Below are 224,443 nucleotides of genomic sequence, written 5' to 3'. Positions count from 1 at the left end.
TGGATGAAGAACACGGAGCTGCCGCTGTCGATCGCCTTCCTGGCCGATGACGGCACCATCGTGAATATCGAGGACATGCAGCCGCATAGCGAGAACAACCACTGCCCCAAGGCGGCGGTGCGCTACGCGCTGGAGATGAACAAGGGTTGGTTCGCCCAGAAGGGCATCAAGGCGGGGGCGAAGATCGGGGGGCTGCCCCAGCCGCGCTGATCGGGTTGGGGTGCCCCCGCGGACCGCTGCCGCATTCGCGCGGCAGCGTGTAGCAAGGACCGATAGAGGGAATCAGTCGCGGAAGTTGTTGAAGTCCAGCGGCGCCTCGGGCACGTCCTTGCGCAGCATGGCGATCACGGTTTGCAGATCGTCGCGCTTGGTGCCCGACACGCGCACCGCATCGCCCTGGATGCTGCCCTGGACCTTGATCTTGCTGTCCTTGATCATCTTGACGATCTTCTTGGCCAGATCGCCGGTGACGCCCTTCTTGATGGTGATGACCTGCTTGACCTTGTCGCCGCTGATCTTCTCGGTCTTGCCGTAGTCGAGGAACCGCACGTCGACATTGCGCTTGGCCATCTTGCTGATCAGCACGTCCTTGACCTGTCCCAGCTTGAAGTCATCGTCCGCGAAGGCGGTCAGCTCGTTCTCCTTGTGCTCGACCCGTGCGTCGGAGCCCTTGAAATCGAAGCGGGTCGAGATTTCCTTGTTGGCCTGTTCGACGGCGTTCTTCACCTCGACCATATTCGCTTCGCATACCACGTCAAACGTCGGCATCGCATTCTCCTTGTATCCGCTTACCTGTTCGCCATTGCCGGACCGCGCGGCGGCGCGCCGCCGCGGTTCCGTATAATCCAGCCACCCTTGCAGTCCAGGCCACCGCCGCGTCGGCCGCATCACCCTTCTCTTGCATGGCAGATTTCCACGAATTTTATCCCCTGCAACGCCACAACACATTCGGATTCGATGTCCGGGCGCGCCTGGCCGTCCATATCCGCAGCGAAAACGACCTCGGCGCGGCGCTGCGCGATCCCCGGCTCGAGGGTTTGCCGGTGGTCGTGCTGGGCGGTGGCAGCAACGTGGTGCTGACCGGCGACCTGGACGCGGCGGTGCTGCTGATGCAGATACCCGGCTATTCGGTGCAGGCTGCCGATGACGCATGGCTGGTCACCGCAGGGGCGGGCGAGAACTGGCACGAACTGGTCTGCCGCACCATCGACGATGGCATGCCCGGCCTGGAAAACCTCGCGCTGATCCCCGGCACCGCGGGCGCCGCTCCGATCCAGAATATCGGCGCCTACGGGGTCGAACTGCGCGAGCGCTTCCACAGCCTGCGCGCATGGGACCGGCAGACGCGGGCGTTCGTCAGCCTCTCGCTGGCGCAATGCGACTTCGCCTACCGTGACAGCCTTTTCAAACGCGAAGGCCGGGACCGCTACATCATCACCGCGGTCACGCTGCGACTGCCGCGCCCCTGGCAGCCGGTGCTGGGCTATGCCGAACTGGCGCGCGAGGTAGCGGGACAGGATATGGCGGGACGCGAGCCCGATGCCGCCACCATCCGCGATGCGGTCATCGCCGTGCGCACGCGCAAGCTGCCCGATCCCCGGGAGATCGGCAATGCGGGCAGCTTCTTCAAGAATCCCGTGGTCAGCGCGGCCCAACGCGACGCGCTGCTGGCGCGTCATCCCGATCTCGTCAGCCACGCCCAGCCGGACGGCAGCTTCAAGCTGGCCGCCGGCTGGCTGATCGACCGCTGCGGGTTCAAGGGCGTGACCGATGGCCCGGTCGGCGTGTACGGCAAACAGGCGCTTGTGCTGGTCCACCACGGCGGCGGCACGGGCAGCGATCTGCTGGCATTGGCCACGCGCATCGCCGACACGGTCCAACAGCGCTTCGGCGTACGCATCGAGCCGGAGCCGGTCGTGCTCTGAGCGCGTTCGTTCAGAAGGGCTGATCGCGCAGGAATTCGCGGCGGATATCCACCGTGCCGCGATGGCCCACGGCGCCGTAGTGCTCGGCCAGCCAGGCCTGGGCCGCGGTCCTGCCCCGGTCCCGTAGCATCGTCAGGAAATTCCAGTCGGTGACCAGCTTGGTCGATGACGACAGGTCCCCCAGCGCATGATCGGCGCGGATGGAATGCAATAGGATGTATTTCAGCCGGTCGCGATATTCCGGCTTCAGCCACTCCTCGTCGAGCAGCTTGTGCACGAAGGCGATGGCGCGCATCTCGCGCAGCAGCGACGCATTGAAGGTGATTTCGTTGAGCCGCTCCATCACCTCCTGCGGCTGGCTGGGGACTTCGTCGCGCTCGATCGGGTTGATATGCACGATCAGGATGTCGCGCGTGGCGGTCTCGTAGAAGAAGGGAAAGAGGACGGGATTGCCCATATAGCCGCCGTCCCAGAAATGCCTGCCGCCGATGTCGATCGCCGGATAAAGATAGGGCAGGCACGCGGAGGCCAGCACGGCATCGACCGTGATCTCCCTGGTGGTAAACACGCGCACATTGCCGCTATTGACGTCCGTCGCGGCGACAAACAGCTTCGAGTCGGGACAGGCGCGCACGCGCTCGAAATCGACCTGCGCCTCCAGCAGGCCACGCAGCGGATTGAAGCCGACGCCCTGGGCCGAGGCGGCCCACCAGCCGGTCCACATGCGGGTCCAGTCCTGCAGGGGCCAGCTGCTGCCGTAGTTGCCATGCATCCAGTCGACCGCCTGCTGCCCCAGCGTGGAAAACGGCGACGCGGCGCGTGAGACGCCGAACCAGAAATCGTGCAGCTTCTCGCGGGCGCGGTCCGGCCCGCCTTGGACCAGTCCGTCGATCATCACCACCGCGTTCATCGATCCGGCACTGGTGCCGCTGATGCCGTCGAAGGCGAGGCGCCCGTCCTCCAGCAGCGCGTCGAGCACGCCCCAGCCGAAGGCGCCATGCGCGCCGCCGCCCTGCAGGGCGAGATTGATGGTCTTGTGGTGATGCGGCATGCGGTATCTCCGGTGGCCGGGCGCGGCCCTGGCTGGCGATCACTGCAGGGCGGACGTTGCGTCCGCCATCGCGGGCCGCGCCGGCACCGTGCAGTGCCGACGCGGCCGGGGCGGTCAGGCCGTCAGGCGAAGTGGCAGACGTAGTCCAGCGTTTCCTCGACTTCGATGTCGAAGCTGCTGTTGCCCGGCACGCTGAACTGCTGGCCCGCGCCGTAGACGTTCCACGCTTCCGAGCCCGCGAGGCGCACGCGGCAGACGCCGCCATTGATTTCCATGATCTCCGGCGCGCCGGTATTGAAGGTCAGCGTCGCGGGAAAGATCACGCCCAGCGTCTTGCGGCTGCCATCGGCGAACAGCACGGTATGGCTGACGCATTTGCCGTCGAAATACAGGTTGGCTTTCTTGACGACGGATACGTTGTCGAACTGGCTCACTTCCATTCTCCAATCATTGGCAAACAGGGAAAACGACAGGGAAACGATACAGGCAAAAAAGCGGCGCAAACAAAAAGGGGCCGTCGGCCCCTCTTCGTTTTTCCTGCCGTAGCGCTTACTCGCCGCGCTGGCGGCGCGCGTTCTCGGCGATGCGCATGCGCAGCGCGTTCAGCTTGATGAAGCCGCCGGCGTCCGCCTGGTTATAGGCGCCGCCATCGTCGTCGAACGTGGCAATGGTCTTGTCGAACAGCGTGTCCTTGGAATCGCGGCCGACCACGATCACGTTGCCCTTGTACAGCTTCACGCGGACCCAGCCGTTGACCCGGGCCTGGGTATGGTCGATCAGGACCTGCAGCGCCTTGCGCTCCGGGCTCCACCAGTAGCCGTTGTAGATCAGGCTGGCGTAGCGCGGCATCAGGTCGTCCTTCAGGTGCGCCACTTCGCGATCGAGCGTGATCGACTCGATGGCGCGGTGGGCCTTCAGGATGATCGTGCCGCCGGGGGTTTCATAGCAGCCGCGGCTCTTCATGCCGACGTAGCGGTTTTCCACCAGGTCCAGCCGGCCGATGCCGTGCTTGCCGCCGAGGCGGTTCAGCTCGGTCAGCACTTCGGCCGGCGACATGCGCTTGCCGTTCAGGCCCACGATATCGCCCTGCTCGAATTCGATGTCCAGGTACTCGGCCGCGTCCGGCGCCTTTTCCGGGGACACGGTCCAGCGCCACATGTCTTCCTCGGCCTCGGCCTTGGGGTCCTCGAGGTGGCGGCCCTCGAAGGAGATGTGCAGCAGGTTGGCGTCCATCGAATACGGCGCGCCGCCCTTCTTGTGCTTCATGTCGATCTCGATGCCGGCCTTCTCGGCATACGCCAGCAGCTTCTCGCGCGACAGCAGGTCCCATTCGCGCCACGGGGCGATGACCTTCACGCCCGGCTCCAGGCCGTAATAGCCCAGCTCGAAGCGGACCTGGTCGTTGCCCTTGCCCGTCGCGCCGTGCGACACCGCATCGGCGCCGGTGCTGCGAAGGATCTCGATCTGGCGCTTGGCGATCAGCGGACGCGCGATCGAAGTGCCCAGCAGGTATTCGCCTTCATAAACCGCGTTGGCGCGGAACATCGGGAAGACGAAATCGCGCACGAACTCTTCGCGCAGGTCGTCGATGAAGATGTTCTCGGGCTTGATGCCGAACTTGAGCGCCTTCTGGCGGGCGGGTTCCAGTTCCTCGCCCTGGCCGATGTCGGCGGTAAAGGTGACAACCTCGCAGTTGTAGGTGTCTTGCAGCCACTTCAGGATCACCGAAGTGTCCAGCCCGCCGGAGTAGGCAAGCACGACTTTATTGATATCGCTCATGTTCGACTCGATGCGAAAAGATAAACGGGCCAACGGATGGCAGTGGCCGCGCGGAAAGGGAATACGGAAATACGGAAAGGCGCTATTTTGACACGTCCGCCCGCGCTTGGGCGCCACATGCCGGGGCGGCCGCCGCCGGCCCGCCCCCGTCCCGGCTCAGTACCGGCCGCAGAGCAGGTATTCCATCAGGGCCTTCTGCACGTGCAGGCGGTTCTCGGCCTCGTCCCACACGACGCTCTTGGGACCGTCGATGACCGCCGCCTCGACCTCTTCGCCGCGATGGGCGGGCAGGCAGTGCATGAAGACAGCGTCGTCGTTCGCGCGGTCCATCATCGCGGTGGTCACCATCCAGTCCTGGAAGGCGCGCTTGCGCACGTCGTTCTCGGCCTCGAAACCCATGCTGGTCCAGACGTCCGTCGTCACCAGATCGGCGCCCTGGCAGGCGGCGAGCGGGTCGTCGAACACCGTCACCAGGCTGGCGGCGCTCGCCGGCACCATGGCGGGATCGAGCTGGTAGCCCGGAGGCGCCGAGAAATGGAAGCGAAAGCCCAGGCGCTCCGCGGCCTGGATCCAGGTGTACGCCATGTTGTTGGCATCGCCGATCCACGCCACCGTCTTGCCGCGGATGCTGCCGCGCTGCTCGATGAACGTGAAGATGTCGGCCAGCACCTGGCACGGGTGGTATTCGTTGGTCAGCCCGTTGATCACGGGCACGCGGGAGTGGGCGGCGAAGCGATCGATGATGTCCTGCCCGAAGGTCCGGATCATGATGATGTCGACCATGCGCGAGATCACCTGCGCCGCATCCTCGATGGGCTCGCCGCGGCCAAGCTGCGAGTCGCGGGTGTTCAGGAAGACGGCGTGGCCGCCGAGCTGGTGGATGCCGGCCTCGAAGGACAGGCGCGTGCGGGTCGAATTCTTCTCGAAGATCATGGCCAGCGTGCGGTCGTGCAGCGGGTGCCAGGTCTCGTAGTTCTTGAACTTGGTCTTCAGGATCCGGGCGCGGTCCAGCAGGTACTCGTACTCTTCCGCCGAGAGGTCGCTGAACTGCAGGTAATGCTTGATCGGAGTTGGGCTCATAAAACAAAGAAGGCGGCTCGATAGGGACACGGCCTGATCAACGGTGACCAGACATCGGTGTCGCGGAGCCGCCTTTCGCGTCGCTTGCGCAATGTGATTCGGGCAATCATAAGGGATTCTGCGGCCTTTGGCGAGCGCGGCCCGGGAGCCCCGGGACGCGCTCCGGCATGGTGCGGCGGGCCGCCTGACTGTTGCAGAGCCGCATACGGGCTATGCACGAGTCTTATATAAGATACAATACTCGCTGATTCACGCGGGGCCGGCATACCCTTGCCGCAGTCCGCCGCCGGCATCATAAGTGCCCCCGCCGAGACCAGCGCCCCGCCTTCCGGCCGATTCAAGCGAAACCGCTCGCTGCACGGCCGCGTCAACCGGGCGCCCTCAACGCGGGTTTCCCGTCGAGTCCCCAGCCGCACCGCAGTCCATGAATCCCAACGTTCGCGAGTACTTTATCCAAGGCATCACCAAGGACGGAAAGACGTTCCGTCCCAGCGATTGGGCGGAGCGACTGTGCGGCGTCATGGCGCAGTTTCGCCCCGAGGGCGATACCGGCGATCCCCGGCTGACCTACTCGCCTTATGTGCGGCCGGTGATGGCCGGCAATATCAAATGCGTGGTGGTCGATGCGCGCTTGCGGGAGATCGAGCCAAAGGCGCTGGACTTCGTCCTGAATTTCGCCCGCGACAACAACCTGCAACTGGTAGAGGCCTGCTCCCTGGAATAGCCGGAGCGCCGGCCAAGGCACCATCCGCTGAGCCCCAAAAACAAAAAGCTCGTCCGAAGACGAGCTTTTTTGTTGGCGAACCGCCCGGAGGGCAGCGCGCCGCAGCGCTTTACGCTCAGGCGGCCATCGACTTGATGGCGGCCGACAGGCGCGACTTGTGACGTGCAGCCTTGTTCTTGTGCACGATCTTCTTGTCGGCGATGCTGTCGATGATTGCTTGCGAGTTCTTGAAGATCTCGGCCGCGGCGGCCTTGTCGCCAGCGTCGATCGCCTTGCGGACTGCCTTGACGGCGGTGCGCAGACGCGAACGGAGGCTGGAGTTATGGGCGTTCTGAGCGACGGCCTGGCGTGCGCGCTTGCGAGCCTGTGCGGAATTTGCCATGTCTTAAATTTCCTGAATTCAGATGCGTGCGTGGTGCACTTCAAGCGACCCGGGATGCACTTGCACACGAATCCGGAACGCAACTATGCTTTCGAATCGGCGATTATACACACAAGCCGAAAGCCGGAGCAAGACTCCCGGCACAAGATGCGATGGGGCCGCGGCAACAGAGGGCCGGCGACACCGGTCCGTATAATAAGCGCCACATTCGCCCCCGCCAACGGCCAACGACGGGGCGACGGTGTGGCCGGGTTGCAACTTTCCCTGCCGGCCACCGTCAGACCGCTCGTTCCCCGCGGTGCCGACCGGGCATCCAACTTCACCCGCCCCACATCTTGAATCTGCTCAAAGCGCTCGCGACCATCAGCAGCCTGACGATGCTGTCGCGCATCACCGGCCTGATCCGCGAAGTCCTGATCGCGCGCCTGTTCGGCGCCTCGGAAATGACCGACGCCTTCAACGTCGCGTTCCGCATCCCCAACCTGCTGCGCCGCATCTTCGGCGAAGGCGCCTTCTCGCAGGCCTTCGTGCCCACGTTGAACGAGTACCACGGCAAGCGGGGCGAGGCGCAGACCCGCGCGCTGGTCGACTCGGTTGCCACCGTGATGACCTGGGTGCTGATGGGCGTCTCGCTGCTCGGCGTGATCGGGGCGCCCGTGGTGATGACCGTGGTGGCCACGGGCTTTCGCACGCAGGGCGAGACCTATGACGCCTCGGTGTTCATGACCCGCGTGATGTTCCCCTATATCGGGCTGATCTCGCTGGTGGCGCTGGCCTCGGGCATCCTCAATACATACCGGCGCTTCGCCATTCCGGCCTTCACGCCGGTGCTGCTCAACGTGTCGCTCATCGTTGCCGCGCTGTTCGTCGGCCCGCACATGGAGCAACCGATCTACGCGCAGGCGTGGGGCGTGCTGGCCGGGGGCGTGCTGCAACTGGCCGTGCAGGTGTGGGCATTGCGACGGCTCGGCATCATGCCGCGCGTCCGGTTGAATCTTGGGCAGGCGTGGCGCGACGAGGGTGTGCGGCGCATCCTGAAACAGATGCTTCCCGCCCTGCTAGGCGTGTCCGTGGCGCAGATCAGCCTGATCATCAATACCAATATTGCATCGCGACTTGCCGCCGGCAGCGTCTCCTTCCTGACCTATGCGGACCGGCTGATGGAGTTTCCCACCGCGCTGCTGGGCGTTGCGCTCGGTACCGTGCTGCTGCCCAGCCTCTCCAAGGCCAATGCGCAGGACCAGCGCGCCGAGTATTCGGCGCTCCTGGACTGGGGCCTGCGGCTGACTTTCCTGCTTGCCGTGCCCAGCGCGATCGCGCTGCTGGTGTTCGGCACGCCGCTGACGGCGGTGCTGTTCAACTACGGCAAGTTCGGCGGCCATGAAGTGGAAATGACGCGGCAGGCGCTGGTGGCCTATGGCACGGGCCTGCTGGGCCTGATCCTGATCAAGATCCTCGCCCCCGGGTTCTATGCGCGGCAGGATATGCGCACTCCCGTGAAGATCGCCGTCGTGGTGCTGATCATCACGCAGCTGGCCAATATCGCCTTCGTGCCGATGTTCCAGCATGCGGGCCTGGCGCTGTCCATCAGCCTGGGCTCGACCCTGAACGCGCTGATGCTGTTCTTCGGCCTGCGCCGGCGCGGCCTCTACCGCCCCGCGCCCGGCTGGTGGCTGTTCCTGGCGCAGCTGACGGCGGCGGTGCTGCTGCTCGCGGGCATGCTGCTATGGTTCGCGAGAAGCTTCGACTGGGTCGGCATGGGCGCCACGCCGTGGCTTCGCATCGCGCTGATGGCCTCGTGCCTGGTACTTGCGGCGGTCGTCTACTTCGGTACACTCTGGCTCATGGGGCTGAGATTCTCGGCATTCAAGCGCAGAGCTGGCTAGCGTCGCGGCGGCTGCCGCCGCGTGCGCGCTCATGCCGGCCATCAGGAAATTCGCAATGACATCCACGAAAGTCCTGGACTACTTCGCCAGCCTCGTGGCGGACGAAAGCGGCATCCCGCTCACCGAGACCGCCCTCTCGATTGCCCAGGACGCCTACCCCGATCTGGACCTGCAGGGCGAACTTGCCGCGCTGGACGTCCTGGCGCTGCGCCTCAAGCGCCGTATCGCAGAGGGCACCCCGGCCATCCAGCGCCTGCGCCTGCTGAACCATTTCTTCTATCGCGACCTGGGCTTCGGGCCCAATGCGAACGACTACTACGACCCGGACAATTCCTACCTCAATGTCGTGCTGAAGCAGCGGCGCGGCATCCCGATCACGCTGGCCGTTCTGTATATGGAGCTGGGTCAGCAGATCGGCCTGCCGCTCAAGGGCGTGTCCTTTCCCAACCACTTCCTGCTGCGCATGTCGATTCCGGCGGGCGAGGTGGTACTGGACCCGCTGACCGGCGAGACCCTGTCGAAGGAACAGTTGCAGGAAATGCTGGACCCCTACCTCGAGCGGGAGGGGATCGCGGACCCGAACGAGGTTCCGCTCGGCCTGTTTCTGCAGGCGGCGACGCATCGCGAGATCGTCGCGCGCATCCTGCGCAACCTGAAGGCGATCTATCTGCAGGAGTCGCGTTGGCAGCGGCTGCTGGCGGTGCAAAACCGGCTGGTGATCCTGCTGCCGGATTCGATCGAGGAAGTGCGCGACCGCGGCCTGGCCTATGCGAACCTGGAATGCTTCCGACCGGCCCTGGCAGACCTGGAAGCCTATGTCAGCGCCAGGCCCGATGCCGCCGATTCGACCCAGATCCGCGACCGCATGCCCGCGCTGCGGATGATGAGCCGCAGCCTGAACTGAGCGGGCCCAAAGGGCGCCAGGCGGCGCCCCGCTGCGCTCAGGAAGTGCGCCGGCTCTTGCCGCCCCGCACCAGTTTCCACAGCCCGCCCACGATCAGCGGCACGATTGCCGCGCTGATGCCGACCAGCACGATCACGTTCAGGTACTGCTTGATGAACGGCAGGTTGCCGAAGAAGTAGCCGGCGAACACCAGGCCGACCACCCAGATGACGGCGCCGATCACGTTGAAGAGCTGGAAGCGCGCGAACGTCATCTGCGACACGCCCGCCACGAACGGCGCGAAGGTCCGCACGATGGGGATGAAGCGCGCGATCACCAGCGTCTTGCCGCCGTGGCGCTCGTAGAAGTCGTGCGTGCGGCGCAACGCCTGCTGGTCCAGGAAGCGCCATTGGTGATCGAACACCTTGGGCCCGATCCAGCTGCCGACGAAATAGTTGACGGTATTGCCGCCGATGGCCGCGATCAGCAGCAAGCCGATCAGCACCCACTCGTTCATGGCCCCGGTCGCGCAGAATGCACCCGCGATGAACAGAAGGGAATCGCCGGGAAGGAAGGGCAGGATCACCAGGCCCGTTTCCGCGAACACGATGGCGAACAGCAAGGCGTAGACCCACGCGCCGTATTCCGCGATGACCGTGCCGAGGTATTTGTCGATATGGACCAGCATATCGATGAACTGCAATACGATTTCCAATTCGTTCCCCGTTGTAGGCGTAGCTCGACATCATACAAGAGCCGATGCGCGGATCCGCCGTTCCCGGCCCTGCCTCCGTGAAAACCCGCGCACGTATAATCCGCCCCATGCCTGCCCTGCCTTCCGAAGCCGCCCGCCCCACCGCTCCCACGCGCCCGATCCGCCCGCTGCCCGACCAGCTGATCAGCCAGATCGCCGCGGGCGAGGTGGTGGAACGGCCCGCCTCGGTGGTCAAGGAGCTGCTGGAAAACGCACTGGATGCGGGTGCGCGGCAGATTTCCATCCGCCTCGAAGAGGGCGGCGTGCGCCGCATCGTGATCGCCGACAATGGCTGCGGGATTCCCGCCGATGAACTGCCCGTGGCGCTGCTGCGCCACGCCACCAGCAAGATCGCCTCGCTGGACGAACTCGAATCCGTGCTGACGCTGGGTTTTCGCGGCGAGGCCCTGGCCTCGATCGCCTCGGTCTCCCATATGGTGCTGACGAGCCGCACCGCGGCCGATGCGCACGCGACGCAGGTCAGCGCCGACACCGGCGCCCTGCAGCCGGCCTCCGGCGCGGTCGGCACCACGGTCGACGTCCAGCACCTGTATTTCAACACGCCGGCGCGCCGCAAATTCCTCAAGACCGAGCAGACCGAGCTGGGCCATTGCCTGGAGATGGTCAGGCGCGTGGCGCTGGCCCGGCCGGACGTGACCATCTCCGTCCATCACAACGGCAAGCCGATGGAGCACTGGAACGCCGGCGACGTGGCCACGCGCACGGCGCAGGTGCTCGGGGAAGACTTCGCCCGCGCCCGCCTGCCGCTGGACGAGGAAGCCGGCGACCTGCACCTGTATGGCTTCGCGGGCCTGCCGACCGCGTCGCGCGGCCGGCCGGACCAGCAGTTCTTCTTCGTCAACGGACGCTACGCGCGGGACAAGCTGCTGACCCATGCGGTGCGCAGCGCCTACCAGGACGTGCTGCACGGGGACCGCTTCCCCTCGTATGTGCTCTGCCTGGACCTGCCGCCCGAGCTGGTCGACGTGAACGTGCATCCGTCCAAGATCGAGGTGCGCTTCCGCGAATCGCGCGCCGTTCACCAGTTCGTCTACCACGCCGTGCAGCGGTGCCTGGCCAAGCAGGCGGGCGAACAGGGCGACAGCCTGCACACCGACACGGCCATGCCGGCGCCGGAGGCGGCGCGTCCCGGCGCCCTGCCGGGCTCTCCGCGCCCCTGGGTGGACTACACCGCGGTGGCGCGCCAGAGCGAGCTGGGCATCGCGCAACCCCGCCAGGCCTATCTGGGCATGGTGCGCGACGCCTATGGCCGCGCCGGCGACGAGCCGGGCAGCTCGGCCGGCTATCTGCGCGAAAGCGCGCCCCCGGCATGGCTTGCCGATGCGCAGGCGGCGCGCGAGAACGATCCGCCCTCGCTGCTCGATGCCCTCGAGCGGCGCACGCCGACGGCCGGCACCGGCGACGACGAAGCCGCCGACGATCATCCCCTGGGCTATGCCGTTGCCCAGCTGCACGGCATCTACGTGCTGGCGCAGAACGCGCGCGGGCTGGTGCTGGTGGACATGCACGCCGCCCACGAGCGCATCCTGTACGAGCAGATCAAGGTGGCGCTGCAAACCCGGCAGATGACCGTGCAGCCGCTGCTGATCCCCGTCACGCTGCCCGCCAGCCCGGTCGAAATCGGCGCCGCCGAGGAGCACCAGGAAACGCTGGCGCAACTGGGCTTCGACATCGCGCCCGTCTCGCCGACCACGCTGGCGGTGCGGGCCATTCCGGCGCTGCTCAAGCAGGCCGACGCCGAGGCCCTCGCGCGCGACGTGCTGCGCGACCTGCAGTCCTATGGCGGCTCGCGCGTGCTGGCCGAGCGGCAGAACGAGCTGCTGGCCACCCTGGCCTGCCACAGCGCGGTACGCGCCAACCGCAAGCTGACCACCGAGGAAATGAACGCGCTGCTGCGCCAGATGGAGGCCACCGAGCGCGCCGACCAGTGCAACCATGGCCGGCCGACGTGGGTGCAGCTCACCGTGGCGGAGCTCGACCGGCTGTTCCTGCGCGGCCAGTAACGTCCGCCGTCCCAAGCCGTTACCCGCCTTCCTTCGTCCGATGCCGTCCCCCTCCGCCGCCACCACGCCCGTCGTCTGCCTGCTCGGCCCCACCGCCTCCGGCAAGACCGCGGCGGCGCTCGCGCTGGCCGCGCGCTGGCCGATCGAGATCATCAGCCTGGACTCGGCGCTCGTGTACCGGCAGATGGATATCGGCACCGCCAAACCCAGCGCCGCCGAACTGGCCGCGGTGCCCCATCATCTGATCGACATCATCGATCCGGCCGACAGCTATTCCGCCGCCCAGTTCGTTGCCGATGCCACCCGGCTGATCGCCGAGATCCGCGGGCGCGGCCGGCATCCGCTGATCGTGGGCGGCACCATGCTGTACTACAAGGCGCTGACGCAGGGCCTGAACGACCTGCCGCAGGCCGATGCCGCGCTGCGCGCCGAACTCGACGCGATGGCGGCGCGGCAGGGCTGGCCGGCCCTGCACGCCATGCTGGCCGAGGTCGATCCGGTCACGGCGGCGCGGCTGGCGCCCAACGATGCCCAGCGCATCCAGCGCGCGCTGGAGATCCACCGGCTCACCGGCCAGCCGATGTCCGCGCTGCTGGCGCGGCAGGCCGACGCGCGGGCCTTCGAAGGCGCGGCCGACGCGCGCTTTCGCGTGATCGCGCTAGAACCGTCGGACCGGGCGGTGCTGCACGAGCGCATCGCGCGGCGCTTCGACGCGATGCTGGCGGACGGCCTGATCGAGGAAGTGCAGGCGCTGCGCGCCCGCGGCGACCTGCATCCGGCCATGCCGTCGATCCGCTGCGTGGGGTACCGGCAGGTCTGGGAATACCTGGACGGCGAGGCCGATTTCGACACCATGCGCGAGCGCGGGCTGGCCGCCACGCGCCAGCTCTGCAAGCGCCAGCTGACCTGGTTGCGCAGCACGCCGGAGCGCACCGTGGTGGACTGCCTGGCCGACGACTACGTCGAACAGGTCGCGCGCGCGGCCGGACTCGACGCTGCGGGGGCACGCGCGGCCACATCTTGACGGGCATTGCCGGGCGCCGGCGATAATCGCGTTTTCCGACTCGCCGCCTCCACGCGACCCGCCATGTCCGCCGATGTGTCTTCCCCCGCCTTCACGCTGCGCGCCGCCACCGCCGACGACGACAAGACCCTGTACCGCCTCATCGCCGAGCTGGCGGAGTACGAGCGGCTGAGCCATCTGGTCGAGGCGACGCCGGACAAGATCCGCGCCGCGCTGTTCGGCGCGCGCCCGCATGCCGAGGCGGTGCTGGCCGAGGTACCTACGCCGGAAGGCCCGCGCGCGGTCGGCTTCGCGCTGTTCTTCCATAACTTCTCGACGTTCCTGGCCAAGCCGGGCCTCTATCTGGAAGACCTCTACGTCGAGCCGCCCTGGCGCGGACACGGTATCGGCAAGGCCCTGCTGCGCCATCTCGCGGCGCTCGCGGTGGCGCGCGGATGCGGGCGTTTCGAGTGGTCGGTGCTGGACTGGAATACGCCGTCGATCGACTTCTACCGCGCCATGGGCGCGGACGTGATGCCGGACTGGCGCATCTGCCGCGTCACCGGGCCGGCGCTGACGGCGCTCGGCGCGCCGCCGGACGCCCCGGCGGCATAAAAAAACGGCGGACGCTCGCGCATCCGCCGTTTCATGTCCCGTCTGCGTCCCGGCCGATCGCCGGGACCGCCGGGAGCGCAGGCTCAGACCACCACGGTCTGCGCCTGGCCCTCAGCGCGCTCGCGGATCTCGCCGATCTGGTACACCGCCTCGCCGGCCGCCTGCAGGTGGCGGATGGCGCGTTCCGCGTCTTCCTTGCCCACGATCACGGCCATGCCGATGCCGCAGTTGAAGACGCGGTGCATTTCGTCGTCGGCCACGCGGCCCTGCTCCTGCAGCCACTGGAACAGGGGCGGCAGCGTCCACGCGTCGCGCTGCAGCACGGCGGTGACTTCCTTGGGCAGCACGCGGGGCACGTTCTCGGTCAGGCCGCCCCCGGTGATATGGGCCATGCCCTTGACCGGCAGCGTCTCGATCAGCGACAGCAGCGGCTTCACGTAGATGCGCGTCGGCGCCATGATGGCGTCCTGCAGGCGCTGGCCGTGGAAGTCCGCGTTCAGGTCCGGCCTGGCGACCTCGATGATCTTGCGCACCAGCGAATAGCCGTTGGAATGCGCGCCCGACGAGGCCAGGCCCAGCACCACGTCGCCCGGCACGATGGTGGTGCCGTCGATGATGTTGCTCTTCTCCACCGCGCCGACCGCAAAGCCGGCCAGGTCGTATTCGCCGTCCGGGTACATGCTCGGCATTTCCGCGGTTTCGCCGCCGATCAGCGCGCAGCCGGCCAGTTCGCAGCCATGGGCGATGCCCTGGATCACGCTGGCGGCGGTGTCGACGTCCAGCTTGCCGCAGGCGAAGTAATCCAGGAAGAACAGCGGCTCGGCGCCCTGCACCAGGATGTCGTTGACGCTCATGGCCACCAGATCCTGGCCCACGGTGTCGTGGCGCTTGAGCTGGAAGGCCAGCTTCAGTTTCGTGCCCACGCCGTCGGTGCCCGATACCAGCACCGGCTCCTTGTACTTCTTCGACAGCTCGAACAGCGCGCCGAAGCCACCGATCCCGGCCATCACGCCTTCGCGCATGGTGCGCTTGGCAAATGGCTTGATCCGGTCGACGAGCGCATCGCCCGCATCGATATCAACGCCGGCATCGCGGTAGGAAAGGCCTGCCTGGCCGGAGGTGGGGGCTGCGCTCATGGGAACCTGCTTGTCCTGGAAGGAGTGGTGTGGATACAAGTGTGGAATGCGGCCCTCGGAGCGCCGTTAGGGGTGCCCCGAGTCCAGTAGAATCGCGATTTTAACGGATACGGCGCACCGGCCACCAGTTTTGGCCACCGGTTTCCGCGTGGCGCCGGCCCTGCCTGCTCTGCGCGACTTTCGCCCCTCGCGATTTTCCCCTCCCGCATCTTTTCGGCTTTACCGATGAACGCTCCTGTCTTATCGCAAGAGACCAAGCGCGTCCTGCTATGGATCGCGCTGGCCGCTGCGCTGTTTGGCGCCATCCTGGCGCTGGCCCCGGTGCTCACGCCGTTTCTCTTCGCGTTCATCTTCGCCTACATCCTGAACCCGGGCGTGGACTGGCTCCAGCGCCACAAGGTGCCGCGCTTTATCGGCGTGTCGCTAATGATCCTGCTGCTGATCGTGGTGGCCGTGCTGCTGGTGCTGCTGGTCATCGCGGTGCTGCAGCGCGAGATTCCCCAGTTGCGCGAGCAGCTGCCGACCTTGCTGCAGAAGCTCAATTCCGTGGTGGCGCCCCGGCTGGCCGAGCTTGGCGTGCGGGTGCGCTTCGATTTTCCCGGCCTGCGCCGGATGATGTCCGACCGCTTCGCCGCCAGCCCCGAAGACCTGCTGGCCGTGCTGCTGACCTATGTGCGCGTGTCCGGTTCGGCGCTGATCACGCTGGCCGGCATGGCCTTCATCGTGCCGGTGCTGATGTTCTACCTGCTGATGGACTGGCACCGGCTGATGCGGCGCGTGGAAAACGTCGTGCCGCGGCGCTGGGTGCCCAAGGTGCGCGAGCTGAGCAGCGAGACGGACGCGCTGCTGTCGCAATACCTGCGCGGGCAGATCATCGTGATGCTGATCCTGGCCGTGCTGTACTCGGTCGGCCTGGCCATTGCCGGCTTCGAGATCGCCGTGCCGGTCGGCGTCTTCACCGGGCTGGCCGTGTTCATTCCCTATATCGGCTTCGGCATGGGCCTCGCGCTGGCCATCGTGGCCGCGCTGCTGCAGTTCGGCAGCTGGTACGGGATCGGCGCGGTCGCGGTGGTCTACGGCATCGGCCAGTTCGTCGAGAGCTTCTACCTGACGCCCCGGCTGGTGGGCGAGCGCATCGGCATGCATCCGCTGGCCGTGATCTTCGCCCTGCTGGCGTTCGGCCAGCTGTTCGGCTTCTTCGGCGTCCTGCTGGCCCTGCCGACCTGCGCCATCCTGCTGGTCGGCGCCCGGCAGCTGCGGCGCGTTTATATGGCAAGCGACCTATACCGGAAGTAGAGCCCGACCATGTCTTTGCGTCCCAAGCAGCTTTCCCTCGAACTGGGCCATCCGCCGCCGTCGACATTCGGCAATTTCTTCGGCAGCGCCAACCTGGAGCCGGTGCAGCGCCTGCGCGAGTTGCCGGCGGCCATCGCCCAGGAGCGCGCCACCGACCGGCTGGTCTATCTGTGGGGAGAAACGGGCTCGGGCCGCACCCACCTGCTGCACGCGGTGTGCGAGGCCGGCGCCCACGCGGGCCTGCGCTGCCGCTATCTGAGCCCGCATCACGCCCTGTCCGACTTCATCTTCGATCCCAGCTGCCAGCTCTATACGGTCGACGACGTCGATCTGCTGGACGAGGCGCGGCAGATCGCGGTGTTCTCGCTCTACAACGAGGTGCGGGCCCATGTGCGTACCGCGCTGGTAGTCGCCGGCAGCGTCGCGCCGCTGGCCATGCCCGTGCGCGAGGATCTGCGCACGCGCCTCGGCTGGGGGCTGGTCTACCAGCTCGCCACCCTGTCGGACGAGGACAAGATGGCGGCTCTGGTGCAGGCGGCCCGCGAACGGGGCCTGCAGCTCTCGCCCGAAATCCCGCACTGGCTCGTCACGCGCCACTACCGCGACATGCCGAGCCTGATGGCGCTGCTGGACGCTCTCGACACGTATTCGCTCGAGCGCAAGCGGGCCGTGACCCTGCCGCTGCTGCGCGAGATGTTCGCCGAATTCCGCGAGTAGGCCACGGATGCCCTTCCGGCCCCGAATCTCCGGCGCCGTATCTCCGCCTCCGGCCACCACGGCCCCGCGCCACGGTGCTGGCACGGTACATGCGAGCCCGGGAAACGGGCCGTCACCACGTTAATGTAAAATCGCCGCCCATGAATCTGGCATTGTTCGACCTCGACCACACCCTGATCCCGACCGACAGCGACCACGAATGGGGGCGCTTCCTGGTCCGCCTGGGCGTCGTCGACGAGGAAACCTACCGTCGCAAGAACGACGAGTTCTATGGGCATTACAAGGCGGGCACCCTGGATATCCAGGCGTTCCTGCGCTTTGCGCTCGCCCCGCTGGCCGCCCACCCGCGCGAGCGTCTCGATGACTGGCGCGGCCAGTTCATGCGCGAGGTGATCGACCCGGTCATCACGCCCCAGGCCCGCGCCCTGGTGTACAAGCACCTCGAAGCGGGCGACCTGTGCGCCATCGTCACGGCCACCAACAGCTTCGTGACGGCCCCGATCACCGCGGCGTTCGGCATCAAGCATCTGATCGCCACCGAGCCGGCCACCGTCGACGGCAAGCCGGACAGCGCCTATACCGGCGACGTGGCCGGCATTCCGAGCTTCCGCGAAGGCAAGATCGCCCGGGTGGAAGCCTGGCTCAAGAGCCAGGGCACCCAGTGGGACGCCTTCGAGACGACCACCTTCTACAGCGACTCGGCCAACGACCTGCCGCTGCTCGAGAAGGTGAGCCAACCCGTCGCCACCAACCCCGACGATCGCCTGCGCCACCACGCCGCCGCGGCCGGCTGGCGCATCATGGACCTGTTCTGACGTGATCAAGAAGCTTATCAACCGCCTGCTCGGCAAGCCGGGGCCGAAGCAGCGCCGCCTGGGCCGCGCGCATACCCCCCGCATCGTCGGGCCGGACGAGCACCAGATCGATCCGGGACTGCTGTCGCGCAACGCGGTCAAGGTCACTTCCACGCTGCAGCAGGCCGGCTTCCAGGCCTTCGTCGTCGGCGGCGCCGTGCGCGACCTGCTGCTGGGCATCAAGCCCAAGGACTTCGACGTGGCCACCAACGCCACGCCCGAGCAGGTGCAGGCACTGTTCCGACGCTCGCGCATCATCGGGCGCCGCTTCCAGATCGTGCATGTGACCTTCTATGGCGGCCGCGACCAGGAAATCATCGAGGTGTCGACCTTCCGCGCGCTGGTGGACGCCATCGCCAGCGAGACGCTGCCCGAAGGCCGCCGCATGAAGCGCGCCGAGCTCGATTCCAAGACCCACGCGATCGACGCGTCGGGCCGCGTGCTGCGCGACAACGTATGGGGATCGCAGGCCGAAGACGCCGAACGGCGCGACTTCACCATCAACGCGATGTACTACGACCCTGCCGAGCAGACGGTGCATGACTACCACCACGGCATGGAAGACCTGCGCGCCCGCACGCTGCGCATGATCGGCGACCCGGTCACCCGCTATCGCGAAGACCCGGTGCGCATGCTGCGCGCCGTGCGTTTCGCCGCCAAGACGGGCTTCGCCATCGACGAGGCGAGCCGCCAGCCTATCGCCGCCCTGGCTTCCCTGATCCACAACGTGCCGAGCGCGCGGCTGTTCGACGAGATGCTCAAGCTGCTGATGTCCGGCCACGCCTGGGCCTCGCTGCAGGAGCTGCGCAAGGCCGGCCTGCACAAGGGCCTGCTGCCGCTGCTGGACGTGGCCATCGAGCAGCCGATGGGCCAGCGCTTCGTGCAGCTGGCGCTGGACAATACCGACCGCCGCGTCCAGGTGGGCAAGCCGGTCTCGCCTGGCTTCCTGTTCGCGGCGCTGCTGTGGCACCACGTGCTGCAGCGCTGGACCACCCTGCGCGAGGGCGGCGAGCACGCCATCGCCGCGCTGAACACGGCCATGGACGACGTGCTGGAGCGCCAGACCGGCAAGCTGGCCATCCAGCGCCGCTTCGTCACCGACATGCGCGACATCTGGGGCATGCAACCGCGCTTCGAGAAGCGCGTCGGCCGCATGCCGTTCCGCCTGCTCGAGTCGCCGCGGTTCCGCGCCGGCTTCGATTTCCTGCAGCTGCGCTGTGACGCCGGCGAGCAGCCGGCCGAGCTGGCCACCTGGTGGCAGGACTTCCAGGACGCCGATTCCCAGGGCCGCGAAGCGCTGATCGATGCCGCCCGCAACGAGAGCGCGGGCCCCGGCGGCGAAGGCGCCCCCAAGAAGAAGCGCCGCCGACGCTCACCGCGGAAATCGGATAAAGTTGCCCCCCGGAGCGAGATGGAAGGGTCGCAGCAGCCTGCCGGACAGGACGGCACGCGCGGCCACCCGGAGGAGACAGAATGACTTTGGCCTTCATCGGCATCGGGGCGAACGTGGGCGACGCCAGGCAGTCCGTCAAGGACGCCATCGTGTGCCTCGCGCAGCAGGTCGGCATCACCGTGATCGCACGGTCGTCGCTGTATCGCACGGCGCCGATCGACGCGGGCGGCAATGACTACTACAACGCCGTGGTCAAGGTGGAGACGCCGTTCGCCGCGCCGCAACTGCTGCGCATCTGCCACCATATCGAGGACCAGTTCGGCCGCGAGCGGCCGTTCCGCAACGCGCCCCGCACGCTGGACCTGGACCTGCTGCTGTATGGCGACGAAATCCACAACGACGAGCACCTGACCGTGCCGCATCCCCGCCTGGCCGTGCGCGCCTTCACACTGGTGCCGCTGGTCGAGCTGGACGCCGACATCGTGATCCCGGGCGTTGGCCGCGCGGCCGACCATCTGCCTGCCGTGCGCGACCAGCGCATCGACAAAGTCTCCTTCTGCCAATGTCCGCGACAACCGGAATCTCCCCCTTCCTCCTGACCGCGGGGCTGCTCACGCTGTCGAACGTCTTCATGACGTTCGCCTGGTATGGCCATCTGAAGGACCTCGCGAGCAAGCCCTGGTATATCGCCGCCCTGGTCAGCTGGGGCATCGCGCTGTTCGAATATCTGCTGCAGGTGCCGGCCAACCGCATCGGCTTCCAGAACGGCATCTCGCTGGCCCAGCTCAAGATCCTGCAGGAAGCGATCACGCTCACGGTGTTCGTGCCCTTCTCGCTGCTGTACATGCAGCAGAGCTTCAAATGGGACTACGTGTGGGCCGCGCTGTGCATGGTGGGCGCGGTCTACTTCATCTTCCGCAACTGAGCCGCCGGAGCGCAAGCATGCTCGATCATCTGCGACGCATCGTGGTGGAAGGACCCGTCGGCGCCGGCAAGACCGCGCTGGCGCAGCGGCTGGCGCAGACGCTGCACGCCGGCGAGCTGCTGGACGTGGCGCACGCCAACCCGTTTCTGGAGCGCTTCTACCGCGAGCCCGAGCGCCATGCGCTGACCGTGCAGCTCGCCTTCCTCGAACAGCGCCTGACCCAGCTGCAGACCTGGCAGGACGCGCTGCTCGCCGGGCAACGCGTGGTCGGCGACTACCTGTTCGAGAAGGACCGGCTCTATGCCGAATTGACGCTGCCGGAGGATGAACTCGCGCTCTACCGTGCCCTCGCCGCGCGCATGCCGGCGCCGGCCCAGCGCGTGGACCTCGTCATCGCGCTGCAGGCCACGCCCGCGCTGCTGCGCGAGCGCATCGGCCGGCGCGGCACGCCGGGCGAGGAGCATATCGACGAGTCGTACCTGCAACGGCTGGTCGACGCCTACGGCGAACTGTTCCTGCGCTACGACGAGGCGCCCGTGCTGATCGTCGACACCGCGCATTTCAACCCGGTGGACAACGACGACGATTTCCGTACACTACTGTCGCGCATCGAAGACATGCGCGGCCGCAAGGCCTTCCTGAACCTGGCCGCGTCCTGAGCCGCAACCCGCGGTGCAACGCGGACCCCGGTCCTCCCGACCTGATCCATAACAAGAGCCGCCATCGCGTACGCCTCGCCCAACCGCGCCGCCCATGTGGCGCAGGTCACGCAAGGCAGCCGCGGCACGACCGCACAGACGTGCGGTAGCGGACATACAAGGCACAAGTCATGAGCTACCTCCTGGAACCCTCCCGCAAGACCGTCACCATCCCCGCCCTGCAGGCCATGCGCGCCGCCGGCGAAAAGATCGTGATGCTGACCGCCTACGATTCGAGCTTCGCAGCCCTGCTCGATCACTGCGGCGTCGAGGTGATCCTGGTAGGCGACTCGCTGGGCAACGTGATGCAGGGCCAGAAGACCACGCTGCCGGTCACGCTGGAGCAGATGGCTTACCACACCGAATGCGCGGCGCGCGGCAACCAGACCGCGCTGCTGGTGTCGGACCTGCCGTTCGGCACCTATGGCACGCCCGAGATGGCCTTTGCCAGCGCGGTGGTGCTGATGCGCGCAGGGGCCCAGATGATCAAGCTCGAGGGCGGCGAGTGGCTGGCGCCCACGGTGAAGTTCCTGGTCGAGCGCAGCATTCCCGTGTGCGCCCATATCGGGCTGACGCCGCAGTCCGTGCACGCGCTGGGCGGCTTCAAGGTGCAGGGCAAGACCGACGAAGGCGCCGCGCAGCTGCGGCGCGACGCGGTCGCGCTGCAGGCGGCCGGCGCGCAGCTGATCGTGATGGAGGCCGTGCCCGCTTCGCTGGCCGCCAACGTCACCACCCTGCTGCAGATTCCGACCATCGGCATCGGCGCCGGAGTCGAGTGCTCGGGACAGGTGCTGGTGCTGCAGGACATGCTCAACATCTACCCCGGGCGCAAGGCCAAGTTCGTGCGCAACTTCATGGACGGGCAGCCCTCGATCGAGGCCGCCATCCGCGCCTACGTGGCGGCGGTGAAGGACGGCAGCTTCCCGGCCGCCGAGCACACCTTCGCGGGCTGACCCGCGCATGGAAATTGGCGCGGCAACGGCGGAGGCCTTCCGTCTGCTGGCAAGCGGCGATGCCGGCTTGTGGTTCATCGTCTGGACGTCGCTGATGGTGGCCGGCCTGGGCCTGGCCCTCGCTACCGCGCCGGCCATCGGCGCCGCCTACCTGATCGCCACGCACGACTTTCCCGGCAGACGCGCGCTGGTCGTCGCCGCGCAGGCATTCCTTTCGTTCCCGACCGTACTGGTCGGCCTGATCCTCTACCTGCTGCTGACGCGGCAAGGGCCGCTGGGCAGCCTGTCGCTGCTGTTTACGCCCGCCGGCATGGTGATGGGGCAGGCCGTGATCGGCTTTCCCGTCGTGCTGGCCTTCTCGTTGGCAACCCTGCAATCGGCCGATACGCGCTTGCGCGAAACGGCGCTGGTGCTCGGCGCCGGACGCTGGCGCATTTTCATCACGGTACTGCGGGAGATGCGCTTCGGCCTGATGGCGGCCGTGGTGGCGGGCTTCGGGCGGGTGATCGCCGAAGTGGGATCGGCGCTGATGATCGGCGGCAATATCGAGGGCTCGACCCGCACCATCACCACCGCCATCGCGCTCGAAACCAGCAAGGGCGAGTTCGCGCAGGGCATTGCGCTCGGCATCGTGCTGGTCGCGCTCGCGCTGCTGGTGAACGTGATGCTAGCCTGGCTGCAAGGCGCGGGAGGATTCCGGCGATGAGCGCGGCGCAGGGTTCGATGCCGGGCGCGATACGGGGTGCGATACCGGCGCCGATGCCGCCCTCGCCGCTGCTGGAGGTGCGCGGGCTGCGCCGCCGCATCGGCGAGCGCAGCCTGTTCGATATCGACACGCTCGCCTTTCCCCGGGCCACGGCCGTGGTCCTGACCGGCGTCAACGGCGCGGGCAAGACTACGCTGCTGCGCATGGTGGCGGGCCTGGAGCGCGCGCCCGGCGCCACGGTCCACTGGCGCGGCGAGGATGGCGGCGAGCGCCGCGCACCGCTGGATCCGTTGCCGCCCCAACTGCGCCGGCGCATCGCCTATATGCACCAGCACCCGTATCTGTTCCGCACCTCGGTACGCGAGAACATCGCGTATGGCCTGAAGGGGCGCGGCCTGAGCGGCAGCGACATCGAAAAGCGCATCGACACGGCGCTGGACTGGGCCGGCATCGTCCATGTCCAAGACACCGCGCCGGACCGCCTGTCGGGCGGCGAAATCCAGCGCGTCGCGCTGGCCCGCGCCAAGGTGCTGGAGCCGGACCTGCTGCTGCTGGACGAGCCCACCTCCAGCCTGGACGGCCACGCGCGCGAACAGGTGATCGCGCTGGTCCAGCAACTGGCCGAGGAAGGCCGCACCGTGGTGATGATCTGCCACGACCGGGACCTGATCAACCTGCCCGGCGTGGTGCGCTGGAAACTGTCCGAGGGGCGGCTGGATACGCACCACCGCTAGCCACGGGCGCCGAAGCCGGGGCGTCGAGCCCCGTGCCGTTACGCGCCTGCCTGCACCGCGGCAGGCAGCGCGGCCTGCATCACGCCCCGCAAGCCATTGACGACGGCCACCGCTTCCGCGTTCGCGAGCATCTCGCGTGTCACCACTGCTTCGCCAGCCTCTCCGCCAAGCCAGCGCGCACCGTCCGCCAGGACCGCCCCCCGCATGACGCCGGGCAGGATGTCCATGGTCAGCGGCGGTGTCAGCCAGCGCCCATCGATCCGGACGAACACACTGCTGCGACCGCCCTCCAGCAGTTCCCCACGCGTATTGAAGAACAGGCTGTCGAACGCGCCGGCGCGCTCGGCGGCCTGCCAACCGGCATCGTAGACGCCGCGGGCGCTGGTCTTGTGGCGGCGCAGAGGGTCGGCTACGGGTAGCGGCTCGTGGGCCAGCAGCAAGCGCACGCGCTCGGAAGGCAACGGCGCCAGCGCACCGCTGCCCAATTGGAGCCGACCGCCCTTGTCCAGGGACAGGCGCAGCCGGAACGTGCCCGCTCCCAGCGTTGCGGCATGGGCCAGCGTTGCGCGCCGTGCCGCCACGGGGTCGAACGGAAAGCCCAGGCATGACGCCGAGGCGGCCAGTCGCGCCAGATGGGCATCGAGCCTCGGCACGTCGCCATCCTGCGCGCGCATGGTCTCGAACAGCGAGAAGCCGGGATCGTGCCGCGTCAGGAAGCCCGCCTTCCAGCCGCACTCGGCGTATTCGTCGGCGGCAACGCTGTCATGGACGATACCTGCGCCCACGCCCATCTCGCCGGGGCGCAGGCCATCCGGCCTCTGCGCCCCGAGCACCAGCGTCCGAATGGCCACGGACAACGTGGCGGGCCCGAGCCCTCCGTGCGCGCCGCCGGTTGCCAAAGGCGGCGCGATCCAGCCGATCGACCCGGTGTACAGGCCGCGCGGGGCCCGCTCCAGCTGCGCGATGATCTCCATCGTCCGGCGCTTGGGCGCGCCGGTGATCGATCCGCAAGGAAACAGCGCGCCAAGCAGGCCGGCAGGCGTAACGTCCGGGGTGGCGCGCGCGGTCACGGTGGACGTCATCTGCAGCACCTGCCCGAACGGCTGCACGGTGAAGCGATCCGGCACCGCGACGCTGCCGGGTTCCGCGATGCGCCCGAGATCGTTGCGCAGCAGATCGACGATCATCACGTTTTCCGCGCGATTCTTCGCGTCCGCGGCCAGCGCGGCCGCGGCCCGGGCGTCACGCGCCGCATCGCCGCTGCGCGGCGCCGTGCCTTTCATCGGCCGTGCCAGCAGCTCGCCCTTGCCGTCGTGCCGCACGAACAGCTCGGGCGAAAGCGACAACACCCACTGGTCGCCGGGCAGCCGCGCGAGCGCGCCGTATGGCACAGGCTGTACGGCGCGCAATGCGGCATAGAGCGCAATGGGATCGCCGAAGGTATCGAAGCGCAGGCGCTGTGTGTAGTTGACCTGATACGTGTCGCCGGCTTCGATCCACGCGTGGATGCGCGCGATGGCGGCATGGAACGCGTCTGCCCCGGTGTCGGAGCGGATCTGCATCGTGCCGGCGGGCGACCGGGCGTCCTGCTCGCGCCGCAGCCACGCCGAGACATCGCTCGCGTCCAGCCGGCACAGTCGTTCGAACCAGACAATGCAAAGCGCACCGTCCTGAAACGGCATGCCGCCTGCCTCCCGCGCCGCAGCCAGCGACGGCGCGCGCACCAGCGGCGCGCCGAATTCGTAGGGCACGAGCAGGCCCGCATGCCAGCCCGCCTCCCAGCCGGCCCGCAGGCGATCGTCCACCTCTTCCACGGCGCCAGCGCGGATACGGTCCATGCGCACGTAGCCCGTGTGGAGCCGCGACGAGCGCGCGCCGTCCGGGGCGACGGCGTCGTCCAGCAGCAGGAAGGGTTCGTCCCCGCTCAGGGACGGCAACGCATCGGCGGAAAGTGGGGAAGGGCTCGGCAGGGACATCGCAGGACGGAAATAGGCCGCAACGGCCCGTGGCAGGTGGCCGGCCGCGCGGGCCGATCACAAGGCCGCCATTATCGCCCGGCATCGGCCCGGGACCCAAGCGTCCTTCCCGTACACGGTGCAGCCGCGCGCGAACGCACCAGTGGCATCGCACGGCGCGCCCAAAAAAAACCGCGCCCCTTGGGGGCGCGGCCATCTGCCGGATGCCGCATCGCGCGGACCGGCCGGTACTCAGCTGAAGAAGCTCTTGACCTTGTCCAGCCAGGACTGCTCCTGCGGGCTATGCCGCGAGCCGCCTTCATGCACGGAGCGGTCGAACTGGCGCAGCAACTCCTTCTGCGACTCTGTCAGCTTGACCGGGGTTTCGACTACCACGTGCACATAGAGATCGCCCGGGTAGCCCGAACGCACGCCCTTGATGCCCTTGCCGCGCAGCCGGAAGGTCTTGCCGCTCTGCGTGCCTTCGGGCACGGGGAAGCTGGCCTTGCCACCCAGCGTGGGCACTTCCAGGTCGCCGCCCAGCGCCGCGGTGGCGTAGGAGATCGGCATCTGGCAGTGCAGGTCGTCGCCGTCGCGTTCGAACACGGCATGCGGCTTGATGTGGACTTCCACGTACAGGTCGCCCGGGGGGCCGCCGTTGATGCCGGGCTCGCCGTTGCCGGTCGAGCGGATGCGCATGCCCTCGTCGATGCCGGCGGGGATCTTGACCTCCAGGGTCTTCTGCGTCTTCAGCTTGCCCTGGCCGTGGCACTTCACGCAGGGCTTGGGGATGTGCTTGCCGCTGCCGTGGCACTTCGGGCAGGTCTGCTGCATCGTGAAGAAGCCCTGCGAGACGCGTACCTGGCCCACGCCCTTGCAGGTGGGGCAGGTCTCGACCTGCGAGCCGGGTTCGGCGCCGTTGCCGTGGCACACGTCGCAGTCGTCCCAATGCGGCACGCGGATCTGCGCCTCGTGGCCGTGGGCGGCCTGCTCCAGCGAGATCTCCATGCTGTAGCGCAGATCGGCGCCGCGGTAGACCTGCGGGCCACCGCCGCGCTGGCGGCCACCGGCCTGCTGGCCGAAGATGTCGCCGAAGATATCGCCGAATGCCTCGGCGAAACCGCCATATTGCTGACCGCCCCCGAACCCGCCACCCATGTTGGGGTCCACGCCGGCGTGGCCGTATTGATCGTAGGCCGCCTTCTTCTCGGGGTCGGAAAGCATCTCGTACGCTTCCTTGACCTCCTTGAACTTCTCTTCGGCGTCCTTGCTGTCCGGATTGCGGTCCGGGTGGTACTTCATGGCGAGCTTGCGATACGCCTTCTTGATCTCGTCGTCGCCCGCGTTCTTGCCCACCCCGAGCACTTCGTAATAGTCACGTTTTGCCATGGTGGCTCGTTACCTGATTACCTGATTGGTGGAGGAAAACGCGCCCGGAAGCGGCTCCCCACGAATAGCAAAAAAGCCGAGCGCGGCATCCGACGGCGGTCACCCGCTTGGTCCAATGTCCGTCGCCCGGCGTCGGGACGGGGATGGCGCCGGCGCTTCCACTGCGCCATCGCCGCACCATCGTCCGTACCCTCTTTGCTGACTTACTTCTTGTCGTTGACTTCCTTGAATTCGGCATCCACGACGTTGTCGTCCTGCGGCTGGGCCTGTTGCTGGCCGGCGCCCGCGGCGCCAGCGCCTGCGGCACCCGCCGCGCCCGCGTCGCCCGACTTGGCCTGCATGTCGGCGTAGACCTTCTCGCCGAGCTTCTGGCTGACTTCCGACAGCGCCGCGACCTTGGCGTCGATCTCGGCCTTGTCGCCGCCGCGCACGGCGTCTTCCAGATCCTTGATACCGGCTTCGATCTTTTCCTTCTCGCCGCCTTCGAGCTTGTCGCCGAATTCGGTCAGGGCCTTGCGCGTCGAGTGGATCAGCGCATCGGCCTGGTTGCGGGCGTCAGCCAGCTCGCGGGCCTTGCGGTCTTCCTCGGCGTTCGCTTCGGCGTCCTTCACCATGCGCTGGATCTCGTCTTCCGACAGGCCCGAATTCGCCTTGATGGTGATGCGGTTCTCCTTGCCGGTGGCCTTGTCCTTGGCGCCGACGTGCAGGATGCCGTTGGCGTCGATATCGAACGAGACCTCGATCTGCGGCATGCCGCGCGGCGCCGGAGCGATGCCTTCGAGGTTGAACTCGCCCAGCAGCTTGTTGCCGGACGCCATCTCGCGCTCGCCCTGGAACACCTTGATGGTCACGGCCGGCTGATTGTCGTCGGCCGTCGAGAACACCTGGGCATGCTTGGTCGGGATCGTGGTGTTCTTCGTGATCATCTTGGTCATCACGCCACCAAGCGTCTCGATACCCAGCGACAGCGGCGTGACGTCCAGCAGCAGCACGTCCGTGCGGTCGCCCGAGAGCACGGAGCCCTGGATCGCTGCACCCACGGCGACGGCTTCGTCAGGGTTCACGTCCTTGCGCGCTTCCTTGCCGAAGAACTCGCGGACCTGCTCCTGCACCTTGGGCATGCGGGTCATGCCGCCCACCAGGATCACGTCGTCGATGTCGCTGACCTTGACGCCGGCGTCCTTGATCGCGGTGCGGCACGGCTCGATGGTGCGGGTGATCAGGTCTTCCACCAGCGATTCGAGCTTGGCGCGCGTGATCTTCAGGTTCAAGTGCTTCGGACCCGAGGCATCGGCCGTGATGTACGGCAGGTTGATCTCGGTCTGCTGCGAGCTTGACAGTTCGATCTTGGCCTTCTCGGCCGATTCCTTCAGCCGCTGCAGCGCGAGCACGTCCTTGGACAGGTCGACGCCCTGGTCCTTCTTGAACTCGCCGATGATGTAGTCGATGATGCGCTGGTCGAAGTCCTCGCCGCCGAGGAAGGTGTCGCCGTTGGTCGACAGCACTTCGAACTGCTTCTCGCCGTCCACGTCCGCGATCTCGATGATCGAGATGTCGAAGGTGCCGCCGCCGAGGTCATACACGGCGATCTTGCGATCGCCCTTCTCGTTCTTGTCCAGGCCGAAAGCCAGCGCGGCCGCGGTCGGCTCGTTGATGATGCGCTTGACGTCGAGGCCCGCGATACGGCCCGCGTCCTTGGTGGCCTGGCGCTGCGCGTCGTTGAAGTACGCCGGCACCGTGATGACGGCTTCGGTCACCGTCTCGCCCAGGTAGTCCTCGGCGGTCTTCTTCATCTTGCGCAGCACTTCGGCGGACACCTGCGGCGGCGCGAGCTTCTGGTCGCGCACGCTGACCCATGCGTCGCCGTTGTCGGCCTTGACGATGGCGTAGGGCATCAGGCCGATGTCCTTCTGCACTTCCTTTTCTTCGAACTTGCGGCCGATCAGGCGTTTGACCGCGTACAGGGTGTCGCGGGGATTGGTCACGGCCTGGCGCTTGGCCGGCGCACCGACCAGGATCTCGCCGTCTTCGCGATAGGCGATGACCGACGGGGTGGTGCGGGCGCCTTCGGAGTTCTCGATCACCTTGGGCGTATTGCCTTCCATGATCGCGACGCAGCTATTGGTGGTACCGAGGTCGATACCGATGATCTTTCCCATTATTCTCTCCTCTTGAGCCGCGCTATCCGCGTGGCCTCCAAACTCAACCTGAGGCCGAAATGTGGCCGTCCGCCGCCATTTCAAGGGCGGAACCGGCAATTCCGAGTAAATTTCTCGGCTTTTGGCCTTCCGGGGCCGCCGCGGCCTGCGGCGCCGGGGTGCTGCTCCGCCGCAATCCCGGGCCTGGTCTCAGTCCCGTGCGCGCTGCCACAACACGTCGCTGCCGCCCTGCGCGCGGTTCAACACCCGCGCCAGCACGAAGAGCAGGTCCGACAGGCGGTTCAGGTACTGGCGCGGCGCCTCGTTCAGGGCTTCCTGGCTGCCGACTGCAACCAGGGCGCGTTCCGCCCGCCGGCATACCGTGCGGCACACGTGGGCGAGCGCCGCGGCGCGGCTGCCGCCGGGCAGGATGAACTCCGCCAGGCGGGGCAGCGTGGCGTTGTAGTGAGCCAGCCACTCGTCCAGCTGCAGCACCTGTGCCGGCTTGAGCAGCGTATAGCCGGGGATGGACAGCTCGCCGCCCAGGTCGAACAGGTCGTGCTGGATATGAAGCAAGGCCGCGCGCACATCGTCCGGCAGGGTCTCGGTCAGCAGCACGCCGATCTGCGAATTGAGTTCGTCCACGTCGCCGATGGCGGCGATGCGCGGACTGTCCTTGCCGGTGCGGCTGCCGTCGCCGAGGCCGGTAGTGCCCGCGTCGCCGGTGCGCGTGGCGATCTTGCTCAGTCGATTGCCCATGATTTTCCTTTTGGTAGCGGCCTGTGACGCGGAGCCGGGCGCCGGGCATCGCGAACGGTGGCGGCATGACGCAGTGCGCAACGGCGCCGGCCTCGCGCCCTGCCAGGCCTGCATTATGGCGCGCCGGGCACGCGGCGTAGAATAGCGGGATGCATCGGCACGCCGGCACGGCCGCCCGCCGCCGGCCTGCGATGTTCCGCTTCGCCCGACCCACGATTCACGAATCGACAAAGGGCCGCCCTTCGCGCCATCCTGCGCCCTGCGCCGGGATCGGCCACGCGGCAGGCCCCCGGAGACCCGCATGAACCACCCCGCCGACGTGCCGGCTGCCGCCGCGCAGCCGTCCTCCACCTCGCCGCTCCCGTCCCACGCCACCGCTGCGCTGCCGGCGGAACTGGCGCGCGCGCTGCAGGACAGCTTCGGCGACCGCTTCTCGGTCTCGGCGGGCGTGCGCGAGCACCACGGCCGCGACGAATCGCCGTTTGCCCCGGCGCCGCCCGACGCGGTGGTATTCGCCCACACCACCGAGGAGGTTGCCACCGTCGCCCGGCTGTGCAACCAGTACCGCGTGCCGCTGATCCCCTACGGTGCGGGCTCGTCGCTGGAGGGGCACCTGCTGGCGGTGTCCGGCGGCATCAGCCTGGACCTGTCGCAGATGAACCACGTGGTGGCCGTCAACGCCGAGGATCTGACCGTGACGGTGCAGCCCGGCGTCACGCGCAAGCAGCTGAACCAGGAAATCAAGGATACCGGCCTGTTCTTCCCCATCGATCCGGGCGCCGACGCCTCGCTGGGCGGCATGTGCGCGACCCGCGCCTCCGGCACCAATGCCGTGCGCTACGGCACCATGCGGGAAAACGTGCTGGCGCTGACGGTCGTGACCGCCGATGGCCGCGTGATCCGCACGGGCACCCATGCCCGCAAGTCGTCGGCCGGCTATGACCTGACGCGGCTGTTCATCGGCAGCGAGGGGACGCTGGGCATCATCACCGAGGTGACCGTGCGCCTGTATCCGCAGCCCGAAGCCATTTCCGCGGCGGTCTGCGCGTTCCCGTCGATGGGTAGCGCGGTCAATGCGGTGATCGAGACCATCCAGCTTGGCGTTCCCATCGCGCGCGTCGAGTTCGTCGACGCGCTGGCGATCCGCGCCATCAACCGCCACGACAACCTGTCGCTGCCCGAGACGCCGCACCTGTTCTTCGAATTCCACGGCAGCGAGTCCGGGGTCAGGGAGCAGGCGGAGATCGTGCAGGAGACCGCGGCCGGACATGGCGGCCAGGGCTTCGAATGGGCGACCCGGCCGGAGGACCGCAGCCGGCTGTGGAACGCCCGCCATACCGCCTACTTCGCGATGCTGCAGCTCAAGCCGGGCTGCAAGTCGGTCACCACCGATGTCTGCGTGCCGATCTCGCGCCTGGCCGACTGTGTCACCGAGACGGAGCGCGACCTGATGGCGTCCGCGCTGCCCTGCCCCATCGTCGGCCACGTGGGCGACGGTAATTTCCACGTGGCGATCCTGGTCGACCCGGACAAGCCGGAGGAAATGGCGGAGGCGGAAACCATCAACCGGCGCATCGTCGAACGGGCGCTGTCGATGGGCGGCACCTGCACCGGCGAGCACGGCGTGGGCCTGCACAAGATGGCCTTCCTGATCGACGAGCATGGCGAGGACGCGCTGGACCTGATGCGCGGCATCAAGCGGGCGTTCGATCCGAACAACATCCTCAATCCGGGCAAGATCTTCGCGGCCACGCGGCCCGCGCAGCCGACGTAAGCGCGGCATGGCAGCCCTGTTCAACCGCGTCCCGCCGCTGCATCTGCTGATCGCCTTCGAAGCCGCTGCCCGCCTTGGCAGCTTCGCGCGCGCCGCCGAGGAGCTGTCGGTCACGCCCAGCGCGGTGTCGCATCGCATCAAGAACCTGGAAGAGCTCTGGGGCGAGGATCTGTTCGTGCGCGCCAACGCCGCGCTGCGGCTGACCGCGGCCGGCATGCGCTACCTGCGCAGCGTGCAGGACGCGCTCAAGTCGCTCAACGAGCTGGCCCGGCCCGAGTACAACAAGCTGCGCACGCGCCTGCGCGTGGCGATTCCCCCGACCTTCGGCAGGCAGCACCTGGTGCCGCGCCTGCCCGAGTTCACCGCGCTGTATCCGCATATCGACATCGAGCTGCACCTGGCCATTCCCTTTCTGGACGTGAAGGCCGAGGACACCGACGTGGAAATCCGCTACGGCAGCGGCCGCTACCCGGACCTGAAGACCACCCTGCTGCTGGTCGAGCCGGTCTTTCCGGCCTGCGGGCGGGAATACTACGAGCGCATCGACGGCCGCTCGATCACCCGGCCGGAACATCTTGCCAACCTGGTGCTGCTGCGCAGCCCGCTGGAGCCCTGGAAACCGTGGTTCGAGACCGCCGGGCTGGACTGGCCGGAGCCGCAGACCGGCCCGCAGTTCAACGACATCGGCCTGATGCTGGAGGCGATCGCATCGAACCAGGGCGTGGCGCTGGTGCGCCAGCGCATGGCCCGGCACTGGCTGGCGCTGGGCCAGATGGTGCGGCTGCTCGACATCGAATCGGTCTCGCCGCACGGCTACTACATCGTCGAGCGCGAGCAGGCGCCGCTCAAGCCCGAGGCGCGCTATTTCGTCGACTGGCTGCTCGGGCTGGAGTGGTAGGCAGGGCCGGCCGGCCGGCTGGTACTGGCGCCGGGCATGGTGCTAACCTGAAAGGGCCATCCCGCCGCATGAGCGTTTTTGATCGCCATGCCGCGTCGAATTCACCGCCGGCACCACGTTGGCGCGCAAACCCTGCGCTATAGTCGTCCTCCCCGTGCGCGGCCCGCGGCCCGGCCCGCCAGCCCCGCACGGTGGCCATTACAGGAGTCGCCATGAACGCCCCGCAACAGGTTCCCCTTCTCGCCGACGACGCCCGGGCGGCGTTGGTGGCAGGCTTGGCGCGCATCCTGCCGGACGCGTCCCTGCTGACCAAAACCGAAGACACCGTGCCCTACGAGTGCGACGGGCTGGCCGCCTATCGGCAGGTGCCGATGGCCGTCGTGCTGCCCGATACCGAGGAGCAGGTCTGCGCCATCCTGCGGCTGTGCCACCAGCTCGGCGTGCCTGTGGTCCCGCGTGGCGCCGGCACCAGCCTGTCCGGCGGGGCCATGCCGATCGCCAGCGGGGTCGTGCTGTCGCTGGCCAAGTTCAAGCGCATCCTGTCGGTCGATCCGCTCTCGCGCACGGCCGTGGTCCAGCCGGGCGTGCGCAACCTCGCCATCTCCGAGGCAGCGGCGCCGCACCAGCTGTACTACGCTCCCGATCCGTCGTCGCAGATCGCCTGCACCATCGGGGGCAATGTCAGCGAAAACTCGGGCGGCGTGCATTGCCTGAAGTACGGGCTGACCGTGCACAACGTGCTGCGCGTGCGCGCGGTCACGATGGAGGGCGAGGTGGTGGAGTTCGGCTCCGGCGCGCCCGACGCGCCGGGCCTGGACCTGCTGGCGGTACTGATCGGCTCGGAGGGCATGCTGGCCGTGGTGACGGAAGTCACCGTCAAGCTCATTCCCAAACCCCAGCTGGCCCAGGTCATCATGGCCAGCTTCGACGACGTCGAGCGGGGCGGCAATGCCGTGGCCGACGTGATCGCCGCGGGCATCATTCCGGCCGGGCTGGAGATGATGGACAAACCCGCGACGGCGGCGGTGGAGGAATTCGTGCGCGCCGGCTACGACCTGGACGCGGCGGCCATCCTGCTGTGCGAGTCCGACGGCACGCCGGAGGAAGTGGCCGAGGAGATCGAGCGCATGAGCGCGGTGCTGCGCGCGTCGGGCGCCACGCGCATCACCGTGTCGCAGAGCGAAGCCGAGCGGCTGCGCTTCTGGAGCGGGCGCAAGAACGCGTTTCCGGCCGCCGGCCGCATCTCGCCCGACTACTACTGCATGGACGGCACCATTCCGCGCAAGCACATCGGCACCCTGCTCAAGCGCATCGAACGGATGGAGCAGACCTACGGCCTGCGCTGCATCAACGTCTTTCACGCCGGCGACGGCAACATGCATCCGCTGATCCTGTTCGATGGCGCCGATGTCGACGAATGGCACCGCGCCGAGCTGTTCGGCGCCGACATCCTGGAGGCCTGCGTCGAACTGGGCGGCACGGTCACGGGCGAGCACGGCGTGGGCGTGGAAAAGCTCAATTCGATGTGCGTGCAGTTCTCGCCCACGGAGCGCGACATGTTTTTCGCAGTCAAGGCGGCCTTCGATCCCGCTCGGCTGCTGAACCCGGACAAGGCCATTCCCACGCTGGCGCGCTGCGCCGAGTACGGCAAGATGCATGTCAGCCGCGGCGTGCTGCCGCATCCCGAGCTGCCCCGCTTCTGATGCGCGTCGATACTGCACGCACCGGCGCCCGCGCCGCCGGGCGCCCTCTCACCGGAACCCACACCGCATGGCAGTGAACCGGCCACCAGGCCGGCCCGATGGCGGGCCGGACCTGCGCGACAAAGCCAGCAATGGCGCCCGTCACCGCATGGAGGCGGCGATACGGCAACGCCTGGGCAAGCCGGACACGGGCTGGCGCCAGCGCTGGTACACGATCATCTTCGAGGCCGACACGCGCGAGGGCCAGCTGTTCGACGTGACGCTGCTGATCGCCATCGTCACCAGCGTGATGGTGGTGATCCTGGACAGCATCCCTGGCGTGCACCGGGTGGCCGGCGCCGGCTTCACCGTGCTGGAATGGATGTTCACGCTGATGTTCACCGCGGAATACGCGATGCGCATCCTGGTGGTGCGACGGCCGCTGCGGTACGTGTTCAGCTTCTTCGGCATCATCGATTTCATCTCGATCATTCCGACGTGGCTCGCGATCTTCGTGCCCGAGCTGGCCTTCCTGATCGACGTGCGCCTGCTGCGGCTGCTGCGCGTGTTCCGCATCCTGAAGCTGACCATCTACTTCGAGGAGGCGCAGCTGCTGTACCGGGCGCTCGCCAACAGCCGGCGCAAGATCTTCGTCTTTCTCGGCACGGTATTCATCATCACCGTGATCCTGGGCACGGTGATGTATGTGGTGGAGGGCCCGCGGCACGGCTTCGACAGCATTCCCCTCAGCATGTACTGGGCGGTGGTCACGCTGACCACGACCGGCTATGGCGACATGGTGCCCCGCACGGCGCTGGGGCAGTTCATCACCTCGCTGACCATCCTGCTCGGCTACGGCATCATCGCGTTCCCGACCGGTATCGTGGGCGCCGAACTGGCGGCAAGCCTCATGAAGCGGCCATTGGTGTCGCGCACCTGCGAACGGTGCCTGTCCGAGGGCCACGATCCGGACGCCGACTACTGCAAGCACTGCGGCGCCGAGCTGCCGCCCTACCGGGGCCCGTCCGATATCCCGCGCTGGGCCGAAGGCGCGGAGTCGCCGGCGTCTCCGGCGCAATCGGCATCGGGGCCGCCATCCCCGCCGCCACCCGATCGCTCCTGAGCGCCGCGCCTCTTCACTCCCGAATCGATCTGTCATGCAAGCCACTCTCGACACCTTCCGCGACGCCATCCTGCGGGCCGGCGACAACCGCACGCCGCTGCGCCTGCGTGGCGGCGGCAGCAAGGACTTCTACGGCCAGGCGCTGGACGGCGAGGTGCTGGACACGCGTCCCTACGCCGGCATCGTCGACTACGATCCGGCGGAGCTCGTCATTACCGCGCGCTGCGGCACGCCGCTGGCCGAGATCGAAGCCACGCTGGCCGAGCGGCGCCAGATCCTGGCCTTCGACCCGCCGCACTTCGCGGGCGCCGACGGCGTGAGCCGCGCCACCTTCGGCGGCATGGTGGCCGCGGGGCTGTCCGGCCCGCGGCGGCAGTCGGCCGGCGCGCTGCGCGACTTCGTGCTGGGCGTGCGCGTGATGGATGGCCGCGGCGAGGTCATGAGCTTCGGCGGGCAAGTCATGAAGAACGTGGCCGGCTACGACGTGTCGCGGCTGATGGCAGGGTCGCTGGGCACCCTGGGTCTGATCCTGGAAGCCTCGCTCAAGGTGATGCCCGCGCCGTTCGAAGACGCCACGCTGCGCTTTCACCTGGCGCAGGGGGAGGCCATCCTGCGCATCAACCAATGGGGCGGCCAGCCGCTGCCGATCGCCGCGTCGGTGTGGCACGACGGCGCGCTGCACGTGCGGCTCTCGGGCGCGTCCGCGGCGGTGCGCGCCGCGCGGGAGCGGCTCGGCGGTCAGGCAGTGGACGAGGCCGAGGCGCAGGCGCTGTGGCGCGGATTGCGCGAGCAGTCCCACGTGTTCTTCGCACCGGCGCTGCAAGGGCGCGCGCTATGGCGCATTGCCGTGCCGCCGACCACCGCGCCGCTGGCGCTGCCGCCGGGCGACGAGCTGATCGAATGGGGTGGCGGGCAGCGCTGGTGGATGCCGCATGCCCCCGCCACCCACGGACCCGCGGCCGCGCAGGAGGCAGCCGCCGTGCGCGAGACCGCGCTCGCGGCCGGTGGCCACGCCACGCTGTTCCGCAACGGCGACAAGTCAGCCGGCGTCTTCACGCCGCTGGCCGCGCCGCTGATGGCGATCCACACCCGGCTCAAGGCCGCCTACGACCCGGCGGGCATCTTCAATCCCCGCCGCCTGTATCCCGGCCTGTAGGCGTCCACCGCACCCGAACAACGCATCGCCGCGGCCGGCACCGCGCCTCAGGCGAACCAACCCGTCCCCTATCATGCAAACGACCCTGGCCGATTTTCTGCGCGACACTCCCGATGGCGAGGAGGCCAAGTCCATCGTGGGCAAGTGCGTGCATTGCGGCTTCTGTACCGCGACCTGCCCGACCTACCAGCTGCTCGGCGACGAGCTGGACGGACCGCGCGGGCGCATCTACCTGATGAAGCAGGCCATCGAGGGCAACCCCGTGTCGGACAGCACGCGCCTGCATCTGGATCGTTGCCTGACCTGCCGCAACTGCGAATCGACCTGCCCGTCCGGGGTGCGGTACGGCCGACTGGTGGATATCGGCCGCAAGGTCGTGGACGAGCGGCTCGATGCCGCCGGCATCCGGCGGCCGCTGCGCCAGCGCGCGCTGCGCTGGGCGCTGCGCGAGGGACTGACGCGCCCGCGGTTGTTCGGCGCGGCGATGCGCGTGGGCCAGGCCGTGCGTCCGCTGCTGCCGCCGGTGCTGCGCAACAAGGTGCCGCCGCGGGTGGATGCCGGGCCGTGGCCGCAAGCCGGACAGGCGCGCAAGATGCTGCTGCTCGAAGGCTGCGTCCAGCCCTCGATGTCGCCCAATATCAACAGTGCCACGGCGCGCGTCTTCGGCCGGCTCGGCGTGCAGATGGTGGTGGCCGACGGCGCCGGCTGCTGCGGCGCCATCCGCTATCACAATGGCGACCACGACGGCGGCCTGGACAATATGCGCCGCAACGTCGACGCCTGGTGGCCCCATGTGGAGGCGGGCGCCGAGACCATCGTGATGAACGCGTCGGGCTGTGGCGTGATGGTCAAGGAGTACGGCCACCTGCTGCGCCACGATCCCCGCTACGCCGAACGGGCCGCCCGCATCTCGGCGCTGACGCTGGATGTGTCGGAAATCCTGCCGCAGTTCGCCGACCGGCTCGCGGAGCTCGCCGGCGACAGGCGGGACAGCGCCCAGCGGGTCGCCTACCACCCGCCCTGCACGCTGCAACATGGGCAGCAGATACGCGGCAACGTGGAGGCGCTGCTGACCCGCCTGGGGATCGACGTCAGGCTCTGCGCCGACAGCCATCTGTGCTGCGGGTCGGCCGGAACGTATTCGGTGCTGCAGCCCGAACTGGCCTATCAGCTGCGCGACAACAAGCTCGCCAACCTGGAGGCCACCCAACCCGAGACCATCGTGTCAGCCAATATCGGCTGCATCACGCATCTGCAAAGCGGCACGCCCACGCCCGTGGTGCACTGGGTCGAACTGGTGGACCGGATGACGGCCTAGACGGGGCGCGCCAGCGGGAATCGGTGGGCGGACGCTGCCCCGGCGCGTGGTGATTTGACGCAGCGTGACGCTGGCCTTATTGCGGCTGCGGCAGTATTGTCACGTCTCGCCATCCGTCACACCGTCGCATGCTCCAGACATTTGCCATCCTGCTGGTCTTCCAATCCATCGGCGAGGTGTTCAGCTACGCGCTGCGCCTGCCCGTGCCCGGTCCCGTCATCGGGATGATCCTGCTGTTCTGCTGGCTGGCGATCGACGATCGGCTGCTGCCGGTGATCCAGGGCACCACCTCCGAACTGCTCAAGCACCTGTCGCTGCTGTTCGTGCCGGCCGGCGTCGGCATCATGGTGCACGGCAGCCGCATCGGCGGCGAATGGCTGCCCCTGCTGGTCGCGCTCGTCCTGTCGACCTGGCTCGCCATCGCCACCACGGCGCTGGTGACGCGGGCTCTCATGCGCAAGCCGGAGCCGCCGCCGCGGGAAGGCGCGCCCGGCGCCGGGCACGAGGCGGCAAACGGTAGCGGGGGACAGGCATGATCACGCCCCGCCTCAACGAAATCTGGGTCTATCTGGCCGCCAGCCCGCTGCTGGGGCTGACCGCCACGCTGCTCGCCTACGTCTTCGCCTTCCGCATCTACCAGCGGGCGCGCTTCTCGCCGCTGGCCAATCCGGTGATGATCGCGGTCGCGCTGCTTGTTGCGGTGCTGACGGTGACGGGCACGCCGTACAAGACTTACTTCGACGGCGCGCAGTTCGTGCATTTCCTGCTGGGACCGGCCACCGTGGCGCTGGCGGTGCCGCTCTACCAGCAGCTGCCCAAGCTGCGCGCCAACGTGCTGCCGCTCCTTGGCGGCCTGCTGGCCGGCTCGATCGTCGCGGTGGTGTCCGCGGTGGGCATCGCCTGGCTGCTCGGCGCCTCCCCCGAGGTGGTGCGCTCGCTGGCGCCCAAATCGGTGACCATTCCGATCGCCATGGGCGTGGCCGAGAAGATCGGCGGCCTGCCCTCGCTGACCGCGGTGCTGGTGATGGGCACCGGCATCATCGGCGCGGTCAGCGCCACCAAGATCCTGAACCTGCTCGGCATGCGCGACTACAGCGTGCGCGGGTTCGCCACCGGGGTGGCGGCGCACGGCATCGGCACGGCGCGCGCCTTTCAGGTCAGCGAGGAGGCCGGCGCCTTTGCCGCGCTCGGCATGGGCCTGAATGGCGTGGTCACGGCGGTGCTGGTGCCGGTGCTGGCGGCCTTCATTCCGCACTGAAGTCCGCCTCGCATCATCTGGTCAGACGCTGTCCCGGCGCGGCCACGGCAGGAGGGACCGGCGGCTGCACCGCTTGCGGCGCGCGTGGCAGCACGCGCGGCTCCATCAGATCGACTTCCTGTTCGGCCATCAGGGCGGACCGTTCCGCTTCCAGCCTCGTGCGCAGCATCTGGCAGGCATCCACCGCGGCTTTCAGGCTGCAGGAGTCGGCGGCCTCGAGGGCTGCCTTCCGGTACTCCTGCAGATCGTGGTCCAGCGTGTCGATCTGCTGCGCCAGCGCGTCCAGATGCATGCCCACATGCCGGCGCCGCGCCTCTTCGTCCCAACTGCTCTGCTCCTTGACGCGCCGGCAATGGATGTCGGCGTGGTGCTGCCAGATGGTCGGCAGGTGATGAACCTCGTCCAGCACGGCGAAGGATTTGCCGTCGGTGGAGACCAGCGGATCGCCGCCCGCGCGGAACCGGACGACGGTCAGCACGGCGGGAGGACCGGGGCGCGTGAAAGCCATCGCTTCCCAGTTGTTCTTCACCGCCAGCGCCTTCAGGTCGGCGAGGCTCATGCCGGGCGTCAAGGGAGGATCGGGCTTGATCCACTTGGGCTTGTCGGCGGGAGAAGCGCCGGGATTGTGCATTTCCTTGCGCGCCGTTTCGTACCAGTTGCGCTCGGGATCGCGCGGGAACGCCTGCAACGCGGGACCGGTATCGCCGCCATATCGAGCGGGGGAAATCGGTTGAATGGGTGTGGGCTGGATCGGGGAGATGTCTGGCATGGAGAGTCCTGAAAGAAGGGACCGGACGACGATTGCCGCCAAGTTAGCACCGCCGCCGCGACGCGATGCCGGTGTGCGCGCGCAAAGCAAAAGCTGCCGACGAATTCCGAAACGGTGCTCCGCGTAGCACCGATGCCCCATTCGAACGATGCGGGATATCCCCCACCATGCGACACCGCATCGACGCCTTCATATCGCCGCACTTAACGTTACGGCCGGCCGGGCTTAGAGTGACAGCGCGATCCCCTCGCAATGCCGCCCCCTCCCCCGGGCCAGCGCCCCATGCAGCGCACCACCGGATCGCATCCGCCATCGAAAACCAAAATCACGGAGACAACGATGCATCCACACCTTGGCAAGACCACCGCGTTCGTCCTGCTGGCCGCCGCGCTGCTGCACGGCTGCGGCGGCGACGACGATGACGACGCCACGCCGCCGGTGGTCGAGCAGCCCCCGGTCGTAGAGCCGGAGGAAAAACGGGCGCAGGACGACCGCACGTTCACCGCGGACGCAACCAGGCTGCCGTTTGCCGCGCTCGCCGGCGCGCCGGATGCCGACCGCTGGTGGGGCGTGCTGGATGGCGCCGGCTACCGGATCGAGGTGCCGAAGAACTGGAACGGCAAGCTGGTGATGTACGCCCACGGCTATGCGGGCACGGTGCCCGAACTGAGCGTCTCCATGCCGAGCATCCGCCGGCATCTGCTGAACGCCGGCTATGCGTGGGCCGCGTCCAGCTATTCGAAGAACTACTACGACGTACGCGCCGGGCTGGAGGACACCAATGCGCTGGCGCTGGCCTTCCCGCGCATCGCGCTGGACAACGGCCGCGCGCTCGCGCCCCCCGGCCGCGTCTATATCGTCGGCCATTCCATGGGCGGCCATATTGCCGCCGCGGCGGTGGACGAGGAAAACATCGAGGCGGCCAACCACAAGGTGCGCTACCACGGCGCGGTGCCGATGTGCGGCGTGCTCGGCGACACCGAGCTGTTCAATTATTTCGGCGCCTACCAGACCGCGGCCCAGCAGCTCGCCGGCTTTCCCGCGAGCTCGTGGCCGGTGCCGAACTGGGCGCAGATCGCGCCGGCGGTGCAGGCCGCGCTGTTCGTGAGCTATCCCGGCGCCACCACGCCGCAGGGCGACAAGCTAAAACAGGTGGTGAAGGGATTGACCGGCGGCGAGCGGCCTCTGTTCGATATCAGCTTCGGCGGGCCGGCCGCCAGGCCGCTGCAGGACGCGGTCTGGAGCACCTTCGGCCAGGACGGCTCGGTCAACGGCATCCTGAACAAGAACGTGGTCGATACGCGCGGGATCACCTTCCAGCTCGACAACGATCCCGCGGTGTCGGCCGTCGAGCAGGCGTTCAACGACACGATCTATCGCGTGGTCCCCGCCGACGACGCGAACCGTGCCCGCCGCGACGGCGTGCGCTGGATTCCTAAGACCAATGCCCGCATCGGCGTGCCGGTGGTCACGCTCCATACGCTCGGCGACATGTACGTGCCGTTCAGCATGGAGCAGATCTACAAGCGCCGCGCGGACGCCAACGGCACCGCCAACTGGCTCGTGCAGCGCGCGATCCGCGGCATCAGCCACTGCGACTTCACGGTGGCGGAGCAGCAGACCGCGTTCGACGACATGATCAACTGGGAACAGAACGGCGTGAAGCCGGCCGGCGACGAGGTACTGGACCCGGCGGTGGTGGCCAACCCGGCCTACGGCTGCAAGTTCACCAACAACACGCTCGGTGCGGAGGAATCGCCGACCACGGCGGCGACCCGTCCGGGCGTCGCCACCGCGGCGCCCTGCTCCTGATCCGACGGCGCGCGGCGGCGGGGATCGCAGCGCTGCCGGACCGGCCCGCCGCTCAGGCGGCCGGGCCTGCCAGCAGCGCCTCGATGTCCTTCTCGATCTCCGCCGGCTTGGTCTGCGGCGCGTAGCGCTTGAACACCGTGCCGTCGCGGCGCAGCAGGAACTTGGTGAAATTCCACTTGATGGCGCCGATGCCCAGCAGCCCGGGCGCCTCGGCGGTCAGCCAGCGATACAGCGGATGGGCATTGGCGCCGTTGACGTCGATCTTCGCGAACATCGGGAATCCCACTCCGAAGCGCGTCTCGCAGAACTGGCCGATCTGCTGCGCATCGCCCGGCTCCTGCTTGCCGAACTGGTTGCACGGAAAGCCGAGCACCTCGAAGCCGCGGGCCGCGTATTTGTCGTGAAGCTGCTGCAGGCCGGCGTATTGCGGGGTGAATCCGCATTCGCTGGCGGTGTTGACGATCAGCAGCACCCTGCCTTCGAACTGCGACAGCGGCACCGGCTGCCCGGCGAGCGAACTGGCTTCGAACTGGAAAACATTGGATCTGGCGTTGGGCTTGGCGTCTTGCATGGCGACCTCCTCATCGGAGCGCAAAGCATACCGCGCCGGACGGCCTTATTGCGATGCGAGCGCGCGATCGCGCGGCGTTTTCAGACCACGTTGAGATGGTCGGTACCCGAGCCCGGCTCGGTGTCGGCGGCACGGCTGCCATGCAGCTTGATCATCAGCCGCAGGTCATTGAGCGAGTCGGCGTTGCGCAGCGCGTCCTCGTACTGGATCTTGTCCGCCTCGTACAGCTCGAACAGCGCCTGGTCGAACGAGACCATGCCCTGCTCCCGCGACTTCTTGATGACCTCCTTCAGTTCGTGGATCTCGCCCTTGAAGATCAGGTCGGCCACCAGCGGCGTGCCGATCATGATCTCGACGGCGGGCACGCGTCCCTTGCCGCCCTTGCGCGGCAGCAGGCGCTGCGAAATCATGGCCTTCAGGTTCAGCGACAGGTCGATCAGCAACTGCTGGCGCTTTTCCTCGGGGAAGAAGTTGACGATGCGGTCGATCGCCTGGTTGGCGTTGTTGGCATGCAGCGTGGCCAGGCACAGATGGCCGGTTTCCGCGTACTGCATCGCGTATTCCATAGTCTCGCGATCGCGGATCTCGCCGATCAGGATCACGTCGGGCGCCTGCCGCAGCGTGTTCTTCAGCGCCACGTGCCACGACTCGGTATCGATGCCAACTTCGCGTTGCGTGACGATGCAGTTCTGGTGCGCGTGCACGTACTCGATCGGGTCCTCGATGGTGATGATATGGCCGTAGGAGTTGGCGTTGCGATGGTCGAGCATCGCCGCCAGCGTCGTCGACTTGCCCGAGCCGGTGGCGCCGGTCACGATCACCAGGCCGCGCTTGGCCATCACGATCTCGTGCAGCGTCGGCGGCAGGTCCAGGTCGCCGACGGTCGGGATGCGCGTATTGATCGTGCGCACCACCATGCCGGCCTTGCCTTGCTGGATAAAGGCCGATACGCGGAAGCGCCCGGAAGCCGGCGTGCTGATCGCGAAATTGCATTCGCGGCTGGTCTCGAACTCGGCCATCTGCCGCTCGTTCATGATCGACCGCACCAGACCCTGCGCCTGGACCGGCGTGAGCGGCTGCTGCGAGACCGGCGTGATCTTGCCGTCCACCTTGATGGCGGGCGGAAAATCGGCGGTGATGAACAGGTCGGAGCCCCGGTTGCTCACCATCAGCGCGAGCAGGTCGCTGACGTACTTGTGGGCGGAGTCGCGGTCGAGCATGGGTTACCTCGGTGGCGCCGCGCCAGGCGGCGGATCGGCAAAGGAAGCGGCGAAGCGGCCGGATGGGCGCGGCTCAGGCCGCGATCGCGTCCGGGTTCTTGGCGACGGCGCGCGCGTCGCCGTAGCTGATCAGGCCGCGCTTGATCAGGTCGGACAGGCACTGGTCCAGCGTCTGCATGCCCAGGCCGCTGCTGGTCTGCATCATCGAGTACATCTGCGCGATCTTGTTCTCGCGGATGAGATGGCGAATGGCCGGGGTGGCGATCATGATCTCGTGCGCCGCGGTGCGGCCGTTGCCATCGCGCGTCTTCAGCAGCGTCTGCGAGATCACCGCTTCCAGCGATTCGGACAGCATGGTGCGGACCATGTCCTTTTCCTCCGGCGGGAACACATCGACCACCCGGTCGATGGTCTTGGCCGCCGAGCTGGTATGCAGCGTGCCGAAGACCAGGTGCCCGGTCTCGGCGGCGGTCAGCGCCAGCCGGATCGTCTCCAGGTCGCGCAGTTCGCCCACCAGCACCACGTCGGGATCCTCGCGCAACGCCGAGCGCAGCGCGTTGGCGAAGGAATGGGTGTGCGGGCCGAGCTCGCGCTGGTTGATCAGGCTTTTCTTGGACGTGTGGACGAACTCGATCGGGTCTTCCACCGTCAGGATGTGGCCCATGTCGTGCTCGTTGCGATGGTCCACCATTGCGGCCAGCGTGGTCGACTTGCCGGAGCCGGTCGGCCCCGTGACCAGCACCAGCCCGCGCGGCTTCATGCACAGGTCGGCGAATACCGCCGGCGCGCGCAGCTCTTCGAGCGTCAATACCTTCGAGGGAATGGTGCGGAATACCGCGGCGGCGCCGCGCTGGGTGTTATAGGCGTTGACGCGAAAGCGCGAGAGGCCCGCGATCTCGAACGAGAAATCGATTTCCAGCCGTTCCTCGTAGCCCTTGCGCTGGGTGTCGCTCATGATGTCGTACACCATGGCGTGCACATCCTTGTGCGACATCGCGGCGACGTTGATGCGCCGCATATCGCCGTGGATTCGGACCATCGGCGGCATGTCGGCCGATAGATGGAGATCGGATGCCTTGTTCTTGACGGCGAAAGCCAATAGCTGCGCGATGTCCATCTATAATGACCCCGACTTTTATTATTGATGCTTCTTATATATGTTCGCGGGATTATGTCGGTAATCGTCGCCAACTTGCAAGCCGTCAGGCGGCGTCTCGCGGCGGCGGAACAACAAGCCGGCAGGCCGCCCGGCACGGTCGCGTTGCTGGCGGTATCCAAGACGTTTTCCGCGGCCGACGTGCGCATTGCCCACGAGGCCGGACAACACGCCTTCGGCGAGAACTACGTGCAGGAAGGGGGCGACAAGATCGCGCAGCTGGCCGATCTGCGCGGCGCGTTGCAGTGGCATTTCATCGGCCCCCTGCAGAGCAACAAGACGCGCGCGGTCGCCGAGCAGTTCGACTGGGTGCATTCGGTGGACCGGCTGCGCATCGCCGAGCGGCTCTCGTCGCAGCGGCCCGCGTCGTTGCCGCCATTGCAGGTCTGCATCCAGGTCAATATCAGCGCGGAGGCCAGCAAGGGCGGCGTCGACCCCGCCCAGGTGCTGCCGCTGGCGCGCGAGATCGCGGGACTGAGCGGCGTGCGGCTGCGCGGCCTGATGGCGATTCCGGCGCCGACCGACGATCCGGTCGCGCAGCGCAAGCCCTTCGCGCGGATGCGCGAGCTGATGCGCGAACTGCGGGAGGCCGGCATCGAGGTCGATACGCTGTCGATGGGCATGTCCGACGACATGGAGGCCGCCATCGCGGAAGGGGCGACCATGGTGCGCATCGGCACCGCCATCTTCGGCGCCCGTCCCGCGGCCGCAGCCTGAGCCGTCGTTCATTGCCGCCTTTGTCGTGATGCCAGATGCGAGCGCCGCCCACGGCGCCGGACCTTCTCCTTCGTTTCCAATCCGCTAGCCAGCCAGAGACCCTCATGCTTTCTACCCTTACTTTCGGCTTCGTCGGTGGTGGCAATCTCGCCACCGCCCTGATCGGCGGCCTGATCGCGCGCGGCGTGCCGCCCGGCTCGGTGCGCGTCGCGGATCCTTTCGCGCAGGCGCGCGAGCGCCTGCAGCGCGATCTCGGCGTGCAGGTCTGCGAGGCGGCCGACGCGGCGCTGGCCGAGGCCAAGGTCATCGTGATGGCGGTCAAGCCGCAGCAGTTCCGCGAAGCGGCGGTGCAGCTGCTGCCGCGGATGCAGGCCGCCGGCGGCGACAGCCTGGTGATCAGCGTCGCGGCCGGCATCCGGCTGCAGGACATGCAGCGCTGGCTGGGCGGCCATGCCCGCGTGGTGCGCGCGATGCCCAATACCCCAGCGCTGGCGGGCATGGGCATGACGGGGATGACCGCGCCCGCCGGACTGCCGGAGACCGATCGCGCGGTGGCCACGGCGGTGGCGGAGGCAGTGGGCCAGTGCGTGTGGGTCGAGGGCGATGCGCGCATGGACGCCGTCACGGCGCTGTCGGGCAGCGGCCCGGCCTACGTTTTCTACATGATCGAGGCGATGGAAAAGGCCGGCGCGCAGCTAGGCCTGACCGCCGAACAGGGCCGCCAGCTCGCGGTGCAGACCTTCCGCGGGGCGGCGGCGCTGGCGGCGCAGTCGTCCGAGCCGGTCAGCGTGCTGCGCGAGCGGGTGACGTCCAAGGGCGGCACTACCTACGCGGCGCTGACGGTGCTGGAGCAGCAGGGCGTGGCCGACAGCTTCGTGCAGGCGATGGCCGCGGCCGCGGCGCGCGGCACGGAGATGGGCGAGGAATTCGGCCGCGAGAGCTAACCGGGCGTCAGCGCAGGGCGTACGCCAGCGCGGTGCCGGCGAACACGCAGGCACCCAGCCAGTTGTTGTGGCGGAAGGCGGCGAAGCAGCGCATCCGGTCGCGGTCGCGGATCAGCGTGTAGTGGTACAGCGCGCAGCCAAGCGCCGCGGCCAGTCCCACCCAGTACGGCCAGCCCAGCGCCAGCGCGGCGCCGGCCCAGCCCATCAGCGCCAGGAAGGCGGCGTAGCACAGCATGATCGCCGCCACGTCGAAGCGGCCGAAGGTGATGGCCGAGGTGCGCATGCCGATCAGCAGATCGTCGTCGCGGTCCACCATCGCGTAGGCGGTGTCGTAGGCCACCGCCCAGAACACGTTGGCGATGAGCATGACCCAGGCCACCGCCGGCACCTGGTCCTGCACGGCGGCGAAGGCCATCGGGATGCCGAAGCCGAAGGCGATCCCGAGATAGGCCTGCGGGATGGCGAAGAAGCGCTTGAAGAACGGATAGGTGCCGGCGATGAACACCGCGGCCACCGCCATCCATTTGGTCAGCGCGTTCAGCGGCGTGATCAGCGCGAAGGCCAGCAGCGCCAGCACCGCGGCCACCGCCAGCGCTTCCCACGGGGCGATGCGTCCGGCCGTCAGCGGGCGCTCGGCGGTGCGCTTCACATGGCGGTCGAAATCGCGGTCGGCCCAGTCGTTCATCGCGCAACCGGCCGAGCGCATCAGAAAGGTGCCGGCCACGAAAATCCAGAACACACCGCCGTCCGGTGGCCCGCCCGCGGCCATCCACAATGCCCACAGCGTGGGCCAGAGCAGCAGCAGCGTGCCGATGGGCTTGTCGATGCGCACCAGGCGCGCGTACAGGGCGAGACGTTTAAGCATGGAAGACGGTCGGGGGGCGGAAAGACAAACGCGCCGCAGTCCCGAGGGACGCGGCGCGTCGGATCGGCCGCGCGGGGCGGCCAACTTCGAGCGGGGATCAGGCCAGCAGCGAGCGCAGCATCCAGGCGGTCTTTTCGTGCGTCTGCATGCGTTGCGTCAGCAGGTCGGCGGACGGCTCGTCGCCGGCGGCGTCGATGGCCGGGAACAGCGAACGGGCGGTGCGCACCACGGCTTCCTGCCCTTCCACCAGCTTGCGGATCATCTCGGTCGCCTCGGGCACGCCCTCTTCTTCCTTGATCGACGACAGGCGCGCGTATTCGGCGTAGGTGCCCGGCGCCGGGTAGCCCAGCGCGCGGATGCGTTCGGCGATCGAGTCCACCGCCAGGGCCAGTTCGGTGTACTGCGTCTCGAACATGGTGTGCAGCGTGTTGAACATCGGGCCCGTCACGTTCCAGTGGAAGTTATGGGTCTTGAGATAGAGGGTGTAGGTATCGGCGAGCAGCTTGGACAGGCCCTCCGCGATCTTCTTGCGATCCTTGTCGTTGATGCCGATGTTCACGACCATCTCGTTCTTCTTTGCCATGGTAGATACGCTCCGTTCTGGTGGGGCCAATGCCCGGGTAGAAAGCAAAGCCGCCCCGCTGCGCGCCGGCCGGGCCGGGCGCGGTGCGGCATAGCGCTCACATTATGGCATCACCCCACGAGCCCCGACAAACCGCGCGCCGCGTGCACAAACATGGCGATCGCGCCCAGCGCCACCACCGCGAGACCGACCTCCTTGCGCCACAGCTTGTGCCTCAGGCGCGTGGCCTCGCTGGCGGGACGCTTCTCGCGTGCGTCGCGCCGCAGCTGTTTCCACTCGCTGACAAACAATTGGAGCATGGTCATGATGGTCTCCCGATGACGGTTGCCGCTTGCCGGCCGCCCGACCACCTTGTAGCACGGATGGCCGGCGGCCGGCTGATTACTTCAGTTTAAGCGCTCGCTCAACCCCTTCGCCATAGGCCGGATCCGCCTTGCGGAAGTGCTCGAGTTGCACGCTGACGATCTCCATCGGCACGCCCTGCATCGCCGCGGCGATATTGCCGAACAGACGCTCGCGCTGGCCTTCGTCGAACAGGCGGAACAGCGCGCCGGGCTGGCTGTAGTAGTCCCCGTCCTCGCGATGGTCGAAGCGGTCGGCCTGGTCGCCGACGGCCAGCGGCGGCTCGCTCGCCCGCGCGCTGGCGCCATAGGCGCCCAGCCGGTTGGGCACGTAGTTCAGCTTGCTGCCCTGGTTGCCGTCGACCCGCATCGCGCCGTCGCGGTGGAAACTGTTGTGGAACGGGCACTTGGGCGCGTTGACCGGAATCTGGTGGTGGTTCACCCCCAGCCGGTAGCGCTGCGCGTCGCCGTACGAGAACAGGCGCCCCTGCAGCATCCGGTCCGGCGAGAAGCCGATGCCCGGCACCACGTTGGACGGGTTCAGCGCGGCCTGCTCGACCTCGGCGAAGTAGTTGTCCGGATTGCGGTTCAGCTCCAGCACGCCCACATCGATCAGCGGGTAGTCCTTGTGCGGCCAGACCTTGGTCAGGTCGAACGGGTTGATGCGGTAGGTGGCCGCGTCGGCCTCGGGCATGATCTGCACGCGCAGCTTCCAGCGCGGGAAATTGCCGCGCTCGATGTTCTCGTACAGGTCGCGCTGCGCGCTCTCGCGGTCGCTGGCCACCACCGCGGCCGCTTCCTCGTTGGTCCAGTTGGCGATGCCCTGCATCGACTTGAAGTGGAACTTGACCCAGAAGCGCTCGCCCGCCTCGTTGATGAACGAGTAGGTGTGCGAGCCGAAGCCGTGCATCTGGCGGTAGTTCTGCGGCACGCCCCGGTCGCTCATCAGGATGGTGACCTGGTGCAGCGATTCGGGATGGCGCGACCAGAAGTCCCACACGGCGATGGGGTCGCGCAGGTTGGTGCGCGGGTTGCGCTTCTGGGTGTGGATGAAGTCGGGGAACTTGAGCGGGTCGCGCACGAAGAACACCGGGGTGTTGTTGCCCACCACGTCCCAGTTGCCCTCGTCGGTGTAGAACTTGACCGAGAAGCCGCGCACGTCGCGTTCGGCGTCGGCCGCGCCGCGCTCGCCGGCGACGGTGGAGAAGCGCAGGAACAGCGGGGTCTGCTTGCCGACCTGGGCGAAGATCGAGGCCTTGGTGTAGCGGGTGATGTCGTCGGTCACCGTGAAGGTGCCGAAGGCGCCCGAGCCCTTGGCATGCACGCGCCGCTCGGGGATGACCTCGCGGTCGAAGTGGGCGAGCTTTTCGAGGAACCACACGTCCTGCAGCAGCATGGGTCCGCGCGGGCCGGCGGTCAGCGAATTCTGGTTGTCGGCGACCGGGGCGCCGGCGGCGGTGGTGAGGATGTCCTTGCTGTCGTTGCTGCTCATCGTGACCTCTCTTTTGTGGTTGTCCGGGCGAAGCGGTGCGGTGCGTCAGTGGACGTTGGCGTAGCAGGCGAGGCAGTCGGCCAGATTCCGCCCGAGGTCGCGCAGATGGCTGCTCAGCGAGGGGAGGGAAAGATGGCCGTTCATGCCTGACTCCTTGGGGCGACTGACGCACACCGCGTCGATGTAGGAAGTCTAATTAACGACTATCGATCCGTGAACTTGATTATTTCTAACTATGAAATAGGCCAAAACAATGGCCGGCAATAGCCGGCCACGGTGGGATTGGGCGGACGCCAGCCCGCAGGCCGGATTCAGGCCGCTTCGGCCAGCGCCGAATCGAGCCGCCGCACGCCGGGCAGATCGCACGCCGCGATGGCGCGGCACAGCGCGTCCATGGCCGGCAGGCGCGTAAAGCTCTTGCGCCAGGCCAGTACCACGCGCCGGTCGGGCACCGGCTCGGCGAAGGGCACATAGGCCAGAAGATCGTTCTTCGGATGCATGTCCGGCACCGAGGTGCGGGGCAGCACGGTCACGCCCACGCCGCTGGCGACCATATGGCGGATCGTCTCCAGCGACGAGCCCTCGAACGTCTTCTGGATGCCGTCGGCCGCCTGCGAAAAGCGCGAGAGCTCCGGGCAGACGCCGATCACATGATCGCGGAAGCAGTGGCCGCTGCCGAGCAGCAGCATGGTCTGCAGCTTCAGTTCGTCCGGCGAGACGTTGGCGGCGGCCTCGAGCTGGTGTCCGCGCGGCACCGCGACCACGAACGGTTCGTCGTACAGCGGCCGCACGGTCAGCCCCGAGTCGGGAAACGGCTCGGCCATGATGGCGCAGTCGATCTCGCCCTGCTTGAGCAGCTCGATCAGCTTGGCGGTGTAGTTCTCCTGCAGCATCAGCGGCATCTGCGGGACCGACTGGATCATTTCCTTGACCAGCGACGGCAGCAGATACGGCCCGATGGTGTAAATCACGCCGACGCGCAGCGGGCCCGCGAGCGGATCCTTGCCCTGCTTGGCGATCTCGCGGATCGCCATGGTCTGCTCCAGCACGCGCTGGGCCTGTGCGACGATCTGCTCGCCCACGGCTGTCACCGAGACTTCCGACGTGCCGCGCTCGAAGATCTGCACGTTCAGCTCGTCTTCCAGCTTCTTGATCGCCACCGACAGCGTCGGCTGCGACACGAAGCAGGCTTCGGCGGCACGGCCGAAATGGCGCTCGCGGGCAACGGCGACGATGTACTTGAGTTCGGTGAGCGTCATGAGCAGATGGGGCTTAAGGGTGCGAGGGTACGCGGTGGTCCGGACTTATCGCTTTCGTTCCGGCGATAGATTTTAGCTTCGATTCCGCGATCTGTCCCGGTTCCCGCCAAATGGGTAGTGCGCGGCACTCCGCAGCGGCAGGAAGTGGCGTTCACGCCTTGAGAAAATGCTCGCGTCCGCCAAGCCAGCGCGACAGGTGCGCCTCCACCGCCTCGGGAAACCGCGCCAGCATCAGTTCGGCCGCCTGCTGCGCATGGTCCACCAGCCAGGCGTCGGTCTCCAGATCGGCAAAGCGCAGCATGGCCTCGCCCGACTGGCGTGCGCCCAGGAACTCGCCCGGCCCGCGGATCTGCAGGTCGCGCCGGGCGATCTCGAAGCCGTCGGTCGTCTCTCGCATCGTCGCCAGCCGCTCCTTGGCGGTGGGCGACAGCGGCGCCTGGTACATCAGCAGGCACACCGACTCGGCGCTGCCCCGCCCCACGCGTCCGCGCAACTGGTGCAGTTGCGCCAGGCCGAAGCGCTCGGCGTGCTCGATCACCATCAGCGAGGCGTTGGGCACGTCCACGCCGACCTCGATCACCGTAGTGGCCACCAGCACATGCAGCCGGTTCGCGGTGAAAGCCTCCATCACCGCGGCCTTTTCCGCCGGCGGCAGCCGCCCGTGCACGAGTCCCACACGCAGATCCGGCAGCGCCGCGACCAGCGTCTCGTAGGTCTCCATGGCGGTCTGCAGCTGCAGGGCCTCGCTTTCCTCGATCAGCGGACAAACCCAGTAGACCTGCCGGCCCTGTTCGGCCGCGTGGTGCACGCGCGCGATCACCTCGTCGCGGCGCGCATCGTTGACCAGCCGCGTGACGACGGGGCTGCGGCCCGGCGGCAGTTCGTCGATGACGGACACGTCCAGGTCGGCGTAGTACGTCATCGCCAGCGTGCGCGGGATGGGCGTGGCGGACATCATCAGCTGATGGGGCACCGTGTCGGCACCCGGGGCCGCCGGCTCGCGCCCGGCGCCCTCGCCCGATCCCTCGGCCTTGCCGCGCAGCGCGAGCCGCTGGGCCACGCCGAAGCGGTGCTGCTCGTCCACCACCGACAGGCCGAGCCGGGCGAAGCGCACGGTGTCCTGGATCAGCGCATGGGTGCCGATGGCCAGCTGCGCCTCGCCCGACTCCACCTTGGCCACCGCTTCGCGCTTCTCGCGCGCCTTGAGGCTGCCGGCCAGCCACACCACCGGCACGCCCAGCGGCTCCAGCCATGCCGAGAGCTTGCGGTAGTGCTGCTCGGCGAGGATTTCGGTGGGCGCCATCAGCGCCGCCTGGAAGCCCGCGTCGATGGCCTGGCAGGCCGCCAGCGCCGCGACGATGGTCTTGCCGCTGCCCACGTCGCCCTGCAGCAGGCGATGCATCGGATGCGGCGCGGCCATGTCGGCAGCGATTTCCTCGACCACGCGGCGCTGCGCGCCGGTCAGCGCGAAGGGCAGCGCGGCGCGGAAGCGCTCCAGGAGGCCGCCCGCGCGGCGCGGCATCGGCGGTGCGTTCTTGTCGCGGCGCGCGGCCTGCGCGCGCTTGAGCGACAGCTGCTGTGCCAGCAGTTCGTCGAACTTGACGCGCTGCCAGGCGGGATGCGAACGCTCGGCCAGCGCCGCCTCGTCGATCTGCTGAGGAGGCGTGTGCAACAGCCGCAGGCAATCGCCCAGCGGATGCAGCTTCAACGCCGCGGCCGGGCCTTCGAGCACCGCGCGCGGCAGCGTTTCCGGCAGCGGCGTGCGCGACAGCGCGCCGGCGATGGCCTTGCGCAAATAGGCCTGCGAGATGCCCGCCGTGGCGGGATAGACCGGCGTCAGGCGATCGGGCAGTGGTTCGTCCGGCATCACCGGGCGCACGGTGGGATGGACCATCTCGGCGCCGAAGAAGCCGCCGCGCACCTCGCCGCGCACGCGCAGGCGCACGCCCTCGGCCATCTGCTTGGTCTGGCTGCCGTAGAAGTTCAGGAAGCGCAGCGTCAGTTCCCCCGTGCCGTCGGCAATTCTTACCACCAGCTGGCGGCGCGGGCGGAAGGCCACCTCGTTGGCGATGACCTCGCCCTCGACCTGGGCCGACAGTCCCAAGCCCGCCCGCGAGATGGCCTCGGCGATGGTGAGCAGGCTGGTTTCGTCCTCGTAGCGCAGCGGCAGGTGCAGGACCAGGTCGACATCGCGCCGCAGTCCCATCTTGGCCAGCCGCGCCGCGGCCGTGGTGGCCTTGCCGGCCGGCTTGCCCGCCGCCTTGGCCGTCTTGCCCGCCTTGTCCTTGCCCGCCGCCTTGGCGGACGTGGCGCCCGCGGAGGCGCCGGCCGGTGCGGCCGGTTCGGCGTGGACGAGGGCGGGACTGCTGTCGGAAACGGTTCCTGGCATCGAGGCGGCGATCGGCGCAAGGCTGCGCAAAGAAGATGGCGCGAGGCGGCACGAGAGGCCGCGTACGGGGCGCCATTGTGGGCGAGGCGGCGGTTTGCTGCCAAGCCTTACAATATCGGATTCGCCGATTGTACCCATGTGTCCCGCACGCCAGCCGCCATCCGGTGGGCCCCGAGGGACGCCAGGCACCGGCCCCCGCCTTGCCATCATGCTGACGCTGTCCGATTTCGACTTTCCCCTGCCGCCCGAACTGATCGCCCAGACCGCCCTGCCCGACCGCAGCGCGAGCCGCCTGCTGGTAGTCCAGCGCGATGACAGTGACGGCGCGGCCCGCCTGATCGACCGCGCCTTCACCGATATCGTCGACTATCTGCGCCCCGGCGACCTGCTGGTCTTCAACGACACCCGGGTGATCAAGGCGCGCTTCTTCGGCCACAAGGCGAGCGGCGGCAAGATCGAGGTGCTGGTGGAGCGCGTGCAGGACGAACGCACCGTGCTCGCGCAGGTGCGCGCCTCCAAGACGCCGCCCGAGGGCAGCACGCTGCGGCTGGCCGAAGCCTTCGACGTGGTGGTCGGGCCGCGCGTGGACCAGTTCTTCACGCTGCGCTTTCCCGAACCGGCGCTGGACCTGATCGAGCGGTTCGGCCGCCTGCCGCTGCCGCCCTATATCGAGCACGATCCGGACGCCTACGACGAGTCGCGCTACCAGACCGTCTACGCGCGCAACCCGGGCGCGGTCGCCGCGCCCACCGCGGGCCTGCATTTCGACGACGCGCTGTTCGCGCGCCTGGACGGCATGGGCGTGCGCCGCGCGTTCCTGACGCTGCACGTGGGCGCGGGCACGTTCCAGCCGGTGCGCACGGAAAACGTGGCCGAGCACAAGATGCATTCGGAGTGGTACGCGATCTCCGACGAACTGGCCCAGGCCGTGCGGGAAACGCGCGCCGCCGGGGGACGCGTGATCGCGGTCGGCACGACGTCGCTGCGCGCGCTGGAATCCGCCGCGGCGGCCGACGGCACGCTGGCGGCCGGCAGCGGCGACACCGATATCTTTATCACCCCCGGCTACCGCTTCCGGCTGGTCGACGCGCTGATCACCAACTTCCATCTGCCCAAGTCGACCCTGCTGATGCTGGTGTCGGCGCTGGCCGGCATCGAGCCCATCCGCGCCGCCTACCGGCATGCCGTCGCCCAGCGCTATCGCTTCTTCAGCTATGGCGACGCGATGCTGCTGACCCGCCAGCCGCAGGACTGACGCGCCCCGCTGCCCCGCCGCCTTGCACGCACCGAACCCCGTTACCCCGTTCCCATGCTCAATTTCGAACTGATCACCACCGACGGCAACGCCCGCCGCGGCCGCGTCACCCTGAACCACGGCGTGGTCGAAACGCCGATCTTCATGCCGGTCGGCACCTATGGCTCGGTCAAGGCCATGTCGCCCCTGGAGCTCAACGAGATCGGCTCCCAGATCATCCTCGGCAACACCTTCCATCTGTGGCTGCGGCCGGGGCTCGAAGTGGTGGAGACGCACGGCGGCCTGCACCGCTTCATGGGCTGGGACAAGCCCATCCTGACCGACTCGGGCGGCTTCCAGGTGTTCTCGCTGGGCGACCTGCGCAAGATCACCGAGGACGGCGTGACCTTCGCCTCGCCGGTCAATGGCGACAAGCTGTTCCTGTCGCCGGAGATCTCGATGCAGGTGCAGCGCACGCTGAACTCGGACATCGTGATGCAGTTCGACGAATGCACGCCCTACGAGATCGACGGGCGCCCGGCCACCCATGACGAGGCCGCGAAGTCGATGCGCATGAGCCTGCGCTGGGCCAAGCGCTCGCGCGACGAGTTCGCGCGCCTGGCGAATCCCAACGCGTTGTTCGGCATCGTCCAGGGCGGCATGTTCGAGGACCTGCGCGACGAATCGCTGGCGGGCCTGCTGGAGCAGGACTTCCATGGCCTGGCCATCGGCGGGCTGTCGGTGGGCGAGCCCAAGGAAGACATGATGCGCGTGCTGGAGCACGTGGGTCCGCGGCTGCCCGCCAACAAGCCGCACTACCTGATGGGCGTGGGCACGCCGGAAGACCTGGTGGCCGGTGTCGCCGCCGGGGTGGACATGTTCGACTGCGTGATGCCGACCCGCAACGCCCGCAACGGCTGGCTGTTCACGCGCTTTGGCGACGTCAAGATCAAGAACGCCGCGCACCGCAACGACCCGCGCCCGCTCGACGAAAGCTGCGGCTGCTACACCTGCCGCAACTTCACGCGCGCGTATCTGCACCACCTGCACCGCGTGGGCGAAATCCTCGGCGCGCGGCTCAATACCATCCATAACCTGCACTACTATCTGCAACTGATGCGCGAGGTCCGCGAGGCGATCGAGCAGCACCGCTTCGAGGCATTCCGGCGGCAGTTCGCCGCGGACCGCGCCCGGGGCACGCAGTAGCCGGGGCGCGCCGCGCGGACTGCGTGGCGCGCCCGTCCGCTCGCGATGCCCGCCCCCTTGACAACGCGAGCATTACAAACCCGTAATGCGCCGCAGACACGCAAATCGGGGCCTATGCGGGTGGTAGAATGCCCGATTCCTTGAATACACTTAGTGACGGAGAAGCAACGTGCTGATTTCGAACGCATTCGCCCAGACCGCTGGCGCCACCGGCGGCGCGGCAGGCGGCCTGATGAGTTTCCTGCCCATCATCCTGATGTTCGCGGTGCTGTGGTTCATCATGATCCGCCCGCAGATGAAGCGGCAGAAAGAAGCCAAGGCCATGCTCGAAGCACTGGCCAAGAATGACGAAGTGGTCACCGCCGGCGGCATCCTGGGCCGTGTCACGAAGGTCAACGAGCAATACGTGACCCTCGAGATCGCCGAAGGCACCGAAATCACCGTGCAAAAGAACGCCGTCACCACGGTGCTCCCCAAGGGCTCGCTGAAGTCGCTCTGATCCCGCTCCCGGCGCCCACCCCTTCCCGGCGGGCGCCGGCAAGCCTTTCCGGCACGCCGCTCAAGCGCGTGCCCCAGCAGCCGCCTGATACTGCCCGGCCCGACCGGCAACGTCAGGCGGCTGTTTGCCAACGGGTCGCCTGTGCCGACGCCCGCCGTCCGCCCCGCCGACCGTAGAACGACTGGCCAACGATGAACCGCTATCCGCTTTGGAAATACCTCGTGATTCTGGTGGCTCTTGTCATCGGCGTCCTCTATACCATCCCGAACTTCTTTGGCGAAGCGCCGGCCGTGCAGGTGTCGTCGGGCAAGGCCACCGTCAAGGTGGACCTGGCGATGCAGCAGCAGGTGGAACAGGTGCTGGCGCAGAACAACCTGCAGCCGGACGGCGTGTTCTTCGACCTGTCCGGCGCCTCGGGCTCGGTCAAGGCGCGGTTCCGCACCACCGACGAGCAGCTCAAGGCCAAGGACGCGCTGTCGCGCGCGCTCAACCCCGATCCCAACGATCCGGCCTATGTGGTCGCCCTGAACCTGCTGTCGGGCTCGCCCAAATGGCTCAGCGCCATCCACGCGCTGCCGATGTACCTGGGCCTGGACCTGCGCGGCGGCGTGCACTTCCTGCTGCAGGTCGACATGAAGGGCGCGGTCGACAAGAAGCTGGACAGCCTGGCCGGCGATGCCCGCACCCTGCTGCGTGACAAGAACATCCGCCACGGCGGCATCGACCGCGACGGCAACCGCCTGACGGTGCGCTTCAACAACCCCGACGAGGCCGACAAGGCCCGCGGCCTGCTGGCCGACAATCTGCGCGACCTGGCGTTCAGCGCCGAGGGCAACAACATCGTGGGCGTCTTCACCGAGGCCGCGCGCCGCGCGGTGCAGGACGCGGCGGTCAAGCAGAACATCACCACGCTGCACAACCGCGTAAACGAACTGGGCGTGGCCGAACCGGTGATCCAGCAGCAAGGTGCCGACCGCATCGTGGTGCAACTGCCCGGCGTGCAGGACACCGCCAAGGCCAAGGACATCATCGGCCGTACCGCCACGCTGGAAGCGCGGCTGGCCGACCCGGACGCGCCGCGCAACCCGCGCCAGGGCGATCCGATCCCGTTCGGCAGCGAGCTGTTCCTGCACGGCAACGGCGCCCCGGTGGTGCTGAAGAAGCAGGTGATCTTCACGGGCGACCGTATCGAGAGCGCCTCGGCCGGCTTCGACCAGAACCAGCGCCCATCGGTCAATATCAAGCTCGACGGCCAGGGCGGCCGCGTGCTGCGCGACGTCTCGCGCGAGAACATCGGCAAGCCGATGGGCCTGGTGCTGTTCGAGAAGGGCAAGGGCGAAGTGCTGACCGTGGCGACGATCCAGTCCGAACTCGGCTCGAGCTTCCAGATCACCGGCTCCTATTCCACCGAAGCCGCCAACGACCTGGCGCTGCTGCTGCGCGCCGGCTCGCTGGCCGCGCCGATGGAGATCATCGAGGAACGCACCATCGGTCCGTCGCTCGGTGCCGACAACATCGAGAAGGGCTTCGATTCGGTGGCCTACGGCTTCGCGGCCATCGCCATCTTCATGGTGCTGTACTACATGCTGTTCGGCGTGTTCTCGGTCGTCGCGCTGGGCGTCAACCTGCTGTTGCTGATCGCGGTGCTGTCGATGCTGCAGGCCACGCTGACGCTGCCGGGCATTGCGGCCATCGCGCTGGTGCTGGGCATGGCCATCGACGCCAACGTGCTGATCAACGAGCGTATCCGCGAGGAACTGCGCGCCGGCGCGTCGCCGCAGATGGCGATCGCCGTCGGCTTCGATCGCGCCTGGGCGACCATCCTCGATTCGAACGTCACCACGCTGATCGCCGGCCTGGCCCTGCTCGCCTTCGGTTCGGGCCCGGTGCGCGGCTTCGCGGTCGTGCACTGCCTGGGCATCCTGACCTCGATGTTCTCGGCGGTGTTCTTCAACCGCGGCCTCGTCAACCTCTGGTACGGCCGCAAGAAGAAGCTGCAGAGCGTGGCGATCGGCCAGATCTGGAAGCCGGATACCGACAGCAAGGGCAGCGTGGCCAAGTAAGCGCGCGGCGCGCGGGCGGCATCGGATGTCCCCCGCCGCCCCGGCCACCGTCCACGCAACAGCGACTCAATAGCAGCACAAACAGGATTCACCATGGAATTTTTCCGCATCCGGCGCGACATTCCGTTCATGAAGCACGCGTTGATCTTCAACGTGATCTCCTTCCTGACCTTTGCCGCCGCCGTGTTCTTCCTCTGGCAGAAGGGCCTGCACCTGTCGATCGAATTCACCGGTGGCACGGTGATGGAGGTCAGCTACCAGCAGCCCGCCGACCTGGAAAAGATCCGCGGCCAGGTCGGCAAGCTCGGCTATACCGATGTGCAGGTGCAGAACTTCGGCACCTCGCGCGACGTGATGATCCGCCTGCCGCTGCAGAAAGGCCCGGACGGCAAGACCGTGACCTCGGCCCAGCAAAGCGAGCAGGTGCTGACAGCGCTGCAGGCGGCCACGCCGGACGTCAAGCTGCAACGGGTGGAGTTCGTCGGCCCGCAGGTGGGCAAGGAACTCGCCACGGACGGCCTGCTGGCGTTGCTGTGCGTGATCGTCGGCATCGTGGTCTACCTGTCGTTCCGCTTCGAATGGAAGTTCGCGGTCGCCGGCATCATCGCCAACCTGCACGACATCGTGATCATCCTGGGCTTCTTCGCCTACTTCCAGTGGGAGTTCTCGCTGTCGGTGCTGGCGGCGGTGCTTGCGGTACTGGGCTACTCGGTCAACGAGTCGGTGGTGATCTTCGACCGGATCCGCGAGAACTTCCGCAAGTACCGGAAGATGACGACCCACGAGGTGATCGACAACGCCATCACCAGCACGATCTCGCGGACCATCATCACGCACGGCTCGACCCAGATGATGGTGCTGTCGATGTTCTTCTTCGGCGGCCCCACCCTGCACTACTTCGCGCTGGCGCTGACCGTGGGCATCCTGTTCGGCATCTACTCGTCGGTGTTCGTCGCCGCGGCGCTGGCCATGTGGCTGGGCGTCAAGCGCGAGGACCTGGTCAAGGGCGAGAAGAAGGCGACCGACATCGATCGCGACGACCCCAACTACGGCGCGCAGGCCTGACCGCCTCCCGTCCCCTCGAAAAAGCGCCCGCGGGCGCTTTTTTTTCGCCCGCGCGGTTCAGCCGCGGCCTTCGCCGAACGCCGCGCCGACCCACTGGCGCAGCAGCACGGTGGCCGGCCGCTCCGCGGCCCGGGCGCTGTACACGAGGTCGTAGCGATAGCTGGGCAGCGACAGCGCGAACGGCTGCACCAGCACGCCGGCGGCCAGCTCGTCGGCCACCAGCGTCAGGCTCAGCAAGCCGACGCCCTGCCCCGCCAGCGTCGCCTGCACGGCATGGATCTCGTCGGTGAAGGACAGCCCCGCGTCGGCGTCGACGCCGCCCACGCCAGCCCGGGCAAGCCAGTCGCGCCAGACCGGCGCGCGCTCGTCGCCACGGGCCGCCGGTCCCCAGTCGAAGTGCACCAGCGTGGCGCCGCGCAAATCCGCTTCGTCGCGCAGGCCCAGGCGGGGACTGCAGACGGGGGCGAAGCGATCGACGAACAGCGGCTCCACCAGCAGGCCCGGGTAGTGCCCGTCGCCGTAGCGGACCGCGGCGTCGGCATCGGCGTCCAGATCGACGGGGGCGTTGGTGGCGTCCAGCCGCAGCGTCCAGTCGGGATGCTCGGCACGGAACGAGCCCGCGCGGGGCGCGAGCCGCCGGGCGGTGAAAGCGACGGTGGACGACAACGTCGCGACCTTCGGTGCGCGGGCGCGGCGCACCGTTTCGAGGGCGCGCTCGAACCCGTCCAGCCCGTCCCGCACGGCCGGAAACAGCGCGTGCCCGGCGGCGGTCAGCCGCACCCGCCGGGTCTGGCGTTCGAACAGCCGGGTGTCCAGGTATTCCTCCAGCAGCCGCACCTGGTGGCTGACCGCCGTCGGCGTGACATGCAGTTCCTCCGCGGCCAGCTTGAAGCTCTGGCGCCGTGCGGCCGCCTCGAACACGCGCAGCGCCCCGAGCGCCGGAAGCCGTCTCACGGCCGCCCCCATGGATAAGGTGTACTCATCTGTTCCCTGAAATATCAACGTTTGTCGGGCCAAACAGCGGTGACGATACTTGCCATACCCGCTGCGGCACCGCCCGGTGGGTGATCGTAACTCAACCATCAGCCGGAGCAAGCCATGCCTCTCGAACAAGTCCATACGCAACCCGACCCTTACGCCCCCTACCTGCTGTCCCAAGCTATCCGCGCGGGCGGCTTCATCTTCGTGTCCGGCCAGGCGGGAGTGGGCGATGACGGCACCATCGTCGCGCCCGACGATTTCGACCGCCAGGCCGACCAGGCCTTCCGCAACCTGCGGCGCGCACTGGAAGCGGCCGGCTCGGGGCTGGACCGCATCGCCAAGGTGACCATCTTCCTGACCTCGATGGCGCATTTCCCGAAGATCGTCGCGTTGCGCCGCAAGTGGTTTTCCACGCCGTATCCGGCCGACACCATCGTCGAAGTTTCCGCGCTGTACTCGCCGGAGGCGATGATCGAGATCGAGGCGATCGCGCTGGCCGCGGAGGACCGGACATGACACGGCCCGCACTGCCCGACCTGCCTGGCCTGCTGGCGCCGTTCCGGCTGGGGCCGCTGACGTTGCCCAACCGCCTCGCGGTGGCGCCGATGACCCGCATCAGCGCCACCGACGATGGCGTACCCACCGCCGCCATGGCGCGCTACTACGCGCGCTTTGCACGCGGCGGCTTCGGTCTCGTCATCACCGAGGGCATCTATACCGACTGCGCCTACGCGCAAGGCTATGCGAACCAGCCCGGCCTGACCGACATGGCGCAGGCCCTGGCCTGGCGCGACGTGGTGCGCGCGGTGCACGCAGGCGGCGGACGCATCGTCGCGCAGTTGATGCACGCCGGCGCGCTGTCCCAGGCGAACCGCTTCCGCGGCGACACGGTCGGACCGTCCGCGGTCCGGCCGGTCGGCGAACAGATGCGGGTGTACGCCGGCACAGGCCCCTACCGGATGCCGCGCGCGATGACGGAGGCGGAGATCGGCGATGCCGTCGCCGGATTCGCGCGCGCCGCGACGCTGGCCCGCGAGGTGGCCGGGTTCGACGCGGTGGAGATCCACGGCGCCAACGGCTATCTGCTGGACCAGTTCCTGACCGGGCACACCAATCAACGCACCGATCGCTGGGGCGGCGACATCCAGGACCGCGTCCGCCTCGCCGTCGAGACGGCGCACGCGGTGCGCGCGGCGGTGGGCGCTGGCTTTCCGCTCGGGATACGGATCTCGCAGGGCAAGGTCAACGACTTCCATCACAAGTGGCCGGAAGCCGCGCAAGGCGCAGCGACCGTGTTCGGCGCGCTGGCCGGGGCGGGTGTCGACTACCTGCACGTCACGGAATTCGAGGCGTGGCGCCCGGCCTTTCCGGGCGATCCCTCGAGCCTGGTCGAGCACGCGCGGCGCGCGGCGCCCGGCCTGCCGATCGTGGCCAACGGCGGCCTGCACGATACGGCGCGCGCGCTGGAAGTGCTGCGGCAAGGGGCGGACCTGGTGGCCCTGGGCAGGGGGGCGCTGGCCAATCCCGACTTTCCTGGGCGGCTTGCCGCCGCGCTGCAGCCGCGGCCGTTCGATCCGGCGCTGTTGTCGCCGCTGGGCAATCTCAAGCCAGGCGAAGTGACGGAGGAAGAGCATGCCGGGCGGGTGACGGCCCAGCCCGCCGCGGGCTGAGCGCGGCGTCGGTTCGTTCGGGAACACGGAAGGCGGAGGAAGTGGCGAAATACAGACTTGTAGAGTTGCGCCCGAATTTCGGCACTGACTTAATATTCTTGGCGTAATCCGCGTCACTCATTGTGCTCAGACGCGGCATGCATCGCGTTATTCGCTGCACGGCCGTCCGATCTGCACTCGCTGTCTCCGCGGTCGGTTCCGGTCGTCTTCCCGCATTCCGATGGCGCTCACGAGGCGTCATCCACGCAGTTTCCGATCCAACTGACTACAGGAGTTCGATATGACGGATTTGGCCAGACTCGTCCACGGCAATCCCCTTGCGCGCGCCGAGCGCCATCTCCCCGACTTTGTCACCCGCCGGATGCAGGCCCACTACGTGGACCGCATGCAGAACGTCTGGGGCGGCGACCATCTGCTGCACGGCCTGACGCCGCAGCCCGATGCGCTGCATATGTCCAGCAACGACTATCTGGATCTGCTGTCCGTGCCGGGATTGCGCCGCCGGCAGGCGCAGGCGCTGGACGAAGGCAGCCATGAGCTGCTGATGTCCTCGGTCTTCATGTATGGGGAATCGGCGCAGCAGGCCTTCGAGCGCCGCCTCGCCCATTTCATGTCCGCCGAGGACGGCGTGGTATGCCATTCGGGCTGGGCGGCCAACGTGGGACTGGTGCAGACACTGGCCGGGCCGGATGTGCCCGTCTACCTCGACATGTCGGCCCACGCCTCGTTGTGGGAAGGAGCGCTCGCGGCCGGCGCGCGGGCGATCCCGTTCATCCACAACAACGTGGACCACGCCCAGTCGCAGATCGCCAAGCACGGCCCGGGCGTGATCGTGGTCGATTCGGTCTACAGCACCACGGGCAGCGTCGCGCCGCTGACGGCGCTCACGCGCGTGGCCGAGGAAAGCGGCTCGATCCTGGTCGTCGACGAATCGCACTCGCTCGGCACCCATGGCCCCAACGGCGCCGGCCTGGTGTGCGCGCTGGGTCTGGCCGACCGCGTCCATTTCCGCACCGCGTCGCTGGCCAAGGCCTTCGCCGGCCGGGCGGGCTTCGTGACCTGTTCCAGCGAGTTCAAGGGCTATTTCACCTGCGAGTCGCGCCCGGCGATCTTCAGCTCGGGCCTGCTGTCGCACGAGATCGCCTGGTTCGATGCCGCGCTGACGTTCATTTCGGCGGCCCACGACCGGCGTGCCCGCCTGCACCGGATGGCCGGCACGCTGCGCGAGGGGCTGACCCGGCTCGGCTACAACGTGTCGGACGGCACCGAGCAGATCATCGCGCTGGAAGCGGGCTCGGAACCGCAGACGCTGCGCCTTCGCAACGCTTTGCAGCGACGCGGGGTGTTCGGCGCGGTATTCTGTGCACCTGCCACGGCCAAGAACCGCTCCCTGGTCCGCCTGACGCTCAACGCCGGCCATACCGAGCAGGATCTGGAGCGGCTGCTGCACGTATGCGCGGACATGCGCGACGAGGTCGACCTGGACAACTGGTCGTCGACCCGGCGCGGGCGCCAGCGCCGGCGCAGCGCCCAGGAACTGGCCGGCGCGTAGCCGGGCGCCGGGATGCTGGCGGCGGCAGCACAGGACCGGCACGGCCGGCGCGAGACAGGGCACCGCCGCTTTGGCAGCGGCATCACGCGGCACCAGCGAAAGACCGAACCAATGGATTTGTTGTCCAGGATTGCGACGCATATCAACGAGGCCAGGCCATCGAGTTTCGATGACGAGTCGCTGGCCCGACTGACGAAGCTGCAGTACGTCGGCCTGCTCGGCGTCGTGGGGCATCCGCTGTATTACTTCATCTGGGCGCACGTGTTTCCGCAGCCCTATGAAAGCCTGCCGCTGCGCGCGCTGTGCACCGCCCTGTTCCTGCCGCTGGTATTCAGCATGCGGCTCAAGGGCAAGCCGTGGCTGCTGCCCTATTCGTTCGTGGCCATCACGATCGGGCTGCCGTTCCTGTTCTCGTACATGTACCTGATGAACGGGGCCAATCTGGTGTGGTCGGAATCGCTGCTCGGCTCGGTCATCATCGTCTACCACTTCGGCGTGGTGTTCGCGACCTGCTCGCTGCTGGTGGGCGGCGCGCTGGCGGGGCTGTTCTACAGCATCAGCCATGCCCCGCTCACGCTGGAGGGCCAGACCCATCTGGGCGAGCAGTTGCCGATCCTGGCGTTCTTCGTGATCGTGATCCTGGTCATCAAGCTGGACCGCCGGGTGCTGCTCGAAGCCAAGCAGCGCGGCATGGCGGCCGCGCTGGCATCGGTGGCGCACGAACTGCGCACGCCGCTGGCCAGTATCGAGAGCACCCTGGTGGGCTTCGAGCGCCATCTGCCCGGCCTGCTGGAATCGCCGGACACCGCGGCGGCGCGGGCAGAACGGCTCTACGAGGCCTTGCGCCGCATGCGCATCGAGGTGCGCAACGTGCACGGCAGCATCGACCTGCTGCTGGCCAATTCGCGCGACCAGGTATCGATCCCGCGCAGCAACTTCGATCTCGCGGAGGCCGTGCGGCGCGCCGTCAACGACTATCCGTTCTATCACGAGGACGAGCGCGAGCAGATCCGTCTGTCGCTGGCGCCCGGGGTGATCGTCAACGGCAACGAGCAGATGTTCCGGATGGTGCTGAACAATCTGCTCAAGAACGCGCTGCGCGCGATCGCGCGGGCCGGCCGCGGCGTGATCACCATCGCGGTGGCGCCGGGCGAGCGCGGACGCGGCACGCTGGAGTTCACCGATACCGCGGAGGGCATCCAGCGCGAGGTGCTGGACCGCATCTTCGACCGCTTCTACACCTACCCGCCGGGCTCGGGCAACGGCATCGGCCTGTCCTTCTGCCGCAGCGTGCTGGCCCAATGGGGCGCGACCATATCCTGCCGCTCGGAATTCGGCAGCTATACGTGCTTCGCGATCGATTTTCCGCCGCCGCGCCGCTTCGCGCAGCCAACGGCGGCGGACCAATGAACGAGCAGGAGTCCCAACGCATGATTGCCATCGTCTCCCCGTCCGTGTCGTTCCTGGACAGCCTGGAGTTTCTGCTCGCCGATCGCTATCCCAACCGCAGGTTCCGCGCCTTCGGCGACGCCCGCGCCTTCGTCGAGGCGAGTGCGCCGGGGACCGTGACGATGGTGGTGGACCACCATCCCCCGTTCGTGGACTGCGAACGCTTCTGCCATGCGACGCGCGCCATCTGCCTGAACCTGGTGCTGCTGGTCAACGAGAACCTGCGGCCGCAGGAGCTGGCCTACCTGCAGCAGTATGCGGCGGACATGATCCTGCAGAAGCAGTCGCGCCAGTTCGTCGACGACCTGATGGCCGCGCTGGCGCGCCATGCGCGCCCCGGCGAACCGGAACTGTCTTCGCCGCCGCGCGCGCGCGGACACGTCGGCGCGGCCAAGTCCTCTTCCTAGAACTGCTCGATCCAGACCGCCAGCCGGTCGGCCGGAAACTCGGCGCCGCGCTGGCCGGCGCGCAGCAGCACCGCGCCGCCCTCGCGCACCGCGTGCAGCGCGCCGCCGCTCTCTTCCAGCCACAGCAGGCTCGCGAGCCACGCGGCATGCGCGGCGGACACCGGCTCGCCTACCGGGCCGGCGAGAAATTCGGCCAGTGCACGCCCGTCCGTGGCCACCAGTTCGACGCCCTGATGACGCAGCGGACCGGCGGCGGCCTGCGCCACCACGGCGAGCGGATCGGCACCGGCCGCGCCACGCTGGCGCAGCGCGCCCAGCTGGGTCGCCACGGCGTGGCCGAACTCGCCGCCGCGCCGGCTCTCCGCGCCCACCAGATCCGCATAGTCCATCCGCAGCCAGTCGGGCTCGGGGTTGTCCACGCCGGCCAGCGCGGCGGTGGACAGATAAGTCTCGAGCGGCTGGAAGCGCCCGGGGCCGACCAGCGCGATGCACAGCGCCTGCAGCGTGCCGATGCGGCCGGCCAGCGTCTGGCGCTGCACCACGCTCAGCTTCTCGCGGATCAGCTGGTCGCGCTCCTTGCGCAGCCCGGCAATCTCCAGCGCCTGCTTCAGCTCCATGCGCAGCGCGGTGATGTCCCAGGGCTTCTTGATATAGCGGTGGATCTGGCCTTCGTTGACCGCCTCGACGGTGTGCTCCAGCTCCGAATAGGCGGTGGTCAGGATCCGCACGATGTGCGGATAGCGCTCGCGCGCGTAGCGCAGCAGCTCGTTGCCGTACTCCCCCGGCATGCGCTGGTCCGACACCAGCACCGACAGCGTGTCGCCGTGGGCGTCGAGCAACGCCTTGCCCTCCTCGACCGAGCCGGCAGTGATGACCGGCGCCAGCGCGCCGATGGCCCGCTGGAAGTACTTGACCGCGGTGGCCTCATCATCGACGAACAGAATCGCCGGGGGCGACGCCTGGTTGGTGGTCGCATCGTTCATCGATCGCTCCTATGCATTCGACTCTTGGTATTGGGAAAATCCAGCGTCACGGTGGTACCGGCGCCCGCCATCGACTCGACACGGATGCCACCGCCAAAAGACTGCATGACCCGATTGCAGAAGATCATGCCCAGGCCATTGCCGCCGGCCGCGGCGTGCGTGGTGACCGGATCGACCAGCAGGCGCTCCATCACGTCGGGGCGGATGCCGGGACCGTTGTCGGCGATCCGGATCGCGGGCTCCGGCTCGGCCTCGACGACAAAGCGCAGCCGCGGTTCGGCCTGGCCCGCCAGTGCGCGCAGCGCATTGCTCATCAGCGATGACAGCACCAGCGACACGCAATTGGGCAGCGTCTGCACCGGGAAGTCGCCCAGCACTTCCACCTCGATCCAGCCGCGCTGCGCCCCCTCGAACGGATAGCTGTCCAGCAGCGCGGCGATCAGCCGCCCGGCCGTGACCTCGTGCTCGTCGCCGGCCGCCAGCGGACGTCCGCCATTGCCGCGCACCGATTGCAGGAACGACGAGATCACCGCCAGGCAATATTGCGCGTTGCTCTGCATCGCCGCGGCGGCCTGGCCGATCTCGGCCTGCCGCTGCGCGTCCAAGTCGGCGGCGCTGCGGCTCTCGACGCCGCGCGCGAAGTTGGCGATCGCAGCCAGCGGCGTGTTCAGTTCATGTGCGAGAAAGGCGAGCGTCTCGTCGATGGCGATCAAACGCTCCCGCCGCGCCAGCCGCTCGCGGTAGCGCTCGTGGGCGAGCTCCAGCACGTCGCGCACCGCCTGCACGCCCAGCGGCTTCTCGAGGATGCGGAACACCTCGCCGCTGTTGACGGTCTGCAGCAGCATGTCCTTGTCCGCATAGGCCGTCACCAGCAGGCGCACGATCTGCGGATACTCCTGCGCGACCTGCCGCAACAGGTCGCCGCCGTTGCGGCCGGGCATGCGGAAGTCGGTCACCAGCACCGCGACCCGGGCGCCCTCGCGCGCGAGCAACGCCATCGCGGCGTCCGCGCCGTCCGCGGTCAGCACCTCGTAGCCCGGGCCGGCGGCACGCGCGAAGTACTTGCACGCCATGTCCTCGTCGTCGACGTAGAGCACGGTTAGCCGGGATTGCCTGACATCGCTCATCGCGTCCTCATTCCGCCGGTGGCAGATCGAAGCTGAAGGCCGTCCACTGGCCCAGCTCGCTTTCCGCGAACAGCAGGCCGCCGTGCCGCTCGATCACCGCATAGCTGATCGACAGTCCCAATCCCAGGCCCTGGCCCACGTCGCGGGTCGTGAAGAACGGCTCGAACACCCGCGCCAGGTTTTCGGTGGCGATGCCCGGACCGTTGTCGCGCACGGTCAGATGCAGCCGGCCATCGCGCCACTCGCCGCGGGTATGGATGGCGGGCGCGGCGGTGCCGGCCTTGCGCATGGCCAGCGCCGCGTTGGAGAACAGGTTGATCAGCACGCCGATGATGGCGGCCTCGTCGCCGAGCACCAGCGTGTCGGCCGGCAGCTCGCGGGTCATCTGCACCCCGCGCAGCTCGTGCGCGGTCAGCCGCGTGGCCGAATCGAGCGCCTTCTCGAACAGGAAGGGCTGACCCTCCGCCTCCGCGCCGGGCTTGCGATAGGCGAAGGTCTTCAGGTCCGAGACGATATGCTGGATCCGCTTCATGCCATCCTTGGCGTCCACCAGGCATTCCTGCAGCGCCGGCTCCTTCTTGGCCGCGGGCTCCTCCATGGCGACCTCGACCGCCATCAGGCAGAAATTGACCGGGTTGTTGACCTCGTGCAGCAGGCCCGCCGCCAGCGTGCCGATGGCGGCCATCTTTTCCTGCTGCAGCATCTGCCCCTTGATGTCGATCAGCTTGCGGTTGATGCCCTCGAGTTCGGCATTCTTGCGCGTGACCTCCGCCTTCAGCGTGAAGAGCATGAAGCGGGCGCGCTCGTTGAAGAAGGTGTACACGGCGCTGGCGGCGGCCGCGAACAGGATGAACAGCGAGTTCAGGATAAAGGTGCCGACCGGCTCGATGCCCGCCGGATGCAGCAGGCAGGCCACCAGGTAGCACAGGTAGGAAATCAGCCCGAACACCAGGTTCTGGAACAGCCCGAACGGCAGCGCGATGCCGGAGGCGAAGATGGCCAGATACAGCCCGACGTAGTACGGCGAGGCGACGCCGTCGGTCTGCTGGATCATCCACGCGATCATGATCTGCGGCAGCAGCAGCCAGGTCAGCGTCAGCCACGGCACCAGGCGCCGGCCCGCGGCGCTGTACAGCGCCACTACGATGCCGGCGATCGCCAGCGACACCACGATGCGCGCGGCGGCGAACGGCCCCTGCCACTGCGGGTACTGGCCATAGTCCAGCCCCATGCCCAGCAGCACCAGCGCGATGGCCGTATAGGCGCCGCCCCGGCTGAAGGCCAGACGGAAGTCCGCCAGCTCGTTCTCGTACCCGGCGTAAAGTTGGTTGGTGCTCATCGGCGCTTTGTCAGAAGTGATCCAGGCTCGGGCGCCGCCAGGGCGCCGCATCCGGGCATCACGCGATGGTCGCTTCGGCGAAGACGTTGACCCCGGTGGCGTCGACGTAGAGCTTGTGCGCGCTGGAGTTCTCGGGCAGCAGCGCTTCCATCCTCGCCTCGTCGCGATAGATCAGGTACCACTCCAGCAGATGCTCCATGCCGAATTTCTCGGGGTTGTCCGAATGGACGTTGGTCACCAGCAGCTCGCCCTGGGGACGGGTGCGGGCGGCGAAATAGCTCAGCAGGCGCGCGCAGACCTTGTCGGACAGGTAGTCGAACAGGCCCGCGCAATAGACCGCGTCGAACTCGCGCAGGCTTGGATCGCCCGCCGAGATCTTGCGCTTGAGCAGCTCATGGACGGACTGGTGCAGCATCTCCACGGCCACCTTGCGGCCGGCGCCGGTGGCGGCGCGCTCGATGGAGGCGCGGGTGTATTCGAGCGTCTCCTCGCTGAAGTCCACCAGCTGGAACGACAGCAGTTCGGGGTTGGGGTACTCGCGCACGAAGCGCTGGATCTCGAAGGCCGGGCCGCAGCCCACGTTCAGCACGCGGTACGTGCGCCCGGCCGCGCGCGCGGCGTCGGCCTGGCGCGACAGGAAGTCCACCAGCAGATCGATGCGGTTGCGGTGCGCCGTGGCCACCGCCGCCTTCAGGAAGGCGGTATTGACGATCTGGAAGTAGGTGGTGGGCCCCTGCTGCGGATCGCTCAGGATCTGGTTCACCATTTCGTAGTCGCCGGCATAGCCCAGCGGCTTGGTGAAAGTGCGATACACGAACGGCGCGCGCAGCAGCAGCGGATGCAGCGCGGACTGGGCGTAGGTGCGGTGCACCGGGGCGATCTCCGGGTCGACGCGCTCGGCCTCCGCCTCCAGCCGGTCCAGGTAGGTCTTGACCTTGACCATGATGGGCGTGGCCAGCTCGGCGAACACGTCCTCGCGCAGGCGCCCGTCGGTCTTGGGCAGGTTCTCGGTCAGGTCCACCTGCTCGACCCAGCGCGACACCTCGGACAGGAAGGCGCGCATCTCGTTGACCACGATCTGGTAGTCGCGCCGGATATTGAAGCGCGCGTCCCAGTCGTTGACGAACAATTCCGCCTCGCGCCCCACCGAGCGGGGCTCGTTCGGCAGGTCGCTCAGCTCGCGCCACTCGTCGATCAGCGTCAGCGATACCACCGCGGTCAGGCCGGTATTGACCAGGCTCATCACCACGGCCTTGCCGAGGTAGGCGTTCTTGGTGCCGATACGCACGCTGAGCTCGCTCAGCACCTCGCTGACCTGGACGATGGAGTACGGGTTGTAGACCTCCATCACCAGCGACTTTCTCTGCAGGTTGATGATCGTACCTCGCACCTGCTCGCCCTGCGAGTTGCGGAAGCTGACCACCGGATCGATTTGCGTTTGGGAGTACACAGTTAGGCGCCAGGGGAAATCCGAAGTATGCGGGCTGACACGCGGGTGGCCATGCCACGGCGGTCAGGCTTGGCGAGCGGCAAGGGCCGCGACCGGTCGGCGGTGGGCGAAGCGCGACGACGAAATCAGGACATAGGGATGGGGCCTGTGGCGGCCTCGGAACGTCAGGGTTGGGGGCTTGCCGCACGGCCGGCGGCACGAACGGCGCGCGCGCCTTGCGGCAAGGACTGCCGCGCCGCGCAGCATAAGTCGCACCGATTGTACTGTGCGAGTCCCATGCGGACAACGGCCCCGGTAACCGTCGCGCCGCACCAAAGAAAAAGGCCGGGTTCGCCGACGAACCCGGCCTTGCCGGTACTGCCCGCGCCGCGGGCGGCGACCCGATCAGTCGGCGCGCACGCCTTCGACCTGGATGGCCAGCTTGACCTCGGGCTTGAAGCCCATCTTGACGCCGTAGTCGACGCCGAAGTCGGTGCGGTTGAAGGTGGCGAACGCATCGGCGCCGCACGCTTCGCGCTTGAGCATCGGATGCTGGATGCACTTGAACTCGCGGATCTCCAGCTTCAGCGGCTTGGACACGCCGCGCAGCGTCAGCACGCCGTCCACCTCGGTCGGCACGTCGCCGGCGAACTTGGAGAACTTGCCCTTGTAGGTGGCTTCGGGATAGGCCTGCGCGTCGAAGATGTCCGGGCTCGTGGCGTGCTCGTTCATCTTGTTGTGGCCGAAGTCGATCGAGGCGGTATCGATCTTGATGTCCAGCGTGCCGGTCTTGGCCGCACGGTCCAGCGTCACCACGCCGCTCGACTTGTTGAACTTGCCGCGCCACTTGGACAGTCCGCCCAGGTGATCGGCCTCGAAGCTCGGGTAGGTATGGCTCGGGTCGAGGTTATAGGTCACCGCGGCGGCCGAGGCGGCGCCGGCGGCGAGGGTGGCCGAGGCGGCGGCAAGGGCGAGAACGAGGGAACGCAGGGTCATGGGTGCTCCGGAAAATCGTGAATGAATGGGGGTGAACCAACAGCAATCGACGGCGCAACGGCGGCTGCCCGCCGCGGCCTTACTTCTTCGCCGTGACGATACGGAATTTGATCTGGACGTCGTCGGCGACGACCGACGTGTCCTTCCAGTCGCCCTCGCCGATGTTGAAGGCAGTGCGCTTGATCGGCAGCACACCCTCGAAGACCTGGCCGGCGCCTTCCTGGCGATAGGTCGCGGGCACCACGACGTCGACCGTCTTGCCCTTGATGGTCAGCTTGCCGGTCACGTCGTACTTGCCCGCGGCGCCGTTGCGGATGCCGGTCGACTGGAACACGGCCTTTGGAAAACGCGCGGCGTCGAACCAGTCGCGGCCTTTGACTTCCTTGGTCGTGGCCGCGTCGCCGATCTCGAAGCTGGCGACGTCGATCTCCACCTTGGCGCTGGACGTGGCCAGCCTGGCGGGATCGAAGTCGACCGCGGCGTCGAACTTCCTGAACTTGCCCTCCATGGGAACGCCGATCTGGCGCGCCACGGCCGTGACCGAGCTCTTGGCCACGTCGACCTGCGCCGACGCGATATTCGCGGTGATGCCGGCCGTGGCCAGCGCGGCCGCGGCCAGCCACATGCCGGGTCGGTTGATACGTTGCATCCAATACTCCTTGCAGATTGCCGGCGCCGCGCGAGCTTTGACCCGGGCGCCAGGATTCGGAAACGGGTGCGCATGCCGGGGCATTCCCGGCATGCCGACTACTTGCCTGACTTCAGGAACGGCAGCATACGTCCCAGCGTGCCGTCGCGATCGACGGCATGGTGCTTGACCGCCGCGGCCGCATGGACGGCGACGATGGCCGCCATCAGATAGTTCAGCCAGATGTGGGCCTGCTTCAGGACCTCCTTGGCCGTGTCATTCGGCTCGATCAGCACGGGCAGCGGCCAGACGCCCAGGTACACCACCGGGACGCCGGCCGACAGGCTGTAGAAATAGCCGGTCACCGGCACCACGACGATCAGCGCGTACAGCAGCCGGTGCACCGCGTGGGCGGCCGTCGCCTGCCAGGCCGGCGTGCCGGCGGCGACCGGGGGCGCGGCATGGGTCAGGCGCCACAGCACCCGGATCAGCGCCAGCGCGAACACCGTCACTCCCAGCCATTTGTGCCACGAGTACAGCTTCAGCTTGGTGGGCGTGAAGCCGGGAATGCCGGTCATGTACAGGCCCAAGGCGAAGGCCCCGAGGATCAGCAGCGCGACGATCCAGTGCAGGCCGATGGCGGTCGCCCCGTAGGCGTGGGGTGTGCCGGCGGCGGGCTGCGAAGGGGACGGCGAAGTTGGCTGACGCATCGATAACGGTTCCTGCGCGGGGGCGCTTCATATTCTTTGTCGGTCGCGCCGGGGCAGCCAACGATGGCCAGGCGCTCCGGCGTGCTCGTGAACGAGCGGATGGTCGCATTATTGTGCTTCCCAAGGCGGCCGGGAAGCCCCCATCTTCACTGACATATTCAAACCGATTGAACATGCCGCGGTGGCCCCGGCCCGCCGGCTCACTTCAGTGCATGGTCGAAGGTCACGGCGGGCGCTTCGAGCCGCGACGGCAGGCTGGCGCCCCGTTCCGCGGCGGCCAGCCTGAACTGCTCGCGCATGTCGTCCGCCAGGCTGGAAATGCCCCGGTGGCTCGCACGCAGCATATGGATCTCGAACGCCAGGGCCGGTTGCAGGTCGTGCAGGCTGACCCGGTCCGCGGGCGCGCCCAGCGCCGTGAACTGGTCCAGCACGGCCAGTCCCAGCCCGCTCTCGACCAGCGAGAGCGCCAGCGAATACGTCTGGACCTCGAGCGTGGAGCGCGGTTCCAGCGCGTTGCGCGCCAGCATCTGCCGCACCAGCAAACCCAGCGAGCTGTTGTCGTCGTAGTCGATAAAGGCCCGGTCCAGCAGCTGCCGCATGGGCACGCGGGCCCGCCGGCCGCCACCGGGCAGCGGCTGCTCGCGCGGCACCGCCAGCAGCATCCGGCCGGTAGCCACCGGCTCGCCGTCGATGGCCTCGTGCCGCGGCGGCGCGAAGGCAAAACCAAGATCCAGTTCGTTGCGCAGCAAGGCCTGCACGATCTCGTCGGTATGGTGGGTCAGCACCTGCACCTGGGTGTCCGGATGGCGCGCGCAGAAGCGGCGGACCGCGGGCACCAGCAAGGGCGCCGCCAGGCTGGGCGTGGCCGCCACGCGCAGCCGCCCCGCGCCCTTGTGGCGCAGGCTCTCCGACACCCGCCGCACCCGCTCGATCTCCCCATATAGCCGCTGAACATCGCCATACAGCGCCACCGCCTCCGTCGTCGGCTGCAGCCGGCCCTTGACCCGGTCGAACAGGCGGAAGCCGAGCGAGGTCTCGGCATGCTGCAGCACGCGGGTGACCACCGGCTGGGAGATATGCAACAGCCGGGCCGCCTCCGTGACGGTGCCGGTCAGCATCACGGCGCGAAACACTTCGATCTGGCGTAGTCGCATGGTGACAAGGTTAGGGAGTCGATGCCGGACACTATAGCCTGAAGACATGGATCCGGACGTCTTCGCATTGGGCAGCCGAAGCCCGCTCCGCTACGCTGGCGCCCATCACATTGCAAGGGCAGCCAATGAAGGTCGTCATCATCGGAGCAGGCGTGGTCGGCATGACCACCGCGTGGCGGTTGGCCAACGACGGGCACGAGGTCACCGTCATGGAACGCCGCGACGGCCCCGGCCTGGAAACCAGCTTCGCCAACGGCGGCCAGTTGAGCTACAGCTACGTGGCCCCCCTCGCCGGCCCCGGCGTGCTGTCCAAGGTGCCGGGCTGGCTGCTGCGGCCCGACTCCCCGCTACGCTTTCGCCCGGGCCTGGATCCGGCCCAATGGCGCTGGCTGCTGCAATTCGTGCGGTCTTGCACCAGCGCCGCGAGCGACGCCACCACGCGCAGGCTGTTGCGACTGGCCTTCTACTCGCGCGACCTGATGCAGGCGTTCGCCGCCGACCACGCGATCGATTTCGATCTGGCCCGGCGCGGCAAGCTGATCGTGCACCGCGATCCGGCGGCATTCGACGCCGCCCGCCGGCTGCTGGACTTCCAGGCCACGCTGGGCTGCGAGCAGCAGGCGCTGGACCGCGCCGCCACGGTCGCGCTGGAGCCGGCGCTGGCCGGCATCCGCGACCAGATCGCGGGGGCGATCTTCACGCCCAGCGAGGAAGTGGCCGACTGCCATCGCTTCTGCGTGGGCCTGGCACGCTTGCTGCAAGGCAGGCCCGGCGTCGCCCTGCGTTTCGGCACCGCGGTGCAGGCGATCGAGCGCCAGGGCGGACGGGTCAGCGGGGTACGCACCGAACGGGGCCTGGAAGCCGCGGATGCGGTGGTGGTCGCGGGCGGCATCGGCAGCGTGGCGCTGCTGCGCCCGCACGGGCTGCGGCCGCCGCTGTGGCCGCTGAAGGGATACAGCATCACCGTGCCGGTCAGCGATGGCGCCAGCGCGCCGCATATCAGCGTCACCGACTCGGCCCGCAAGATCGTCTATGCCCGCATCGGCAATACGCTGCGCGTGGCCGGCATCGCCGACCTGACCCGGCCCGACACCCGCATAGACGCGCGCCGCGCCGGCACGCTGCTGGCCGAGACGCGCGCGCTGTTCGGCGGGCTGGCGCGGCACGCCACGCTGGACCAGCTGCAGCCATGGGCCGGCCTGCGTCCGGCCACGCCCAGCGGCCTGCCGCTGGTGGGGCAGTCCCGCGTGCCAGGGCTCTGGCTCAACATTGGCCACGGGGCGCTCGGATTCACGCTGGCGATGGGAAGCGCCGGCCTGCTCGGCGACGCCATGGCCGGACGGCAGCCGGCGGTGCAGGCACAGGATTACAGCGCGGCGCTGGCATGAGCCTGCCGGCGCCCGGTGTGATGGCCGGGGATGGGTCTTACCGTATTGACCCGGCAACGATTCAGTAGCAAATGAGGTAGCGAGCCGTTCCACCACCAGGAGAGCAATAACATGAAGCCGTTCCACATTACCAAGGGGTCCGTCCGTCAACTGCTGTGCACCGCGGTGGCGCTCGCCGCGGCCGCGACGGTGCAGGCCCAGGAAACCGACACGCTCAAGAAGATCAAGGACACCGGCGTGATCTCGCTCGGTTACCGCGAGTCCTCGATCCCGTTCTCGTACACCAACGGCCGCGAGGTAATGGGCTACTCGCACGAGATCATGCTGGCCATCGTCGACAAGGTGAAGTCGCAGCTGCAGCTGCCGAACCTGCAGATGAAGCTGACGCCGATCACCTCGCAGAACCGCATCACGCTGATGCAGAACGGCACCATCGACCTGGAGTGCGGCTCGACGACCAATAATCTGGAGCGCCAGAAGCAGGTGGCGTTCTCCAACAGCATCTTCGTCTACGGCATCCGCATGCTGGTGCGCAAGGATTCCGGCATCAAGGACTTCCCGGACCTGAAGGGCAAGAACGTGGTGACCACTGCGGGCACCACCGGCGAGCGCCTGCTGGTCAAGATGAACGGCGAGAAGGGTACGCAGATGAACCTGATCAGCACCAAGGACCACGGCCAGTCGTACCTGACGCTGGAAACGGGCCGCGCCGTCGCCTTCGTGATGGATGAGCCGCTGCTGTACGGGGAACGGACCAAAGCCCGCAATGCCGAGGACTTCATCGTGACCGGCACGCCGCTGCAGACCGAGAACTACGCCTGCATGCTGCGCAAGGACGATCCGGCGTTCAAGAAGCTCGCCGACGACGTGATCGCCGACATGATGAAGTCCGGCAAGGCGGAGCAGCTCTACACCAAGTGGTTCCTGAAGCCGATCCCGCCGCGCAACATCAACATGAACTACCCGATGCAGGCTGAGATGAAGGAGTTGTTCGCCAACCCGAACGACAAGGCGTTCCAGTAAGAACATCGTGGGGCGGCTCGAATGGCGCCCCGGCGGGTCTGGTTCCCTCTGCCCGTGCGGGGAGAGGGAAAACCAGTGCGGGCGCGACACGCCCGCGACATGCTTTACCGCTCAGATACGCTCGGCCAGATCGACGGCCTTGCCGATATAGCTGGCCGGCGTCATCGCCATCAGCAGCGCCTTGGCATCGTCCGGAATCGCCAGGCCGGCGATGAAAGTCTGCAGCGCCTCCTGGGAGATGCCCTTGCCGCGCGTCAGCTCCTTCAGCTGCTCGTAGGGATTGGGCACGCCGAAGCGGCGCATCACCGTCTGCACCGGCTCGGCCAGCACTTCCCAGCAGTTGTCGAGGTCCTCGTTCAGGCGGTCCGGATTCGTTTCCAGCTTGCCCAGGCCGCGCAGGCAGGCCTCGTAGGCGAGCAGGCTGTAGCCGAATGCCACACCCATGTTGCGCAGCACGGTCGAATCGGTCAGGTCGCGCTGCCAGCGGGACAGCGGCAGCTTCTCCGACAGGTGGCGCAGCACGGCGTTGGCCAGGCCCAGATTGCCTTCGGAGTTCTCGAAATCGATCGGGTTGACCTTGTGCGGCATGGTCGAGGAGCCGATTTCGCCCGCCTTGGTCTTCTGCTTGAAGTATCCCAGCGAGATATAGCCCCAGATATCGCGGTTCAGGTCCAGCAGGATGGTGTTGGCGCGGGCCACCGCGTCGAACAGCTCGGCCATGTAGTCGTGCGGCTCGATCTGGATCGTGTACGGATTGAACGTCAGGCCCAGGCGCTGCTCGATCACCTGCTGCGAGAACGCCTCCCAGTCGAAGGTGGGATACGCCGACAGGTGGGCGTTGTAGTTACCCACGGCGCCATTCATCTTGCCCAGCAGCTCCACGCGCTCGATGCGCTCGAGCGCCCGCGCCAGCCGCGCGGCGACATTGGCCATTTCCTTGCCCAGCGTGGTGGGACTGGCCGGCTGGCCGTGCGTGCGCGAGAGCATCGGCTGGCGGGCATTGAGGCGGGCCAGCTCGACCAGGCGGGCGTGGACGCGGCGCAGCGCGGGCACCAGCACGCCGTCGCGCGCGCCCTTGAGCATCATGCCGTGCGAGGTGTTGTTGATGTCTTCCGAGGTGCAGGCGAAGTGAATGAATTCGCTGGCCGCCTCCAGTTCCGCGTTGCCCTTGACCTGCTCCTTGAGCCAGTACTCCACCGCCTTGACGTCGTGGTTGGTGACCGCCTCGATCTCCTTGATGCGGCCGGCATCCGCTTCGGAGAAGTTGTCGACCAGCGCGAGCAGCGTGGCTTCGGACTCGGCCGAGAACTTCGGCATGTCCGGCAGGCCGGTGCGCGCCAGCGCGATCAGCCAGTGCACCTCGACCTTGACGCGGTTGCGCATGAAGGCGGCCTCGGACAGCCATTCACGCAGCGCATCGGCCTTGGAGGCATAGCGGCCATCGATGGGAGACAGGGCGGTAAGCGGCGAAAGCGGGGACGAGGACATGCTGGGCTACTGGAGGGATGGGACGGACGGAAAGGCCGGCAGGAACCGGTAAGGCGCCATGTGGGCAGCGATACCAGGCCGACACCGGGGTCGACGCGAACGCAAGAAAGAGACGGATCCGGCGCTCGAAGCGGCGGTCCGGCGCGCGGAAAGCGGGGATTTTACCACCCGCTTCGCCGGCCCGGGCACTCGTCGCACACACCGTCTATGCGGCGCGACGACCGGCGTCCCGGCACGTACACCGCGCGCCGGACCACCATGTCCCGCGGGTATACTCCGGGGCACCATCCGACAGCCTGTTACGAAGTGCATTGGGCCGGCGGCGGCGCGCGTTCCGGCGCCAGTCCGCCCGTGCCACGGAGCGCCGATGCACTTCATAACGAGCTCAAGGGGAGAACATGAAGCTGTATGCATCGCATACCAGCCCTTACGCGCGCAAGGTGCGCGTCGTGATGGCGGAGAAGAAGATCGATTGTCAGGTCATCGAGGAGAACGTCTGGTCGGCCGACACCGTCATCGGCCAGTACAACCCGCTGGGCAAGGTGCCTTGCCTGGTGATGGAGGATGGCGGCGCGGTATTCGATTCGCGCGTCATCGTCGAGTACGTCGATACGCTGACGCCGGTCAGCCGCATGATTCCCCAGAGCGGTCGCGAACGGCTGGAGGTGCGCTGCTGGGAGGCGCTGGCCGACGGGCTGCTGGACGCCGCCCTGCTGGTCCGGCTGGAAAAGACGCAACGCGAGGAAGGCGAGCGCAGCGAGCGCTGGGTCCAGCGCCAGCTGGGCAAGATCGACGCGGCGCTGGTCGCCATGTCGAACGGACTGGCGGACCGCCAGTGGTGCGCGGGCAACCACTATTCGCTGGCCGACGTGGCGGTGGGTTGCGCGCTGGCCTATCTGGATTTCCGCTTTCCCGAGATCCCCTGGCGCGAACGGCATCCGAACCTGGCCGTGTTCCAGGACAGGATCAGCAAGCGCCAGTCGTTCATCGATACGGAACCGCCGCGCGGCTGAGGCGCAGCGGCCTTCGCGGGATGCAATGAAAAGGGCTGGTTCCCGCGACGCGGGAACCAGCCCTTTCCACAGGCAGCTTCAGTCTTGGCGATCTAGCGGCCGAAAATATCGTCCAGCGAACCGGCATTCGAAAGCCGATCCGCCCAGGCATCGATCTGCTCCTCCGGCGCGGCGGCAATGCGCGAGACGACGTCGGGCGGAAGCGGCCCGAAGCGACGCGCCAGCATTTTCTCCAGCAGCCGGGCCTCGCCTTGCTGGATGCCTCGCTGCACCCCTTCCTGGGTGTACTGCTCCTTCCACTCATCGAAGCGTTGAGCCAGCGTCATATTGAGCTCCTTGAGGTCCTCGATTTTCGGCAGCGTCAGCGTGTTGCCGCTACGCCTGGAGACTACCGCACCCAGCCATAGCGCGACAGTACGCCGCAGTTCCGCGTCGTCCCGTATCCCGCGATCGAGCCAGTCGACGACCTCGCACATCACCTCGATGCTCGGGGCGCGCTGGAAGCGGATCATGCAGGCGACGAGGTTCTCGCTGGCCGCGAGCTGTGCGTCGCTGCACCGGTTCTCGTCGATCAACAGATATCCCTGCGTCGAGCGGTACTGTCCCACCACCCCCGGCGCGGACGGAACCATGTCGGCAAGATCCCTCGCCGCCGTCCAGGGCGCATCTCCGTTGTAGAGCACGATCGGCAGCACCGGCGGCAGCATGCGGCCGGGCAACACCTTGCCGGCCCGGATCAGGTCCTGGTACAGCAGCCCTACGTAGGTCTTGACCCTGACCGCCATGAACGCGTCGACGGTGCTCTGGAACTCGATCAGCAGATACAGGTAGGCCCATTCGCCGCCGACGCGAAGCCGCCAGACCACATCGTCCGCGCGCTGGCGCAGGTCGTCGCTGACATAGCTGCACGGCACCTTCTCCAGCGTATCGAAGTCCAGGCCGTGCAGCCACTCGTCCGGCACGAAGCCCACGATCAGGTCGCGGACGATCCTCCGCATGGAGAACATGAGCTTGTAGGAGGCATCGCATTGCTCGCGCATCGCCGGGCATCCGTGGCGGCCGGGGGCCGGAGCGGCAAGGATGCGAGCGCGCGGCGGAATGCGATGCCAAAAAGGTGGCCGCCTTATCGGTTACCGATTTGTGTCGGCGGGCGGCCCGCGCCCAACCGGCAGCGCGGCTACTGGATGATCCCGCCGCCCAGGCATACCTCGCCGTGATACAGCACCGCCGACTGCCCCGGCGTGACGGCCCATTGCGGCTCGGCGAAGCGCAGCTGGACGGCGCCAGCGTCCACTGCCGCGACCGTCGAAGGCGCATCCGATTGGCGGTAGCGCGTCTTGGCCGACAGCGCGGTACCGGACGGCGGCGCTTCGCCGGCGACCCACGACAGGTCGGCCGCCCGCAGTTCGCTGGACAGCAGCCACGGATGGTCATGGCCCTGCACGACATACAGCGTGTTCTGCGCCATGTCCTTGCGCGCGACATACCACGCATCGCCGCTGCCGTCCCGGCTGCCGCCCAGGCCAATGCCCTTGCGCTGGCCCAGCGTGTAGAACGCCAGCCCGATATGCTCGCCCACCACCTTGCCCTCCGGCGTCTTCATCGGTCCCGGTTTGGTGGGCAGGTAGCGGTTCAGGAAATCGCGGAACGGGCGTTCGCCGATGAAGCAGATACCCGTCGAGTCCTTCTTTTTCGCGTTGGGCAGGCCGATGTCGGCGGCGATCCGGCGCACCTCGGTCTTGGGCATCTCGCCCAGCGGAAACAGCGTGCGCGACAGCTGCGCCTGGTTCAGGCGGTGAAGGAAGTAGCTCTGGTCCTTGGTATGGTCCAGCGCCTTGAGCAGTTCGAAGCGGCCCTCGCCGCTCCCCTCCCGCACCTGGCGCACCCGCGCATAGTGCCCGGTGGCGATGGTATCCGCGCCCAGCGACATCGCGTGGTCCAGGAATGCCTTGAACTTGATCTCGGCATTGCACAGCACGTCGGGATTCGGGGTGCGGCCGGCCGAATACTCGCGCAGGAAGTCGGCGAAGACCCGGTCCTTGTATTCGGCCGCGAAATTGACCGCCTCCACGTCGACCCCGATCAGGTCGGCCACCGAGACGACGTCGAGCCAGTCCTGCCGCGTGGAGCAGTACTCGCTGTCGTCGTCGTCCTCCCAGTTCTTCATGAACAGGCCGATGACTTCGTAGCCCTGCTGCTTCAGCAGCCACGCCGTCACGGACGAATCCACGCCGCCGGACATGCCGACCACCACACGTCGGCCCGCGCCGATGGAACCGGTCGCGCCGCTCACGATGCCGCTCCGGTGCCCGGCACCGCATCGACCGCCGACGGATGCGTGTACAGCGCGTCGAGCGCGAACCGCTTGCCCGCCAGGTAGTCCTCCACGCAGGCCAGCAGCAGCGGCGAGCGGTGCCGCTCGGGGCAGGCGCGGATCTCGTCGGCGCTCATCCATACCGTGCGCACGATGCCGGTATCCAGCGGCCGCCCGGTGTCGAGCGCGCCGAGGTCGCCGGTGAAAGCGAAGCGCACATAGGTGATATCGCCGCCAGGGCGCTCCAGCGTGCCTGCCGAGGGCGCGCGGGCGATATAGCAGCCCAGCAGCGCGCGGGGCTCGAAACTGTGGGCGGTTTCCTCCACGGTTTCGCGGATCACGGCGCGCACGAGGCTTTCGCCGGGCTCCAGGTGGCCGGCGGGCTGGTTCAGCCGCAGGCCGTCGGGGGTTTCCTCTTCCACCAGCAGAAAGCGGCCGCCGCGCTCGATGACCGCGGCAACCGTGACGCTGGCTTTCCAATCCTTGGACATGATGCTCAATTTTTAGGCAATCCGGCATTGTACCGGCTGCGGTTTTTTCGTGCAGCCGGAACGCCATTCATGACCCTTCCGCATAGCCGCAAATCGGCCATGCGGCTGGTCACAAATACGACAGGTATTGCTGTAAGCTGCGGAAAAATTGTGCGCCGCGGCCCGCCGCGCGCCCTACAACGAGCCCGGACAGCCCGCCTCCCCGGCGCGGCGCCAGCCATCAGGAGAAATGACGATGCAAATCGGCATCCCGCAGGAGACGCGGGCCGGCGAGACCCGTGTCGCCGCCACCCCCGAGACCGTCAAGAAATACGTTGCGCTCGGCCATCAGGTCGTCGTGCAGTCCGGGGCCGGCGTGCGGGCGAGCCAGCCCGATGCCGCCTACGAGGCGGCCGGGGCGCGCATCGGCAGCGCGGCCGAGGCGCTGGGGGCCGAGCTGGTGCTCAAGGTCCGCGCGCCCGACGATGGCGAACTGGCGCAGATGCGCGCCGGCTCCGCGCTGATCGGCATGCTCAATCCTTTCGATGGCGAGAACAACGCGCGCATGGCCGCCGCGGGCATCATCGCGTTCGCGCTCGAGGCCGCCCCGCGCACCACGCGGGCGCAAAGCATGGACGTGCTGTCCTCCCAGGCCAATATCGCCGGCTACAAGGCCGTGCTGATCGCCGCGCATCACTACCAGCGCTTCATGCCGATGCTGATGACGGCCGCCGGCACGGTAAAGGCAGCGCGGGTGCTGATCCTGGGCGCCGGTGTCGCCGGCCTGCAGGCCATCGCCACGGCCAAGCGCCTGGGCGCGGTCATCGAGGCGTCCGACGTGCGTCCGGCCGTCAAGGAGCAGATCGAATCCCTGGGCGCGAAGTTTCTCGACGTGCCGTACGAAACCGACGAGGAGCGCGAGATCGCTCAGGGCGTGGGCGGCTATGCCCGACCGATGCCGCCGGACTGGATGCGGCGCCAGGCCGAACTCGTCCACGAACGCGCCAGGCAGGCCGATATCGTGATCACCACGGCGCTGATTCCGGGCCGCCAGGCGCCCGTGCTGCTCAAGGAAGAGACGGTGCAGGCGATGAAGCCCGGCTCGGTGGTGGTCGACCTTGCGGCCGCCCAGGGCGGCAACTGCCCGCTGACAGTCGCCGACGAGGTGGTCGAGCGCCATGGCGTGACGCTGATCGGCCATACCAACCTGGCGAGCATGGTCGCCGCCGACGCCTCGGCGCTCTACGCGCGCAACGTGCTCGACTTCCTCAAGCTCATCGTGGACAAGGACGGGCGCCTCGCCGTCAATCTCGACGACGATATCGTCGCCGCCTGCCTGATGAGCAAGGATGGCCAGGTGGTACGCAAGGCGGCCTGACGGGTTTTTCGTTTTCCGGCGCCGCGTTCGCGGCGCCTGCCTCACCGGACCGCCGGTACGCCGCGACGCGGCGTACGGGGTCCGCATTCACTGCCTTACAGAAGGAACCGCAACACCATGCAACGCATCATCCTCCGCGCCAAGCTGCATCGCGTCACCGTCACGCAGGCCGATCTGCATTACGAAGGCTCGTGCGGCATCGACGAAGATCTGCTCGATGCGGCAGACATGAAGGAATACGAGAAGATCGAGCTGTACAACGTGAACAACGGCGAGCGCTTCTCGACGTACATCATCAAGGGACAGCGCGGCACCGGCGAGATCTCGCTCAACGGTGCGGCCGCGCGGCGCGCCCATCTGGGCGACCACCTGATCATCTGCACCTACGCGCCGATGAGCGACGCCGAACTGGCCGACTACAAGCCGAAGATCGTGCTGGTCGACGACAACAACCGCATCAAGGAAATCAAGAAGGTCTGACCTGATCGGAATGGATGAACCGTCGCGCGGAAGGCCGGAGCCAGCCGTCGCGCGACGCCGCGGCACCGCACGGACTCTCGCCAACAACAATCACAGACGCGAAGCAACCGAATCACGCAACGGAGGAGCAACGATGGAAATGGTGAACCACACGGTGATCAACCTGATCATCTTCGTGCTGGCCATCTACGTGGGATACCACGTGGTCTGGACAGTCACACCGGCGCTGCACACCCCGCTGATGGCCGTGACCAATGCGATCTCCGCCATCATCATCGTCGGCGCCATGCTGGCCGCCGGCCTGACCGAGGGCGGCGTGGGCCGCGTGATGGGAACGCTGGCGGTGGCGCTGGCCGCCGTCAACGTGTTCGGCGGCTTCCTGGTGACCCAGCGCATGCTGGAGATGTTCAAGAAAAAGGAGCCGAAGGCGCGCGCCGACGGCAAGGAGGCCGTGAAATGACCGGCCTCGTCAGCATGAACCTCGTGACCCTGCTGTACCTGGTGGCCTCGGTCTGCTTCATCCAGGCGCTCAAGGGTCTGTCCCACCCCGCCACCGCGCGGCGCGGCAATACCTTCGGCATGGTCGGCATGGCGATCGCCGCGCTGACCACCGTGGCGCTGATCGTCAAGCTCAAGGACGACTTCCTCGCGGCCGGCCAGGCGCAATCGTCGGTAGCCACCGGCCTCGTGCTGATCCTCGTCGCGCTGGTGGTCGGCGGCGGCATCGGCGCGTACGTGGCCAGGAAGGTCGAGATGACCAAGATGCCGGAACTGGTCGCCGCGATGCACTCGCTGATCGGCCTGGCCGCGGTCTTCATCGCGGTGGCCGCGGTGGCCGAACCCGCGGCGTTCGGCATCGCGCCGGCCGGCTCGCGCGAGATTCCCACCGGCAACCGCATCGAGCTGTTCATCGGCTGCTTCGTCGGCGCCATCACGTTCTCCGGATCGGTGATCGCCTTCGGCAAGCTGGCGGGACGCTACAAGTTCCGCCTGTTCCAGGGCGCGCCGGTGGTCTTTCCCGGCCAGCACATGGTCAATCTCGCGCTGGCCGTCGCCATGGTGGGCTTTGGCATCGCGTTCTTCATGACGCAGGCGTGGACGCCGTTCCTGGTGATGCTGGCGATCGCCTTCGTGCTGGGCGTGCTGATCATCATCCCGATCGGCGGCGCCGACATGCCGGTGGTGGTGTCGATGCTGAACTCGTATTCGGGCTGGGCGGCGGCGGGCATCGGCTTCTCGCTGAACAACCCGATGCTGATCATCGCCGGCTCGCTGGTGGGCTCCTCCGGCGCGATCCTCTCGTACATCATGTGCCGGGCGATGAACCGCTCCTTCTTCAACGTGCTGCTGGGCGGCTTCGGCGGGGCGACCGCCACGGCGGCCGCGGGCGACCAGGCGCAGCGCAACGTCAAGTCCGGCTCGGCCGACGACGCGGCTTTCCTGATGGGCAACGCCGAGACCGTGATCATCGTGCCCGGCTATGGCCTGGCCGTGGCGCGGGCCCAGCACGCGCTGAAGGAACTGACCGAGATGCTGACCGAGAAGGGCGTGACCGTGAAATACGCGATCCACCCCGTGGCGGGCCGCATGCCCGGCCATATGAACGTGCTGCTGGCCGAGGCCGAGGTGCCCTACGACCAGGTGTTCGAGATGGAGGACATCAACAGCGAGTTCGGCCAGGCCGACGTGGTACTGGTACTGGGCGCCAACGACGTGGTCAACCCGGCGGCCAAGAACGACCCGAATTCGCCCATCGCCGGCATGCCGATCCTGGAAGCCTACAAGGCCAAGACCATCATCGTGAACAAGCGCTCGATGGCCGCCGGCTACGCGGGCCTGGACAACGAACTGTTCTACATGGACAAGACCATGATGGTGTTCGGCGACGCCAAGAAGGTGGTCGAGGACATGGTCAAGGCCGTCGACTGAAGCTCGCGCCGCCAGGCGCCGCACGCCGCCGGGCGGCGCCCGGCATGCCGGACCGGCGCGACGCTTGCGACGCCGGTGTGCCGCGCTATACTGGGCTTCGTTCGTACCTGCGGCGCCCGCGCCGACGGCGCGCAGCGTCCGCCAGCAGGCGCGCCGCGCGCGCCGGTCCACCCCGCCGCGCCGGGCACCGACCCAGACCGAGGCGCCCACCGGTTTCCCGACGGGCCTATCGGCCCGAACGGCCTTGAATGACGTTGACTGCAGCGCCCTGGAGGCACTGCCCCGAGCCAGCCCCTGAGCCGACCGCATCATGACATTCAACCCCCAGGACAGGAATCTGTCGGTCTTCCACCATCCCATCCTTACCGTGCTGGTGGACGACAGCAAGTCTTTCATCGACAGCCTGGCCTTCCAGATGGACCCCAGCCGCGCCGTGATCAGCTTCACCGATCCGCGCGAGGCGCTGCAATGGATCCGCGAGGCGTACACCACGCGCTTCACCGGCTTCCTGCCGGTGCGGGTCACCCATGACGACCTGACCTTCCTGACGGAGCGCCGCACGGTGCAGCTCGATATCGACCGCATCTTCCGCCAGGTCCACGATCTGACCCGCTTCCTGCAGCCGGCGGTGATCGTGGTCGACTACTCGATGCCGCAGATGAACGGGCTGGAGTTCTGCCAGGCGCTGGAGGGACTGCCCTGCAAGACCATCCTGCTGACCGGCACGGCGGACGAGGGCATCGCGGTGCAGGGCTTCAACCACGGCCTGATCGACCGCTACGTCAAGAAGCACGACAGCAATATGGTGGCTCGGCTGGACCAGGAAATCGACGCACTGCAGCAGCAGTATTTCGCCACGCTGTCGCGCACGCTGCGCGACCTGCTGACGCGCCACTCCTTTTCCTTCCTGTCCGATCCGGTGCTGGGCGACCGGGTGCGCCAGCTGGCCGCCCGCTATGGCTTCGTCGAGTACTACCTGTATCCCAACCCGGCCGGCATCCTGCTGGTGACCGCGCGGGGCCAGACCACGCTGATGGTGATCGAGACCCGGGCGAGCCTGGCGACCCAGGTGGAATCGGCCGAAGCCTACGACGCACCGGTGGCCCTGATCGAGGGACTCAGGGAGGCCCGCATCGTGCCGTTCTTCTGGCCCGGCAACGGCATGTACACGCCCGCCTGCATCGACTGGGAGCAGTACTGCCTGCCGGCCGAAGTCTGCGTGGGGCGCGAGGAGTTCTTCTATGCGCTGTTCGACCTGCCGCGGCACCTGCTGGAGGAACCGGTCGTCAGCTTCCAGACCTTCCTGGGGGAATTCAGCCGCAACGCCGATGCGTTGACCGGGCGCGACCGCAACTGACCCGGGCTGCGCGCCGCCGCCCGCGGAGGCCGCCTCAGCCCGCGGCGGGAGCCGGGCCGCGATTGCCGCCGCGCACCATGTCGAAGCGGAACAGGCGGCATTCGATATTGCCGTTGTAGAGCGGCACGCGCCGCGATTCCTTCAGGCGCAGCCGGCGCGGCAGGCCGAGGTCGCCGGTGAACACCCATGCCTGCCAGCCCGCGAAGTTCTGTTTCAGCGTGGCGGCGAACGCGCTGGCGAACTGGTTCGCGGCCTGCTCCTCCGCGCTGTCGCTCGCCATCGGCTCCGGTGCCGCGCGCCGTTCGCCGCGCACGGCGATACGCTCGCCATAGGGCGGATTCATGATCAGCACCCCCGGTTCGGCGACGGGCGGCTGCACGTGGCGCGCATCGACCTGCTTGAGCCGCGCGTCTCCAGGCAGCCCGGCGCGCTGCCAGTTGGCCTGCGCCATGGCGAGCATGTCGGTCGAGATATCGCTGCCGTAGATCGCCAGCGGCGCCGTCGCGGCGCGCTCTCGCGCGGCCCTGGCCTCGCCCTTCAGCGTGCGCCACGACTGGTTGTCGGCGCCCTTGAGCCATTCGAACGCGAAGGTGCGCCCGGCGCCCGGCGCCAGGCCGAGCGCGACCTGGGCCGCCTCGACCAGGAAGGTGCCGCTGCCGCACATCGGGTCGTAGAACGGCTGGTCTACGACACCGGCCTGCGCCCCCTCCCCCCGCGCCCAGCCCGCGAGCCGCAGGATGCCGGCGGCCAGATTCTCCTTCAAGGGCGCCTCCCCCTTCTCCATGCGCCAGCCGCGCTTGAACAGCGGCTCGCCCGAGGTGTCCAGGTAGATCGTGCAGTCATGCTCGGTCAGGTGGGCGTAGATCCGCACATCGGGGCTGACCGTATCGACACTGGGACGCGCGCCGAGCCGCTCGCGCATGGCGTCGCAGACCGCGTCCTTGATGCGCAGCGCGGTGAAGTTCAGGCTGCGCAACGGCGACTTGTGCGAGGTGATATCGACGCGCAGCGATTCCTCCGGCGTGAACCACCGCTCCCAGCGCTGGGCGCGCACCAGTTCGTAGATGTCGTCCTCGTGGCGGTAGCCGCGGGCGGCCACGCGCAGCAGCACGCGGCTGGCAATGCGCGAATGCAGGTTCACCGCGTAGGCCGCCGCCATCTCGCCGGAGAAGCTGACCCCGCCCGGGCTTTCGCGATGGACCGCGAACGGCGCCACGGCGGCCACGTCGGGCCGGGCGGCAATCTCGCGCAGCTCGTCGGCGAGCGCGGTCTCGAGGCCGCGTGGGCAGGGGGCAAAAAAGGCTTCAGTCATGACATCGGAATGGTTGCGGCATGGGTGCCGGGCCGGCCCGGGGGCCGGAGGTGGACGGCGCGAGGGACGCCGTCCGCTCAGCGTAGGCCAGCGTTCAGCCGCGCGCCAGCGCCCGCTCGAGAAAGTCCAGGCGGTCCTGGCCCCAGTACGGCTCGCCGTCGAGGACGAACCACGGCGCGCCGAACGCGCCGGCCGAGATGGCGTCCTGCGTATTCTGCGCATAGACGGCCTGCACCGCCTGGGCCTCGCTGGCCTTGAGCAGCGCCTGGCCGTCCAGACCGCACTCGTCGGCGATCTGCGCCAGCGTGGCGGCATCGGCGATATTGCGGTCCTGGGCCCAGACCGCGCGGCAGATGGCACCGGTCAGCGCCATCGCGCGCGCCGTGCCGTTGGCCAGCTGGGCCGCGATGATCAGCTTGCTGGCCGGATCGCCGGAGACCGGGAAGAAAGCGGGCTGCGGATTCAGCGGCAGCCCCCGGTATTCGCTCCAGCGCTTCAGTTCCACCAGCCGGTAGGCCAGGCGCTGCGGCGGGCGCTGCGCGAGCGGCAGGCCGCCGGAGACCGAGAACACCTTGCCGAGGTCGCAGGGCTTCAGGTTGACCTGGGCGCCGTGCTGCTGCGCGATGGCGGCGAAGCGCTCATGGCCAAGATAGGCGAACGGCGATTGGGGGGTGAGATAGTAGTCGACCTGCTTTGTCATGGTGTCCTCGGTAAGGCGGTGCGGCGCGGGATGCCGGAAGGAAAGACCCCGGCTCAGAAGGGCTTGACCACGACCAGCACGACGATCGCGAACAGCACCAGAACCGGCGCTTCATTGAACCACCGGTAGAAGACATCCGAACGCATGTTGCGGCCGGCCTCGAACTTCCTGAGCAGCACGCCGCAGCCGTGGTGATAGCCGATCAGCAGCACGACCAGCGCGAGCTTGGCATGCATCCAGCCCTGCCCCGGCCCGCGGCCAATGCCGTAGCCAAGGTACAGCCACAAGCCGAACGCCACCGCCGGCACCGCCAGCAGCGTCATGAAGCGAAACAGCTTGCGCGCCATCGTCAGCAACCGCTGCACCGCCACGGGCTCCGATTCCATCGCCAGGTTGACGAAGATGCGCGGCAGATAGAACAGGCCGGCAAACCAGGATACGACAAAGACGATATGCAGCGCCTTGACCCAGAGCATCGGATTATCCGTGTGGTGATTGGAGAAAGTGGGAATGGTGGGACGGGCACCGCGGTGCGCCGAGGGCCGCAAGCGGCGGCCCGGTATCAGGTGCGGATCTCGCCGTGCCCGAACACCACGTACTTCAGCGACGTCAGCCCTTCCAGTCCGACCGGGCCGCGTGCGTGCAGCTTGTCGTTGGAGATGCCGATCTCCGCGCCGAGGCCGTACTCGAAGCCGTCCGCGAATCGCGTGGAGGCGTTGATCATCACGCTGGCCGAGTCCACCTCGCGCAGGAAGCGCATGCCCCGGCTGTAGTTCTCGGTCACGATCGAATCGGTATGGGCCGAGCCGTAGGTGTTGATATGGTCGATGGCCTCGTCCAGGCCGGCCACGGTGCGGATGGCCAGCACCGGCGCCAGGTATTCGAGACCCCAGTCCTCTTCGGTGGCATCGACCAGGCCCGTGAAGCCGGCCGCTTCCAGGGTCGCGCGCGTGTCGGCGCATACGCGCAACTCCACGCCCTTGTCCTGGTAGATGCGGCACAACGGCGGCAGCACCGCGGACGCCACCCCGGCGGCGACCAGCAGCGTTTCCATGGTGTTGCACGGCGCGTAGCGCTGGGTCTTGGCGTTGTCGCAGATGCGCACCGCCTTGTCGAGGTCGGCCTCGTCGTCGACGTAGACATGGCAGATGCCGTCCAGATGCTTGATCATCGGCACCCGCGCCTCCTCCATCAGCCGCGCGATCAGGCTCTTGCCGCCGCGCGGCACGATCACGTCGACGTACTCCGTCATCGTGATCAGCCGGCCGACCGCCGCGCGGTCGGTGGTGGCGACCACCTGCACGGCTTCGGCCGGCAGTCCCGCCTCGGCCAGCCCTTCGGCCACCAGCGCCGCCAGCGCGGTATTGGACTCGATCGCCTCGGAACCGCCGCGCAGGATGGTGGCGTTGCCGGACTTCAGGCACAGCGCGGCGGCGTCGATGGTCACATTGGGGCGCGACTCGTAGATGATGCCGATCACGCCGAGCGGCACGCGCATCTGCCCCACCTGGATGCCGGTCGGGCGGTATTTCATGTTGCCGATCTCGCCAATCGGGTCCGGCAGCGCGGCGATCTGCTCCAGGCCCGCGGCCATGGTCGCGATGGCCTTGTCCGACAGCGTCAGGCGGTCGATGAAGGCCGCGTCCTGGCCGTTGGCGCGCGCGCGCTCGACATCGCGCGCGTTGACGGCCTTGAGCGCCGGCGCGTCGCGCCGGATGGCGGCGGCGATGGTCAGCAACGCACGGTTCTTGTCGGCGGTGGAGGCGCGCGCCATCGCGCGCGACGCGGCGCGAGCCTGACGGCCCACGCGGTCCATGTACTGGGAGAGATCGAGCTCGTTCATATTGCTGGCCGGGACGCCCGGGCCGTTCGATGTGTGATGCCGTAACCTGATGCGCAACGCCGGGGAATGCGCGGGGCGGATATCGCGCCGTGGAAGCGTTCGGCGGCTTACCGGGCGATCATCAGCGCCAGCTGCTGCAGCCCGTCCCATGGCTCCGGCGGTACGTCCCCTGCGCGCAGGCCCTTGACCTGCCGGTCCAGCCTTGCCGCCATCGCCAGCGCCTGTTCGAGCCGGGGCAGCGACAGCCGCTGGGCCGCCTGCGGGACCAGCTTCTCGCGCGGGCCCCAGACCCGCAATTCGCGCGTCAGGACGCCGATCGGCTTGCCGGCGGCCAGGCCCTGGCGGACCTTGGATAATACGCGAATTTCCTCCGTCAGCGCCCACAGCACGAGGACCGTCGCCTCGCCCTCGCCGCGCAGCCCCTCGAGCATCCGCACCAGCCGCGGCACGTCGCCGGCGAGCATGGCCTCGGACAGCTTGAACACGTCGTAGCGGGCGACATTGAGCACCGCGTCGTGGACCTGGTCGAAGGTCAGCACGCCGGGCGGATACAGCAGTCCCAGCTTCTGGATTTCCTGGTGGGCGGCGAGCAGGTTGCCCTCCACCTTGTCGGCGATGAACTGCAGGGCGCGCCGGCCCGGCTCGCCCGCCTCGACGCGCTGCTGCTGCAACGCAAGCCGCTCGCCGACCCACGCCGGCAGCCGGGCCCGGTCCACGGTATCGACCTTGATCGATACGCCGGCACCTTCGAGCGCCTGGAACCAGGCCGACTTGGCGCTTGCGAAATCCAGCCGGGGCAAGGTGACGATCATCAGCACGTCCGGCGAAGGCGCGGCCGCGACGGCGCGCAGCGCTTCGCCGCCGTCCTTGCCCGGCTTGCCCGACGGAATACGCAGCTCGACGATCTTGCGATCGCCGAACAGCGACATCGACTGCTGCGCCTCGACCAGCTGGCTCCAGTGGAAGCCGCGCTCGGACACCAGCACCTCGCGCTCGGAGAAGCCGGCATCGCGCGCGGCCTGGCGCAGGCGGTCGACCGCTTCGAGCACCAGCAGGTGCTCGTCGCCGTGGACCACGTAGAGCGGTGCCAGTCCCTTGGCCTTGGCCTGGCGCAGGTGGGCGTCCAGTCCGTCGAGCTTGATCTGCATGCGGGAGCGCGCTGTTCCTGGAATGGGATGGGCGTCGATGCGGGCGTCGACCGCTCAGGCGGTCTTGGCCGCGGCCAGGCGGCGCATCAGCTGCTGCACGATATCGCGCTGCATGTCGCGATAGAGTTGCGCTTCCTCGTAGTCCTTGGCGAGCGCGTTCGCCTCGTTGTAGGTCAGGTCCCGCGTGAGCACCAGTTGCGACGGCGCGATCAGCTCGTTGCCGGCCTGATCCCGCAGCCGGAACGAAAAGCGCTGCGTCAGCCGGTATTCGCGCGCCACGCCGGACGTGGTGATCGACAGCACGGTCTTGCTGCGCGAGTCTTCCAGGACGTCGAGCAGGGCGTCCGCCTCCTTGGGATTGGATACCACCTGAGTGTCGGAGCCGCCCCGGATCGCCCGGCGCAGTTCGGCGCCCATCAGCGAGTTGGCCGGCATGCCGAGATAGATGCGCTTGAAAGCGAAGTCGGAGCTGCCGCGCAGCTGGAAGCCGCAGCCCGCGACGAGACCGGCGGCCAGCAGCGCGGCCAGCGCGGCGCGGCGGCCGCGGTCGGGGCCGGCGCTGCCGCCCTCGTTCAAACCCTTGTCAGTTCGATCCATCGCTGACGCTCCTTGTCTCTGTCCGTGACGATGCCGGTGACGATGCCGGATGGCGGCGCAAACGGGCGCCGCGGCTCACAGCACCACGTTGACCAGCCGACCTGGCACCACCACGATTTTCTTCGGGCTGGCGCCATTGGCATACTTGGCCACGGTCTCGCTCGCGGCGGCCATGGCCTCGATGGCGGCACGCTCGGCGTTGGCCGGCACCGTCAGCGAACCGCGCACCTTGCCGTTGACCTGCAGCACCAGTTCGATTTCGCTTTGCACCAGCGCGGCCTCGTCGACCTGCGGCCACGGCGCGTCCAGCAGATCGCCGTGGCGCGCGGCGTAACCGAGCTCTACCCACAGGCCGTGCGTGATATGCGGCACGACCGGATACAGCACGCGCAGCAGGATGCCGAAGCCCTCCCGGCGCGCGGCCGGCGTGGCCGCCTTGGCGTCTTCGAGCGCGTTGAGCATCTTCATCGCGGCCGAGACCACCGTGTTGTACTGGATACGCTGGTAATCGTAGTTCGCCTGCTTCAGGATGCCATGCAGCTCGCGGCGCAGCGTCTTGTCGGCGTCGGCCGGGGCAGCGGCGGCTTGGTCGGCGCGCAGCGCCTCTGCGTTGGCGTGGCCATAGGACCAGACCCGGCGCAGGAAGCGCGACGCGCCCTCCACGCCCGAGTTGCTCCATTCGAGCTGCTGCTCCGGCGGCGCGGCGAACATGGTGAACAGGCGCGCGGTGTCGGCGCCGTACTGGTCGATCAGCGCCTGCGGGTCGATGCCGTTGTTCTTGGACTTGGACATCTTCTCCACGCCGCCGATCACCACCGGCTGGCCGTCGGCCTTGAGCGTGGCGCCCAGCGGCCGGCCGCGCTCGTCGGTGCTGACATCGACGTCCGCGGGGTTGTACCAGGTCTTCTTGCCCGCCGCATCCTCGCGGTAGTACGTCTCGTTGAGCACCATGCCCTGGGTCAGCAGGTTGGCGAACGGCTCGCCGAACTTGAGCAGGCCCATGTCGCGCATGACCTTGGTCCAGAATCGCGCGTACAGCAGGTGCAGGATCGCGTGCTCGATGCCGCCGATGTACTGGTCCATCGGCATCCAGTAGTCGTTGCGGGCATCGACCATGGTCGGCGCATCGGGGCAGGTATAGCGCATGTAGTACCAGCACGAGTCGATGAACGTATCCATCGTGTCGGTCTCGCGGCGCGCGGGCTTGCCGCACGACGGGCACGTGCAATTCAGGAACCGCGGGTCCTTGGCGAGCGGATTGCCGGTGCCGTCTGGCACCAGGTCCTCGGGCAGCACGACCGGCAGGTCCTGCTCGGGCACCGGCACCACGCCGCAGCTGTCGCAATGGATCAGCGGGATCGGCGTGCCCCAGTAGCGCTGGCGCGAGATGCCCCAGTCGCGCAGGCGCCAGGTGGTCTTCTTCTCGCCCAGGCCCTTGGCGCCGAGATCGGCCGCAATGGCGTCCACGGCGGCGCGATAGCCCAGGCCATCGTACTTGCCGCTCGCGATGCAGACGCCCTGCTCCTTGTCGGCGTACCAGTCCTGCCACGCCTCGGTGGAGAACGGCTGGCCCTTGACGTCCACCACCTGCCGGATCGGCAGGTCGTACTTCTTCGCGAAGGCGAAGTCGCGCTCGTCATGGGCGGGTACGCCCATCACGGCGCCGTCGCCATAGGTCATCAGCACGTAGTTGCCGACCCACACCGGAACCTGCTCGCCGGTCAGCGGGTGCACCACCCGCAGGCCGGTGGGCATGCCCTTCTTTTCCATGGTCGCCATGTCGGCTTCCATCACCGAGCCGTGCTTGCACTCCTCGATGAAGGCCGCGAGCTCGGGATTGGTGGCGGCCGCATGCGCCGCAAGGGGGTGCTCAGCCGCGACGGCGCAGAACGTCACGCCCATGATCGTGTCGGCCCGCGTGGTGAACACGTGCAGCTTGCCGCCACCGATCAGCTCGCCGTCGTCGCCGACGATGGCGTGCGGGAAGGCGAAGCGCAGGCCCTCGCTCTTGCCGATCCAGTTCTGCTGCATCACCTTGACCCGCTCGGGCCAGCCCAGTTGGTCCAGGTCGCCGAGCAGTTCCTCGGCATACTCGGTGATGCGCAGGTAGTACATCGGGATTTCGCGCTTTTCCACCAGCGCGCCCGAGCGCCAGCCGCGCCCGTCGATGACCTGTTCGTTGGCCAGGACGGTCTGGTCGACCGGGTCCCAGTTCACCGTGCCGGTCTTGCGGTAGGCGATGCCCTTTTCCAGCATCTTCAGGAACAGCCACTGGTTCCAGCGGTAGTAGTCCGGGCTGCAGGTCGCCACCTCGCGCGACCAGTCGATCGCCAGGCCCATCGACTGCATCTGCTTCTTCATGTAAGCGATGTTGTCGTAGGTCCAGGCGGCCGGCGCCACGCCGTTGTTCAACGCGGCGTTCTCCGCCGGCATGCCGAACGCATCCCAGCCCATCGGCATCAGCACGTTGTACCCATTCATGCGCAGGTAGCGCGCCATCACGTCGTTGATGGTGTAGTTGCGCACGTGACCCATATGCAGCTTGCCCGAGGGGTAAGGCAGCATCGAGCAGGCGTAGAACTTGGGCTTCTCCTTGCCGTCGGGTAGCGCCGCCTGTTCCGACACGCGATACGCATCGATGGCTTGCCAGTGCTCACGGGCGGCTTGTTCAACGGCGGAGGGAAGGTATTTGTCTTGCATGGTCAGGACAACGACACGAAGGCGTTGGCGTCCGGAAAGAGAGGTGGAAAATTCCTGCGGAATTCGGGGGCGTGCGCGGCCGCTGCGGAGCGCCGGCGAAAGTGGCGATTATAACCGCCGCCCTTCGCCGCAATACGGGGCGCCGGTCCGCGCGGCTACTTGAGGCCGAGCACGTCCTGCATGTCGAACAGGCCGTTCGGCTTGTCGGCCAGGAAGCGGGCCGCTCGCACCGCGCCGTCGGCATAGGACTGGCGGGTCGACGACTTGTGGGTAATCTCGATGCGCTCGCCGATGCCGGCGAACATCACGGTGTGGTCGCCCACGATATCGCCCCCGCGAATGGTCGAGAAGCCGATGGTGCCGGCCTCGCGCTCGCCGGTATGGCCTTCGCGGGCGTAGACGGCGCAGTCCTTCAGGTCCCGGCCCAGCGCCCCGGCCACCACCTCTCCCATCGCCAGCGCCGTGCCGGAGGGCGCATCGACCTTGTGGCGATGATGCGCCTCGATGATCTCGATGTCGTAGCCCGTGGACAGCAGCTTCGCGGCCACCTCCAGCAGCTTGAAGGTGGCATTGACGCCCACGCTCATATTGGCCGCGAAGACCACGCCGATCTCCTTGGCCGCCTCCGCCAGGGCCGCCTTGCCGGCCTCGTCGAAGCCGGTGGTGCCGACCACCATCTTGACGCCCAGCCGGCGCGCGATCGCCAGATGCGCCAGCGTGCCCTCGGGCCGGGTGAAGTCGATCAGGCAATCCGCCTGCGACAGCACCGCCTCGATGTCGGCGGTGATGCTCACGCCCGTATTGCGGCCCAGGAACAGGCCGGCATCCTGGCCCAGCGCCACCGAGCCCGGCGTGTCGAGCGCACCGGCGAGGCTGACACCCCCGGTCTTCAGTACCTGTTCGATCAGCATGCGGCCCATGCGGCCGGACGCTCCTGCGATTGCGATGTTCATGGCGGATTGGCTTTCAAAAAGACAAGCCGGCCGCGTTGGCGACCGGCATGGCGAAGACGGCGACGGCGTCGGCCGGCGCGTGGCCGGCGCGCTGCGTTTAGCGAGTCGGGTTGGCGGCCGGCACGCTGGCGCTGGTGGCGTCCACCGCCCCCTGGGCCGACGCCTCGCCGCTGGAGGCGGAGGGCGCGGTCGGCGCGGTCACCGTATTCGGCGCCGTGGGCGAGACATCACCGGCCGGGGCCTGCGGGCTGGCGGCGTCGGCGGGCGCCTGCGGCGCGGCCGCGGTCTCGGCCGGCTTGGACGCCGCCTTGCGCGAGCCGTTCTTCATGCCGTCGATCTCGGCGATCAGCTCGTACTCGGAGGGCAGCTCGTCACCGCCGAATCTGGCGAGCGAGTCGCCATCGAAAAAGACCGTGAAGCGGCGCTGCTGCACCACCGGCGTATCGCCGCGGCGGAACGAGAACACATAGTCCCAGCGATTGGCGTGGAAGACGTCCGTCAGCAGCGGCGTGCCCAACAGGAACTTGACCTGTTCGCGGGTCATGCCGGGGCGCAGCTGCGACGCGGCCTCGCGGGACACGAAGTTGCCCTGGACGATATTGATGCGGTACGGGGTGATCGCGTTGACGAGCTTGCGCGACGTGCTGTCGTAGGTGGAGCAGGCGGCCGATGCCACGGTGATGGCGGCCAACAGGAGTGTCACCAGCGCCGGACGCATGGCGGACGAACGAATTGAATCCATGTATCTCGCTTTGTTCGCTTACCGAAGGGAAAGGAAAGTGCCGATTCCGGCCGACGTCTCTGGACACGTGTCGCAGGACCTTCGCCGCGGGAACCGGCACCAGGCCCGCAGGGACGCGACGGGCGCGTCAGGGCGACTTTTGCCGGCAAAACCCTTATGATTCAACAATCCAGACATTGTACTCTAGGGAATCACGCCTATGCCCAGTCCGGCGGACCTCAAAAATATCGGCCTGAAGGCAACGGTGCCTCGACTGAAGATCCTCGAAATCTTCCAGACCAGCGAACAGCGCCACCTCAGCGCCGAAGACGTTTATCGCATCCTGCTCAACGAGCATATGGACATCGGCCTTGCGACCGTCTACCGCGTGCTGACGCAGTTCGAGCAGGCCGGCCTCCTCTCGCGCAACAACTTCGAATCCGGCAAGGCCATTTTCGAACTGAACGAGGGCAAGCATCACGACCATCTGGTGTGCCTCGACTGCGGCCGCGTCGAGGAGTTCTACGACGCCGACATCGAGAAGCGCCAGCAGAGCATCGCGAACGAGCGCGGCTTCGCGCTGCAGGAACACGCGCTATCGCTGTATGGCAACTGCACCAAGGTCGCCTGCCCCTACCGCCCCAAGCGCTGAACGCATCGCCTGCTCAAAAGAAAACCGGCGGATCTTCACGATCCGCCGGTTTTTTTATGCCTGCGAGCGTAGCGCGACGGTCACGACTGGACCGCGTTCTCCTCGATCGTCGACAGTGCCGCGCGGCCGCCGGCCGGCACGCCGACGAATTCACCCACCACCTGGCGGAACAGCCCGCGCGCCCAGACCAGCATCGGATGCGTATTGCGGCTGCGATGCCAGAACATGTTCAGGCCCAGCGTCGTGTTGAGCTCGGCCGGCAGCGGATAGGCCTTGAGGCCGTAGGTCTCGCAGGCCATGTCCTTGGTGAGCGCATTGACCGTGAAGATCATGTCGGTCTGCGAGGCCAGTTCCGCCTGCGCCCGCCATGAATGCACCGTCAGCGTGGCGTTGCGCTTCAGGCCGCGCTGCTGCAGCGCGTAGTCCAGCGGGATCGGCGACGGTGCGGGACGACCGGAGCCGCCGGTATGGGCCATGAAGATATGCCCGCATTCGAGGTACTGCTCCAGCGTGCAGGTGCCCTTGAGCACAGGATGGTTCTGGCGCGCGCAGACCCACAGGTTCAGCGACGTCACCATCTCCTCGACGATCTCGGGATGCCGGGTCGGGAACGGCGAGAACGCCAGATCGAGTTCGTTGGCGCGCATCGAGGCGACGTCGCTCTCCCAGGAGTGCGACTCCACCAGCCGGATATGCAGGTCGGGGGCGAGCTGCTTGATGCGCAGCACGAAGCGGTTGAAGACCGTGTCGCCCAGTTCCGCGCCGAAGCCGATGCTCAGCGTGCCGGTGGCGACGGCGGGATCGAAGGCGTCGATGTCGCCCTGATTGATCGAGGACCACAGGTCGAGCATGTCGCGCACCTTGGGGCCCAGCTCGAGCGCGCGCGGCGTCGGCGTGAGTCCGTGCGGGACGCGGATGAAAAGCGGATCGTCGAAGATCTCTCGCAGCCGCCCCAGCGAATGGGATACCGCGGGCGCCGTCATATGCATCTTCTCGGCGACATAGGTCGCGTTCCGCTTACTCAGCAGCTCGGTGAAGATCACGAGCAGCTTGGTGTCTACGTTCACCATGTTCACGCCCAGGTCGGATTGATCGCGGGTTGGCCGCTGGTGGGCCACCGTCGTGCACCCTCGCGGGCACAGCTCCGCCGATCGGTTTTGACGAACTTTGCTTAGTTTAAGAGGAAAGCGGCGGTCCGGGAAGCGAAAAAGGCATATTTCGATCAGCGGAAACCCCACGCTGGAGGGGGCGCGGGGCCGGCCGGCACGACGACCGCGGTCCTCTTCCCTTCATTTTTGTCGTTCGCGCCTTGCCAGCAAAGAAAAACGGCACTTTGCGAGGATCGCAAAGTGCCGCTCTAGTGGCTTATTGCCCGCGAGGCGTTACTTCGCGTTCATCAGTGCCACGGTGGTATCGAGCATGCGGTTCGAGAAGCCCCACTCGTTGTCGTACCAGCTGGACACCTTCACCAGCGTGCCCGACACCTTGGTCAGCGTCGCGTCGAAGGTCGACGAGGCCGGGTTGTGGTTGAAGTCGACCGACACCAGCGGCGCCGTGTTGTAGTCCAGGATGCCCTTCAGTTCGCCGTCGGCGGCAGCCTTCAGGATGCCGTTGACTTCGTCCACGGTGGTTTCGCGGGCGGCGACGAACGACAGGTCGACCAGCGACACGTTGATCGTCGGCACGCGGATGGCGAAGCCGTCCAGCTTGCCGTTCAGCTCGGGCAGCACCAGGCCGACCGCCGCGGCGGCGCCGGTCTTGGTCGGGATCATCGACATCGTGGCCGAACGGGCGCGGCGCAGGTCTTCGTGATAGACGTCGGTCAGCACCTGGTCGTTGGTGTAGGCGTGGACAGTGGTCATCAGGCCCGACACGACGCCCAGCTTGTCGTGCAGCGGCTTGACCAGCGGCGCCAGGCAGTTGGTGGTGCACGAAGCGTTGGAGATGACCGTGTCGCTCGCCTTGAGGACCTGGTGGTTCACGCCGTACACGACGGTGGCGTCCACATCCTTGCCGCCAGGGGCCGAGATGATGACCTTCTTGGCGCCGCCGGCCAGGTGGGCCGACGCCTTTTCCTTGGTGGTGAAGAAGCCGGTGCACTCCATCACGACGTCCACGCCCAGTTCGCCCCAGGGCAGCTCGGCCGGATTGCGGTTGGCCAGCACGCGGATCTTGTCGCCGTTGACGATCATGTAGTCGCCGTCCACCGTGACCGTGCCCGGGAACTTGCCGTGGGCGGTGTCGTACTGGGTCAGGTGAGCGTTGGTCTTGGCATCGCCGAGGTCGTTGATCGCCACGATCTCGATGTCATGCTTCTTGCCGCCTTCGTAGTGGGCGCGCAGCACGTTGCGGCCGATACGGCCATAGCCGTTGATGGCAACCTTGATGGTCATGGTACGTCTCCTGAACTAGAGGAAAAAAATACGGTTGGCCGCGGGAGCCGCCGGCGCGAAGTCCGCCGGCCCCACGCGCTACGAATTCGGCTTCAGATCACGCTTTTCACGGTGTTCGCCACGTTCTCGACGGTGAACCCGAAATGCTTGAACAATACGCCAGCCGGGGCGGACTCGCCGAAGGTGTCGATGCCGACCACGGCCTGCACCTGGTACTTCCACCAGAAGTCCGTCACGCCCGCTTCGACCGCCACGCGCGGCACGCCGGCCGGCAGCACCGCGGCCTTGTAGGCGGCGTCCTGCTTGTCGAACACGGTGGTCGACGGCACCGACACCACGCGCACGTGCACGCCCTCGGCGGCCAGCTGCTCGGCGGCGCCCACCGCGAGGCCCACTTCCGAGCCGGTGGCGACGATCACCGCGTCGGGGCGGCGGGTCTTCGGGTTGCTGCCATCGCGCAGCACATAGCCGCCGCGCTTGATATTGGCGCGGGTGGCATCGTCGCGGCGCTGGAACGGCAGGTTCTGGCGGCTGAAGATCAGGCAGCTCGGGCCGTTCTGGCGGCGGATCGCCTCGGCCCAGGCCACGGCCGTTTCCGTGGTGTCGGCGGTACGCCAGACGTCCATGTTCGGAATCAGGCGCAGGCTGGCGACATGCTCGATCGACTGGTGCGTCGGGCCGTCCTCGCCCAGGCCGATCGAGTCGTGCGTGAAGACGAACAGCGAGCGGATCTTCATCAGCGCGGCCATGCGCAGCGCATTGCGGCTGTAGTCCGAGAACGTCAGGAACGTGCCGCCGTAGGGAATGTAGCCCCCATGCAGCGTGATGCCGTTCATCATGGCGCTCATGCCGAACTCGCGCACGCCGTAGTTGATGTGGTTGCCCCACGCATCGTGGCGCACCGCCTTGCTGCCGGACCAGTTGGTCAGGTTCGAGCCGGTCAGGTCGGCCGAGCCGCCGAGGAATTCGGGCAGCACCGGGCCCAGGGCCTCGATGGTGTTCTGGCTGGCCTTGCGGGTGGCGATGGTCTCGGCCTTTTCCTCGCACTTGGCGATGAAGGCGTCGACCGCGGCGTCGAACGCACCCGGCAGTTCCCCGCGCATGCGGCGCTCGAACTCGCCGGCCTCGTAGGCATAGCGCTCGGAGTAGGCCTCGAATAGCGCAGTCCACGCCTTTTCCAGCGCGCCGCCATTGCCCTTGGCATCCCAGGCCGTGTAGACCTCTTCCGGCAGCTCGAACGGCTCGTGCGCCCAGCCCAGCGCCTCGCGCGTGGCGAGGATTTCCGCGCCGCCCAGCGGCGCGCCGTGCACGTCATGGCCGCCCGCCTTGTTGGGCGAACCCTTGCCGATCACGGTGCGGCAGCAGATCAGGGTCGGCTTGTCGCTGGCCTTGGCCTGGGCGATCGCGGCATCCACGGCGTTCACGTCATGGCCGTCGACCGCGCGGATCACGTTCCAGCCATAGGCCTCGAAGCGCTTGGGCGTGTCGTCGGCGAACCAGTGTTCGACGTCGCCGTCGATCGAGATGCCGTTGTCGTCCCACAGCGCGATCAGCTTGTTCAGCTTGAGCGTACCGGCGAGCGAGCAGGCCTCGTGGCTGATGCCTTCCATCAGGCAGCCGTCGCCCATGAACACGTAGGTGTGGTGGTTGACGATGTCGAAGCCGGGGCGGTTGAACTCCTCGCCCAGCAGCCGCTCGGCGAGCGCCATGCCGACCGCGTTGGTGATGCCCTGGCCCAGCGGGCCGGTGGTGGTCTCCACGCCCGGGGTGATCGCGTATTCCGGGTGGCCGGCTGTCTTGCTGTGCAGCTGGCGGAAGTTCTTCAGTTCGGCGACCGGCAGGTCGTAGCCGGTCAGGTGCAGCAGCGCGTACAGCAGCATCGAGCCATGGCCGTTGGACAGCACGAAGCGGTCGCGGTCGGCCCACTGCGGATTCGCCGGGTTATGCTTCAGATGGCGGCTCCACAGGGCCACGGCGATATCCGCCATGCCCATCGGCATGCCGGGATGGCCGGAATTGGCCTGCTGGACGGCGTCCATGGCAAGGACGCGGATCGCATTGGCCATCATCTGGGCGGGTTGCGAGGCGTAGGGGCTGGTGGCGGGATGGGCGAGGACGGACATGCGGCGGGAACCTGGCGGCGGGAAAACCGCAATTTTAGCAGAACAAGGTAGCAAAACCGGTCCAGCTTACCCGGCCGACGGCGCATTGCAATGGGCCGAATGGCTGGTCCCCGGCGCCGCCGCCACGCTCGCGGACATCCGGCTGCTGGCGTCCGTGCGAACGCCGCACCAGCACATCGAAATCGGCGAGAGCGCGCTGTTCGGCCGCATCTTCCGGCTTGATGGCCGCATCATGAGCACAGAAGCGGACGGCTACATCCAGCATGAGCTGATGGTGCACCCGATGGCGCTGGCCCACGGGGCGCCGGCCTGCGCGCTGGTGGTGGGCGGCGGCGACGGCGCCTCGGCGCGCGAACTGCTGCGCATGCCGGGCATGCGGGAAGTGGTGGTGGCCGAACTGGACGCCGGGGTGATCGCGCTGGCGCGCACCTGGCTCGGCGGCCTGCACGGCGGCGCGTTCGACGATCCGCGCGTCGCCGTGGAGATCGGCGACGCGCTGGCGACGATGCAACGATTCGCCGCGCAGGACCGCCGTTTCGACCTGATCGTGTTCGACCTGACCGAAGCCGACGACGGCGGCCCCGCCTCGGCGCTGTTCGAGACGGCCGGCCTGCATGCGGCGCGGCGGTGCCTTGCGCCCGGCGGCGCGCTGTCGCTGCACCTCGGCCCGCCCTGGCACCGGCCGCGCACCGCGGCGCTGCTGCTGGAACGGCTGCGCGGGCACTTCACCCTGGTGCAGCCGCTCACCGCCTATGTTCCCGCGTACGGTGCGCTGTGGGCCATCGCCATCGCCAGCGATACGGTCGATGTGCGCGGCGCGTGCCCGCAGTCGCTCGCGCGACGGCTGGCCGACTGGGACATGCAGCAGGCGCTGCGTTGCTACCACCCGGGCCTGCACCAGGCGCTGTTCGCCCTGCCGCTGCATCTGCACGCCGCACTGGGCGAAGGCCCACCGCGCCCGTGATATTCTCGCCGGCACCGGACCGGCCGCATGCAAGCGCCGCCACGCCGGGTTTCCAGCCCAAGGAGACGACCATGACCCGCCCCGCCAATACCCCGTGGCTGACGCCCTACCTGACCGTGGGCAATGGACGCAGCGCCATCGAGTTCTATAGCAGCGCGTTCGGTTTCACGCTGGGAAATCTTGTCGACGAGAACGGCGTGCCCACTCATGCCGAGATGCACTACCAGGGCGAACTGGTGGTGATGTTCGCGCCCGAAGGCGCCTGGGGCAGCACCGCGCGCACGCCGCGGTCGATGGGCGTCGAATGCCCGCAGACGTTCTACCTGTACTGCGCCGACGTGGACGCCATGCACGAGCGCGCCGTCGCGGCAGGGGCGATCAGCCTGATGCAGCCCGCCGACCAGTTCTGGGGCGACCGCTACTGCATGGTCGAGGATCCGGACGGGTATCGCTGGGGCTTCGCCCGGCCGCTGGCGGCCGGCGCCGCCGCGCCTCGGTCCTGAGCACGCCTTTTCTTCAGCAAGGTCTTTCGCAACAGATGCCTCCCCGCTTTTTTGTCGATACGGCCATCCAGGCCGATATCGAGATGCCGCTGCCCGAACGGGTGGTGCGCCACGCCCAGGTGTTGCGGCTCGCGCCCGGCGATGCCATCACGCTGTTCGACGGCCGCGGCGGCAGCCATGCCGCCACGCTGCTCGACATGGGCAAGCGCCATGCCGTCGCCCGCGTCGGCAGCCACGATGCGGGCGAATCGGAATTGCCGTTCCGTGTCACGCTGGCCCAGGGCCTGGCCGGCGGCGACAAGATGGATTGGCTGATCGAGAAGGCGGTCGAACTGGGCGTGAGCGCGGTGCAGCCGCTGCAGACGGCGCGCGCCGTGGTGCGCCTGAACGCCGAACGCGCCGAGAAGCGGCACGCGCACTGGCGGGCGCTGGTCGAGGCGGCCTGCGAACAATGCGGCCGCAACCGCTTGCCCCACGTCGCGCCCGCGACTAACTTGGAAACCTGGCTTGCACGCGAAGGCGGGGCCGCTACGGAGGGCGGCCTGCGTCTGCTGGTTTCGCCGCGCGCCACCGAATCGCTGGTCGCGGTGGTGGAGCGCCAACGTCCGGGCATCCTGGCCGGGGGCGTCACGCTGCTGATCGGCCCCGAGGGCGGCCTCGCCCCCGACGAGGAAGAGGCCGCGCTGCGCCAGGGCTTCACGGCGGTGTCGCTCGGCCCGCGCATCCTGCGCACGGAGACCGCCGGGCTTGCCTGCCTGGCGGCCCTGAACGCGCTGCTGGGCGGATTCTGAGATTCACCGGCCGACGGTTCGCGCCGGGCAACCCTTCGACAAGGAGTCGATCGTGGGCATTCTCGATAACGTACTGGGCGGTGTGCTGGGACAACTCGGTCAAGGCCAGCCAGGCCAACCGGGGGGTGCCGCGGGCGGGCTGGATCCGAAGATGATGCTGGCCCTCGGCCTGCTGGCGATGCTGGCGATGCGCGGGCGCGGCGGCAATCCGCAGCGCGACATGGCGGGCGACGCCGACGCGGCGGCCCAGCCGGGCGGGCTCGATCTGGGCGCGCTGCTGGGCGGGCTGCTCGGCGGCCAGGGCGGCGCGGCGGGCAACGCCCAGGCGGTCGGCATGGCCGCGGGCGGCCTTGGGGCGCTGCGCGATGTCCTCGCCGATGCCGGCCTCGGGGAACAGATCCAGTCGTGGATCGGCACGGGAGCCAATCGCCCGGTGTCGCCCGCCGCGCTGAGCCACGCGCTGCAGGGCACCGGCGCCCTCGAGTCGCTGGCGGGCAGTACCGGCATGTCCGAGCAGGACGTGGCGGCGCAGCTGAGCGAGGGACTGCCCGAGCTGGTCGACCAGATGACGCCGCAGGGCCAACTGCCGCCCGCGGCCTAGCGGCCACGGCCGCTTGAAAAAGCAAAAGGCCCGTTGAACGGGCCTTTTGCATGGATGGAGCGGGAGCGCCGTATCAGGCGAACGAGTAGAAGACGCGGAACTGCACCTTGCGCTCGGCCCAGAACTCCGCCGCGTCACGGAAAACGTCGAGCAGCGTTTCGCGGGCTTCCTTGTCGAACTTCTGCGCACACGGCAAGCCCTCGAGGACGATGACGAAGCCGGGCTGGGCGCCGGACTTGTGGATCATGTCGGTCAGGCAATCGGCCAGCGCGTCGAAGTTCTTGCCGAAATGCTTCGGGAACAGGAACTCGGTTGCGATGGTTTCCAGCACCTCGCCCTTGGTCGCGCAGTTGACGCAGTTGGCGTAGAGAAAATGCTGGCCGAGATCGGCGGCGGCTTGCGCCAGCTCCGGCACTCGGAATGCGCGGATCGATTGGACGATGTTCGGACGCACCGTCTTGAACAAATTCATGGCGGCCTCGGGGCTGCCGACCGTGTCCACCGGGGGTACCGGAGCGGAGGCGGGTGGCAGTTTGTGCGCGACCTCGTAGCGGGGCATCATCAGCACACTGTCATAAAGGTTCTGGGCCTGTTGCTGGGCCCGCTGCCAGCCATCTCCGGCGCCGCGTTCTTCACGGGCGGCAAGGGCGTCGCCCAGTCCGAAAATGTCAGTCATCATTTGGATATCCGTTTGAAGCTGTTGTAGTGGTCTTCCGTGTAATAGCAGTCGCTCGTCGCGCGCTCTTCGCCGCCGCAAACGATGCGTTTCGCTCCCCGATTCCGGCTCCTTGGTGTCTTGACCGTGTATTCACGGTAGTAGCCCCGTGACCGCCTGGGCAAGATGCGTTCATAGTTGCCGAACCTGGAGCCATCCTTCGCATAGGGAAACGGGCCGCCGGCCTCGATCCGCTGTAGCGTCTGCTGCGCTTCGTTGGGCAACTGCTGCACCGCAATGGTTCCCAGCGTGGCGGCCGGATCGAACTCCGGAGCCTGACGGGCGTGACCCGTCTGGGCCAGAGCGGCCGTCATGGCCAGGCCGGCCAGCATGCTGGTCAGGCCTCGCGCCTTGCGGCGCGGCGGGATCATCGGCAATGCACGCTGCACAACATGCGTCAGGGAAATCTCGAAACCCACGTCGTCTTGTCTGATTGAGCCGGAATCTGCCCCGGATCGGGCGGCAACTCGACATGAATTGGCGCGCCGGGGGCGTTGGCTCCGACAGCCGCAAGACTGCCGAGCGCATGCACTAAAGGCGGTAGGTTACGCGGAAGCGGGGTATTAATCAATCCCCGGCATTGTTACGGCCCGAAAAGTCCTGTGATTTCAATGGATTACGCGGATGTGTGCGCATACTAACCCGCGCGCCCGCGCGCAAAAAAAGCCGGGGCGGACCCCGGCTTGCATGGTGCGGACGGCGAAGTTCTCAGCGCTTGGCGGCGGCCGCGTCGACGACGACCAGCGAGGTCATGTTGACGATACGGCGCACCGTGGCGGACGGCGTCAGGATATGCACCGGCGCCTTCACGCCGAGCAGGATCGGCCCGATGGCCACGTTGTTGCCGGCGGCGACCTTCAGCAGGTTGTACGAGATGTTGGCGGCGTCGATATTCGGGCACACCAGCAGATTGGCCTCGTCCTTCAGCGCACTGTCCGGCACGAGCTGATCGCGCAGCTTCTGGTCCAGCGCCGAGTCGCCATGCATTTCGCCATCGACTTCCAGGTCCGGCGCCCGCTCGCGCAGGATCGCCAGCGTGTCGCGCATCTTCTGCGCCGACGGCGCTTCGGACGAACCGAAGTTCGAATGGGACACGAGCGCGACCTTGGGTTCGATGCCGAAGCGCTTCAGTTCCTCGGCGGCCATGATCGTGATCTCGGCCAGTTGCGCCGCGGTCGGGTCCACGTTCACGTGGGTATCGACCAGGAATATCTGGCGGCCCGGCAGCACCAGGCCGTTCATCGCCGCATAGACCTCGTTGGTGCCGCCCAGCACCTGGTCGATATAGCGCAGATGCGCGGCGGTGTTGGAGACCGTGCCGCAGATCATGCCGTCTGCCTCGCCGCACTTCATCAGCATCGCGCCGATCAGCGTGGTACGGCGGCGCATTTCCAGCTTGGCGTACTGGGGCGTCACGCCCTGGCGCGCCATCATGCGGTAGTACGCGTCGGAATAGGCGCGGAAGCGCTCGTCGTGCTCGGGATTGACCACGGTGAAGTCCACGCCCGGGCGCAGCCGCAGGCCGAAGCGCTCGATGCGGTGCGTCAGCACGGCCGGCCGGCCGATCAAGATCGGGTTGGCCAGCTTCTCGTCGACGATCACCTGCACCGCGCGCAGCACGCGCTCTTCCTCGCCCTCGGCGAAGACGATGCGCTTGGTCTCCATCGGAACCTTGCGCGCCGCGGCATAGATGGGCTTCATCAGCGTGCCCGAGTGGTACACGAACTGCTGCAGCTGCAGGCGGTAGGCGTCCATGTCCTCGATCGGACGCGTGGCGACGCCGGACTTCATCGCGGCCTCGGCCACGGCCGGCGCGATCTTGACGATCAGGCGCGGGTCGAACGGCTTGGGAATCAGGTATTCCGGGCCGAACGACAGGTCCTGGATGCCATAGGCGGTGGCGACGATGTCGCTCTGCTCCTGGCGCGCCAGTTCCGCCACGGCGTGGGCGGCGGCGATTTCCATCTCGCGCGTGATGGTGGTCGCGCCCACATCCAGCGCACCGCGGAAGATGAACGGGAAGCACAGGACGTTGTTGACCTGGTTCGGGTAGTCGGTGCGGCCGGTGGCCATCACCGCGTCCGGGCGCACTTCCTTGACCAGCTCCGGCATGATTTCCGGATTCGGATTGGCCAGCGCCAGCACCAGCGGGCGGTCGGCCATGCGCTGCACCATGTCCTGCTTGAGCACGCCGGCGGCCGACAGGCCGAGGAAGATGTCGGCGCCGTCGATCACCTCGGCGAGCTTGCGCTTGTCGGTCTTCTGCGCGAAGCGGGCCTTCTCCGGATCCATCAGCTCGGTGCGGCCTTCGTAGACCACGCCGGCCAGATCGGTCACCCAGATGTTCTGCAGCGGCAGGCCGAGGTCGACCAGCAGGTCCAGGCACGCCAGGGCCGCGGCGCCGGCGCCGGAGGCGACCAGCTTCACGTCCTTGATGTCCTTGCCGACCACCTTCAGGCCATTGATGACGGCCGCGCCGACCACGATCGCCGTGCCGTGCTGGTCGTCGTGGAAGACGGGAATCTTCATCCGCTCGCGCAGCTTGCGCTCGACGTAGAAGCACTCGGGGGCCTTGATGTCCTCGAGATTGATGCCGCCGAACGTCGGTTCGAGCGACGCGATGATCTCGACCAGCTTCTCGGGGTCCTTCTCGTCGATCTCGATATCGAACACGTCGATGCCGGCGAACTTCTTGAACAAACCTGCCTTGCCCTCCATCACCGGCTTGGACGCCGCCGGGCCGATATCGCCCAGGCCCAGCACGGCGGTGCCGTTGGTGACCACGCCGACCAGGTTGCCGCGGGCGGTGTAGCGGAAGGAATTGGCGGGATCGGCGACGATCTCCTCGCACGCGGCGGCGACGCCGGGCGAGTACGCGAGCGCCAGGTCGCGCTGGTTCGACAGCGGCTTGGTCGGCGTGACGGAGATTTTGCCGGGGGTCGGAAACTCGTGATATTCGAGGGCGGCCTTGCGCAGCGCCTCACGCTGCTGCTGCTTCAGTTCTTCTTGGGATGTGGGCTGCTGAGGACTGGTCATCTGCGCATCTTCCGGTCTGTGGAGCCGCATGAATATGACGGGGAACGATGGGGCGGGCCGGCTCCACGGTCCCGCTATCTCTTCCTTGGAAGCCCCGAATTTTATATTGTGAAAAATTATTTCACAATAAGCGTTTTGCTTGGGGCACCTTTGCGTTTCGGTACAATATGCCGCACCCGGCGGACGAAGGCCAGCATGGCCGCGTGCGCCGCCTCGCCTCGCGGGCGACCTTCGTTCCTCCCCTGCCCGCCCCGGGCCGCCTTCCGCTTTACGACCCGCCCAGCATGTCCGATTCCGCCAGCGCCGCGCTTTCCGAGTTCGATCTGATCCACCGGTTCTTCACGCGACCGGTGCGCAAGGCCGCGCTCGGCGTCGGCGACGACTGCGCGCTGATCGAGGCCCGGCCGGGCCACCAGCTTGCCATCAGCACCGACATGCTGGTCAGCGGCCGGCATTTCTTCCCCGACGTCGACCCGCACGCGCTCGGGCACAAGGCGCTGGCGGTGAACTTGTCCGATCTCGCCGCGATGGGCGCCGAGCCGCGCGCGTTCACGCTGGCGCTGGCGCTGCCGGACGCGCAGGCCGACTGGCTGGGCGAATTCGCCGCCGGCATGCTGGCGCTGGCCGATGCGCACGGCTGCGAACTGGTCGGCGGCGATACCACACGCGGGCCGCTGACGATCTGTGTCACCGTGTTCGGCGACGTGCCGGCGCATGCCGCGCTGCGGCGCGACGCCGCGCGGCCCGGCGACGACCTGTGGGTATCCGGCACGCTGGGCGACGCCCGCCTCGCGCTGGGCGACTGCCGCGGCGAATGGCTGTTGCCCGAGCCCGACTTCAGCCAGGTCCGCCCGCGCATGGACATGCCGACGCCGCGCGTGGCGCTGGGCCTGGCGTTGCGCGGCGTCGCCCATGCCGCGCTGGATCTCTCCGACGGGCTGGTCGGCGACCTGGGCCACATCCTGGCGCGCTCGCAGATCGGCGCCATCGTCGACGTCGACGCGCTGCCGCGCTCGCCCGTGCTGTCGCGCCAGCCGGCGGCATGCCAGCTGGACTGCGTGCTGGCGGGCGGCGACGACTACGAGCTGTGCTTCACCGCCCCGGCCGGCGCGCGCGAAGCCGTCGCGGAGATCGGCGCGCGCCTGGGCCTGGCGCTGTCGCGCGTGGGGTCCATTACGCCGGAGCCGGGCCTGAGGCTGACCGATGGCCGGGGCGATCCCGTCGCCTACACGGGCCGCAGTTTCGATCATTTCGCCTGACCCTGACAGCGCGCCGGCGGCATGTCATGATGCCGGCATGCCAGGCGGCAACAACAGGGAGCACCGGATCCGGCCAACGCGCAGCCCATGCCGATCCGACGCAGCCCGCCGCCCTGGGCGCATACCGATAAACCACGAGCCACCCTGATGTCCGCCTATCCCCCCGGGCCCGCACCGCGCGATCCCGCCCTGACGCTCGACGCCGGCCAGACCGCGCGAGTGACCCGCCCGTCCGCCCGCTTCATGCTGTCGCACCCCGCCCGCCTGATCGCCTTCGGCTTCGGCTCCGGCCTGTCGCCGATCGGGCCCGGCACGGTCGGCACGTTGTACGGCTGGCTGCTGTTCGTTGTCATTTCGATCTGGGTCCCCGACGCGAACTGGCTGTGGATCATCGCGGGCGGCTTCGTGCTGGGCCTGTGGGCCTGCGCGCGTACCGCGCGCGACATGGGCGTGTCGGACCACGGCAGCATGGTGTGGGACGAGATCGTCGCCTTCTGGATCGTGCTGGCGCTGGTGATGCCCACCGGTTTCTGGGGCCAGTTCGCCGCCTTCCTGTGGTTTCGCCTGTTCGACATCGCCAAGCCCGCGCCGATCGGCCACTACGACCGCACGCTCAAGGGCCCGGGCCTGCGCGGCAGCTTCGGCGTGATGTTCGACGATGTGATCGCGGCCTTCTACACGTTGCTGGTGTTCGCGCTGTGGCGGTCGTTCTGACGCGCGGCGGCCTTCGATCGTCTATCCATCGTCAATAGACGTCAACGACCGCACATACGACCGACGCCGACGCGCGCCACCATCCCGCCACCGCCCCACCCGTCCGCCCTGAACCGCGACCCACCACGGAGAGCCCGCCACCATGTCCGTCAGCCGCTTGCTCGACCAGCTCGCCATTCAGGCCGGCATCACGCTCAAGGAAAAATCGCTGCTGCTGGCCACGGCGGAGTCATGCACCGGCGGGCTCGTCGCGGCCGCCATCACCGATATCGCGGGCTCGTCGGCGTGGTTCGAGCGAGGCTTCGTCACCTACTCGAACGACGCCAAGACGACCATGCTGGGCGTGCCGGCCAGGCTGATCCGCGATCATGGCGCGGTCAGCGAGGAGGTGGCTCACGCCATGGCCGAAGGCGCGCTGCTGAACAGCCGCGCCCAGGTGGCGCTGGCCGTCACCGGCATCGCCGGTCCGAGCGGCGGCACGGCGGAGAAACCGGTGGGCATGGTCTGCTTCGGCTGGAGCAACCGCATCACCACGCTGGTGGAGACCCAGCGCTTCAAGGGCGACCGCGCCCAGATCCGCCGCCAGGCGGCCGAGCACGCAATGCGCGGCCTGCTGGAGCTGATCCGCAACGAGGCCTGAGCGGCCCCGCGCGCCGCCGCGGTCAGCCGCGGCGGAAGCGGTTGATGGTGTCGCGGGTCTGCAGCGCCGCCTCGCGCGCCGCGGCGGCGAAGTCCTTTTCCCGGCTCGCGTACAGGATCGCGCGCGACGAATTGATCATCATGCCGGTGCCGTCGGCAGTGCGCCCGGCCCGCACGGTCGCCTCGATATCGCCGCCCTGGGCGCCGATGCCGGGAATCAGCAGCGGCATGTCGCCCACGATCTCGCGCACCTTGGCGATTTCGTTCGGGAACGTCGCACCCACCACCAGTCCCAGCTGCCCCGTCGTGTTCCAGCGCTGGGCCGCCTGCTCGGCCACGATCTGGTAGACCGGCTTGCCATCGACCTGCAGGAACTGCACGTCGGAGCCGCCCGGGTTCGACGTGCGGCACAGCATGATCACGCCCCGCTCGGGAAAGTCCAGGTACGGCTGCACGGAATCGAAGCCCATGTAGGGGCTGACCGTGACGGCGTCGGCCTTGTAGCGCTCGAAGGCCTCGCTGGCATAGTGCTGCGCGGTCGAGCCGATGTCGCCGCGCTTGGCGTCCAGGATGACCGGAATGCCGGGATGGGCATCGTGGATGTAGTGGATCAGCTGTTCGAGCTGGTCCTCGGCGCGCTGCGAGGCGAAGTACGCGATCTGCGGCTTGAAGGCGCAGACCAGGTCCGCGGTGGCGTCGACGATCTCGCGGCAGAACGAGAAGATCGCGCCGCCGGTGCCGGTCATCGACAGCGGCAGCTTGCCCGGGTCCGGGTCGAGCCCCACGCACAGAAGGGAATCGTTGCGCTGCCAGGCTGCAGCTAGCTGCTCGGTGAAGGTCATGGATGACTCGATAGAAAGAGGGTTCGGCGTGCCTGGCGATGCTGGGCGGCGCTCGCCGCAACGGCGCATGCCGGGGCGCCGGGGGGTCCGCCCCGGCGGGCGACGATGGCGGGCGGCAAACCCAGGGCGGCCACGGCGGACGGATTTCGTTCCCGCCGATTTTACCCGCTGCGTGCTATCTTTCCGCGACTTTCCTCGATACAAAGAGCGGCACTGCACACAGCCGCCCTCCCGCCATGTCCTTCGATCGCCGCAACCTGACCCTGCTCGTCTTCCTGACCATTGCCTGGGGCATCAACTGGCCCATCATGAAGATCGGCGTGGCGCAATTTCCGCCGCTGGGCTTTCGCCTGCTGTGCATGGCCGGCGGCGTGGCGGCGCTGGGCCTGGCGCTGCGCGTCAAGGGCGTGTCGCTGCGCGTGCCGCGCGAGACCTGGCCCACCATCGTCAGGCTGGCCATCCCCAACATGGTGATCTGGCATCTGCTGGCCATCGGCGCGGTCAAGATGCTGTCCTCGGGCCGCGCCGCGATCCTGGGCTACACCATGCCGATCTGGGCGGTGGTCTGGGGCCTGCTGCTGTTCCGCGAGCGCATTCACCTGTCGGCATGGGTCGGCATCCTGTGCGCGCTGGCGGGCACGCTGCTGCTGATGTCCAGCGAGATCGGCGCGCTCACCGGCAGCCCGCTGGGCACCGTGATGATGCTGGCGGCGGCCGCCGGCTGGGGCTATGGCACTCAGCTGATGAAGCGCACGGCGATCGATATCTCGCTCGGCGCGCTGACCTTCTGGATGCTCGTGGTGGCGCTGCCCTTCCTGTTCGCCGGCACGCTGCTGTTCGAGTCGGGCTGGCGCATGCCGAACGCGGCCGAATGGGCCGCCATCGCCTACAACGCGGTGGTGGTGTTCGCCTTCTGCCACCTCGTCTGGTTCTCGCTGGCGCGCAGCCTGCCGCCGGTGGTATCGAGCCTGTCGATCATGTTCATCCCGGTGGTCGGCGTGTTCTCCGGCATGTGGATGCTGGGCGAGCAGCCGCACTGGCAGGACTATGCCGCCATCGTGCTGATGTTCGCGGCGCTGTCGTCGGTGCTGCTGGTGCCGCTGCTGCGCCGGCGACCGGACGCGTGAGGCCCACGGCGACCGCGGCCGTGCCTCCGAGATTTCACTTAACAAGGCCGCACCGTTTGGGCTACACTCGCGGCCATCAATAATCCCGGAGAAATTACGTGGGCAGTAGCATCGGGTGTTCGAGTTGCCGCGGCATCGCCGCGACGTCTACGAATGCCATGTCACTGCGGGCTGCGTAGCGACGATTGCCGGGAACCGGTTCTCTTTTTCCGTGTTCCCCTCGTCGGACTTGCCCGCAGCACACTGCGGGCGAGTGTTCTTCCGTACTGCCACCGGCGGCCATCCGAGCCCGCCGCGTCGTTTCGGACTTTCCCTCTCCCGGCTTGCCAGCCATGAACGGCAAACGCCATCGCCTTGTATCCGCCCGTGCGGGCCCGGTCCGCACCCACCGGCATACAGCGCGATCACGCTTGCCAGCGGCTCCCGGCCTTCGCGCTCGACCCCGTCGCTGCGCGAAGGGTGGGTCCGCCTGCGCCGCAAGCCGTGCTGCCACGTATCTTCGCAGAACGGCATAAGGAATCCAGGGATGATCAACCTGTTCGTCCTGCAGAAGGGCCGGCTTGCGCAGGAGCAAGTCGACGACCGCAACGAGCTGCTGCAGCACAAGCCCATCTGGATCGACGTGGTCGATCCGGACGACGAAGAACTCGCGTGGATCAAGGAGGCGTACAACGTCGTACTGCCCGAGCTCGAGGACCTGGGCGACCTCGAGGCGTCCGCCCGCTATTTCGAGGGCGAGGACGAGAACATCCATATCCGCACCGATTTCCTGCTGGCCGAGGACGAGGTCTCGCGCAACGTGCGCGTGGCCTTCGTGCTGACGCGGGACGTGCTGTTCTCCATCCATGACGAGGACCTGCCGGTGTTCCGGCTGGTACGGCTGCGCGCCCGCATGCGCCCGGGATCGGTGCGCAACGCCAAGGACGTGCTGATGGACCTGTACGCCACCGACGCGGAGTACTCGGCCGATTCCATCGAGGAAATCTACGAGCGGCTGGAAGAAGCCAGCCGGCGCGTGCTGGCGGAGAACGTCACCGACGCGGCCGCCGCCGATGTGCTCGAAACCATCGCGCGCGAGGAAGACTTGAACGGCCGCATCCGCCGCAACGTGATGGACACGCGCCGCGCGGTGTCCTTCCTGATGCGCAGCCAGCTGCTGTCGGCCGAGCAGCAGGACGAGGCGCGCCAGATCCTGCGCGATATCGATTCCATCGAGAACCACACCGCGTTCCTGTTCGACAAGATCAACTTCCTGATGGACGCGACCGTCGGTTTCATCAACATCAACCAGAACAAGATCATCAAGCTGTTCTCGGTGGTGTCGGTGGCCTTGATGCCGCCTACGCTGATCGCCAGCGTCTACGGCATGAACTTCAAGTTCATGCCCGAGCTGGACTGGGCCGCGGGCTATCCGTGGGCCATCGTGCTGATGGCGGTATCCGCGGCGATTCCGCTGGTCTATTTCCGCCGCAAGGGCTGGCTCAGCTGAGCGAGCCCGCCGGCCGGCTCAGTCCGGCAGCGTGGCCGAGCCCATGCGGCGGGCGATGATGCCGGCCTTGGCGCGGAAGTTGATCCGCACGTAGGTGCAGTAGGGCTTCTTGTCGAAGCATTTCGGCGCCGGCAGCGCCGCCGCCAGCCGCGCCGACTGGCCCACGCTGAGCTTGCCCGCACTGGTCTTGAAGTAGTGCCGCGCGGCGGCCTCGGCGCCGAAAATGCCCTCGCCCCACTCCACCGAATTCAGGTAGATCTCGAAGATGCGCTGCTTGTCGAGCCAGAACTCGAGCATCCATGTGATGGCCAGCTCCTGCGCCTTGCGCAGGTAGTGCTGCTCCGGCGACAGGAACAGGTTCTTGGCCAGCTGCTGCGTGATGGTGGAACCGCCGCGCACGATATGGCCGCGCCGCTTGTTGCGCTCCCACGCCTCCAGCATCGAGTCGACGTCGTAGCCCGGATGGTTGACGAAGTCGGCGTCCTCGCTGGCGATCACCGCGCGCTTGAGGTTGCGCGAGATGGATTCGTAGGGCACCCATTCGCGCTCGATGCCGCAGCTCCAGACGTTGACCCCGCACAGGCGCCAGCGCTCGGCGCGCATGAACGAGGTGGACGATGGATCCACCACCTGCCACGCGGCGATCTGCAGGAAGAAGTAAAGCTGCATGGCCAGCACGCCCGCCACGAGGCACCCCAGCAGATACGCCGGCCAGCGCAGCAGCCGGTTGCCCGCGCGCGAGGCGGGGCGGGCGGTGCCGGAACGGTTGGCGCGTTTGCGGTTGGCCAAGACGGGCTCGGGGAAACGGGCGGGACGAAGGAAGCGCAGCGGACGAAGGCCTAGCTGCCGGCTCCAGCCTGCAGCGCCGCGCGCAGTTCCGCCAGCACGGGGCCCGTATCGGGTCGCACGCCGCGCCAGTTGTAGAAGGCCTCGGCCGCCTGCTCGACCAGCATGCCCAGGCCGTCGCTGGTGCGCGCGCCATGGCTCGCCGCATGCCGCAGGAACACCGTGGGCTCGGCGCCGTACATCATGTCGTAGGCCAGCACGCCTTCGCCGAGCAGCAGCGCCGGCACCGGTGGCACCTCGCCCTGCAGGCTGCCGGCGGTGGCGTTGATCACCACGTCGCAGACGTCCTCCTCGGTGAGCGCGGCCAGCGCCTCGAAGCCGCCGCCCCACAGCTCCACGCCGTGCTCGTTGGCCGCCTCGGCGAACTCCTCGAGCATGTCGCTGGCGCGGCTGGCGGTGCGGTTGGCGACCACGATGCGGTCGGGACCGCAGGCAATCAGCGGCAGCATCGCGCCCATCGCGGCGCCGCCGGCGCCCAGCAGCAGGATGCGCGCGCCTTCCAGCGGCGTGCCCAGATGGTCCTCGAGATCGCGCACCAGACCGATGCCGTCGGTATTGTCGCCATGGATCAGCCCATCCTCGATCCACATCGTATTGACCGCGCCCGCGGCTTCCGCGCGCGGGGTCAGGCGGTCGGCCAGTGCGCACGCCTCGACCTTGAACGGCGTGGTCACGTTCAGGCCGTGGCCCCCGCCGGCGAAGAACTCGCGCACTGCATCGGCGAAGCCGTCCAGCGGGGCCAGCAGGCGGCCGTACTGCACGGCCTCGCCGGTCTGCCGCGCGAAGGCGGCGTGGATGTCCGGGGAGCGGCTATGGGCGACGGGATTGCCCACCACCACATAGCGGTCGGGCTCTTGCGTAGGCGCGGAAGGGGAGGTCATCGGGCTTGCAGGCGGGTTTCGAGGCCGCTGCGGGAAAATTTGAACGTGGAAATTACTTCGAGGATGTCGTAGCGCGCCTGCATCTCGGGCGTGAAAGCACCGAACGGCGCGGCGGCGCGCACGATGGCCACCGCCTGGCGGTCCAGCGCCGGATCGCCGGAGCTCTTGACCAGGTCGATGGCATCGACGTTGTAGCCATCGCGGTTATAGCCGAGCTTGCCCTGCCGATTGACGTTGATCACGAGAATGAGCTGGCCGTAGAGCGGCTTGCCGTCGCGACGCGGGAAGTCCGTGGTGCCGCGCGCCTCGATCTTCTTGCGCAGGCGGTCGTAATACTGGGCGTAGACCGCTTCCTGCGCGCTCGTGGCGGTCAGCTGATGGCGCTTGGGCCGCTTGGCGTAGTGCTCGAGGTTGCGGCCGATCTCGGCTTCCAGCCGGGCGATCTCGTCCAGCGCCGTGCGCGCATCCTGCCCGCGCGTCGGGCTCTCCAGGCGCTGTTCGCCGGGCCGGATGGGCTGCGTGCGCACCGCCGGCGCGGGCTCGTGCGACTGGGTCAGCAGGCGGCGCTGTTCCTGCTCGAGCTGCTCGACGCGCCGCTGCACCTGGCGCATCAGGTCGCCCTCGCGCGGCACCACCTGCGCCGGCAGCGGCGTGGTGGCGCGCTGCTGGTCATGGTCGCCGCCGCCATCGAGATTGGCCTGCGCCATCACGGTCGGCTGGCGCGGCGCCGTGGCCGACTTGCCGTTGACCAGCACCACGTCCAGCGCCGGATCGGTACGCTTGATCTCGAACGTCTCGGGGGCCACGACACGCACCGTCAGCAGCAGCGCGTGCGCGACCAGCGAGATGGCGAGCGCCCGGGCCATCGTGCTGCTGGCATGCCACCACTGGCGGGGAGCGAAAACGGCTTTCACGATGGGCGGATGGATGGACGGGTCGGGACAGCTGGGCGCGCGGCACGGGACGCCGGGCCGGCATGGCCCCGCGAACAGTGTGCGATTGTAAGGGAGCGCTGCGCTTTTCCGAAGCGCTTCAGGCGTGCCCGGCCGGGCCGCTGTCGCGCGCGCCCGACGGGGCGTCGCCCGCGGCCGGCCCGGTGCCAGCGCCCTCGCCGTCCGGCTGCGCGGCGGCCACCGCCTGCTCCTCGGCGATCTCCTCGGCGGCGACATCGGCAGCGGCCTCGGCGGATATCTCGGCGACCTCCTCGTCGCTCTCCTCGCCGGCCGCCAGCTCTTCCTCCGGCAACTCGCCCTCGCCGGCGAACACTTCCAGCACGCGGCAGGACACTTCCAGCGAGATCTCGTCGGTCGATGCGATCTCCAGCAGCACCTGCGTGCCGCGCTGGGCCTGCGCGAGCTCGGGCACGCGCGTGACCAGCGGAATCTCGGCAAAGCGCACCGCGCCGTCCTTGAGCACCGTGGCTACCATGCGCTCGCGGTTTTCCTGCTGCAGCCAGCGCAGGCACCAGTAGCGCTCCATCGTGGACTGGTGCTCGGCGTAGGCGGCGTAGGTACCCTCGAAGTCGGCCACCGCCGCCAGCAGGTCGGCGTCCTTGGGCTTGAACGGCGCCACCAGCTTGGCGGTCACGCCATGCTGGGCCACCGCGAGGATCTGCCACTGGTTGACCAGATCGACATAGCGGCGCAACGGCGAGGTGCTCCACGCATACTGCGCCACGCCCAGACCCTCGTGCGGAGCGGGATAGGTCTGCATGCGGGTGCGGTTCATGCCCCACGCCTTCTGCGTGCGGTAGATGCCCGGCACGCCGTGGTCGGCCAGCAGCTTGCCCCAGGTGCTGTTGGCCAGGATCATCAGCTCGGCGACGATCTTGTCCAGCGGCGAGCCGCGATGGCGCTGCTCGATGCGCACGCGCTCGCCGCCGTCGGGCAGCGCGTCCAGATAGAAGCTGTAGTCGGCGCGGTTGTGCGATTCCGGCCGCAGGCCGCTGGCCATGCGCGCCTTCTGGCGCTCGTCGTACAGGAAGCCGGCGAAGCGCCACAGGTGCGCCAGCGCGTCGCGGAACGGGTAGTCCCCCGTGCCTTCGGCCAGCGCGGTCTCGGTGATGACGTCTTCGAGCAGGTTGTGGCGCAGGTTGGCCGCGATATTGACCAGCTCGGCGCGGGTCTCGCTGGCGAGAATCAGCTGCGCCTCGGGATCGTAGGTGACGTACAGCGACAGCGCCGGGCACAGCCGCCCCTCCTGCAGCGTGTAGCGCTGCACCACCGGGTCCGGCAGCATCGTGATCTTGTCGCCGGGGAAATACACCGTGGACAGGCGCTGGCGCGCGATCGCGTCCAGCGCGTCGCCGCGGCGCATGCCCAGCGCGGGCGCGGCGATATGCACGCCCACGCGGATCTTGCCGCCATCGAGCGGCGTGACCGAGAGCGCATCGTCGATCTCGGTGGTGGTCACATCGTCGATCGAGAACGCCTCGACCTCGGCCACCGGCAGGTCCCCGGCGGGCTCCGGCACGGTGACCTCAGGAAAGCCGGTTCCCTTGGGGAAGCACTCGGACAGGAACTTCGCTTCGTGCAGCGCGCGCGCGCTGGCGATGCCGCCCACCGCCACCATCAGCCGCATCGGCGACATGCCCAGCGCGGTGCAGGCGGCGTCCAGCGCCTTGTATTCGAGGCTGTTCTTGTCGGGCTTGAACAGCAGTTGCAGCGCCTTGCCGCGGAACGCCTCGGGCAGCGTGCGGGCCTTGAGCTGGCTCTCGTATTCGGCCTGCACCAGCGCCTGCTGGCGCTTGCGCTCCAGCGCCGCCAGCGCGGCCTTGAGCTGGTCCTCCGGCGCGCGCTGATAGCGCCCGCGCCCCTTGCGGCGGAAATAGACGGGATTGCCATGCAGCGTCATCGCGAGCGCCGCCTGCTGGACCACGCTGGCGCCCGCGCCGTAGTACTCCGCGGCCAGGTCGCCGAAGCCGAACTCGTCTTCGGGCGCGCACTCCCACAGGAATTCCAGGTCGATGTCGGCGGACAGGCCTGCGGTCTCGTTGACCAGTTCGGCGGCCGAGGGCTGCGCGAACTGCAGCAGCACATCGCGCGACTTGACCTTGGTGCGCTTGCCCGCGGGCAGCTCCACCTGGTAAGCCTCGCCCTGCTGGGTCAGCACGGTGCCGGCGCGAATTTCGCCGCCTTCCTCGAACAGCAACTGCATGGATAGACTTTCAGAATGGCCGGGAATCGCGACCCCGGGTGCATGCGCCGCAGCGGTCGGCGCGGCATGGGGATCGGCCCGGATCAGGGACAGGATGCGAGGGCCGCCGGCTGGCGGCCAGGCCACAGATCATACCGTACCACGCCAGCGGCCGCCCCGGATCGGGCGCCACCGTGGGTACGTTCGCGCTCACAGCGACATGCCGCCGCTCGCCTCGATCGCGGCGCCATTGACGTAGCTCGCGTCGTCGCTGGCGAGGAACGCGTAGATGCTGGCGATCTCGGCCGGCTCGGCCAGACGCCGCAGCCAGCACGACGACTTCATGCCGTCGAGCACCTTCTCTGGCACGGTCTGCAGGATCTCGGTGGCGACGAAACCGGGGCACACGGCGTTGACCCGCACGCCCTTGGGGCCGAGTTCCCGCGCCCAGGTCTTGGTCATGCCGATCACGCCGAACTTGGTGGCCGCATAGTTGGTCTGGCCGAAATTGCCATACAGGCCGACCACGCTGGACGCGTTCAGGATCACCCCGCGGCCCTGCTCGGTCATGATGCCGGCCACCGCCTGGGCACAGTGGAAGACGCCCTTCAGGTTGACGTCGACCACCGCGTCGAACTGCGCCTCGGTCATCTTCGCGAGACGCGCATCCTTGGTGATGCCGGCGTTGTTGACGAGGATGTCGATGCGGCCGTGGGCGGCCACGGCGGCGGCCACCATGGCGTCCACCTCCTCCCGCCGCGTCACGTCGACCTTGAAGGCCGACACCGTGGCGCCCGCGGCGGCAAGCGTCGCCGCCGCCTCGCGCACGCGCGCTTCCTGCACGTCGCATAGCACCACGATGGCGCCCTCGGCGGCAAAGCGCTGTGCCGTGGCAAACCCGATGCCGGCCGCCGCGCCGGTGATGATGGCAACACGTCCCTGTAGTTTCATGGTGATGGTCTTTCGTGGGTGGGTTTGTCGCGGCTCTTGCGGCCGCCTGGCTGTTATTCGTGCGCTGCGAGGGGCCGTTCGCCGGGCCGCAGCGGATGGTGCTCGCGCCCCGGTCGCACCGGTATCTGCATGCCGGCCCCCAGACGCGGCGCGGCGCGCGGCGCGCGCCGGGTGGCCAGGTCCGGCAGGAACACCTCGGTCACCAGCATCAGGCCCTGGCCGCGGCGGAATACCGAGCGGCGCGCCGGCAGCATGGTTTCCCAGGCCAGTTCGCCCATGGCGGGCAGCACCCGATGCAGGCGCTGGCGCAGCGGATGGTGCGGCAGCAGCCGGGCGAACTGGAACGGCTCGCGCCGCACGCGTGGATCGACGAACAGCGCGCCGCCGAGCGGCCGGTCACCCAGGCCGCCGAGGAAAGGCCAGTCGCGTCGCGCCCGGTGCGGATACACCACGGTATGGCCGTAGACGGCGGGCACGTTGTCGCAGACGAGCAGCACATCGCGCACCAGCGCCGGCACGCGGGCGCCCAGGCCGATCTCCCGCCATTCGTCGGGCATCGGCATCTCCATCCGCTGCGACAGCCGGCTCACGCGGAACCGCGACGACGCCGCCACCAGGCGCGCGGTCAGCGAGCCGTCATCGCCGGTGATCCAGCGCCGCAGGTTGGCCGAGATATCGGTGTCGAAGGGCAGATGCCCGCTCCACTGGCAGCGGCGCACCCGCGCCGCGCTGCGTTCAGGCATCCGCGTCGTCCTTCCCGGCGGGCGCCCCGCCGACGGGATAGCCGCAGAATGCCAGCACCTCGTCCATGTAGTCGGCGAACTCCGCGATGCCGTGGTCGCTGCCCTCGATCAGCCGGATCTTCGCGCCCGGATAGGCCGCAAGCATGTCGCGGTAGTCGAGCACCTCGTCGCCGGTCGCCGCGAGCAGGTAGTAACGCTCGGGGCGCGTGATGGTGTCCACGCGCAGGTCCAGCAGCTCCTGCAGATGGTGGCGCTCGACCGTGACCGAGCCACCGCCGTGCCACAGCGGCTGCTCGCCCAGATGGCGCTCCAGATCGCGCCACGGGTGCACCGCCGGATTGAGCAGCACCGTGGGGCAGCCATGGCGCTCGCCCAGCCAGCGGGCGTAGTAGCCGCCCAGCGACGAGCCCACGATGGCCACCGACTGACCACCGGAGCGGGCCGCCGCGATGGCGGCCTCGGCCTGCGCGATGGCGCGCGCGGGCGATACATCCAGCATGGGACAGGCGTATTCGCGCCCCACGCCGAGTTCGCGCATGCGCTGCTGCATCAGCCGCGCCTTGAACGATTGCGGCGAGGAGCGGAAGCCGTGCAGGTACAACAGCATGGTGGCGTCCCGCGTCAGGCCTGCGCGGGCGCGGCCAGCGCGTCCAGCAGCTTGCCGTGCACGCCGCCGAAGCCGCCGTTGCTCATCACCAGCACATGGTCGCCGGGCCGGGCGGCCGCGCGCACGGCCTGCACCAGCGCATCGAGCTGGTCGAAGGCGGCGGCACGCTCGCCCAGCGGCGCCAGCGCCTCGGCCAGGTCCCAGCCCAGCGCGTCCTTGCCGCTGGCCGCGCCATAGCCGAAGACCTGGTCGGCCAGCGCGAGGCTCGCCGGCAACTGCGTCTTCATCACGCCCAGCTTCATCGTGTTCGAGCGCGGCTCCAGCACCGCCAGGATGCGCGCGGGTCCGACGCGCCGGCGCAGCCCTTCCAGCGTGGTCTGGATCGCGGTGGGATGGTGGGCAAAGTCGTCGTAGACGGTGATGTCGTTGACCACGCCTCGCACTTCCATGCGCCGCTTCACGTTGGCAAAGCGCGACAACGATTCGATGGCCTGCGCCGGCGGCACGCCCACATGGCGCGCGGCGGCGATGGCGGCCAGCGCGTTCATCCGGTTATGGGTGCCCTGCAGGGACCACCGCACCTGGCCCTGGACCTTGCCGTCGAACCACACATCGAAGCGGTCCAGGCCGGGGTCGCCGCCGGTGTCCCCTGCATCGCTCTCGCGCCAGTCGCCGGCGCCGAACTGCTCGACCTCGCTCCAGCAGCCTCGCTCGAGCACGCGCGCGAGGCTTTCCTCGACGCCGTTGACGATCAGCCGGCCCTGGCCGGGCACGGTGCGCACGAGGTGGTGGAACTGGGTCTCGATCGCGGCCAGGTCGGGGAAGATGTCGGCGTGGTCGTATTCGAGGTTGTTCAGGATCGCGGTGCGCGGGCGGTAGTGCACGAACTTGCTGCGCTTGTCGAAGAAGGCGGTGTCGTACTCGTCGGCCTCGATCACGAAGAAGTCCGAGTCGGTCACGCGGGCGGACAGGCCGAAGTTCTGGGGCACGCCGCCGACCAGGAAGCCGGGGTTGTAGCCGGCGTCCTCGAGGATCCACGCCAGCATCGACGTGGTGGTGGTCTTGCCGTGCGTGCCGGCCACCGCCAGCACCCACTTGCCGCGCAGCACATGTTCCCCGAGCCACTGCGGGCCGGAGACGTAGGGCAGGTTGCGGTCCAGGATGGCTTCCATCAGCGCGTTGCCGCGCGAGACCACGTTGCCGATCACGAACAGGTCCGGTTCCAGCGCCAGCTGCGCCGGGTCGAAGCCCTCGATCAGTTCGATGCCCTGCGCTTCGAGCTGGGTGCTCATGGGCGGATAGACGTTGGCGTCGCAGCCGGTCACGCGGTGCCCTGCCTGCTTGGCCAGGACGGCCAGACCGCCCATGAACGTGCCGCAGATGCCGAGGATATGGATATGCATGGAGTCGTGATGCGGAGTCGTGATGCGCGCGGGATGTGGCCGGTCCGGCGCGGCACGCGAGGCGGCGCCGCCGGATGACCGTCCCGGGCTGATAGTGGCGAACGGACAGCGGCCGATTGTACCCTCACCGCTTCCCGGAACACTTGCACGCCGGCCTCAGCGAGTATCATCCCCGCATGTCACGACGATCTTCCCTGGACCCCAGCCGCGTGCGCGGCGAAATCGCGCAGGCCGCGGCGCGCATGATTGCCGAAGACGGGGCCGACTATGCCAGCGCCAAGCGCAAGGCCGCCCGCCAACTGCTCGGCGACGTGCGCGTGGCGGGTGAATGGCTGCCCGACAACGAGGCCATCGAGGCGGAGGTGCGCGCCTACCAGGCGCTGTTCCATGCCGATACCCAGCCCCGCGTGCTGGCGCTGCTGCGGCGCCTGGCCATGCTGGCGATGGAAGACCTGGCCGCCTTCCGGCCCTATGTGACCGGCGCGGTGCTCAACGGCACCGCCACCGAACACTCCGACGTGTACCTGCAGTGCTTCTGCGACAGCCCCAAGGACGTGGCGCTGCACCTGCTCAATGCCGGCGTGGACTTCGAGACCAGCGAGACGCGCCACTTTGCCAACCGCGGCGACGTCGAGACCCTCAGCTTCCTGTGGAAGGGCCAGTGGCCGGCGCTGCGCGAAGCGCGGATGCTGGCGGGCGAGGTACGCGCCGAACTTGGCGCGCCGGTCGGCATCCATATCGCGCTGTACGACGCCGACGACGAGCGCGGCGCGGTGCGCACCGAGTCCGGCGGCCGGCCGGTACGGGCGGACCTCGCCGGCCTGCGCGGGGTGATCGCGGCAGAGCCCGCCGACGATGCCGACAACGGCTTGTTTCCGGGCGGCTGAGCCGCCCACCGTCGAAGACCCGGGCGCGGGCGCGGCCGATCCTCTATATATAGAGAGCGTCACTCGCCCCCGCGCCTCATCCTATTCCTGTACCAGATTGCTCACGCCATGACCGATCGTTCCCCACCGACAGCTCCCCTTTCGCAAGCCACCCCGGCTCCCGCCGCCCGCCGTTCGCGGCGATGGCTATGGCTTGGCGTCGCCGTGGTCGCCGTCATCGCCGGGGCGCTCGTCGGCCACTACCGGTTCTCGCCCAAGCCCGCGGCCGACGAGGCGGTGGAGAGCTTCTATCAGACCCGGCTCCCGGATCCCGCCGGGACGGAACTCGATTTCAATACGCTGCGCGGCAAGACGGTGGTGGTCAACTTCTGGGCGCCGTGGTGCGGCCCGTGCGTGGAGGAAATGCCCGAGCTGACCGCGCTGCACAAGGAATACGCGGGGCGCCAGGTGGAGTTCGTCGGCATCGGCATCGATTCGGCGAAGAATATCCAGCAATTCGTGCAAAAGATCCCCGTGTCCTATCCTTTGGCGGTAGCCGGGTTTGCCGGCACCGAGCTGTCGCGTCAGTTCGGCAATGTCGCGGGCGGACTGCCCTATACCGTGGTGATCGCGCCCGACGGCGCGGTGAGCTATCGCAAGATGGGCCGCGTGACCGGCGCGGATCTGCGGCCCGCGCTGCCCAAATCGTAAGCGGCGGCGCGTGGCAGGACGGCTTCGCGGCGCCTTCTCCGCGGAAATCGCTGCGATATGCCGTCATTTTTGACGCGCTCGGTTGGTTACCGCGCAAGAAGCCGCCAGCGCGGCGATTCCGGCCCGGACAGCCACGCGATAAAGGTATCGCGTGCTAGACAAATCCCTCTAAGCTACGGTAACCTCCGCGCAATTTCGTTGAAACGGTCGAGCAATCGTGGCTGAAACCCGTCCAAGTCCTGGCTCCGCCCCCCGCCGACAGGTGCTGGTCCTGCACGGACCCAACCTGAATCTGCTGGGCACCCGCGAGCCACAGACCTACGGGCATACCACGCTGGCCGACATCGACGCCGCGCTCGCGGCGCGCGCCGCCGAGGCTGGCATCGGACTCGCTACGTTCCAGTCCAACCACGAAGGCGCGCTCGTCGACCGCATCCAGGCCGCGCGCACCGAGGGGGTGGATTTCATCGTCATCAACCCCGCCGCCTATACGCATACCAGCGTGGCGATCCGCGACGCGCTGGCGGCGGTGGCGATTCCCTTCGTCGAAGTACATCTGTCGAATGTGCATCGCCGGGAAGATTTTCGTCACCGCTCCTACTTTTCCGATCTGGCGGTGGGCGTGATCTGCGGCCTCGGCTGGCAGGGCTATCTGCTGGCGCTGGACTATGTCCTGCGCCAGGAGCAGGGCCCGCCGGCAGGCTAGGACCGCTGCCGACACCGCCGTTTCTCTGGCAGACAGCATGGCGCGCGCCAGCCCGCGCACCCGCTCCGTGACCGCACGGGGCCGGGACGCAGGGCCGGCCGCAACGATTTTTTCCGTCACCGGCCGCTGGACCGGCGGTGCATGGCAACACGATTCAGGAGGATAGAAGATGGACTTGCGCAAGCTGAAGACGCTGATCGACCTGGTGGCCGAGTCCGGCATCTCGGAGCTCGAAGTCACCGAGGGCGAAGGCAAGGTGCGCATCGTCAAGGCACCGCCGCAGGTGATGGCCGCCCCGATGGCCGTGCAGCAGATGCCGGCCATCGCCGCCGCCCCCGCGGCCGCGATGGCGCCCGCCGCCGCAGCGCCCGCCGAAGTGGTGGAGCCTCAGGCGCCGAGCGGCCACGTGGTCACCTCGCCGATGGTGGGCACCTTCTATCGCGCGCCGTCGCCGGGCGCCGCCGCCTTCGTCAATGTGGGCGACACCGTCAAGGAAGGCCAGACCGTCTGCATCATCGAGGCGATGAAGCTGCTCAACGAGATCGAGTCCGACAAGGCCGGCGTCATCAAGGAAATCCTGGTCGAGAACGGCCAGGCGGTGGAATACGGCCAACCCCTCTTTGTCATCGGCTGAACCCGAGCGCCATGCCATGCCGCACGCCGACGTCGCCTTGCCGGCCGGCGTGCCAGTCCGCGCCCCAGGGCGCGTTCTGCGTTCCGGATCCGGCGCCGCGCGCATCGCGCGGCGCGTCCGGCCTGCTCCTCGCAGAGAGACACTATGTTTGAAAAAATACTGATCGCGAACCGGGGCGAAATCGCCCTTCGCATCCAGCGCGCATGCCGCGAGCTGGGCATCAAGACGGTGGTGGTCTATTCCGAAGCGGACAAGGAAGCCAAGTACGTCAAGTTGGCCGACGAAGCCGTCTGTATCGGCCCGGCGCCGTCCCCGCAGTCCTACCTGAACATGCCGGCGCTGATTTCCGCGGCGGAGGTCACCGACGCCCAGGCCATCCACCCCGGCTATGGCTTCCTGTCCGAAAACTCGGACTTCGCCGAGCGCGTCGAGAAGTCCGGCTTCGTCTTCATCGGCCCCAGCCCCGACTGCATCCGGCTGATGGGCGACAAGGTGTCGGCCAAGCAGGCAATGATCAAGTCCGGCGTGCCGTGCGTGCCGGGCTCCGAAGGCGCGCTGCCCGAAGATCCGAAGGAGATCCTGGCGACCGCCCGTCGTGTCGGCTATCCGGTCATCATCAAGGCCGCCGGCGGCGGCGGCGGCCGCGGCATGCGCGTGGTGCACACCGAGGCGGCGCTGATCAACGCGGTCAACATGACGCGCGAGGAAGCCGGCCGTGCCTTCGGCAATCCCGAGGTCTACATGGAGAAGTTCCTGGAGAATCCGCGCCACGTGGAAATCCAGATCCTCGCCGACCAGCATCGCCAGGCGATCTGGCTGGGCGAGCGTGACTGCTCGATGCAGCGCCGCCACCAGAAGGTCATCGAGGAAGCACCGGCGCCGCATATCCCGCGCCGCCTGATCGAGCGCATCGGAGACCGCTGCGCCGAGGCGTGCAAGAAGATCGGCTACCGCGGTGCCGGCACCTTCGAATTCCTGTACGAGAACAACGAGTTCTATTTCATCGAAATGAACACGCGCGTGCAGGTCGAGCATCCGGTGACCGAGATGATCACCGGCATCGACATCGTGCAGGAGCAGATCCGCATCGCCTTCGGCGAGAAGCTGCGCTACCGCCAGAAGGACGTGCAGCTGCGCGGCCATGCGATCGAATGCCGGATCAACGCCGAGGATCCGTTCAAGTTCACGCCGTCGCCCGGCCGCATCACGGCATGGCACATGCCGGGCGGCCCCGGCGTGCGCGTGGACTCGCACGCGTATGATGGTTACTTCGTGCCGCCCAACTACGATTCGATGATCGGCAAGCTGATCACCTACGGCGCCACCCGCGAGCAGGCGATCGCCCGCATGCGCATCGCGCTGTCGGAGATGGTGGTGGACGGCATCCAGACCAACGTGCCGCTGCACCGCGAGCTGATGCTGGACGCGAACTTCGTCGAAGGCGGCACCAGCATCCACTATCTGGAGCACCGGCTGGCCCAGAAGACGGTGGCCAAGGGCGGCAAGGTCTGAGCCCTGGCCCGCCGGCCGGGCACGAGGAACGCCGCCCGCCCCTTGCGGCGGCGGCCAAGCAAGGACTGTCCGTGGCATTTCAGGAATGTGTGATCGTCATCGCGCAGGACCAGGCCGAAGCCTGGTCCGACGCGCTGTTCGACCTGGGGGCGCTGTCGGTATCGGTGGAGGATGCCGACGCCGATACGCCCGATGAACAACCGCTGTTCGGCGAGCCCGGCATGGAGCCGACGCGCCTCGCGTGGAATCACTCGCGCGTGGTGGCCCTGTTCGACGACAGCGCCGACCCCGCGCTGGCGGTCGCCGCCGCGGCCAACGCGCTCGGCATGGACCCCTCGCCGGCCTACGAGCTGCGCGCGGTCGAGGACCAGGACTGGGTGCGGCTGACGCAATCGCAGTTCGAGCCCATCCGCATCGGCGAGCGCATCTGGGTGGTGCCGTCGTGGCACGACGCCCCCGAGCCAGACGCCGTGGTGCTGGAGCTGGACCCCGGCCTCGCCTTTGGCACCGGCAGCCATCCCACCACGCGGCTTTGCATGCAGTGGCTGGAACAGAATGTGAAGGCCGGCGAGACCGTGCTGGACTATGGCTGCGGCTCCGGCATCCTGGCCATCGTCGCCCGCAAGCTCGGCGCGGGCCCGACCGTCGGCATCGATATCGATCCCAATGCCGTCGAAGCGTCGCGCTACAACGCCGAACGCAACGGTGTGCAGGCCACCTTCGCGCTGCCCGGCCCCGCCTCCGACCAGAGCTACGACCTGGTCGTGGCCAATATCCTGTCGAACCCCCTGAAGCTGATGGCCGCGATGCTCAGCGCGCGCGTGCGGCCCGGCGGCCGGCTGGTGCTGTCCGGCGTGCTGGAACGGCAGGCCGACGAGGTGGCCGCGGCCTATGCGCCGTGGCTGCCGCTGTCGGTATGGCGCAGCGACGAAGGGTGGGTATGCCTGCACGGCACCCGCGCGGATAGCGCCGCGTAAGGCATGGCGATGGGCGCCACCCGGCTCGTCACGCGCTGTCCGGCATGCCGCACCGCATTCCGCGTGGTGGCGGACCAGCTGCGCCTGCGCCAGGGCCTGGTGCGCTGCGGACATTGCGATACCGTCTTCGATGCGCGCGACCATCTGATCGAAGTGCCGGTGACACCGGCCGATGGCGCCAGCGCCGCGGCCGCGCCCGCGGTCGCGCCGGCCGCTCCCCCGTCCTTGCCAGCCTCGCCGCCCTCGCCTTCGCCCGCGACCGTGAGGGAAACTGGGGCCTCCGCTCCGCTTTCCGCGGACGACGGAGACGACGGCAAGGCCGACGAGGACCAAGGCAAAGACCAAGACAAGGAGCACGACACGGACGACGACGAGCAGCGTCTGCCCGTGTGGTCGCGCGAACTGGAGGCCGGCTACGACGTTCCCGCGCTCGACGCTCCGACGGTCATGATGTTCGACGACGCCGACTTTCCCGCACGCACGCCGGTTCCGGATCGCGACGCCGATTGGGCAGCGCGCACTGCGGACGCCGCGGGCACGGCGGCCCGCGACGGCGAGCCCGGGCAGAACGGCGACGTCCCGAACGAAGACCGGGACGACGGTGACGGCGGGCACGACGAGAACGCTAAGGACGGAGCGCACGGCGACGAGCCCATCGCGACCTTCGTTCCCGGCGTGATCGAGGACGATGCCGGCGACGAGCCCACGCAGCGCGATGAGGGCGACGAAGACGACAAGGGCGCCGAGCGTGAAGGCCCCGAAGAACGCGAAGAGCCCGCAGCGCCCGCCGGCAGCGGGCCGTCCCCCTCCGCCTCCGCCTCCGCGCCGGTCTCCCACAGCGCCGGCGGCTATCTGCGCGCGCCGGCGCAGGACACGGTGCTCGATACGGACCGCGTCGATCCCATCGCTGGCGCGACGGCCGCCGCGGTGGCCCGCGAACAGACCACGCGCAAGTGGGTCCGGCAGGACGTCCCCGCCGATCCCGCTCCCGCTTCCGCACGGCTGGCCGCCGGCCGGTTCTCCCCCGATTTCCTGCGCCACGGCCATCCGGGTGAAGTCCGCACGCCGCAGGCCAGAGCTGCCGATGGCCGGCGGCGCCGCGCCATCGCGCTGCGCGTCGCGCTGGTGCTGCTGGTGCTGGCCGCGATCCTCGCGGGCGTCCACCTGGCCCGCGGCGAACTCGCCGGCCGCTTCCCGGGGCTGCGCCCGGCGCTGGAGGCGGCCTGCGCCCCGCTGGGGTGCGCGGTACCGCCCTGGCGCGACATCGATGCGCTGCGCATCGAGAGCTCGCAGCTGCAGAAGCTGGACGACCAGGGCGACGAATACCAGCTGTCGGTGGCGCTGCGCAACCATGGCGCCGCCGTGGTGGCCCTGCCCGCGATCGAGCTGGTGCTGACCGACCTGCAGGACGATCTGCTGCTGCGCCGCGTGCTGCAGCCGGCCGACTATCTGCAGCCTGCCGAGCGGGCGCTGGCCCGCCAGGGCCTGGCGGCGAACACCGAGCTGCCGGTTCGGGTACGATTCCGGACGCCGGACAGCGCGGCGAACTACCGCGTGCTGATCTACTACCCCTGATCCCGGCCCGATCATCTTCGTGCGGCGCCCCCCCGTCCGTCCCGGACCGGCCCGAGTCCGCACGACAACCCTAGGAGCAACCATGAGCAATGTGACCCTCGGCGGCAACCCCATCGAAGTGGCCGGCAAGTTTCCCCAGGCGGGCGACAAGGCGGCGGATTTCTCGCTGGTCGGCAAGGACCTGAAGGACGTGACGCTGTCCAGCTTCGCCGGCAAGCGCAAGGTGCTCAATATCGTCCCGAGCCTGGACACGCCGGTCTGCCAGGCCTCCGCCCGCAAGTTCAATGAAGCGGCCAGCACGCTGCCCAATACCGTGGTGCTGACCATCTCGGCGGACCTGCCGTTCGCGATGGGCCGCTTCTGCACGGCAGAGGGCCTGGCCAACGTGGTGCCGCTGTCGCTGATGCGCGGTGCCGAGTTCAAGGGCAACTACGGCGTCGATATCAAGACCGGCCCGCTGGCGGGCGCCACCGCGCGCGCCGTGGTGGTGCTGGACGAGAACGACACCGTCAAGTACAGCGAGCTGGTCGGCGAGATCAAGAACGAGCCGAACTACGACGCCGCGCTGGCCGCGCTGAAGTAAGCGCGGCGCGCAAGCGCCCGCGGCCATCCGCATCGCGCGGGTGGCCGTTTTTTCATGGCAGCCCGGCGCGCCACCGAAGCGCGCCGCGACGCTGTCGCACGACCCGCCGCCCGCCGGCGGCAAGACCTTGGAGAAAGCATGGCCAGCCTGATTTGCGGTTCCGTCGCCTACGACACCATCATGACGTTCGAGGGACGCTTCCGCGAACACATCCTGCCGGACCAGATCCACATGCTCAATGTGTCCTTCCTGGTGCCCGGCATGCGTCGCGAATTCGGCGGCTGCGCCGGCAATATCGCCTACAGCCTGAAGCTGCTGGGGGGCGATCCCATCGTCATGGCCACGGTCGGCATCGACGCCGAGCCGTACCTGCAATACCTGCGCGCACTGGACATCACCACCGAGCATATCCGCACCCTGCCGGACACCTTCACCGCCCAGGCCATGATCACCACCGATCTGGAGAACAACCAGATCACCGCCTTCCATCCGGGCGCGATGAACCAGTCGCAGCTCTCGCACGTGCAGGACGCGCTCAAGGGCCCGAACCCGCCGAGCCTGGGCATCGTCGCGCCGGACAGCCGCGAAGGCATGCTGCACCACGCCCGCCAGTTCGCCGAGGCCGGCGTGCCGTTCATCTTCGACCTGGGCCAGGCCATGCCGTTGTTTCAGGGTGAAGACCTGAGGCAGTTCGTCGAACTCGCCAGCTACGTGACGGTCAATGACTATGAAGCGCAGGTGCTGCTGTCCCGCACGGGCTGGAGCGCCGCCGACATCGCCGGCCGGGTCCGCGCCTATATCGTGACCCACGGCGAACGCGGCGCGAGCATCTTCGCCGATGAGCGGCAGTACAATATTCCCGCGGTGCAACCGGACCGGATCGTCGATCCGACCGGATGCGGCGACGCCTTCCGGGGCGGCCTGCTGTACGGCATCGAGCAGGGACTGGACTGGGAAACCACCGGGCGGCTCGCCAGCCTGATGGGCTCGATCAAGATCGCGCACCAGGGGCCGCAGAACCACCGCCTCACGCGCGAGCAGATCGGCGAGCGATTCGAGTCCGCGTTCGGCTACCGCTACGCCTAACCATTCTCGGGAACCACCATGAACACCCTGATCCGTATCGGCGGCGTCGCCATCCTCGCAGCCGCGAGCCTCGTGGCGGGCTGCTCCACGCAGTCGAACTCCTCCAGCATCTATTCGCCGGGTCAGGCGCAGCGCGAGCAGACGCTGCGCTACGGCGTGGTGGAGAGCGTGCGCGAGGTCATGATCCAGCATGACCAGACCGGGGTGGGCACCATCGCGGGCGGCGCGCTCGGCGGCGTCGCGGCCGGCAGCACCATCGGCAGCGGCAGCGGCTCGGTGGCGGCCGGCATTCTCGGCGCGGTGCTAGGCGGCATCGCCGGCAGCGCGACCGAGAATCGCATCAACCAGCGTCGCGGCCTGGAGATCACCGTGCGCCTGGACAACGGCGAGATGCGCGCGATCACGCAGGACGCCGACGAAGCCTTCCGCCCCGGCGAGCGCGTGCGCCTGCTGTCCTCGGGCGGGGTCACCCGGGTCACGCATTGACGCGCTGACGTCGCGCGTTCGCCGGCGAAACGCCGCGCCCTTTTTGGGGTGCGGCGTTTTTTGTTTGGGGTGCTGGGGTCCGTGGCTTCGGCGGGCGATCACCCTCACCCCGGCCCTCTCCCGCCAGCGGGAGCGAACACCGTTGGTCTGCTCCCCTCTCCCGCACGCGGGAGAGGGGCCGGGGGTGAGGGTGACGGCCCGCCGAAGCCGACAAGACCGATCGACCAAAACAAAAAACCCGCCGAGGCTTGCGCCGTCGGCGGGTTGGCGAGACTGGCGTCCCGCGGACCGGATACCACGTATCCGGTCATGGGGGCACGGCATGCGTGCCCTGGCGATGCCCTGCTGAGGACGTAATGCGCGGCTCCGGAGCGGCGCGATTACGGACGGTTGCCCGTCGGGAACGGCCAGGCTGCGGCCGGGCTCAGCGTCGTCTTTGCGGCTGCGGGAGCAGCGGCAGGAGCGGCGGCGGGCTTCGGTGCGGGGGCTGCCTTCTTGGCGGTCGCCTTCTTGGCAGGAGCTGCCTTCTTGGCGGGCGCGGCCTTCTTCGCAGGCGCCTTCTTGGCAGCGGCCTTCTTGGCGGGGGCCTTCTTCGCAGCAGCCTTCTTGGCCGGTGCCGCCTTCTTGGCGGGGGCCTTCTTCGCTGCGGCCTTCTTGGCCGGTGCCGCCTTCTTGGCGGTGACCTTCTTCGCTGCTGCCTTCTTGGCCGGTGCCGCCTTCTTCGCGGTGACCTTCTTGGCCGCTGCCTTCTTGGCCGGTGCCGCCTTCTTCGCGGTTACCTTCTTCGCTGCTGCCTTCTTGGCGGGAGCGGCCTTCTTGGCCGGTGCGGCCTTCTTCGCCGTGACCTTCTTCGCCGCTACCTTCTTCACTGCAGCCTTCTTGGCCGGTGCAGCCTTCTTGGCCGGTGCTGCCTTCTTGGCGGCGGCCTTCTTGGCGGGAGCAGCCTTCTTGGCCGCAGGTTTCTTCTTCGCAGTCGTTGCCATGGATAACTCCTTCACTTGAGCGTGAATATCGAATACCTAAGTGGGCAACCCGACCGGCCCGAGGCGCGAACCTGCATTGCGACCCCAGCCGAGCGAGCGATTCATCGGCGCACGACGTACTGGCTGTCGCACGCTAATGAATTCGGTGGCAGGCGCATTGCCGATGGCAATGCAATCGCGGCCCGGCGCGGCGCGCATTCGCGCCGCGGACGCGCGCCGCGTCCTGAAAAATTCGATCCGCGCATCCCGTTCATCGTGACGGCGCGCGACATGCAACCTGGAGTTATCTGACGGCAAGCCTGCGCAGCGAGCGAGTTCTCGCGCACGGCGGACGTCAATCGTTTGGAGGTAGCCAGCCCATCCCTTAGCTTGGCCACAGGACACTGCACGCGTTGTAAGAAGCCAGCCCGGCTTGTTCTGCGTCAAAGTTCTAGTGCTCCTCGGCTACCTGCATCACTGCATCGAATCGCGTTGCGCTTTGTTCAAGTTCATCGTTCAGCAACGACGCTTCCATGCAATGAAGTAAGACTCTTGTCAAGGCGAATCATAATTCGTTTGGTCAACGATGTTAAGAAAAAAGTTCAAAAAAAACGGGGCGTCAACGCGTCGACTTCGATGCTGTGTTTGGCATCGTGTTCGCATCGATACGAGACGCTGTTGCGCATCTGTTTTTCGCCCGATCGCCAGACGCGATTCGATGCCTGCGAGAGCGTGTCGACGACCTGCGATCGCACGCATCGACACCCCCTCCGATGCGCGTTTCGGCATCGCACACGGCACCGTCTCGCGACGCGTTCGCACACGCTTGCACAACGCTCGCATACCCCGCATGCGAGCGCATCGGCGCACCGCCCGTCTGCCCGAAACCCGCATGAAACAAGGCATCGCGGGAAGTGCCCCGCGCTCGTGCGCTACCGCGCGCGCGCCTGCCGCGAGCGTCGAGCCGTCTCGATGCGAGCCCGCGCGACCGCGTTCGTCGGCCCACCATCGAGGCCCTTTGTCAGCGATGCGCCGACGCGCGATCGCATCGTGGCGCGGTCCGGCTGCGCGCTCGTCGCGAGGCAAGGAAGACGCGCATCGCGATGACTCGCTTCGACGCGATGCGCGTCGATGAAGTGATGCGCCGACGCAACGCTTGATCGCGTTGCGCATCGACTCGATGCCATCACCATCGCACGCGAGCATGCGATGCGGGCAACGAGCATCCATGCGCGGACCGCATGCGGACATGCGCAGATATCGTTTCCGCGCCGCGATGCGGTCCCTCTACCATCGTCCATCCCCTGCCGTGCCGGCATCCACCGGCAGCGCGCAGCCGGTCGTGAACACCCCAAGGAGGAAACCCATGCCAGCAAGCGCCGCCTATCCAGAAGCGCTACCTGTCGTCCATGCCAGCCAGCGCCGGCGCGCGATCATCGCCACGGTGATCGGCAACGGCCTCGAATGGTTCGACTTCACCGTCTACAGCTTCTTCGCCGTCATCATCGCCAAGCTGTTCTTTCCCACCGACAACGAGCTGACCTCGCTGCTGCTCGCGGTGGCCACCTTCGGGGTTGGCTTCTTCATGCGGCCGGTCGGCGGCATCATCCTCGGCGTCTACGCCGACCGCGTGGGCCGCAAGGCGGCGCTGTCGCTGACCATCCTGCTGATGGCGCTGGGCACCACGATCATCGGCCTCGCGCCCACCTACGAGCAGATCGGCCTGTTCGCCCCGCTGCTGATCGTGATCGCCCGGCTGATGCAGGGTTTCTCCGCGGGCGGCGAGATGGGCGGCGCCACCGCCTTCCTGACCGAATACGCACCGGCCCGCCAGCGCGCCTACTACTCGAGCTGGATCCAGGCCAGCATCGGCGTGGCGGTGCTGCTCGGCGCGGCGGTGGGCACGTTCGTGACCAGCTCGCTGTCGACCGAGGCGCTGCATAGCTGGGGATGGCGCCTGCCGTTCCTGCTGGGCATCATCATCGGCCCGGTGGGCTACTACATCCGCCATCACCTGGACGAGACGCCGACCTTCCGCGACGAGACCGAGCGCTCCGATTCGCCGCTGTCGGAAGTCCTGCGGGAATACCCGCGGGAGACCGCCGCCAGCTTCTCGATGGTGATCCTGTGGACGGTGTGTACCTACGTGCTGCTGTTCTATATGCCGACGTACGCGGTGAAGGTGCTCAAGGTGCCGCAGGCGGACGGCTTTATCGCCGGCATGGCGGGGGGTCTGGCCATCATGGTGTTCTCGCCGCTGGTGGGCCTGCTGGCCGACCGCATCGGCCGCCGCGTGCTGCTGTCCGGTTCGGCGCTGCTGATCCTGGTGCTGGCCTATCCGATGTTCGTCTATATCAACCAGGCGCCGGGCCTGACCACGCTGCTGGTGTTCCAGCTCGTGTTCGGCGTGCTGATCGCCACCTATACCGGCCCCATCCTCGCCGCCTTCTCGGAACTGTTCCCGGCCAAGGTGCTGTCCACCGGCCTGTCGGTGGCCTACAACCTGGCGGTGACCATCTTCGGCGGCTTCGCGTCCTTCATCATCACCTGGCTGATCGCCGCCACGGGCAACAGCATGGCCCCCGCGTTCTACGTGATGATCGCGGCCGCCATCAGCCTGGTCGGTACCCGCTTCGTGCGCGAACCCAGCTATCTCCAACGACACTGATATGACTCGCATCCTTATCTCGGGCGGCAACGTCCTGGACCCGGCACAGGGCAAGATGCTGCCCCGCCATGACGTGCTGATCGACGGCGACCGCATCGTCCAGGTGTCCGCCACGCCCATCGACGCGCCGGATGCCCAGCGCATCGACGCCGGCGGCAAGACGGTGATGCCCGGCCTGATCGACTGCCATGTGCACGTGCTCGCGTCGCTCGCCAATCTCGGCCTCAACGCCGTGCAGCCCAATGTGCTGGTGGCGATCCGCGCGCTTCCGATCCTCAAGGCGATGCTCTCGCGCGGCTTCACCACGGTGCGCGACGCCGGCGGCGCGGACTGGGGCCTGTCGCAGGCGGTGGCCACCGGGCTGGTGCCCGGCCCGCGCATCTTCCCGTCGGGCAAGGCGCTGTCGCAGACCGGCGGCCACGGCGACTTCCGCCCGCGGTCCGACGTGCTGGAGCCGTGCTCGTGCGCCTTCCGCGCCGGCGCCATCGGCCGCGTGGTCGACGGTGTCGACGCCGTGCGGCTGGCGGTGCGCGAGGAGATCCAGAAGGGCGCCACGCAGATCAAGATCATGGCCTCGGGCGGCGTGGCATCGCCCACCGACCCCATCGGCAACACGCAGTACAGCGAGGACGAGATCCGCGCGATCGTGGCCGAGGCCGAGGCGGCCCAGACCTATGTGATGGCGCACGCCTACACGCCGCGCGCCATCATCCGCGCGGTGCGCTGCGGCGTGCGGACCATCGAACACGGCAACCTGGTGGACCGGGAAGCGGCCGAGGTCATGCGCAAGCATGGCGCCTTCGTCGTGCCCACGCTGGTGACCTACGACGCGCTCGCCCGCGACGGCGCGCGGCTGGGCCTGCCGGCCGACTCGGTGGCCAAGATCGAGACCGTGCGCCAGGCCGGCCGCGACTCGCTGCGCATCTATGCCGAGGCCGGCGTGCCGATGGGCTTCGGCTCCGACCTGCTGGGCGAGATGCACGACTACCAGCTCGACGAGTTCCGCATCCGTGCCGAGATGCTGGGCAACCTGGAGGCGATCCGCTCGGCCACCACCATCGCCGCCACCATCCTGCAGCGCGACGGCGAACTGGGCACGGTGGCCGCCGGCGCGCTGGCCGACGTGCTGGTGGTCGACGGCGATCCGCTGGCCGACATCGGCGTGCTGACGGGCCAGGGCGAACGCATCGACGTGGTCGTGCAGAACGGCCGCGTGCACCGGCGCGCCGCCTGAACGCTGCGCACGCGGCGGTCGCGACCGTCTATCATGGCGGCTCCATCGCTTCCCCCGCGTGCGTCATGCGCATTTCCCCCCTGCCTCCCCTGCCCTGCCTGGTCGCCTTCGAGGCCGCCATGCGCCAGGGCAGCTTCACCCGTGCCGCCGCCGAACTGCACCTCACGCAGAGCGCCATCAGCCGGCAGGTAGCCCAGCTCGAACGCTTCCTCGGCAAGAAACTGTTCGTGCGCGAGCCGCGCGCGTTGCGGCTGACCGTCAGCGGCCAGCGCTATGCCGAGCAGGTCCAGCGGCTGCTGGTCGGCTGCGCCGAGGCCACCGAAGAGGTGATGAAGCGCAAGGGCCCGACCGAGCTGACGGTGGCCTGCTCGTCCGGCGTGGCGGTGCTGTGGCTGACGCCGCGGCTGGCGCGTTTCCGCGCCGCCCATCCCGACTACCACCTGCGCCTGATCGTCAACGACAGCCTGGCCTCGCTGTCCGATACCGAGTTCGACATCGGCATGTACTACCTGCGCGGCGGACCGCCGCCGGGACTGTCGGCGCGCCGGCTCTACGACGAGGAAGTGTTCCCTGTTTGCGCGCCGCACTATCTGAATGGGCGCAGGCTGCGGCCCGCCGACCTGCCGGGCGAAACGCTGTTGATGCTCGAGGACGGCCAGCGCCAGTGGATGTCGTGGCAAACCTGGCTTGCCCACAACGGAGTGCCGGACGCGCGGTCCGCGAACGCCATGGTGGCCAACCAGTACCCGATCCTGCTGCAGCTGGCGATGGAGGGCCAGGGCATCGCGCTGGCCTGGCGCCATATGATCGACGCCTGCCTGCGCGAGGGGCTGCTGGTGCGCGCCTGCGACGCGGCGGCCAGCCTGGGCGGCGGCTACTACGCGCTGTGGCCGCAGGACCGGGTCGAGACAGCGTCCGCGCGCGCGTTCCGCAACTGGCTGGTGCGGCAGAGCGCGGCGGAAGGCTGACGCCTCTCAGCCGAACTGCGCGGCCAGGGCTTCCCGCGCCTGCCCGATCAGGGCGGACTCGCCGCGCCGGGGCGGCAGCAGGCAGAACTCCACCGGCGGCAGCGCCGGCAGCCGCCGCGCCGCCGCGGCGCGCCCGTCCAGCCGCGCGATGCCCGGCCCGATCGCCGATTCGTTCAGGCACGACACGCCCAGCCCCGCCGCCAGCGCCAGCTGCAAGCCGGCCACTCCCGACGCCGAATGCGCCATCACATGCGGCACGCGCGAGCGCGTCAGCGCCTGCACCACGTACTGGTGCAGCGAACAGGTATCCGGCAGCAGCACCATCGGCAACGGTGACGGCATGGCGTCGGCCTCGCCCTGCGCCGCGACCCACGCCAGTGCCTCGCGGCGCAACGCGATGCCGCGCGCCGCTGGCCCCCCGCCTCGCTTGCCCACGATGCGCATGGTCAGGCCGATATCGAACTGGTCCATGGCATCCGCGGCCTCGATCGCCGCGCTCTTCATGACGGTCACGTGCAGGCGCAGATAGGGATAGTGTTCGCGCAGGCGCCGCAGCATGCCGGCGATCTCGCCCGGCCGGTAGTAGTCGGTGATGGCCAGGCGCAGCTCTCCTTCCAGCGCATGCCCCCGCAGGTCCTGCAGCGCGACCGCGCTCAGGTCCAGGATGCGGCGCGCGTACTCGAGCAGGCGCAGCCCCGCCGCGGTGGGCACCGCCCCCTTCTTGCCGCGCGTGAGCAGCGGCACGCCGGCGCGCTCCTCCAGCTTGCGCAGCTGTTCGCTGACCGACGACTGGGACAGGTACAGCCGCGGCGCCGCCGCCGACAGGCTGCCGCTGTCGGCCACCACGACAAGGGTGCGCAGCTGGTCGAGGTCGAATCCACGCATGGCTTTGTTTCGCTTTATCCGATGGTTGGCATCGGAACTTCCCGCTTTTCCGATGGCTGATGGCAGCTTAGCATGGCTTCACCGGATGGCAATCCGCCGCCGTCGACCAGGAGGAAAGACCATGCCACACATCAATCTGCAGATCTCCGGCAAGCCCGATGCCGCGCTGACCGAACGCGCCGCCGGCGCGGTGGCCGCGCTGACCGAGAGCGTACTGGGCAAGCGCCCGGAACTGATCGCCATCACCGTCCAGTACATCGAGCGGGAGGCATGGATCATCGCCGGCAAGCCGCTGTCCGCGCGCGGCCGCAACGCCTTCCATCTCGATATCAGCGTGACCGACGAGACCAACACCAAGGTCGAGAAGGCGCGCTACCTGCAAGCCGTGTACCAGGCGCTGTCGGAGCTGATCGGCGATGTGCACCCTTGCTCCTATATCCACGTGATCGACGCCCGCGCCGCGGCGTATGGCTATGGCGGCCAGACCCAGGAATACCGCTACCAGCACGCGCAATAGCGAGGCAGCGGTAGCGGGCGCCTTGAGCTTCGCCCACCGATTCGCTACGGTGATGGGGTGGCCGGGCAGTGTCGTGCGGCCGCCCCGTCCCGCCAACCGCTCGATACCGGAAACCATCCCATGAAGCTCGTGCAACTGCCCTCGGGCGAACGCGTACCCGCCCTCGGCATGGGCACCTGGAACCTCGGCGACGATCCCGCCGTGCGCGACGAGGAGATCGCCACGCTGCGGCTGGGCCTGGACCTGGGGCTGCGCCTGATCGACACCGCCGAGATGTATGGCGAAGGGCGCGCCGAGCGCCTGGTCGGCGAGGCCATCGCGGGCCGGCGCGACGAGGCGTTCCTGGTGAGCAAGGTCTATCCGCACAACGCCGGCCGCCGCGATGCGGTGACGGCGTGCGAGCAGAGCCTGCGGCGCCTGGGCACGGACCGCATCGATCTGTATCTGCTGCACTGGCGCGGCACGGTGCCGCTGGCGGAGACGCTCGAAGCCTTTCTCGCGCTGCAGCAGGCGGGGAAGATCCGCCATTTCGGCGTGAGCAATCTGGACCTGGACGATATGCGCGAGCTGTGGTCGCTGCCCGGCGGAGACCAGGTCCAGACCAATCAGGTGCTCTACAACCTCGGACGCCGCGGCATCGAATGGGACCTGCTGCCGTGGCTGCGCGGGCTGCGGATTCCGGTGATGGCGTATTCCCCGATCGAGCAGGCCAGGCTCGCGCGGCATCCGCAGCTGGCCGCCTTCGCCGCCCGGCACGGCATGACGGCGACCCAGGCGGCGCTCGCCTGGCTGCTGGCGCAGGAGGACGTCATCGCCATTCCCAAGACCGCGCGGCCGGAACGACTGCGCCGCAACGCCGTGGCCGCGAGCCGGGCGCTGTCGCCCGAGCAGCTGGCGGAACTGGACCAGCTGTTCCCGCCGCCGCGCGGGCCCAGCCCGCTGGAAATGCTCTGATGCGCGGCGCGGCCTAGCGCGCCCCGTCCGCGGGCCGCCGGGCCGGCCCGATCGGCAGCGGCGCGCCGCTCTTGACCTCGCGCAGCACGATGCTGGAACGGATGCCGGTCACGCCGGGCAGCCGGAACACGATGTTGTGCAGAAAGTCGTCGTAGGCGCGGATATCGGGCGTCAGTACCTTGATGAGGTAGTCGGCCTGCCCCGTGGTGCTGTAGCACTCCACGATCGCCGGGCAGGCGCGCACGGCCGCCTCGAATTCCTCCACCACCGTCTCGCTGTGCCGCGCCAGGTTGATCTCGGCCAGCACGCAGTTCGACAGGCCCACCCGCTCGCGGTCGACCCACACCGTGTAGTTGCGGATCACGCCCGCCTCTTCCATCGCCTTGAGCCGCTTCCAGCAGGGCGTGACCGACAGCCCCACCGCCGCGGACAACTGCTGCAGCGACTGCCGCGCGTCGCGCTGCAATTCGGCAAGGATGCGGCGGGCGTAGTCGTCGAGCAACTCGTCTCTTCTCATGTGCGTCGCTTTTGCGTAAAGGTTTTCTCCAATCTAGCCAATCGGGAGAACAACGAGAAAGCAATTTCTCGACGCGGATACCTACCATTGACGCACGCCCGTCCCCGCGGGCCGCACGCATCAGCCAGAACGGATCGGGCCGGCCGACGCGCCCGCCGCACAGGAGACGCCGATGGATGCCCCCACCGCGCTGCTGGACTACCAGCTTTCGGACAACCTGCGCGCCCCGGGCGGCCAGGTCTTCCTGTCGGGCACACAGGCGCTGGTCCGCCTGGTACTGGAGCAGGCGCGCATGGACAGCGCGCGCGGGCTGGCGACCGGCGGCTTCGTCAGCGGCTATCGGGGCTCGCCGCTGGGCATGGTGGACCAGGCCATGTGGCGCGCCGGCGCGCTGCTGCAGGACGCCGGCGTGCGCTTCGTGCCGGCCATCAACGAAGAACTGGCGGCCACCGCGGTGCTGGGCACGCAGCAGGTCGAACGCGACCCCGCGCGCACGGTCTGCGGGGTCTTCAGCCTCTGGTATGGCAAGGGCCCGGGGGTGGACCGGGCAGGCGACGCCCTCAAGCACGGCAACGCCTACGGCAGTTCGCCGCACGGCGGGGTCCTGGTCGTGGCGGGCGACGACCACGGCTGCGTGTCCTCGTCGATGTCCCACCAGAGCGGGCTGGCGATGCAGGCGTGGTCGATGCCGGTACTCGCGCCGGCCGACGTGGCCGAAACACTCGAATTCGGGCTCTACGGCTGGGCGCTGTCGCGCTACTCCGGCAACTGGGTCGGGCTGACCACGCCGTCGGAGGTCATCGAGAGCGCCACCACCGTGGATCTGGACCGGCTCCACGCCCGCGCCGCCCGCTGGCGCGACGCCGATGCGGTACGGGCGGCCGGCGGCCACGCGCCCCCCGCGGACGGCCTGCACTACCGCTGGCCCGACCTGCCCTCGCCGCGCATCGAAATCCGGCTAGGCGCCAAGCTGGCCGCGGTGCGCGCGTTCGCCGCCATCAACAGCATCGATCGCACCATCGTGGAGGCGCCCGAGGCGCGCGCGGGCATCGTTACCTGCGGCAAGGCGCATCACGACCTGATGGAGGTGTTCCGGCGGCTGGGCATCGCCCCCGAGGCGCTGGCCGCCGCAGGCATCCGGATCTACAAGCTCGGCCTCGCCTACCCCGTCGAGCCGACGCGGCTGCTCGCGTTCGCGCGCGGACTCGACGAGATCCTGGTGGTCGAGGAAAAGGGGCCGCTCGTCGAACAGCAGTTGCGCTCGCTCTTCTACAACGCGCCGCAGGGCGTGCGTCCGGCCATCGCCGGCAAGCTGGACCGCGACGGCCATCCGCTGCTGCCCGAGCGCGAGGAACTGCGCCCCTCGCGGCTGATGGCGCCCGTCGCCGACTGGCTGGCGCGGCTCGCCCATGCGCTGGACCGGCGCGCGCTGGTGCCGCTGTTCAGCGAGCATCCGCTGCTGTCCAACGCAGCCGACGCGGTGCGCCGCCAGCCCTTCTTCTGCCCGGGCTGCCCGCACAACACCTCGACCCGCGTCCCGGAGGGATCGCGCGCGCAGGCGGGCATCGGCTGCCATTTCATGGCGAGCTGGATGGACCGCGAGACCTCGGGCCTGATCCAGATGGGCGGCGAGGGCGTGGACTGGGTCTCGCACAGCCTGTTCACCGCGACGCCGCACGTGTTCCAGAACCTGGGCGACGGCACCTACTACCACTCCGGCTATCTCGCCATCCGGCAGGCCGTGGCCGCCGGCACGCGCATCACCTACAAGATCCTGTGCAACGACGCGGTCGCCATGACCGGCGGCCAGCCGGTGGACGGTCCGCTGACGGTCGACGCCGTGGCGCGCCAGGTGGCCGCCGAGGGGGTGTCCCGCGTGGTGGTGGTTGGCGAGGACCTGGAGCGCCTGCTCGCGATGCAGCAGCGCTTTCCGCCCGGCACCGCGCTCCATGGGCGCGATGCGCTGGACGCGGTGCAGCGCAAGCTGCGGAAGGCGCCGGGCGTCAGCGTGCTGATCTACGAGCAGACGTGCGCGGCCGAATTGCGGCGCCGCCGCAAGAGCGGGCGCGTGCCCGACCCGCCGCGGCGGCTCTTCATCAACGATGCGGTGTGCGAAGGCTGCGGCGATTGCTCGGTGCAGTCCAACTGCCTGGCCGTGCAGCCGCTGGAGACGCCGCTCGGCCGCAAGCGGCGCATCGACCAGGCCAGCTGCAACAAGGACTATTCCTGCGTGAAGGGCTTCTGCCCCAGCTTCGTCACGGTCAGGGGCGGCACGCTGCGCCGGCCCGCCGGCATCGGCAGCGGCGAGGGCGAGGCGCCGCTGGGCGCCCTCGCCGCCCGCCTGCCGCCGCCCCAGGCGCGCGTGTCGCCGGGGCCCTTCGACATCCTGGTGGCGGGCGTGGGCGGCACCGGCATCGTCACGGTCGGCGCGCTGATCGCCATGGCGGCGCACCTGGAGCGGCGCGTCGCCAGCGTGCTCGACTTCATGGGCTTTGCGCAGAAGGGCGGCGCGGTGCTGTCCTTCGTGCGGCTCGCCGACGGGCCGCAATGGCTGAACCAGGCGCGCATCGACGCGCAGCAGGCCGACGCCATCGTCGCCTGCGACCTCGCGGTCGGCGCCTCGCCCGACGTCGCGATGACCATCGCCCCACGGCGCACGCAGGTCATCGTCAATACGCACGAGACGCCGGTGGCCGCCTTCCTGCGCGATCCGGACGCCGACCTGCATGCGGACGACCTGCTCGCCAAGCTGCGGCATGCGGCGGGCTCCGGCGGTGTGGACACGCTGGACGCGCATGCCCTGTGCACCGCCTTCCTGGGCGGCACGGTGGCGGCCAACATCGTGCTGCTGGGCTTCGCGTGGCAGAAGGGTCTGGTGCCGGTATCGCTGGCCGCGCTGACCCGCGCGATCGAACTGAACGAGGTGGCCGTCGGGGCGAATCTGGAGGCGTTGGCGCTGGGCCGCCTCGCCGCGGCCGATCCCGCAACCCTGCACCGGCTCGGCGCGCCCGGCCACGGCCGGCCCGCGCCGTCATCGGAGGACCAGCCGCTCGAGGCGCTGATCGCCGACCGCGAGGCGCTGCTGACGGCGTACCAGGACGCCCGCTACGCTCGGCGCTATCGGGACCTGGTGGACACGGTGGCGCAAGCGGAAGCGCGCATTGCCGCGCCCGGCGCTCCGCTGCGTCTCACCCGCGCGGTGGCCGCGCAATATGCCCGCCTGCTGGCCTACAAGGACGAGTACGAGGTGGCGCGGCTCTACACCGACGGGGAATTCCGGCGCAGGCTGCAGGCCCAGTTCGACGGCCCGTTCGCCATCGCCTTCCACTTCGCGCCGCCATGGTTGGCACGACATGGCGCCGACGGCGCGGCGCCGCGCAAGATCGAGGTCGGCCAGTGGCTGTGGCCGGCGCTGCGCTGGCTCGCCAAAGGCAAGCGCCTGCGCGGCACCCGCTTCGACCCGTTCGGGCGCTCGTCCGAGCGGCGGCTGGAGCGACGGCTGGCAAGCGAATACGACGGCCTCCTGCGCGCGCTGTTGCCGCACCTGAGCGCCGGCAATCTGGCGCTTGCCGCCGAGATCGCGCTGGTGCCCGCGCGGATACGCGGCTTCGGCCACGTCAAGCTCGCCAGCCACGCGCTGGCCTCGGCGCGCCTTGCCGAGTTACTGCATCGGTTCGACCCGGCGCGCTATCCGCGCCCGGAGCGGGCCGGGACCGCCGCGGGACAACTGCGCGGCATCCCGATCGCGCGGGAGCCGGCGCCGCATTGAGGCGGCCACCATGCAAAAGGCCGCCATGCAGGCGGCCCGGAGTATGGCTGGATAGGACGAAGGAGATTAGCGCCGCGCCGTCACCGCGCGCTCGTACTCGACGTGCTTGACCAGGTAGGCGCGGGTCTTGTCCTCGGTATCGCGGATCATCCGCTCGGTGGCCTGCTTGGCGCTGGCGCGGCCGTGCGAGGACACCATCTGGGCGTTGAGGTAGTCGCGGAAGGAACTGCGCACGGCCTCCAGTTCCTCGCGGCACGACTTCATCGCGGCCGCCGCGACCTTCTGCGTATTGTCCGAGCCGCGGGCACCGGCTTCGGCCTTTTCCTTGGTGCACAGGGTATAGCGCTGCCGCAGCATCTGCCATTCGGCCGGCTGGGCCGACGCCACCGCGGCCTGCGCGGTGGCCGCATCCTGGGCCGCTTCGGCGGCGGCTTCGCCGTTGGTGGGCGCTTGCGAGGCGCAGGCTGCTAGAAGCAGAAGGACGGGCGCGAGGGCGAGGGCTTTTTGCATGCGGGATGGACAGTACGACACAACCACGGTTCCGCCAAAAGTTCCGTTAAGTTGTGTCAGGAGTTTGCAAGGTGCCGTGTAGGACAGATACCGCTCCCCGGCCGCTGTCCGTCCTACAGCGATTGTGCTCTTTGCTTTGTATATTGCTCAGGCGAGCAAGACAAGTCGGACGACGCGAATCCGGGCAGCGCACCTTGCAGCCCGCGAGACACGCCCGCGGGACTTGTCAGCTTCTTGACCTATCTTGGCCTTGCGGGAGCCAGGGCGGCCCGGATGGGATTTGCATCGCGAGATGCAAGGACAAACAGGAGAACAACATGGAACGCAGACAATTCCTAAGTGCAGGCGCTGGTGCGGGCCTGAGCGTGGCACTGGCCGGCAGCGGCCTGCTGCTCGGCGCGTGCACGACCACCAAGGATGCGCCGAAGGACAAGGCGGCGGCACGCCGCGAGATCGATGCCGGCGTCGAAGCGACGCTGAACCGCCTGTACACCACCGTCAATGGCTCGCGCGACCTCGGGAACAAGGCCCGCGGCATTCTGGTCTTCCCGCGCACGCTGTCGGCCGGCTTCTTCGTGGGCGGCGAATATGGCGACGGCGCGCTGCGCGTGGGCAATGCCACGCGTGGTTACTACCGCACCATCTCCGGCTCGCTGGGCTGGCAGATCGGCGCGCAGTCGAAGGCGCTGATCTTCATGTTCATGACGCAGGACGCGCTGGACAAGTTCGTCAAGAGCGAGGGCTGGGCGGCCGGCGTCGATGCCACCGTGGCCGTGGCCAAGGTCGGTGCCAACGGCGCGATCGACACCAACACGGCGCAGCAGCCGGTGATCGGCTTCGCGATGACCAACGCCGGTCTGATGGCGGGCCTGAGCCTCGAAGGCACCAAGATCACCCGCCTGGACATCTGAGCGCGCAGGGCGCGTGCCGACTTCGCGCCGGCCTCGCCGGCGAGAGAGGGGCACGGGAGACAGAAGCAGCGCCGGCGTGGCCGGCCCGCTGCCCGCTCTCTCCCCTGTCCCTTTCGCCTCGTTTACCGCCGGACTCGCCGGCCTTTCTCCGTTCCCCACCGCCTTTGCGGCGCAGGCGAGCGCAGCGCACGCTTTCCGCCGCTGTTACACAACCGGGCTTTTTCCCGCGTCTCCCTTGTCGGTAGAATTCGTCCCTTTGGCCGAATTCCCATGTGGTTCAAGAATCTTCAGCTGCACCGTTTTTCCGCGCCGTGGACGCTGGGCGCCGATGAGATCGAGCAATTCCTGGCGCGCCATGCCTTCTACCCCGGCACGAGCCTGGAGATGCAGACCCAGGGCTGGGCGCCCGTACGCGACAACGGTCCCCTCGCCCATTGCGTCGGCAAGCAGATCCTCTTGACCATGCGCGCCGAGAAGAAGCTGCTGCCGACCACCGTGGTCAATCAGGTGACCAAGGCGCGCGCCGCGGAAATCGAGGAGCAGCAGGGCTTCAAGCCCGGCCGCAAGCAGATGAAGGAACTGAAGGAACAGATCACCGAGGAACTGTTGCCGCGCGCCTTCAGCATCCGGCGCGATACCCGCGTCTGGATCGACCCCGTGGGCGGCTGGCTCGCCATCGACGCCGCCAGCCCGGCCAAGGCGGACGAAGTGCGCACGCTGCTGTTCAAGGCCCTCGATCCGCTGCCGCTGATCAACCTGCACGTCAACCAGTCGCCGGTGGCGGCAATGACCGACTGGCTGTCCAGCGACACCGCGCCCGCCGGCTTCACCGTCGACCAGGAAATCGAGCTGCAGGCCAGCGCCGAGAGCAAGGCCACGGTGCGCTACGTGCGCCATCCGCTGGAGCCCGAGGAGCTGCGCCGCCATATCGCCGCGGGCAAGCGCTGCACGCGCCTGGCCATGACATGGAACGACCGCGTGTCCTTCGTGCTGACCGACTCGCTGGCCGTCAAGCGCGTGGCGCCGCTGGACGTGCTCAAGGAACAGAACGATGGCACGGCGCGCGACGACGACGAACGCTTCGATGCCGATTTCACGCTGATGGCGGGGGAGTTGTCGAAGATGCTCGACGACCTGACCGAAGCGCTGGGCGGCGAACGCAAGGTCTGACGGGCACGCACGCTGTGACAACACCATGAATTCTCGCAAGTCTTCAGGCGGCCTTGTCTACTCCACCGAACACGGCCGGATGTGCCCCGGCTGCGGCAAACCCGCCGCGCAATGCGTCTGCGGCAAGGCGCCGGCCGTACCCAGCGGCGACGGCATCGTACGCGTGTCGCTCGACACCAAGGGGCGCAAGGGCAAGGGCGTGACCCTGGTCACCGGCGTGCTGCTCGACGCCATCGCGCTTGCCAGGCTTGGCAAGGAACTGAAGGCGGCGTGCGGCTCGGGCGGCACCGTCAAGGACGGCGTGATCGAGATCCAGGGTGACCATCGCGAGCTGGTGGTCAGCAGGCTGCAGGCTCAGGGGTTTACGGTCAAGCGCGCTGGCGGCTAGCTGGAAGGACCCCAGCCCGGCAGCCAGCCAGCATTGCCCGCGCACGGGACCCCATCCTCGGTCCCATCCTTGAACCCGTACTCCTCCAGCGAAGGGTAGAGCCTGCCACCGGGGGGCCGTCCCGCACCGGGCTGAGGCGCCTCGCTTTCCTCGTATGGCGGGGCCGAGGGGACGAGGTCGACGTAAGGGCAGGAGGCCAACTCGGCCTCGTATGGCGGCGCAGACGGGGCGAGGTTGACGCTATGGAGGGAGGCATCGTTGCCCTCGTATGGCGGCGCCGAGGGGGTGTCGCCGATGTACTGATGGGCCGGGAAGCTGTGCGGAGACAATTGTGGTTCCGCCGGAACCTGCCGCAGGATCGTCAGCGTGCCGTCGGCGCAAGGCGGTACTTCCTCCCGCTGCAGCGGGGCGACAGTGCCGCTGGCGAACAACTGCGACAGGTCGCCCGGGAACCCGATCCACGGGCGTTTCATGGAAGGGATGCCGGACTCGTCGATGCACGGGTAGCCTAACGGTGGCCCGATCGGGATGCTGCACACCGGTTCCGCAACGACCCGTCCCACAATGGCCTGCAACTGCCGTCTTGTTGCCGCACGTCCGATGAACGTGAAGAACTTGCGGATCGCGTCAAAAAAGGAATCTGCCTTGAGATCCCGCACGTGGTACCGGCTACCGCGTACCTCGATGGCGAAGCGGTGACCCTTGACCTGAAACGGCTTCCCTTTTTGAAGCGAGATTGTGGGGCCGAAGGGGACAGGCCCGAAACACCAGTTCGACTCGAACTGCGCGACGTTCTTGAAACGCAGCAATGCTGAGATAGCTGTCATGGTAGGGCTCGCTGAGGGAGTGGAAGGGGCGGGCAGCCCCCGGAGCCCGATCCTCTCAGCACCGCACTATGGGCAATTCATCATCAGCCAAACTTCTTTCAGAATTGCACGCTCTCCCATGACCAGCAGGGGGCAGCGGAGCGGGACGTGTCGCAAGAAGTCCGTCCGCCGCTGACGCCAGCCGTCAATCCCAGGACAACGCCCCACCCGTCTGGTACTCGATGACGCGCGTCTCGAAGAAGTTGCGCTCCTTCTTCAGGTCGATCATCTCGCTCATCCACGGGAACGGGTTTTCCTCGTTCGGGAACAGCGGATCGAGGCCGATCTGCTGGCAGCGGCGGTTGCAGATGAAGCGCAGGTAGCTCTTGAACATCGGCGCGTTCAGGCCCAGCACGCCGCGCGGCATGGTGTCCTCGGCGTAGCGGTATTCCAGGTCCACCGCCTTCTTGAACAGTTCGGTGATCTCGGCCTTGAACTCGGCGGTCCACAGGTGCGGGTTCTCGAGCTTGATCTGGTTGATCAGGTCGATGCCGAAGTTGCAGTGCAGCGACTCGTCGCGCAGGATGTACTGGTACTGCTCGGCGGCGCCGGTCATCTTGTTCTGCCGGCCCATCGCCAGGATCTGCGTGAAGCCCACGTAGAAGAACAGGCCTTCCATGATGCAGGCGAACACGATCAGCGACTTGAGCAGCTTCTGGTCGTTCTCCGGCGTGCCGGTCTTGAACGACGGATCGGTCAGCGTGTCGATGAACGGGATCAGGAATTCGTCCTTGTCGCGGATCGACGTTACCTCGTGGTACGCGTTGAAGATCTCGGCCTCGTTCAGGCCCAGCGACTCCACGATGTACTGGTAGGCGTGCGTGTGGATCGCTTCCTCGAAGGCCTGGCGCAGCAGGTACTGGCGGCATTCCGGCGCCGTGATCTGGCGGTAGGTGCCCAGCACGATGTTGTTGGCGGCCAGCGAGTCGGCGGTGACGAAGAAGCCCAGGTTGCGCTTGATGATGCGGCGCTCGTCCTCGGTCAGGCCGTTCGGGTCCTTCCACAGCGCGATATCGCGCGACATGTTGATTTCCTGCGGCATCCAGTGGTTGGCGCAGCCGGCCAGGTACTTTTCCCAGGCCCACTTGTACTTGAACGGCACCAGCTGGTTGACGTCGGTGGAGCCGTTGATCACGCGCTTGTCGGCGGCGTTGACGCGGCGGTCGCTCTGCGCGGCCGCGGCGTTCGGGTTGTTGCCCAGGATGCCGTTGCCCGGCTGGGTGGCGGCCGGCGGCAGCACGCCCTGCTGGTCGGCCGTGACGGCGGCCTGCAGCGCGGGTTGCATCGAAGGTTGAAGCGCAGGCTGCGGGGCAGGCTGCGGGGTGGCTTGAACGTCGTCGTCCCAGCTCAGCATGATGTGGTTCTCCGTGGAATGCTCGGGTGCCGCGCCGCGCCCGCCTCGCATTGGCGCGGGGGCGGGCGGCGCGGGCTACGTATTACTGGCAGGCCTCGCACTCGTCGAAGCCCGGGTCGCCCGGGCGCATCGTGCAGACGGCGCCTTCGGCTTCCGGCATCGCCGGGGCCGACGCGGCGGCGCGGTCCAGGCTCGATGCGGCCATGCCGCCTTCGCTGCCCGACGACACCGCGTTCAGCGAGCCGCGCGACACGGTCGACTTCTCGACGTGGGTGGCCGCCATGGTGCGCAGGTAGTAGGTCGTCTTCAGGCCGCGCAGCCAGGCCAGCTTGTAGGTGTCGTCCAGCTTCTTGCCCGACGCGCCGGCCATGTAGATGTTCAGCGACTGGGCCTGGTCGATCCACTTCTGGCGGCGGCTGGCCGCTTCCACCAGCCAGGTCGGCTCGACCTCGAAGGCGGTGGCGTAGATGGCGCGCACGTCGGCCGGGATGCGGTCGATGCGGGCCAGCGAGCCGTCGAAGTACTTCAGGTCGGCCACCATCACCTCGTCCCACAGGCCGCGTGCCTTCAGGTCGCGCACCAGGTAGTCGTTGACCACCGTGAACTCGCCCGACAGGTTCGACTTCACGTACAGGTTCTGGAACGTGGGCTCGATGCAGGCCGACACGCCGATGATGTTCGAGATGGTCGCGGTCGGGGCGATCGCGATGCAGTTCGAATTGCGCATGCCATGCTGCTTGATGCGGGCGCGCAGCTTGTCCCAGTCCATCGTCGACGACTGGTCCACTTCCAGGTAGCCGCCGCGCTCTTGCGCCAGCAGCTTCAGCGAGTCCTGCGGCAGGATGCCGCGATCCCACAGCGAGCCCTCGTAGGTGCTGTAGCGGCCGCGCTCCTCGGCCAGCTCGGTGGAGGCCTGGTAGGCGTAGTAGCACACCGCTTCCATCGAGGTATCGGCGAACTGGACGGCCTCGTTGCTGGCGTACGGCAGGCGCAGCACGTGCAGGCAATCCTGGAAGCCCATGATGCCCATGCCGACCGGACGATGGCGCAGGTTCGAATTGCGCGCCTTGTCCACCGCGTAGTAGTTGATGTCGATCACGTTGTCGAGCATGCGCATCGCGGTGCGGATGGTCTTTTCCAGCTTGGCGTGGTCGAGCACCTTGGTGCCGTTCGGGCCGTCCGTCAGGTGGGCCACCAGGTTCACCGAACCGAGGTTGCACACCGCGATTTCGCTGTCATTGGTGTTCAGCGTGATTTCGGTGCACAGGTTCGAGCTGTGGACGACGCCGACGTGCTGCTGCGGGCTGCGGATATTGCACGGGTCCTTGAACGTGATCCACGGATGGCCGGTCTCGAACAGCATGCCCAGCATCTTGCGCCACAGCTGCATGGCGGGGATCTTCTTGTGCAGCTTCAGCTCGCCGCGCGCCGCCTTGGCTTCGTAGCCCAGGTAGGCTTCCTCGAACGCCTTGCCGACCTTGTCGTGCAGGTCCGGGCAGGTGGCGGGCGAGAACAGCGTCCATTCGCCGTTTTCCATCACGCGCTTCATGAACAGGTCGGGAATCCAGTTCGCCGTGTTCATGTCGTGCGTGCGGCGGCGGTCGTCGCCGGTGTTCTTGCGCAGCTCGAGGAATTCCTCGATGTCCAGGTGCCACGTCTCCAGGTACGCGCACACCGCGCCCTTGCGCTTGCCGCCCTGGTTGACCGCCACCGCGGTGTCGTTGACGACCTTCAGGAACGGCACCACGCCCTGCGACTTGCCGTTGGTGCCCTTGATGTGCGAGCCCAGCGCGCGCACGTTGGTCCAGTCGTTGCCCAGGCCGCCGGCGAACTTGGACAGCAGCGCGTTTTCCTTCAGCGCCTCGTAGATGCCTTCGAGGTCGTCCGACACGGTGGTCAGGTAACACGACGACAGCTGCGAGCGGCGGGTGCCCGAGTTGAACAGCGTGGGCGTGGACGACATGAAGTCGAACGACGACAGCAGCTGGTAGAACTCGATGGCGCGCGCCTCACGGTCCTTCTCGTTCAGCGCCAGGCCCATCGCCACGCGCATGAAGAACGCCTGCGGCATCTCGATGCGCTGCTCGTCGATATGCAGGAAGTAGCGGTCGTACAGCGTCTGCAGGCCGAGGTAGTTGAACTGGAAGTCGCGTTGCGCGTCCAGCGCGGCGCCCAGCTTGGCCAGGTCGAACGTGGCGAGCTTCTCGTCCAGCAGTTCGGCCTCGATGCCGCGCGCGATGAACTTCGGGAAATATTCGGCGTAGCGGCTGACCATCTGGCTCTGGGTCACTTCCTCGCCCAGGATTTCCTTGCGGATGGTGTGCAGCAGGATGCGGGCCGTGACCTGGCTGTAGGCCGGGTCCTTCTCGATCAGGGTACGAGCGGCCAGGATGGCCGAGTCGTAGACCTGGCTCAGGGGCACGCCGTCGTACAGGTTCTTCAGCGTTTCCTTCAGGATCGGCTCGGCGTCGACACTGCCGCCCAGGCCGGCGCAGGCGTTGTCGATCAGGCTGTGCAGCGCGCCGACATCCAGCGCGAACGTCTTGCCGCCATCGGTCACGTTGACCGACACGCCGCCCTGCTGCACGCGGGCCACGGCCTGCGCGTTGGCCTGTGCGCGTTCCTGGTTGCGCTTCTCGCGGTACAGCACGTAGGCGCGGGCCACTTCATGTTCGCCCGAGCGCATCAGCGCCAGCTCGACGTGGTCCTGCACGTCCTCGATGTGGAAGGTGCCACCATTGGGGCGGCTGCGCACCAGCGCGCGCACCACGTTGCCCGTCAGGCCCTCGACCAGCTCGCGCACGCGCGCCGAACCCGCGCCCTGCCCGCCGTTCACGGCGAGGAAGGCCTTGGTCATCGCCACCGAGATCTTGCTCGGCTCGAAGGCGACCACGGCGCCATTGCGGCGGATGATCTTGTAGTCCAGGTAGGTACCGGATGCTTGCGCAGCAGCGGGGCTCGGCTGCGCGATCCCTGCCTGGCCGGCGTTGCCGGTGAATTCCTGTTGGGCCGTCTGCATGATGGACTCCTGTTTTTGCAACCAGTGTTATTGATCGACAAATTGAGCGAATTGACCAAACAGCCGCCCTCCCCGCTCGCAACGGCAAAAGCTCCGCCACCGCGCGGACGTACCGGCGGAGGACTGCTTGGCTTGCGACGCTTTGAAAGGCTTGCTGTTGATTTGCCGGCCGGGCTTGCTGCCACCGCGACGCGTGGAAAGCTGCACACGCGCACATTGACGGTGGAGCGTGACGGCTTGGTGACGAACGCTGCACGCCTAGGCCGGCTCCCCGAAAACACCACTAGATGTAGTGGTCGTAACGAAAAGCTGGACTAAGTATAGTGAAATCAACTGGCTTGACCAGTCTTGACAAGCCGCGTTTGTGGCCGGGATGTGTCACCCGAGGCGACGCCATCGGCCGCCAAACCAAGCCCGGCAAGGAAACCGGCGACTTTGTGGGGTGTCGCACCGACGTCAGAATTTTTTTCGATTGCGTCACGTTTTCCGATAGCCCCGAGCGGGCTGCGGGTTTTCCCCAATGCGCTGTCGATCGACCCGATACGGCAACATCGTGCCGGGCAGGGCCGCGGTCGTGGCAAAAAGCTGCCAGTCGAAGTGCGGTCCGGGGTCGGTCTTGCGGCCGGGCGCGATATCGCTGTGGCCCGCCACCGCCCGCACGGGATAGCGCGCCACCAGCGCCCGCACCAGCGCCCCGGCCGTGCCGTACTGCGCAGGCTCGAACGGCAGGTCGTCGCTGCCCTCGATCTCGATGCCGATCGAGAAGTCGTTGCAGCGCTCGCGCCCGAGGAATGCCGACTGCCCGGCGTGCCAGGCGCGGTCCAGGCAGGACACGAACTGCACCAGCTCGCCGCTGCGCAGCACCAGGAAATGGGCGGAGACGCGAAGGTCCGCGATGGTGGCGTAGAAGGGATGGCGGGCGGGGTCCAGCCGGTTCTGGAAGAAGGCCTCGACATCGCCGCTGCCGAACTGCCCCGGCGGCAGGCTGATGTTGTGCACCACCACCAGATCGACCGGCAGGCCGGGCGGGCGCGTGTCGAAATTGGGCGACGGCACGCGGCGCGCCGTGTCGACCCAGCCGGCGTCGTCGATGCGCGGCACCTGCCCCGCGTCAGCCATGGTGCTCTCCGCCCGGCGCGGCCAGCGAGGCGCCCTCGCCGGCCGTGTCGTCCGCATCGTCGCGCCCACCGCGGATGCCCAGCTGCTGGATGCGGTAGCGCAACTGGCGGAAGCTCAGCCCCAGCAGCGGCGCGGCGGCAGTGCGGTTGAACCCGGTCTGCTGCAGCGCCTGCAGGATCAGTTCACGCTCCAGCGCCTCCAGGCGGCGCGGCAGGTCGATGGGGAACGCCACGCGCTGCACCGGCACGGGCTCCGCGGCAGCGATGCCCGCGACACCGGTCAGCGCCGGCGCCGGCATGGCGTCGAAGGCGGACGCAGCGTGCGCCGTCTCGGCCGGCGGTCCCGCCGGATCCGGCCGCGCCGCGGGAACCGGCATCGGGACCGGCGCGGGCACCGGCCCACGCTCGGCGCCGCCATCGAGCGGACCTAGGTCGCCGATCCCGATGTCCTCGTGCTCGGCAAACGCGTAGGCGCGCTCCAGCAGATTTTCCAGCTCCCGCACATTGCCGGGGAAGGCATACGCCATCAGCCGACCCTGCGCCGCCGGGCTCAGGCGCTTGGGATGCGCATCGCCGTAGCGGGCGGCAAGCTGGGCAAGGATCGCGCGGGCGAGCACCGGAATGTCCTCGGCGCGCTCGCGCAGCGTCGGCATGCGCAGCTCCAGCACATTGAGCCGGTAGTAGAGGTCCTGGCGGAACTGGCCGGCGGCCACCATCGCCGCGAGGTCCTTGTGGCTCGCGCACATGACGCGCACGTCCACCGGATCCTCCTGGCTCGCGCCGATCCTGCGCACGCGCCGCTCCTGCAGCACCCGCAGCAGCTTGACCTGCATCGCCAGCGGCAGATCGGCCACCTCGTCCAGCAGCAGCGTGCCGCCGTGGGCCGCATGGAAAAAGCCGCCGCGTTCGGCATCCGCGCCGGTGAAGGCCCCCTTCACATAGCCGAAGAACTCCGATTCCATCAGCGTCTCGGGGATCGCGCCGCAATTGACGGCGACGAAGGGCCGCGCCGCGCGGGCGCTGATCGCATGGATGGCGCGCGCCGCGCGCTCCTTGCCACTGCCCGATTCGCCGCTGATCACCACCGGCGCCATGCTGCGCGCCAGCCGGCCGAGCGAGCGGCGCACGTCCTGGATGGCCGTGCAGTAGCCGGGCAGCAGGTTGACGGCGCGATCGACCGTCTCGGCCGGCGCGCCGGCCGCTTCGGCGCCGCCGTCGCTGCCCTCGCCCGCCTCGCGCGCCTGCCGCCCGAGCGCGTTGCGCACCAGGCTGCGCAGCTGCTCCAGCGACACCGGCTTGGCGATGTAGTCGAACGCGCCGGCCTTGAGCGCGTCCACCGCATTGTCGGCGCTGCCGTAGGCGGTGATGACGGCCACCGGCACGCGTTCGGGCGCGCTGGACAACTGCCGCACGATCTCGATGCCCATGCCGTCACCCAGCCGCATGTCGGTCAGCACCAGGCTGAAGCGCCGCTGCGCCAGCTGCGCGCGCGCCTCGGCCAGGGAGCCCGCCAGCACCACGTCGTGGCCCATCCGGCGGATCGAGATATCGAGCAGCTCGCGCAGGTCGGCTTCGTCGTCGATGACGAGAATGGGGTCGGGACCGGGAGTGCGGGGCGGCATGGAAGGCGTGGCGAGACGATGGTCGTTGGCGGGCGTTGCCGGGCGGCGCGCGCTCAGGCGCCGGCGGCGTCCGGCGTGTCGATGCGCAGCGTCAGCACGAAGGCTTTGGCCGGCAGTGTATCGCGAGCCGCCCCCAGCAGCATGCCGGTGCGCGCGAGCAGCGCCTCCAGCGCGATGGGGCCGTAGCGGACCTGGGCATCGTTGGCCCCGCACAGCTCGCGCGCCATGAACAAACCCAGGCCGGTGCCCTGCGCATCGCTGGTGAAGAACGGCTCGAACAGGCTGCGCTGCGCCTCCCGCGAGATCTCGGCGCCGTCGTTCCACACGATCAGTTCGGCATGGTGCTGGTCCAGCGCATGGGCCAGCAGCCGGATCGACGCGGGGCGCCGGCTGCAATAGCGCCAGGCGTTGTCCAGCAGATTGCCGAGCACCTGCTGCAGCTGCGAGGGATCGAAGATCACCGGCTGCGCCACGTCCACGGCCAGGCGGATGGCGTTGGGATTGGCCTCCGCCGGGCGCCCGCCGGACTCCGGCGCCGCCGCGGCCCGCGCACGTACCTCCAGGCGCCAGCGCTCCAGGATGGCCGGTAGCGCGGCATCGAGACGAACCGAGCGGTGTTCGGTGCGCGGGCGGCGCGACATCTGGAGCACGTCGGACACCACCTGGTCGAGGCGGCGCACATTGTCATGGATGATGCGCAGCAGGCGGGCATCGACGTCGTCGTCCTCCGCCGCCTCGCCCTTGGCCAGCGCACCGGCCGGATCTAGCGCCGGCATCGCCGCCATCGCTGTCGTCGTCGTGATCGGCGTGATCGCCGGCGCCCGCTTGCGCCCGCTGTCGGACAGCAGCTCGCTCGCCTGGCTGATCGCCGCGAGCGGATTGCGGATCTGATGCGCGACGCTCGCCACCAGCCGCCCCATCGCCGCGAGCTTCTCCTGCTGGACCTGCTCGGCGATCCGCTCCCAGCTTTCGATATGCACGAGCACCGTGTCGCGCATCTCGCTGCGCAGCAGCGCCTCGTCCTCCGGCTGCCACGCCATCGCCTCGGTGCGCGCGATGGCCAGCCGCAGATGCGCCGCATCTTCCGGCGACAGATCGTTCCACGCCCCCGTGGCCATGCCCTGCGACAGCGTGGGCGCGTGCGTGGCCTGCAGCGAGGCCAGCCCCGGCAGCACGAAGCGCAGGCGCAGCCGCGTATGCAGCAGGCCCCCGCCGGAGGACGGGCGCGAGGGCAGCGGCAGCAGTTGCAGCACGCGCGGCGTATCGTCGTTGCCGCGGTCCTTGTTGCGCAGCCAGTCGCGCAGCATCGCCATCAGCGGCTGCAGCCGGGCAATGCCGCGCAGGTCGGCCAGCACCCCTTCGGCCTTGCCGCGCTCGGTGGGCTGCACGCCCAGCAGCACCAGCGCCGCCGGGTTGGCGGCCACCACCTGGCCGTTGGCGCGCAGCAGCATCACGCCGTCCTGCATGTCGTTGACCATCAGCCGGTTCACCAGTTGCTGCAGCCGCAGTTCCTGCTCGCGCGCCAGCGCCAGGCGTTCCTGGGCGATCTGCCGGTTAGCGAGCAGATGCATCAGCGTGGCCGCGATCATGAAGACCAGGCCGTACAGGCCCGCGCCGAGCAGCCCCGCGTCGGCCTGGCCCTGCAGCAGCGTATGCGTGAAGGGATGCGCGAGCACCGCCAGCGCGGAGACGGCGGCGGCGAACAGGGCGAACGACAGCCCCGCCAGCGCGCCGGCCTCCAGCACCGGCACCAGGAACGTCATGGCCAGCGCATCGCCCTGGCGATCGATCGCGTGATAGATCCAGCCGAGCAGGATCAGGTCGACGACGACCTGCGCGCGCACCCGCAGGTGAAAGCGGCGGCGCCACCAGAGCGTGCCGGCCACCATGGCGAGCGCCACCGCCAGGTAGGGCCAGGCGGCCGGTCCGGCCGCCACCGCCAGCCGCGCGGCGCGGGCGCCCTCGGCCGGCAGGCCGACGGGCGGCAGCCAGGCGTGCAGCGCCAGCACCAGCGCCACCGCGACGCGGGTCCAGGAGAAATAGCGCAGCAGGCGCCAGTGGAACTCGGGAGGGTCCGGCGCCCGCCACAGCGCGAGCAGCCCGTGCCAGGCATTGAGTCGGGACGGGCCGGCCGCGGCGCCGCTCATGCGCCGCCGGAAGCGGAGTCGTCGGACTCGCCGGCCGGCGGCAGATGGCTGCGCCGGCAATAGTGCAGGCCGCGGAAGGCGATGGCCTCTCCGGCCGGCACATGGACGCCGCACTGGGCGCACTGCACCATCGGCTCCTGGGTGGCCCCCGGCGTGCCCGGCTGCGCGCCGCGCGTGGCCGCGGAGCGGTCGGCCTGGCGGCGCGCCGCGATCCGGCTGCGCAGCCACCAGAGAATGGCGATCGCGATCGCCAGGAACAGGAATATGCGGGCCATGGAGACTCGAAGGGGGAAATCAGAACCGGTGCAGAATCACTTCGATCACGAAGCGGCTTCCCACATAGGCCAGCAGCAGGATGCCGAACGAGGCGATCACCCAGCGCAGCGCCACGCGGCCGCGCCAGCCGTAGAAGCGGCGGCCCGCCAGGATGCCGGCGAACATGAACCACGAGACCAGCGCGAACACGCTCTTGTGGTCCAGCCGGAACACCCGCCCGAACAGCTGCTCCGAGAACAGCAGGCCCGAGGCAATGGTCAGCGTCAGCAGCACGAAGCCGGCGCCGATCAGGCGGAACAGCAGCTTTTCCAGCGTCAGCAGCGGCGGCAGCAGGTCCAGCCAGCGCCCGAGCCAGCGGCCGTATTCGCCGCCCTCAAGCGCGCCCGCGCCGTTGGCCGGACGGCGGTTGAAGCCATGCAGGCGGCGCTCGGCCAGCAGCATCAGGAAGGCATGGAAGGCGGCCAGCGTGAACAGGCCATAGGCCACGTTGGCGATGATGAAGTGCAGCTTGAACAGCGGCCGCGCGGCATAGCCCAGGATCTGCGCGCCGGGGAAGGCCAGCGGAATCAGGCTGGCCAGCATGGCCACGGGGATCACGATCAGGCCCAGGCCGGCCAGCGAGAAAAAGAAGCTCTCGACCCAGTAGATGCCCACGCCCAGCCACAACATGGCGGACAGCGCGAAGGCGAAGCCGAACACCATGCGGTCGGCCGGGAAGATGGTCTCGTGGAGCAGGAAGCCGTGGCTGGCGAGCGCGGCGACCATCAGCAGATGCCACCACATCGGCTGCGACTCGCCCCCGCGGGTGTCCGTCGCCGGGATCAGCACGGCGGAGGCGGCGCCACCCGACGCGCCGGCCGCCGACAGTTGCGGATGGCGCGTCGCCCAGCCGTGCGAGGCCAGGGCGCAATAGAGAAGTGCCGTGAGGGCATACAGTACAATCACCATTTGCGCAGTTTACCTTAGCGCCCTGTCGCGGTGGCGCCCGCTGCCCTATCCTGCGGCCGACTGTCGCGTACCGTCGCGAGAGAAGCGAGCGCGTCGCGGGGCGGCCGGAATGGCGGCCCCGACGTCGGCCAGTGCGCCGGCCCGCCGCGACCCAACCCCACAAAAGCCTACCCCGGATTCCTGCCATGCTGGACAACCTTACTCAACGCCTGGCGCGGGTCGTCAAGACCATGCGCGGCGAGGCTCGCCTCACCGAAGCCAATACCGCCGAGATGCTGCGCGAAGTGCGCCTCGCCATGCTCGAGGCCGACGTGGCGCTGCCCGTGGTGCGCGAGTTCATCGCCCGCGTCAAGGACAAGGCGCTGGGCGAGGAAGTGGTCAGCAGCCTGACGCCGGGCCAGGCCCTGGTCGGCGTGGTGCAGCGGGAGCTGACCGTGGTGATCGGCGGCGAGGAGGCGGTGGCCCCCGCTGCCGCCGGCGCCGCGAAGAATGCCGAGCTGAACCTGGCGGTGCAGCCGCCGGCGATCATCCTGATGGCCGGCCTGCAGGGCGCGGGCAAGACCACCACGGTCGGCAAGCTGGCCAAATGGCTCAAGGAAAACAAGAAGAAGAAAGTGCTGACGGTGTCGTGCGACGTGTACCGCCCCGCCGCCATCGCCCAGCTCAAGACCGTGTCCGACCAGGTCGGCGCGGACTTCTTCCCGTCCCAGCCCGACCAGCGCCCGGTCGATATCGCGCGCGCCGCGGTGGACTGGGCCCGCAAGCACTATCACGACGTGCTGATCGTCGACACGGCCGGCCGGCTCGGCATCGACGAGGCGATGATGAAGGAAATCGCCGCGCTGCACGCCGAGCTCAAGCCCGCGGAAACGCTGTTCGTGGTCGACGCCATGCTGGGCCAGGACGCGGTCAACACCGCCAAGGCGTTCAACGACACGCTGCCGCTGACCGGCGTGGTGCTGACCAAGCTGGACGGCGATGCGCGGGGCGGCGCCGCACTGTCGGTGCGCCACGTCACCGGCCGGCCCATCAAGTTCGTCGGCGTCGGCGAAAAGCTCGACGGCCTCGAGCCCTTCTATCCGGACCGCATGGCCCAGCGCATCCTGGGCATGGGCGACATCCTCGCCCTGGTCGAGGAAGCCCAGCGCGGCGTCGACATGGAAGCCGCCGAGAAGCTCGCCAAGAAGATCAAGAAGACCGGCGGCTTCGACCTGGAGGACTTCAAGGCGCAGATCGGCCAGATGAAGAAGATGGGTGGGCTCGGCAGCCTCGTTGACAAGCTGCCCGCCCAGTTCGCCCAGCAGGCCCAGGGCGCCAATATGGACGTGGCCGAGAAGCAGGTGCGGCGCATGGAAGGCATCATCAACAGCATGACGGCCGCCGAGCGCGCCAAGCCGGAGCTGATCAAGGCCAGCCGCAAGCGCCGTATCGCCGCCGGTGCGGGCGTGCCGGTGCAGGAGGTAAACCGCCTGCTCAATCAGTTCGACCAGATGCAGAGCATGATGAAGAAGCTCAAGGGCGGCGGCATGATGAAGATGATGCGCTCCATGGGCGCGATGAAGGGCGGCATGAAGGGCCTGTTCAACCGCTGAACGCGGGTTGCTGCCTTTACTGGGCCACCCGCCCCGCTGCCAAGCCACACAGGACACATACCATGATGACTGCCGACCAGGCCCGCGAACTGTGGGACAACTCCGAGGAAATCGTCAGCGCGCAGGCCGTGCAGGCGTCGCTGGACCGCATGGCCGGCGAGATCGCCGCCGCGATGGGCGATCAGTTCCCGCTCGTGCTGTCGGTGATGGGCGGCGCGGTCGTCTTCACCGGCATGCTGCTGCCCAAGCTCGCGTTTCCGCTGGAGTTCGACTACATCCACCTTTCGCGCTACAACAACAAGACCGTGGGCGGCGAGATGCAGTGGCGCGTGGCGCCGCGCGAGTCGGTCAAGGACCGCGTGGTGCTGGTGCTCGACGACATCCTGGATGAAGGCGAGACCATGGCCGCCATCCGCCAGCGCATCATGGAGATGGGCGCCCGGGAAGTGCGCGCCGCCGTGCTGTGCGAGAAGACGCTGGCCAAGCAGAAGCCCATGCATCCGGACTTCTGCGGCTTCGCGGTGCCGGACCGCTATGTGTTCGGCTGCGGCATGGACGTCAAGGGCTACTGGCGCAACCTCGGCGCCATCCGGGCGCTGAAGGACTGAAGCGACCGCTGTTCACCGCCCGGGCAGCCGCCGCCCCCCGCGGCGGCTCAGGATTCGTGGCGGTACGGGAACTGGCGCAGCCACTTGGTGGCGATCCATTTCTCGCCCTGCTCCACCGGCAGCCCGGCATGCAGGGTGCGCTCGTCCAGCGAGCCGTCGTCGCCCAGATAGGCGAAGAACACCGCGTTGCCCCTCACCGGCGTCACCTCCAGGCCGACCTTCGGAAACGCCGTGCCGCCGCCGGCCGGAACATTGTTCAGGTAGATCACCAGGGTGGCCACGCGCTGCCCGCCGACCTTCAGCTGGCGGGCCTCGCCCTGGCGCCCGGGGTTGAAGAAGTCGAAATGCGGCTGGTATTCGGCGCCGGGCTTGTAGTTCAGGATCTGCAGCCCTTCGCCGTGCTCGACCGGCACGCCGGTGACGGCCGCGATGCGCGCCTCCAGGCGCTCGATCAGCGGATGCTCGCCCACCTGGAACATCGCGCCCATGCTTGTGCGCGCATCGATCAGGTTCTCGTCGCCCGTATCGGGATTGATGACCGGCGAGCGGGTCATGCGGCCACGCGCGAGCCCGATCAGCGCGTCGCACTCGTCCTCGAGCAGCAATTGCTGGAACAGCGCGATATGCGGCGCCTGCATCGAGAAGAGCACCGGAATGTCCCGCCCTTCATGCCGGATCGCATTGACCCGCGCCGCCTTGGTGTGCTTCGCCGCCTTCGCGGCGGGCTCTCGCCGCGAAGGCGGCGGCGTGTCCTGCGCAGCGGGCGGGACGGGGTCCGCCCGGCCGCTGGCGGCCAGGGCGGCCTGCACCGTGGCACGGGCGAACGCTTCCTCGTAGCCGGACTGGCGCATCGACCGCACCAGAGCCTCGGCGCCGAAGCCCTGCTCGATATGGCGCCTGAGCCAGGATTCCAGCTCCGGCGACGAAGTCGCGTAGCCCGCCTTGCCCGCGGCGGCATGGCCGGACGCGCGCGAGGGGTTGGGGGAAGTGGAATGCGAGCGAGCCGTCATGAGGGATCGGCCACGCGGGCCGGAGAGAACGGGTTACGCGCCGGCGCTTCGGGCGGCAGCTTGCGTGCGCGGGGGGCCGCGCCGTCCGGCTCGCCCGCCATCACCACGGTCGCCTCGGAGTACTGCCAGCGCTTCCAGGCACCGAGCACCGCATTGGGATATTCCGCCCGGCCGCGGCTGCCGTTGTAGCGGCCCAGCGCCAGGTACAGGTCGCCGTTCTCGCGGTCCAGGTAGTGGCGCAGGATCGTGCAGCCGTAGCGCAGATTGCTTTGCAGATGAAAGAGCTTGCGGGCGTCGCCATCGCCGATGGTGCGGGACCAGAACGGCATCACCTGCATCAGACCGCGCGCGCCGGCGCTGCTGATGGCGTACTTGCGGAAGTTGCTCTCGACCTGGATCAGGCCCAGCACCAGCGCGGGCTCCAGGCCGGCGCGCCTCGCCTCGTAGTAGGCGGTCTCCAGCAATTCCACTCGGACCTGGGGCTCCGGAATCCGGCTCTCGAGCCGCCGCGACATCTCGTCCAGCCATTTCACGTAGGCCAGCCGCTCGCCGTTGGCGGCGAACGCCGGCCGCACCGGCCGGTGATCGGCGATGGCCGCGGCCAGCGCGCCGCGGACGGAGTCGGCCAGATCCTCTTCCTTCTGGGCGCCGGCCCACGCGGCGTTCAGCGCCAGCGCCAGGCCCACGCCCAGCGCCGCGCGCGCCAGCAAGCCGGACAGCCGCGCGGCAGTCATGCGTTCAACGCGCCAGCAGTCCGCGGACATGGCCGACCACGTCGGCCACGCCGACGCGGGCGGCTTCCGGGTCGCGGCGGCCCTGGTATTCCACCAGGCCCTCCTTGAGTCCGCGGTCGCCCACCACCACGCGGTGCGGCACGCCGATCAGCTCCCAGTCGGCGAACATCACGCCGGGGCGCTCGCCGCGATCGTCCAGGATCGCGTCGACGCCGGCGGCCAGCAGTTCGGCATGGATGCGGTCGGCTTCGGCCTTGACGGCCTCGGAGCGGTCGTAGCCCACCGGGCACACCACCACCTCGAACGGCGCGATGGCGGCCGGCCAGATGATGCCGCGCTCGTCGTAGTTCTGCTCGATCGCGGCGCCCAGGATGCGCGTGATGCCGATGCCGTAGCAGCCCATCTGCAGGGGCTGGGTCTTGCCGTTCTCGTCCAGGAACGTGGCGTTCATCGCCTCCGAATAGCGGGTACCGAGGGCGAACACATGGCCCACCTCGATGCCGCGGCAGATGGCCAGCGAGCCCTTGCCGTCGGGCGAGGCGTCGCCCGCCACCACGTTGCGCAGGTCCGCCACCAGCGGCTCGGGCAGGTCGCGGCCCCAGTTGACGCCGGTCAGGTGGTAATCGCGCTCGTTGGCGCCGCAGACGAAATCGCTCATGTTGGCGACGGTACGGTCGGCCACGATCTTGACCGGCACCTTGGTGCCCACGGGGCCCAGGTAGCCGGGCGGCGTGCCGAAGGCGGCCACGATCTCGGCCTCGGTGGCGAAGCGGAACTCGGCCAGGCCCGGCACCTTCGACGCCTTGATCTCGTTCATGTCATGGTCGCCGCGCAGCAGCAGCAGCCAGATCTGCGTGTCCTTGCCGCCGTCCGCCGTGGGCGTCTCGGTGGCCAGCACGATCGACTTGATGGTGCGCTCCAGCGCAATGCCCAGCAGCTGCGCCACGTCCTCGCACTTGGCCTTGCCCGGCGTCGGCGTGCGCGTCAGCGCCTCGGCCGGCGCGGCGCGCTCGGCCAGCAGCGGCAGCGCTTCGGCGGCTTCCATATTGGCCGCGTAGTCCGAGTCCGGGCAGTACACCAGCGCGTCCTCGCCGGTATCGGCCACCACGTGGAACTCGTGCGAGCCGGAGCCGCCGATGGCGCCGTTGTCGGCGGCCACCGCGCGGAACTCCAGTCCGAAGCGGGTAAAGATGCGGACATAGGCGTCATACATCTTCTGGTACGAGACGCGCATGCCCTCCACGTCGCGGTCGAACGAGTAGGCGTCCTTCATGGTGAACTCGCGCCCGCGCATGATGCCGAAGCGCGGCCGGCGCTCGTCCCGGAACTTGATCTGGATCTGGTAGAAGTTCAGCGGCAGCTGCTTGTAGCTGCGGATTTCATTGCGCGCGATGTCGGTCACCACCTCCTCGGAAGTGGGCTGCACCGCGAAATCGCGCTCGTTGCGGTCCTTCAGGCGCAGCAGCTCCGGGCCCATTTTGTCCCAGCGGCCGGTCTCCTGCCACAGTTCGGCCGGCTGGACCACCGGCATCGACAGTTCCACCGCGCCGGCGCGGTTCATTTCCTCGCGCACGATGTTCTCCACCTTGCGGATCGCGCGCAGCCCCATCGGCATGTAGCTGTAGATGCCGGCACCGAGCTTCTTGATCATGCCGGCGCGCATCATCAGCTTGTGCGACACGATTTCCGCGTCGCCGGGCGCTTCCTTCAGGGTGGAGATAAAGAATTGCGAGGCTTTCATCCGTAGCTTTCTATTGAGGCCAGGGCCCCGGGCGCGAGCCCCGGGCGCGTGGCGCGGATTCTTGGGTGGGAGGCGCCTGGAACGGCGCTTCCCAACAGGATAACCGAGGGAAAAACAAGGGAAAACGATCAGGCCGATGGCGGCAGGCCGCTCGACGCGCTTCCTTTATAATCGGCGTAATTCTAAAGGATTCGAGGTGCAGTCATGCTCGATCGTGAAGGCTTTCGCCCGAACGTCGGCATCATCCTCATCAACGCACGGAACGAAGTGTTCTGGGGCAAGCGTATCGGCGAACATTCTTGGCAGTTTCCTCAAGGCGGCATCAAATACGGCGAAACGCCGGAGCAGGCGATGTACCGCGAACTGCACGAAGAGGTCGGACTGTTGCCGCAGCACGTCAGGATCGTCGGTCGCACGCGCGACTGGTTGCGTTACGAGGTGCCGGACAAGTTCATACGCCGCGAAATCCGCGGGCACTACAAGGGGCAAAAACAGATCTGGTTTCTATTGCGCATGGCGGGCCGCGACTGCGACATCTGCCTGCGCGCCACCGACCATCCCGAGTTCGACGCGTGGCGCTGGAGCCACTACTGGGTGCCGCTCGACGCGGTCATCGAGTTCAAGCGCGAGGTCTACCAGATGGCGCTCAACGAGCTGTCGCGCTTCCTGCATCGCGGCACGCGCGCACCGTTGAGCCCATACGGCAACCACCACGGACGGCAGGGGGGCGGCAAACCGAAGCTGGCCCATGGCGGCCACCAGGGGGCGGAGACGTCCTGCCACGACGAGACACACGACACGCGACCGGCCGAATCGGCCTGCGCGGAACCACGGAGCACCGATGAGTAGATTGGCCGGCTTTCGCCGACACCCCCGCCTGGCCGCCTGCCTGGCATCCGCCGCGATCGGCGCGGTACTGGCAGGCTGCTCCACCGCCGTCGAGACGCCCAAGCGGCAGGCCCAGATAGAAGCGGAGGAAGCGGAGGGGACCAGGTTCATCGATCCCTTCGGCGACAAGGATTTCAAGGAAGTCGAGACCAAGCTGCCCCCGCCGCCCGCGGAGGCGAACCTGATTCCGTTCGACGTCAGCACCACCGGCCGGCTGACCTTCGCCGTGGACAGCAAGTCGGTCGTGGTCGGCGAGGATGGCGCGGTGCGCTACGCCGTGGTCATCACCAGCCCGACCGGCGCGCGCAATGTCAGCTACGAGGGCGTGCGCTGCGACGTCTTCGAGCGCAAGCTGTTCGCCACCCTGCCCCCTGGCGCGAAGGACTGGGTGCGCAATCGCAGCGACGACCGCCAGGGCTGGCAGCGCATGAATACGAGCGTGCGCAACAGCTACGCCGCGACGCTGGCGACCGACTACCTGTGTGAAGGCCGCACGCCGGTCCGCAAAGCCGACGACATCGTGCGCGCCCTACGCGACAGCGTGCCGCGCGGAGGCATCTACCGCTGAGCGAAACGCTGCGCCATCGACAAAAAAGCTGCCCCGGGTGACCGGCGGCAGCTTTTTCTTTGGGCGGGAGCCTCGCGCCCGCTAGACCAGCACCAAGTTGTCGCGGTGGATCAGTTCGGGCTCGTTCAGGTGCCCGAGCACCGCCTCGATTTCGGACGATGGCCGGCGCGCGATCAGCCGCGCCTCCGCGCTCGAATAGTTGGTGATGCCGCGCGCCACCTCGCGGCCCGCCGGGTCCACGCAGGCCACCACCTCGCCGCGGGCGAATTCGCCCTGCACTTCCACCACGCCGATCGGCAGCAGCGACTTGCCGCCGCTGGTCAGCTTGTCGGCCGCACCCGCGTCGATCACCACGCGTCCGCGCAGCTGCAGATGGTCGGCCATCCATTGCTTGCGCGCCGTCAGCCGGCCGGTCGCCGCCAGCAGCTGGGTGCCGATGGCTTCGCCGGTCGCCAGGCGGTCCAGCACATTGGCCTCCCGGCCCGAGGCGATCACGGTATGCGCGCCCGACTTGGCGGCGCGCTTGGCGGCCAGGATCTTGGTCAGCATGCCGCCGCGTCCGATCGCGGTGCCCGCGCCGCCGGCCATCGCCTCCAGCTCCGGCGTGCCGGCCAGCGCCTCGTCGACGAAGCGTGCCTGCGGATCCTTGCGCGGATCGGCGGTATAGAGCCCGCGCTGGTCGGTCAGGATCACCAGCGCATCGCCCTCGATCAGGTTGGTGACAAGCGCGCCCAGCGTGTCGTTGTCGCCGAACTTGATTTCGTCGGTGACCACCGTGTCGTTCTCGTTGATGATGGGCACCACGCCCAGCGCGAGCAGCGTCAGCAGCGTCGAGCGCGCGTTCAGATAGCGCTCGCGGTCGGCCAGGTCGGCATGGGTCAGCAGCACCTGCGCGGTGCGCACGCCGTAGCGGCCGAACTGGCTCTCATAGACCTGGGCCAGTCCCATCTGTCCGACGGCTGCGGCGGCCTGCAACTCGTGGATTTCCTTCGGCCGGCGCGCCCAGCCCAGGCGCTGCATGCCCTCGGCGATGGCGCCGGAGCTCACGAGCACCACTTCCTTGCCGGCGCCGCGCAGCTTGGCGATCTGCGCGGCCCAGCGGGCGATGGCGTCGTGGTCCAGGCCCTTGCCGTCGTTGGTGACCAGGCTCGAGCCCACCTTGACGACGATGCGCTTCGCCTGCGCGATGACCGATTGCGTGACTGGCTGCGTGAGCGGCTGCATGAGCGGCTGCGTGTCCGATTGCGTGACCGATGCGGTGGCCAAATCCTGTCTCCTGGGGACTGATGCGCTCGGGTGCGCCATCCGGTGCGCGCCGCGGCGCGCACCGGCGGCGGATCATTTGTTGTCGATGCTTGCCTGATCGACGTTCTGCAGGCGGTCGTCGAGGCGGATATCCGGTTCGGCCAGCGCCGCGGCCTCGTCGGCCTTGATCTGCGCGAGATGGTCCTTGATCGCGTAGATCAGCTCGCGGCAGCCTTCGCCGGTCAGCGCCGAGATGCGGAACACCGGCCCCTTCCACTTGTAGCGCTTGACGAAGTCCTTCACGCGCGCCTCGCGCTCGTCCTCGGGCACCATGTCCAGCTTGTTGAGCACCAGCCAGCGCGGCTTGGCGTACAGCGTCTCGTCGTACTTCTTCAGCTCGTTGACGATGGCCTTGGCCTCGGCCACCGGATCGACCGCCTCGTCGAACGGGGCGAGATCGACGATATGCAGCAGCAGGCCAGTACGCTGCAGATGGCGCAGGAACTGGTGCCCCAGGCCCGCGCCCTCGGCAGCGCCCTCGATCAGGCCGGGAATGTCGGCGACCACGAACGACTGCTCGTGGTCCACGCGCACCACACCCAAGTTGGGATGCAGCGTGGTGAACGGATAGTCGGCCACCTTCGGACGCGCGTTCGAGATGTGCGAGATAAAGGTCGACTTGCCGGCGTTGGGCATGCCCAGCAGGCCGACGTCGGCCAGCACCTTCAGTTCGAGCTTGAGCATGCGCCGCTCGCCCGGCTTGCCGTCCACCTGCTGGCGCGGCGCGCGGTTGGTACTGGACTTGAAGTGCAGGTTGCCCCAGCCGCCCATGCCGCCTTCGGCCAGGCACACGGTCTGGCCGTGCTCGGTCAGGTCGGCGATCAGCTCGCCGCTGTCCATGTCCATGATCAGCGTGCCGACCGGCATGCGCAGCGTCACGTCGGTGCCCGCGGCGCCGTAGCAGTCCGAGCCCCGGCCATTCTCGCCGTTGCGCGCCACGTGCTTCTTGGCGTAGCGGAAATCGATCAGCGTATTGATATTGCGGTCGGCCACGGCGAACACGCTGCCACCCCGGCCGCCATCGCCGCCGTCGGGTCCGCCGAACGGCACAAACTTCTCGCGCCGGAACGACGCGCTGCCATTGCCGCCATTACCGGCAATGACCTCGATGCGGGCTTCGTCGATGAACTTCATGATGGCTTCCGTGGTGTGCTACCTCGCGCCGCCCTCGTGGCGGCCGCGGCCGGCGACGCTGATATTGTCGCCAGAAAAGAAAAAGCCCCGCAAGCGTTGCGGGGCCTTCGTGCTGCAAAGGCTGTGATCAGGCTGCCGGAACGACGCTGACCTGCTGCTTCTTCGCAGCGCCCTTGACGGCGAACTTCACGTGGCCGTCGACCAGGGCGAAGAGGGTGTGGTCCTTGCCGATGCCCACATTCTCGCCGGCGTGCACACGGGTGCCGCGCTGACGGATGATGATGCTGCCGGCGTTGATGGCCTGGCCACCAAAGACCTTCACACCCAGACGCTTCGATTCGGAATCGCGGCCGTTCCGTGTGGAACCGCCGCCTTTTTTCTGTGCCATGACTTAACTCCTGTCGCTTTTACCTGATTACGCTTGGATCCGATGCTGACTGAGCGAACGCTCAGGCAACGATCGATTCGATGCGCAGTTCGGTGTAATTCTGGCGATGGCCCTGACGCTTCTGGTAGTGCTTGCGACGGCGCATCTTGAAGATCTTCACCTTGTCGTGACGACCTTGGGAGATAACGGTAGCTTTGACGGAAGCCCCGCTCACCAGCGGCGTACCAAACTTGATTTGGTCGCCGGCGCCCACTGCGAGCACCTGGTCGAGCGTGATTTCTGCGCCAATGTCTGCCGGTATCTGTTCTACTTTAAGTTTTTCGCCAGCAGCAACCTTGTATTGCTTACCGCCGGTTTTTACGACCGCGTACATTGTCGAACCTCTCGATGTGAAATAAAACGCCGAAAGCCAACGCTGGCAAGGCTCCGCGGCGAGGCGGAACGATACAGCAGGCCCGGTTATCTCCCGCCGGCAGGGAGGCAAGACACGCACTTCAGCCGGAGGAAACCGGGGATTGTATACGAGACTGCGGAAAAGCGCAAAGAAAACAGACACATAGGTCTGTTAGCGTATGGCGCCGGTCCCGCCGCGCCTGGCGCTTCACATGGGCAGGCGAATGCGGCATGGCGCCGCAGCGGGATACCTGGGGCGGCGCCTCACGTTGCCTCGGCCAGCAGGAAACCGGCCAGCGCGGCGAAGGCGACCCACCACGCCATGCGGCGACCGCTTGCGCGCGAACCCGGGCTCGAAGACGACGGCTTTTTCATGCCGGCATTATAGGCGCGCCGCCCCGCGCCACGACATCGCGGTTTGCCCGCACCCGCACCGCTGCCCCGCACCGGCACCGCGATGCGCGGCAAAGCCCGGCGGCAAGCCGAATTCCGCGCACCAACAGCGTTCATCCCGCCACGGCCATCGCATATAATCGCTCGTTCTGCGTAACGGTGATCATCTTGTCTCAGTCTTCCGCCACTGCCCTGCTCGCCCCGGTAGCCGCCGACATGCGAGCCGTCGACGCAGTCATCCGTCAGCGCCTGTCCTCGGAAGTCCCGCTGATCGAGCAGATCGGCGAGTACATCATCAGCGCGGGCGGCAAGCGTCTGCGACCGGTGATCCTGCTGCTGTCCGCGCGCGCCTTCGGCTATGACGGTCACCGCCATCACGAGTTGGCCGCCGTGGTCGAGTTCATCCACACCGCCACGCTGCTGCACGACGACGTCGTCGACGAATCGGAGCTGCGGCGCGGACGCGAGACCGCCAACGCGGTATTCGGCAACGCGGCCAGCGTGCTGGTCGGCGACTTTCTCTATTCCCGCGCCTTCCAGATGATGGTGGACGCCGGCAGCATGCGCATCATGGAGATCCTCTCCAACGCCACCAACGTCATCGCGGAAGGCGAAGTGCTGCAGCTGCTGAACATGCACGACCCCGACGTCACGGTGGAGCGCTATCTGCAGGTGATCCGCTACAAGACCGCCAAGCTGTTCGAGGCCTCGGCCCAGTTGGGCGCGGTGCTGGCCGGCGCCGACAGCACGATGGAGGAAGCCGCGGCGGAATACGGCCGGCGCATCGGCACCGCCTTCCAGCTGATCGACGACATGCTGGACTACACCGCCAGCGCCGAGCAGATGGGCAAGAACGCGGGCGACGACCTGCGCGAGGGCAAGCCGACGCTGCCGCTGCTGCATCTGATGGAACATGGCACGGCCGAGCAGCGGGCTCTGGCGCGCGAGGCGATCGTCCAGGGCGGCACCGAGCATTTCGACGCGGTATTCAGCGCGATCCACGCCTGCGGGGCGCTGGACGTCACCTTCGAGGCGGCCAGGCGCGAGGCCGAGGCGGCCGAGCGCGCCGCCATGCAGTTTCCCCCTTCGCAGCTCAAGGAAACGCTGATCGCGCTGTGCGCGTTCTCGCTGCAGCGCCAGTCCTGACCGTGACCGGCGGCGTCCCGGGCGGGCGCGAACGTGGGCAGCCGGCCCGCCGCGCCCCTCCACGGATGATTTTTTTGCGCGGCCGGCGCGCCCCTCTTTTCAAGGCCAAAACAAGCTGATACACTCGCGCTCTTTGCTGCTGACGCAATTCATCGGCAGACGAAAACGGGGTGTAGCTTAGCCTGGTAGAGCGCTACGTTCGGGACGTAGAGGCCGGAGGTTCGAATCCTCTCACCCCGACCAGTTTTCAAGAAAAGGCCGTGCACGATGTGCACGGCCTTTTTGCTTTGGTCGTCCACTGCGCTCTCCGCGCCCTCCCTCGCCAGTAGGGTTGAACCCGCGTCGCAAAAATGCCAACGCGGGTCGGCGCCGGCTTTACAAAAAGTGACCCCAACAGCAAACTGCCCCGATTCCGGGTCCTTCGGCCGCGCCACGGCCGCCAGCCTTCGCCATGACACTAGGTCTAGCGCTAGCGCTAGCGCAGAGCCGGCGCGTCGCGCCCGCGCTGCTCGCGCAGCTTGAGCAATCGGCACGAGAGAAGAAATCCCAGCTGATCGACGAGCTGATCGCCAGCGGCACCATGACCGCGCACGATGTGGCCATCTTCGCCGCCGACAAGTACCAGCTGCCGCTGGTGGACCTGAACCAGTTCAACCTGAACCGCGTGCCGCCGGCGCTGGCCGGCAACCGCGACTTCCATGCGCATCGGCTGCTGCCGCTTGGCCGGCGCGAGAACCGGCTGGTGCTGGGGCTGTCCGATCCGTCCGACCAGGCCGGGCTCGATGCGATCCGGCAGAAGTACAACCTGCCGGTCGAGGTCATCGTCGTGGAGCACGACAAGCTGATGCGGCATGTCCGTTCGGCCGGCGAAAGCGCCGGGACCTTGCGCGCCGTCTCGCCCGTGGCCGCCGAGCGCAAGATGATCGAATACGATCCCGTGGCCGCGGCCGCCTCCCGCGGCAACAAGGCCACGGCCGATATCGACGATGCCCCGGTGGTGCGCTTCCTGCAGAAGCTGCTGACCGAGGCCTTTCACCGCGGCGCGTCCGACCTGCATTTCGAGCCCTTCGAGACCTTCTACCGCGTGCGCTTCCGTGTCGACGGCGTGCTGCAGGAGGTGGCCCGCCCCCCGCTGGATATCCGCGACAAGATCGCCACCCGCATCAAGGTGCTGTCCCGCCTCGATATCTCCGAGAAGCGCGTACCGCAGGACGGGCGCATGAAGCTGCTGATCCCGCTGCCCAAGGGCAAGGAGCAGAAGGAGCCGAAGGACCTGAAGGACCCGAAGGAACACAGGGAACAGGACGGCAGGGACACGGAGACCAAGGCCATCGACTTCCGCGTCTCGACGCTGCCGACGCTGTTCGGCGAGAAGATCGTGATGCGGATTCTGGATTCGTCCAGCGACAAGCTGAACATCGATCAGCTCGGCTACGAGCCCGCGCAGAAGGCGCTGCTGCTGGACGTGATCAAGCGCCCCTACGGCATGGTGCTCGTGACGGGGCCCACCGGCAGCGGCAAGACGGTCTCGCTCTATACCTTCCTGAACCTGCTCAACGAGGGCGAGATCAATATCTCGACCGCCGAGGACCCGGCCGAAATCCAGCTGCCCGGTATCAACCAGGTCAACGTGAACGAGAAGGCCGGCCTGACCTTCGCCGCGGCGCTGCGCTCGTTCCTGCGCCAGGACCCGGACATCATCATGGTCGGCGAGATCCGCGACCTGGAGACGGCCGACATCTCGATCAAGGCGGCGCAGACCGGCCACCTGGTCTTCTCGACGCTGCACACCAACGACGCGCCGACCACGCTCACCCGGCTGATGAACATGGGCGTGGCGCCGTTCAACATCGCCTCCAGCGTGCTGATGATCACGGCGCAGCGGCTGGCGCGCAAGCTGTGCGCCTGCAAGCAGCCCATCGAGGTGCCGGCAAGGCTGCTGCTGCAGGCGGGCTTTCGCGAGTCCGAGCTGGACGGCAGCTGGCGGCCATACCAGCCGGTGGGCTGCGACGTGTGCAACGGCAGCGGCTACAAGGGGCGGCTCGGCATCTACCAGGTGATGCCGATCACGGAGCCGATGCAGGAGATCATCCTGGCGCACGGCACGGCGCTGCAGATTGCCGAGCAGGCGCGCAAGGACGGCGTGCTATCGTTGCGCGAGGCCGGGTTGCTCAAGGTCCGGCAAGGTCTGACCTCGCTCGAAGAAGTGCTGGCAACCACGAACCAATAAAAAAGAACATCAGAACAATGTCATCAGGGGTCAAACATGGCGACGCGCGCATCGGATGCTGCCGCCCGCAAGGCGGCGCCCGCAAGGGTCAAGCCTGCGGCGGGGAGCGGTTCTAAACCGGCCACCCAGTACATCTTCGAATGGGAGGCCAAGGACCGCAAAGGCAAGGCCTTCACCGGCGAGCTGCGTGCCGGGAACCAGGCCGAGGTCAACGCCACGCTGCGCAAGCAGGGCCTGACCGTGGTCCGGCTGAAGAAGCGCCGCGCGGCGCGCGGGCGCAAGATCACGCAGAAGGACGTGGCCTATTTCACCCGGCAGCTGTCGACCATGCTCAAGGCGGGCATTCCGCTGCTGCAGTCGATCGACATCATCGCGCGCGGCCACGCCAATCCCAACTTCACGCAGCTGCTGTCGCAAATCCGCTTCGACATCGAATCGGGCAGCAGCATGGCGCAGGCTTTCCGGCGCCATCCGCGCTACTTCGACACCCTGTACTGCAACCTGATCGATGCCGGCGAACAGGGCGGCATCCTGGACGCGCTGCTGGAGAGGCTGTCGCTGTACATGGAGAAGACCATCGCGCTGAAGAGCCAGATCAAGTCCGCGATGATCTATCCGATCGCGGTGCTGACCGTGGCCTTCGCCGTGACCGTGATCCTGATGCTGTTCGTGATCCCGGCGTTCAAGGGAGTGTTCGCCAGCTTCGGCGCCAACCTGCCCGCCCCGACGCTGGTGGTGATCGCCATCTCCGATTTTTTCGTGGAGTACTGGTACCTGATCGTCGGCGGGCCCATCCTGTCCATCGTCATGTACCTGCGGGCGCGGCGGCGATCCGAGAAAGTGCGGCGCGCGAGCGACCGCATGCTGCTGCGCCTGCCGATCTTCGGCAGCCTCTTCCGCAAGGCGGTGATCGCGCGCTGGACGCGCACGCTGGCCACCATGTTCGCGGCCGGCACGCCGCTGGTGGAGTCGATGGAATCGGTGGCCGGCGCCGCCGGCAACTGGGTCTACCACGACGCCACCCGGGAGATCGAGCAGGCGGTACGGATCGGCACCAGTCTCACCAACGCCATGCAGGCGACCCACGTATTCGACAATATGGTCTTGCAGATGACGCAGATCGGCGAGGAGTCCGGCGCGCTGGACAATATGCTGCTGAAGGTGGCGGAGTTCTACGAGCGCGAGGTGGACGACGCGGTCGCCGCGATCTCCAGCCTGATCGAGCCCATCATCATCGTGATCCTGGGCGTGCTGATCGGCGGCATGGTGATCGCGATGTATCTGCCGATCTTCAAGCTGGGGCAGGTGGTCTGAGGCATGGTGGAAGGGATTTTCGCAGCGGCCGGCGCGCCGCAGGTGATCGGGGCGCTGGCCGTGCTGCCCACGTGGTTCCTGGGCCTGGCGGCGGGCCTGCTTGGCCTGGCGGTCGGCAGTTTCCTCAATGTGGTGGTGCACCGCCTGCCGCGCATGATGGAGCGGGACGAGGCCAACTACATTGCCATGCTGCGCGGCGACCCGGTGCCCCATCCCGGCCGCTACGACCTCATGCTGCCGCGCTCGGCCTGCCCGCACTGCGGCCATGCGATCGCCGCCCGGGAGAACATCCCGGTGCTCAGCTACCTGCTCCTGCGCGGCCGCTGCGCGGCGTGCCGCGCGCCGATCGGCCTGCGTTATCCGCTGGTGGAACTGGCCAGCGGCGCGCTCGCCGTGCTTGTCGCCTGGCACTTCGGACCCACCTGGCAGGCGCTGGCCGCGATGGCGCTGGTCTGGGCCCTGCTGGCGCTCACGCTGATCGACGCCGACACCCAGTTGCTGCCGGACCAGATCACCCAGCCGCTGCTGTGGCTGGGGCTGCTGCTGAACGTCGGCGGCCTCTTCGTGGCGGTGGCCGATGCGGTGGTGGGCGCCGCCGCCGGCTACCTGCTGCTGTGGAGCGCCTACTGGCTGTTCCGCCTCGTGCGTGGCAAGGAAGGCATGGGCTACGGCGACTTCAAGCTGATGGCCGCGCTGGGCGCGTGGTTCGGCTGGCAGGCGCTGCCGGCACTGGTGCTGCTGTCGTCGGTGGTGGGCCTGCTGTTCGGGCTTGCCAATATCGCGCTGCGCCGTCAGGATCGCGATACGCCGTTCCCCTTCGGACCCTTTATCGCCGGCGCCGGACTCGTCGTGCTCTTCATCGGCGCGGACTGGCTGATGCTGGCGGCGCTGGACCTGGCGTATCCGTAAGTAGCCCCGCATGGCGGGTTCACGGGCCGCGCATTGACCTTCCATGGCAAACCCCATGCTCGAGATCGGACTGACCGGCGGCATCGGCTCTGGCAAGAGCCGCGTCGCCGACCTCTTTGCCGCGCGCGGCGCGGCGGTGATCGACACCGACCTGCTGGCGCATGAAATCACCGCGCCCGGCGGGCTGGCGATGCCGGCGCTGGTCGAGGCGTTCGGCCCCGGCTGCCTGCGCGCCGACGGGGCGATGGACCGCGACGCCATGCGCGCGCTGGTGTTCAGCGACCCCACCGCGAAGCGCCGCCTGGAGGCCATCACCCACCCGCTGATCCGCCAGCTGACCGAGGCGCGCGCGCTCGCGGTGCGCACCGAAGGCAGGCATCCGTACCTGATCTACGTGGTGCCGCTGCTGGTCGAGTCGGGCACGTGGCGCGAGCGCGTGGAACGCGTGGTCGTGGTGGACTGCAGCGAGGAGAACCAGATCGCGCGGGTGATGGCGCGCAATGGCTTTACCCGCGCCCAGGTCGAGTCGATCATGGCGCGCCAGGCGACCCGGGCGCAACGCCTGGCCGTCGCCACCGATGTGATCGACAATGACGGCCCGCCGCAGGCGCTGCCCGCGCAGGTCGACCAGCTCGACGCGCTCTACCGCTCGCTCTCCTCGCCCTCGCCCGCCGCCGGCATTCCCCACTGACGGGTGGTGCGGCCGGGGCATGCGGCCCCCGGCGCGTCCGCGCGGCCCGCTATTCGTTGTTCTCTCACGCGGTCTCGCATAGAATGCGTTGGAATATGCTGGGAAATGCCTGCATACAGCCATTTTTGAAAGACCCGCGCTGAAACGCCACGCCAGTTGGCCAGTCGGGTCCGAATCCAGGTGATAAGGCGAAACCGCCGCCGGGACTCCCGTTTCTGCCGACACGGATCCAGCCTCACCGAAGTCATGCGAATGCATCCGCTACAGCCTGCCGCTTCGCTCGCTGCACGCGCGGATTCGCCGCTTCGTTGATGCGCTGATGCCGCGCCGGTCCGGGTACCGGTCCATCGCCGCGCTGCACGGACACGCCCCTTGATCCTGTACGAATATCCTTTCAACGAACGCATCAGGACGCTACTGCGCCTGGAAGACCTGTTCGATCGGCTGGATTTCTTTCTCGGGCAGCACCACGCCCTGCAGCACCATGTGGCACTGACCACCCTGTTCGAGATCATCGATGTCGCCGGACGCGCCGATCTGAAGACCGACCTGATCAAGGAACTCGAGCGCCAGCGCCAGGCGCTGACCGCGCTGCGCAGCAATCCGCAGATCGACCAGCAGGCGCTGGACACCGTGATCGGGGAGATCGAGCACGCCATCGCGCTGCTCGGTTCGGCGATGGGCAAGGCGGGACAGCTGCTCACCGAGAACGAATGGCTGACCAGCATCCGCAGCCGCGCGATCATCCCGGGCGGCACCTGCGAATTCGACCTGCCTTCCTACTACGCCTGGCAGCACCGGCCCGACGAGGACCGGCAGGCGGATATCCTGAAGTGGGTACGCCCGCTGGTGCCGCTGCGCGTGGGCACCTCGACCGTGCTGCGCCTGCTGCGCGAATCGGGCCAGAGCGGCAAGGTCATCGCCACCGGCGGCAGCTACCAGCAGATGCTGTCGGGACGCAGCTACCAGCTGATGCAGGTGATGCTGGACGAGTCGCTGCTCGCCTTCATCCCGGAAATGAGCGCCAACAAGTACATGCTGTGGGTGCGCTTCACCCAGCAGGACGGCGACATGCGCCCCAAGTCCGTGGACGCGGACATTCCCTTCCTGCTCAAGCTCTGCAATTTCTGATCGCCGATGCCTTCCGTAGTCAAGTGCCCCACCTGTGGCAAGGACGTGGCCTGGGTGCCCGAAAACAAGTTCCGGCCGTTCTGTTCCGAACGATGCAAGCAGATCGATCTGGGCGCATGGGCCGCCGAAAAGTACGTGATCGGCGGCAAGCCCGGGGATGCCGCCGAACAGGCGGACGATGACGACGAACGCTGAACGATAGCGCCCACGGCCGGGCTCAGGCCCCGGCGCTTTCCTCCGCCAGCCACTGCACCACCGGAATGGTGGCCGGCAGCAGCGGACCGACCGTCACCGGCACGGTCTGCCACGAGAACGCCTGGCCCTCGAGGCCGACCGGCTCGCCGGACCACCCCGTCACCTTGCAGAAGTGCAGCCGCACGTAGGCGTGCGGGTAATCGTGCTCGAGCACGTGCCAGCGCACGCAGCGCGTGACCTCCAGCCCCAGTTCCTCGTGCAGCTCGCGCGCCAGCGCGGCTTCCACCGACTCGCCGGGCTCCAGCTTGCCGCCCGGAAACTCCCAGTAGCCTTCATATGGCTTGCCCGCGGGACGCTGGGCCAGCAGAAAGCGGCCGTCCGGCTGCATCATCACGCCCACCGCAACCTCGGTGACCTTGCGGCCTTGCGCGTTGACCGCGCCGGGCGCCGCGGCGCCGGCCATGCCTGCCGCGCTCACGGCTGCGCCGTTCCGATATCGGCGACGAAGGGCTTGCCGTGCTTGCCGCCCCAGTCGCGCGCGAACTGCCAGGCCACGCGGCCGGAACGCGAGCCGCGCTCCAGCGCCCACACCAGCGCATCGCCACGGGCGGCGGCGATGTCGTCGTCCGTGCAGCCGAAATGCCGCAGCCAGTGGGCGACGATCGTCAGGTATTCGTCCTGCTTGGGCGGATAGAACGACAGCCACAGCCCGAAGCGCTCGGACAGCGAGATCTTCTCCTCGACAACCTCGCCCGGGTGGATCTCGCCATCGTCGGTATGCCGGTAGCCCTCGTTGTCCTTCATGTATTCGGGCAGCAGGTGGCGCCGGTTCGAGGTGGCGTAGACCAGCACGTTGTCCGACTGCGTCGCCACCGAGCCATCCAGCGCGGATTTCAGTGCCTTGTAGCCCGACTCCCCTTCCTCGAACGACAGATCGTCGCAGAAGACCACGAAGCGCTCGGGGCGCTGCGCCAGCTGGTCGACGATATCGCCCAGGTCGCCCAGGTCGGCCTTGTCCACTTCCACCAGGCGCAGACCGTCCTTGACGAAGGCGTTCAGGCAGGCCTTGATCAGCGACGACTTGCCGGTGCCGCGCGCGCCGGTCAGCAGCACGTTGTTGGCGGGCAGCCGCTGCACGAACTGGCGCGTATTGGAGACGATGGCGTCCTTTTGCCGGTCGATATTCTTCAGGTCGTCCAGATGGATCGGCGGCAGCTGGCGGATCGGCTGCAGATAACCGATGTTGCCGAACAGGCTTTGCCGCTTGCGCCAGCGAAAGGCGACGGCGTGGTCCCAGTCGGCATCGTTGAGCTGAGGCGGCAGCCACGGTTCGAGCCGGGCAAGCAGGGATTCGAGGCGGGCGGCGAGATCGGACATGGGAAGGCGGGAGCGGCGTTGCGGGACTGGCGGCGCGGCATGGCGCGTTACCCCGCCACGCCACCCCGCGCCAGGGCATCAAGAACGGTAGTCGGCGTTGATCGATACGTAGTCGTGGGACAGGTCGCAGGTCCACACGGTGGCCTCGGCGTTGCCGCGGCCCAGCGCGATGCGCACGAGGATCTCGGGCTGCTTCATCACGCGCTGGCCGTCCTCCTCGCGGTAGTCGGGGTTGCGGCCGCCATCGCGCGCCACCCAGACATCGTCCAGCCACAGGTTGACCTTGCTGACATCGAGATCCTCGACCCCGGCGTAGCCGACCGCCGCCAGGATGCGGCCCAGATTCGGATCCGAGGCGAAGAAAGCGGTCTTGACCAGCGGCGAGTGGGCCACCGCATAGGCGATCTGCCGGCATTCGGCCACGCTATTGCCGCCTTCGACGCGGATCGTCATCAGCTTGGTCGCGCCCTCGCCGTCGCGCACGATCATCTGCGCCAGTTCCTGCGCCAGCGCCGTCACCGCGCCACGCAGGGCCTCGAAGGCCTCGCCCTCGGCCCGGTCGATCAGCGGCGCGCCGGACTTGCCGGTGGCGACCAGCATGAAGGAATCGTTGGTCGAGGTATCGCCGTCGATGGTGATGCTGTTGAACGAGTGATCGGCGGCATGCGACACCAGCGCCTGCAGCACCGGCTGCGCCACGGCGGCATCGGTGGCCATGAAGCCCAGCATCGTGGCCATATTGGGCCGGATCATGCCGGCGCCCTTGCTGATGCCGGTCAGCGTGACGGTCTTGCCGCCGATCTGCACCGTGCGCGAGGCCGCCTTGGGCTGCGTGTCGGTGGTCATGATCGCCTCGGCGGCGGCCAGCCAGTTGTCCGGCTTCGCGGCCGCCACGGCGGCGGGCAGGCCGGCCGTCAGGCGCTCCAGCGGCAGGGGTTCGAGGATCACGCCGGTCGAGAACGGCAGCACCTGCTCGGGGGCGATGCCAAGCTGCGCGGCCAGCGCCGCGCAGGTGGCGCGGGCGTTCGCCAGGCCCGGCTCGCCGGTGCCGGCGTTCGCATTGCCGGTGTTGACCACCAGCGCGCGGATGCCCTTGCCGGCGCCGGCCGCCGCCAGATGCTCGCGGCACACCTGCACCGGGGCGGCGCAGAAGCGGTTGCGCGTGAACACGCCCGCCACGGTGCTGCCCTCGGCCACCCGCATCACCAGCACGTCCTTGCGGTTGGCCTTGCGGATGCCCGCCTCGGCCCAGCCCAGCTCGACGCCGGCGACGGGTTTCAGGTTCTCTGCCAGCGGCAGCGGCAAGTTGACGGCCATATGCGTTCCTCTATCTGTTTCCGGAGCGTGCGCCGCCGGTCTGGCGGCGCAATGCGAGATCCTCTGACGAACATGCCCGCTTGCGCGGGCATGTGACCAACTGGCAGACCCTACGGCTCAGCTAAGCTTGCCGTGGCACTGCTTGAACTTCTTGCCCGAGCCGCAGGGGCAGGGATCGTTGCGTCCGACCCGCGCCATCGCGGCCGCCGTGGACTCCGCGGCGAGCGCGGCGCCCGCGCGCTGCTGCGGGGTCGACTCGGACGGCTCGCCGCCGGTGAAGTCGTCGTGCTTGTACTGCACGTTGCCCAGCTGGGACAGATCCTCCTCGATCTGCTCCGAGGCCTGTTCCAGTTCTTCCGGCGACTGGATCTGCACGTTGAACACGATGCGGGTGACTTCGCTCTTGATCACGTCCAGCAGGCGCGCGAACAGCTCGAACGACTCGCGCTTGTACTCCTGCTTCGGATCCTTCTGTGCATAGCCGCGCAGGTGGATGCCCTGGCGCAGGTGATCCAGCGCGGCCAGGTGCTCGCGCCAGTGCGAATCGATGCTCTGCAGCATCACCGAACGCTCGAAGCCGGCGAACGCCTCGCGGCCGACCTGGGCCACCTTGGCCTCGTAACGCTCGGTGGCGGCCGCCGCGATCATCTGCAGCAGTTCCTCGTCCTCAATGCTCTGCGCCGCCTCGATGGTCTTGGCCAGCGGCAGCTCCAGGCCCCAGTCGTCGCGCAGCTTGGCTTCCAGGCCGGCGATGTCCCACTGCTCTTCCATGGTCTCGGCCGGCACGTGCTCGCGGAACAGCTCCACCAGCACGCTTTCGCGCAGGTTGGCGACCATTTCGCCGACGTCCTGGGCTTCGAGCACCTCGTTGCGCAGCTTGTAGATTTCCTTGCGCTGGTCGTTGGCGACGTCGTCGTACTGCAGCAGCTGCTTGCGGATATCGAAGTTGCGGCCTTCCACCTTGCGCTGCGCCGATTCGATCGAGCGCGTGACGATGCCCGCCTCGATCGGCTCGCCTTCCGGCATCTTCAGCCGCTCCATGATGGCGCGCACGCGGTCGCCGGCGAAGATGCGCAGCAGCTGGTCGTCCAGCGACAGGTAGAAGCGCGACGAGCCCGGATCGCCCTGGCGGCCCGCGCGGCCGCGCAGCTGGTTGTCGATACGGCGCGACTCATGGCGCTCGGTGCCGACGATATGCAGGCCGCCGGCCGCCTTGACCTGGTCGTGCAGCGACTGCCATTCGGTCTTGAGCTGGTTGATGCGCGCGGCCTTCTCGGCGTCCGACAGGCTGGCGTCGGCCTCGATGAAGCCGGCCTGCTTCTCCACGTTGCCGCCCAGCACGATGTCGGTGCCGCGGCCGGCCATGTTGGTGGCGATGGTCACCATCTTCGGGCGGCCCGCCTGCGCCACGATCTCGGCCTCGCGCGCGTGCTGCTTGGCGTTGAGCACCTGATGCGGCAGCTGGGCCTTGTCGAGCAGGCCCGACAGGTATTCGGAGGTCTCGATCGACGTGGTGCCTACCAGCACCGGCTGGCCACGGTCGTAGCAGTCGCGGATGTCGCGGACCACGGCGTCGTAGCGCTCGTTGGACGTCTTGTAGATCTGGTCCTGCAGATCCTTGCGCTGCGCCGGCCGGTTGGTGGGGATCACCACCACTTCGAGGCCGTAGATTTCCTGGAATTCGTAGGCTTCCGTGTCGGCCGTGCCGGTCATGCCGGCCAGCTTTTCGTACATCCGGAAGTAGTTCTGGAACGTGATCGTGGCCAGCGTCTGGTTTTCCTGCTGGATCGTCACGCCTTCCTTGGCTTCCACGGCCTGGTGCAGGCCGTCGGACCAGCGGCGGCCGGTCATCAGGCGACCGGTGAACTCGTCGACGATGATCACCTCGTCGTTCTGCACCACATAATGCTGGTCGCGGTGGAACAGCGAGTGCGCGCGCAAGGCGGCGTACACATGGTGCATCAGCGTGATGTTCTGCGGCGCGTACAGCGACTCGCCCTCGCCGATCAGGCCAAGCTGGGCCAGGACCGCCTCGGCCTTCTCGTGGCCGGCCTCGGTCAGGTAGACCTGATGGCCCTTCTCGTCCACGTAGTAGTCGCCCGGCTTCTCGACGCCGGTGCCGTCCGCCTTCTCCTCGCCGATCTGGCGCTCCAGCATCTTGGGGATGCCGTTCATGCGCTGGTAGAGGTCCGTATGGTTCTCGGCCTGGCCGGAGATGATCAGCGGCGTGCGGGCCTCGTCGATCAGGATCGAGTCCACTTCGTCGACGATCGCGTAGTTCAGCGGACGCTGCACGCGTTGCGACGGGTCGTAGACCATGTTGTCGCGCAGGTAGTCGAAGCCGAACTCGTTATTGGTGCCGTACGTGATATCGGAGTTGTAGGCGGCCTGCTTCGCATCGTGCGGCATCTGCGACAGGTTCACACCCACCGACAGGCCCAGGAAGTTGTACAGCCGGCCCATCCACTCGGCATCGCGCTGCGCCAGGTAGTCGTTGACCGTGACCACATGCACGCCCTTGCCGGTCAGCGCGTTCAGGTACACGGCCAGCGTGGCGGTCAGCGTCTTGCCTTCGCCGGTGCGCATTTCGGCGATCTTGTTGTCGTTCAGCACCATGCCGCCGATCATCTGCACGTCGAAGTGGCGCATCTTCATGACGCGCTTGCTCGCTTCGCGGCAAACGGCGAACGCTTCGGGCAGCAGGGACTCCAGCGACTCGCCGCCGGCGTGGCGCTGGCGGAAGGTATCCGTCATGCCGCGCAGCTCGTCGTCCGTCAACGTCTCGAACTTCGGCTCCAGCGCGTTGATCCGCTCGACGGTCCGGCGATATTGTTTGATCAGCCGCTCGTTGCGGCTGCCGAAGACTTTCTTGAGAAGGCCCGTGATCATCGATTGCTTTCACCTGGCGCGTCACGCGGTCCGGGGCCCGTCTCAACGGGCATGCCCGGCGCGGGGCGCGAGGAAATGGGATTGGCGCAAAACGCCGAGTTTATCACGCGCCTCCAGTCCGACCGCGTCCATGCGGAGCGCACTTTGGCCTTGGCGGCAAACGCCGCGCGCGGCCGCCTCGCGCGGCGTTTGCGCAAGCTAGAATGCGCGCATGCGCCTGTTCACCCACCACGCCCTGCAAACCCCCGCCGCCAAGCCGCTCAACGACTGGCTGACCAAGGCCGGCCCGGTCTCCACGCTGATGCAGACCGCCCGCCAGCTCGCCACGCTGGAGGCCGAAGTGCTGGCATTGCTGCCGCCCGGACTGCGCGCCGGCATCGCGGTGGGCGGGGTCAAGCAGGAAGCCGGCAACGCGGCGCGCGAGGAGACCCTGGTGCTGCTGGCCGCGCACGGCGCCGCGGCCGCCCGCGTGCGCCAGGTCGTGCCTAGCCTGCTGGCGCGGCTGCAACAGCGCGGCTCGCGCATTGCGGCGATCCGGGTGCGCGTGCAGCCCGAGGTCGGACGGGGCGACTGGGATACGGAGCCGGCGCCGCGGCCGCAGCGCAAGCCGATGTCGCCCACGGGCCTGGCCAGTCTCGGTACGCTGGAGCAGACCCTGCCGGACTCGCCGCTGCGCGACGCGGTGCGCAACCTGCTGCAGCACCACCGGCAGGGCTAGCCCGCCGCTGCGGACGCAAAAAAGCCGACCTCGCGGTCGGCTTTTTTTCGTTGGCAGCGCTTGTCGCGGCGCCGCGGTTCAGGCGAAGGCCGGCTGCAACTGCGGCAGGAACGCCGACGGTGCGTCCTCGATGCGCTCGAAGGTCATCACCTCGTAGGCTTCCTGGTCGGCCAGCAGCGCGCGCAGCAACTGATTGTTCAGTCCGTGGCCGGACTTGTGCGCCACATAGGCGCCGATCAGCGGATGGCCCACCACATACAGGTCGCCGATGGCGTCGAGGATCTTGTGGCGCACGAACTCGTCGCCGTAGCGCAGTTCCTCGTTGTTCAGCATGCGGTGCTCGTCGAGCACGATGGCGTTGTCCAGGCTGCCACCGCGCGCCAGGCCCATCTCGCGCAGCGCCTCGACCTCGTGGGCGAAGCCGAAGGTGCGGGCGCGCGCGATCTCGCGCACATAGCTCGTGTCGGCGAAGTCGATCTCGAAGGTCTGGCCGGTCTTGTCGACCGCCGGATGGCGGAAGTCGATGGTGAAGGCCAGCTTGAAGCCGAAGAAGGGTTCGAGCCGGGCGAGCTTGTCGCCGTCGCGCACTTCCACCGGCTTCTTCACGCGGATGAAGCGCTTGGCCGCCGGCAGTTCCTCGATGCCCGCCGATTGCAGCAGGAACACGAAGGATGCCGCGCTGCCGTCCATGATGGGGATTTCCTCGGCGTCCACGTCGACATACAGATTGTCGATGCCAAGACCCGCGCAGGCGGACATCAGATGCTCGACCGTGGAGACGCGCGCGCCGTCCTTCTGCAGCACGGAGGCCAGGCGCGTATCGCCGATGGCGGAAGCCGCCACGGGGATCTCGACCGGCTCGGGCAGATCGACACGGGTGAACACCATGCCGGCGTCGGCGGGGGCGGGCCTGAGGGTCAGCGTCACTTTGCGGCCCGAGTGCAAGCCTATGCCGACGGTCTTGACCAGGGATTTAATGGTGCGCTGTTTGAGCATGACGGCCTCGGCAATTATCAAAATCTATCAAGCGTTCTTTTCAATAAACGCGATCGTACCACTGGCGACTTTTTTGCGCTGCCGCACTTTGTTTCTACGTGTTAACGCTAGCCGATTATGCTTTATGCGTAACAAAAATGCGGATTCGGCGTCTTACCGGCGCAACATTATCGTGATAGGCGAGCCAGCATGGCTTCCGCCCCGCTGACTTCGAATTTCCCCGGGGCCTCGACCTGAAGCTCCGTGACCACGCCATCGTCGATCACCATCGCGTATCGCAGCGAACGTACGCCCATGCCGCGCTTGCCCAGGTCCTGGTCCAGTCCGAGCGCGCGCGTCCACTCGGCGCTGCCATCGCCCATCATCCTGACCTTGCCTGCGGTGCCCTGCTCGCGCGCCCACGCGCCCATCACGAAGGCATCGTTGACCGAGACGCACCACACCTCGTCGATGCCGGCGGCGCGCAGCGCCTCTGCCTGCGCGATATAGCCGGGCACATGCTTGGCGGAACAGGTGGGAGTGAAGGCGCCCGGCAGGCCGAAGACCAGGATCTTGCGGCCCTTGACCAGTTCGCCGACCGCGAAGGCGTTGGGGCCCAGCGAGCAGCCGCCGCCTTCCGCTTCGAAATATTCGTGAAGTGTGGCGTCAGGGACGCGCTGTCCGATTTCGATCATTGCTGTCGTCCTTGGAAACGGCAAGCCCTGCCAACAGACTGACTTGCATCATAGTGCCCGCTCTCGGGGCCCCCAAGTCCGACCATGGCGCGCTGCGTTGTCGGCAAACGCCGACAAAGCGCTGCCTTACCAATACAAAAATGCCGCGCGCCGAACTTGCGGGTAATGCAAGGTCGGCGCGCGGACGGGGGCATCCCGGCCGGGAGGGCGGGAGACCAGTCCGGGGAGGCGGCCGGCGGCACGCCTGTCCCGGCAACGGGATGCGACGGACTCTCGTCAGCGCGGGCGCGGCATGGCTGGCTGCGCGAGCGGGCCGTGACGTTCCGGGCAAGGCGTGGGCGGATGGGGAGCGCCCAGCCGTCTTGCCAATTCGGTGTCGCGGTCAGCCCGCCAGCCGGCGGTCATGCCAACGCCCTGGCTGGACAACTCAGTCCGCCTGCTTGCGCAGGAAAGCCGGGATGTCGTACGTGTCGACGCCCTTTTCCTGCAGCGCCGCCACGTGGGCGGACGCCGACTCGCGCGAGCTGCGCCATACCGCCGGCGTATCCAGGCCGCTGTAGTCGGGCGAGCTGTGCAGCGGGGCGGCGTTGGCCATGCCGGTCATCATGTGCACCGGCGCGTTGTCCGTACCGGTCTTGAGCAGCGTCATCGGTTGCTGCTTCTTGCCCGAACGGCCCAGGCCCGTCGCGACCACGGTCACGCGCAGCGCATCGCTCATCGAGTCGTCGTAGACCGTACCGAAGATCACGGTGGCATCTTCCGCGGCGTAGCTGCGGATGGTGTTCATGACTTCCTTGGTCTCGGACAGCTTCAGCGAGCGGCTGGCGGTGATGTTGACCAGCACGCCGCGCGCGCCGGACAGGTCCACGCCTTCCAGCAGCGGGCTTGCCACGGCCTGCTCGGCGGCGAGACGCGCGCGGTCCACGCCGGACACCGTGGCGGTGCCCATCATGGCCTTGCCCTGCTCGCCCATCACCGTCTTCACGTCCTCGAAGTCGACGTTCACCAGACCGTCCACGTTGATGATTTCGGCGATGCCGGCCACGGCGTTGTGCAGCACGTCGTCGGCGCACTGGAAGCACTTGTCCATCTCGGCGTCGTCGCCCATCACCTCGAACAGCTTCTCGTTGAGCACCACGATCAGCGAATCGACGCTGGACTCGAGCTCGCTCGAACCGTGCTCGGCCACCTTGGCGCGGCGCGCGCCTTCGAAGTCGAACGGCTTGCTGACCACGCCCACGGTCAGGATGCCCATGTCCTTGGCCACCTGCGCGACGATCGGGGCAGCGCCGGTACCGGTGCCGCCGCCCATGCCGGCGGTAATGAAGACCATATGGGCGCCGCGCAGCGCGTCGGCGATCTGCTCGCGCGCCGACTCGGCGCAGGTGCGGCCCACCTCGGGCTTGGCGCCGGCCCCCAGGCCGGTGTTGCCAAGTTGCAGTACGCGCGAGGCGGTCGAGCGCTTGAGCGCCTGCGCATCGGTGTTCATGCAGATGAATTCGACGCCTTGCACGCCGCGGCTGATCATGTGCTGCACGGCGTTACCGCCCGCACCGCCCACGCCCACCACCTTGATGATGGTGCCGTCCTGCATTTCCGATTCGATCATGTCAAAGTCCATCACTGCCTCCAGGAAAATCAGTTCGCAAACGCTGCGGCCTCCCCGCCGCAACCCTTGGTCACTGAACAAAAAAACATCAATAAGAAAACTGCTCCATCAACGTGCCGGTCTCTGAGTCGGTGGACCGGCACGCCGCGAAAATGCGTGCGGTGCGCCGGCTCAGAAATTGCCGACGAACCACTCCTTCATGCGCGTCCAGATCTGCTTGACCGAGCCGCTCTGCACCGCGACCTTGCGGCCGCGCATGCGTTGCACGCGGCCTTCGAGCAGCAGGCCCATCACGGTCGAGTAGCGCGGGCTCTTCACGACTTCATGCAGGTTGCCGCGGTACTCGGGCACGCCGACCCGAACCGGTTTGAGGAAGATGTCCTCGCCCAGTTCCACCATGCCAGGCATCATTGCCGTGCCGCCGGTGATCACCACGCCCGAGGACAGCAGTTCCTCGTAGCCGGACTCGCGCACCACCTGGTGCACCAGCGAATACAGTTCCTCGATACGTGGCTCGATCACCGCGGCCAGCGCCTGGCGCGACAGCGTGCGCGTGCCCCGATCGCCCACGCCCGGCACCTCGATCATGTCTTCCGGATCCGCGATGGCCTGCTTGGCGATGCCGTACTGCATCTTGATGTCTTCGGCGTCCGGCGTCGGCGTGCGCAGCGCCATCGCGATATCGTTGGTGATCTGGTCGCCGGCGATGGGAATCACCGCGGTATGCCGGATCGCCCCTTCGCTGAAGATCGCGATATCGGTGGTGCCGCCGCCGATGTCGACCAGCACCACGCCGAGCTCCTTCTCGTCCTCGGTCAGCACCGCCAGGCTCGACGCCAGCGGCTGCAGGATCAGGTCGTGCACTTCCAGGCCGCAGCGGCGCACGCACTTGACGATGTTCTGCGCCGCGCTGACCGCGCCCGTCACGATATGCACCTTCACCTCGAGGCGGATGCCGCTCATGCCGATCGGCTCGCGCACGTCCTCCTGCCCGTCGATGATGAATTCCTGCGTGAGGATGTGCAGGATCTGCTGGTCGGTCGGGATGTTGACCGCCTTGGCGGTCTCGATGACCCGCGCCACGTCGGTCTGGGTCACCTCCTTGTCCTTGATGGCGACCATGCCGCTCGAATTGAACGAGCGGATATGGCTGCCGGCGATACCGGTAAAGACCTCCGAGATCTTGCAGTCGGCCATCAGCTCGGCCTCTTCGAGCGCCTTCTGGATCGACTGCACGGTGGCCTCGATATTGACCACGACCCCCTTCTTCAGACCCTTGGACTCGGACTGCCCCATGCCGATCACCTCGTAGCTGCCGTCGGGGCGCAACTCCGCCACCACGGCCGCCACCTTCGAGGTGCCGATATCGAGGCCGACCAACAGGTCCTTGTATTCCTTGCTCATCGGGATTTCTCCGCGTTCTCTTTTTTAAGTCGCGTCGGATTGTTGTTGGAGGCGCCGCCCGCGGCCTTGGCTTTGGCCTTGGCTTCCGCCGCGGCCTGTGCTTCGGTCAGGAAACGCACGTTGGCTGCCCGGATGGCAAACCCGTTGGGGTAGCGCAGATCGGCGTATTCGATCCGGCTGCCCCATTGCTCAGTGACCTGCGGCCAGGTTGCGACGAAGCGCTTGACGCGCTCGTCCATCGCCATCCGGTCAAGGTCGGTCTGCTCCCGTCCGAGCTCGACGACCATCCCGTTGGACAGCCTGGTCCGCCAGGCATAGCGCCCGGACAACGTCACCGCCAGCGGTTCCAGCCTCAGCGGCCGGAACCATTCGCGCATGATCTGCAGCTTCTCGACGACCTCGCCCTGGCTGTCGGGCGGACCGTCGAGCGCGAGCAGCTGGGCGTCTTCCTCCGCTTCCGCGGTATTGGCAACGAACAGCTCGCCATAGGTATTGATCAGGCGTCCGCTTTCCGCCGAGCCCCAGGTGCCCAGCGGCTCGTGTTCCTCGACCTCGACCACCAGCCCGCTGGGCCATTCGCGCCGCACGCTGGCCTTGCGCACCCAGGGCACCGATTCGAAGATCACGCGCGTGGCATTCAGGTCCAGCGTAAAGAAGTTGCCCGACAGCTTGCCCAGCGCGTTGGCCCGCACGCTCGGGGCATTGACGTGGCGCAGCGTCTCGCCCTGCATCGGCGCGAGCTCGACATGGGTGATGGCGAACACCGGCCGCTGCGCCAGCCACATCACGCCGGCCACGAGCGCCATCACCGCCACGGCCGCATAGAGGGCCGAGGCGATCAGGTTCAGCAGGCGTGCGTTATGCCACATGGATGCGTGCTTCGTTCAGGGTGGTATCGGGTTCGATGGCCGGTTCGCGTCGTGTCGCTCAGGGCTTCCAGTGCTCGCTCGGGTGCAGGTCCAGCGTCGCCGCGGCGACCACCTGCAGCACGAAGTCCTCGTAGCTGATGCCGGCCGCGCGCGCGCCCATCGGCACCAGCGAATGGCCGGTCATGCCCGGCGAGGTATTCATCTCCAGCAGGTACGGCTTGCCGGCCGCGTCCAGCATCACGTCGGCCCGGGCCCAGCCGCGGCATCCCAGGACGCGATAGGCCTGGACCGCCAGGCTGCGCACCTCGGCCTCCTGCGCGTCGGGCAGGCCCGACGGGCACAAGTACTGGGTATCGTCCGTGAAGTACTTGTTTTGATAGTCGTAGTTCGCCCCGGGCGCGACGATGCGGATCACCGGCAGCGCCGTCGCCTCGTCGCCCTCGCCCACCACCGGACAGGTCAGCTCGGCGCCGTCGATGAACGACTCGGCGATCACGTCCCGGTCCAGCACGGCGGCCTTGTCGTAGGCGGCGCGCAACTGCCCCGCCACGGTGACCTTGGTCAGCCCGATCGACGAACCTTCGCGGGCCGGCTTGACGATCAAGGGCAGGCCCAGTTCGGCCACCACCGCGGCCACGTCGGCATCGCTCATGCCAGCCGACAGCATGGCAAAGCGCGGCGTCGACAGGCCGTGCGTGCTCCACAGCCGCTTGGTGGCCTGCTTGTCCATCGCCAGCGCGGAGGCCAGCACACCGCTACCGGTGTACGGCACGCCGATCTGCTCGAGCAGGCCCTGCATGGTCCCGTCCTCGCCATAGCGTCCGTGCAGCGCGATAAAGACGCGGTCGAACCCGGCGGCCACCAGTTCCGCCACGCCCTGCAGCGCCGGATCGAAACCGTGCGCATCCACGCCGCGCGACCGCAGCGCGGCCAGCACGCCATTGCCGGACAGCAGCGAGATTTCCCGTTCTGCGGAACGGCCGCCCATCAGCACGCCGACCTTGCCGAGCGATGCCGGATCGATATTGGGATTGGCAACGAAGCTCATGCCTGGCCTCCGGCCTGGTTCTGCGAGGATTGCAAGGATTGATGCGAGACGAGTTGGCCCGGTACGCCGCCGATGGTGCCGGCGCCCATGGTCACCACCACGTCGCCCGGCCGCACGGCGTCCAGGATGGCCTGGGGCATCTCGTCGATGGTCTCGACGAACACCGGCTCGACCTTGCCCGCCACGCGCAGCGCGCGCGTCAGCGCCCGCCCGTCGGCGGCGACGATGGGCGTCTCGCCGGCCGGGTAGACCTCGGCCAGCAGCAGCGCATCGACGGTGCCCAGCACCTTGACGAAGTCCTCGAAGCAGTCGCGCGTGCGCGTGTAGCGGTGCGGCTGGAAGGCCAGCACCAGGCGCCGGTCCGGGAATGCGCCGCGCGCGGCCGCCAGCGTGGCCGCCATTTCCACCGGGTGATGGCCGTAGTCGTCCACCAGCGTGAAGGTGCCCGCGCCAGCGGGGGTCGCGACTTCGCCGTAGCGCTGGAAGCGCCGGCCCACGCCGTGGAACTCGCGCAGCGCCTTGACGATGGCGGCATCCGGCACTTCCAGTTCGGTAGCGATGGCAATCGCCGCCAGCGCGTTCTGCACGTTGTGCAGGCCGGGCAGGTTCAGCACCACGTCCAGCGGCGGTTCGGCATGGCCATTGAGCTGGCGATGCACGGTGAAGTGCATCTGCCCGTCGACCGGGCGCGGATCGACCGCGCGCACCTGGGCGTCCTCGGCGAAGCCGTAGCGCACCACCGGCTTGGACACGAAAGGCAGGATCTCGCGCACGCTCGGGTCGTCCACGCACAGCACGGCGATGCCGTAGAACGGCAGGCGCTGCGTGAACTCGATGAACGCCTGCTTCAGACGGGCGAAGTCATGCCCGTAGGTGTCCATGTGGTCCGCGTCGATATTGGTGATGACCTCGATCACCGGGAACAGGTTCAGGAAGGAGGCGTCCGACTCGTCCGCCTCCGCCACGATGAAGTCGCCGGTGCCCAGCCGCGCATTGGCGCCGGCCGAGTTCAACCGGCCGCCAATCACGAAGGTCGGGTCCAGCCCGCCCTCGGCCAGCACCGACGCCACCAGGCTCGTGGTGGTCGTCTTGCCATGCGTGCCGGCGATCGCCACGCCCTGCTTCAAGCGCATCAGCTCCGCCAGCATCACCGCGCGCGGCACCACCGGAATGCGCCGGGCGCGCGCGGCCAGCACCTCGGGGTTGTCGCCGCCGACTGCGGTCGACACCACCACCGCGTTGGCGCCCTCGATATGCGCGGCGTCATGGCCATGCATGACGTTGGCGCCCAGCGACGCGAGGCGCCGGGTGGCCGCATTGCTGCCCACGTCGGAACCCGAGACCTTGTAGCCCAGGTTCAACAGCACCTCCGCGATGCCGCTCATGCCGGCGCCGCCGATGCCTACGAAGTGGATGTTCTTGACGATGTGCTTCATGAATCCGTGTTCAGTCCCGTGCGATCTGGCTGCAGATCTCGGCCACGCGCCGGGTCGCTTCCGGCTTGGCCAGTCCGCGCGCCAGCCGCGCCATCTCTTTCAGTTGCGGCCGCGACAGCCCGGCCAGCGTCTCGGCCAGCCCCTGCGCGGTCAGTTCGTTCTGTTGCACCAGCAACGCCGCGCCGACTCCCGACAGGAAGCGCGCGTTGGTGGTCTGGTGGTCGTCCACCGCGTGCGGAAACGGCACGAACAGTGCCGCCACGCCGGCCGCGGCCACCTCGGATACGGTCATGGCGCCCGCCCGGCAGATCACCAGGTCGGCCTCGGCATAGGCCTGGGCCATGTCGTCGATGAACGGCAGCGCCTCCGCCTCGACGCCCGCGCTCGCATAGTTGGCGCGCAGCGTGTCGATCTGCTTGACGCCGGCCTGGTGCTTCACCACGGGGCGCGTGTCGGTCGGCAGCAGCGCCAGCGCCTTCGGCACGACGTCGTTCAGCGCGGCGGCGCCGAGGCTGCCGCCCACCACCAGCACGCGCAGCGGGCCGACGCGATCGTCGTACCGGGTCTCCGGCGCCGGCAGGTGCGCCAGTTCCTCGCGTACGGGATTGCCGGTCCATTCGCTGTCGGGCAGCGTCTTCGGGAACGCGCACAGCACGCGGTCGGCCACCTTGGCCAGCACCTTGTTGGCCAGGCCGGCGATGGAGTTCTGTTCGTGCAGCACCAGCGGGCGGCCCAGCAGCGAGGCCATCATGCCGGCCGGGAAGGTGATATAGCCACCCATGCCCAGCACCACGTTCGGCCGCACGCGGCGCAGCGCGCCGATGCTCTGCCAGAACGCGCGCAGCAGGTTCATCGGCAGCAGCAGCTTGGTCACCAGCCCCTTGCCACGCAGCCCGCCGAACTGGATGAACTCCATCGGGATATCGTGCTTCGGTACCAGGGTCGCTTCCATGCCGGTCCTGTTGCCGAGCCACACCACGCGCCATCCCTGTGCGCGCAGCGCGTGCGCGACCGCCAGGCCGGGGAACACGTGTCCCCCGGTGCCGCCGGCCATCACGAGCAGCGTGCGCTGCGTGGTCATACCTTCCCTCCACGCATCAACACGCGGTTGTGGCCACGGCCGCTTCGCTTAACTTCCTGCTGGCGCAGGAAGTTAGCCTGCGCCGAAATCAAGTGTTGCTGCGCTACGGTCATACCTTCCCTCCACGCATCAACACTCGATTTTCGTAATCCACACGCAGCAGGATCGCCAAGGCCACGCAGTTCATCAGAATCCCCGAACCGCCATAGCTGACCAGCGGCAGCGTCAGCCCCTTGGTCGGCAGCAGACCCAGGTTCACGCCCATGTTGATGAACGCCTGCCAGCCGATCCAGATGCCGATGCCCTTGGCCACCAGCCCGGCGAAGGTCAGGTCCAGTTGCAGCGCGGTGCGGCCGATGCTGAACGCGCGCCGCACCAGCCAGTAGAACAGCACGATGGCGGCCAGCACGCCGATAAAGCCCAGTTCCTCGCCGATCACGGCGAGAATGAAGTCGGTATGCGCCTCCGGCAGGTAGTGCAGCTTCTCGATGCTGCCGCCCAGCCCGACGCCGGTCCATTCGCCGCGGCCGAAGGCGATCAGCGAGTGGGTGAGCTGGTACGCCTTGCCCAGCGCGTATTCCTCGCGCCACGGGTCCAGATACGCGAAGATCCGGTCGCGCCGCCAGGGGGAGATCGCGATCAGCAGCGCGAACGTGCCCACCGCGATGGCCACCAGCGCGCCGAACAGCTTGCCGTTCACGCCGCCCAGGAAAAGAATCCCCATCGCCACCGCAGCGATCACGAGGAATGCGCCCATGTCGGGCTCGAGCAGCAGCAGCATGCCGACCACGGCCACCGCCACGCCCATCGGCAGGAAGCCCTTGCCCAGGCTCTGCATCCACTCCTGCTTGCGTACGGTGTAGTTGGCCGCGTACAGCACCACGGCCAGCTTCATCAGCTCCGACGGCTGGAAGTTCATCAGGCCCAGCGGAATCCAGCGGCGCGCGCCGTTGACGCCCTTGCCGATGAACGGGACGAGCACGATGATCAGCAGGATCAGCGCGATCACGAACAGCTTGGGCGCGTAGCGGTCCCAGAACTTGACCGGGATCTGGAAGGCGACCAGGCCCACGCCCAGGCCGATCAGCACCGAGAAGGCGTGGCGCGTCAGGAAATGCGTCTCGCGGTAGTTCGCGTAGCGCGGCGAGTCGGGCAACGCGATCGAGGCGGAATAGACCATCACCAGGCCGATGGCCAGCAGCACCACCGACACCCACAGCAGCGGCTGGTCGTACTCCATCATCCGCGAGCGGGTCGGCTTGACGCCGGACACCGCGTCGCGCAGCCCGCCCCAGGCGTTGCCGATGGTCGCGCCGATGAAGCCGCTGCGCTTGTCCTGCGCGTCCCTGGTGCCGCCGCGGGCGGCGTTGCGGATGGTCTCGCTCATGGCATGATCCCCCGGGACAAGGCCAGCTCTTCCACCGCGGCGCGGAAGACCTCGGCGCGGTGCACATAGTTGCGGAACATGTCCAGGCTCGCGCAGGCGGGCGAGAGCAGCACGGCGTCGCCGGGCTCGGCCAGGCGCGCCGACTCCGCGACGGCGGCGTCCAGCGTATCGGCGTCGGCCAGCGTCACGCCGCAGTCGGCCAGCGCCGCGCGCAGCGCGCCGGCGTCCTTGCCGATCAGCACCACGGCGCGCGCGTATTGCGACACCGGCGCGACCAGCGGCGAGAAGTCCTGCCCCTTGCCCTCGCCGCCGGCAATCAGCACCACGCGCTTGTCCAGGCCCGACAGGGCCGCCACGGTGGCGCCCACGTTGGTGCCCTTGCTGTCGTCGAAATACTCGACGTCGTCGATGGTGGCGACCCACTCGACACGGTGCGGCTCGCCACGATATTCGCGCAGGCCGTGCAGCAGCGCGTTCAGCGGCAGGTCGATGGCGCGGCACAGCGCCAGCGCCGCCATCGCGTTGGTGGCGTTGTGCATGCCGCGGATATGCAGCGCGTCGGCGGGCATCAGGCGCTTGTGGCGCACCGGCACCGGCGGCGCGTCGGCCGTGGCCGCCTTGCGGCGGCGGGGCTTGCCTTCGCCTTCCGCGTCGCCGTCGGCTTCGGCCAGCACCAGCCACGGCATGCCACCCTCGCGCAGGATGCCGAAGCTGCCCGGCGTTTCTGGCAGGTCGATGCCGAACGTCACCGGGGCGGAGCCCGGGCGCGCCATTTCCATCGTCAGGCGGTCGTTGCGGTTGAGCACCTGGACCACCGGGCGGTCGGCGTCCGCGGGACCGAAGACCCGCGCCTTGGCGGCGGCGTAGTCATCCATCGTGCCGTGCCAGTCGAGGTGATCCTGGGTGACGTTGAGCACCGTGGCGGCGTCCGGGGCCAGCGTGTGGGTGGTGGCGAGCTGGAAGCTGGACAGCTCCAGCACCCAGACGTCCGGCAGCGCCGTCGCATCGATGCAGGCGGACAGCTTGTCCAGCGCCGACGGGCTGATATTGCCGGCCACCGCCACCGTCCTGCCGGCGCGCTCCACCAGCCGGCCGGTCAGCGCCGTGGTGGTGGTCTTGCCATTGGTGCCGGTGATGGCGAGCAGCCGTGGCGCGTAGCCGGAAGCCGCGCGCAGGTGAGCGAGCGCGCGCGCGAACAGTTCGATCTCGCCCCACACTGGGACGCCCCGCTCGCGCGCCGCCGCGAGCAGCGCCGCGATGCCGGCGTCCGCCAGGGACAGCCCCGGGCTGATCGCAACCAGCGCGACGCCGTCGAGCAGGGCCGGCGCGAACGGTGCCCCGATGAATTCGGCGGCGGGCAGCTCGGCGCGAAGCGTGGCAAGGTTGGCGGGCGCCTCGCGCGTGTCGGCCACGCGCAGTGCGCAGCCGAACCGGCCGCACCAGCGCGCCATCGCCAGGCCCGATTCACCTAGGCCCAGTACCAGCACATGAGGGGTCTGCAACTCACCGAACACTTCGTTACCTGCCTTTTGGCTTCCCGCCGTTTAACGTTCCGTACTCTCGTTCCTGGGCTCAGCGCAGCTTCAGCGTCGACAGCCCGATCAGCACCAGCATCATCGTGACGATCCAGAACCGCACGGTGACCTGGGTTTCCTTCCAGCCGCCCAACTCGAAATGGTGGTGCAGCGGCGCCATCCGGAACAGCCGCCGCCCTTCTCCGTACCATCGCTTGGTGAGCTTGAACCACGTGACCTGCAGCATCACCGACACCGTCTCGACCACGAAGATGCCGCCCATCACGAACAGGACGATCTCCTGCCGCACGATCACGGCGATGGTGCCGAGCGCGCCGCCGAGCGCCAGCGCGCCGACGTCGCCCATGAAGACCTGGGCCGGATGCGCGTTGAACCAGAGAAAGGCCAGGCCCGCGCCGGCCATTGCCGAGCAGAAGATCAGCAACTCCCCGGCGCCGGGAATATGGGGGAACAGCAGGTACTTGCTGTAGACCGCGTTGCCCATCACGTAGGCGAACACGCCGAGGGCGCTGCCCACGAGCACCACGGGCATGATCACCAGGCCGTCCAGGCCGTCGGTCAGGTTCACCGCATTGCTCGAGCCGACGATCACCAGATAGGTCAGCACGATGAAGCCGGCGACGCCCAGCGGGTAGCTCACTTCCTTGAAGAAGGGCACCAGCAGGTTGGACTTGTAGGGCATGTCCAGCGACAGTCCGCCCTCCACCCAGGACAGGAACAGCTCCCACACCTTGACGTTGCTGCTCTCGGAAATGGAGAAGGCCAGGTAGACCGCGGCCACCAGGCCGATCAGCGTCTGCCAGAAGAACTTTTCCTTGCTCGACATGCCGCGCGGGTCGCGGTACACGACCTTGCGGTAGTCGTCGACCCAGCCCACCGCGCCGTAGCCGAACGTGACCAGCATCACCACCCAGATGAAGCGGTTGCCCCAGTCGCACCACAGCAGCGTCGACACACCGATCGAGAGCAGCACCAGCACCCCGCCCATGGTCGGCGTGCCAGCCTTGACCAGGTGGGTCTGCGGTCCCAGCGAGCGCACGGCCTGGCCGATCTTCAGCTCGGTCAGCTTGCGGATGACCCACGGCCCGAAGCCGAGCGCGAGCAGCAGCGCCGTGAGGTTGGCCATCACGGCGCGGAAGGTCAGGTAGTTGAAGACCCGCAGGAAGCTGTAGTCGTTTTGCAGCCACTGGGCCAGAGCCAATAACATCTTGCTTTCTATTCCTGTTCAATTGCCGCGCATGGCAATGCGCGGGTACCGCATCCGGTTCACGCGGCGGAAGGCTTTCCGACCAGCGCGTCCACCATCCGTTCCATGCGCATGAAGCGCGATCCCTTCACCAGCACCGCGGACGCCTTCGCCACCGTGCCGTCGTTGTCATTCGTCAGTGCCCCGGCCAGGTCTTCCGCGCGGGCGAAGTGCCGGCCGCTCGTACCGAACGCCTGCACCGCGTGCGGTGCCGCCTCGCCGACGCCCCATAGCGCCTCGATGCCGCGCGCCCGCGCATAGGCGCCGATCTCGGTGTGGAACGCCGGGCCCTGGTCGCCGACCTCGCCCATGTCGCCCAGCACCAGCAGGCGCGGCGACGGGAAAGCGGCCAGCACGTCGATGGCGGCGCGCATCGAATCCGGATTGGCGTTGTAGGTGTCGTCGATCACCACCGCGCCGCGCGCGGCGTGCTTGACCTGCAGGCGGCCCTTGACCGGGGCAAAGGCAGCCAGCCCGGCCTGGATCGCGCTCGGGTCGACGTTGGCCGACAGCGCGCACGCGATGGCGGCCAGCGCGTTGCGCACGTTGTGCTCGCCCAGCAGCGACAGCCGGACCTGGAAGCCAGTCAGCGGCGCGCGCACCTGCATCACCTGCACGCCCGCATCGAGCGCGACGGTGGCCGTGACATCGGCGCCGGCCTCCAGGCCGAACGTCATCACACGGCGCGCGCCGGCGGCCTGGCGCCACAGCGGGGCGTGCTCGCCGCCGTTCTGCGCGTCCAGCGGAAACACCGCCACGCCGTTGGCGGGCAGCGCCTCGATGGCGCTGGCGTGCTCGCGCGCGACCGCTTCCACGCTGACCATGAATTCCTGGTGCTCGCGCTGCGCGTTGGTGATCACCGCCACGGTGGGCTGCGCGATGCCGGCCAGATACACCGTTTCGCCCGGATGGTTCATGCCCATCTCGAACACGGCGAGCCGGTGCGTGGCGCGCAGCCGCAGCACCGTCAGCGGCAGGCCGATATCGTTGTTCAGATTGCCGCCGGTGGCGAGCCGGTCTTCCTCGCCCACCGCCGCGGCGAAGATCGCGGCGATCATTTCCTTGACCGTCGTCTTGCCGTTGCTGCCGGTGACCGCGACCGCCGGCAGCGCGAACTGGCGGCGCCAGCCGGCCGCGAGCTCGCCCAGCGCGATGCGCGTGTCGGGCGCCACGATGGCCGGCACGCCGACATCGACGTCGCGATCGACCAGCACCGCGGCGGCGCCGCGCGCCACCACGTCGGCCAGGAAGTCGTGGGCATCGAAACGCTCGCCCCGGAGCGCGACGAACAGATCGCCGGGCGCGATGGTGCGGCTGTCGGTATGCACGCGGGCGAAGCGCCGCGCGCCATCGCCGAGAACGCGGGCGCCGGCGATCCAGCCGGCGGCCTGCTGCAAGGTGGTCATGCTGTTGTCGCTCGTGGCGGTGCTGCTCATGCGGATACTCCTCGCGTGCCGAGCGTCAGACGGACATGCTCGCGGTCGGAGAACGGCCGCTTGCGTCCATGGGATTCCTGGGTGGCCTCGTGGCCCTTGCCGGCGACCAGCACCACATCGGCCGCGCCGGCGTGCTTGATCGCATAGAGAATGGCGGCGGCGCGGTCCTCGATCTGGCGCGCCCGCGCGCGGTCGCCCATGCCATCGGCGATCGCGTCGAGAATGGCCTGCGGATCCTCGCTGCGCGGGTTGTCGCTGGTGAGGATCACCTCGTCGGCGAGCCGTTCGGCCACGGCGCCCATCAGCGGGCGCTTGCCGGCATCGCGGTCGCCGCCGCAGCCGAACACGCACCACAGCCGCCCCTGCCGGGCCGCGGCCACCGGGCGCAGCGCGGCCAGCGTCTTGTCCAGCGCGTCCGGCGTGTGGGCGTAGTCCACCACGGCCAGCGGGCCATCGTGGCCGCCGAACAGCTCCATCCGGCCGTCGACCGGGCGCAGCGCGCGCAGGCCGGCGAGCGCGGCATCCCATGCCACGCCGTTGGCCAGCGCGGCGCCGAGCACCGCCAGCAGGTTGCTGACGTTGAAGTCGCCGATCAGCGGCGTGGCGACCTCGGCCTGGCCGAAGCTGCCGTCCACCTGGAACACGGTGCCCGTGGCGGTGGCGCGCACGCCCGTGGCGCGCAGCCAATGGCCCGCGCCCGCGGGCGCGGCGTCGCCCTCGATGCCGTATTCGATTACCTGCGCCGCCGACATCGTGCCGGCCAGCAGGCGGCGCCCGAAGGCATCGTCGCGGTTGATCACCGCGCAGCGCAGGCCCTCCCACTGGAACAGCGCCGCCTTGGCCGCCTCGTACTCGGCCATGGTGCCGTGGTAGTCGAGATGGTCCTGCGTCAGGTTGGTCAGCACCGCGACGTCGAAGCGCGTGCCGGCCACCCGGCCTTGCTCCAGTCCGTGGGAAGAGACTTCCATCGCGATGGCGCGCGCGCCGGCCTCGTGCAACTGCGCCAGGCTGCCCTGCAACTGCACGGCGTCCGGCGTGGTGAAGCCGGTGACGGTCAGCGCATCGGGGAAACCCGTGCCGAGCGTGCCGATGGTCGCGCACGGCGTGCCCGCGCCCTGCAGCACGCGGGCCAACCACTGGCTGCACGAGGTCTTGCCGTTGGTGCCGGTAATACCGGTCACGGCGAGGTCGCGCGCCTCGTTGCCATACCAGCCGGCCGCGATCGGGCCGGCCAGCTCGTGCAGGTCTTCGATGGCCAGATGCGGCACGGTCTCGCCATGGGTCCACGCGAAGCCGCGCGCCTCGAACAGCACCGCGCCGGCGCCCTGCGCCAGCGCCTGGGCGATATGCGGCCGCGCATCCGTGGACAGGCGCTGGTTGCCCAACACGTAGGCGAAGAACACATCGCCCGCTTCCAGCCGCCGCGTGTCGCCGCTCAGGCGCGCGCCGGGGCGCGCGTTGGCGCGCAGCCACGCGAGCGCGTCGGCAACCCTGGCGGGCACCGTGCCGGGACGCAATGCCTGAGCGCTCATGGCGTTTCGCTCCACGGCTCGCTTTCCTGGACCTTGTCGCTGATGACCAACTGGCGGATCGGCGAATCGGGCTGTACGTTCAGCGCGCGCAGCGTGCCGCCAGTGATCGCGGCGAACACCGGGCCGGCGACCGCGCCGCCGTAGTGGCTGCCCGCGGTGGGCTCGTCCACGCTGACCGCGACGATGATGCGCGGGTTGGACATCGGCGCCAGGCCGATGAACGACGCGCGGTACTTGCTCCGGTTGTAGCCGCGGCCTTCGTGCTTGTACGCGGTGCCGGTCTTGCCGCCCACTCGGTAGCCCATCACCTGCGCCTCGGGCGCGGTGCCGCCGGGCGCGGTCACGGTCTCCATCATCGCCCGCACGTCGCGTGCGACCTGCGGGGACAGCACGCGCTCGCCGGTGGCCGGGCCGCTGGTGCGGAACATCGTGATCGGGATCAGTTCGCCGTCGTGCGCGAAGATCGTATAGGCGTGAGCGATCTGGAACAGCGACACCGACAGGCCGTAGCCGTACGACATGGTGGCCTGCTCGATGGGCCGCCAGCTCTTGTACGGGCGCACGCGCCCCGCGACCGCGCCGGGAAAGCCGAGCTTGGGCGCCTGGCCCAGCCCGATGCTGGTGTACATGTCCCACATTTCCTGCGGCTTGAGCATCATCGCGATCTTCATCGTGCCGATGTTGCTGGACTTCTGGATCACGCCGCTGGTGGTCAGCGAGCCGTAGTTGTGAGTGTCGCTGATCGTCGCGCCTTCGTAGGTGAACTTGCCGGTGGTCGCGAACACGGTCGACGGCGTGATGCGCTTGAGCTGCATCGCCAGCGCGACCGTGATCGGCTTCATCATCGAGCCCGGCTCGAAGGTATCGGTCAGCACGCGGTTGCGCAGCTGCTCGCCGGACAGCCGGCTGCGGTCGTTCGGGTTGTAGGTGGGCCAGTTCGCCAGTGCCAGCACCTCGCCGGTCTGCGCGTCGAGCACCACGGCGCTGGCCGCCTTTGCCTTGCTGCGCTCGGCCACCGCCTTGACCTCGTTGTAGGCCAGGTACTGGATCTTGGCGTCGATCGACAGTTGCAGGTCTTCGCCATCGCGCGGGCTCTTGAGCACGCCGATGTCCTCGACCACGCGCCCCAGCCGGTCCTTGATCACCTGGCGCGCGCCGGCGCGGCCCGCAAGCACCGGCTCGCGGGCGAGCTCCATGCCTTCCTGGCCGCGGTCTTCCACGTTGGTGAAGCCGACGATGTGCGCCATCGCCTCGCCTTCCGGGTAGAAGCGCTTGTACTCGCGGGTCTGGTGGATGCCGTTGATCTTCAGCGCGGCGATCTTGTCGGCCGCGTCGGGCAGCACCTGGCGCTTCAGATAGACGAAGCTCTTGTCCTCGGACAGCTTCTTGCGCAGATCCTTGTCGGACATTTCCAGCAGCTTCGCGAGCTGGCGCAGCTTGGCCGGCTCCAGATCGCCGGGCACGTCCTCGGGCACCGCCCAGATCGCCTTGACCGGCAGGCTGGTGGCCAGCACCAGGCCATTGCGGTCCAGGATCTTGCCGCGCGTGGCGGGCAGTTCCAGCGTGCGCTGGAAACGCTTCTTGCCCTCGGCTTCGTAGAACTGGTTGCCCGGCCCCTGGATCCACAGCGCACGCATCGCCAGCGCGACGAAAGCCGCGAACATCAGGAAGACCACCAGCTTGGAGCGCCACATCGGCAGCCGCAGGCCCAGCACCGGGCTTGCCGAGAACTGGCCGCTGCGCGGGCGCGAGGCGGGGGCGTTGGCCCGGCGGGGGTTGGGACGCGCCATCGTCATGGCCGGCCCTCCACGCGGTCGCCCGCGGGCACGGCGGCGGCCGCGGTCTGCGCCGCGCCGGGGGCGGACGAGATGCGGGGCGCCGCCAGGTATTGGGTCTTGCCGGGGTTGACCGGCAGCATCTTGAGCTGGGTGCGCGCCGCCTCGGCGATGCGCGCGCTCTTGCCGAGCGAGCTCTGCTGGTACTGCAGCCGCGCCCAGTCGATATCGAGCTGCTTTTCCTCGGCCTGCGCGCGCTCCAGCGCGACGAACAGCGTCCGGGCCTCGTGCTGCGCGCTGACCAGGGACAGCGCGCACAGGATCAGCGCGCCGAGCAGGAAGAAGGTTAGACGGTTCATGCCGGCGCCCCGCCTCGCACGGCGTTCGCCGGCGCCAGCTTCTCGGCCACGCGCATGACCGCCGAGCGGGCACGCGGGTTGGCGGCGACTTCCTCGGCCCCAGGCATCTTGCGCCCGAGCAGCTTCAGCGTGGGTTGGGGCAGATCCGCCGCGCGCAGCGGTGCGCGCCGCAGGGCCGGATCGGCATCCTGCTGCGGACGCGCATGCGCCTGCATGAACCGCTTGACGATGCGGTCCTCCAGCGAATGAAAGCTGATCACCACCAGCCGCCCTCCCACCTCCAGCAATTCGTAGGCCGCGCTCAGACCTCTTTCGAGGTCCGCAAGCTCTTGATTGATGTGAATCCGTAGAGCCTGAAAGGTGCGGGTCGCAGGGTCCTGGCCCTTCTCGCGTGTTTTGACGGCTTTCGCCACGAGCGCGGCAAGCTCGGCAGTAGTGGCGAGAGGTCCGCCATCGCCGGGTTCGCTCCGGCGAGCAACAATCGCCTTTGCAATCTGTACAGCAAACCGTTCTTCCCCATAGTCTCGTATCACCCTAGCGATGTCTTGCTCGTCCGCCTGCGCCAGCCACTGCGCGGCCGTCATGCCCCGCGTGGTGTCCATGCGCATGTCCAGCGGGCCCTCGAAACGAAAGGAAAACCCCCTCGCGGCGTCGTCGATCTGCGGCGAGCTGATGCCCAGGTCCAGCAGCACCCCCGCCACCTTGCCCACGCGGGCGGCAAGCCGTTCGCCCATCCGCGCGAAGCTCTCGTGCTCAATGGAGAAGCGGGCATCCTCGATGGTGCCCGCTTCTGCGATTGCTGCCGGATCCTTGTCGAAGGCAACCAGTGCCCCGTCCGGCCCGAGCCGGGCCAGCACGGCCCGGCTGTGCCCTCCCCTGCCGAAGGTCCCGTCCACATAGGCGCCGTCGGGCCGCCAGACCAGCGCCTCGACGGCTTCGTCCAGCAGCACGGTGCGATGGCGCAGGGTGGGAGTGCCCGGCGAACGGGTTGGGTCCATTACCACTTCAGAATGAAAAGTTCTTCAACGCGTCGGGCATGCCCTGCGCCATGGCCTGCTGCTCCTTGGCGGCGTAGGTCGCGGCATCCCACACTTCGAAATGGCTGCCCATGCCGAGCAACATCACTTCCTTGTCGAGCTGTGCGGCGGTGCGCAGCTCGGGAGCGATCAGCACCCGTCCGGCGCCATCCATCTCCACGTCGGCCGCATTACCGAGAAAAATGCGCTTCCACCAGTGCGCGTCCATCGGCAGCGCGGCGATCCGCTCGCGGAAAACTTCCCATTCGGGCCGGGGAAAGAGCAGCAGGCAGCCATCCGGGTGCTTGGTCAGCGTCACCCGGCCCTCGGCCTGCTGTTGCAGCGCTTCCCGATGCCGCGCCGGAATGGACATCCGGCCCTTGGCATCCAGGGACAGCGCCGATGCTCCCTGAAACAAGTTCGCCCCCGTTGCGCGCCGGCGTTTCCTCGCCCGCGCGGTGTGCGTTTCTCCGCCCCCGACTGACCGAAATCATCCCACGCTCAGTCTGCTTTTTCACACAAAAATACACTTCCTCACACTATTTCCCACTTTAGAGGAAGCGTTTTGGGCGGTCAAGGCTAGACAGAGGCCGAAAGAGAGATTTTTCGAGCAAGAACAAGGACTTAGCGCGCACACCTCACGCACCAGGAAGGTGAATTCCTAATGAAATGAAGACGTTAGGGAGGAAAGCCGAGAAACCACCTGAGAACCGCTGGGAAGGAACCGCTGGCAGCCCGAAAATGGCGGGTTTCGGGCCAGGGGAAAGAATACAACGTTTTGCCGCGAGCCCAGGCAAATCGGGGCCTGGCGGGGCGCGGACCGCCGCCCGCGATTTACCGGGCGGGGAACTAGATCGTGTAGGCGGTGGTGGTCATGACACGCGAGGCCGCGCGCATGGCCGCGCGTACCGGCGCAGGCAGCGTGATGCCACCCGCGTCCCGCGCCGCGGCGCCGTGGCGGGCCTCGTCATCGCGCATCTGCTCCAGGATCGCACGCGAGCGGTGATCGTCCGCGGGCAATTGGTCCAGGTGTCCGGTCAGATGATGCTCGACCTGCCGCTCGGTCTCCGAGACGAAACCGAGGCTGACGCGGTCGCCCGCGCGGCCGGCCAGCCAGCCGATGGCAAAGGCGCCGGCATACCACAGGGGATTGAGCAGGCTGGGGCGCGAGCCCAGCTCCTGCAGGCGCTCCGCGCACCAGCCCAGATGGTCTTCCTCCTCCCGCGCGGCGGCGTCCATCTGCGCCTGGACCTGCGGCGTGCGCGCGGTCAGCTTCTGCGCCTGGTACAGGGCCTGGGCACAGACCTCGCCGACATGGTTCACGCGCATCAGCCCGGCGACGTGACGGCGGTCGGCCTCGCCGAGCGCCTCGGCCTGCGGCGGAAGCCCCTCGGCCGGGTTGGGGCGCGCGGCGCGCGTGACCCCCGCGATGGCGCGCAACGCCACGTCGAATTCGCGAATCAGCTTGTCCATGTCTGCATGTCGATAGGGTGGAAGTCGACGCTTGGTGCGCTACCGCGCATGCCCTCGGACCGCGTCCCTTCCTCGGGATTTCCCGCATTGTAACGCGGCCCCCTCGCAGCCCGCCAAGCCTTGCCTGGCTTGGCTTGGCGGGATACTCCTAAACCCTGAGTTGTGAAAACCAGACAGCAGAGGAACCCCTCAATTGAGAATGAACGTTGTTTGTTACAGTGAATGCAGCTTCTCGCGAAGTCTGGCTGGCGGGGGATTGGAGACTCAGGAGGCCCCTTGCCTGACCACCAATAATTCATACATGGAGATACACGCATGAAGAAATCGCTTCTTGCAGCGGCGGCGCTCGGCGCCTTGGCGGGAACGGCCCACGCACAGTCCAGCGTGACGCTCTACGGTGTGGTTGACACCAACCTCGAATACGTCAGCAACCTGTCCAGCCAGGTTCCCACCGCGGCGAACGGCTTCACCGTCGGACCCGGCGAGAACGCCTACCGCCTGACCTCCGGCGGCCTGTCCGGTTCGCGCTGGGGCCTGCGCGGCGTCGAGGACCTCGGTGGCGGCCTGAAGTCGCTGTTCGTGCTCGAAAGCGGTTTCGGCGTCGATGACGGCAGGTCGCAGCAAGGCGGCCGGCTGTTCGGTCGTCAGGCGTATGTCGGCCTGGAGAGCAGCGCCGTCGGCCGTGTCACCTTCGGTCGCCAGTACACCACGATGTTCGATGCGTTCGCCAACTTCTCGCCGACCGGCTACGCCACGCAGTACGAACCGATCGTCGCCCAGCTGGGCCTGAACTTCCGCTCGGACAACACCGCCAAGTACACCGGCAAATTCGGCCCGGTCACCGCCATCGCCCACTATTCGTTCGGCAACGGCGTCGCCGGCGCCGGCGAAGTCCCGGGCCAGTCCCGCCGCGACACCGGCTACGGTGCTTCGGTCGGCTACGCGGCCGGCCCGTTCGCCGCCACCATCGCCTACGACCAATACAACCCGACGCTGACCGCCACCGGCGATACCGGTACGTTCCGCAAGATCGGCGCGGCCGCCAGCTACGCGTTCGGCCCGGCCAAGGTCATGGGCGGATACCGCTGGGGCCAGAACAAGGGACCGAAGTCGCTCGGCGAGCCGACCGTGCTGCGCGACAACTACTACTGGGCGGGCTTGAACTACCAGGTCAACACGCCGCTGAGCCTGACGCTGGCGTACTACTACGAGGACGTCAAGAACCTGGTCGGTACCAACGTCCGCAACCCATGGCAGGTCCAGTTCATCGCCGACTACAACCTGTCCAAGCGCACCGACATCTATCTGTCGACGGCCTACTCGAAGCATGCCGGCCTGAACTTCGATACGTCGGCCATCAGCTTCGCCAACGGCTACTTCCTGGGCTCGGGCGAAAACAGCATGATCGGCGTCGCGGTGGGCGTGCGTCACCGCTTCTGAGTCCGGCTTCACCAGCCTCGGGAAAAGGCACCTTCGGGTGCCTTTTTTCTTTGGCGTGGCCAACGGTTCATAGGGCTTCACCTCATCGGCACGGCAAGCCGGCGCTTCTAGAATGCACCCACCACGGCCGCGGCCTCGCCGCAAGCCGATACCCAAGACTCTGGAGACCGCATGCAAGCCAACCGCCGCCGCGCCACGCAACTGCTGTTCGCCGCCGGCCTCGCCGCGCTCGCGTGGCAGCCCGCCGCGCACGCCGCCGATCCGTATCCGACCAAACCCATCCGCCTCGTCGTTCCGTTCGCCCCCGGCGGCACCACCGATATCCTCGCGCGCGCCGTGTCGGCCGAGTTGTCCAAGCTCGACGGCTGGAACGTGGTGGTCGACAACCGGCCCGGCGCGGGCGGCAATATCGGCGCCGACATGGTGGCCAAGGCCGCGCCCGACGGCTACACGCTGCTGATGGGCACGGTGGGCACCCATGGCATCAACCAGTCGCTCTATGGCAAGCTGCCGTTCGATCCGATCAAGGACTTCGTGCCCATCACGCTGGTGGCCGCGGTGCCGAACGTGCTGGTCATCAACCCCGCCTTCGCGCAGCAGAACAAGATCAACAGCGTCAACGACCTGATCGCCTATGCGCGCGCCAATCCCGGCAAGCTGAACATGGCATCGAGCGGCAATGGCACCTCGATCCATCTGGCCGGCGAACTGTTCAAGACGCAGACCAAGACCTACATGGTCCATTTCCCGTACAAGGGCAGCGGTCCGGCGCTGGCCGATCTCTCGGCCGGCACCGTGCACGTGATGTTCGACAACCTGCCGTCGTCGATGGGCCTGATCAAGGGCGGCAAGCTCAAGGCGCTCGCGGTGACCAGCGCCAAGCCCTCCCCCGCACTGCCCGGCGTGCCGACAGTGGCGCAAGCCGCCAACCTGCCCGGCTACGAGGCCAGTTCCTGGTTCGGCCTGCTGGCGCCCGCGGGCACGCCCCAGGAGATCGTCACGCGCGTGCAGCAGGAAGTGGCCAAGGCCCTGGCCACCCCGGCGATGCGCGAAAAGATGCAGGCGCAGGGCGCCGAGCCCTCCGGCAACACGCCGCAGCAGTTCGCCACCCATATCCGCAATGAAACCGCCAAGTGGGCCAAGGTCGTGAAGGATTCCGGCGCCAAGGTGGATTGAGGCACCGGACCGCGCGTTGCATGCCCGGCCCCGCGCCGGGCATATACTTCAGGCATCAAACAATCTGCCGCACGGCCGTTCCCGATGCCACCCTCCCCCGCCGAACCCGGTGGCGCGACCGCGCTGCCGGTCGATCTCGAAACCCGCGCCGATGACAACAGCCACGACGCCCTGCGCCTGTGGCTGCGGCTGCTGACCTGCACCAACCTGGTCGAGGCCGATATCCGCACCCGGCTGCGCCAGCAGTTCGCCTGCACGCTGCCGCGCTTCGACCTGATGGCGCAGCTGGACCGCCATCCGGAGGGCCTGAAGATGGGCGAGCTGTCGCGCCGCATGATGGTGACCGGCGGCAACGTGACCGGCATCACCGACCAGCTGGAGCAGGAGGGGCTGGTATTGCGCGAGCCGCTGCCGACCGATCGGCGCGCCTATCTGATCCGGCTGACACCCGCCGGCCGCGCGGCTTTCTCCGGGATGGCGCGCGCCCATGAGCAGTGGGTGGAGCAGCTGTTCGCGGGGCTGGGAGCCAGCGACCGACGCACCCTTTTCCGGCTGCTGGGCCGGCTGAAGTCCACCCTGGTGACATCATGAAAACCCACGGACGCAACACGCTGGCGGCCCTGCCGCTGCTATTGGTCATCGTCGCCTGCGGCACCACGCCGTCGGCGCCGCCCCCCGCCCAGGTGTCGGCGGTCAACGCGACGGTTCAGCTCGGGCGCATCACGGAAAAGACCTTTCTCACGCGCATGGACGTCACGGACCCGGGCTATCCGGGCTATTCCGGCGTCGGGGTCGGCGTGGGAGCGGGCGGGGGCAGCTGGGGCGGCGGCAGCGGCATGGGAGTCGGTTTCGCCGTCGACCTGACGCGCCTACTGAACCGGCAGCAGCAGCCCGTCCAGCAGGTCGACATCTTCCATTACAAGGTCGCGACCATCGACGGCGCGACCGTCAGCGCCAATGGACCGGCCGCGCCGGGCCTGGAGCCGGGCAACTGCGTGCGCGTGATCTACAGCGGCGCACAGCGCGATCCGCAGATCGCGCCGTCGAACGAGTGCTGAGCCGGTAGACGGGAACGCTGTGGGGTCAGGCCGCCTTGCGGCTGTCGCGCAGCTCGCGCCGCAGGATCTTGCCCACGTTGGTCTTGGGCAGCTCGTTGCGGAATTCGATGTACTTGGGGCGCTTGTAGCCGGTCAGCCGCTCCTTGCAATACGCGACCACGTCCGCCTCGGTCAGCGCCGGGTCCTTGCGCACCACGAACAGCTTGACCACCTCGCCCGAGTGCTCGTCGGGCACGCCCACGGCCGCCACCTCCAGCACGCCCGGACACTCCGCCACCACGCCCTCGACCTCGTTGGGATAGACGTTGAAGCCCGAGACCAGGATCATGTCCTTCTTGCGATCGACGATCTTCGTATAGCCGCGCTCGTCCATGACGCCGATATCGCCGGTCTTGAAGAAGCCGTCGGGCGTCATGACCTTGGCCGTCTCGTCGGCCCGCATCCAGTAGCCGGCCATCACCTGCGGCCCGCGGATGCAGATCTCGCCCGGTTGGCCGATCGGCACGTCGCGTCCCTCGTCGTCGCGGATGGCGATGTCGGTGGAAGGCAACGGCAGCCCGATGGTGCCGGAGAAGACGTCGGTGTCGGTCGGGTTGCAGGTGGCCGAGGGCGACGTCTCGGACAGGCCATAGCCTTCGATGATCGGGCACCCCGTTCCGGCCAGCCATTTTTTGGCCACCGCTTCCTGCACCGCCATGCCGCCGCCATTGGCCACCCGCAGCTGGGAAAAGTCGACCTTGGCGATATCCGGATGATTGATCAGCGCGTTGTAGAGCGTGTTGACCGCCGGGAACATGTGGAACTTGTACTTGCGCAGCTCGCCGATAAAGCCCGGAATATCGCGCGGGTTCGGGATCAGCACGCACAGGCCGCCGCCGCGCATGCCCAGCAGCGCGCAGACCGTCAGCGCGAAGATGTGGTACAGCGGCAGCGCGGTGATGGTGACGATCTGCTCGATCGGCGTGCCCTTGGCCAGGGCGGGCTGCATCCAGGCCTCGGATTGCAGCACATTCGCGACCACGTTACGGTGCAGCAGCACGGCGCCCTTGGAGACGCCAGTGGTGCCGCCGGTGTACTGCAGGAAGGCGATGTCGTCCGGACCGGTATCGGCGGGCTTCAGCGTCAGGCGCGCGCCTTCGGCCAGCGCGTCGCTGAAGCGCACGCAGTTCGGCAGCTCCCACGCCGGCACCATCTTCTTGACGTTGCGCACGACGAAATTGACGATGGCGCCCTTGAGCGCGCCCAGCATCTCGCCCATGCTGGCCACCACCACATGGCGGATCGGGGTGTTGGGCAGCACCTGCTGCAGCGTCGCGGCGAAGTTTTCGAGGATGACGATGGCCTCCGCGCCACTGTCCTTGAGCTGGTGCTCCAGCTCGCGCGGGGTATAGAGCGGGTTGACGTTGACCACCACATAGCCGGCGCGCAGCACGGCGGCCAGCGCCACCGGATACTGCAATACGTTGGGCATCATGATGGCCACGCGCGCCCCGGGCTTCAGCCCGCGCGACTGCAGCCAGGCGCCGAACTGCGCGGACAGGCGGTCCAGCTCGGCGTAGGTGATGGCCTTGTCCATGCAGACGAAGGCGCGGCGATCGGCATACTGGCGAAACGACTCCTCCAGCAACTGGGCCAGCGACCGGTACTGGTTGGCATCGATCTCGGCGGGCACGCCAGCCGGATAGTTGTTCAGCCAGGGCTTTTCCATATGCCGTCTCCTGTTTTTTGAATGGTCGTTCGATTTGCGGGAAATGCTAAACGGCTGCCCCTGTTTAGACAACACGTTAGACGAAGTCCTCTGGAACAGCGCGTGGTCCGGCGCGCAATATCGCCGTGCGTATCGGGAATACCCTGAGCAGCGCAGACCCGGCCAGGGCATGGCCCGCACAGGACGACCCTCAGCGCGCGCCTTGCGTTGGCGCGGGGTGCGAATCGCCCGCCGCGCCGTCCGCCTTGAGCACGTCGCCTCCCGTGGCCGGCGGCGCCAGCGCCCGCAGTGCCGCATCGCGCTGCGCCTTGGGCAGCTCGCCGATGCGCTTGGCCTCGGCATAGAAGCGCTTCCAGTCGCCGCCGCATCGCGACAGCAGCACGAGGAACGACGGCACCCATTGCTGGTACGTTGCCACCGCGGCCAGATGCGCGTTGGTGAGCGGCTGGTGGAACCAGCGATCGTAACCGCTGTAGCCGCCCCACTCTTCCTTCAGCTGCGCGTAGCGCGCGCGCATGTCGTCGAAGATCCGTGCCTTGGCGGCGCGCTTGGCGTCATCGTCCATGCCGCTGCGGTAGGCCTCGTCCAGACGCGCGCGCGTCTGCAGCAGCAGCGCCCGGAACTGCCGCCGCCGCGCATCGTATTGCCGGTAGCTCGCGCGCGCGTCGGCCGAGGCGTCGAGCGCCATCCAGCGCGCCACGCCGGCCGTCTCCACGGCGCTGGCGAACGATTCGTTGAAGGCGGTGTCGTTGCGCACATAGACCACCTGGTGCGCCAGTTCGTGGAAGATCAGCCGCGCCAGTTCGCCCTCCGGCAGGTAGACGAAGGTATTGAGCAACGGGTCGTCGAAGTAGCCCAGCGTCGAATAGGCCGGCACGCCGGCCACATACGCCTCCAGGCCTCTGGCACGCAGTTGTGCGGCATAGCGCTCGGCGTCGGCCTGCGCGTAGTAGCCGCGATAGTCGATGCAGCCCACCACCAGGAAGCACCACTTGTGCAGCGTCAGCGAAAGTTCCGGCGTGGCGAACACGCTCCACACCACGTAGGGCCGGTGCAGGTTGGCATAGCGCCGATAGCTGCCGTTGTCGGGGAGCGCCAGTTCGCGCGAGGCGAAATCGCGGATGCTGCCGGCCAGCGCCAGCCGCTGCGCCAGCCGCGCATCGTTGGCGTAGCGCGCGGACGCGATGGCCTCGTCCAGCGGACTGGATTGCGCCATCACGCCGAGATGGCCGCCGATCGACTGGGCGTAGTAGCCGACCGCCTCGCAGCCGGCCAGCAGCGCAGCCAGGCCGAACGCGGCGAGCGTTGCCGCCGCGCGCAGCCCGGGCCGCCGCCCCAGGCTCATGCCGCGACCCGCTCCGCCGGTTCGACCTCCACCAGGCAGTCGTAGAACACCGGCGCGCGGCCCATGTCGGTCAGGCGCTGGCTGGTCAGCTCATTGGCGTTCTTGCCGTCCGGCGCCAGCTTCTTCCACCAGATCGACAGGCCCACCACCAGGCCGCGCCGCGCGCGGTCGGTCACGCGGGCCCGCGCCATCAGGCTGCCGCGGTCGTTGAACGCGCGCACCATCGCGCCGTCCGCGATGTGCCGGGCGGCCGCATCGTCGGGATGGATGTCCAGGTGCGGTTCGCCCTCGGTGGCACGCAGGCTGTCCACGTTGACGAAGGTGCTGTTCAGGAAGTTGCGCGCCGGCGGCGAGATCATCGCGAGCGGATAGCGGGCCGCCAGCTCCGGCGCCGAACTGGGCGCCTCGTACGGCGCGACATAGCCGGGCAGCGGATCGAGCCCGTCGCGCCGCATCGCCTCGGAATAGAACTCGCACTTGCCGGAGGCGGTCGGAAAGCCGCCCTCGGCGAACGGCGCCGCCGGCAGGTTGAGCTTCTGCCAGCCCCGCGCCTTCAGCGTTTCCCAGTCGATGCCTTGCGCGCGCGCGTCGCCCGGCAGAATGGCCTGGGCGGCGATCGCCTCGTCGCTGTCCGCGAAGCACGGATCGGTAAAGCCCATGCGCGCGGCCAGCCGGCGGAAGATCTCGGTGTTCGGCAGCGCCTGCCCCTGCGGGGCGATGGCCTGGTTGTTGGCGAGAAAATAGGTGTGGCCGTAGGCCTTGTGCACGTCGACATGCTCGAGCTGCGTGGTGGCGGGCAGGAGGATGTCGGCATAGTCGGCCGTATCGGTGCGGAACTGCTCCAGCACCACCGTGAACAGGTCCTCCCGGCCGAAGCCCGCCGCGACCTTGCCCGACTCGGGCGCCACCGCGACCGGGTTGCTGTTGTACACGACCAGCGCCTCCACCTTCGGCGAGCCCGCCGGCAGGCCCTCGCCCAGCAGCGCGTCGCCGATGGTGCTCATGTTGATGGTGCGCGGCACCGCCGGCCAGCCGGGCAGCAGGTCCGGGCGCTGCAGCGCGGCATTGTCGACGGGGAAGAAGCCCGACGTGGACAGTTGCAGTCCCCCGGCCGCGTGGCGCCATGCGCCGACCAGCGACGGCAGGCAGGCCACCGCGCGCACGCCCTGGCCGCCGCCGTGGGCGCGCTGCATGCCGTAGTTCAGCCGGATGGCCACCGGCTGGCGCTCGCGCACCGCGAGGTTGCCGTACAGCGCCGCCAGCCATTCGATCTCGGCCGCGTCCACGCCGCACAGCTCGGCGGCACGCGCCGGCGAATAGGCCCGCGCGCGCTCGGCCAGCGCGTCGAAGCCGACCGTATGCCGGGCGATGTAGTCGTGGTCCAGCAGGTCGTCGCGAATCAGCACGTGGACGATCGCCAGCGCCAGCGCGGCGTCGGTGCCCGGCATCGGCGCGATATGCCGGTGGCATTTCTCCGCGGTCAGCGAGCGGTACGGGTCGATCGCCACCAGCGTCGCGCCGCGCCGCTTCGCCTCCTGGACGCGCGTCCAGAAATGCAGGTTGGAGGCGATCGGATTGCCGCCCCAGATCACGATCAGCTTGGCATCGGCCACGTGCTCGATATCCATGCCGACACTCGCCCCGTACGTATAGCGCAGCGCGGTCGCGCCGGCGCTGGCGCAGATGGTGCGGTCCAGCAGCGAGGCGCCGAGCTTGTGGAAGAAGCGCGCGGCCATGCTTTCGCCCTGCACCAGGCCCATGGTGCCGGCATAGCTGTACGGCAGGATGGCCTGGGGGTCGCGGGCCGCGATGCCGGACAGGCGCCGCGCCACGGTGTCGAGCGCCTCGTCCCAGGAGATCGCCTCGAACTTGCCCTCGCCCTTGCGGCCCACCCGCTTCATCGGCGTCAGCAGCCGGTCCGGATGGTAGGTGCGCTCGGTATAGCGCGAGACCTTGGTGCACAGCACGCCCTGCGTGGCGGGATGGTCCGGGTCGCCGGCGACCTTGATCGCGCGGCCGTCCTCGACGGTGACGAGCAGGGCGCAGGTGTCGGGACAATCGTGGGGACAGGCGGCGCGGACGATGCGGGAAGCCATGGGGTCTCCGGGCGGGCGATGGAAATGGATGAGGCGCGGGGCTGCTGCCGTCGGCGATCGGCTGCACAGCGACGACACGACGTCGTGGTGCGACGGCGGAATCGGGGCCGCACGCGGGGCCCGAAGCCGCGGCGCGATACCGTGGGGCACCGCGCATGCCGGACCGCGTGTTGTGCGCCGGCATCGCCACTGGCCGCGTCGGCTCGCGATTTCGTTTGCCTTGGATTGTATTCGATTATGATGTGCCGACACCCGCCGGCGCAGACCGGAAGCAGCACGAATACGGGTAGCCGGACGGTACATGACAAGCCGTTTTTGACGGGAACACCATGCAACGAGAATCTGGGGTCAAGGGCCGGCGCTTCGCCGGCCTGCTGGCGGCGTGCGCCATCGGGACAGTGGCGGCCGCCATCATCGCTCCCTCCATCGCGAGGGCCGCGGAAACGGGCGTCTCCGCCGACACCATCCTGCTGGGCCAGTCGGCCGCGCTGACAGGGCCCACCGCGGTCCTCGGCAAGCAGATGCACGCGGGCGCCCGCCTCTACTTCGATCACATCAACCAGCAAGGCGGAGTGTTCGGCCGCAGGATCGAACTGAAGGCGCTGGACGACTACTACGAGCCCGAGGCCGCCGCGAAGAACACCCAGGCGCTGATCGAGCAGGACCGCGTATTCGCCTTGTTCGGCTACGTCGGCACGCCCACCAGCCAGGCCGCGTTGCCCATTGCCACCCAGGCGAAGGTGCCGTTCTTCGGCCCGTTCACCGGCGCCGAATCGCTGCGCCAGCCGCATAACCGCTACGTCTTCCATGTGCGCGCCGGCTACAACGAGGAGACCGCCGCCATCCTGCGGCAGATCCGCACCACGGGGCTCAAGCGCGTGGCCGTGGTCTACAACGACGACGGCTACGGCAAGGCCGGCCTGTCCGGCCTGGAACGGGCGCTGGCCGCCGAGCCGGACAGCGGCGTGCAGATCGTGGCGCGCGAGACCGTGATCCGCAACACCGTGGAGATCGGCGACGCGATGCAGGGGGCGATGAAGGCCAAGCCAGATGCGGTGGTGATGATCAGCGCTTATGCCACCGCCGGCGCCTTCGTCAAGGAAGCGGTTCGCCGCGGCTACACCGGACAGTTCTACAACGTGTCCTTCGTCGGCACGCAGGCGCTGGCGAGGTCGGTGGGGCCGCTGGGCAGCGGCGTGGTGATCTCGCAGGTCATGCCCCATCCGGGCAATGCGACGCTGCCGGTGGTGCGCGAATACCTGCGGCTGCTGCAGGCCGCGGGCAGGCAGAACGAATTCGACTACGCCAGCATCGAGGGCTTCATCTCGGCCAAGGCCTTCGTGGAAGGGCTGCGGCGGGCCGGCAAGGACCTCACGCGCGACAGGCTGGTGACCGCGCTGGAATCGATGCGCAACGTCGACCTGGGCGGCTTCATCGTCAACTTCTCGCCGGACTCGCATGTCGGCTCGAAGTTCGTCGAGATGACCGTGATCAATTCGCGCGGCACGGTGATCCGCTGAGCGCGGAGCCGGAAGCAACCGGGGGCCGGCATGCCGGCCCCCTTCGCGAGGCTAGGCCTGGTCGTTCAGATGGCAGGCGGAATAGCGCAGCGGCGCGATTTCCTTCAGCGCCGGCTGCTCGACGCGGCAGCGCTCCATCGCGTACGGACAGCGCGGATGGAAGTGGCAGCCCGACGGGGGATGCAGCGGCGAGGGAATCTCGCCCTTGATCGCCACATAGGTCTTGCGGCCCACTTCCAGCTTGGGAGCCTCGGCCAGCAGCGCCTGCGTATAGGGATGGTTGGGCGCCGCGAACACGTCCTCGGTCGGCGCCGATTCCACCACGCGGCCCAGGTACATGATCACCACGCGGTCGCTGATGTGCTTGACCACGCCCAGGTCGTGGCTGATGAACAGATACGTCAGGTTCAGGTCCTGCCGCAGCCGCATGAACAGGTTCAGCACCTGCGCCTGGATCGATACGTCCAGCGCCGCGACCGATTCGTCGCAGACCAGGAACTCCGGCTTGACCGCCAGCGCGCGGGCGATGCCGATGCGCGCGCGCTGGCCACCCGAGAACTGATGCGGAAAGCGCCGCAGCACCGTGGGGTCCATGCCCACGCGCACCAGCATGTCCTCCACATAGGCCTGCTGTTCGCGCGCGGGCACCATGCCATGCACGACCGGCGCCTCGCCGACGATATCCACCACGCGGCGGCGCGGATTCAGCGACGCGTAGGGATCCTGGAAGATCATCTGGATCGCCAGCTGCTTTTCCCGCTTCTTGTCCGGCGGCAGCCGCTCCAGGTCCACACCCTTCCACCGGCGCGACCCTTCGGTCAGCGAATGCAGGCCCACCGCCATGCGGCCCAGCGTGGACTTCCCGCAGCCGGACTCGCCCACCAGGCCCACTACCTCGCCGGCCTGGATCGACAGATCGACGCGGTCCACCGCATGGACCACCTCCTCCTTCGCGCCCGCGCCGAACACGTTGGCGATCCTGGCGGCCATGTCCAGCGACTTGACGAAGCGCTTGGACACGCCCTGCAGCTCCAGCAGCGGTGCGCCCGGCGTGGCCGCCACCGCGGCGCCCTGGGGAAGGTTCTCGTTCATGGGGCGGGTCTCGATGACTTGCGCGCTATCGTTGGTGCCGATCATGCCGCCACCTCCTGCTGCCGCACCGGATGGAAGCAGCGCAGCCGGCGCCCGTCGCCGACCGCTTCCAGCGGCGGATCGGTCTTGCAGATGTCGGTGGCATGGGTGCAGCGCTCGCGGAACGCGCAGCCGCCAGGCAGGTTCAGCAGCGACGGGGTCATGCCCGGAATCTGCCGCAGCGGCGCGCCGCGCGGATTGCGCGACGGCGCGGAACTGATCAGGCCGTGCGTGTAGGGATGCTCGGGATGCTCCAGCACCTGGCGCACATCGCCGGACTCGACGATGCGCCCGGCGTACATCACGCAGACCGTGTCGGCCAGGCCCGCGACCACGGACAGGTCGTGCGTGATCCAGATCAGCGCCGTGCCCGACTCGCGGCACAGCTTCTGCATCTCGTACAGGATCTGGCCCTGGATGGTCACGTCCAGGGCCGTGGTCGGCTCGTCGGCGATGATCAGGTCGGGCTTGTTCAGCAGCGCGATGGCGATCGCCACGCGCTGGCGCATGCCGCCGGAGAACTGGTGCGGATAGGCCTGCAGCCGTTCGTCCGGCGAGGGAATGCCCACCCGCGCCAGCGCATTGCGCGCGCGCTCGCGCGCCACGGCCTTGTCCACCTTCTCGTGCGCCAGTACCGCCTCGATCATCTGCGTGTCGATGCGCAGCACCGGGTTCAGGGTCATCATCGGATCCTGGAAGATCATCGCGATGCGGTTGCCGCGCACGTCGCGCAGCTGCGACGGCGAGAGCCGGCGCAGGTCGCGTGTCACGCCATCGCGGCTGGTCAGCTCGATGCGCCCTCCCACCACCCTGCCGGGCTCGTCGATCAGGCCCATGATCGAATAGCCGGTCATCGACTTGCCCGAGCCGGACTCGCCGACCAGGCCCATGATCTCGCCCCGGTTCACCGTGAACGAGACGCGGTCCACGGCCTTGGCGACGCCGCCGCGCGTGAAGAAATGCGTCTCGAGATCTTCGACCACCAGGGTCGGCTTGCTTGCGCTGGATGTGCTCATGGGGCGCTCCTTATTGCGTCTGGAGGCGCGGGTTCAGCACGTCGCGCAACTGGTCGGCCACCAGGTTCATGGCCACGATGGTCACCACCAGGGCGATGCCGGGGAAGAAACTGATCCAGTACTTGCCCGAGAGCATGTACTGCTGGCCGTTGGAAATCAGCGAGCCCAGCGACGGCTCGGTGATCGGCACGCCCAGGCCCAGGAAGGACAGCGTCGCTTCCAGCGTGATGGCGGACGCCACCTGCAGGGCCGCGATCACGATCAGCGGCGGCAGGCAGTTCGGCAGCAGGTGGCGGAACATGATGCGCCCCGGCGGCAGGCCCAGGCAGGTCGCGGCCTCGATATATTCCTTGCGGCGCTCGACCAGCGCGGCGCTGCGCGTGGTGCGCGCGTAGTAGGCCCACTGCACCGCCACCAGCGCGATCACGATATTGCCGATGCCCGGGCGCAGGAACGCGAGCAGGATCAGCGCCAGCAGGATGGGCGGGAACGATAGCTGCAGGTCGGCGATGCGCATGATGATGGCCTCGACGCGGCCGCCGACGAAGCCGGCGATCAGGCCCAGCGTGGCGCCCAGCAGCAGCGCGATGATGGTGCTGACCACCCCCACGCCGATACTGATGCGCAGGCCGTACATCACGGCCGACAGGATGTCGCGCCCCTGCTCGTCGGAGCCGAGAATGAAGGTCATGCCGGTGTCGGACTTTTCGCCCGGCGCGAGGCGCGCGTCGAGCACGTCCAGCGTGGCGAGGTCGTACGGGTTCTGCGGCGAGAGCCAGGGCGCCAGCAGCGCGATCAGGATGATGGTGACCAGCACGGCAAGGCCGGCGACGGCGATCTTGCTGGCGAAGAACTGGGCGGCGAAGCGGCGGAACGGCGTCTGCTCGCGGGCCTTCGCCGGTGCGGCGGTGGGGGTGGCGATAGTCATGGGATCAGCCCTTGTTGTCGGCGATGCGCACGCGCGGGTCGAGCACGCTGTAGAAGATGTCGACCACCAGGTTGATCAGGATGAACAGCGTCACGATGACCATCAGGTAGGCCACGATCACCGGGCGGTCCAGCAGCTGGATCGAGTCGATGATGAGCTTGCCCATGCCGGGCCAGGCGAAGATCGACTCGGTCACGATGGCGAACGCGATGATCGAGCCGAACTGCAGCGCGATCACCGTGACGATGGGGATCAGGATGTTCTTGAGCACATGCACGCCGACGATGCGCGTGTTCGACAGGCCCTTGGCCCGCGCGAACTTCACATAGTCCTGCAGCATCGCCTCCTGCGTGCCGGCGCGCGTGAGCCGGATCACCATGGCGATGTTGAGCAGCGACAGCGTGACCGCCGGCAGCACCAGGTGGCGGATGCCGTCCACGGTCAGGAAGCTGACCGGGATGCCGAGCAGCGGCACGGTCTGGCCGCGGCCGTTGGAGGGCAGCCAGCCGAGCTGGACCGCGAACACCATGATCAGCATCAGGCCGACCCAGAAGGTGGGCAGCGAGAAGCCGAGGATGGAGATGGTCATGATCGACTTGCCGGCCACGCCGTTGGGCCGCAGCCCGGCCCACAGGCCCAGCGGGATGCCGAGCACGATGGCCAGCAGGATGGCGGTGACCGCCAGCTCCATGGTCGCCGGCATGCGCTCGAAGATCAGCTTCAGCGCGGGGGTGCCATGGGCGAACGAAATGCCGAGATTGCCCTGCAGCGCGTTGGTGAGGAATACCCAGTATTGCTCCCACAAGGGCTTGTCGAGCCCGAGCGCCGCGATGGTGCGCTTGATGTCTTCCTGGTCGGCCTGCGGATTGATCAGGATGTCGACCGGGTTGCCGATGGCGAAGACGCCGAGAAAAACCAGCAGCGACATGACGAAGAGCACGACCACGCTCTGCATCAGGCGCCGGATGATAAAGACCAGCATGTGTGAAACGCTTTCCCTTCGCCGGTGGTTGCCGCCGCGGCCACCGGATCGCGGAGGGTCGCAGCGCCATGCATCGGCAATCGGCTTGTGGCTGGCCCCCGCGCCGGTGCGGCGCGCCGGGGGTCGTTCTCCGGCGTGCGCGGCCGCCAGACCACGGTCGCGCACGCCGGTACTGCTGCGCCTTCGGCTTCCGCGCCGGGCCGGGCGGCCCGTGGCGTCGGCTTACTGCGGCTTGAAGTTGTGCGCGTAGGTCCGTTCGTCGGTACGCGGCACGTAGGTGATGCCCTTCTGCGTGGCCCACGTCGTGACCTGCTGGTGGATCGGAATGATGCCGCCGTCGTTGATGGCGATCGCGGTCGCTTCCTGCAGCAGCTTCGAGCGCTCGCCGTCATCCACGGTGCGCAGCGCCTTCTCCAGTACCTCGTCCATCTTCGGATTGCAGTACTCGCCCCAGTTGGTGGTGCCGAAGCCCTTCTTCGCGTCCTCGCAGGCCAGCAGCGCGCGCAGCGGCGAGCTGACCTCGCCGGTCTGCGCACCCCAGCCGAGCAGGCCGAACGACCACTCGTGCTTGATGCCCTTGGACGAGTACGTCGCCATCGGCATGCCTTCGACCTTGGTCGCGATACCGATGCGCGTCAGATTCTGCGCGATGGTCTGCGCGATCTTCTCGTCGTTGACGTAGCGATTGTTCGGCGTATGCAGCGTGACACCGAAGCCGTTCGCGTAGCCCGCCTCGGCCAGCAGCTTCTTGGCGCCCTCGGGATCGTACTTGACCGTCTTCAGGTTCGGGTTGTGGCCGAACAGCGTGGCCGGCACCAGGTTGTTGGTGGGCTCGGACAGGCCCTCCATCAGCCGGTCCTTGATGCCCTGGCGGTTGATGGCCATGCTGATGGCATTGCGCACGCGCGCGTCCTTCAGCGGGTTCTTGTCCATCGGCTGGCCGTCCTTGGTGGTGACGTACGGCGACTTGTCGCGTTTGGCATCGAAATACAGGTAGATCACGCGGTGCGAGATCTTGGAGAAGAACGCCAGCTTCTCGTTCTTGCGCACGGCGGGCAGGTCCGGCGTCGGCACATTCTCGATCGCCTGCACGTCGCCCGACAGCAGCGCCGCCATGCGGGTGGCCGGGTTCGGGATGAAGCGCAGCGTGACCTTGTCCCAGGCCGGCTTCGGCCCCCAGTAGTCGTTGTTGCGCGTGAGCTCGACCCGGTCGTCGCGCGCATACGAGACGAACTTGAACGGGCCGGTGCCGACCATGCCCTTGCCCTGCGCGAAGTCCTCCGACGACAGGCCCTGCGTGGCCTTCTTCTGCACGACGAAGATCGACGTCAGGTCGTTGAGCATCAGCGGATAGGGCTGGCTGGTGATCAGCTGGATCGTGTACTTGTCGACCACCTTCTTGCCCGTGATCGCCTTGGTGTAGACGTCGAACTTGCCCGGGCTGTTGACGATGGTCGCGGGGCGCTCCAGCGACCAGACGATGTCGTCGGTGGTCAGCTCGCTGCCGTCGTGGAACTTGACGCCCTTGCGGATCTTGAATTCCCACGTGGTCTCGTTGACCAGCTTCCACGACTCCGCCAAGCCCGGGATGATGCGGCTGTCGGCATCCATCTTCACCAGCGAATCGAACACGTGCTCCGAGACATTGATGTTCGAAAACAGGTTATAGAAATGCGGGTCCATGGACGTCGGCGGCGAACTCATGGCCAACTTGAGATCGACTGCCTGCGCGTGGCCGGCGAAGCCGAAGCTGATGGCTCCGGTCACCAGGGCAGCACCAAACGCCTTCTTGTAGTTGCGAAGGGACATCGAGCGAATCTCCCGGAAAAAGTGGGCGAATTATAACGAGCGGCCGCGAAGACGCGCAATATGCAACGCCGCATTTTGGTGCAGAGGCACGGAAAGGCCGGCAGAGGCCGGCTGGCGCGCTACTGTAAGCATGAACTGTTCCAGCAATCCGTGATTGCCGGCAATGCGGGGAAACCCATTCCAAGGGCTTACCCGAGGTACGGGGCCGTGCCCGTGCGATAGCCAACGCGGATAGCGGGCGGCGGCTTTGGCGCTTTGCCGATGGGCGTCGTATGATCCGGATATTTCACCGCCCCACCGGCCACCATGACGCTCATCCCCGAAATCCTCGCGGCGCAAGCCGAGATCCGCGCGATCCGCCGCGATATCCACGCCCATCCCGAGCTTTGCTTCCATGAGGAGCGCACCGCCGACGTGGTCGCTCGCAATCTCGCGGAATGGGGCATCGAGGTGCATCGGGGACTGGGCAAGACCGGCGTGGTCGGGGTCATCCGCAACGGCAACAGCGGCCGCAGCATCGGCCTGCGCGCGGACATGGACGCGCTGCCGCTGCAGGAAGCCAATACCTTCGGCCACCGCTCGCAGCACGAGGGCAAGATGCACGCTTGCGGGCACGACGGCCATACCGCGATGCTGCTCGGCGCCGCCAAGTATCTGGCCGAGCACCGCCGCTTCGACGGCACCGTCAACCTGATCTTCCAGCCGGCCGAGGAAGGCGGTGGCGGCGCGCGCGAGATGATCAAGGACGGTCTGTTCGAGCGCTTTCCCTGCGACGCGGTCTACGGCATGCACAACTGGCCGGGTATGCCCGCCGGCACGTTCGGCACGCGCGCCGGCCCGCTGATGGCCTCGAGCAACGAATTCCGCATCGTCGTGCGGGGCAAGGGCGCGCACGCCGCGATGCCGCATAACGGCAACGACCCGGTCTTTACCGCGGCGCAGATCGTCTCGGCGCTGCAGGGCATCATCACCCGCAACAAGCGGCCGATCGATACGGGCGTGATTTCGGTGACCCAGTTCCACGCGGGCGACGCCACCAATATCGTGCCCGACGAGGCGTGGATCGGCGGCACGGTGCGCACCTTCACGCTGCCGGTGCTGGACCTGATCGAAAGGCGCCTGGAGGAAGTCTCGCGAGCAGTCGCCTCGGCATTCGACTGCACGGTCGATTTCACCTTCCATCGCAACTACCCGCCCACGGTCAACTCCGTCAGCGAGGCGGCGTTCGCGATCGGCGTGGCCGGCGAGCTGGTGGGTCCGGACAACGTCGACGCCAACATCGAGCCGACGATGGGCGCCGAGGACTTTTCGTTCATGCTGCTGGAGAAGCCGGGCTGCTACCTGTTCATCGGCAACGGCGAAGGCGCGCACCGCGAGTCGGGCCACGGCATGGGCCCGTGCATGCTGCACAACCCGAGCTACGACTTCAACGACGAGATCCTGCCGGTGGGCTCGACGTTCTTCGTGCGGCTCGTCGAAAAATGGCTGGCGCCGACAGCCTGAACGCGCCCCTCGGGCCGATGGCGGCGGCACCGGTCATCGACCCCGCCACCGCCAGCGCGTTTGCGCGGGTCGCGCTGGAGAACGTCGCGCGCCCCTACCCATACAAGGTCGAGCACCTGATGACGGGCCCGGACGACCTGGCCCCGCCCCGCACCCTGCATCCCGTGTTCTGCGGCAGCTACGACTGGCATTCCAGCGTGCATATGCACTGGCTACTGGTGCGGCTGCTGACCGTCCGCCCAGAACTGGCTGAAGGTCCGGCGATCCGCGCCGCGCTCGCGGAGCAGTTCCGCCCGGACGCCATCGCCGCCGAACTCGCCTACTTCCAGCGCCCGGGCGCCGCCACGTTCGAGCGGCCCTATGGCTGGGCATGGCTGCTGCGCCTGCAGGCCGAGTTGCTCAGCTTTCCCGGCGCCGATCCCCAGGTACGCGATTGGGCGAGCGCGCTTGCACCGCTCGCCGACCATCTCGCGCTGTCGCTCGTCGCCTATCTCGATATCGCCGACTTTCCGATCCGCACGGGCACCCACGCGAACAGCGCCTTTGCCCTGGTGATGGCGGATCGCTATGCGCGCGCGCAGCGGCATCTGACCTTGCGGCGCGCCATCGCGCGCCGCGCGCATCGCTGGTACGGGCGCGACCAGCGCTACCCGGCGCGCTACGAGCCGGGCGGCGACGAGTTTCTGTCAGGCGGAATGGTCGAGGCCGTGTTGATGCGCCGGATACTGGACGGCTGCGACTTCGCCGAATGGTGGGAAATGTTCGCGCCGCCGGAGACCGACCTCGGCAGCTGGCTCATGCCGGTGGGCGTCGCCGACCGCCGCGATCCGAAGTTGTCGCATCTGGACGGGCTCAACCTGTCGCGAGCCTGGTGCTGGCGGATGCTGGCGCCCTCGCTGCCGCCCGACCTGCATGCGCTGGCGGCACGGGCGCATGCGGACCATCTGGCGGCATCGCTGCAGCAGGCGGTCGCCGGCGACTATGTCGGCACGCACTGGCTCGCTTCTTTCGCCATGCTCGCGCTGACCGACACGGACGAGGCGCCCGCCGCGGGCGCCTGAGCAGTCGCCTCAGTCCAGCGCGATGTCGCCGTACCACGCTTCCGCGCGGCTCTTGGTATTGTCGGTATCCGTCATGATGCCCACCGCCAGCAGCTGGCCGGGATCGCTGCCGAACGCCTTGCGGTAATCGGCGCGCAGATCGCGCTCGTGGCAGCGCCACTGATTCGCGTGCTTGGTGCCGGTGTCGACCACGATCATGCGAACGCGGTCGGTATGGGGATTGCGTAGCACGGTGCCTTCCGCCCGCTGGCCGCCCCAGATGTACATCAGCGTGGCATAGGGCATGTCGCGCCCCGTCGTGAGGCGCGCCATCTCGAACATCAGCTGGTCCTTCAGCGACAGCGTGGACTTGTCGCCATCGAAGGCCACGAACAGCCGTAGCGGCGCATCCTCGCGGTGTCCCTGCGCGTTGTCCGCGTTGCGAATGATGTCGCGCGTCTTCCAGGTCCAGCGCAGCATGCCGGCCTCGCGCCCGACGAGCGGCACATACAGGCCGGACGCAGAGCTTTCCGCCATGGCGTGCAGCACCGGGCGCTGGTCGACTTCGGTCAGGGTATAGCGCGTCGGGATCTTGGTGCGATTGACGGTCCAGCTCTGCCAGCCTTCGGGCAGCGGGCCCGTTCTCGTGGTGGAGAACAGCGGGGGATGCGCCAATGCCGGGATCAGCGCCGCTTGGCCCGCGGCGTCATCGTCTTCGGCGTCGTCCGTATCCTCGGCATCTACCGAGGCAGCCGGCTTCGCCGCCGGCGCCATTGGCGCTGGCGCGGAGCGGGCCGCCAGCCGTGCGCGGTGCGCCTCGAACTTGCGGCAGTCCATGGGCGACACCGACACCGTCGGCACCGAGGCCGCCGTTACGGGACTTGCCGACGGCGCCTCCGGGGGCAAGACCCCACAACCCGACAACGCAAGCGCGCCCCCCAGCCCGGTCATCGCCGGGCGGCTCCACATGGCGGCCATTCCCCCTCCCACGCCAAAAATCCGTGCCGCCGGCCTTGGCCGTCGCGGCTAGTGTTATTGCAACAGTGCGGCTCGACACGCGGGACCAACCGCGTGCGCATCAGACCTCGAAACCAGCCTCGATGCCTGCGGAAAACATAGCAGAGACGCCACGCCGCAGGAATGCTGACTGACCCGATATCGGCATCTGCAAGGGTTTTCTGTTGTAGGGATGATGCAGGTTAGCGTTGGCTGCGCGACGCGACCAAATCGCAAATCGACCGCCCAAAGCAAAACACCCCAGCTTTGGGAGCTGGGGTGTTCTGGGAAGAAGAGCCTGGCGATGACCTACTTTCACACGGGTAGTCCGCACTATCATCGGCGCGAAGTCGTTTCACGGTCCTGTTCGGGATGGGAAGGGGTGGTTCCAACTTGCTATGGT

General features: G+C 68.0%; 206 protein-coding genes, 1 tRNA gene and 1 rRNA gene (1 of these 208 cut by a window edge). 98 read left to right on the top strand and 110 right to left on the bottom strand.

What is annotated here, in order from left to right; translation table 11 throughout:
* On the top strand, nt 1-210 hold the final stretch of the coding sequence (locus tag LDO27_RS16125) for a DUF192 domain-containing protein (RefSeq protein WP_222208246.1). Its footprint begins 234 nt before the window's first position; the window shows 210 of its 444 coding nt (coding positions 235-444); its start codon lies off the left edge, out of view; its stop codon occupies nt 208-210.
* Between the two features lie 72 nt (nt 211-282).
* Here the strand turns inward: LDO27_RS16125 and LDO27_RS16120 are convergent, their stop codons facing one another.
* Nucleotides 283-768: a YajQ family cyclic di-GMP-binding protein gene (locus LDO27_RS16120; protein WP_222208248.1), complete on the bottom strand. Its 486-nt coding sequence runs from the start codon at nt 766-768 to the stop codon at nt 283-285.
* Nucleotides 769-902: 134 nt separating this feature from the next.
* On the opposite strand from LDO27_RS16120, the gene murB reads away from it, so the two are divergent.
* Nucleotides 903-1,925 carry a UDP-N-acetylmuramate dehydrogenase gene (gene murB, locus LDO27_RS16115; protein WP_224042736.1) on the top strand — a complete coding sequence of 341 codons (1,023 nt, stop codon included), beginning with the start codon at nt 903-905 and terminating at the stop codon, nt 1,923-1,925.
* A 10-nt stretch (nt 1,926-1,935) separates the two neighbouring features.
* Here the strand turns inward: murB and LDO27_RS16110 are convergent, their stop codons facing one another.
* The 4 genes from LDO27_RS16110 to argF all read right to left on the bottom strand — a co-directional run bounded on the left by LDO27_RS16110 (nt 1,936) and on the right by argF (nt 5,835).
* The gene (locus LDO27_RS16110; RefSeq protein ID WP_224042734.1) at nt 1,936-2,976 is read right to left on the bottom strand and encodes a patatin-like phospholipase family protein; all 1,041 of its coding nucleotides are present in this window, start codon (nt 2,974-2,976) and stop codon (nt 1,936-1,938) included.
* Between the two features lie 122 nt (nt 2,977-3,098).
* Nucleotides 3,099-3,410: a pyrimidine/purine nucleoside phosphorylase gene (gene ppnP / locus LDO27_RS16105; RefSeq protein WP_222208254.1), complete on the bottom strand. Its 312-nt coding sequence runs from the start codon at nt 3,408-3,410 to the stop codon at nt 3,099-3,101.
* A 115-nt stretch (nt 3,411-3,525) separates the two neighbouring features.
* Nucleotides 3,526-4,755: an argininosuccinate synthase gene (locus tag LDO27_RS16100; RefSeq protein ID WP_222208256.1), complete on the bottom strand. Its 1,230-nt coding sequence runs from the start codon at nt 4,753-4,755 to the stop codon at nt 3,526-3,528.
* Nucleotides 4,756-4,911: 156 nt separating this feature from the next.
* Nucleotides 4,912-5,835, bottom strand: a complete 924-nt coding sequence (argF, locus tag LDO27_RS16095; RefSeq protein ID WP_222208258.1) for an ornithine carbamoyltransferase — start codon at nt 5,833-5,835, stop codon at nt 4,912-4,914.
* Between the two features lie 424 nt (nt 5,836-6,259).
* Here argF and LDO27_RS16090 point away from each other — a divergent pair, with 424 nt between their 5' ends.
* Nucleotides 6,260-6,559, top strand: a complete 300-nt coding sequence (locus LDO27_RS16090) for a DUF3579 domain-containing protein (RefSeq protein WP_222208260.1) — start codon at nt 6,260-6,262, stop codon at nt 6,557-6,559.
* A gap of 115 nt (nt 6,560-6,674) precedes the next feature.
* On the opposite strand, the gene rpsT is transcribed toward LDO27_RS16090, so the two are convergent.
* Nucleotides 6,675-6,941 carry a 30S ribosomal protein S20 gene (gene rpsT / locus LDO27_RS16085; protein WP_222208262.1) on the bottom strand — a complete coding sequence of 89 codons (267 nt, stop codon included), beginning with the start codon at nt 6,939-6,941 and terminating at the stop codon, nt 6,675-6,677.
* Nucleotides 6,942-7,276: 335 nt separating this feature from the next.
* On the opposite strand from rpsT, the gene murJ reads away from it, so the two are divergent.
* Both murJ and LDO27_RS16075 read left to right on the top strand, forming a co-directional pair.
* Entirely contained in the window at nt 7,277-8,827 is a 1,551-nt protein-coding gene (gene murJ, locus LDO27_RS16080; protein ID WP_224042732.1) for a murein biosynthesis integral membrane protein MurJ, read from the top strand.
* A gap of 55 nt (nt 8,828-8,882) precedes the next feature.
* The gene (locus LDO27_RS16075) at nt 8,883-9,731 is read left to right on the top strand and encodes a SirB1 family protein (protein ID WP_222208266.1); all 849 of its coding nucleotides are present in this window, start codon (nt 8,883-8,885) and stop codon (nt 9,729-9,731) included.
* Between the two features lie 37 nt (nt 9,732-9,768).
* Here the strand turns inward: LDO27_RS16075 and LDO27_RS16070 are convergent, their stop codons facing one another.
* Nucleotides 9,769-10,413, bottom strand: coding sequence for a VTT domain-containing protein (locus LDO27_RS16070; protein ID WP_224042731.1), 645 nt, complete (start codon nt 10,411-10,413; stop codon nt 9,769-9,771).
* A gap of 119 nt (nt 10,414-10,532) precedes the next feature.
* Between LDO27_RS16070 and mutL the strand changes: the two genes are divergently transcribed.
* The 3 genes from mutL to LDO27_RS16055 all read left to right on the top strand — a co-directional run bounded on the left by mutL (nt 10,533) and on the right by LDO27_RS16055 (nt 14,106).
* Nucleotides 10,533-12,488 carry a DNA mismatch repair endonuclease MutL gene (gene mutL, locus LDO27_RS16065; RefSeq protein WP_224042729.1) on the top strand — a complete coding sequence of 652 codons (1,956 nt, stop codon included), beginning with the start codon at nt 10,533-10,535 and terminating at the stop codon, nt 12,486-12,488.
* 40 nt (nt 12,489-12,528) lie between these two features.
* Complete coding sequence (miaA, locus tag LDO27_RS16060; protein WP_224042728.1) at nt 12,529-13,512, top strand: tRNA (adenosine(37)-N6)-dimethylallyltransferase MiaA; 984 nt, start codon at nt 12,529-12,531, stop codon at nt 13,510-13,512.
* A gap of 75 nt (nt 13,513-13,587) precedes the next feature.
* The gene (locus LDO27_RS16055) at nt 13,588-14,106 is read left to right on the top strand and encodes a GNAT family N-acetyltransferase (RefSeq protein ID WP_224043141.1); all 519 of its coding nucleotides are present in this window, start codon (nt 13,588-13,590) and stop codon (nt 14,104-14,106) included.
* An 83-nt stretch (nt 14,107-14,189) separates the two neighbouring features.
* Here the strand turns inward: LDO27_RS16055 and purM are convergent, their stop codons facing one another.
* Nucleotides 14,190-15,242, bottom strand: coding sequence for a phosphoribosylformylglycinamidine cyclo-ligase (gene purM, locus LDO27_RS16050; RefSeq protein WP_224042726.1), 1,053 nt, complete (start codon nt 15,240-15,242; stop codon nt 14,190-14,192).
* Nucleotides 15,243-15,467: 225 nt separating this feature from the next.
* Here purM and LDO27_RS16045 point away from each other — a divergent pair, with 225 nt between their 5' ends.
* The 10 genes from LDO27_RS16045 to LDO27_RS16000 all read left to right on the top strand — a co-directional run bounded on the left by LDO27_RS16045 (nt 15,468) and on the right by LDO27_RS16000 (nt 23,518).
* The gene (locus LDO27_RS16045; protein WP_222208272.1) at nt 15,468-16,538 is read left to right on the top strand and encodes an AI-2E family transporter; all 1,071 of its coding nucleotides are present in this window, start codon (nt 15,468-15,470) and stop codon (nt 16,536-16,538) included.
* A 9-nt stretch (nt 16,539-16,547) separates the two neighbouring features.
* Complete coding sequence (gene hda / locus LDO27_RS16040) at nt 16,548-17,255, top strand: DnaA regulatory inactivator Hda (RefSeq protein ID WP_224042725.1); 708 nt, start codon at nt 16,548-16,550, stop codon at nt 17,253-17,255.
* A gap of 140 nt (nt 17,256-17,395) precedes the next feature.
* On the top strand, nt 17,396-18,070 hold the full coding sequence (locus LDO27_RS16035) for a histidinol-phosphatase (RefSeq protein WP_222208274.1): 675 nt from the start codon (nt 17,396-17,398) through the stop codon (nt 18,068-18,070).
* Between the two features lies 1 nt (nt 18,071).
* Nucleotides 18,072-19,586, top strand: a complete 1,515-nt coding sequence (gene pcnB / locus LDO27_RS16030; protein ID WP_224042724.1) for a polynucleotide adenylyltransferase PcnB — start codon at nt 18,072-18,074, stop codon at nt 19,584-19,586.
* Entirely contained in the window at nt 19,583-20,101 is a 519-nt protein-coding gene (gene folK, locus LDO27_RS16025; protein ID WP_222208276.1) for a 2-amino-4-hydroxy-6-hydroxymethyldihydropteridine diphosphokinase, read from the top strand. Before pcnB ends, folK begins: the two co-directional genes overlap by 4 nt.
* Complete coding sequence (locus LDO27_RS16020; protein WP_222208277.1) at nt 20,065-20,427, top strand: DMT family protein; 363 nt, start codon at nt 20,065-20,067, stop codon at nt 20,425-20,427. Before folK ends, LDO27_RS16020 begins: the two co-directional genes overlap by 37 nt.
* Before the next feature lie 17 nt (nt 20,428-20,444).
* On the top strand, nt 20,445-21,086 hold the full coding sequence (locus LDO27_RS16015) for a deoxynucleoside kinase (protein ID WP_224042723.1): 642 nt from the start codon (nt 20,445-20,447) through the stop codon (nt 21,084-21,086).
* Nucleotides 21,087-21,256: 170 nt separating this feature from the next.
* Complete coding sequence (gene panB, locus LDO27_RS16010; RefSeq protein ID WP_222208281.1) at nt 21,257-22,078, top strand: 3-methyl-2-oxobutanoate hydroxymethyltransferase; 822 nt, start codon at nt 21,257-21,259, stop codon at nt 22,076-22,078.
* Nucleotides 22,079-22,085: 7 nt separating this feature from the next.
* Nucleotides 22,086-22,784: an ABC transporter permease gene (locus LDO27_RS16005; RefSeq protein ID WP_224042722.1), complete on the top strand. Its 699-nt coding sequence runs from the start codon at nt 22,086-22,088 to the stop codon at nt 22,782-22,784.
* 53 nt (nt 22,785-22,837) lie between these two features.
* Nucleotides 22,838-23,518, top strand: a complete 681-nt coding sequence (locus tag LDO27_RS16000; RefSeq protein WP_224043139.1) for an ATP-binding cassette domain-containing protein — start codon at nt 22,838-22,840, stop codon at nt 23,516-23,518.
* A 38-nt stretch (nt 23,519-23,556) separates the two neighbouring features.
* Here LDO27_RS16000 and LDO27_RS15995 read toward each other — a convergent pair whose 3' ends face one another.
* The 4 genes from LDO27_RS15995 to LDO27_RS15980 all read right to left on the bottom strand — a co-directional run bounded on the left by LDO27_RS15995 (nt 23,557) and on the right by LDO27_RS15980 (nt 29,759).
* Nucleotides 23,557-25,494 (bottom strand): chorismate-binding protein, encoded by a 1,938-nt coding sequence (locus LDO27_RS15995; protein ID WP_224042721.1) that lies wholly within the window; start codon nt 25,492-25,494, stop codon nt 23,557-23,559.
* Between the two features lie 231 nt (nt 25,495-25,725).
* On the bottom strand, nt 25,726-26,862 hold the full coding sequence (gene dnaJ, locus LDO27_RS15990; RefSeq protein ID WP_222208288.1) for a molecular chaperone DnaJ: 1,137 nt from the start codon (nt 26,860-26,862) through the stop codon (nt 25,726-25,728).
* Nucleotides 26,863-27,065: 203 nt separating this feature from the next.
* Nucleotides 27,066-29,021, bottom strand: coding sequence for a molecular chaperone DnaK (gene dnaK, locus LDO27_RS15985; protein ID WP_222208290.1), 1,956 nt, complete (start codon nt 29,019-29,021; stop codon nt 27,066-27,068).
* 189 nt (nt 29,022-29,210) lie between these two features.
* A complete protein-coding gene (locus LDO27_RS15980) occupies nt 29,211-29,759 on the bottom strand; it encodes a cob(I)yrinic acid a,c-diamide adenosyltransferase (protein ID WP_222208292.1) in 549 nt (182 codons plus the stop codon).
* A gap of 301 nt (nt 29,760-30,060) precedes the next feature.
* On the opposite strand from LDO27_RS15980, the gene LDO27_RS15975 reads away from it, so the two are divergent.
* The 8 genes from LDO27_RS15975 to LDO27_RS15940 all read left to right on the top strand — a co-directional run bounded on the left by LDO27_RS15975 (nt 30,061) and on the right by LDO27_RS15940 (nt 38,968).
* A complete protein-coding gene (locus LDO27_RS15975; protein WP_224042720.1) occupies nt 30,061-31,533 on the top strand; it encodes an FAD-binding oxidoreductase in 1,473 nt (490 codons plus the stop codon).
* Nucleotides 31,534-31,540: 7 nt separating this feature from the next.
* Entirely contained in the window at nt 31,541-32,431 is an 891-nt protein-coding gene (locus LDO27_RS15970; RefSeq protein WP_224042719.1) for a LysR substrate-binding domain-containing protein, read from the top strand.
* Nucleotides 32,432-32,643: 212 nt separating this feature from the next.
* A complete protein-coding gene (locus LDO27_RS15965) occupies nt 32,644-34,134 on the top strand; it encodes an FAD-linked oxidase C-terminal domain-containing protein (protein WP_224042718.1) in 1,491 nt (496 codons plus the stop codon).
* A 148-nt stretch (nt 34,135-34,282) separates the two neighbouring features.
* Complete coding sequence (locus LDO27_RS15960; RefSeq protein ID WP_222208362.1) at nt 34,283-35,236, top strand: ion transporter; 954 nt, start codon at nt 34,283-34,285, stop codon at nt 35,234-35,236.
* 34 nt (nt 35,237-35,270) lie between these two features.
* Complete coding sequence (glcE, locus tag LDO27_RS15955) at nt 35,271-36,392, top strand: glycolate oxidase subunit GlcE (RefSeq protein WP_224042717.1); 1,122 nt, start codon at nt 35,271-35,273, stop codon at nt 36,390-36,392.
* 73 nt (nt 36,393-36,465) lie between these two features.
* Nucleotides 36,466-37,710: a glycolate oxidase subunit GlcF gene (glcF, locus tag LDO27_RS15950; RefSeq protein ID WP_224042716.1), complete on the top strand. Its 1,245-nt coding sequence runs from the start codon at nt 36,466-36,468 to the stop codon at nt 37,708-37,710.
* A gap of 128 nt (nt 37,711-37,838) precedes the next feature.
* The gene (locus LDO27_RS15945) at nt 37,839-38,246 is read left to right on the top strand and encodes a CidA/LrgA family protein (protein ID WP_224042714.1); all 408 of its coding nucleotides are present in this window, start codon (nt 37,839-37,841) and stop codon (nt 38,244-38,246) included.
* Nucleotides 38,243-38,968, top strand: a complete 726-nt coding sequence (locus tag LDO27_RS15940) for an LrgB family protein (RefSeq protein ID WP_222208305.1) — start codon at nt 38,243-38,245, stop codon at nt 38,966-38,968. The genes LDO27_RS15945 and LDO27_RS15940 overlap by 4 nt, the downstream gene beginning before the upstream one ends.
* 13 nt (nt 38,969-38,981) lie before the next feature.
* Here the strand turns inward: LDO27_RS15940 and LDO27_RS15935 are convergent, their stop codons facing one another.
* Nucleotides 38,982-39,737 (bottom strand): hypothetical protein, encoded by a 756-nt coding sequence (locus LDO27_RS15935; protein ID WP_224042713.1) that lies wholly within the window; start codon nt 39,735-39,737, stop codon nt 38,982-38,984.
* Nucleotides 39,738-40,076: 339 nt separating this feature from the next.
* Between LDO27_RS15935 and LDO27_RS15930 the strand changes: the two genes are divergently transcribed.
* Entirely contained in the window at nt 40,077-41,549 is a 1,473-nt protein-coding gene (locus LDO27_RS15930; RefSeq protein ID WP_224042711.1) for an alpha/beta hydrolase family protein, read from the top strand.
* A gap of 52 nt (nt 41,550-41,601) precedes the next feature.
* Here LDO27_RS15930 and LDO27_RS15925 read toward each other — a convergent pair whose 3' ends face one another.
* From LDO27_RS15925 to LDO27_RS15915, 3 genes are all read right to left on the bottom strand, one after another.
* Complete coding sequence (locus LDO27_RS15925; RefSeq protein WP_222208311.1) at nt 41,602-42,120, bottom strand: glutathione peroxidase; 519 nt, start codon at nt 42,118-42,120, stop codon at nt 41,602-41,604.
* 80 nt (nt 42,121-42,200) lie between these two features.
* Nucleotides 42,201-43,340 (bottom strand): PilT/PilU family type 4a pilus ATPase, encoded by a 1,140-nt coding sequence (locus LDO27_RS15920; protein WP_224042709.1) that lies wholly within the window; start codon nt 43,338-43,340, stop codon nt 42,201-42,203.
* A 73-nt stretch (nt 43,341-43,413) separates the two neighbouring features.
* Nucleotides 43,414-44,457 carry a type IV pilus twitching motility protein PilT gene (locus LDO27_RS15915; protein ID WP_222208316.1) on the bottom strand — a complete coding sequence of 348 codons (1,044 nt, stop codon included), beginning with the start codon at nt 44,455-44,457 and terminating at the stop codon, nt 43,414-43,416.
* A 54-nt stretch (nt 44,458-44,511) separates the two neighbouring features.
* Between LDO27_RS15915 and LDO27_RS15910 the strand changes: the two genes are divergently transcribed.
* Both LDO27_RS15910 and proC read left to right on the top strand, forming a co-directional pair.
* A complete protein-coding gene (locus LDO27_RS15910) occupies nt 44,512-45,213 on the top strand; it encodes a YggS family pyridoxal phosphate-dependent enzyme (RefSeq protein WP_224042708.1) in 702 nt (233 codons plus the stop codon).
* 104 nt (nt 45,214-45,317) lie between these two features.
* Nucleotides 45,318-46,157, top strand: coding sequence for a pyrroline-5-carboxylate reductase (proC, locus tag LDO27_RS15905; protein WP_224042706.1), 840 nt, complete (start codon nt 45,318-45,320; stop codon nt 46,155-46,157).
* A 7-nt stretch (nt 46,158-46,164) separates the two neighbouring features.
* Here the strand turns inward: proC and ubiA are convergent, their stop codons facing one another.
* From ubiA to recG, 6 genes are all read right to left on the bottom strand, one after another.
* On the bottom strand, nt 46,165-47,022 hold the full coding sequence (ubiA, locus tag LDO27_RS15900) for a 4-hydroxybenzoate octaprenyltransferase (protein ID WP_224042705.1): 858 nt from the start codon (nt 47,020-47,022) through the stop codon (nt 46,165-46,167).
* 97 nt (nt 47,023-47,119) lie between these two features.
* Entirely contained in the window at nt 47,120-47,605 is a 486-nt protein-coding gene (locus tag LDO27_RS15895; RefSeq protein WP_222208324.1) for a Dps family protein, read from the bottom strand.
* 110 nt (nt 47,606-47,715) lie between these two features.
* The gene (locus LDO27_RS15890; protein ID WP_222208325.1) at nt 47,716-47,910 is read right to left on the bottom strand and encodes a hypothetical protein; all 195 of its coding nucleotides are present in this window, start codon (nt 47,908-47,910) and stop codon (nt 47,716-47,718) included.
* Nucleotides 47,911-47,986: 76 nt separating this feature from the next.
* Complete coding sequence (locus LDO27_RS15885) at nt 47,987-49,438, bottom strand: catalase (protein ID WP_224042703.1); 1,452 nt, start codon at nt 49,436-49,438, stop codon at nt 47,987-47,989.
* Between the two features lie 311 nt (nt 49,439-49,749).
* The gene (locus LDO27_RS15880) at nt 49,750-50,697 is read right to left on the bottom strand and encodes a LysR substrate-binding domain-containing protein (RefSeq protein ID WP_222208365.1); all 948 of its coding nucleotides are present in this window, start codon (nt 50,695-50,697) and stop codon (nt 49,750-49,752) included.
* A gap of 151 nt (nt 50,698-50,848) precedes the next feature.
* Nucleotides 50,849-53,086, bottom strand: a complete 2,238-nt coding sequence (gene recG / locus LDO27_RS15875; RefSeq protein ID WP_224042702.1) for an ATP-dependent DNA helicase RecG — start codon at nt 53,084-53,086, stop codon at nt 50,849-50,851.
* Between the two features lie 208 nt (nt 53,087-53,294).
* Here recG and queA point away from each other — a divergent pair, with 208 nt between their 5' ends.
* The 5 genes from queA (at nt 53,295) to secF (ending at nt 59,153) form a co-directional block, all read left to right on the top strand.
* A complete protein-coding gene (gene queA / locus LDO27_RS15870; RefSeq protein WP_224042700.1) occupies nt 53,295-54,341 on the top strand; it encodes a tRNA preQ1(34) S-adenosylmethionine ribosyltransferase-isomerase QueA in 1,047 nt (348 codons plus the stop codon).
* A gap of 54 nt (nt 54,342-54,395) precedes the next feature.
* Nucleotides 54,396-55,526 (top strand): tRNA guanosine(34) transglycosylase Tgt, encoded by a 1,131-nt coding sequence (gene tgt, locus LDO27_RS15865; RefSeq protein WP_224042699.1) that lies wholly within the window; start codon nt 54,396-54,398, stop codon nt 55,524-55,526.
* A 169-nt stretch (nt 55,527-55,695) separates the two neighbouring features.
* On the top strand, nt 55,696-56,025 hold the full coding sequence (yajC, locus tag LDO27_RS15860; protein WP_222208371.1) for a preprotein translocase subunit YajC: 330 nt from the start codon (nt 55,696-55,698) through the stop codon (nt 56,023-56,025).
* A 191-nt stretch (nt 56,026-56,216) separates the two neighbouring features.
* A complete protein-coding gene (gene secD / locus LDO27_RS15855) occupies nt 56,217-58,088 on the top strand; it encodes a protein translocase subunit SecD (RefSeq protein ID WP_224042697.1) in 1,872 nt (623 codons plus the stop codon).
* A gap of 93 nt (nt 58,089-58,181) precedes the next feature.
* Nucleotides 58,182-59,153 carry a protein translocase subunit SecF gene (secF, locus tag LDO27_RS15850; protein WP_222208376.1) on the top strand — a complete coding sequence of 324 codons (972 nt, stop codon included), beginning with the start codon at nt 58,182-58,184 and terminating at the stop codon, nt 59,151-59,153.
* A 57-nt stretch (nt 59,154-59,210) separates the two neighbouring features.
* Here secF and LDO27_RS15845 read toward each other — a convergent pair whose 3' ends face one another.
* Complete coding sequence (locus LDO27_RS15845; RefSeq protein WP_224042695.1) at nt 59,211-60,107, bottom strand: LysR substrate-binding domain-containing protein; 897 nt, start codon at nt 60,105-60,107, stop codon at nt 59,211-59,213.
* Between the two features lie 144 nt (nt 60,108-60,251).
* On the opposite strand from LDO27_RS15845, the gene LDO27_RS15840 reads away from it, so the two are divergent.
* The 5 genes from LDO27_RS15840 to LDO27_RS15820 all read left to right on the top strand — a co-directional run bounded on the left by LDO27_RS15840 (nt 60,252) and on the right by LDO27_RS15820 (nt 65,212).
* Nucleotides 60,252-60,650 carry a RidA family protein gene (locus LDO27_RS15840; RefSeq protein ID WP_224042693.1) on the top strand — a complete coding sequence of 133 codons (399 nt, stop codon included), beginning with the start codon at nt 60,252-60,254 and terminating at the stop codon, nt 60,648-60,650.
* The gene (locus tag LDO27_RS15835; protein WP_224042691.1) at nt 60,647-61,804 is read left to right on the top strand and encodes an oxidoreductase; all 1,158 of its coding nucleotides are present in this window, start codon (nt 60,647-60,649) and stop codon (nt 61,802-61,804) included. The genes LDO27_RS15840 and LDO27_RS15835 overlap by 4 nt, the downstream gene beginning before the upstream one ends.
* A gap of 280 nt (nt 61,805-62,084) precedes the next feature.
* On the top strand, nt 62,085-63,356 hold the full coding sequence (cqsA, locus tag LDO27_RS15830; protein WP_224042690.1) for an alpha-hydroxyketone-type quorum-sensing autoinducer synthase: 1,272 nt from the start codon (nt 62,085-62,087) through the stop codon (nt 63,354-63,356).
* Between the two features lie 111 nt (nt 63,357-63,467).
* Nucleotides 63,468-64,766, top strand: a complete 1,299-nt coding sequence (locus tag LDO27_RS15825; RefSeq protein ID WP_224042688.1) for a sensor histidine kinase — start codon at nt 63,468-63,470, stop codon at nt 64,764-64,766.
* A gap of 20 nt (nt 64,767-64,786) precedes the next feature.
* Complete coding sequence (locus tag LDO27_RS15820) at nt 64,787-65,212, top strand: hypothetical protein (protein ID WP_224042686.1); 426 nt, start codon at nt 64,787-64,789, stop codon at nt 65,210-65,212.
* Here the strand turns inward: LDO27_RS15820 and LDO27_RS15815 are convergent.
* The 8 genes from LDO27_RS15815 to LDO27_RS15780 all read right to left on the bottom strand — a co-directional run bounded on the left by LDO27_RS15815 (nt 65,209) and on the right by LDO27_RS15780 (nt 73,578).
* Nucleotides 65,209-66,195 (bottom strand): response regulator, encoded by a 987-nt coding sequence (locus LDO27_RS15815; protein ID WP_224042684.1) that lies wholly within the window; start codon nt 66,193-66,195, stop codon nt 65,209-65,211. The genes LDO27_RS15820 and LDO27_RS15815 overlap by 4 nt on opposite strands.
* Nucleotides 66,192-67,322 (bottom strand): hybrid sensor histidine kinase/response regulator, encoded by a 1,131-nt coding sequence (locus LDO27_RS15810; RefSeq protein ID WP_224042683.1) that lies wholly within the window; start codon nt 67,320-67,322, stop codon nt 66,192-66,194. The genes LDO27_RS15815 and LDO27_RS15810 overlap by 4 nt, the downstream gene beginning before the upstream one ends.
* A 7-nt stretch (nt 67,323-67,329) precedes the next feature.
* A complete protein-coding gene (locus tag LDO27_RS15805) occupies nt 67,330-68,661 on the bottom strand; it encodes a sensor histidine kinase (RefSeq protein ID WP_222208394.1) in 1,332 nt (443 codons plus the stop codon).
* 58 nt (nt 68,662-68,719) lie between these two features.
* Complete coding sequence (locus LDO27_RS15800) at nt 68,720-70,111, bottom strand: class I SAM-dependent methyltransferase (RefSeq protein ID WP_222208396.1); 1,392 nt, start codon at nt 70,109-70,111, stop codon at nt 68,720-68,722.
* Nucleotides 70,112-70,495: 384 nt separating this feature from the next.
* A complete protein-coding gene (locus tag LDO27_RS15795) occupies nt 70,496-71,086 on the bottom strand; it encodes a YceI family protein (protein ID WP_222208398.1) in 591 nt (196 codons plus the stop codon).
* 79 nt (nt 71,087-71,165) lie between these two features.
* The gene (locus tag LDO27_RS15790; RefSeq protein WP_224042681.1) at nt 71,166-71,735 is read right to left on the bottom strand and encodes a YceI family protein; all 570 of its coding nucleotides are present in this window, start codon (nt 71,733-71,735) and stop codon (nt 71,166-71,168) included.
* 98 nt (nt 71,736-71,833) lie between these two features.
* Nucleotides 71,834-72,424 (bottom strand): cytochrome b, encoded by a 591-nt coding sequence (locus LDO27_RS15785; RefSeq protein WP_222208403.1) that lies wholly within the window; start codon nt 72,422-72,424, stop codon nt 71,834-71,836.
* Between the two features lie 200 nt (nt 72,425-72,624).
* A complete protein-coding gene (locus tag LDO27_RS15780; RefSeq protein WP_224042679.1) occupies nt 72,625-73,578 on the bottom strand; it encodes a LysR substrate-binding domain-containing protein in 954 nt (317 codons plus the stop codon).
* 125 nt (nt 73,579-73,703) lie between these two features.
* On the opposite strand from LDO27_RS15780, the gene LDO27_RS15775 reads away from it, so the two are divergent.
* Together LDO27_RS15775 and LDO27_RS15770 are read left to right on the top strand one after the other, a co-directional pair.
* Nucleotides 73,704-74,966 (top strand): D-amino acid dehydrogenase, encoded by a 1,263-nt coding sequence (locus LDO27_RS15775; RefSeq protein ID WP_224042677.1) that lies wholly within the window; start codon nt 73,704-73,706, stop codon nt 74,964-74,966.
* 111 nt (nt 74,967-75,077) lie between these two features.
* Nucleotides 75,078-75,989 carry a glutamate/aspartate ABC transporter substrate-binding protein gene (locus LDO27_RS15770; RefSeq protein ID WP_222208409.1) on the top strand — a complete coding sequence of 304 codons (912 nt, stop codon included), beginning with the start codon at nt 75,078-75,080 and terminating at the stop codon, nt 75,987-75,989.
* 111 nt (nt 75,990-76,100) lie between these two features.
* Here the strand turns inward: LDO27_RS15770 and purB are convergent, their stop codons facing one another.
* Complete coding sequence (purB, locus tag LDO27_RS15765) at nt 76,101-77,477, bottom strand: adenylosuccinate lyase (RefSeq protein WP_222208411.1); 1,377 nt, start codon at nt 77,475-77,477, stop codon at nt 76,101-76,103.
* A gap of 398 nt (nt 77,478-77,875) precedes the next feature.
* Here purB and LDO27_RS15760 point away from each other — a divergent pair, with 398 nt between their 5' ends.
* Nucleotides 77,876-78,490 (top strand): glutathione S-transferase C-terminal domain-containing protein, encoded by a 615-nt coding sequence (locus LDO27_RS15760; protein WP_222208413.1) that lies wholly within the window; start codon nt 77,876-77,878, stop codon nt 78,488-78,490.
* Nucleotides 78,491-78,582: 92 nt separating this feature from the next.
* Here the strand turns inward: LDO27_RS15760 and LDO27_RS15755 are convergent, their stop codons facing one another.
* The 3 genes from LDO27_RS15755 to LDO27_RS15745 form a co-directional block, all read right to left on the bottom strand.
* Nucleotides 78,583-79,530: an Rpn family recombination-promoting nuclease/putative transposase gene (locus tag LDO27_RS15755; protein ID WP_224042675.1), complete on the bottom strand. Its 948-nt coding sequence runs from the start codon at nt 79,528-79,530 to the stop codon at nt 78,583-78,585.
* Between the two features lie 137 nt (nt 79,531-79,667).
* Nucleotides 79,668-80,783, bottom strand: a complete 1,116-nt coding sequence (gene mnmA / locus LDO27_RS15750) for a tRNA 2-thiouridine(34) synthase MnmA (RefSeq protein ID WP_322790819.1) — start codon at nt 80,781-80,783, stop codon at nt 79,668-79,670.
* Entirely contained in the window at nt 80,780-81,295 is a 516-nt protein-coding gene (locus LDO27_RS15745; RefSeq protein WP_222208419.1) for an NUDIX hydrolase, read from the bottom strand. Before LDO27_RS15745 ends, mnmA begins: the two co-directional genes overlap by 4 nt.
* Nucleotides 81,296-81,530: 235 nt before the next feature.
* On the opposite strand from LDO27_RS15745, the gene LDO27_RS15740 reads away from it, so the two are divergent.
* The 5 genes from LDO27_RS15740 (at nt 81,531) to LDO27_RS15720 (ending at nt 86,418) form a co-directional block, all read left to right on the top strand.
* The gene (locus tag LDO27_RS15740) at nt 81,531-82,652 is read left to right on the top strand and encodes a Re/Si-specific NAD(P)(+) transhydrogenase subunit alpha (RefSeq protein WP_224042673.1); all 1,122 of its coding nucleotides are present in this window, start codon (nt 81,531-81,533) and stop codon (nt 82,650-82,652) included.
* A 117-nt stretch (nt 82,653-82,769) separates the two neighbouring features.
* A complete protein-coding gene (gene panD, locus LDO27_RS15735) occupies nt 82,770-83,132 on the top strand; it encodes an aspartate 1-decarboxylase (RefSeq protein ID WP_222208423.1) in 363 nt (120 codons plus the stop codon).
* A gap of 133 nt (nt 83,133-83,265) precedes the next feature.
* Entirely contained in the window at nt 83,266-83,592 is a 327-nt protein-coding gene (locus tag LDO27_RS15730) for an NAD(P) transhydrogenase subunit alpha (protein ID WP_222208426.1), read from the top strand.
* Nucleotides 83,589-85,061 (top strand): NAD(P)(+) transhydrogenase (Re/Si-specific) subunit beta, encoded by a 1,473-nt coding sequence (locus LDO27_RS15725; RefSeq protein ID WP_224042672.1) that lies wholly within the window; start codon nt 83,589-83,591, stop codon nt 85,059-85,061. The genes LDO27_RS15730 and LDO27_RS15725 overlap by 4 nt, the downstream gene beginning before the upstream one ends.
* Nucleotides 85,062-85,371: 310 nt before the next feature.
* Nucleotides 85,372-86,418, top strand: a complete 1,047-nt coding sequence (locus LDO27_RS15720) for a response regulator (protein ID WP_224042670.1) — start codon at nt 85,372-85,374, stop codon at nt 86,416-86,418.
* 34 nt (nt 86,419-86,452) lie between these two features.
* On the opposite strand, the gene LDO27_RS15715 is transcribed toward LDO27_RS15720, so the two are convergent.
* The 9 genes from LDO27_RS15715 to LDO27_RS15675 all read right to left on the bottom strand — a co-directional run bounded on the left by LDO27_RS15715 (nt 86,453) and on the right by LDO27_RS15675 (nt 96,413).
* Nucleotides 86,453-87,730: a THUMP domain-containing class I SAM-dependent RNA methyltransferase gene (locus LDO27_RS15715; RefSeq protein ID WP_224042668.1), complete on the bottom strand. Its 1,278-nt coding sequence runs from the start codon at nt 87,728-87,730 to the stop codon at nt 86,453-86,455.
* A gap of 94 nt (nt 87,731-87,824) precedes the next feature.
* The gene (locus LDO27_RS15710) at nt 87,825-88,430 is read right to left on the bottom strand and encodes a 2-hydroxychromene-2-carboxylate isomerase (RefSeq protein ID WP_224042666.1); all 606 of its coding nucleotides are present in this window, start codon (nt 88,428-88,430) and stop codon (nt 87,825-87,827) included.
* Nucleotides 88,431-88,483: 53 nt separating this feature from the next.
* Nucleotides 88,484-88,906: a CopD family protein gene (locus LDO27_RS15705; RefSeq protein WP_222208435.1), complete on the bottom strand. Its 423-nt coding sequence runs from the start codon at nt 88,904-88,906 to the stop codon at nt 88,484-88,486.
* A gap of 86 nt (nt 88,907-88,992) precedes the next feature.
* Nucleotides 88,993-90,273, bottom strand: coding sequence for a glutamate-5-semialdehyde dehydrogenase (locus LDO27_RS15700; protein WP_224042664.1), 1,281 nt, complete (start codon nt 90,271-90,273; stop codon nt 88,993-88,995).
* Between the two features lie 107 nt (nt 90,274-90,380).
* Nucleotides 90,381-91,421, bottom strand: coding sequence for a DNA polymerase III subunit delta (gene holA, locus LDO27_RS15695; protein ID WP_224042662.1), 1,041 nt, complete (start codon nt 91,419-91,421; stop codon nt 90,381-90,383).
* Between the two features lie 54 nt (nt 91,422-91,475).
* Nucleotides 91,476-92,018: an LPS-assembly lipoprotein LptE gene (locus LDO27_RS15690; RefSeq protein WP_224042661.1), complete on the bottom strand. Its 543-nt coding sequence runs from the start codon at nt 92,016-92,018 to the stop codon at nt 91,476-91,478.
* A gap of 75 nt (nt 92,019-92,093) precedes the next feature.
* Nucleotides 92,094-94,718 (bottom strand): leucine--tRNA ligase, encoded by a 2,625-nt coding sequence (leuS, locus tag LDO27_RS15685; RefSeq protein ID WP_224042660.1) that lies wholly within the window; start codon nt 94,716-94,718, stop codon nt 92,094-92,096.
* Nucleotides 94,719-94,873: 155 nt separating this feature from the next.
* Nucleotides 94,874-95,671 carry a 4-hydroxy-tetrahydrodipicolinate reductase gene (gene dapB, locus LDO27_RS15680; RefSeq protein ID WP_224042658.1) on the bottom strand — a complete coding sequence of 266 codons (798 nt, stop codon included), beginning with the start codon at nt 95,669-95,671 and terminating at the stop codon, nt 94,874-94,876.
* A 97-nt stretch (nt 95,672-95,768) separates the two neighbouring features.
* Nucleotides 95,769-96,413: an outer membrane protein assembly factor BamE gene (locus LDO27_RS15675; RefSeq protein WP_224042657.1), complete on the bottom strand. Its 645-nt coding sequence runs from the start codon at nt 96,411-96,413 to the stop codon at nt 95,769-95,771.
* A 199-nt stretch (nt 96,414-96,612) separates the two neighbouring features.
* Here LDO27_RS15675 and fur point away from each other — a divergent pair, with 199 nt between their 5' ends.
* On the top strand, nt 96,613-97,044 hold the full coding sequence (gene fur / locus LDO27_RS15670; RefSeq protein WP_222208450.1) for a ferric iron uptake transcriptional regulator: 432 nt from the start codon (nt 96,613-96,615) through the stop codon (nt 97,042-97,044).
* Nucleotides 97,045-97,124: 80 nt separating this feature from the next.
* On the opposite strand, the gene LDO27_RS15665 is transcribed toward fur, so the two are convergent.
* The 3 genes from LDO27_RS15665 to tkt all read right to left on the bottom strand — a co-directional run bounded on the left by LDO27_RS15665 (nt 97,125) and on the right by tkt (nt 101,560).
* Nucleotides 97,125-98,114 (bottom strand): LysR family transcriptional regulator, encoded by a 990-nt coding sequence (locus LDO27_RS15665; RefSeq protein WP_222208452.1) that lies wholly within the window; start codon nt 98,112-98,114, stop codon nt 97,125-97,127.
* A 312-nt stretch (nt 98,115-98,426) separates the two neighbouring features.
* Nucleotides 98,427-99,437 (bottom strand): type I glyceraldehyde-3-phosphate dehydrogenase, encoded by a 1,011-nt coding sequence (gene gap, locus LDO27_RS15660; RefSeq protein ID WP_222208454.1) that lies wholly within the window; start codon nt 99,435-99,437, stop codon nt 98,427-98,429.
* Between the two features lie 92 nt (nt 99,438-99,529).
* On the bottom strand, nt 99,530-101,560 hold the full coding sequence (tkt, locus tag LDO27_RS15655) for a transketolase (RefSeq protein ID WP_224042656.1): 2,031 nt from the start codon (nt 101,558-101,560) through the stop codon (nt 99,530-99,532).
* A gap of 85 nt (nt 101,561-101,645) precedes the next feature.
* Between tkt and LDO27_RS15650 the strand changes: the two genes are divergently transcribed.
* The 4 genes from LDO27_RS15650 (at nt 101,646) to LDO27_RS15635 (ending at nt 104,419) form a co-directional block, all read left to right on the top strand.
* The gene (locus LDO27_RS15650) at nt 101,646-102,524 is read left to right on the top strand and encodes a spermine/spermidine synthase domain-containing protein (RefSeq protein WP_224042655.1); all 879 of its coding nucleotides are present in this window, start codon (nt 101,646-101,648) and stop codon (nt 102,522-102,524) included.
* 71 nt (nt 102,525-102,595) lie between these two features.
* Nucleotides 102,596-103,027, top strand: a complete 432-nt coding sequence (locus LDO27_RS15645) for a VOC family protein (protein ID WP_224042654.1) — start codon at nt 102,596-102,598, stop codon at nt 103,025-103,027.
* 35 nt (nt 103,028-103,062) lie between these two features.
* On the top strand, nt 103,063-103,818 hold the full coding sequence (locus LDO27_RS15640; protein ID WP_224042653.1) for a 16S rRNA (uracil(1498)-N(3))-methyltransferase: 756 nt from the start codon (nt 103,063-103,065) through the stop codon (nt 103,816-103,818).
* A 52-nt stretch (nt 103,819-103,870) separates the two neighbouring features.
* Entirely contained in the window at nt 103,871-104,419 is a 549-nt protein-coding gene (locus LDO27_RS15635) for a YidB family protein (RefSeq protein WP_224042651.1), read from the top strand.
* A 73-nt stretch (nt 104,420-104,492) separates the two neighbouring features.
* Here the strand turns inward: LDO27_RS15635 and LDO27_RS15630 are convergent, their stop codons facing one another.
* The 3 genes from LDO27_RS15630 to LDO27_RS15620 form a co-directional block, all read right to left on the bottom strand.
* Nucleotides 104,493-105,098 carry a barstar family protein gene (locus LDO27_RS15630; protein ID WP_222208466.1) on the bottom strand — a complete coding sequence of 202 codons (606 nt, stop codon included), beginning with the start codon at nt 105,096-105,098 and terminating at the stop codon, nt 104,493-104,495.
* Nucleotides 105,095-105,466, bottom strand: a complete 372-nt coding sequence (locus tag LDO27_RS15625) for a ribonuclease domain-containing protein (protein WP_222208647.1) — start codon at nt 105,464-105,466, stop codon at nt 105,095-105,097. The genes LDO27_RS15630 and LDO27_RS15625 overlap by 4 nt, the downstream gene beginning before the upstream one ends.
* Before the next feature lie 376 nt (nt 105,467-105,842).
* The gene (locus LDO27_RS15620; RefSeq protein WP_222208468.1) at nt 105,843-108,170 is read right to left on the bottom strand and encodes an NADP-dependent malic enzyme; all 2,328 of its coding nucleotides are present in this window, start codon (nt 108,168-108,170) and stop codon (nt 105,843-105,845) included.
* A 284-nt stretch (nt 108,171-108,454) separates the two neighbouring features.
* Between LDO27_RS15620 and thiL the strand changes: the two genes are divergently transcribed.
* From thiL to LDO27_RS15605, 3 genes are all read left to right on the top strand, one after another.
* Nucleotides 108,455-109,429, top strand: a complete 975-nt coding sequence (gene thiL, locus LDO27_RS15615; RefSeq protein ID WP_224042649.1) for a thiamine-phosphate kinase — start codon at nt 108,455-108,457, stop codon at nt 109,427-109,429.
* Nucleotides 109,430-109,576: 147 nt separating this feature from the next.
* Complete coding sequence (locus LDO27_RS15610; RefSeq protein ID WP_222208472.1) at nt 109,577-110,143, top strand: phosphatidylglycerophosphatase A family protein; 567 nt, start codon at nt 109,577-109,579, stop codon at nt 110,141-110,143.
* 142 nt (nt 110,144-110,285) lie between these two features.
* Nucleotides 110,286-110,783, top strand: coding sequence for a CinA family protein (locus LDO27_RS15605; RefSeq protein ID WP_222208474.1), 498 nt, complete (start codon nt 110,286-110,288; stop codon nt 110,781-110,783).
* Nucleotides 110,784-110,805: 22 nt separating this feature from the next.
* Here LDO27_RS15605 and pyrF read toward each other — a convergent pair whose 3' ends face one another.
* Nucleotides 110,806-111,624 carry an orotidine-5'-phosphate decarboxylase gene (gene pyrF / locus LDO27_RS15600; protein WP_224042647.1) on the bottom strand — a complete coding sequence of 273 codons (819 nt, stop codon included), beginning with the start codon at nt 111,622-111,624 and terminating at the stop codon, nt 110,806-110,808.
* Between the two features lie 236 nt (nt 111,625-111,860).
* Between pyrF and LDO27_RS15595 the strand changes: the two genes are divergently transcribed.
* Both LDO27_RS15595 and corA read left to right on the top strand, forming a co-directional pair.
* Nucleotides 111,861-112,751: a DMT family transporter gene (locus LDO27_RS15595; protein ID WP_222208477.1), complete on the top strand. Its 891-nt coding sequence runs from the start codon at nt 111,861-111,863 to the stop codon at nt 112,749-112,751.
* A 526-nt stretch (nt 112,752-113,277) separates the two neighbouring features.
* On the top strand, nt 113,278-114,240 hold the full coding sequence (gene corA / locus LDO27_RS15590) for a magnesium/cobalt transporter CorA (protein WP_222208479.1): 963 nt from the start codon (nt 113,278-113,280) through the stop codon (nt 114,238-114,240).
* Nucleotides 114,241-114,258: 18 nt separating this feature from the next.
* Here the strand turns inward: corA and mtgA are convergent, their stop codons facing one another.
* The 8 genes from mtgA to mpl all read right to left on the bottom strand — a co-directional run bounded on the left by mtgA (nt 114,259) and on the right by mpl (nt 122,806).
* Nucleotides 114,259-114,960 (bottom strand): monofunctional biosynthetic peptidoglycan transglycosylase, encoded by a 702-nt coding sequence (mtgA, locus tag LDO27_RS15585; protein ID WP_222208649.1) that lies wholly within the window; start codon nt 114,958-114,960, stop codon nt 114,259-114,261.
* 119 nt (nt 114,961-115,079) lie between these two features.
* Nucleotides 115,080-115,967: a shikimate dehydrogenase gene (aroE, locus tag LDO27_RS15580; protein WP_224042646.1), complete on the bottom strand. Its 888-nt coding sequence runs from the start codon at nt 115,965-115,967 to the stop codon at nt 115,080-115,082.
* On the bottom strand, nt 115,964-116,833 hold the full coding sequence (locus LDO27_RS15575; RefSeq protein WP_222208651.1) for an energy transducer TonB: 870 nt from the start codon (nt 116,831-116,833) through the stop codon (nt 115,964-115,966). Before LDO27_RS15575 ends, aroE begins: the two co-directional genes overlap by 4 nt.
* A gap of 166 nt (nt 116,834-116,999) precedes the next feature.
* Entirely contained in the window at nt 117,000-119,123 is a 2,124-nt protein-coding gene (locus LDO27_RS15570) for a ribonuclease catalytic domain-containing protein (protein WP_224042644.1), read from the bottom strand.
* Nucleotides 119,124-119,312: 189 nt separating this feature from the next.
* The gene (fabG, locus tag LDO27_RS15565) at nt 119,313-120,053 is read right to left on the bottom strand and encodes a 3-oxoacyl-ACP reductase FabG (protein WP_222208485.1); all 741 of its coding nucleotides are present in this window, start codon (nt 120,051-120,053) and stop codon (nt 119,313-119,315) included.
* 53 nt (nt 120,054-120,106) lie between these two features.
* Nucleotides 120,107-120,796, bottom strand: coding sequence for a chorismate--pyruvate lyase family protein (locus tag LDO27_RS15560; RefSeq protein WP_222208488.1), 690 nt, complete (start codon nt 120,794-120,796; stop codon nt 120,107-120,109).
* On the bottom strand, nt 120,789-121,403 hold the full coding sequence (locus LDO27_RS15555) for a YqiA/YcfP family alpha/beta fold hydrolase (protein WP_224042643.1): 615 nt from the start codon (nt 121,401-121,403) through the stop codon (nt 120,789-120,791). Before LDO27_RS15555 ends, LDO27_RS15560 begins: the two co-directional genes overlap by 8 nt.
* A 14-nt stretch (nt 121,404-121,417) precedes the next feature.
* Complete coding sequence (gene mpl / locus LDO27_RS15550; RefSeq protein WP_224042641.1) at nt 121,418-122,806, bottom strand: UDP-N-acetylmuramate:L-alanyl-gamma-D-glutamyl-meso-diaminopimelate ligase; 1,389 nt, start codon at nt 122,804-122,806, stop codon at nt 121,418-121,420.
* Between the two features lie 176 nt (nt 122,807-122,982).
* On the opposite strand from mpl, the gene LDO27_RS15545 reads away from it, so the two are divergent.
* From LDO27_RS15545 to LDO27_RS15500, 10 genes are all read left to right on the top strand, one after another.
* Complete coding sequence (locus LDO27_RS15545; RefSeq protein WP_222208495.1) at nt 122,983-123,693, top strand: UDP-N-acetylmuramate--alanine ligase; 711 nt, start codon at nt 122,983-122,985, stop codon at nt 123,691-123,693.
* A 108-nt stretch (nt 123,694-123,801) separates the two neighbouring features.
* Nucleotides 123,802-124,383, top strand: coding sequence for a TlpA family protein disulfide reductase (locus LDO27_RS15540; protein ID WP_224042639.1), 582 nt, complete (start codon nt 123,802-123,804; stop codon nt 124,381-124,383).
* Nucleotides 124,384-124,645: 262 nt separating this feature from the next.
* Entirely contained in the window at nt 124,646-125,089 is a 444-nt protein-coding gene (gene aroQ, locus LDO27_RS15535; RefSeq protein ID WP_222208653.1) for a type II 3-dehydroquinate dehydratase, read from the top strand.
* Nucleotides 125,090-125,258: 169 nt separating this feature from the next.
* Complete coding sequence (accB, locus tag LDO27_RS15530) at nt 125,259-125,723, top strand: acetyl-CoA carboxylase biotin carboxyl carrier protein (protein WP_224042637.1); 465 nt, start codon at nt 125,259-125,261, stop codon at nt 125,721-125,723.
* Nucleotides 125,724-125,867: 144 nt separating this feature from the next.
* A complete protein-coding gene (gene accC / locus LDO27_RS15525; protein WP_222208500.1) occupies nt 125,868-127,235 on the top strand; it encodes an acetyl-CoA carboxylase biotin carboxylase subunit in 1,368 nt (455 codons plus the stop codon).
* 71 nt (nt 127,236-127,306) lie between these two features.
* Nucleotides 127,307-128,212, top strand: a complete 906-nt coding sequence (gene prmA, locus LDO27_RS15520; protein ID WP_224042636.1) for a 50S ribosomal protein L11 methyltransferase — start codon at nt 127,307-127,309, stop codon at nt 128,210-128,212.
* Between the two features lie 3 nt (nt 128,213-128,215).
* The gene (locus LDO27_RS15515) at nt 128,216-129,787 is read left to right on the top strand and encodes a DUF3426 domain-containing protein (protein ID WP_322790818.1); all 1,572 of its coding nucleotides are present in this window, start codon (nt 128,216-128,218) and stop codon (nt 129,785-129,787) included.
* 82 nt (nt 129,788-129,869) lie between these two features.
* The gene (gene tpx, locus LDO27_RS15510) at nt 129,870-130,370 is read left to right on the top strand and encodes a thiol peroxidase (protein WP_224042634.1); all 501 of its coding nucleotides are present in this window, start codon (nt 129,870-129,872) and stop codon (nt 130,368-130,370) included.
* A gap of 138 nt (nt 130,371-130,508) precedes the next feature.
* Entirely contained in the window at nt 130,509-131,456 is a 948-nt protein-coding gene (locus tag LDO27_RS15505) for a carbohydrate kinase family protein (protein ID WP_222208507.1), read from the top strand.
* Between the two features lie 18 nt (nt 131,457-131,474).
* The gene (locus LDO27_RS15500) at nt 131,475-131,942 is read left to right on the top strand and encodes an outer membrane lipoprotein (RefSeq protein WP_224042632.1); all 468 of its coding nucleotides are present in this window, start codon (nt 131,475-131,477) and stop codon (nt 131,940-131,942) included.
* A gap of 380 nt (nt 131,943-132,322) precedes the next feature.
* Here LDO27_RS15500 and LDO27_RS15495 read toward each other — a convergent pair whose 3' ends face one another.
* Entirely contained in the window at nt 132,323-132,925 is a 603-nt protein-coding gene (locus LDO27_RS15495) for a histone H1-like DNA-binding protein (protein ID WP_222208511.1), read from the bottom strand.
* A gap of 15 nt (nt 132,926-132,940) precedes the next feature.
* Between LDO27_RS15495 and LDO27_RS15490 the strand changes: the two genes are divergently transcribed.
* The 4 genes from LDO27_RS15490 (at nt 132,941) to LDO27_RS15475 (ending at nt 137,774) form a co-directional block, all read left to right on the top strand.
* A complete protein-coding gene (locus LDO27_RS15490) occupies nt 132,941-133,216 on the top strand; it encodes a hypothetical protein (RefSeq protein ID WP_224042630.1) in 276 nt (91 codons plus the stop codon).
* Between the two features lie 1,054 nt (nt 133,217-134,270).
* Entirely contained in the window at nt 134,271-135,572 is a 1,302-nt protein-coding gene (locus tag LDO27_RS15485; RefSeq protein ID WP_222208516.1) for an MFS transporter, read from the top strand.
* A 1-nt stretch (nt 135,573) separates the two neighbouring features.
* The gene (locus tag LDO27_RS15480) at nt 135,574-136,806 is read left to right on the top strand and encodes a metal-dependent hydrolase family protein (RefSeq protein WP_224042628.1); all 1,233 of its coding nucleotides are present in this window, start codon (nt 135,574-135,576) and stop codon (nt 136,804-136,806) included.
* A 65-nt stretch (nt 136,807-136,871) separates the two neighbouring features.
* Nucleotides 136,872-137,774 carry a LysR substrate-binding domain-containing protein gene (locus tag LDO27_RS15475; RefSeq protein ID WP_222208520.1) on the top strand — a complete coding sequence of 301 codons (903 nt, stop codon included), beginning with the start codon at nt 136,872-136,874 and terminating at the stop codon, nt 137,772-137,774.
* A gap of 6 nt (nt 137,775-137,780) precedes the next feature.
* Here LDO27_RS15475 and LDO27_RS15470 read toward each other — a convergent pair whose 3' ends face one another.
* The gene (locus tag LDO27_RS15470; protein WP_222208522.1) at nt 137,781-138,659 is read right to left on the bottom strand and encodes a LysR family transcriptional regulator; all 879 of its coding nucleotides are present in this window, start codon (nt 138,657-138,659) and stop codon (nt 137,781-137,783) included.
* Between the two features lie 121 nt (nt 138,660-138,780).
* On the opposite strand from LDO27_RS15470, the gene LDO27_RS15465 reads away from it, so the two are divergent.
* A complete protein-coding gene (locus tag LDO27_RS15465) occupies nt 138,781-139,176 on the top strand; it encodes a tautomerase family protein (protein ID WP_224042627.1) in 396 nt (131 codons plus the stop codon).
* A gap of 120 nt (nt 139,177-139,296) precedes the next feature.
* The gene (locus LDO27_RS15460) at nt 139,297-140,130 is read left to right on the top strand and encodes an aldo/keto reductase (RefSeq protein WP_224042625.1); all 834 of its coding nucleotides are present in this window, start codon (nt 139,297-139,299) and stop codon (nt 140,128-140,130) included.
* 13 nt (nt 140,131-140,143) lie between these two features.
* Here the strand turns inward: LDO27_RS15460 and LDO27_RS15455 are convergent, their stop codons facing one another.
* Complete coding sequence (locus LDO27_RS15455; RefSeq protein WP_222208527.1) at nt 140,144-140,647, bottom strand: Lrp/AsnC family transcriptional regulator; 504 nt, start codon at nt 140,645-140,647, stop codon at nt 140,144-140,146.
* A 172-nt stretch (nt 140,648-140,819) separates the two neighbouring features.
* On the opposite strand from LDO27_RS15455, the gene LDO27_RS15450 reads away from it, so the two are divergent.
* Nucleotides 140,820-144,416: an indolepyruvate ferredoxin oxidoreductase family protein gene (locus LDO27_RS15450; protein ID WP_224042624.1), complete on the top strand. Its 3,597-nt coding sequence runs from the start codon at nt 140,820-140,822 to the stop codon at nt 144,414-144,416.
* 66 nt (nt 144,417-144,482) lie between these two features.
* Here LDO27_RS15450 and LDO27_RS15445 read toward each other — a convergent pair whose 3' ends face one another.
* On the bottom strand, nt 144,483-144,926 hold the full coding sequence (locus LDO27_RS15445; RefSeq protein ID WP_222208531.1) for a hypothetical protein: 444 nt from the start codon (nt 144,924-144,926) through the stop codon (nt 144,483-144,485).
* Between the two features lie 317 nt (nt 144,927-145,243).
* Between LDO27_RS15445 and LDO27_RS15440 the strand changes: the two genes are divergently transcribed.
* From LDO27_RS15440 to LDO27_RS15430, 3 genes are all read left to right on the top strand, one after another.
* Nucleotides 145,244-145,837 (top strand): BPSL1445 family SYLF domain-containing lipoprotein, encoded by a 594-nt coding sequence (locus LDO27_RS15440; RefSeq protein ID WP_224042622.1) that lies wholly within the window; start codon nt 145,244-145,246, stop codon nt 145,835-145,837.
* A gap of 270 nt (nt 145,838-146,107) precedes the next feature.
* Nucleotides 146,108-147,007 carry a recombination-associated protein RdgC gene (locus LDO27_RS15435; RefSeq protein ID WP_224042621.1) on the top strand — a complete coding sequence of 300 codons (900 nt, stop codon included), beginning with the start codon at nt 146,108-146,110 and terminating at the stop codon, nt 147,005-147,007.
* A 25-nt stretch (nt 147,008-147,032) separates the two neighbouring features.
* On the top strand, nt 147,033-147,395 hold the full coding sequence (locus LDO27_RS15430) for a translation initiation factor Sui1 (RefSeq protein ID WP_222208537.1): 363 nt from the start codon (nt 147,033-147,035) through the stop codon (nt 147,393-147,395).
* Here LDO27_RS15430 and LDO27_RS15425 read toward each other — a convergent pair.
* The 3 genes from LDO27_RS15425 to LDO27_RS15415 all read right to left on the bottom strand — a co-directional run bounded on the left by LDO27_RS15425 (nt 147,392) and on the right by LDO27_RS15415 (nt 152,634).
* Nucleotides 147,392-148,222: a hypothetical protein gene (locus tag LDO27_RS15425; RefSeq protein ID WP_224042619.1), complete on the bottom strand. Its 831-nt coding sequence runs from the start codon at nt 148,220-148,222 to the stop codon at nt 147,392-147,394. The genes LDO27_RS15430 and LDO27_RS15425 overlap by 4 nt on opposite strands.
* A 184-nt stretch (nt 148,223-148,406) precedes the next feature.
* The gene (locus LDO27_RS15420; RefSeq protein ID WP_222208541.1) at nt 148,407-149,615 is read right to left on the bottom strand and encodes a ribonucleotide-diphosphate reductase subunit beta; all 1,209 of its coding nucleotides are present in this window, start codon (nt 149,613-149,615) and stop codon (nt 148,407-148,409) included.
* Between the two features lie 82 nt (nt 149,616-149,697).
* Nucleotides 149,698-152,634, bottom strand: a complete 2,937-nt coding sequence (locus LDO27_RS15415; RefSeq protein WP_222208542.1) for a ribonucleoside-diphosphate reductase subunit alpha — start codon at nt 152,632-152,634, stop codon at nt 149,698-149,700.
* A gap of 30 nt (nt 152,635-152,664) precedes the next feature.
* On the opposite strand from LDO27_RS15415, the gene LDO27_RS15410 reads away from it, so the two are divergent.
* On the top strand, nt 152,665-152,952 hold the full coding sequence (locus LDO27_RS15410) for a hypothetical protein (RefSeq protein WP_224042618.1): 288 nt from the start codon (nt 152,665-152,667) through the stop codon (nt 152,950-152,952).
* Between the two features lie 159 nt (nt 152,953-153,111).
* Here the strand turns inward: LDO27_RS15410 and ampD are convergent, their stop codons facing one another.
* From ampD to LDO27_RS15385, 5 genes are read right to left on the bottom strand one after another with little or no spacing between them, the layout of a single operon-like run.
* The gene (gene ampD, locus LDO27_RS15405; RefSeq protein ID WP_224042616.1) at nt 153,112-153,753 is read right to left on the bottom strand and encodes a 1,6-anhydro-N-acetylmuramyl-L-alanine amidase AmpD; all 642 of its coding nucleotides are present in this window, start codon (nt 153,751-153,753) and stop codon (nt 153,112-153,114) included.
* Nucleotides 153,746-155,374, bottom strand: coding sequence for a sigma-54-dependent transcriptional regulator (locus tag LDO27_RS15400; protein ID WP_224042615.1), 1,629 nt, complete (start codon nt 155,372-155,374; stop codon nt 153,746-153,748). The genes ampD and LDO27_RS15400 overlap by 8 nt, the downstream gene beginning before the upstream one ends.
* 53 nt (nt 155,375-155,427) lie before the next feature.
* Complete coding sequence (locus tag LDO27_RS15395) at nt 155,428-157,521, bottom strand: ATP-binding protein (RefSeq protein ID WP_224042613.1); 2,094 nt, start codon at nt 157,519-157,521, stop codon at nt 155,428-155,430.
* Nucleotides 157,518-157,796 (bottom strand): PP0621 family protein, encoded by a 279-nt coding sequence (locus LDO27_RS15390; protein ID WP_224042611.1) that lies wholly within the window; start codon nt 157,794-157,796, stop codon nt 157,518-157,520. The genes LDO27_RS15395 and LDO27_RS15390 overlap by 4 nt, the downstream gene beginning before the upstream one ends.
* A gap of 19 nt (nt 157,797-157,815) precedes the next feature.
* Complete coding sequence (locus tag LDO27_RS15385; protein WP_222208552.1) at nt 157,816-158,745, bottom strand: cytochrome C assembly family protein; 930 nt, start codon at nt 158,743-158,745, stop codon at nt 157,816-157,818.
* A 185-nt stretch (nt 158,746-158,930) separates the two neighbouring features.
* Here LDO27_RS15385 and ffh point away from each other — a divergent pair, with 185 nt between their 5' ends.
* Complete coding sequence (ffh, locus tag LDO27_RS15380; protein WP_224042610.1) at nt 158,931-160,337, top strand: signal recognition particle protein; 1,407 nt, start codon at nt 158,931-158,933, stop codon at nt 160,335-160,337.
* A 62-nt stretch (nt 160,338-160,399) separates the two neighbouring features.
* Nucleotides 160,400-160,945 carry a hypoxanthine-guanine phosphoribosyltransferase gene (locus LDO27_RS15375; protein WP_224042608.1) on the top strand — a complete coding sequence of 182 codons (546 nt, stop codon included), beginning with the start codon at nt 160,400-160,402 and terminating at the stop codon, nt 160,943-160,945.
* 47 nt (nt 160,946-160,992) lie between these two features.
* Here the strand turns inward: LDO27_RS15375 and LDO27_RS15370 are convergent, their stop codons facing one another.
* The 3 genes from LDO27_RS15370 to LDO27_RS15360 are packed head-to-tail and all read right to left on the bottom strand — an operon-like array spanning nt 160,993 to nt 164,430.
* Nucleotides 160,993-161,955, bottom strand: a complete 963-nt coding sequence (locus tag LDO27_RS15370) for a 2OG-Fe(II) oxygenase (protein ID WP_224042607.1) — start codon at nt 161,953-161,955, stop codon at nt 160,993-160,995.
* Nucleotides 161,952-162,689, bottom strand: coding sequence for a lytic transglycosylase domain-containing protein (locus tag LDO27_RS15365; RefSeq protein WP_224042605.1), 738 nt, complete (start codon nt 162,687-162,689; stop codon nt 161,952-161,954). Before LDO27_RS15365 ends, LDO27_RS15370 begins: the two co-directional genes overlap by 4 nt.
* 4 nt (nt 162,690-162,693) lie before the next feature.
* Nucleotides 162,694-164,430, bottom strand: a complete 1,737-nt coding sequence (locus LDO27_RS15360) for a proline--tRNA ligase (RefSeq protein WP_224042604.1) — start codon at nt 164,428-164,430, stop codon at nt 162,694-162,696.
* 204 nt (nt 164,431-164,634) lie between these two features.
* Here LDO27_RS15360 and LDO27_RS15355 point away from each other — a divergent pair, with 204 nt between their 5' ends.
* Both LDO27_RS15355 and LDO27_RS15350 read left to right on the top strand, forming a co-directional pair.
* Entirely contained in the window at nt 164,635-165,279 is a 645-nt protein-coding gene (locus tag LDO27_RS15355; RefSeq protein ID WP_222208562.1) for an RNA pyrophosphohydrolase, read from the top strand.
* Nucleotides 165,272-165,886, top strand: coding sequence for a CNP1-like family protein (locus LDO27_RS15350; RefSeq protein ID WP_222208564.1), 615 nt, complete (start codon nt 165,272-165,274; stop codon nt 165,884-165,886). The genes LDO27_RS15355 and LDO27_RS15350 overlap by 8 nt, the downstream gene beginning before the upstream one ends.
* Before the next feature lie 81 nt (nt 165,887-165,967).
* Here the strand turns inward: LDO27_RS15350 and proB are convergent, their stop codons facing one another.
* The 4 genes from proB to rplU form a co-directional block, all read right to left on the bottom strand.
* Nucleotides 165,968-167,110: a glutamate 5-kinase gene (proB, locus tag LDO27_RS15345; protein ID WP_222208659.1), complete on the bottom strand. Its 1,143-nt coding sequence runs from the start codon at nt 167,108-167,110 to the stop codon at nt 165,968-165,970.
* A gap of 114 nt (nt 167,111-167,224) precedes the next feature.
* Nucleotides 167,225-168,325: a GTPase ObgE gene (gene obgE / locus LDO27_RS15340; protein WP_224042602.1), complete on the bottom strand. Its 1,101-nt coding sequence runs from the start codon at nt 168,323-168,325 to the stop codon at nt 167,225-167,227.
* 127 nt (nt 168,326-168,452) lie between these two features.
* Nucleotides 168,453-168,713 (bottom strand): 50S ribosomal protein L27, encoded by a 261-nt coding sequence (rpmA, locus tag LDO27_RS15335; protein WP_222208568.1) that lies wholly within the window; start codon nt 168,711-168,713, stop codon nt 168,453-168,455.
* 61 nt (nt 168,714-168,774) lie between these two features.
* A complete protein-coding gene (gene rplU, locus LDO27_RS15330) occupies nt 168,775-169,086 on the bottom strand; it encodes a 50S ribosomal protein L21 (RefSeq protein ID WP_222208570.1) in 312 nt (103 codons plus the stop codon).
* A gap of 629 nt (nt 169,087-169,715) precedes the next feature.
* Here rplU and ispB point away from each other — a divergent pair.
* The 8 genes from ispB to LDO27_RS15290 all read left to right on the top strand — a co-directional run bounded on the left by ispB (nt 169,716) and on the right by LDO27_RS15290 (nt 177,115).
* A complete protein-coding gene (gene ispB / locus LDO27_RS15325) occupies nt 169,716-170,645 on the top strand; it encodes an octaprenyl diphosphate synthase (protein WP_224043134.1) in 930 nt (309 codons plus the stop codon).
* Nucleotides 170,646-170,811: 166 nt separating this feature from the next.
* Nucleotides 170,812-170,888, top strand: a tRNA-Pro gene (locus LDO27_RS15320).
* 208 nt (nt 170,889-171,096) lie between these two features.
* Complete coding sequence (locus LDO27_RS15315; RefSeq protein WP_224042601.1) at nt 171,097-172,875, top strand: ATPase, T2SS/T4P/T4SS family; 1,779 nt, start codon at nt 171,097-171,099, stop codon at nt 172,873-172,875.
* 36 nt (nt 172,876-172,911) lie between these two features.
* Entirely contained in the window at nt 172,912-174,189 is a 1,278-nt protein-coding gene (locus LDO27_RS15310; protein WP_224042599.1) for a type II secretion system F family protein, read from the top strand.
* Between the two features lie 3 nt (nt 174,190-174,192).
* Entirely contained in the window at nt 174,193-175,098 is a 906-nt protein-coding gene (locus LDO27_RS15305) for a prepilin peptidase (RefSeq protein WP_224042597.1), read from the top strand.
* Between the two features lie 55 nt (nt 175,099-175,153).
* Nucleotides 175,154-175,789, top strand: a complete 636-nt coding sequence (coaE, locus tag LDO27_RS15300; RefSeq protein ID WP_222208578.1) for a dephospho-CoA kinase — start codon at nt 175,154-175,156, stop codon at nt 175,787-175,789.
* A gap of 372 nt (nt 175,790-176,161) precedes the next feature.
* Nucleotides 176,162-176,920, top strand: a complete 759-nt coding sequence (gene zapD, locus LDO27_RS15295) for a cell division protein ZapD (RefSeq protein ID WP_222208580.1) — start codon at nt 176,162-176,164, stop codon at nt 176,918-176,920.
* Between the two features lie 6 nt (nt 176,921-176,926).
* A complete protein-coding gene (locus tag LDO27_RS15290) occupies nt 176,927-177,115 on the top strand; it encodes a DNA gyrase inhibitor YacG (RefSeq protein WP_222208582.1) in 189 nt (62 codons plus the stop codon).
* Nucleotides 177,116-177,137: 22 nt separating this feature from the next.
* On the opposite strand, the gene LDO27_RS15285 is transcribed toward LDO27_RS15290, so the two are convergent.
* The 4 genes from LDO27_RS15285 to secA form a co-directional block, all read right to left on the bottom strand.
* Entirely contained in the window at nt 177,138-177,578 is a 441-nt protein-coding gene (locus tag LDO27_RS15285; protein WP_267920430.1) for an NUDIX domain-containing protein, read from the bottom strand.
* Between the two features lie 11 nt (nt 177,579-177,589).
* Nucleotides 177,590-178,492: an ATP-binding protein gene (locus LDO27_RS15280; RefSeq protein WP_224042596.1), complete on the bottom strand. Its 903-nt coding sequence runs from the start codon at nt 178,490-178,492 to the stop codon at nt 177,590-177,592.
* A 78-nt stretch (nt 178,493-178,570) separates the two neighbouring features.
* A complete protein-coding gene (gene argJ / locus LDO27_RS15275; RefSeq protein ID WP_224042594.1) occupies nt 178,571-179,809 on the bottom strand; it encodes a bifunctional glutamate N-acetyltransferase/amino-acid acetyltransferase ArgJ in 1,239 nt (412 codons plus the stop codon).
* Between the two features lie 117 nt (nt 179,810-179,926).
* Nucleotides 179,927-182,698: a preprotein translocase subunit SecA gene (gene secA, locus LDO27_RS15270; protein WP_224042593.1), complete on the bottom strand. Its 2,772-nt coding sequence runs from the start codon at nt 182,696-182,698 to the stop codon at nt 179,927-179,929.
* Between the two features lie 211 nt (nt 182,699-182,909).
* On the opposite strand from secA, the gene LDO27_RS15265 reads away from it, so the two are divergent.
* On the top strand, nt 182,910-183,416 hold the full coding sequence (locus tag LDO27_RS15265) for a DciA family protein (RefSeq protein ID WP_224042591.1): 507 nt from the start codon (nt 182,910-182,912) through the stop codon (nt 183,414-183,416).
* Nucleotides 183,417-183,494: 78 nt separating this feature from the next.
* On the opposite strand, the gene lpxC is transcribed toward LDO27_RS15265, so the two are convergent.
* The 18 genes from lpxC to coq7 form a co-directional block, all read right to left on the bottom strand.
* Nucleotides 183,495-184,412, bottom strand: coding sequence for a UDP-3-O-acyl-N-acetylglucosamine deacetylase (gene lpxC, locus LDO27_RS15260; RefSeq protein WP_224042590.1), 918 nt, complete (start codon nt 184,410-184,412; stop codon nt 183,495-183,497).
* A gap of 167 nt (nt 184,413-184,579) precedes the next feature.
* Nucleotides 184,580-185,086, bottom strand: coding sequence for a peroxiredoxin (locus LDO27_RS15255; protein ID WP_224042589.1), 507 nt, complete (start codon nt 185,084-185,086; stop codon nt 184,580-184,582).
* A gap of 427 nt (nt 185,087-185,513) precedes the next feature.
* The gene (gene ftsZ / locus LDO27_RS15250) at nt 185,514-186,707 is read right to left on the bottom strand and encodes a cell division protein FtsZ (RefSeq protein WP_222208593.1); all 1,194 of its coding nucleotides are present in this window, start codon (nt 186,705-186,707) and stop codon (nt 185,514-185,516) included.
* A gap of 159 nt (nt 186,708-186,866) precedes the next feature.
* A complete protein-coding gene (ftsA, locus tag LDO27_RS15245; RefSeq protein WP_222208594.1) occupies nt 186,867-188,099 on the bottom strand; it encodes a cell division protein FtsA in 1,233 nt (410 codons plus the stop codon).
* On the bottom strand, nt 188,096-188,968 hold the full coding sequence (locus LDO27_RS15240) for a cell division protein FtsQ/DivIB (RefSeq protein ID WP_224042588.1): 873 nt from the start codon (nt 188,966-188,968) through the stop codon (nt 188,096-188,098). Before LDO27_RS15240 ends, ftsA begins: the two co-directional genes overlap by 4 nt.
* A gap of 58 nt (nt 188,969-189,026) precedes the next feature.
* The gene (locus LDO27_RS15235) at nt 189,027-190,016 is read right to left on the bottom strand and encodes a D-alanine--D-alanine ligase (RefSeq protein ID WP_224042586.1); all 990 of its coding nucleotides are present in this window, start codon (nt 190,014-190,016) and stop codon (nt 189,027-189,029) included.
* On the bottom strand, nt 190,013-191,452 hold the full coding sequence (murC, locus tag LDO27_RS15230; RefSeq protein ID WP_222208597.1) for a UDP-N-acetylmuramate--L-alanine ligase: 1,440 nt from the start codon (nt 191,450-191,452) through the stop codon (nt 190,013-190,015). The genes LDO27_RS15235 and murC overlap by 4 nt, the downstream gene beginning before the upstream one ends.
* A 10-nt stretch (nt 191,453-191,462) precedes the next feature.
* Nucleotides 191,463-192,533 (bottom strand): undecaprenyldiphospho-muramoylpentapeptide beta-N-acetylglucosaminyltransferase, encoded by a 1,071-nt coding sequence (murG, locus tag LDO27_RS15225; protein WP_222208599.1) that lies wholly within the window; start codon nt 192,531-192,533, stop codon nt 191,463-191,465.
* A gap of 109 nt (nt 192,534-192,642) precedes the next feature.
* Complete coding sequence (gene ftsW / locus LDO27_RS15220; RefSeq protein ID WP_224042585.1) at nt 192,643-193,920, bottom strand: putative lipid II flippase FtsW; 1,278 nt, start codon at nt 193,918-193,920, stop codon at nt 192,643-192,645.
* The gene (gene murD / locus LDO27_RS15215; protein WP_224042584.1) at nt 193,917-195,434 is read right to left on the bottom strand and encodes a UDP-N-acetylmuramoyl-L-alanine--D-glutamate ligase; all 1,518 of its coding nucleotides are present in this window, start codon (nt 195,432-195,434) and stop codon (nt 193,917-193,919) included. The genes ftsW and murD overlap by 4 nt, the downstream gene beginning before the upstream one ends.
* A gap of 58 nt (nt 195,435-195,492) precedes the next feature.
* Nucleotides 195,493-196,662: a phospho-N-acetylmuramoyl-pentapeptide-transferase gene (gene mraY / locus LDO27_RS15210; protein ID WP_222208605.1), complete on the bottom strand. Its 1,170-nt coding sequence runs from the start codon at nt 196,660-196,662 to the stop codon at nt 195,493-195,495.
* A gap of 59 nt (nt 196,663-196,721) precedes the next feature.
* Complete coding sequence (locus LDO27_RS15205) at nt 196,722-198,137, bottom strand: UDP-N-acetylmuramoyl-tripeptide--D-alanyl-D-alanine ligase (RefSeq protein ID WP_377747768.1); 1,416 nt, start codon at nt 198,135-198,137, stop codon at nt 196,722-196,724.
* Complete coding sequence (locus tag LDO27_RS15200) at nt 198,134-199,669, bottom strand: UDP-N-acetylmuramoyl-L-alanyl-D-glutamate--2,6-diaminopimelate ligase (protein ID WP_224042582.1); 1,536 nt, start codon at nt 199,667-199,669, stop codon at nt 198,134-198,136. The genes LDO27_RS15205 and LDO27_RS15200 overlap by 4 nt, the downstream gene beginning before the upstream one ends.
* Nucleotides 199,666-201,465 (bottom strand): peptidoglycan D,D-transpeptidase FtsI family protein, encoded by a 1,800-nt coding sequence (locus tag LDO27_RS15195; RefSeq protein ID WP_224042580.1) that lies wholly within the window; start codon nt 201,463-201,465, stop codon nt 199,666-199,668. The genes LDO27_RS15200 and LDO27_RS15195 overlap by 4 nt, the downstream gene beginning before the upstream one ends.
* The gene (gene ftsL, locus LDO27_RS15190) at nt 201,462-201,803 is read right to left on the bottom strand and encodes a cell division protein FtsL (RefSeq protein ID WP_222208612.1); all 342 of its coding nucleotides are present in this window, start codon (nt 201,801-201,803) and stop codon (nt 201,462-201,464) included. The genes LDO27_RS15195 and ftsL overlap by 4 nt, the downstream gene beginning before the upstream one ends.
* Nucleotides 201,800-202,801: a 16S rRNA (cytosine(1402)-N(4))-methyltransferase RsmH gene (gene rsmH, locus LDO27_RS15185; RefSeq protein WP_222208614.1), complete on the bottom strand. Its 1,002-nt coding sequence runs from the start codon at nt 202,799-202,801 to the stop codon at nt 201,800-201,802. Before rsmH ends, ftsL begins: the two co-directional genes overlap by 4 nt.
* Before the next feature lie 7 nt (nt 202,802-202,808).
* On the bottom strand, nt 202,809-203,237 hold the full coding sequence (gene mraZ / locus LDO27_RS15180; protein ID WP_222208617.1) for a division/cell wall cluster transcriptional repressor MraZ: 429 nt from the start codon (nt 203,235-203,237) through the stop codon (nt 202,809-202,811).
* A 431-nt stretch (nt 203,238-203,668) separates the two neighbouring features.
* Complete coding sequence (gene coq7, locus LDO27_RS15175) at nt 203,669-204,292, bottom strand: 2-polyprenyl-3-methyl-6-methoxy-1,4-benzoquinone monooxygenase (protein ID WP_222208619.1); 624 nt, start codon at nt 204,290-204,292, stop codon at nt 203,669-203,671.
* Nucleotides 204,293-204,607: 315 nt separating this feature from the next.
* On the opposite strand from coq7, the gene LDO27_RS15170 reads away from it, so the two are divergent.
* The 4 genes from LDO27_RS15170 to LDO27_RS15155 all read left to right on the top strand — a co-directional run bounded on the left by LDO27_RS15170 (nt 204,608) and on the right by LDO27_RS15155 (nt 207,966).
* A complete protein-coding gene (locus LDO27_RS15170; protein ID WP_222208620.1) occupies nt 204,608-205,732 on the top strand; it encodes a porin in 1,125 nt (374 codons plus the stop codon).
* A 171-nt stretch (nt 205,733-205,903) separates the two neighbouring features.
* Nucleotides 205,904-206,908, top strand: coding sequence for a Bug family tripartite tricarboxylate transporter substrate binding protein (locus LDO27_RS15165; protein WP_222208623.1), 1,005 nt, complete (start codon nt 205,904-205,906; stop codon nt 206,906-206,908).
* An 84-nt stretch (nt 206,909-206,992) separates the two neighbouring features.
* Nucleotides 206,993-207,499, top strand: coding sequence for a MarR family winged helix-turn-helix transcriptional regulator (locus LDO27_RS15160; protein ID WP_224042579.1), 507 nt, complete (start codon nt 206,993-206,995; stop codon nt 207,497-207,499).
* Nucleotides 207,496-207,966, top strand: a complete 471-nt coding sequence (locus LDO27_RS15155) for a hypothetical protein (RefSeq protein WP_224042578.1) — start codon at nt 207,496-207,498, stop codon at nt 207,964-207,966. Before LDO27_RS15160 ends, LDO27_RS15155 begins: the two co-directional genes overlap by 4 nt.
* A gap of 25 nt (nt 207,967-207,991) precedes the next feature.
* On the opposite strand, the gene LDO27_RS15150 is transcribed toward LDO27_RS15155, so the two are convergent.
* The 3 genes from LDO27_RS15150 to LDO27_RS15140 form a co-directional block, all read right to left on the bottom strand.
* Complete coding sequence (locus tag LDO27_RS15150) at nt 207,992-209,674, bottom strand: long-chain fatty acid--CoA ligase (RefSeq protein WP_224042577.1); 1,683 nt, start codon at nt 209,672-209,674, stop codon at nt 207,992-207,994.
* A gap of 190 nt (nt 209,675-209,864) precedes the next feature.
* Entirely contained in the window at nt 209,865-211,019 is a 1,155-nt protein-coding gene (locus tag LDO27_RS15145; protein ID WP_224042576.1) for an aminopeptidase, read from the bottom strand.
* The gene (locus LDO27_RS15140) at nt 211,016-213,115 is read right to left on the bottom strand and encodes a molybdopterin-containing oxidoreductase family protein (RefSeq protein ID WP_224042575.1); all 2,100 of its coding nucleotides are present in this window, start codon (nt 213,113-213,115) and stop codon (nt 211,016-211,018) included. The genes LDO27_RS15145 and LDO27_RS15140 overlap by 4 nt, the downstream gene beginning before the upstream one ends.
* A 329-nt stretch (nt 213,116-213,444) precedes the next feature.
* Here LDO27_RS15140 and LDO27_RS15135 point away from each other — a divergent pair, with 329 nt between their 5' ends.
* Nucleotides 213,445-214,635 carry an ABC transporter substrate-binding protein gene (locus tag LDO27_RS15135; RefSeq protein ID WP_224042574.1) on the top strand — a complete coding sequence of 397 codons (1,191 nt, stop codon included), beginning with the start codon at nt 213,445-213,447 and terminating at the stop codon, nt 214,633-214,635.
* 51 nt (nt 214,636-214,686) lie between these two features.
* Here the strand turns inward: LDO27_RS15135 and LDO27_RS15130 are convergent, their stop codons facing one another.
* The 5 genes from LDO27_RS15130 to LDO27_RS15110 all read right to left on the bottom strand — a co-directional run bounded on the left by LDO27_RS15130 (nt 214,687) and on the right by LDO27_RS15110 (nt 220,501).
* The gene (locus tag LDO27_RS15130) at nt 214,687-215,727 is read right to left on the bottom strand and encodes an ABC transporter ATP-binding protein (protein ID WP_224043130.1); all 1,041 of its coding nucleotides are present in this window, start codon (nt 215,725-215,727) and stop codon (nt 214,687-214,689) included.
* A 41-nt stretch (nt 215,728-215,768) separates the two neighbouring features.
* A complete protein-coding gene (locus tag LDO27_RS15125) occupies nt 215,769-216,782 on the bottom strand; it encodes an ABC transporter ATP-binding protein (RefSeq protein ID WP_224042573.1) in 1,014 nt (337 codons plus the stop codon).
* Nucleotides 216,783-216,792: 10 nt separating this feature from the next.
* Nucleotides 216,793-217,710: an ABC transporter permease gene (locus tag LDO27_RS15120; RefSeq protein ID WP_222208640.1), complete on the bottom strand. Its 918-nt coding sequence runs from the start codon at nt 217,708-217,710 to the stop codon at nt 216,793-216,795.
* A 4-nt stretch (nt 217,711-217,714) separates the two neighbouring features.
* Complete coding sequence (locus tag LDO27_RS15115) at nt 217,715-218,692, bottom strand: ABC transporter permease (RefSeq protein ID WP_222208641.1); 978 nt, start codon at nt 218,690-218,692, stop codon at nt 217,715-217,717.
* A 222-nt stretch (nt 218,693-218,914) separates the two neighbouring features.
* Nucleotides 218,915-220,501 (bottom strand): ABC transporter substrate-binding protein, encoded by a 1,587-nt coding sequence (locus tag LDO27_RS15110; protein WP_222208643.1) that lies wholly within the window; start codon nt 220,499-220,501, stop codon nt 218,915-218,917.
* 306 nt (nt 220,502-220,807) lie between these two features.
* Here LDO27_RS15110 and LDO27_RS15105 point away from each other — a divergent pair, with 306 nt between their 5' ends.
* Both LDO27_RS15105 and LDO27_RS15100 read left to right on the top strand, forming a co-directional pair.
* Nucleotides 220,808-222,004, top strand: a complete 1,197-nt coding sequence (locus tag LDO27_RS15105; RefSeq protein ID WP_222208645.1) for a M20 aminoacylase family protein — start codon at nt 220,808-220,810, stop codon at nt 222,002-222,004.
* On the top strand, nt 221,983-223,065 hold the full coding sequence (locus LDO27_RS15100) for a DUF2891 domain-containing protein (RefSeq protein ID WP_224042572.1): 1,083 nt from the start codon (nt 221,983-221,985) through the stop codon (nt 223,063-223,065). The genes LDO27_RS15105 and LDO27_RS15100 overlap by 22 nt, the downstream gene beginning before the upstream one ends.
* 9 nt (nt 223,066-223,074) lie before the next feature.
* Here LDO27_RS15100 and LDO27_RS15095 read toward each other — a convergent pair whose 3' ends face one another.
* Together LDO27_RS15095 and rrf are read right to left on the bottom strand one after the other, a co-directional pair.
* Nucleotides 223,075-224,022 carry a DUF3047 domain-containing protein gene (locus LDO27_RS15095; RefSeq protein WP_377747769.1) on the bottom strand — a complete coding sequence of 316 codons (948 nt, stop codon included), beginning with the start codon at nt 224,020-224,022 and terminating at the stop codon, nt 223,075-223,077.
* 314 nt (nt 224,023-224,336) lie between these two features.
* Nucleotides 224,337-224,443: ribosomal RNA gene (gene rrf / locus LDO27_RS15090) — 5S ribosomal RNA — on the bottom strand; the annotation flags it as partial.

The sequence above is a fragment of the Cupriavidus respiraculi genome, from assembly GCF_914271545.1.
Lineage (GTDB): Bacteria > Pseudomonadota > Gammaproteobacteria > Burkholderiales > Burkholderiaceae > Cupriavidus > Cupriavidus respiraculi.
The sequence above is the reverse complement of the archived record's forward strand: the minus strand, read 5'-3'. Positions and strand labels throughout refer to the sequence as shown.

What these genes read in the sequence shown, in the direction of transcription:
- LDO27_RS16120 (WP_222208248.1), bottom strand. Translation starts at nt 768, where the DNA reads ATGCCGACGTTTGACGTGGTATGCGAAGCGAATATGGTCGAGGTGAAG.
- murB (WP_224042736.1), top strand. Translation starts at nt 903, where the DNA reads ATGGCAGATTTCCACGAATTTTATCCCCTGCAACGCCACAACACATTC.
- LDO27_RS16110 (WP_224042734.1), bottom strand. Translation starts at nt 2,976, where the DNA reads ATGCCGCATCACCACAAGACCATCAATCTCGCCCTGCAGGGCGGCGGC.
- LDO27_RS16100 (WP_222208256.1), bottom strand. Translation starts at nt 4,755, where the DNA reads ATGAGCGATATCAATAAAGTCGTGCTTGCCTACTCCGGCGGGCTGGAC.
- argF (WP_222208258.1), bottom strand. Translation starts at nt 5,835, where the DNA reads ATGAGCCCAACTCCGATCAAGCATTACCTGCAGTTCAGCGACCTCTCG.
- LDO27_RS16090 (WP_222208260.1), top strand. Translation starts at nt 6,260, where the DNA reads ATGAATCCCAACGTTCGCGAGTACTTTATCCAAGGCATCACCAAGGAC.
- rpsT (WP_222208262.1), bottom strand. Translation starts at nt 6,941, where the DNA reads ATGGCAAATTCCGCACAGGCTCGCAAGCGCGCACGCCAGGCCGTCGCT.
- LDO27_RS16075 (WP_222208266.1), top strand. Translation starts at nt 8,883, where the DNA reads ATGACATCCACGAAAGTCCTGGACTACTTCGCCAGCCTCGTGGCGGAC.
- mutL (WP_224042729.1), top strand. Translation starts at nt 10,533, where the DNA reads ATGCCTGCCCTGCCTTCCGAAGCCGCCCGCCCCACCGCTCCCACGCGC.
- miaA (WP_224042728.1), top strand. Translation starts at nt 12,529, where the DNA reads ATGCCGTCCCCCTCCGCCGCCACCACGCCCGTCGTCTGCCTGCTCGGC.
- purM (WP_224042726.1), bottom strand. Translation starts at nt 15,242, where the DNA reads ATGAGCGCAGCCCCCACCTCCGGCCAGGCAGGCCTTTCCTACCGCGAT.
- LDO27_RS16045 (WP_222208272.1), top strand. Translation starts at nt 15,468, where the DNA reads ATGAACGCTCCTGTCTTATCGCAAGAGACCAAGCGCGTCCTGCTATGG.
- hda (WP_224042725.1), top strand. Translation starts at nt 16,548, where the DNA reads ATGTCTTTGCGTCCCAAGCAGCTTTCCCTCGAACTGGGCCATCCGCCG.
- LDO27_RS16035 (WP_222208274.1), top strand. Translation starts at nt 17,396, where the DNA reads ATGAATCTGGCATTGTTCGACCTCGACCACACCCTGATCCCGACCGAC.
- folK (WP_222208276.1), top strand. Translation starts at nt 19,583, where the DNA reads ATGACTTTGGCCTTCATCGGCATCGGGGCGAACGTGGGCGACGCCAGG.
- LDO27_RS16020 (WP_222208277.1), top strand. Translation starts at nt 20,065, where the DNA reads ATGTCCGCGACAACCGGAATCTCCCCCTTCCTCCTGACCGCGGGGCTG.
- LDO27_RS16015 (WP_224042723.1), top strand. Translation starts at nt 20,445, where the DNA reads ATGCTCGATCATCTGCGACGCATCGTGGTGGAAGGACCCGTCGGCGCC.
- panB (WP_222208281.1), top strand. Translation starts at nt 21,257, where the DNA reads ATGAGCTACCTCCTGGAACCCTCCCGCAAGACCGTCACCATCCCCGCC.
- LDO27_RS16005 (WP_224042722.1), top strand. Translation starts at nt 22,086, where the DNA reads ATGGAAATTGGCGCGGCAACGGCGGAGGCCTTCCGTCTGCTGGCAAGC.
- LDO27_RS16000 (WP_224043139.1), top strand. Translation starts at nt 22,838, where the DNA reads ATGCCGCCCTCGCCGCTGCTGGAGGTGCGCGGGCTGCGCCGCCGCATC.
- LDO27_RS15995 (WP_224042721.1), bottom strand. Translation starts at nt 25,494, where the DNA reads ATGTCCCTGCCGAGCCCTTCCCCACTTTCCGCCGATGCGTTGCCGTCC.
- dnaJ (WP_222208288.1), bottom strand. Translation starts at nt 26,862, where the DNA reads ATGGCAAAACGTGACTATTACGAAGTGCTCGGGGTGGGCAAGAACGCG.
- dnaK (WP_222208290.1), bottom strand. Translation starts at nt 29,021, where the DNA reads ATGGGAAAGATCATCGGTATCGACCTCGGTACCACCAATAGCTGCGTC.
- LDO27_RS15980 (WP_222208292.1), bottom strand. Translation starts at nt 29,759, where the DNA reads ATGGGCAATCGACTGAGCAAGATCGCCACGCGCACCGGCGACGCGGGC.
- LDO27_RS15975 (WP_224042720.1), top strand. Translation starts at nt 30,061, where the DNA reads ATGAACCACCCCGCCGACGTGCCGGCTGCCGCCGCGCAGCCGTCCTCC.
- LDO27_RS15970 (WP_224042719.1), top strand. Translation starts at nt 31,541, where the DNA reads ATGGCAGCCCTGTTCAACCGCGTCCCGCCGCTGCATCTGCTGATCGCC.
- LDO27_RS15965 (WP_224042718.1), top strand. Translation starts at nt 32,644, where the DNA reads ATGAACGCCCCGCAACAGGTTCCCCTTCTCGCCGACGACGCCCGGGCG.
- LDO27_RS15960 (WP_222208362.1), top strand. Translation starts at nt 34,283, where the DNA reads ATGGAGGCGGCGATACGGCAACGCCTGGGCAAGCCGGACACGGGCTGG.
- glcE (WP_224042717.1), top strand. Translation starts at nt 35,271, where the DNA reads ATGCAAGCCACTCTCGACACCTTCCGCGACGCCATCCTGCGGGCCGGC.
- glcF (WP_224042716.1), top strand. Translation starts at nt 36,466, where the DNA reads ATGCAAACGACCCTGGCCGATTTTCTGCGCGACACTCCCGATGGCGAG.
- LDO27_RS15945 (WP_224042714.1), top strand. Translation starts at nt 37,839, where the DNA reads ATGCTCCAGACATTTGCCATCCTGCTGGTCTTCCAATCCATCGGCGAG.
- LDO27_RS15940 (WP_222208305.1), top strand. Translation starts at nt 38,243, where the DNA reads ATGATCACGCCCCGCCTCAACGAAATCTGGGTCTATCTGGCCGCCAGC.
- LDO27_RS15935 (WP_224042713.1), bottom strand. Translation starts at nt 39,737, where the DNA reads ATGCCAGACATCTCCCCGATCCAGCCCACACCCATTCAACCGATTTCC.
- LDO27_RS15930 (WP_224042711.1), top strand. Translation starts at nt 40,077, where the DNA reads ATGCATCCACACCTTGGCAAGACCACCGCGTTCGTCCTGCTGGCCGCC.
- LDO27_RS15925 (WP_222208311.1), bottom strand. Translation starts at nt 42,120, where the DNA reads ATGCAAGACGCCAAGCCCAACGCCAGATCCAATGTTTTCCAGTTCGAA.
- LDO27_RS15920 (WP_224042709.1), bottom strand. Translation starts at nt 43,340, where the DNA reads ATGCTCGACCGCGACTCCGCCCACAAGTACGTCAGCGACCTGCTCGCG.
- LDO27_RS15915 (WP_222208316.1), bottom strand. Translation starts at nt 44,457, where the DNA reads ATGGACATCGCGCAGCTATTGGCTTTCGCCGTCAAGAACAAGGCATCC.
- LDO27_RS15910 (WP_224042708.1), top strand. Translation starts at nt 44,512, where the DNA reads ATGTCGGTAATCGTCGCCAACTTGCAAGCCGTCAGGCGGCGTCTCGCG.
- proC (WP_224042706.1), top strand. Translation starts at nt 45,318, where the DNA reads ATGCTTTCTACCCTTACTTTCGGCTTCGTCGGTGGTGGCAATCTCGCC.
- ubiA (WP_224042705.1), bottom strand. Translation starts at nt 47,022, where the DNA reads ATGCTTAAACGTCTCGCCCTGTACGCGCGCCTGGTGCGCATCGACAAG.
- LDO27_RS15895 (WP_222208324.1), bottom strand. Translation starts at nt 47,605, where the DNA reads ATGGCAAAGAAGAACGAGATGGTCGTGAACATCGGCATCAACGACAAG.
- LDO27_RS15890 (WP_222208325.1), bottom strand. Translation starts at nt 47,910, where the DNA reads ATGACCATGCTCCAATTGTTTGTCAGCGAGTGGAAACAGCTGCGGCGC.
- LDO27_RS15885 (WP_224042703.1), bottom strand. Translation starts at nt 49,438, where the DNA reads ATGAGCAGCAACGACAGCAAGGACATCCTCACCACCGCCGCCGGCGCC.
- LDO27_RS15880 (WP_222208365.1), bottom strand. Translation starts at nt 50,697, where the DNA reads ATGACGCTCACCGAACTCAAGTACATCGTCGCCGTTGCCCGCGAGCGC.
- recG (WP_224042702.1), bottom strand. Translation starts at nt 53,086, where the DNA reads ATGCCAGGAACCGTTTCCGACAGCAGTCCCGCCCTCGTCCACGCCGAA.
- queA (WP_224042700.1), top strand. Translation starts at nt 53,295, where the DNA reads ATGCTGACGCTGTCCGATTTCGACTTTCCCCTGCCGCCCGAACTGATC.
- tgt (WP_224042699.1), top strand. Translation starts at nt 54,396, where the DNA reads ATGCTCAATTTCGAACTGATCACCACCGACGGCAACGCCCGCCGCGGC.
- secD (WP_224042697.1), top strand. Translation starts at nt 56,217, where the DNA reads ATGAACCGCTATCCGCTTTGGAAATACCTCGTGATTCTGGTGGCTCTT.
- secF (WP_222208376.1), top strand. Translation starts at nt 58,182, where the DNA reads ATGGAATTTTTCCGCATCCGGCGCGACATTCCGTTCATGAAGCACGCG.
- LDO27_RS15840 (WP_224042693.1), top strand. Translation starts at nt 60,252, where the DNA reads ATGCCTCTCGAACAAGTCCATACGCAACCCGACCCTTACGCCCCCTAC.
- LDO27_RS15835 (WP_224042691.1), top strand. Translation starts at nt 60,647, where the DNA reads ATGACACGGCCCGCACTGCCCGACCTGCCTGGCCTGCTGGCGCCGTTC.
- cqsA (WP_224042690.1), top strand. Translation starts at nt 62,085, where the DNA reads ATGACGGATTTGGCCAGACTCGTCCACGGCAATCCCCTTGCGCGCGCC.
- LDO27_RS15825 (WP_224042688.1), top strand. Translation starts at nt 63,468, where the DNA reads ATGGATTTGTTGTCCAGGATTGCGACGCATATCAACGAGGCCAGGCCA.
- LDO27_RS15820 (WP_224042686.1), top strand. Translation starts at nt 64,787, where the DNA reads ATGATTGCCATCGTCTCCCCGTCCGTGTCGTTCCTGGACAGCCTGGAG.
- LDO27_RS15815 (WP_224042684.1), bottom strand. Translation starts at nt 66,195, where the DNA reads ATGAACGATGCGACCACCAACCAGGCGTCGCCCCCGGCGATTCTGTTC.
- LDO27_RS15810 (WP_224042683.1), bottom strand. Translation starts at nt 67,322, where the DNA reads ATGAGCGATGTCAGGCAATCCCGGCTAACCGTGCTCTACGTCGACGAC.
- LDO27_RS15805 (WP_222208394.1), bottom strand. Translation starts at nt 68,661, where the DNA reads ATGAGCACCAACCAACTTTACGCCGGGTACGAGAACGAGCTGGCGGAC.
- LDO27_RS15795 (WP_222208398.1), bottom strand. Translation starts at nt 71,086, where the DNA reads ATGACCCTGCGTTCCCTCGTTCTCGCCCTTGCCGCCGCCTCGGCCACC.
- LDO27_RS15790 (WP_224042681.1), bottom strand. Translation starts at nt 71,735, where the DNA reads ATGCAACGTATCAACCGACCCGGCATGTGGCTGGCCGCGGCCGCGCTG.
- LDO27_RS15785 (WP_222208403.1), bottom strand. Translation starts at nt 72,424, where the DNA reads ATGCGTCAGCCAACTTCGCCGTCCCCTTCGCAGCCCGCCGCCGGCACA.
- LDO27_RS15780 (WP_224042679.1), bottom strand. Translation starts at nt 73,578, where the DNA reads ATGCGACTACGCCAGATCGAAGTGTTTCGCGCCGTGATGCTGACCGGC.
- LDO27_RS15775 (WP_224042677.1), top strand. Translation starts at nt 73,704, where the DNA reads ATGAAGGTCGTCATCATCGGAGCAGGCGTGGTCGGCATGACCACCGCG.
- LDO27_RS15770 (WP_222208409.1), top strand. Translation starts at nt 75,078, where the DNA reads ATGAAGCCGTTCCACATTACCAAGGGGTCCGTCCGTCAACTGCTGTGC.
- purB (WP_222208411.1), bottom strand. Translation starts at nt 77,477, where the DNA reads ATGTCCTCGTCCCCGCTTTCGCCGCTTACCGCCCTGTCTCCCATCGAT.
- LDO27_RS15760 (WP_222208413.1), top strand. Translation starts at nt 77,876, where the DNA reads ATGAAGCTGTATGCATCGCATACCAGCCCTTACGCGCGCAAGGTGCGC.
- LDO27_RS15755 (WP_224042675.1), bottom strand. Translation starts at nt 79,530, where the DNA reads ATGCGCGAGCAATGCGATGCCTCCTACAAGCTCATGTTCTCCATGCGG.
- LDO27_RS15745 (WP_222208419.1), bottom strand. Translation starts at nt 81,295, where the DNA reads ATGTCCAAGGATTGGAAAGCCAGCGTCACGGTTGCCGCGGTCATCGAG.
- LDO27_RS15740 (WP_224042673.1), top strand. Translation starts at nt 81,531, where the DNA reads ATGCAAATCGGCATCCCGCAGGAGACGCGGGCCGGCGAGACCCGTGTC.
- panD (WP_222208423.1), top strand. Translation starts at nt 82,770, where the DNA reads ATGCAACGCATCATCCTCCGCGCCAAGCTGCATCGCGTCACCGTCACG.
- LDO27_RS15730 (WP_222208426.1), top strand. Translation starts at nt 83,266, where the DNA reads ATGGAAATGGTGAACCACACGGTGATCAACCTGATCATCTTCGTGCTG.
- LDO27_RS15725 (WP_224042672.1), top strand. Translation starts at nt 83,589, where the DNA reads ATGACCGGCCTCGTCAGCATGAACCTCGTGACCCTGCTGTACCTGGTG.
- LDO27_RS15720 (WP_224042670.1), top strand. Translation starts at nt 85,372, where the DNA reads ATGACATTCAACCCCCAGGACAGGAATCTGTCGGTCTTCCACCATCCC.
- LDO27_RS15715 (WP_224042668.1), bottom strand. Translation starts at nt 87,730, where the DNA reads ATGACTGAAGCCTTTTTTGCCCCCTGCCCACGCGGCCTCGAGACCGCG.
- LDO27_RS15710 (WP_224042666.1), bottom strand. Translation starts at nt 88,430, where the DNA reads ATGACAAAGCAGGTCGACTACTATCTCACCCCCCAATCGCCGTTCGCC.
- LDO27_RS15705 (WP_222208435.1), bottom strand. Translation starts at nt 88,906, where the DNA reads ATGCTCTGGGTCAAGGCGCTGCATATCGTCTTTGTCGTATCCTGGTTT.
- LDO27_RS15700 (WP_224042664.1), bottom strand. Translation starts at nt 90,273, where the DNA reads ATGAACGAGCTCGATCTCTCCCAGTACATGGACCGCGTGGGCCGTCAG.
- holA (WP_224042662.1), bottom strand. Translation starts at nt 91,421, where the DNA reads ATGCAGATCAAGCTCGACGGACTGGACGCCCACCTGCGCCAGGCCAAG.
- LDO27_RS15690 (WP_224042661.1), bottom strand. Translation starts at nt 92,018, where the DNA reads ATGGATCGAACTGACAAGGGTTTGAACGAGGGCGGCAGCGCCGGCCCC.
- leuS (WP_224042660.1), bottom strand. Translation starts at nt 94,718, where the DNA reads ATGCAAGACAAATACCTTCCCTCCGCCGTTGAACAAGCCGCCCGTGAG.
- dapB (WP_224042658.1), bottom strand. Translation starts at nt 95,671, where the DNA reads ATGAACATCGCAATCGCAGGAGCGTCCGGCCGCATGGGCCGCATGCTG.
- LDO27_RS15675 (WP_224042657.1), bottom strand. Translation starts at nt 96,413, where the DNA reads ATGGATTCAATTCGTTCGTCCGCCATGCGTCCGGCGCTGGTGACACTC.
- fur (WP_222208450.1), top strand. Translation starts at nt 96,613, where the DNA reads ATGCCCAGTCCGGCGGACCTCAAAAATATCGGCCTGAAGGCAACGGTG.
- LDO27_RS15665 (WP_222208452.1), bottom strand. Translation starts at nt 98,114, where the DNA reads ATGGTGAACGTAGACACCAAGCTGCTCGTGATCTTCACCGAGCTGCTG.
- gap (WP_222208454.1), bottom strand. Translation starts at nt 99,437, where the DNA reads ATGACCATCAAGGTTGCCATCAACGGCTATGGCCGTATCGGCCGCAAC.
- tkt (WP_224042656.1), bottom strand. Translation starts at nt 101,560, where the DNA reads ATGTCCGTCCTCGCCCATCCCGCCACCAGCCCCTACGCCTCGCAACCC.
- LDO27_RS15645 (WP_224042654.1), top strand. Translation starts at nt 102,596, where the DNA reads ATGACCCGCCCCGCCAATACCCCGTGGCTGACGCCCTACCTGACCGTG.
- LDO27_RS15640 (WP_224042653.1), top strand. Translation starts at nt 103,063, where the DNA reads ATGCCTCCCCGCTTTTTTGTCGATACGGCCATCCAGGCCGATATCGAG.
- LDO27_RS15630 (WP_222208466.1), bottom strand. Translation starts at nt 105,098, where the DNA reads ATGATGACTGACATTTTCGGACTGGGCGACGCCCTTGCCGCCCGTGAA.
- LDO27_RS15625 (WP_222208647.1), bottom strand. Translation starts at nt 105,466, where the DNA reads ATGCTGGCCGGCCTGGCCATGACGGCCGCTCTGGCCCAGACGGGTCAC.
- LDO27_RS15620 (WP_222208468.1), bottom strand. Translation starts at nt 108,170, where the DNA reads ATGACCAGTCCTCAGCAGCCCACATCCCAAGAAGAACTGAAGCAGCAG.
- thiL (WP_224042649.1), top strand. Translation starts at nt 108,455, where the DNA reads ATGTCCGATTCCGCCAGCGCCGCGCTTTCCGAGTTCGATCTGATCCAC.
- LDO27_RS15610 (WP_222208472.1), top strand. Translation starts at nt 109,577, where the DNA reads ATGTCCGCCTATCCCCCCGGGCCCGCACCGCGCGATCCCGCCCTGACG.
- LDO27_RS15605 (WP_222208474.1), top strand. Translation starts at nt 110,286, where the DNA reads ATGTCCGTCAGCCGCTTGCTCGACCAGCTCGCCATTCAGGCCGGCATC.
- pyrF (WP_224042647.1), bottom strand. Translation starts at nt 111,624, where the DNA reads ATGACCTTCACCGAGCAGCTAGCTGCAGCCTGGCAGCGCAACGATTCC.
- LDO27_RS15595 (WP_222208477.1), top strand. Translation starts at nt 111,861, where the DNA reads ATGTCCTTCGATCGCCGCAACCTGACCCTGCTCGTCTTCCTGACCATT.
- corA (WP_222208479.1), top strand. Translation starts at nt 113,278, where the DNA reads ATGATCAACCTGTTCGTCCTGCAGAAGGGCCGGCTTGCGCAGGAGCAA.
- aroE (WP_224042646.1), bottom strand. Translation starts at nt 115,967, where the DNA reads ATGACCTCCCCTTCCGCGCCTACGCAAGAGCCCGACCGCTATGTGGTG.
- LDO27_RS15575 (WP_222208651.1), bottom strand. Translation starts at nt 116,833, where the DNA reads ATGGCCCGGGCGCTCGCCATCTCGCTGGTCGCGCACGCGCTGCTGCTG.
- LDO27_RS15570 (WP_224042644.1), bottom strand. Translation starts at nt 119,123, where the DNA reads ATGCAGTTGCTGTTCGAGGAAGGCGGCGAAATTCGCGCCGGCACCGTG.
- fabG (WP_222208485.1), bottom strand. Translation starts at nt 120,053, where the DNA reads ATGAAACTACAGGGACGTGTTGCCATCATCACCGGCGCGGCGGCCGGC.
- LDO27_RS15560 (WP_222208488.1), bottom strand. Translation starts at nt 120,796, where the DNA reads ATGCCTGAACGCAGCGCGGCGCGGGTGCGCCGCTGCCAGTGGAGCGGG.
- LDO27_RS15555 (WP_224042643.1), bottom strand. Translation starts at nt 121,403, where the DNA reads ATGCTGTTGTACCTGCACGGCTTCCGCTCCTCGCCGCAATCGTTCAAG.
- mpl (WP_224042641.1), bottom strand. Translation starts at nt 122,806, where the DNA reads ATGCATATCCATATCCTCGGCATCTGCGGCACGTTCATGGGCGGTCTG.
- LDO27_RS15545 (WP_222208495.1), top strand. Translation starts at nt 122,983, where the DNA reads ATGTCACGACGATCTTCCCTGGACCCCAGCCGCGTGCGCGGCGAAATC.
- LDO27_RS15540 (WP_224042639.1), top strand. Translation starts at nt 123,802, where the DNA reads ATGACCGATCGTTCCCCACCGACAGCTCCCCTTTCGCAAGCCACCCCG.
- accB (WP_224042637.1), top strand. Translation starts at nt 125,259, where the DNA reads ATGGACTTGCGCAAGCTGAAGACGCTGATCGACCTGGTGGCCGAGTCC.
- accC (WP_222208500.1), top strand. Translation starts at nt 125,868, where the DNA reads ATGTTTGAAAAAATACTGATCGCGAACCGGGGCGAAATCGCCCTTCGC.
- LDO27_RS15515 (WP_322790818.1), top strand. Translation starts at nt 128,216, where the DNA reads ATGGCGATGGGCGCCACCCGGCTCGTCACGCGCTGTCCGGCATGCCGC.
- tpx (WP_224042634.1), top strand. Translation starts at nt 129,870, where the DNA reads ATGAGCAATGTGACCCTCGGCGGCAACCCCATCGAAGTGGCCGGCAAG.
- LDO27_RS15505 (WP_222208507.1), top strand. Translation starts at nt 130,509, where the DNA reads ATGGCCAGCCTGATTTGCGGTTCCGTCGCCTACGACACCATCATGACG.
- LDO27_RS15500 (WP_224042632.1), top strand. Translation starts at nt 131,475, where the DNA reads ATGAACACCCTGATCCGTATCGGCGGCGTCGCCATCCTCGCAGCCGCG.
- LDO27_RS15495 (WP_222208511.1), bottom strand. Translation starts at nt 132,925, where the DNA reads ATGGCAACGACTGCGAAGAAGAAACCTGCGGCCAAGAAGGCTGCTCCC.
- LDO27_RS15485 (WP_222208516.1), top strand. Translation starts at nt 134,271, where the DNA reads ATGCCAGCAAGCGCCGCCTATCCAGAAGCGCTACCTGTCGTCCATGCC.
- LDO27_RS15480 (WP_224042628.1), top strand. Translation starts at nt 135,574, where the DNA reads ATGACTCGCATCCTTATCTCGGGCGGCAACGTCCTGGACCCGGCACAG.
- LDO27_RS15475 (WP_222208520.1), top strand. Translation starts at nt 136,872, where the DNA reads ATGCGCATTTCCCCCCTGCCTCCCCTGCCCTGCCTGGTCGCCTTCGAG.
- LDO27_RS15470 (WP_222208522.1), bottom strand. Translation starts at nt 138,659, where the DNA reads ATGCGTGGATTCGACCTCGACCAGCTGCGCACCCTTGTCGTGGTGGCC.
- LDO27_RS15465 (WP_224042627.1), top strand. Translation starts at nt 138,781, where the DNA reads ATGCCACACATCAATCTGCAGATCTCCGGCAAGCCCGATGCCGCGCTG.
- LDO27_RS15460 (WP_224042625.1), top strand. Translation starts at nt 139,297, where the DNA reads ATGAAGCTCGTGCAACTGCCCTCGGGCGAACGCGTACCCGCCCTCGGC.
- LDO27_RS15455 (WP_222208527.1), bottom strand. Translation starts at nt 140,647, where the DNA reads ATGAGAAGAGACGAGTTGCTCGACGACTACGCCCGCCGCATCCTTGCC.
- LDO27_RS15450 (WP_224042624.1), top strand. Translation starts at nt 140,820, where the DNA reads ATGGATGCCCCCACCGCGCTGCTGGACTACCAGCTTTCGGACAACCTG.
- LDO27_RS15445 (WP_222208531.1), bottom strand. Translation starts at nt 144,926, where the DNA reads ATGCAAAAAGCCCTCGCCCTCGCGCCCGTCCTTCTGCTTCTAGCAGCC.
- LDO27_RS15440 (WP_224042622.1), top strand. Translation starts at nt 145,244, where the DNA reads ATGGAACGCAGACAATTCCTAAGTGCAGGCGCTGGTGCGGGCCTGAGC.
- LDO27_RS15435 (WP_224042621.1), top strand. Translation starts at nt 146,108, where the DNA reads ATGTGGTTCAAGAATCTTCAGCTGCACCGTTTTTCCGCGCCGTGGACG.
- LDO27_RS15430 (WP_222208537.1), top strand. Translation starts at nt 147,033, where the DNA reads ATGAATTCTCGCAAGTCTTCAGGCGGCCTTGTCTACTCCACCGAACAC.
- LDO27_RS15425 (WP_224042619.1), bottom strand. Translation starts at nt 148,222, where the DNA reads ATGACAGCTATCTCAGCATTGCTGCGTTTCAAGAACGTCGCGCAGTTC.
- LDO27_RS15420 (WP_222208541.1), bottom strand. Translation starts at nt 149,615, where the DNA reads ATGCTGAGCTGGGACGACGACGTTCAAGCCACCCCGCAGCCTGCCCCG.
- LDO27_RS15415 (WP_222208542.1), bottom strand. Translation starts at nt 152,634, where the DNA reads ATGCAGACGGCCCAACAGGAATTCACCGGCAACGCCGGCCAGGCAGGG.
- ampD (WP_224042616.1), bottom strand. Translation starts at nt 153,753, where the DNA reads ATGGCTGACGCGGGGCAGGTGCCGCGCATCGACGACGCCGGCTGGGTC.
- LDO27_RS15400 (WP_224042615.1), bottom strand. Translation starts at nt 155,374, where the DNA reads ATGCCGCCCCGCACTCCCGGTCCCGACCCCATTCTCGTCATCGACGAC.
- LDO27_RS15395 (WP_224042613.1), bottom strand. Translation starts at nt 157,521, where the DNA reads ATGAGCGGCGCCGCGGCCGGCCCGTCCCGACTCAATGCCTGGCACGGG.
- LDO27_RS15390 (WP_224042611.1), bottom strand. Translation starts at nt 157,796, where the DNA reads ATGGCCCGCATATTCCTGTTCCTGGCGATCGCGATCGCCATTCTCTGG.
- LDO27_RS15385 (WP_222208552.1), bottom strand. Translation starts at nt 158,745, where the DNA reads ATGGTGATTGTACTGTATGCCCTCACGGCACTTCTCTATTGCGCCCTG.
- ffh (WP_224042610.1), top strand. Translation starts at nt 158,931, where the DNA reads ATGCTGGACAACCTTACTCAACGCCTGGCGCGGGTCGTCAAGACCATG.
- LDO27_RS15375 (WP_224042608.1), top strand. Translation starts at nt 160,400, where the DNA reads ATGATGACTGCCGACCAGGCCCGCGAACTGTGGGACAACTCCGAGGAA.
- LDO27_RS15370 (WP_224042607.1), bottom strand. Translation starts at nt 161,955, where the DNA reads ATGACGGCTCGCTCGCATTCCACTTCCCCCAACCCCTCGCGCGCGTCC.
- LDO27_RS15365 (WP_224042605.1), bottom strand. Translation starts at nt 162,689, where the DNA reads ATGACTGCCGCGCGGCTGTCCGGCTTGCTGGCGCGCGCGGCGCTGGGC.
- LDO27_RS15360 (WP_224042604.1), bottom strand. Translation starts at nt 164,430, where the DNA reads ATGAAAGCCTCGCAATTCTTTATCTCCACCCTGAAGGAAGCGCCCGGC.
- LDO27_RS15355 (WP_222208562.1), top strand. Translation starts at nt 164,635, where the DNA reads ATGCTCGATCGTGAAGGCTTTCGCCCGAACGTCGGCATCATCCTCATC.
- LDO27_RS15350 (WP_222208564.1), top strand. Translation starts at nt 165,272, where the DNA reads ATGAGTAGATTGGCCGGCTTTCGCCGACACCCCCGCCTGGCCGCCTGC.
- proB (WP_222208659.1), bottom strand. Translation starts at nt 167,110, where the DNA reads ATGCAGCCGCTCACGCAGCCAGTCACGCAATCGGTCATCGCGCAGGCG.
- obgE (WP_224042602.1), bottom strand. Translation starts at nt 168,325, where the DNA reads ATGAAGTTCATCGACGAAGCCCGCATCGAGGTCATTGCCGGTAATGGC.
- rpmA (WP_222208568.1), bottom strand. Translation starts at nt 168,713, where the DNA reads ATGGCACAGAAAAAAGGCGGCGGTTCCACACGGAACGGCCGCGATTCC.
- rplU (WP_222208570.1), bottom strand. Translation starts at nt 169,086, where the DNA reads ATGTACGCGGTCGTAAAAACCGGCGGTAAGCAATACAAGGTTGCTGCT.
- ispB (WP_224043134.1), top strand. Translation starts at nt 169,716, where the DNA reads ATGCGAGCCGTCGACGCAGTCATCCGTCAGCGCCTGTCCTCGGAAGTC.
- LDO27_RS15315 (WP_224042601.1), top strand. Translation starts at nt 171,097, where the DNA reads ATGACACTAGGTCTAGCGCTAGCGCTAGCGCAGAGCCGGCGCGTCGCG.
- LDO27_RS15310 (WP_224042599.1), top strand. Translation starts at nt 172,912, where the DNA reads ATGGCGACGCGCGCATCGGATGCTGCCGCCCGCAAGGCGGCGCCCGCA.
- LDO27_RS15305 (WP_224042597.1), top strand. Translation starts at nt 174,193, where the DNA reads ATGGTGGAAGGGATTTTCGCAGCGGCCGGCGCGCCGCAGGTGATCGGG.
- coaE (WP_222208578.1), top strand. Translation starts at nt 175,154, where the DNA reads ATGCTCGAGATCGGACTGACCGGCGGCATCGGCTCTGGCAAGAGCCGC.
- LDO27_RS15290 (WP_222208582.1), top strand. Translation starts at nt 176,927, where the DNA reads ATGCCTTCCGTAGTCAAGTGCCCCACCTGTGGCAAGGACGTGGCCTGG.
- LDO27_RS15285 (WP_267920430.1), bottom strand. Translation starts at nt 177,578, where the DNA reads ATGGCCGGCGCCGCGGCGCCCGGCGCGGTCAACGCGCAAGGCCGCAAG.
- LDO27_RS15280 (WP_224042596.1), bottom strand. Translation starts at nt 178,492, where the DNA reads ATGTCCGATCTCGCCGCCCGCCTCGAATCCCTGCTTGCCCGGCTCGAA.
- argJ (WP_224042594.1), bottom strand. Translation starts at nt 179,809, where the DNA reads ATGGCCGTCAACTTGCCGCTGCCGCTGGCAGAGAACCTGAAACCCGTC.
- secA (WP_224042593.1), bottom strand. Translation starts at nt 182,698, where the DNA reads ATGATCACGGGCCTTCTCAAGAAAGTCTTCGGCAGCCGCAACGAGCGG.
- LDO27_RS15265 (WP_224042591.1), top strand. Translation starts at nt 182,910, where the DNA reads ATGCGCCTGTTCACCCACCACGCCCTGCAAACCCCCGCCGCCAAGCCG.
- lpxC (WP_224042590.1), bottom strand. Translation starts at nt 184,412, where the DNA reads ATGCTCAAACAGCGCACCATTAAATCCCTGGTCAAGACCGTCGGCATA.
- LDO27_RS15255 (WP_224042589.1), bottom strand. Translation starts at nt 185,086, where the DNA reads ATGATCGAAATCGGACAGCGCGTCCCTGACGCCACACTTCACGAATAT.
- ftsZ (WP_222208593.1), bottom strand. Translation starts at nt 186,707, where the DNA reads ATGGACTTTGACATGATCGAATCGGAAATGCAGGACGGCACCATCATC.
- ftsA (WP_222208594.1), bottom strand. Translation starts at nt 188,099, where the DNA reads ATGAGCAAGGAATACAAGGACCTGTTGGTCGGCCTCGATATCGGCACC.
- LDO27_RS15240 (WP_224042588.1), bottom strand. Translation starts at nt 188,968, where the DNA reads ATGTGGCATAACGCACGCCTGCTGAACCTGATCGCCTCGGCCCTCTAT.
- LDO27_RS15235 (WP_224042586.1), bottom strand. Translation starts at nt 190,016, where the DNA reads ATGAGCTTCGTTGCCAATCCCAATATCGATCCGGCATCGCTCGGCAAG.
- murC (WP_222208597.1), bottom strand. Translation starts at nt 191,452, where the DNA reads ATGAAGCACATCGTCAAGAACATCCACTTCGTAGGCATCGGCGGCGCC.
- murG (WP_222208599.1), bottom strand. Translation starts at nt 192,533, where the DNA reads ATGACCACGCAGCGCACGCTGCTCGTGATGGCCGGCGGCACCGGGGGA.
- ftsW (WP_224042585.1), bottom strand. Translation starts at nt 193,920, where the DNA reads ATGAGCGAGACCATCCGCAACGCCGCCCGCGGCGGCACCAGGGACGCG.
- mraY (WP_222208605.1), bottom strand. Translation starts at nt 196,662, where the DNA reads ATGTTATTGGCTCTGGCCCAGTGGCTGCAAAACGACTACAGCTTCCTG.
- LDO27_RS15205 (WP_377747768.1), bottom strand. Translation starts at nt 198,137, where the DNA reads ATGAGCAGCACCGCCACGAGCGACAACAGCATGACCACCTTGCAGCAG.
- LDO27_RS15200 (WP_224042582.1), bottom strand. Translation starts at nt 199,669, where the DNA reads ATGAGCGCTCAGGCATTGCGTCCCGGCACGGTGCCCGCCAGGGTTGCC.
- LDO27_RS15195 (WP_224042580.1), bottom strand. Translation starts at nt 201,465, where the DNA reads ATGACGATGGCGCGTCCCAACCCCCGCCGGGCCAACGCCCCCGCCTCG.
- ftsL (WP_222208612.1), bottom strand. Translation starts at nt 201,803, where the DNA reads ATGAACCGTCTAACCTTCTTCCTGCTCGGCGCGCTGATCCTGTGCGCG.
- rsmH (WP_222208614.1), bottom strand. Translation starts at nt 202,801, where the DNA reads ATGGACCCAACCCGTTCGCCGGGCACTCCCACCCTGCGCCATCGCACC.
- coq7 (WP_222208619.1), bottom strand. Translation starts at nt 204,292, where the DNA reads ATGGACAAGCTGATTCGCGAATTCGACGTGGCGTTGCGCGCCATCGCG.
- LDO27_RS15170 (WP_222208620.1), top strand. Translation starts at nt 204,608, where the DNA reads ATGAAGAAATCGCTTCTTGCAGCGGCGGCGCTCGGCGCCTTGGCGGGA.
- LDO27_RS15165 (WP_222208623.1), top strand. Translation starts at nt 205,904, where the DNA reads ATGCAAGCCAACCGCCGCCGCGCCACGCAACTGCTGTTCGCCGCCGGC.
- LDO27_RS15160 (WP_224042579.1), top strand. Translation starts at nt 206,993, where the DNA reads ATGCCACCCTCCCCCGCCGAACCCGGTGGCGCGACCGCGCTGCCGGTC.
- LDO27_RS15155 (WP_224042578.1), top strand. Translation starts at nt 207,496, where the DNA reads ATGAAAACCCACGGACGCAACACGCTGGCGGCCCTGCCGCTGCTATTG.
- LDO27_RS15150 (WP_224042577.1), bottom strand. Translation starts at nt 209,674, where the DNA reads ATGGAAAAGCCCTGGCTGAACAACTATCCGGCTGGCGTGCCCGCCGAG.
- LDO27_RS15145 (WP_224042576.1), bottom strand. Translation starts at nt 211,019, where the DNA reads ATGAGCCTGGGGCGGCGGCCCGGGCTGCGCGCGGCGGCAACGCTCGCC.
- LDO27_RS15140 (WP_224042575.1), bottom strand. Translation starts at nt 213,115, where the DNA reads ATGGCTTCCCGCATCGTCCGCGCCGCCTGTCCCCACGATTGTCCCGAC.
- LDO27_RS15135 (WP_224042574.1), top strand. Translation starts at nt 213,445, where the DNA reads ATGCAACGAGAATCTGGGGTCAAGGGCCGGCGCTTCGCCGGCCTGCTG.
- LDO27_RS15130 (WP_224043130.1), bottom strand. Translation starts at nt 215,727, where the DNA reads ATGAACGAGAACCTTCCCCAGGGCGCCGCGGTGGCGGCCACGCCGGGC.
- LDO27_RS15125 (WP_224042573.1), bottom strand. Translation starts at nt 216,782, where the DNA reads ATGAGCACATCCAGCGCAAGCAAGCCGACCCTGGTGGTCGAAGATCTC.
- LDO27_RS15120 (WP_222208640.1), bottom strand. Translation starts at nt 217,710, where the DNA reads ATGACTATCGCCACCCCCACCGCCGCACCGGCGAAGGCCCGCGAGCAG.
- LDO27_RS15115 (WP_222208641.1), bottom strand. Translation starts at nt 218,692, where the DNA reads ATGCTGGTCTTTATCATCCGGCGCCTGATGCAGAGCGTGGTCGTGCTC.
- LDO27_RS15110 (WP_222208643.1), bottom strand. Translation starts at nt 220,501, where the DNA reads ATGTCCCTTCGCAACTACAAGAAGGCGTTTGGTGCTGCCCTGGTGACC.
- LDO27_RS15105 (WP_222208645.1), top strand. Translation starts at nt 220,808, where the DNA reads ATGACGCTCATCCCCGAAATCCTCGCGGCGCAAGCCGAGATCCGCGCG.
- LDO27_RS15100 (WP_224042572.1), top strand. Translation starts at nt 221,983, where the DNA reads ATGGCTGGCGCCGACAGCCTGAACGCGCCCCTCGGGCCGATGGCGGCG.
- LDO27_RS15095 (WP_377747769.1), bottom strand. Translation starts at nt 224,022, where the DNA reads ATGGCCGCCATGTGGAGCCGCCCGGCGATGACCGGGCTGGGGGGCGCG.